This is a genomic window from Streptomyces sp. NPDC059008, assembly GCF_042749045.1.
Lineage (GTDB): Bacteria > Actinomycetota > Actinomycetes > Streptomycetales > Streptomycetaceae > Streptomyces.
This window is the reverse complement of sequence record NZ_JBHYJC010000015.1, coordinates 1-175,113: the sequence shown is the minus strand read 5'-3', so window position 1 is coordinate 175,113 and position 175,113 is coordinate 1. Positions and strand designations below refer to the sequence as shown.

At 71.8% G+C, this 175,113-nt stretch carries 153 protein-coding genes and 2 pseudogenes; 87 read left to right on the top strand and 68 right to left on the bottom strand.

The annotated features are described in order from the left end of the window. Window positions 1–281: 281 nt before the first annotated feature. Window positions 282–497: an acyl-CoA carboxylase epsilon subunit gene (locus ACFWZH_RS20125; protein ID WP_384432581.1), complete on the bottom strand. Its 216-nt coding sequence runs from the start codon at window positions 495–497 to the stop codon at window positions 282–284. A gap of 14 nt (window positions 498–511) precedes the next feature. Continuing rightward, the gene (locus tag ACFWZH_RS20120) at window positions 512–2,101 is read right to left on the bottom strand and encodes an acyl-CoA carboxylase subunit beta (RefSeq protein ID WP_384432578.1); all 1,590 of its coding nucleotides are present in this window, start codon (window positions 2,099–2,101) and stop codon (window positions 512–514) included. A gap of 131 nt (window positions 2,102–2,232) precedes the next feature. On the opposite strand from ACFWZH_RS20120, the gene ACFWZH_RS20115 reads away from it, so the two are divergent. The 5 genes from ACFWZH_RS20115 (at window position 2,233) to hutH (ending at window position 8,618) form a co-directional block, all read left to right on the top strand. Beyond that, the gene (locus ACFWZH_RS20115; protein WP_384432575.1) at window positions 2,233–3,132 is read left to right on the top strand and encodes a biotin--[acetyl-CoA-carboxylase] ligase; all 900 of its coding nucleotides are present in this window, start codon (window positions 2,233–2,235) and stop codon (window positions 3,130–3,132) included. Between the two features lie 352 nt (window positions 3,133–3,484). Next, a complete protein-coding gene (locus tag ACFWZH_RS20110; protein WP_384432572.1) occupies window positions 3,485–4,639 on the top strand; it encodes an adenylate/guanylate cyclase domain-containing protein in 1,155 nt (384 codons plus the stop codon). Window positions 4,640–4,748: 109 nt separating this feature from the next. Continuing rightward, a complete protein-coding gene (locus ACFWZH_RS20105; protein ID WP_384432569.1) occupies window positions 4,749–5,543 on the top strand; it encodes an enoyl-CoA hydratase/isomerase family protein in 795 nt (264 codons plus the stop codon). A gap of 290 nt (window positions 5,544–5,833) precedes the next feature. After that, the gene (locus tag ACFWZH_RS20100) at window positions 5,834–6,961 is read left to right on the top strand and encodes a diguanylate cyclase domain-containing protein (protein ID WP_384432601.1); all 1,128 of its coding nucleotides are present in this window, start codon (window positions 5,834–5,836) and stop codon (window positions 6,959–6,961) included. A gap of 112 nt (window positions 6,962–7,073) precedes the next feature. Next, window positions 7,074–8,618 (top strand): histidine ammonia-lyase, encoded by a 1,545-nt coding sequence (hutH, locus tag ACFWZH_RS20095; protein ID WP_384432566.1) that lies wholly within the window; start codon window positions 7,074–7,076, stop codon window positions 8,616–8,618. 280 nt (window positions 8,619–8,898) lie between these two features. Here the strand turns inward: hutH and ACFWZH_RS20090 are convergent, their stop codons facing one another. Further along, entirely contained in the window at window positions 8,899–9,264 is a 366-nt protein-coding gene (locus tag ACFWZH_RS20090; protein ID WP_384432563.1) for a hypothetical protein, read from the bottom strand. Between the two features lie 109 nt (window positions 9,265–9,373). On the opposite strand from ACFWZH_RS20090, the gene ACFWZH_RS20085 reads away from it, so the two are divergent. From ACFWZH_RS20085 to ACFWZH_RS20070, 4 genes are all read left to right on the top strand, one after another. Further along, on the top strand, window positions 9,374–9,712 hold the full coding sequence (locus ACFWZH_RS20085; protein ID WP_384432560.1) for a hypothetical protein: 339 nt from the start codon (window positions 9,374–9,376) through the stop codon (window positions 9,710–9,712). 320 nt (window positions 9,713–10,032) lie between these two features. Next, complete coding sequence (locus ACFWZH_RS20080) at window positions 10,033–11,298, top strand: Ig-like domain-containing protein (protein ID WP_384432557.1); 1,266 nt, start codon at window positions 10,033–10,035, stop codon at window positions 11,296–11,298. Between the two features lie 237 nt (window positions 11,299–11,535). Further along, a complete protein-coding gene (locus ACFWZH_RS20075) occupies window positions 11,536–12,225 on the top strand; it encodes a hypothetical protein (RefSeq protein WP_384432554.1) in 690 nt (229 codons plus the stop codon). Then, on the top strand, window positions 12,144–12,857 hold the full coding sequence (locus ACFWZH_RS20070; protein ID WP_384432598.1) for a DUF2786 domain-containing protein: 714 nt from the start codon (window positions 12,144–12,146) through the stop codon (window positions 12,855–12,857). The genes ACFWZH_RS20075 and ACFWZH_RS20070 overlap by 82 nt, the downstream gene beginning before the upstream one ends. A gap of 32 nt (window positions 12,858–12,889) precedes the next feature. Here ACFWZH_RS20070 and ACFWZH_RS20065 read toward each other — a convergent pair whose 3' ends face one another. Further along, window positions 12,890–13,735 (bottom strand): AraC family transcriptional regulator, encoded by an 846-nt coding sequence (locus tag ACFWZH_RS20065; protein WP_384432551.1) that lies wholly within the window; start codon window positions 13,733–13,735, stop codon window positions 12,890–12,892. Between the two features lie 50 nt (window positions 13,736–13,785). Here ACFWZH_RS20065 and ACFWZH_RS20060 point away from each other — a divergent pair, with 50 nt between their 5' ends. From ACFWZH_RS20060 to ACFWZH_RS20050, 3 genes are all read left to right on the top strand, one after another. After that, entirely contained in the window at window positions 13,786–14,364 is a 579-nt protein-coding gene (locus tag ACFWZH_RS20060) for a class I SAM-dependent methyltransferase (protein WP_384432548.1), read from the top strand. A gap of 498 nt (window positions 14,365–14,862) precedes the next feature. After that, window positions 14,863–16,542 carry a SpoIIE family protein phosphatase gene (locus tag ACFWZH_RS20055; RefSeq protein ID WP_384432545.1) on the top strand — a complete coding sequence of 560 codons (1,680 nt, stop codon included), beginning with the start codon at window positions 14,863–14,865 and terminating at the stop codon, window positions 16,540–16,542. 384 nt (window positions 16,543–16,926) lie between these two features. Beyond that, a complete protein-coding gene (locus tag ACFWZH_RS20050) occupies window positions 16,927–17,811 on the top strand; it encodes a hypothetical protein (RefSeq protein WP_384432543.1) in 885 nt (294 codons plus the stop codon). Window positions 17,812–17,931: 120 nt separating this feature from the next. Here ACFWZH_RS20050 and ACFWZH_RS20045 read toward each other — a convergent pair. Next, window positions 17,932–18,027 (bottom strand): annotated as a pseudogene (locus ACFWZH_RS20045) (peptide-methionine (S)-S-oxide reductase); the annotation flags it as partial. A gap of 102 nt (window positions 18,028–18,129) precedes the next feature. Between ACFWZH_RS20045 and ACFWZH_RS20040 the strand changes: the two are divergent. Beyond that, window positions 18,130–18,531, top strand: coding sequence for a DUF5958 family protein (locus tag ACFWZH_RS20040; RefSeq protein ID WP_384432540.1), 402 nt, complete (start codon window positions 18,130–18,132; stop codon window positions 18,529–18,531). Between the two features lie 85 nt (window positions 18,532–18,616). Here the strand turns inward: ACFWZH_RS20040 and ACFWZH_RS20035 are convergent, their stop codons facing one another. From ACFWZH_RS20035 to ACFWZH_RS20025, 3 genes are all read right to left on the bottom strand, one after another. Next, entirely contained in the window at window positions 18,617–19,282 is a 666-nt protein-coding gene (locus ACFWZH_RS20035; RefSeq protein ID WP_384432537.1) for a hypothetical protein, read from the bottom strand. A gap of 9 nt (window positions 19,283–19,291) precedes the next feature. Further along, on the bottom strand, window positions 19,292–19,960 hold the full coding sequence (gene msrA, locus ACFWZH_RS20030) for a peptide-methionine (S)-S-oxide reductase MsrA (RefSeq protein ID WP_384432534.1): 669 nt from the start codon (window positions 19,958–19,960) through the stop codon (window positions 19,292–19,294). A 317-nt stretch (window positions 19,961–20,277) separates the two neighbouring features. Next, the gene (locus ACFWZH_RS20025; RefSeq protein WP_384432531.1) at window positions 20,278–21,408 is read right to left on the bottom strand and encodes a hypothetical protein; all 1,131 of its coding nucleotides are present in this window, start codon (window positions 21,406–21,408) and stop codon (window positions 20,278–20,280) included. Window positions 21,409–21,558: 150 nt separating this feature from the next. Here ACFWZH_RS20025 and ACFWZH_RS20020 point away from each other — a divergent pair, with 150 nt between their 5' ends. Further along, the gene (locus tag ACFWZH_RS20020; protein WP_384432528.1) at window positions 21,559–22,719 is read left to right on the top strand and encodes a cystathionine gamma-synthase; all 1,161 of its coding nucleotides are present in this window, start codon (window positions 21,559–21,561) and stop codon (window positions 22,717–22,719) included. A gap of 176 nt (window positions 22,720–22,895) precedes the next feature. Here the strand turns inward: ACFWZH_RS20020 and ACFWZH_RS20015 are convergent, their stop codons facing one another. Further along, window positions 22,896–23,396 carry a MarR family winged helix-turn-helix transcriptional regulator gene (locus tag ACFWZH_RS20015; protein ID WP_384432525.1) on the bottom strand — a complete coding sequence of 167 codons (501 nt, stop codon included), beginning with the start codon at window positions 23,394–23,396 and terminating at the stop codon, window positions 22,896–22,898. Between the two features lie 163 nt (window positions 23,397–23,559). Here ACFWZH_RS20015 and ilvA point away from each other — a divergent pair, with 163 nt between their 5' ends. The 3 genes from ilvA (at window position 23,560) to ACFWZH_RS20000 (ending at window position 26,976) form a co-directional block, all read left to right on the top strand. Then, window positions 23,560–24,837 carry a threonine ammonia-lyase gene (gene ilvA, locus ACFWZH_RS20010; RefSeq protein WP_384432522.1) on the top strand — a complete coding sequence of 426 codons (1,278 nt, stop codon included), beginning with the start codon at window positions 23,560–23,562 and terminating at the stop codon, window positions 24,835–24,837. Window positions 24,838–25,078: 241 nt separating this feature from the next. Then, window positions 25,079–26,101 (top strand): ATP-binding cassette domain-containing protein, encoded by a 1,023-nt coding sequence (locus tag ACFWZH_RS20005; RefSeq protein WP_384432519.1) that lies wholly within the window; start codon window positions 25,079–25,081, stop codon window positions 26,099–26,101. Beyond that, entirely contained in the window at window positions 26,098–26,976 is an 879-nt protein-coding gene (locus ACFWZH_RS20000; protein WP_384432516.1) for an ABC transporter permease, read from the top strand. Before ACFWZH_RS20005 ends, ACFWZH_RS20000 begins: the two co-directional genes overlap by 4 nt. A gap of 126 nt (window positions 26,977–27,102) precedes the next feature. Here the strand turns inward: ACFWZH_RS20000 and greA are convergent, their stop codons facing one another. Next, the gene (gene greA / locus ACFWZH_RS19995) at window positions 27,103–27,600 is read right to left on the bottom strand and encodes a transcription elongation factor GreA (protein WP_384432513.1); all 498 of its coding nucleotides are present in this window, start codon (window positions 27,598–27,600) and stop codon (window positions 27,103–27,105) included. Window positions 27,601–27,900: 300 nt separating this feature from the next. Continuing rightward, window positions 27,901–28,311 (bottom strand): DUF4307 domain-containing protein, encoded by a 411-nt coding sequence (locus tag ACFWZH_RS19990; protein WP_384432510.1) that lies wholly within the window; start codon window positions 28,309–28,311, stop codon window positions 27,901–27,903. Window positions 28,312–28,443: 132 nt separating this feature from the next. Here ACFWZH_RS19990 and mca point away from each other — a divergent pair, with 132 nt between their 5' ends. Together mca and ACFWZH_RS19980 are read left to right on the top strand one after the other, a co-directional pair. Beyond that, on the top strand, window positions 28,444–29,316 hold the full coding sequence (gene mca, locus ACFWZH_RS19985) for a mycothiol conjugate amidase Mca (RefSeq protein ID WP_384432507.1): 873 nt from the start codon (window positions 28,444–28,446) through the stop codon (window positions 29,314–29,316). Between the two features lie 4 nt (window positions 29,317–29,320). Continuing rightward, window positions 29,321–29,572 carry a hypothetical protein gene (locus ACFWZH_RS19980; protein WP_384432504.1) on the top strand — a complete coding sequence of 84 codons (252 nt, stop codon included), beginning with the start codon at window positions 29,321–29,323 and terminating at the stop codon, window positions 29,570–29,572. Window positions 29,573–29,934: 362 nt separating this feature from the next. Here the strand turns inward: ACFWZH_RS19980 and ACFWZH_RS19975 are convergent, their stop codons facing one another. Next, window positions 29,935–33,207, bottom strand: coding sequence for a tetratricopeptide repeat protein (locus ACFWZH_RS19975; RefSeq protein WP_384432501.1), 3,273 nt, complete (start codon window positions 33,205–33,207; stop codon window positions 29,935–29,937). A 185-nt stretch (window positions 33,208–33,392) separates the two neighbouring features. On the opposite strand from ACFWZH_RS19975, the gene ACFWZH_RS19970 reads away from it, so the two are divergent. Both ACFWZH_RS19970 and ACFWZH_RS19965 read left to right on the top strand, forming a co-directional pair. Further along, window positions 33,393–35,438 carry a thioredoxin domain-containing protein gene (locus ACFWZH_RS19970; protein ID WP_384432498.1) on the top strand — a complete coding sequence of 682 codons (2,046 nt, stop codon included), beginning with the start codon at window positions 33,393–33,395 and terminating at the stop codon, window positions 35,436–35,438. Window positions 35,439–35,503: 65 nt separating this feature from the next. Then, a complete protein-coding gene (locus tag ACFWZH_RS19965) occupies window positions 35,504–36,856 on the top strand; it encodes an amidase (protein WP_384432495.1) in 1,353 nt (450 codons plus the stop codon). Here ACFWZH_RS19965 and ACFWZH_RS19960 read toward each other — a convergent pair. Both ACFWZH_RS19960 and ACFWZH_RS19955 read right to left on the bottom strand, forming a co-directional pair. Beyond that, on the bottom strand, window positions 36,846–37,481 hold the full coding sequence (locus tag ACFWZH_RS19960; protein ID WP_384432493.1) for a TetR/AcrR family transcriptional regulator: 636 nt from the start codon (window positions 37,479–37,481) through the stop codon (window positions 36,846–36,848). The genes ACFWZH_RS19965 and ACFWZH_RS19960 overlap by 11 nt on opposite strands. Window positions 37,482–37,633: 152 nt before the next feature. Then, a complete protein-coding gene (locus ACFWZH_RS19955) occupies window positions 37,634–38,350 on the bottom strand; it encodes a hemolysin III family protein (protein WP_384432490.1) in 717 nt (238 codons plus the stop codon). 239 nt (window positions 38,351–38,589) lie between these two features. On the opposite strand from ACFWZH_RS19955, the gene ACFWZH_RS19950 reads away from it, so the two are divergent. Further along, a complete protein-coding gene (locus ACFWZH_RS19950; RefSeq protein ID WP_384432487.1) occupies window positions 38,590–40,422 on the top strand; it encodes a phosphoenolpyruvate carboxykinase (GTP) in 1,833 nt (610 codons plus the stop codon). Between the two features lie 161 nt (window positions 40,423–40,583). On the opposite strand, the gene ACFWZH_RS19945 is transcribed toward ACFWZH_RS19950, so the two are convergent. Beyond that, the gene (locus tag ACFWZH_RS19945; RefSeq protein WP_384432484.1) at window positions 40,584–41,039 is read right to left on the bottom strand and encodes a hypothetical protein; all 456 of its coding nucleotides are present in this window, start codon (window positions 41,037–41,039) and stop codon (window positions 40,584–40,586) included. Between the two features lie 84 nt (window positions 41,040–41,123). Continuing rightward, window positions 41,124–42,335 (bottom strand): pyridoxal phosphate-dependent aminotransferase, encoded by a 1,212-nt coding sequence (locus tag ACFWZH_RS19940; RefSeq protein ID WP_384432481.1) that lies wholly within the window; start codon window positions 42,333–42,335, stop codon window positions 41,124–41,126. A gap of 187 nt (window positions 42,336–42,522) precedes the next feature. Here ACFWZH_RS19940 and ACFWZH_RS19935 point away from each other — a divergent pair, with 187 nt between their 5' ends. Continuing rightward, window positions 42,523–44,640 (top strand): P-loop NTPase fold protein, encoded by a 2,118-nt coding sequence (locus ACFWZH_RS19935; RefSeq protein WP_384432478.1) that lies wholly within the window; start codon window positions 42,523–42,525, stop codon window positions 44,638–44,640. 3 nt (window positions 44,641–44,643) lie between these two features. Here the strand turns inward: ACFWZH_RS19935 and ACFWZH_RS19930 are convergent, their stop codons facing one another. Then, the gene (locus tag ACFWZH_RS19930) at window positions 44,644–46,278 is read right to left on the bottom strand and encodes an amidohydrolase family protein (RefSeq protein ID WP_384432475.1); all 1,635 of its coding nucleotides are present in this window, start codon (window positions 46,276–46,278) and stop codon (window positions 44,644–44,646) included. A gap of 10 nt (window positions 46,279–46,288) precedes the next feature. Then, window positions 46,289–47,578, bottom strand: coding sequence for an amino acid deaminase (locus ACFWZH_RS19925; protein ID WP_384432472.1), 1,290 nt, complete (start codon window positions 47,576–47,578; stop codon window positions 46,289–46,291). A gap of 276 nt (window positions 47,579–47,854) precedes the next feature. Here ACFWZH_RS19925 and ACFWZH_RS19920 point away from each other — a divergent pair, with 276 nt between their 5' ends. Together ACFWZH_RS19920 and ACFWZH_RS19915 are read left to right on the top strand one after the other, a co-directional pair. Continuing rightward, window positions 47,855–48,853 (top strand): sugar kinase, encoded by a 999-nt coding sequence (locus ACFWZH_RS19920; protein ID WP_384432595.1) that lies wholly within the window; start codon window positions 47,855–47,857, stop codon window positions 48,851–48,853. Next, on the top strand, window positions 48,850–49,611 hold the full coding sequence (locus ACFWZH_RS19915; RefSeq protein WP_384432469.1) for an IclR family transcriptional regulator: 762 nt from the start codon (window positions 48,850–48,852) through the stop codon (window positions 49,609–49,611). The genes ACFWZH_RS19920 and ACFWZH_RS19915 overlap by 4 nt, the downstream gene beginning before the upstream one ends. An 81-nt stretch (window positions 49,612–49,692) precedes the next feature. Here ACFWZH_RS19915 and ACFWZH_RS19910 read toward each other — a convergent pair whose 3' ends face one another. Then, a complete protein-coding gene (locus ACFWZH_RS19910) occupies window positions 49,693–50,865 on the bottom strand; it encodes an RNA-guided endonuclease InsQ/TnpB family protein (protein WP_384432466.1) in 1,173 nt (390 codons plus the stop codon). 182 nt (window positions 50,866–51,047) lie between these two features. Between ACFWZH_RS19910 and ACFWZH_RS19905 the strand changes: the two genes are divergently transcribed. Continuing rightward, entirely contained in the window at window positions 51,048–51,458 is a 411-nt protein-coding gene (locus ACFWZH_RS19905; RefSeq protein ID WP_384432463.1) for a RidA family protein, read from the top strand. Between the two features lie 138 nt (window positions 51,459–51,596). Further along, window positions 51,597–53,120 (top strand): GntP family permease, encoded by a 1,524-nt coding sequence (locus ACFWZH_RS19900; RefSeq protein WP_384432460.1) that lies wholly within the window; start codon window positions 51,597–51,599, stop codon window positions 53,118–53,120. 72 nt (window positions 53,121–53,192) lie between these two features. On the opposite strand, the gene ACFWZH_RS19895 is transcribed toward ACFWZH_RS19900, so the two are convergent. Both ACFWZH_RS19895 and ACFWZH_RS19890 read right to left on the bottom strand, forming a co-directional pair. Then, window positions 53,193–54,491, bottom strand: coding sequence for an RNA-guided endonuclease InsQ/TnpB family protein (locus ACFWZH_RS19895; RefSeq protein WP_384432457.1), 1,299 nt, complete (start codon window positions 54,489–54,491; stop codon window positions 53,193–53,195). 116 nt (window positions 54,492–54,607) lie between these two features. After that, window positions 54,608–55,957 (bottom strand): M14 family metallopeptidase, encoded by a 1,350-nt coding sequence (locus ACFWZH_RS19890; RefSeq protein WP_384432454.1) that lies wholly within the window; start codon window positions 55,955–55,957, stop codon window positions 54,608–54,610. 247 nt (window positions 55,958–56,204) lie between these two features. Between ACFWZH_RS19890 and ACFWZH_RS19885 the strand changes: the two genes are divergently transcribed. Continuing rightward, entirely contained in the window at window positions 56,205–57,080 is an 876-nt protein-coding gene (locus tag ACFWZH_RS19885) for a serine protease (RefSeq protein ID WP_384432451.1), read from the top strand. A 79-nt stretch (window positions 57,081–57,159) separates the two neighbouring features. On the opposite strand, the gene ACFWZH_RS19880 is transcribed toward ACFWZH_RS19885, so the two are convergent. Further along, window positions 57,160–58,188 (bottom strand): chitinase, encoded by a 1,029-nt coding sequence (locus ACFWZH_RS19880; protein ID WP_384432448.1) that lies wholly within the window; start codon window positions 58,186–58,188, stop codon window positions 57,160–57,162. Between the two features lie 316 nt (window positions 58,189–58,504). On the opposite strand from ACFWZH_RS19880, the gene ACFWZH_RS19875 reads away from it, so the two are divergent. The 13 genes from ACFWZH_RS19875 to ACFWZH_RS19815 all read left to right on the top strand — a co-directional run bounded on the left by ACFWZH_RS19875 (window position 58,505) and on the right by ACFWZH_RS19815 (window position 69,903). Further along, the gene (locus ACFWZH_RS19875; RefSeq protein ID WP_384432445.1) at window positions 58,505–59,821 is read left to right on the top strand and encodes a hypothetical protein; all 1,317 of its coding nucleotides are present in this window, start codon (window positions 58,505–58,507) and stop codon (window positions 59,819–59,821) included. 78 nt (window positions 59,822–59,899) lie between these two features. Next, complete coding sequence (cpaB, locus tag ACFWZH_RS19870; RefSeq protein ID WP_384432442.1) at window positions 59,900–60,616, top strand: Flp pilus assembly protein CpaB; 717 nt, start codon at window positions 59,900–59,902, stop codon at window positions 60,614–60,616. Window positions 60,617–60,629: 13 nt separating this feature from the next. Next, a complete protein-coding gene (locus tag ACFWZH_RS19865; protein WP_384432439.1) occupies window positions 60,630–62,093 on the top strand; it encodes a CpaE family protein in 1,464 nt (487 codons plus the stop codon). A gap of 3 nt (window positions 62,094–62,096) precedes the next feature. After that, entirely contained in the window at window positions 62,097–62,480 is a 384-nt protein-coding gene (locus ACFWZH_RS19860) for a TadE/TadG family type IV pilus assembly protein (RefSeq protein WP_384432437.1), read from the top strand. After that, window positions 62,477–62,986 (top strand): TadE family protein, encoded by a 510-nt coding sequence (locus ACFWZH_RS19855; RefSeq protein ID WP_384432435.1) that lies wholly within the window; start codon window positions 62,477–62,479, stop codon window positions 62,984–62,986. The genes ACFWZH_RS19860 and ACFWZH_RS19855 overlap by 4 nt, the downstream gene beginning before the upstream one ends. Continuing rightward, window positions 62,983–64,323, top strand: coding sequence for a CpaF family protein (locus ACFWZH_RS19850; RefSeq protein ID WP_384432432.1), 1,341 nt, complete (start codon window positions 62,983–62,985; stop codon window positions 64,321–64,323). Before ACFWZH_RS19855 ends, ACFWZH_RS19850 begins: the two co-directional genes overlap by 4 nt. Further along, window positions 64,320–65,309, top strand: coding sequence for a type II secretion system F family protein (locus ACFWZH_RS19845; protein ID WP_384432429.1), 990 nt, complete (start codon window positions 64,320–64,322; stop codon window positions 65,307–65,309). Before ACFWZH_RS19850 ends, ACFWZH_RS19845 begins: the two co-directional genes overlap by 4 nt. A 17-nt stretch (window positions 65,310–65,326) precedes the next feature. Continuing rightward, window positions 65,327–66,220, top strand: coding sequence for a DUF5936 domain-containing protein (locus tag ACFWZH_RS19840; protein WP_384432426.1), 894 nt, complete (start codon window positions 65,327–65,329; stop codon window positions 66,218–66,220). A gap of 434 nt (window positions 66,221–66,654) precedes the next feature. Then, on the top strand, window positions 66,655–66,819 hold the full coding sequence (locus ACFWZH_RS19835) for a membrane protein (RefSeq protein ID WP_033266190.1): 165 nt from the start codon (window positions 66,655–66,657) through the stop codon (window positions 66,817–66,819). A gap of 17 nt (window positions 66,820–66,836) precedes the next feature. Then, window positions 66,837–67,529 carry a pilus assembly protein TadG-related protein gene (locus ACFWZH_RS19830; protein ID WP_384432423.1) on the top strand — a complete coding sequence of 231 codons (693 nt, stop codon included), beginning with the start codon at window positions 66,837–66,839 and terminating at the stop codon, window positions 67,527–67,529. A gap of 72 nt (window positions 67,530–67,601) precedes the next feature. Then, entirely contained in the window at window positions 67,602–68,189 is a 588-nt protein-coding gene (locus ACFWZH_RS19825; RefSeq protein ID WP_384432420.1) for a hypothetical protein, read from the top strand. A gap of 13 nt (window positions 68,190–68,202) precedes the next feature. After that, a complete protein-coding gene (locus tag ACFWZH_RS19820) occupies window positions 68,203–68,844 on the top strand; it encodes an OmpA family protein (protein ID WP_384432417.1) in 642 nt (213 codons plus the stop codon). Between the two features lie 480 nt (window positions 68,845–69,324). After that, a complete protein-coding gene (locus tag ACFWZH_RS19815) occupies window positions 69,325–69,903 on the top strand; it encodes a TetR/AcrR family transcriptional regulator (protein WP_384432414.1) in 579 nt (192 codons plus the stop codon). 55 nt (window positions 69,904–69,958) lie between these two features. Here the strand turns inward: ACFWZH_RS19815 and ACFWZH_RS19810 are convergent, their stop codons facing one another. Next, a complete protein-coding gene (locus ACFWZH_RS19810) occupies window positions 69,959–71,200 on the bottom strand; it encodes an MFS transporter (RefSeq protein ID WP_384432412.1) in 1,242 nt (413 codons plus the stop codon). 124 nt (window positions 71,201–71,324) lie between these two features. On the opposite strand from ACFWZH_RS19810, the gene ACFWZH_RS19805 reads away from it, so the two are divergent. Continuing rightward, the gene (locus tag ACFWZH_RS19805; RefSeq protein WP_384432409.1) at window positions 71,325–71,735 is read left to right on the top strand and encodes an ArsR/SmtB family transcription factor; all 411 of its coding nucleotides are present in this window, start codon (window positions 71,325–71,327) and stop codon (window positions 71,733–71,735) included. A gap of 16 nt (window positions 71,736–71,751) precedes the next feature. On the opposite strand, the gene ACFWZH_RS19800 is transcribed toward ACFWZH_RS19805, so the two are convergent. After that, a complete protein-coding gene (locus ACFWZH_RS19800) occupies window positions 71,752–72,111 on the bottom strand; it encodes a DUF192 domain-containing protein (protein WP_384432406.1) in 360 nt (119 codons plus the stop codon). Window positions 72,112–72,197: 86 nt separating this feature from the next. Between ACFWZH_RS19800 and ACFWZH_RS19795 the strand changes: the two genes are divergently transcribed. Further along, window positions 72,198–72,932 (top strand): prepilin peptidase, encoded by a 735-nt coding sequence (locus ACFWZH_RS19795; protein ID WP_384432403.1) that lies wholly within the window; start codon window positions 72,198–72,200, stop codon window positions 72,930–72,932. A 357-nt stretch (window positions 72,933–73,289) separates the two neighbouring features. Here ACFWZH_RS19795 and mgrA read toward each other — a convergent pair whose 3' ends face one another. Beyond that, window positions 73,290–74,321 carry an L-glyceraldehyde 3-phosphate reductase gene (gene mgrA / locus ACFWZH_RS19790; protein ID WP_384432400.1) on the bottom strand — a complete coding sequence of 344 codons (1,032 nt, stop codon included), beginning with the start codon at window positions 74,319–74,321 and terminating at the stop codon, window positions 73,290–73,292. A 124-nt stretch (window positions 74,322–74,445) separates the two neighbouring features. On the opposite strand from mgrA, the gene ACFWZH_RS19785 reads away from it, so the two are divergent. From ACFWZH_RS19785 to ACFWZH_RS19770, 4 genes are all read left to right on the top strand, one after another. Beyond that, entirely contained in the window at window positions 74,446–75,243 is a 798-nt protein-coding gene (locus tag ACFWZH_RS19785) for an isoprenyl transferase (RefSeq protein ID WP_384432397.1), read from the top strand. Between the two features lie 517 nt (window positions 75,244–75,760). Continuing rightward, a complete protein-coding gene (locus tag ACFWZH_RS19780) occupies window positions 75,761–77,095 on the top strand; it encodes a PhoH family protein (RefSeq protein WP_384432395.1) in 1,335 nt (444 codons plus the stop codon). 455 nt (window positions 77,096–77,550) lie between these two features. Further along, window positions 77,551–78,252, top strand: a complete 702-nt coding sequence (locus tag ACFWZH_RS19775) for a transglycosylase SLT domain-containing protein (protein WP_384432392.1) — start codon at window positions 77,551–77,553, stop codon at window positions 78,250–78,252. A gap of 126 nt (window positions 78,253–78,378) precedes the next feature. Then, window positions 78,379–79,902, top strand: a complete 1,524-nt coding sequence (locus ACFWZH_RS19770; RefSeq protein WP_384432389.1) for an AI-2E family transporter — start codon at window positions 78,379–78,381, stop codon at window positions 79,900–79,902. Window positions 79,903–80,009: 107 nt separating this feature from the next. On the opposite strand, the gene ACFWZH_RS19765 is transcribed toward ACFWZH_RS19770, so the two are convergent. Beyond that, a complete protein-coding gene (locus ACFWZH_RS19765; RefSeq protein WP_384432387.1) occupies window positions 80,010–80,543 on the bottom strand; it encodes an alkyl hydroperoxide reductase in 534 nt (177 codons plus the stop codon). A gap of 5 nt (window positions 80,544–80,548) precedes the next feature. Next, complete coding sequence (locus ACFWZH_RS19760) at window positions 80,549–81,103, bottom strand: peroxiredoxin (RefSeq protein WP_384432384.1); 555 nt, start codon at window positions 81,101–81,103, stop codon at window positions 80,549–80,551. 139 nt (window positions 81,104–81,242) lie between these two features. On the opposite strand from ACFWZH_RS19760, the gene ACFWZH_RS19755 reads away from it, so the two are divergent. Then, entirely contained in the window at window positions 81,243–82,202 is a 960-nt protein-coding gene (locus ACFWZH_RS19755; RefSeq protein WP_384432382.1) for a LysR substrate-binding domain-containing protein, read from the top strand. A 4-nt stretch (window positions 82,203–82,206) separates the two neighbouring features. Here ACFWZH_RS19755 and ACFWZH_RS19750 read toward each other — a convergent pair whose 3' ends face one another. The 9 genes from ACFWZH_RS19750 to ACFWZH_RS19710 all read right to left on the bottom strand — a co-directional run bounded on the left by ACFWZH_RS19750 (window position 82,207) and on the right by ACFWZH_RS19710 (window position 91,939). Further along, complete coding sequence (locus ACFWZH_RS19750) at window positions 82,207–82,836, bottom strand: Uma2 family endonuclease (RefSeq protein ID WP_384432379.1); 630 nt, start codon at window positions 82,834–82,836, stop codon at window positions 82,207–82,209. A gap of 113 nt (window positions 82,837–82,949) precedes the next feature. After that, a complete protein-coding gene (locus ACFWZH_RS19745) occupies window positions 82,950–83,561 on the bottom strand; it encodes a dihydrofolate reductase family protein (protein WP_384432376.1) in 612 nt (203 codons plus the stop codon). 120 nt (window positions 83,562–83,681) lie between these two features. Next, entirely contained in the window at window positions 83,682–86,096 is a 2,415-nt protein-coding gene (locus tag ACFWZH_RS19740; protein WP_384432373.1) for an FtsX-like permease family protein, read from the bottom strand. Then, a complete protein-coding gene (locus ACFWZH_RS19735) occupies window positions 86,093–86,782 on the bottom strand; it encodes an ABC transporter ATP-binding protein (RefSeq protein WP_384432370.1) in 690 nt (229 codons plus the stop codon). Before ACFWZH_RS19735 ends, ACFWZH_RS19740 begins: the two co-directional genes overlap by 4 nt. Continuing rightward, a complete protein-coding gene (locus tag ACFWZH_RS19730) occupies window positions 86,779–87,303 on the bottom strand; it encodes a PadR family transcriptional regulator (RefSeq protein WP_384432367.1) in 525 nt (174 codons plus the stop codon). Before ACFWZH_RS19730 ends, ACFWZH_RS19735 begins: the two co-directional genes overlap by 4 nt. Before the next feature lie 93 nt (window positions 87,304–87,396). Continuing rightward, window positions 87,397–89,730 (bottom strand): FtsX-like permease family protein, encoded by a 2,334-nt coding sequence (locus ACFWZH_RS19725; protein ID WP_384432364.1) that lies wholly within the window; start codon window positions 89,728–89,730, stop codon window positions 87,397–87,399. Continuing rightward, window positions 89,727–90,413, bottom strand: a complete 687-nt coding sequence (locus tag ACFWZH_RS19720; RefSeq protein ID WP_384432361.1) for an ABC transporter ATP-binding protein — start codon at window positions 90,411–90,413, stop codon at window positions 89,727–89,729. The genes ACFWZH_RS19725 and ACFWZH_RS19720 overlap by 4 nt, the downstream gene beginning before the upstream one ends. Window positions 90,414–90,615: 202 nt before the next feature. After that, window positions 90,616–90,894: a hypothetical protein gene (locus tag ACFWZH_RS19715; protein WP_384432358.1), complete on the bottom strand. Its 279-nt coding sequence runs from the start codon at window positions 90,892–90,894 to the stop codon at window positions 90,616–90,618. Between the two features lie 73 nt (window positions 90,895–90,967). Next, window positions 90,968–91,939 (bottom strand): SPFH domain-containing protein, encoded by a 972-nt coding sequence (locus tag ACFWZH_RS19710; protein ID WP_384432354.1) that lies wholly within the window; start codon window positions 91,937–91,939, stop codon window positions 90,968–90,970. A 309-nt stretch (window positions 91,940–92,248) separates the two neighbouring features. On the opposite strand from ACFWZH_RS19710, the gene ACFWZH_RS19705 reads away from it, so the two are divergent. Then, complete coding sequence (locus ACFWZH_RS19705) at window positions 92,249–94,534, top strand: transglycosylase domain-containing protein (protein ID WP_384432351.1); 2,286 nt, start codon at window positions 92,249–92,251, stop codon at window positions 94,532–94,534. Window positions 94,535–94,635: 101 nt separating this feature from the next. On the opposite strand, the gene ACFWZH_RS19700 is transcribed toward ACFWZH_RS19705, so the two are convergent. The 6 genes from ACFWZH_RS19700 to ACFWZH_RS19675 form a co-directional block, all read right to left on the bottom strand. Continuing rightward, entirely contained in the window at window positions 94,636–96,099 is a 1,464-nt protein-coding gene (locus tag ACFWZH_RS19700; protein WP_384432348.1) for a catalase, read from the bottom strand. 170 nt (window positions 96,100–96,269) lie between these two features. Further along, complete coding sequence (locus ACFWZH_RS19695; protein ID WP_384432345.1) at window positions 96,270–98,723, bottom strand: SpoIIE family protein phosphatase; 2,454 nt, start codon at window positions 98,721–98,723, stop codon at window positions 96,270–96,272. 47 nt (window positions 98,724–98,770) lie between these two features. Continuing rightward, window positions 98,771–99,454, bottom strand: a complete 684-nt coding sequence (locus ACFWZH_RS19690) for a class I SAM-dependent DNA methyltransferase (RefSeq protein WP_384432342.1) — start codon at window positions 99,452–99,454, stop codon at window positions 98,771–98,773. Between the two features lie 211 nt (window positions 99,455–99,665). Continuing rightward, the gene (locus ACFWZH_RS19685) at window positions 99,666–100,394 is read right to left on the bottom strand and encodes a DUF402 domain-containing protein (RefSeq protein ID WP_384432591.1); all 729 of its coding nucleotides are present in this window, start codon (window positions 100,392–100,394) and stop codon (window positions 99,666–99,668) included. 174 nt (window positions 100,395–100,568) lie between these two features. Next, window positions 100,569–102,014 carry a class II fumarate hydratase gene (locus ACFWZH_RS19680; RefSeq protein ID WP_384432339.1) on the bottom strand — a complete coding sequence of 482 codons (1,446 nt, stop codon included), beginning with the start codon at window positions 102,012–102,014 and terminating at the stop codon, window positions 100,569–100,571. A 242-nt stretch (window positions 102,015–102,256) separates the two neighbouring features. Further along, window positions 102,257–103,930, bottom strand: a complete 1,674-nt coding sequence (locus ACFWZH_RS19675; RefSeq protein ID WP_384432336.1) for a fumarate hydratase — start codon at window positions 103,928–103,930, stop codon at window positions 102,257–102,259. Between the two features lie 225 nt (window positions 103,931–104,155). Here ACFWZH_RS19675 and ACFWZH_RS19670 point away from each other — a divergent pair, with 225 nt between their 5' ends. Beyond that, the gene (locus ACFWZH_RS19670; protein WP_384432333.1) at window positions 104,156–105,046 is read left to right on the top strand and encodes a DUF1707 domain-containing protein; all 891 of its coding nucleotides are present in this window, start codon (window positions 104,156–104,158) and stop codon (window positions 105,044–105,046) included. A 217-nt stretch (window positions 105,047–105,263) separates the two neighbouring features. Next, complete coding sequence (locus ACFWZH_RS19665; protein ID WP_384432330.1) at window positions 105,264–105,623, top strand: WhiB family transcriptional regulator; 360 nt, start codon at window positions 105,264–105,266, stop codon at window positions 105,621–105,623. Window positions 105,624–105,701: 78 nt separating this feature from the next. Here the strand turns inward: ACFWZH_RS19665 and glpX are convergent, their stop codons facing one another. Next, window positions 105,702–106,733 (bottom strand): class II fructose-bisphosphatase, encoded by a 1,032-nt coding sequence (gene glpX, locus ACFWZH_RS19660; protein ID WP_384432327.1) that lies wholly within the window; start codon window positions 106,731–106,733, stop codon window positions 105,702–105,704. A 231-nt stretch (window positions 106,734–106,964) separates the two neighbouring features. On the opposite strand from glpX, the gene ACFWZH_RS19655 reads away from it, so the two are divergent. Beyond that, window positions 106,965–107,474 carry a DUF4245 domain-containing protein gene (locus tag ACFWZH_RS19655; protein ID WP_384432589.1) on the top strand — a complete coding sequence of 170 codons (510 nt, stop codon included), beginning with the start codon at window positions 106,965–106,967 and terminating at the stop codon, window positions 107,472–107,474. 110 nt (window positions 107,475–107,584) lie between these two features. On the opposite strand, the gene ACFWZH_RS19650 is transcribed toward ACFWZH_RS19655, so the two are convergent. From ACFWZH_RS19650 to ACFWZH_RS19635, 4 genes are all read right to left on the bottom strand, one after another. Further along, window positions 107,585–108,178 (bottom strand): malonic semialdehyde reductase, encoded by a 594-nt coding sequence (locus ACFWZH_RS19650; protein ID WP_384432324.1) that lies wholly within the window; start codon window positions 108,176–108,178, stop codon window positions 107,585–107,587. 291 nt (window positions 108,179–108,469) lie between these two features. Beyond that, on the bottom strand, window positions 108,470–108,769 hold the full coding sequence (locus ACFWZH_RS19645) for an exodeoxyribonuclease VII small subunit (protein WP_384432321.1): 300 nt from the start codon (window positions 108,767–108,769) through the stop codon (window positions 108,470–108,472). A gap of 10 nt (window positions 108,770–108,779) precedes the next feature. Further along, entirely contained in the window at window positions 108,780–110,015 is a 1,236-nt protein-coding gene (gene xseA / locus ACFWZH_RS19640) for an exodeoxyribonuclease VII large subunit (protein WP_384432318.1), read from the bottom strand. 47 nt (window positions 110,016–110,062) lie between these two features. Then, window positions 110,063–111,436 carry an APC family permease gene (locus ACFWZH_RS19635; protein ID WP_384432315.1) on the bottom strand — a complete coding sequence of 458 codons (1,374 nt, stop codon included), beginning with the start codon at window positions 111,434–111,436 and terminating at the stop codon, window positions 110,063–110,065. Between the two features lie 85 nt (window positions 111,437–111,521). On the opposite strand from ACFWZH_RS19635, the gene ACFWZH_RS19630 reads away from it, so the two are divergent. Both ACFWZH_RS19630 and ppgK read left to right on the top strand, forming a co-directional pair. After that, window positions 111,522–112,505 carry a 4-hydroxy-3-methylbut-2-enyl diphosphate reductase gene (locus ACFWZH_RS19630; RefSeq protein ID WP_384432312.1) on the top strand — a complete coding sequence of 328 codons (984 nt, stop codon included), beginning with the start codon at window positions 111,522–111,524 and terminating at the stop codon, window positions 112,503–112,505. A gap of 58 nt (window positions 112,506–112,563) precedes the next feature. Further along, window positions 112,564–113,304, top strand: a pseudogene (gene ppgK, locus ACFWZH_RS19625) (polyphosphate--glucose phosphotransferase); the annotation flags it as partial. On the opposite strand, the gene ACFWZH_RS19620 reads toward ppgK, so the two are convergent. Then, window positions 113,237–113,809, bottom strand: a complete 573-nt coding sequence (locus tag ACFWZH_RS19620; RefSeq protein ID WP_384432586.1) for a DUF6542 domain-containing protein — start codon at window positions 113,807–113,809, stop codon at window positions 113,237–113,239. The pseudogene ppgK and the gene ACFWZH_RS19620 overlap by 68 nt on opposite strands. 625 nt (window positions 113,810–114,434) lie before the next feature. On the opposite strand from ACFWZH_RS19620, the gene ychF reads away from it, so the two are divergent. Beyond that, window positions 114,435–115,523 carry a redox-regulated ATPase YchF gene (ychF, locus tag ACFWZH_RS19615; RefSeq protein WP_384432309.1) on the top strand — a complete coding sequence of 363 codons (1,089 nt, stop codon included), beginning with the start codon at window positions 114,435–114,437 and terminating at the stop codon, window positions 115,521–115,523. A gap of 115 nt (window positions 115,524–115,638) precedes the next feature. Here the strand turns inward: ychF and ACFWZH_RS19610 are convergent, their stop codons facing one another. Further along, window positions 115,639–116,220: a Uma2 family endonuclease gene (locus ACFWZH_RS19610; protein WP_384432306.1), complete on the bottom strand. Its 582-nt coding sequence runs from the start codon at window positions 116,218–116,220 to the stop codon at window positions 115,639–115,641. 246 nt (window positions 116,221–116,466) lie between these two features. On the opposite strand from ACFWZH_RS19610, the gene ACFWZH_RS19605 reads away from it, so the two are divergent. Further along, on the top strand, window positions 116,467–117,246 hold the full coding sequence (locus ACFWZH_RS19605) for an aminoglycoside adenylyltransferase domain-containing protein (protein ID WP_384432304.1): 780 nt from the start codon (window positions 116,467–116,469) through the stop codon (window positions 117,244–117,246). Between the two features lie 156 nt (window positions 117,247–117,402). Beyond that, window positions 117,403–118,428: an alpha/beta fold hydrolase gene (locus ACFWZH_RS19600; protein WP_384432301.1), complete on the top strand. Its 1,026-nt coding sequence runs from the start codon at window positions 117,403–117,405 to the stop codon at window positions 118,426–118,428. A 124-nt stretch (window positions 118,429–118,552) separates the two neighbouring features. Here the strand turns inward: ACFWZH_RS19600 and ACFWZH_RS19595 are convergent, their stop codons facing one another. Continuing rightward, a complete protein-coding gene (locus tag ACFWZH_RS19595; RefSeq protein ID WP_384432298.1) occupies window positions 118,553–119,302 on the bottom strand; it encodes a PIG-L deacetylase family protein in 750 nt (249 codons plus the stop codon). Window positions 119,303–119,624: 322 nt separating this feature from the next. Here ACFWZH_RS19595 and ACFWZH_RS19590 point away from each other — a divergent pair, with 322 nt between their 5' ends. The 6 genes from ACFWZH_RS19590 (at window position 119,625) to ACFWZH_RS19565 (ending at window position 126,787) form a co-directional block, all read left to right on the top strand. After that, the gene (locus ACFWZH_RS19590) at window positions 119,625–120,377 is read left to right on the top strand and encodes a GntR family transcriptional regulator (RefSeq protein ID WP_384432295.1); all 753 of its coding nucleotides are present in this window, start codon (window positions 119,625–119,627) and stop codon (window positions 120,375–120,377) included. Window positions 120,378–120,656: 279 nt separating this feature from the next. Beyond that, a complete protein-coding gene (locus ACFWZH_RS19585) occupies window positions 120,657–122,360 on the top strand; it encodes an APC family permease (RefSeq protein ID WP_384432292.1) in 1,704 nt (567 codons plus the stop codon). 245 nt (window positions 122,361–122,605) lie between these two features. Next, complete coding sequence (locus ACFWZH_RS19580) at window positions 122,606–122,785, top strand: SPOR domain-containing protein (protein ID WP_384432289.1); 180 nt, start codon at window positions 122,606–122,608, stop codon at window positions 122,783–122,785. Window positions 122,786–122,836: 51 nt separating this feature from the next. Further along, window positions 122,837–123,262 (top strand): (deoxy)nucleoside triphosphate pyrophosphohydrolase, encoded by a 426-nt coding sequence (locus ACFWZH_RS19575; RefSeq protein WP_384432286.1) that lies wholly within the window; start codon window positions 122,837–122,839, stop codon window positions 123,260–123,262. 225 nt (window positions 123,263–123,487) lie between these two features. Next, window positions 123,488–123,949: an ATP-binding protein gene (locus ACFWZH_RS19570; protein ID WP_384432283.1), complete on the top strand. Its 462-nt coding sequence runs from the start codon at window positions 123,488–123,490 to the stop codon at window positions 123,947–123,949. A 171-nt stretch (window positions 123,950–124,120) separates the two neighbouring features. Then, a complete protein-coding gene (locus tag ACFWZH_RS19565; protein WP_384432584.1) occupies window positions 124,121–126,787 on the top strand; it encodes a SpoIIE family protein phosphatase in 2,667 nt (888 codons plus the stop codon). A gap of 19 nt (window positions 126,788–126,806) precedes the next feature. On the opposite strand, the gene ACFWZH_RS19560 is transcribed toward ACFWZH_RS19565, so the two are convergent. From ACFWZH_RS19560 to ACFWZH_RS19540, 5 genes are all read right to left on the bottom strand, one after another. Then, the gene (locus tag ACFWZH_RS19560; RefSeq protein ID WP_384432280.1) at window positions 126,807–128,249 is read right to left on the bottom strand and encodes an amidohydrolase family protein; all 1,443 of its coding nucleotides are present in this window, start codon (window positions 128,247–128,249) and stop codon (window positions 126,807–126,809) included. Beyond that, window positions 128,213–129,031 carry a succinate dehydrogenase/fumarate reductase iron-sulfur subunit gene (locus tag ACFWZH_RS19555; protein ID WP_384432277.1) on the bottom strand — a complete coding sequence of 273 codons (819 nt, stop codon included), beginning with the start codon at window positions 129,029–129,031 and terminating at the stop codon, window positions 128,213–128,215. The genes ACFWZH_RS19560 and ACFWZH_RS19555 overlap by 37 nt, the downstream gene beginning before the upstream one ends. Beyond that, window positions 129,028–130,992 carry a fumarate reductase/succinate dehydrogenase flavoprotein subunit gene (locus tag ACFWZH_RS19550; protein ID WP_384432274.1) on the bottom strand — a complete coding sequence of 655 codons (1,965 nt, stop codon included), beginning with the start codon at window positions 130,990–130,992 and terminating at the stop codon, window positions 129,028–129,030. The genes ACFWZH_RS19555 and ACFWZH_RS19550 overlap by 4 nt, the downstream gene beginning before the upstream one ends. A 75-nt stretch (window positions 130,993–131,067) precedes the next feature. Continuing rightward, window positions 131,068–131,895, bottom strand: coding sequence for a hypothetical protein (locus ACFWZH_RS19545; RefSeq protein ID WP_384432271.1), 828 nt, complete (start codon window positions 131,893–131,895; stop codon window positions 131,068–131,070). A 130-nt stretch (window positions 131,896–132,025) separates the two neighbouring features. Continuing rightward, complete coding sequence (locus ACFWZH_RS19540; RefSeq protein WP_384432269.1) at window positions 132,026–132,328, bottom strand: hypothetical protein; 303 nt, start codon at window positions 132,326–132,328, stop codon at window positions 132,026–132,028. 391 nt (window positions 132,329–132,719) lie between these two features. Here ACFWZH_RS19540 and ACFWZH_RS19535 point away from each other — a divergent pair, with 391 nt between their 5' ends. From ACFWZH_RS19535 to ACFWZH_RS19505, 7 genes are all read left to right on the top strand, one after another. Then, window positions 132,720–135,194, top strand: a complete 2,475-nt coding sequence (locus ACFWZH_RS19535) for an ABC transporter substrate-binding protein (protein WP_384432266.1) — start codon at window positions 132,720–132,722, stop codon at window positions 135,192–135,194. 183 nt (window positions 135,195–135,377) lie between these two features. Next, window positions 135,378–137,282, top strand: coding sequence for a translational GTPase TypA (gene typA / locus ACFWZH_RS19530; RefSeq protein WP_384432264.1), 1,905 nt, complete (start codon window positions 135,378–135,380; stop codon window positions 137,280–137,282). A 647-nt stretch (window positions 137,283–137,929) separates the two neighbouring features. Further along, window positions 137,930–139,546 (top strand): ABC transporter substrate-binding protein, encoded by a 1,617-nt coding sequence (locus tag ACFWZH_RS19525; RefSeq protein ID WP_384432261.1) that lies wholly within the window; start codon window positions 137,930–137,932, stop codon window positions 139,544–139,546. A gap of 62 nt (window positions 139,547–139,608) precedes the next feature. Beyond that, entirely contained in the window at window positions 139,609–140,532 is a 924-nt protein-coding gene (locus tag ACFWZH_RS19520; protein ID WP_384432258.1) for an ABC transporter permease, read from the top strand. Further along, window positions 140,525–141,517: an ABC transporter permease gene (locus ACFWZH_RS19515; RefSeq protein ID WP_384432255.1), complete on the top strand. Its 993-nt coding sequence runs from the start codon at window positions 140,525–140,527 to the stop codon at window positions 141,515–141,517. Before ACFWZH_RS19520 ends, ACFWZH_RS19515 begins: the two co-directional genes overlap by 8 nt. 11 nt (window positions 141,518–141,528) lie before the next feature. After that, window positions 141,529–142,566, top strand: a complete 1,038-nt coding sequence (locus ACFWZH_RS19510; RefSeq protein ID WP_384432252.1) for an ABC transporter ATP-binding protein — start codon at window positions 141,529–141,531, stop codon at window positions 142,564–142,566. After that, on the top strand, window positions 142,553–143,704 hold the full coding sequence (locus ACFWZH_RS19505; protein ID WP_384432249.1) for an ABC transporter ATP-binding protein: 1,152 nt from the start codon (window positions 142,553–142,555) through the stop codon (window positions 143,702–143,704). Before ACFWZH_RS19510 ends, ACFWZH_RS19505 begins: the two co-directional genes overlap by 14 nt. A 218-nt stretch (window positions 143,705–143,922) precedes the next feature. On the opposite strand, the gene ACFWZH_RS19500 is transcribed toward ACFWZH_RS19505, so the two are convergent. The 6 genes from ACFWZH_RS19500 to ACFWZH_RS19475 form a co-directional block, all read right to left on the bottom strand. Further along, complete coding sequence (locus tag ACFWZH_RS19500; protein ID WP_384432246.1) at window positions 143,923–144,327, bottom strand: MerR family transcriptional regulator; 405 nt, start codon at window positions 144,325–144,327, stop codon at window positions 143,923–143,925. Between the two features lie 82 nt (window positions 144,328–144,409). Continuing rightward, on the bottom strand, window positions 144,410–145,537 hold the full coding sequence (locus ACFWZH_RS19495; protein WP_384432243.1) for an ABC transporter ATP-binding protein: 1,128 nt from the start codon (window positions 145,535–145,537) through the stop codon (window positions 144,410–144,412). Window positions 145,538–145,549: 12 nt separating this feature from the next. Then, entirely contained in the window at window positions 145,550–146,611 is a 1,062-nt protein-coding gene (locus tag ACFWZH_RS19490) for an ABC transporter ATP-binding protein (protein WP_384432240.1), read from the bottom strand. A gap of 11 nt (window positions 146,612–146,622) precedes the next feature. Continuing rightward, complete coding sequence (locus ACFWZH_RS19485; protein WP_384432237.1) at window positions 146,623–147,594, bottom strand: ABC transporter permease; 972 nt, start codon at window positions 147,592–147,594, stop codon at window positions 146,623–146,625. A 135-nt stretch (window positions 147,595–147,729) separates the two neighbouring features. Further along, entirely contained in the window at window positions 147,730–149,529 is a 1,800-nt protein-coding gene (locus ACFWZH_RS19480) for an ABC transporter substrate-binding protein (protein ID WP_384432234.1), read from the bottom strand. Window positions 149,530–149,635: 106 nt separating this feature from the next. Beyond that, window positions 149,636–150,670 carry an ABC transporter permease gene (locus tag ACFWZH_RS19475; RefSeq protein ID WP_384432231.1) on the bottom strand — a complete coding sequence of 345 codons (1,035 nt, stop codon included), beginning with the start codon at window positions 150,668–150,670 and terminating at the stop codon, window positions 149,636–149,638. A 487-nt stretch (window positions 150,671–151,157) separates the two neighbouring features. Here ACFWZH_RS19475 and ACFWZH_RS19470 point away from each other — a divergent pair, with 487 nt between their 5' ends. After that, the gene (locus tag ACFWZH_RS19470) at window positions 151,158–152,279 is read left to right on the top strand and encodes a hypothetical protein (RefSeq protein WP_384432229.1); all 1,122 of its coding nucleotides are present in this window, start codon (window positions 151,158–151,160) and stop codon (window positions 152,277–152,279) included. Here ACFWZH_RS19470 and ACFWZH_RS19465 read toward each other — a convergent pair whose 3' ends face one another. After that, window positions 152,280–154,463, bottom strand: a complete 2,184-nt coding sequence (locus ACFWZH_RS19465; RefSeq protein ID WP_384432227.1) for a prolyl oligopeptidase family serine peptidase — start codon at window positions 154,461–154,463, stop codon at window positions 152,280–152,282. 267 nt (window positions 154,464–154,730) lie between these two features. On the opposite strand from ACFWZH_RS19465, the gene ACFWZH_RS19460 reads away from it, so the two are divergent. From ACFWZH_RS19460 to ACFWZH_RS19420, 9 genes are all read left to right on the top strand, one after another. Continuing rightward, the gene (locus tag ACFWZH_RS19460; RefSeq protein WP_384432225.1) at window positions 154,731–154,925 is read left to right on the top strand and encodes a hypothetical protein; all 195 of its coding nucleotides are present in this window, start codon (window positions 154,731–154,733) and stop codon (window positions 154,923–154,925) included. Window positions 154,926–155,035: 110 nt separating this feature from the next. After that, entirely contained in the window at window positions 155,036–156,019 is a 984-nt protein-coding gene (gene mshB, locus ACFWZH_RS19455; protein WP_384432222.1) for an N-acetyl-1-D-myo-inositol-2-amino-2-deoxy-alpha-D-glucopyranoside deacetylase, read from the top strand. After that, window positions 156,016–156,564: a DUF6113 family protein gene (locus ACFWZH_RS19450; protein WP_384432220.1), complete on the top strand. Its 549-nt coding sequence runs from the start codon at window positions 156,016–156,018 to the stop codon at window positions 156,562–156,564. The genes mshB and ACFWZH_RS19450 overlap by 4 nt, the downstream gene beginning before the upstream one ends. Before the next feature lie 215 nt (window positions 156,565–156,779). Next, the gene (locus ACFWZH_RS19445; protein ID WP_384432218.1) at window positions 156,780–158,990 is read left to right on the top strand and encodes a hypothetical protein; all 2,211 of its coding nucleotides are present in this window, start codon (window positions 156,780–156,782) and stop codon (window positions 158,988–158,990) included. 234 nt (window positions 158,991–159,224) lie between these two features. Beyond that, window positions 159,225–160,223 carry an ABC transporter ATP-binding protein gene (locus ACFWZH_RS19440; RefSeq protein WP_384432215.1) on the top strand — a complete coding sequence of 333 codons (999 nt, stop codon included), beginning with the start codon at window positions 159,225–159,227 and terminating at the stop codon, window positions 160,221–160,223. After that, window positions 160,220–160,957, top strand: coding sequence for an ABC transporter permease (locus ACFWZH_RS19435; protein WP_384432212.1), 738 nt, complete (start codon window positions 160,220–160,222; stop codon window positions 160,955–160,957). Before ACFWZH_RS19440 ends, ACFWZH_RS19435 begins: the two co-directional genes overlap by 4 nt. Window positions 160,958–160,999: 42 nt before the next feature. Then, window positions 161,000–162,256 (top strand): sensor histidine kinase, encoded by a 1,257-nt coding sequence (locus ACFWZH_RS19430; protein ID WP_384432209.1) that lies wholly within the window; start codon window positions 161,000–161,002, stop codon window positions 162,254–162,256. A gap of 10 nt (window positions 162,257–162,266) precedes the next feature. Next, the gene (locus ACFWZH_RS19425) at window positions 162,267–162,872 is read left to right on the top strand and encodes a response regulator (RefSeq protein ID WP_384432206.1); all 606 of its coding nucleotides are present in this window, start codon (window positions 162,267–162,269) and stop codon (window positions 162,870–162,872) included. Window positions 162,873–162,960: 88 nt separating this feature from the next. Then, complete coding sequence (locus ACFWZH_RS19420) at window positions 162,961–164,130, top strand: PP2C family protein-serine/threonine phosphatase (protein WP_384432203.1); 1,170 nt, start codon at window positions 162,961–162,963, stop codon at window positions 164,128–164,130. Here ACFWZH_RS19420 and ACFWZH_RS19415 read toward each other — a convergent pair. Together ACFWZH_RS19415 and ACFWZH_RS19410 are read right to left on the bottom strand one after the other, a co-directional pair. Further along, entirely contained in the window at window positions 164,123–165,031 is a 909-nt protein-coding gene (locus tag ACFWZH_RS19415; RefSeq protein ID WP_384432200.1) for a tetratricopeptide repeat protein, read from the bottom strand. The genes ACFWZH_RS19420 and ACFWZH_RS19415 overlap by 8 nt on opposite strands. Window positions 165,032–165,044: 13 nt before the next feature. Then, window positions 165,045–166,106 (bottom strand): GNAT family N-acetyltransferase, encoded by a 1,062-nt coding sequence (locus tag ACFWZH_RS19410; RefSeq protein ID WP_384432197.1) that lies wholly within the window; start codon window positions 166,104–166,106, stop codon window positions 165,045–165,047. A 141-nt stretch (window positions 166,107–166,247) separates the two neighbouring features. On the opposite strand from ACFWZH_RS19410, the gene fdxA reads away from it, so the two are divergent. Next, complete coding sequence (gene fdxA / locus ACFWZH_RS19405; protein WP_006346810.1) at window positions 166,248–166,568, top strand: ferredoxin; 321 nt, start codon at window positions 166,248–166,250, stop codon at window positions 166,566–166,568. A gap of 196 nt (window positions 166,569–166,764) precedes the next feature. Continuing rightward, window positions 166,765–167,898: a succinyldiaminopimelate transaminase gene (gene dapC / locus ACFWZH_RS19400; RefSeq protein ID WP_384432193.1), complete on the top strand. Its 1,134-nt coding sequence runs from the start codon at window positions 166,765–166,767 to the stop codon at window positions 167,896–167,898. Window positions 167,899–167,974: 76 nt separating this feature from the next. Here dapC and ACFWZH_RS19395 read toward each other — a convergent pair whose 3' ends face one another. Continuing rightward, on the bottom strand, window positions 167,975–168,412 hold the full coding sequence (locus ACFWZH_RS19395) for an ATP-binding protein (protein ID WP_384432190.1): 438 nt from the start codon (window positions 168,410–168,412) through the stop codon (window positions 167,975–167,977). Window positions 168,413–168,724: 312 nt separating this feature from the next. After that, window positions 168,725–169,654: a heavy metal transporter gene (locus tag ACFWZH_RS19390; RefSeq protein WP_384432187.1), complete on the bottom strand. Its 930-nt coding sequence runs from the start codon at window positions 169,652–169,654 to the stop codon at window positions 168,725–168,727. A gap of 40 nt (window positions 169,655–169,694) precedes the next feature. Here ACFWZH_RS19390 and dapE point away from each other — a divergent pair, with 40 nt between their 5' ends. Then, window positions 169,695–170,786: a succinyl-diaminopimelate desuccinylase gene (gene dapE, locus ACFWZH_RS19385; RefSeq protein WP_384432184.1), complete on the top strand. Its 1,092-nt coding sequence runs from the start codon at window positions 169,695–169,697 to the stop codon at window positions 170,784–170,786. A gap of 124 nt (window positions 170,787–170,910) precedes the next feature. Further along, window positions 170,911–171,660, top strand: a complete 750-nt coding sequence (locus tag ACFWZH_RS19380) for a TIGR00730 family Rossman fold protein (protein ID WP_384432181.1) — start codon at window positions 170,911–170,913, stop codon at window positions 171,658–171,660. A gap of 52 nt (window positions 171,661–171,712) precedes the next feature. On the opposite strand, the gene folP is transcribed toward ACFWZH_RS19380, so the two are convergent. Continuing rightward, window positions 171,713–172,573, bottom strand: coding sequence for a dihydropteroate synthase (gene folP, locus ACFWZH_RS19375; RefSeq protein WP_384432178.1), 861 nt, complete (start codon window positions 172,571–172,573; stop codon window positions 171,713–171,715). Window positions 172,574–172,665: 92 nt separating this feature from the next. On the opposite strand from folP, the gene ACFWZH_RS19370 reads away from it, so the two are divergent. Together ACFWZH_RS19370 and ACFWZH_RS19365 are read left to right on the top strand one after the other, a co-directional pair. Beyond that, window positions 172,666–173,079, top strand: coding sequence for a DivIVA domain-containing protein (locus tag ACFWZH_RS19370; RefSeq protein ID WP_384432175.1), 414 nt, complete (start codon window positions 172,666–172,668; stop codon window positions 173,077–173,079). Then, a complete protein-coding gene (locus tag ACFWZH_RS19365) occupies window positions 173,076–173,681 on the top strand; it encodes a DNA-3-methyladenine glycosylase I (protein WP_384432172.1) in 606 nt (201 codons plus the stop codon). Before ACFWZH_RS19370 ends, ACFWZH_RS19365 begins: the two co-directional genes overlap by 4 nt. Before the next feature lie 43 nt (window positions 173,682–173,724). Here the strand turns inward: ACFWZH_RS19365 and ACFWZH_RS19360 are convergent, their stop codons facing one another. Next, window positions 173,725–174,525 carry an enoyl-CoA hydratase/isomerase family protein gene (locus ACFWZH_RS19360; protein ID WP_384432169.1) on the bottom strand — a complete coding sequence of 267 codons (801 nt, stop codon included), beginning with the start codon at window positions 174,523–174,525 and terminating at the stop codon, window positions 173,725–173,727. Between the two features lie 323 nt (window positions 174,526–174,848). Between ACFWZH_RS19360 and ACFWZH_RS19355 the strand changes: the two genes are divergently transcribed. After that, entirely contained in the window at window positions 174,849–175,016 is a 168-nt protein-coding gene (locus ACFWZH_RS19355; RefSeq protein ID WP_003985072.1) for a DUF3117 domain-containing protein, read from the top strand. Window positions 175,017–175,113: the final 97 nt, after the last annotated feature.

Genomic DNA, 175,113 nt, shown 5'->3' with positions numbered 1-175,113 from the left:
GTACGCGTACTCAGGCGCCACGGCCCGAAGGACTAGTCAATGCACCATGCACCGACCTGGCCGGCCGGTGGCCGGGTGCTCCGGCCGGTCGGCGCGGCCCGTGAACGGCAACCCTCGACTCGACGAACGATCACCGCAACCGCAACGTGAACAGCAACCGACAACGGCCCCTGCCCCGGCCCGGCTAACGGGGCCAGAAGCTCGTCCGCCCTCGACTCGACGAACGATCACCGCAACCGCAACGTGAACAGCAACCGACAACGGCCCCTGCCCCAGCCCGGCTAACGGGGCCAGAAGCTCGTCCGCCACGCCCGCGGCCCGGGGTGCGGCACCCGGGCGCGCGCCGGGATCGTGGACGCCGGATCGGACCACTCGCTGCCGCCGGCGCCGCCCTTGGGCGCCGCGCCGGCGGCGGCCGCCGCGGCACGGGCCTGCACCACCGCCAGTGCGGCGGCCAGCTCCTCAGGTGTCGGGTTGCCCCGCACGACCTTGATCATCTGCGACCACCCTCCTACAGCGGGATGTTGCCGTGCTTCTTCGGCGGCAGCGCCTCGCGCTTGTTGCGCAGCGCGCGCAGCCCGCGCACGATGTGCCGGCGCGTCTCGGACGGCTCGATCACCGCGTCGACGTAGCCGCGCTCGGCCGCCACATACGGGTTGAGCAGGGCGTCCTCGTACTCCTGGATCAGCTCCTGGCGCCTGGCGTCCTGCGCGGCGGGGTCCTCGATGGCGGCCAGGGTGCGGCGGTGCAGGATGTTGACCGCGCCCTGCGCGCCCATCACCGCGATCTGCGCGGTCGGCCAGGCCAGGTTCAGGTCGGCACCCAGGTGCTTGGAGCCCATGACGTCGTACGCGCCGCCGAACGCCTTGCGGGTGATGACCGTGATCAGCGGGACCGTCGCCTCGGCGTACGCGTAGATCAGCTTGGCGCCGCGCCGGATGATCCCGTCGTACTCCTGGTCCGTCCCCGGCAGGAAGCCCGGCACGTCCACGAACGTCAGCACCGGGATGTTGTAGGCGTCGCAGGTGCGCACGAACCGTGCGGCCTTCTCCGAGGCCTTGATGTCCAAGATGCCGGCGAACTGCATCGGCTGATTGGCGACCACGCCGACCGAATGGCCCTCGACCCGCCCGAAGCCGGTGACGATGTTCGGCGCGAACAGCGCCTGGGTCTCCATGAACTCGCCGTCGTCCAGGACGTGCTCGACGGCCGTGACCATGTCGTACGGCTGGTTCGCCGAGTCCGGGACCAGGACGTCCAGCTCGCGGTCGTAGTCCGAGGTCGCCAGGTCCGCCTCCTCGGGGAAGACCGGCGGCTCGGAGAGGTTGTTGGACGGCAGGTAGGACAGCAGCGCCTTGACGTAGTCGATGGCGTCCTTCTCGTCGCCCGCCATGTGGTGCGCCACGCCGGAGGTGGTGTTGTGCGTCCGCGCGCCCCCCAGCTCCTCGAAGCCCACGTCCTCGCCGGTGACCGTCTTGATGACGTCCGGGCCGGTGATGAACATGTGCGAGGTCTGGTCGACCATGACCGTGAAGTCGGTGATGGCGGGGGAGTAGACCGCGCCGCCCGCGCAGGGGCCGACGATCAGCGAGATCTGCGGAATGACGCCCGACGCGTGCGTGTTGCGCCGGAAGATCTCGCCGTACATGCCCAGCGAGACCACGCCCTCCTGGATGCGCGCGCCGCCGGAGTCGTTGATGCCGATGACCGGGCAGCCGGTCTTGAGCGCGAAGTCCATCACCTTGACGATCTTCTCGCCGAAGACCCCGCCGAGCGCCCCGCCGAAGACCGTGAAGTCCTGGGAGAACACGGCAACCGGGCGGCCGTCGACCGTGCCGTAGCCGGTCACCACACCGTCGCCGTACGGGCGGTTCTTCTCCAGCCCGAAGTTGGTCGACCGGTGCCGCGCGAACTCGTCCAGCTCGACGAACGAGCCCTCGTCCAGCAGCAGATCGATGCGCTCACGCGCCGTCAGCTTCCCCTTGGCGTGCTGCTTTTCCACCGCACGGGCGGACCCGGCGTGCGTGGCTTCGTCGACCCGCCGCTGCAGATCCGCCAGTTTGCCCGCGGTGGTGTGGATGTTTGCTTCCGGTTCGGACATCGGGATGCGGCTCCTGCTCGTCCTGGACTGGTGCTCGTACTGAGGGTGGTACGTGTATGGCTACCGACTCGTAGCGTATCGGCGGGGCTGCTCAGCGGCACTGCGTCGTTGACCACACCTAGGCTGGTGCCATGACGCCTCAACCACCGGGAAACCGGGACAAAGACGCCGGCCGCTGGAGCGATCTGGGCCGTCCCCCGCTGAACGCCGACGCGCTGCGTCGTGCCCTCGTGCGCCCCGGCGCCCTGTGGACCTCCCTCGACGTCGTCCCCGCCACCGGCTCCACCAACACCGACCTGGCCGGGCGCGCTGCCCGGGGCGCTGCCGAGGGCGCCGTACTGGTGGCCGAGGAGCAGTCCGCAGGGCGCGGCCGCCTCGACCGCACCTGGTCGGCGCCCCCGCGCTCCGGCCTGTTCTTCTCCGTCTACCTCACCCCCCGCGTGCCCGTCGAGCGCTGGGGCTGGCTCCCGTTGCTGGCCGGAGTGGCCACCGCCACCGCGCTGTCGCGTACGGCCGGCGTCGACACCGCACTCAAGTGGCCCAACGACCTCCTGGTCACGGTCGACGGCGCCGAGCGCAAGGCCGGCGGCATCCTCGCCGAGCGGGCCGCGGACGGCGTCGTCGTCGGCATCGGCCTCAACGTCACCCTCACCGCCGACGAACTGCCCGTTCCCGGCGCGGGCTCCCTGGCGCTGGCCGGCGCCCGCACCACCGACCGCGACCCGCTGCTGCGCGCCGTACTGCGCTCCCTGGACCACTGGTACGGCGAGTGGCAGACCGCCGACGGCGACCCCGCCGCCAGCCGGCTCCAGGAGGCCTACGCGGCCGGCTGCGCCACGCTGGGCCGCACGGTGCGGGCCGAACTCCCCGGCGGCACCGACATCGTCGGCGAGGCGGTCGCCATCGACGGCGACGGCCGCCTGGTCCTGGCCACGGCGGACGGCGTACAGCAGCCGGTGGGCGCGGGCGACATCATCCACCTGCGCCCGGCCGGAGGAGCCGAAGGAGACGGCAACGGACAGCCGCGGTAGACACACCGGGGAGGAGCCACACCACGATCCCGGGCAGCCCCCACATGAACGCCAACCACCCACGGCTCCGCCCCGGCGCACCCGCACCCCGCGGCTAGCGCCACCGCGCCCCTCGGAACAACCGAAACCACCAACGGCTCCGCCCCGGAGTACCCGCACCCGGGGGCTCGTGCCATGGCGCCCCGGAACAACCGAAACCACCAACGGCTCCGCCCCGGCCCAGCACGACGCACCCGCACCTGTGAGCCACGGCACACCCGTGCCGTATCGTTGAGGCGGTCCGCCAGGGAGCGGACCACCGGCGAGCAGTGATCGGAAGGGCAGTGCGCAGGGATCGGACAGGGAGCGGCCGGTGACCGCCGACGACTCGGGCGCCGCCCCGCGCGCGACGGACACCGAGGACGATGCCGTACGCGACGTGCCCGCGGGCGACCCGCCGGGGGCCCTCGACGAGGGCGACGAGAACAGCATCGCCCTGCGCCTGGAACAACTCATCCTCGGCGCCGACCGCCGCTACACGCCGTTCCAGGCGGCCCGCAGCGCCGGTGTCTCCATGGACCTGGCGGCCCGTTTCTGGCGGGCCATGGGCTTCGCCGACATCGGCCAGGTCAAGGCCCTGACCGAGGCCGACGTACTCGCCCTGCGCCGCCTCGCCGGCCTGGTCGAGGCCGGACTGCTGAGCGAGGCGATGGCCGTCCAGGTCGCCCGTTCCACGGGCCAGACCACCGCCCGCCTCGCCGACTGGCAGATCGACTCCTTCCTGGAGGGCCTCACCGAGCCCCAGGACTCCGGCCTGACCCGTACGGAGATCACCTATCCGCTGGTGGAGCTGCTCCTGCCCGAGCTGGAGGAGTTCTTGGTCTACGTCTGGCGGCGGCAGCTCGCCGCGGCCACCGGCCGGGTCGTACGGGCCCAGGACGACGTGGAGATGGTCGACCGCCGGCTCGCCGTCGGGTTCGCGGACCTGGTGGGCTTCACCCGCCTGACCCGCCGTCTGGAGGAGGAGGAACTGGGCGAGCTGGTGGAGGCTTTCGAGACCACCTGTTCGGACCTGGTGGCCGCGCACGGCGGCCGGCTCATCAAGACCCTCGGCGACGAGGTGCTCTTCTCCGCCGACGACGCCGGTATCGCCGCCGAGATCGGCCTGCGGCTGATCGAGACGATGAGCCACGACGAGACGATGCCGGAGCTGCGGGTCGGCATCGCCTTCGGCACGGTCACGACCCGGATGGGCGATGTCTTCGGCACGACCGTCAATCTGGCCAGCCGGCTCACCTCGATAGCCCCGAAGGACACCGTCCTGGTGGACGAGGCCTTCGCGGAGGAACTGGGCCGGATCGGTGACGCGCCGATCTCCGAGGCGGACGCCGCGGCCGCGGAGAAGGCGGCCGAGGAGGGCACGGGCGAGGCGCCGCCGTCCTACCGCTTCGCGCTGCAGCCGATGTGGCAGCGGCCGGTGCGCGGCCTGGGCGTCGTGGAGCCGTGGCTGCTGACCCGGCGCGGCTGACCGGCCCCGGTGGCGCGACGGGTGCCCCGACCCCCTGTCCCGCCGGGCCCCCGCCTGGCATGATCCCCCCAGTCGAGCAGGTCAACGTTCGTTAACACGGGAGGGTTCCATGCAGCGGTTCGGCGCGGACGAGTGGGTCGGCATCGAGCGCCATGGCCACGTGGCGGAACTGGTCATGGACCGCCCCAAGGCCATGAACGCGGTCTCCACGGCGATGGCTGACGGCCTGTCACAGGCCTGCGCCGAGCTGGCCGCGGACCGCTCCGTACGGGCGGTGGTGCTCACCTCCACCTACGAGCGGGCGTTCTGCGTCGGCGCCGACCTCAAGGAGCGCAACTCCTTCACGGACGCCGACCTGATGCGCCAGCGCCCGCACACCCGCGCCGCCTACACGGGCGTACTGGAGCTGCCGGTGCCCACCATCGCCGCGGTGCACGGCTTCGCGCTCGGCGGCGGCTTTGAGCTGGCGCTGGCCTGCGACCTGATCGTCGCGGACGGCAGCGCGGTGGTCGGCCTGCCGGAGGTGTCGGTGGGCGTCATCCCCGGCGGGGGCGGCACCCAGCTGCTGCCCCGCCGGGTGGGCGCCGCGCGGGCGGCCGAACTGATCTTCACCGCCCGGCGGGTGCCGGCGGCCGAGGCGGCGGAGCTGGGACTGGTCGACCAGCTGGTGGCGGACGGTCAGGACCGGGCCGAGGCGCTGGCGCTGGCCGCGACGATCGCCCGCAACTCGCCGGTCGGCCTGCGCGCCGCCAAGCGCGCGCTGCGCCTGGGGCACGGCCTGGACCTGCGCACCGGCCTGGACCTGGAGGACGGCGCCTGGCGCAGTGTGGCCTTCTCCGGGGACCGCGCGGAGGGCGTGGCGGCCTTCAACGAGAAGCGGGACCCGCAGTGGCCCGGTGAGTGAGGCCGGGTCGCAGTGGCCCGGTGAGCGAGGCGCTGTGCGTGAGTCGGGCCGCCACGGGTCGCCCGCCTCCAGTGACTCACCGTAACCGAAACCCCTCTCGCCCTCATTTCGGCCCCCACCAGCCACGACGTGGATAACGCCCCGGTGTCATTCCCGCACTCAAAGGGGCGAAAGGGGCTAAACATTCCTACGCTGTAATACAGAGCGTGCTCACGGTGACGGAATGTGAGGATCCGGTGACGGGCGAGGGCGATGCGAGGCTGCGGGCAGTGGTGGAGCTGGCGCAGGCGATGGCGGCCGCGCACACCCCACGCGAATCGGCGCACGCCGCGGCCCAGGGCGTGCGCCTGGCCCTGGGCGGCTCCTTCGCGGCGATCTCGAAGTGGGAGCGCGAGCTGGGCAAGCTGCGGGTGCTGGTCAACGTCGGCGAACTCGCCGAGGGCGAGGAGGAGTTCCCCGAGGGCGAGAGCTACCCGGTGCACGAGTTCCCGGAGATCGTCGGCTTTCTGCACGAGCAGTGGGCCGGCGGTGGCGAGCCCAGCGCCTGGGTGGAGACGGCCGAGGCGGACCCTCCCCCGGGGAGCCCCGGACCCGGCGGGCCGGAGGACGGCCGGGACGGCCCCTACAACCACCAGCGGGTGGCCGCCCTGCGCCGCCGGGGCCGGGGCTGCTGCGTGGTCGCCCCGATCGTGCTGCACGGCCGGGCGTGGGGCGAGCTGTACGTCGCCCGGCGCGCCGCGGAGCCCGTCTTCGGCCGGGCGGACGCCGACTTCGCCAGCGTGCTGGCCGCCGTGACGGCCGCCGGGATCGCCCAGACCGAGCGGCTGGCGGAGGCCCGGCGGCTGGCCTTCACCGACGCGCTGACCGGCCTCGCCAACCGCCGGGCCGTCGATATGCGGCTGGACGAGGCGCTGGAGCTGCACCGCGGGGAGGGCGCGGTGGTCAGTCTGGTGGTGTGCGATCTCAACGGGCTCAAGCGGGTGAACGACTCGCGCGGCCACGCGGTGGGCGACCGGTTGCTGGAGCGGTTCGGGTCGGTGCTCTCGCTGTGCGGCGCGATGCTGCCCGGTACGCTCGCCGCCCGCCTCGGCGGCGACGAGTTCTGCCTGCTCGCGGTGGGCCCGCCGGCCGACGAGGTGGTCAAGGTGGCCGCCGAGCTGTGTCGGCGGGCCGGTGAGCTGGACCTCGGCGAGGGCGTCGCGGTGGGGGTCGCCTCGACCGGTGACCCGATCGGCCCGGTGCGCAGCGGCCGCCGGCTCTTCCGGCTCGCGGACGCCGCGCAGTACAAGGCCAAGGCGGCGGGCTCGGGCGAGCCGGTGGTCGCCGGACGACACGGTGGCAGGGACGACCCGGTCGTACGGCTCGCCGACGCCCCGGACCGGCGGCCGGGGCCGGAGCGCCGGCGCTTCAGGAGGTGAGGCGGCAGATCTTGGGGAAGGCGCCGCCGGGCGCTCGCGGTCACCCCCGGTAAGGGGTGATCCCGAAATCCGGTGGTGACATCCGGCGATTCAGTCTCTAGGGTGCCTGAATATGGATATGCACACTGTGGTGCTGGGGACGTCCGGCACGACCGCACAGGACGTCATCGCGGTGGCCCGCGGCGCGGCCCGGATCGAGCTGTCCGAAGAGGCCCTCGCGGCCGTCGCCGCCTCCCGCGCCTTCATCGACGAACTCGCCGCCAAGCCCGACCCCGTCTACGGCGTCTCCACCGGCTTCGGCGCCCTGGCCGTACGCCACATCAGCCCCGAGCTGCGGGCCCAGCTCCAGCGCAACATCGTGCGCTCCCACGCGGCCGGCATGGGCCCGCGCGTCGAGCGCGAGGTGGTCCGCGCGCTGATGTTCCTGCGGCTGAAGACCCTCGCCTCCGGGCACACCGGCGTCCGCCCGCTGGTCGTCGAGACCATGGCCGCGATACTCAACGCCGGCATCACCCCCGTCGTCCACGAGTACGGCTCCCTCGGCTGCTCCGGCGACCTCGCACCGCTCTCGCACTGCGCGCTGACGCTGATGGGCGAGGGCGAGGCGGAGGGCCCCGACGGCGTGGTGCGCCCGGCCGGGGAGCTGCTGGCCGCGCACGGCATCGCGCCCGTCGAACTGCGCGAGAAGGAGGGCCTGGCCCTCCTCAACGGCACCGACGGCATGCTCGGCATGCTCGTGATGGCCTGCGCCGACCTCGCGCGGCTCTTCACCTCCGCGGACATCACCGCGGCCCTCTCCCTGGAGGCGCTGCTCGGTACGGACAAGGTTCTCGCGCCCGAGCTGCACGCCATCCGCCCGCACCCCGGGCAGGCCGCCTCGGCCGCCAACATGCTGAAGGTGCTGGCCGGTTCGGGCTTCACCGGGCACCACCAGGACGACGCCCCCCGCGTCCAGGACGCCTACTCCATCCGCTGCGCCCCGCAGGTCGCGGGCGCCGGCCGGGACACCCTGGACCACGCCCGCCTGGTCGCCGACCGCGAGCTGGCGTCGGCGGTCGACAACCCGGTGGTGCTCCCCGACGGCCGGGTGGAGTCCAACGGCAACTTCCACGGCGCGCCGGTCGCCTATGTGCTGGACTTCCTGGCCATCGCCGCCGCCGACCTCGGTTCCATCGCCGAGCGCCGCACCGACCGGCTGCTGGACAAGAACCGCTCCCACGGGCTGCCCGCCTTCCTGGCCGGCGACCCGGGCGTCGACTCCGGCCTGATGATCGCCCAGTACACCCAGGCCGCGCTGGTCAGCGAGTTGAAGCGGCTGGCCGCGCCCGCCTCGGTGGACTCCATCCCGTCCTCCGCCATGCAGGAGGACCATGTCTCGATGGGCTGGTCCGCGGCGCGCAAGCTGCGCACCGCCGTCGACAACCTGACCCGGATCGTCGCCGTCGAGCTGTACGCGGCGACCCGCGCCGTCGAGATGCGCGAGGGGCTGACGCCGGCGCCCGCCACCCGCGCGGTGCTGGACGCGGTGCGCGCCGCGGGCATCCAGGGGCCGGGCGAGGACCGCTTCCTCGCGCCGGACCTGGAGGCCGCCTACGCGTTCGTACGGGCCGGGAAGCTGGTCGCGGCCGCGGAGTCGGTCACCGGGGAGTTGGCGTAGGGCGACGGCTGGGTTGGTTGAGGCGACTGGGTCGGCTGAGGCGACTGCGGCGGCCCGGTCTGCTGAGGCGACCGCGGCGACCGCGGCGACCGGGTCTGCTGGGCCCAGGTGGACGAGGTGTGCCGCTCGCCGTCGGAATACCCTCCGAAACCGCCGCGTTGTGGCCCCGCAGGGGGCCCTCGCGACCCCTACGGGATCTGTTCCCCTCACCCCTAAGGCCCCGGGCCCGCACCCGGGGCCTACCCGTGCGCGTGGGCGGTCAGGCCGTGCGCGCAGGCGGTCAGGCCGTCTCGTCGGGGGTGCGGCGTACGGAGTAGGCGACCAGTGCGGCGCCGAGCGCGAGGCAGCCGGCGCCGCCGATCACGTACGGGGTGGTGTCCGGGCTGCCGGTGTCGGCGAGGAAGTGCTGGGGCGCGGCGGGCCCGGGGGCCTTGGCGTCGCTCCCCGTGCGGCTCGCCCGGTCCGGCCCGTCCGCCGGGCCCGGCTGCTCCGCCGGCCCCGGTTCGGCCGGCGCGGAGGCCGCCCGCAGACCGGAATCTGTCGCTCCGTCAGTGCCCACGATCGCGTTGGCGGACGGTACGAACCACAGGGCGAACAGTACCGATCCCGCGGCGGCGGCGGTCAGCAGTGGTCGTCGTGCGGTCACGAAAGCGATCCCCCTTGTGGGTTCGGCGAATTGGCCGTTGAGCGCAGATGTTAGTGACCGCCGCGGGTCGCGGGGAAGTCGGGAGCCGTCCGTGCCTAACCTCCGTGCTATGAGCAATGGTGAGACATCACGTTTTGTGCGGCTTCATGTCGAACTGATCATGGAGGTCACCGACGCCGGGCAGCTGACCGGCGCCGCCCTGGAGCGCATCGACGGCGATACGTCGCTGCCGGACGAGGAGCGCAGGCAGTCCCGGGAGACCGTCAAGGAGGACCCGGCGGAGGCGCTGGCCCACCTGGTCGACCCGTTCGACCTCGTCACCACGGTGCCGGGCGCGGAGCTCGCCCAGGCCTCCTGGAGCAGCGAGGAGCTGACCGACTACGACCCCGAAGCCGAGTGGGACGCGGCGGAGTGGGACCTGGCGGACGATGCGGACGGGGAGGGCTGACCCGGGCGCCGCTCCCGTACCCCCACCGGCCACGGCCCCCGTGCGGCGTCCCGCCCGCACGGGGGCCGACTACGTGGAGCGGTCGCGGGTGGCCCGGTGCCTCGGGTCGCGCACCCTGCGTGACGGCCGAAGCGATTCCGGCCCGCCGGGCGGGTCCCCGTAGTGGCCTACCCCACACTTTTCGGGCGAATGGAACGGGCGAAACGGAAAAGGCGTTCAAATGGCGTCGGCCGGAATGTCGGCGTCCAGATATGCCTGCGCTCAGCGGGCGGTCAGCTCGGGGAAAGTATGCGAATTCGGTAGCAATGGAGATGCGTGTGATGACGGACAGCAAGCGCCGCAAGAGCCTCATAGCCAGCGCCGCGCTGCTCGGGGGCGTACTCACGCTGACGGCGTGTGGCGCCAGCAGCGCGGCTGATGGAGGCGGTGTCGGTGCTGACGACACCCGTCACGAGAGCGCCCAGCAGGTGGACGCGGCGGCCGCGAAGGACGTCTCCGACGCCAAGATCACCATCTTGCCGAAGAACGGTGACACCCACGCGAGCCTCAGCAAGCCCGCCAAGGTCACGGTCAGTGGCGGACGGCTCACCGACGTCACGATGACCTCCGTCGAGTCGGGGCGGACGGTCAAGGGCACGATGGCGGCCGACGGCACCTCCTGGCAGCCGGACCAGCCGTTGAACCGCTCGACGAAGTACAAGGTCACCGCGCGTGCGGTGGACTCCCAGGGCCGTAAGGCGGTGGAGAACTCCAGCTTCACCACGCTCACCCCGTCCAGCAGCTTCATCGGGAACTTCACGCCCGAGGACGGCTCGACCGTCGGCGTCGGCATGCCGGTGTCGATCAACTTCGACAAGCCGATCAAGAACAAGGCCGCCGTGGAGTCCGTGATCAATGTCTCGGCGAGCAGCAACCAGCACGTCGTCGGCCACTGGTTCAGCGACACCCGGCTGGACTTCCGCCCCCAGGAGTACTGGCAGGCGAACACCGAGGTCACCATGGAGCTCGGCCTGAGCGGCGTCGAGGCCTCGCCGGGTGTCAGGGGCATCCAGAGCAAGACCGTCAGCTTCCACGTCGGCCGCGCCCAGGTCAGCACCGTCGACACCAAGACGCACCAGATGACCGTGGTGCGCGACGGTCGGGTCCTGAAGACCATTCCGATCTCGGCCGGCGGCAAGGAGAACCCGACCTACAACGGCGACATGGTCATCTCCGAGCGGTTCAAGCAGACCCGGATGGACGGCTCGACGGTCGGCTTCAAGAAGAAGAACGGCAAGGGCGAGTACGACATCCCCGACGTACCGCACGCCATGCGCCTGTCGGCCTCCGGCACCTTCATCCACGGCAACTACTGGGGCAAGGGCATCTTCGGCACCGCCAACACCAGCCACGGCTGCATCGGCCTGAAGGACGTCAAGGGCGCCGACAACCCCAAGACGGACGGCGCCTGGTTCTTCAACCACTCGCGGACCGGCGACGTGGTGAAGGTGGTCAACTCCCCGGACCGCACCATCAAGCCCGACAACGGCCTCAACGGCTGGAACATGGACTGGTCGCAGTGGGTCGCGGGCAGCGCCCTGGCGTAACCCGCGGGCAGCGCACCGCGGTGATCCGCGGGCAGCGCCCCACAGAGCCCCACAGTGGTCCGCGCGGCGCGGGCGATCGCGCCGCGCCGCACGACCTGACCGACGCCCGGCGCGCCGTACCCACGGCGCGCCGGGCGTCGTCGTCCACGGCCTGCGGGAGCCGGCGCAGGACGACGCCGTGCCGGCGCCGCGACGCCGCCCGACGGGCCCTGGCACGAGCGGCCGTAGAGTGACCGGGTGAGCGAGCGCGGAGGAAAAGGGCGCGGCGGGGCCCGGTCGTCGGCGGCCGACGAGCTGGTCGCGAAGGTGCTCGGCAGCGTCCGTTACGCACCCGACGGCGCCCGGGCCGAGGACGCCATAGAGGCGGGTGCCTCGATGCTGGCCGCCGCCGAGCCCGGCTGGGAGGCGGTGAGCGCGGCGGTGGTCGAGGCCGCGGTGGCGGGGGTGCGGCAGTGCTGGGCGGGTGGCTGGCACCCCGCCGACCTGGAGCGGATCGTCCGGCGTGAGGCGGCCGACGCGACGCTGGTGGCGCTGGTCGTCGACGCCGTCGCCGCGGAGCACGCCCGGCCCGCCGCGACCCGCCACCGGCCCGGCACGCGCTGGTCCGAGCAGCTGCAACAGCTGGGCGCCGAGGTGTGGTGGGAGTCCGACCGCGGCTACCTCGACGCGGTGGCCGCGCGGCGCCGCACCTCCCGCTTCGAGACCGCCTACGACGTGCTGGCGGCGCTGCGCGTCCTGGCCCGGCTGCCCTCACCCCGCTGCCGACCCCGCCGGAGACCGGGACCGGGACCGGGGCCGCGGCGGGGCGCCGCGCCGGGGACGCCGCATCGCGCGCCCTCGGGCGCATCCGCGGCCTGCTCGCCAAGGCCGAGGCGACGAACTACGCGCAGGAGGCGGAGGCGCTGTCCGCCAAGGCGCAGGAGCTGATGGCCCGGCACAGCATCGACGAGGCGCTGCTCGACACCGCGGACGGCTCGCCGGGCGGCCCGGCCGGCGGCCCGTCGGCGATCCGCATCGGCATCGAGGGGCCGTACGAACAGGCCAAGGCGCTGCTGCTGGACGCCGTCGCGACCGCCAACCGCTGCCAGGCCGTCTGGGCCGCCGACGTCGGCTTCTCCACCGTCGTCGGCTTCCCGCCCGACCTGGAGGCGGCCGAGATGCTCTACACCTCCCTGCTGCTGCAGGCCACCACGGCCATGAACCGCGCGGGCGACGACCACGGCCGCGCGCTGAAGGAGCGGGGCGGCACCCCCGTCGTCGGCGGTCGCTCCCGCCGCACCCGGGACTTCCGCCAGACCTTCCTCGTCGGGTACGCCGACCGCATCCGCGACCGGCTCACGGCGGCCACCGCCGCCGCCACGGCCGCCGCCACCGCCGAGTCCGCCCCAACGGCCCCGGACCTCCTCCCGGTCCTCGCCGCCCGCGAACTCGCCGTCGAGGAGACCACCGGCGCCCTCTTCCCGGAGACCGCGCCGGTCCGCCTGCGCGGCGTGAACGATGCGGCCGGCTGGCACCAGGGCAGGGCCGCCGCGGACCGCGCCCGCCTCGGCGAGGGCTGAACCCCGCGCACTCCCGCGTCCCCGGCAGGCGCCTACGGCGCGAAGTACACCCCCGGCGGCACCCCCACCGCACGTCGGAAGGCCGCGACGAACGCACTCGGGGAGGCGTAGCCCACCCGCGCCGCCACGGCCGCGACGGTCGCACCGCCGGCCAGCAGCGGCATCGCGGCCTGCAACCGGACCCGGGTGCGCCACTGCCCGTACGGCATACCGGTGTCGGCCACGAACGCGCGGGCCAGCGTCCGGCCGCTCGCGCCCACCCGGGCGCCCCACTCCGCCAGGGTCCGCCCGTCCGCGGGATCGGCGCGCAGTGCCTCCGCGACCCGGCGCGCCCGCGGGTCGCGGGGCATCGGGGCCTGCACCGTCGCCACCGACACCGGACGCAGCTGGTCCAGGACGACGGCCTCGGCCCGTTCGCGGGCGGCCGCGGCCAGGGTGTCGTCCGCCAGGTAGCAGATCAGCTCGCGCAGCAGTGGTGGGACACCGACGACGGTGGGCGCCGACCAGTCGACCGGGCAGCGCCCGGGCAGGAAGTACAGGCTGCGGAAGAGCGCCGGACCGGCGGCACCCGTGGAGTGGTGGGTGCCCGCCGGGATCCACAGCGCCATCGACGGCGGCAGCACCCATGTGCTGCCGACGGCCCGCACGGCCAGCACCCCCCTTCCCGCCCAGGCGAGTTGGTGGTGCTCGTGGCGATGGCGCTCGAACCACTGCCCGCCGTCCATCGCGAAGCTCCCCACGACGACGGCCGCGCCGGCGGGCGGCCCCGTCGGCGCCACCTGCCCGGCCGGCGCCACCCGCGCTGTCGGTGCCACCCGCCCGGCCGGCCCCTCGTGCCCGTCCGGCTGCGCACCGCTGTCCGTCCTGCGATACAACATGTCCCCCTGTCGCGTGGTGGTCGGCCCGCGCCGCTTCCTACCCTCGGCCCATGCCTTCCATGAACCGATATCACCAGTGGCTGTGCAGCTCCCGTATATGGGCCCGCGCGGTGGAGAAGGACCTTTTGCCCTGGGCCCTCGACGAGGTGCAACTGGGCGCCGACACCCTGGAGATCGGGCCCGGATACGGCGCCACGACGCGGGTGCTGGAGCGTCGGACCGGCGGCCGGCTGAGCGTCCTGGAGGTCGACCGGGACGCGGCGGAGCGGCTGCGCGCGCAGTACGGCGACCGGATCGCGGTCGTCCACGGAGACGGCACCGCGATGCCGCTGCCGGACGCCGCCTTCGACACCGTCGTCTGCTTCACGATGCTGCACCATGTGCCCACGCCGCGGCAGCAGGACCGACTCTTCGCCGAGGCGCTGCGGGTGCTGCGCCCCGGCGGCGTCTTCGCGGGCTGCGACGGGCGCGCGAGCCGCGGCTTCCGCCTCGTCCATCTGCGCGACACCTACGTCCCCGTGCCGCCCGAGACCCTCCCGGCCCGGTTGCGCGCGGCGGGCTTCGCCGCCCCCGGCATCGTCGTCGACGTCACCAAGGACCACTTCCGCTTCCGCGCGGTCCGACCGTGACGCACACCCGCCGCCCCTCGACTGCCGCCCCCCGACTGCCGCCCCGCCCCGACTGCCGCCCCCCGACTGCCGCCACTCACGACAGCAGCCCCGCTCCGATACCGGCACCCGAGAGGATCAGTGGTGACAGCTACCGCGCGTCGAACGGCGGCACGACACGGACGACCATGATCAGCCGGTGACGCGGTGCCACCCGTCCCGCCAGGCCGACGGTGTCTGCCGGGCGGGACGTCTGGCGCAAGATCCAGGAAGTCACTAGCATGCGCACGATCCGGCCACAGCCGGGTCGGCCCGGCGATCTTCCCTGGAAGGGCGGGAGCGCTCTCTGCTGCAAGAGCCCGTTCGCATCTAGGAGGGAATGGTGTCGCAGTCCCGCAGGCTCTCGACTCGCCTCACTGGCTGGTTTCCATCGGTTGCCCGTTACACTGCGTGGCCCATCCGCTCGAGCCCGGTCGGTTCCTCGGAGCGAAGTAGCGCACGCCCCCGCAGGGAGATCCAGTGAAAGACGTCCGGCCGGTGCGTACTGCCGTATTTCGGGAGGATGAGTCCGGTCCCGGCGCCTTCCAGGCCAACGCGAGCATCGTGCAGGCGGGCTTCTTCTGCTGGGAGATCTCCACCGGCGAGGTGAGCTGCGATCCGGTCACCCTCGCACTGCACGGCATGCCCGAGAGCGGCCCGTCGGACATTGCGAGCTTCCTGGCCGCGGTGCACGAGTCCGACCTGGCCGATGTGCGCGATGCCTTGGGGGCGATCGCGGAATCCTGCGGCAACTACCAGATCGAGTACCGCGTCACCTCCGACGGCGGCCGGCACCGGTCCCTCGAAGCCCGGGGCCGCGTCCTGCCCGGGGACGACGGACTGCCGGCCCGCATGGTGGGTGTGGTCATGGACACCACGGCCGTCCGTGAGCGTCACGACGCGGAGAGGTTGCGGTTGTACGAGCGCGCCAGCCGTGACCGCTGGATGCAGGAGCTGACCGCGGCTCTGGCCGCCGCGGTGACGGTCAAGGACATCATGGCCGCCGCGCAGGCGGGACTGCGTACCTTCGGAGCGGGCGCGCTGGCGGTGATCGCCCCGGAGAGGGACGGGTTGTCCGTCGTCGCCTCCTGCGCCGACGACGAGCAGGGGGAGGACGCCATACGAGTCCTCGACGCCACGGTCCGCACCCTCGTGGAGGAGTCGCTCGACCGCGGGGCGCCCGTCCTCATCGGCTCCGCGGACGCGCTGATCAGCGGCTATCCGCACCTGGCACCGCTGGAGCAGCCGGCCCGACAGGCGTGGGCGGCACTGCCGCTCACGGACTCGCGCGGTCGCGTCAGTTCCTGCCTCGTAGGTTTCCCCGAGCCGCAGGAGTTCCTGCCCGAGGAGCGGGCCCTCCTGGTCGCCGCCATGGGACTGCTCGCCCAGTCGCTGGAGCGGGCCGGTATGTACGAGTCGGAACACGCGCTCGCGACCGAGCTCCAGCGCGGCATGCTGCCGCGCGGGCCGCTCACGGTGCCGGGCGTGACCATCGCCGCCCGCTACCAGGCCGCCACCTCCGGCATGTGGATCGGTGGGGACTGGTACGACGCCATCAGCCTGCCCGACGGCGGCGTGGCCCTGGTCATCGGAGACGTGCAGGGACACAGCGTGCACGCCGCGTCTCTGATGGGGCGGCTGCGCACCGCCGTGCACGCCTACGCGAACGAAGGACACCCGCCTGCGGCCGTCCTGGAACGCACCAACCGCCTGCTGGCCGAGCTGAACACCGACCCGGACAGGGCCCTGTTCGCCACGTGCTGCTACATCGCGCTCACCCCCTCCGACGGAAGGCTCCAGGTGTGCCGGGCGGGCCATCCGGCCCCAGCGCTGATCACCCCCCGCAAGCCGCCGCGCCTCCTGGAGGTCCCCGGCGGCCTCCCCCTGGGGATCGACCGGGAGCAGCGGTACCCGACCACCCGCCTGCGCATCGCTCCGGGCAGCGTGCTCGCGCTGACCACCGACGGCCTGCTCGAGGCCGTGAACAAGGACATCGACCAGGGCTTCGAGAGGTTTCTCAAGGGTCTGCGAGGGGCTCCCACGGCGGACCTGGAGACCGTCGTCGAGGGCCTCCTCGCCGGTACGCAGAAGGATCACGGCCTGGGTGACGACGTCGCTCTGCTCCTGGCCCGTCTGAACAAGCCCGACCGCCGCAGCTGACCGGGCCCGCCCGCCCCGGAATTTCCTCAACTCGCCGAATTCGCAGGGCACTTACATCCACGGTCAATCGAATTTCCCGTCCGTGGCACTGCCCGACGCAAGTCGAAGATCACCAAAGAATCGAGACCTCTGTCGAACGTCATCGACCGGCAGGGTAATTTACATCGGTGGTTGGGACTGCCTGGTCATGCTCCATGCGGACCTTGGCATGCCGTATCGGCAATGTCGCTGGATGCCGCGAATGGCAGAGAATTACCGAGAGCGAGCTGACGTATGGAAAATTTCCGAATACCGGACCTTTACATACCCGTACGGGCAGAGCTCAATCCGGAACTCCAGGAGGCCGCGGCCGCCGCTGAGGCGTGGTGGGACGAGTTCGGTCTGGTGCCCACCGAGGAGGCGCGCCGGCATGTGCAGCGCACTCGTGTGGACCGGCTCACCGCCTGGCTGTGCCCCAACGCCTCCCAGGAGGCGCTGACGCTGATCACCCAGTGGAACGCGTGGCTGTTCCAGTTGGACGACCAGTTCGACGACGACCCTGTGCGCGGTTACCGCCCCGAGCAGTGGCAAGACGCGTTCGGGCCGTTGTTCGCCGTATTCGACGGAAACGTCACGAGTGGGCGACTGGCGCGTTCCCTGGCCGATCTGTGGCGCCGTACCGCGGCTGTCCGTTCTCCCGCCTGGCAGCGCAGATTTGTCCCGCACCTGTTGTGGTATTTCGACAGCTACCGAGCCGACATGATTCATCGGGAGGAAGGGCGCGTACCCGGCCTACAGCAATATCTCGCCCACCGTCGTGCCTCATTCGCATTCGATGCCGTCCTGGACCTGGTGGAGATCGGTATCGGTGTGGACCTGCCCGACCAACTGCATGCGAATCCCGCCTTCGCGGACATGCGAGAGGCAGTGATCTATGCGAATGCCTGCATTAACGATCTCTACTCGCTGTCCAAAGAACGCGCCCACGACTACGCGTTCAACGCCGTCACGGTGATCTGCCACCACCACCGGTGCAGCCTCCAGGAGGCGGTGGAGCGAGTGGCCGTGATGCAGGCCGGATACGTCCAGCGCATCCTCGATCTCGAACAGGTCCTGCCCGAGCGGCTGGCACGTGCCGGCCTCTCCGACGACGTCATCGCCGACGCGCTCCGCTGCGTCAGGGACTTCCACGCCCTCACCGCCGGGAACGTCGCCTGGTCGAAGGAGACCGGGCGCTATGCGGAGATAGAGGCCCAACCGACCTATCTGGCGGACCTCTTCATCCCGTAGGACCCGCGACTTCCGCGACCCCAGGCCGCCAGCAGCCGCCTTCGCGACCTTCTCACCCTGTCCGGGCACCGAAGACGACAATCACCCTGCGCACGCAGGCCCCAAGCCCACACGCTGATGTCAGCCGTCAGCCTTGGCCACACCCACCGGGCAGGAGACCCCAGTCCCCCCGATCCCGCAGTACCCGGCGGGGTTCTTGTCGAGGTACTGCTGGTGTCTGAGTCCGCCTGCAACATTGCTCAGGTGTTTGGACCTGGCCCTGATTGACTTGCAGGGGAGCGCGGGCTGACGCGCTACCTCGCCGGAGGGGTGGGGGACGTGTACGAGCGTGAGGTCGTCGTCAACGAGCTTGCCCAAGGGCTTCGTCCTAGGGCGGAGGGCATGGAATGGTTCGTCGACTGTCCGGAGGCCGAGCAACGTCTGGTCGTGAGGGAGCTGGAGCTTTTCTGCGTGCAGGCGCGGGCGACAGAGGAAGACGTCCCGGAGGCGATTGCGCGCTCCGGTATACGCCCGACGTACACACCGGCTGTGATGCTGACCCGATGGCGGCTCCACATGTCCGCATCCCCGCCGTACGACCTTCCTAGGGCGTTTCGACTGTTGATCGCGCTGCTGGCCATCGCCGACACCCGTCGACGTGAGCGGTACTGTGCCAGCGGGTGTGGGCACGAGTGGCATCAGCTGGCTCACCGTACAGACGAGGGACCCTCTGCTATCTGATCAGGCTTCGGCTGGCGCGCCGCACCGACCGGGCAGGAAAGCCCCACCCAGCAGTACCCGTTGAAGTTACTGCTGGCAGCAGTGCTCACTGGCCACTAGGGGCCGCCGCGGCGTAGGCGACGAGGCGTGCGAAGCGCAGCCACATGAGCAGATGGGTGTTGAGGGGTGCGTAGCCCGGGCGAACGAGGCGCTCGATTTCGTGGATGGTCTCGGTCAGAGCGTCCCGTGTCGGGGCTTCTACGTGGCCGAGGTGCGTGAGGTATGCGATGGCGCAGTTGTCGAGGCGGGCGTGCAGCTCGGTCAGTTGTTGTGTCTGGCCGGCGCGGGAAAGGGTCTCGTCCGGGAGAGGGAGGCGTCGGAAGTCCGTGTGGCGGTTGGCTACGGCGGCGACGAGTCCCAGGCGGGAGGGCGCGGTTTCGCCGGGCCAGTGAGGTCCCCGCATCCGGGGTGTGTCGATGAGGCCGGGGGTTCGTCTGCCAGCTGCCTTCTCGACCTGACGTTGGGCGGCGAAGGCAGCGAGTTCGTTGAGCCGGACCCTTCGGCTCTCTTCCAAGGTCTCCAGCGCGCGCAGCAGGGCTGCTGGGTCTCTGCGGAGGTCGGGGGAGGGGCATGCCGTCGCGGCGAGGTAAGCCCAGGTCGCGTGGAAGCCGAGCGGGCAGTAGTGCCCTACGGCGCACCTCAGGGCCGTGTGCCGTAGGGGGAGTGACAACTGTTCGTCGCGCACCCTGCGCGCGTAGGTTCCAAAGCCCACGCGGTGACGTCAGCCGTCGGCCTTGGCCACACCCACCGGGCAGGAGACCCCAGTCCCCCCGATCCCGCAGTATCCCGCGGGGTTCTTGTCGAGGTACTGCTGGTGGTACCCCTCCGCCGGATAGAACGGGCGGGTGGTGTCGGCGGGGAGGATCTCGGTGGTGATGTCGGAGTAGCCGGAGGTGCGCAGGACGGTGCGGTAGGCGTCGCGGGAGGACTCGGCGGCCTGCTGCTGGGCGGGGGAGTGGGTGTAGATCGCGGAGCGGTACTGGGTGCCCACGTCGTTGCCCTGGCGGAAGCCCTGGGTGGGGTCGTGGGACTCCCAGAAGAGCTTGAGCAGAGCGGTGTACGGGACGACCGCCGGGTCGAAGACGACGCGGACGGCCTCGGTGTGGCCGGTGTGGCCGCTGCAGACCTCTTCGTAGGTGGGGTTGGGGGTGTGCCCGCCCTGATAGCCGACGAGGGTGGCCCATACGCCGTTGGTCTGCCAGAACTTCCGCTCGGCGCCCCAGAAGCAGCCCAGGCCGAAGTCGGCGATCTCCAGGCCGTCCGGATACGGGCCGAGCAGCGGGTTGCCGAGGACGGTGTGCCGGTCGGGGACGGCGAAGGCCCGCTCGGGGCGGCCCTCAAGGGCCTCCTCGGGGGTGGGCAGGTGGGTCTTGAAGCGGGAGAACAGCATGGGATCAGGCTCCTGGTGGGGAGGGAGAACGGGGACCGGGAGGGAGAGGGCGGGAGTGGGCGGGGCCGGGCGGGAGTGGGTGGGAGGAGTGGGGCTGGGCTGGGCGGGATGCGCTGAGCTTCCAGTGACGGCAACGTCCGGGAACGGTATGGCATTCCGTCGGACTGGGGGCCGTACGGCAATTCCGTCGGACTGGGGGCGGTACGGCATTTCCGTCCGTCCGGGGTGGTACGGCGTTCCGTCGGACCGGTGCGCCGATGCCTCTAGCTGCCCGCCGGTGGGAAGCCCGCCTAGCTGCCCGCCGGTGGGAAGCCCGCCTAGCTGCCCGCCGGTGGGAAGCCCGCCGATGTTCCGCCGAGCTGTTCCCAGCCGGCGATGGCCAGGGCGCGGTAGGCGGCGTACTCGGCGGCCGGGCTGTGGCCGTAGGACCAGGGGACGGCGCCCACGTGCCCGTCGACCAGGCGGAGCTGCTCCATGGCCTCGGCGTAGCGCTCGGCGCGGACCAGGAACCACACCAGCAGATGGCGGACGTGCGGGGCCATGGGGTGGTCGGCGGGGGCCTCGCGGAGCGCGAAGTGGGCGCCCTCGATGGCGCGCTCGACGACCGCGCTCTGGTAGAGGCTGCGGACCATGTTGGCCTCGGGGAGGTGCTCGTAGACCGCGAAGAGGGGGAGCGCCGGGAGCAGGGTCCCCGCGGGGGCGGCGGACGCCGCGCGCTCCGCGAAGGCCTCGGCCTCCTTGCGGGAGCCGTGCCACTTCTGCGACCAGTAGGGCAGGGCCGCGAGGTGGGCGCCCATGTGCTGCGGGGCGCGCTGGGCGACCTTGGACCAGAGCTCCTCGTAGTCGGCGGGGCGGTCGCCCAGGCCGCGGGCGACGGCCAGTTCCGTGATGTACGGGATCGGGCTGCCGGGGGCCAGCAGGGCCGCCTCCCGGCAGACCGTACGGGCCTCCTCCAGGATCATCCGGAAGTCCTGCGAGCCCGGGTCGCGCAGCGCCTGGACGACCAGGAACTGGGCGTGCGTCTGGGCGCCGCCGGGGTCCTTGGGCGCCTCCGACCGCCAGGTCCGCAGCCAGATGCCGCCGGTCCGGTGCCCGCCGCCCGCTTCCTCCCCGCCCTGGGCCAGCTCGAACGCGGCCGCGCCGGCCAGCGTCTGCACCCGCTGCCAGCGGCGCTCCCAGTCGTCGCCGGTGGACTTCAGCAGCTCGGCCGCCGGGCGCCAGTCGTGCGTCCGGCGCATCTCGGCCAGTGCGGCGTCCAGCTCCTCGTCGGGGCCCGGCAGCCGTACGTCCAGCTCCTCCAGCGGGACGAAGCCGTAGCCCGCCATCGGGTCGGCGGCCACCACCAGACCCTGCTGGGTGTGGGCGGCGGCCCGTCGGCGGCGCATCCAGGGCAGGAAGACGAAGCCGCCGAGCGCGAGCGCGGCGAGGAGAACCAGCAGAGCGTCCATGTGAGGTGTCCTGTACCTGTAGCGGTGCGGCGGGGCCGGGTGGTGCGGGGGTGGCGCGGCGGGAACCCGGGTGCGGTGCCCTTGTATGTATCCACTATCCAGCGAACCAGAAAGTTCCGGGAAGGCCGGAGCCGACTACCCTCGGCAGGCATGAGCGATCAGCGCGACCAGCGCCACCAGCATTTCGAGACCCTTGCCATCCATGCGGGTCAGGAGCCAGACGAGGCCACCGGTGCGGTGGTGCCGCCCATCTACCAGGTGTCCACGTACAAGCAGGACGGGGTGGGCGGGCTCCGCGGCGGCTACGAGTACAGCCGCAGCGCCAACCCGACCCGTACCGCCCTGGAGGAGAACCTCGCCGCCCTGGACGGCGGCCGCCGCGGTCTGGCCTTCGCCTCCGGCCTCGCCGCCGAGGACTGCCTGCTGCGGACCCTGCTGAGCCCCGGCGACCATGTCGTCATCCCCAACGACGCCTACGGCGGAACGTTCCGTCTCTTCGCGAAGGTCGTCGAGCGGTGGGGCGTGGAGTGGTCGGTGGCCGACACCTCCGACCCGCAGGCCGTCCGCGCGGCGCTGCGGCCCCGTACGAAGGCGATCTGGGTGGAGACGCCCAGCAACCCGCTGCTCGGCATCAGCGACATCGCGGCGCTGGCCGGTATCGCGCGGGACGCGGGCGCCAGGCTCGTCGTCGACAACACCTTCGCCAGCCCCTACCTGCAGCAGCCGCTCGCCCTCGGTGCCGACGTGGTGGTCTACTCCACCACCAAGTACATGGGCGGCCACTCGGACGTGGTCGGCGGCGCCCTGGTCGTCAACGACGACACCCTCGGCGAGGAACTGGCCTACCACCAGAACGCGATGGGCGCGGTCGCCGGCCCGTTCGACGCCTGGCTGGTGATGCGCGGCATCAAGACGCTGGCCGTACGGATGGACCGGCACAGCGCCAACGCGGCACGGATCGCCGAGATGCTGGTCGCGCACAAGAAGGTGACCCGGGTCTTCTACCCGGGGCTGTCCGAGCACCCCGGCCACGAGATCGCCGCCAAGCAGATGCGTTCCTTCGGCGGCATGGTGTCGTTCCAGGTCGCGGGCGGCGAGCAGGCGGCGGTGGAGGTCTGCAACCGCGCCGGGCTGTTCATCCTCGGGGAGTCGCTGGGCGGTGTCGAGTCGCTCATCGAGCACCCGGGGCGGATGACCCACGCCTCGACGGCCGGTTCGGCGCTGGAGGTCCCCGGCGACCTCGTACGCCTCTCGGTCGGCATCGAGTCCGCTGACGACCTGCTGGCCGATCTGGCGCAGGCCCTGGGCTGATCATCCGGGCACCGGGCCGACGGGCCGGCCGCCGCGCCGGTCCGTCACCGCCCGTGTGCACGGGGGTGGTGACGGACGGCGGCGGTGGCGGTCAGGGCCGGTGCACGGCTGCGGCGGCCACGAGCCGGGCGGGCCGGTCGCGGTGCGCGGCGGGTGGGGCGTCGTGCCCCTCGGCGTCAGGAGGTCGGGCCCGCCGGCGCCAGGGACGCGGTGATGTCGGAGAGGGAGGCGTTGAAGCGGGTCAGGAGCGTGGTGAAGGCCTCGCGCTCCTCTTCGGACCAGCCCTCCGTCACCAGTGCCATCAGGGCCCGGCGCGAGGCCCGCACCTCGTCGAGCCGGGCGTGCCCGCGCTCGGAGAGCTGGAGCACCACCGCCCGGCCGTCCTCGGGGTGGGTGGCACGGCTGACCAGCCCGGAGTCGACCAGCGGGGCGACCTGCCGGGTGACCGTCGAGGAGTCGATGCCCATGCCGGCGGCCAGGGCCTTGACGCCCATCGGGCCTTCCTGGTCGAGGCGGTTGAGCAGCAGATACGCGGCGCGGTCCATGGAGTTGCGCGCCTGTCCGACGCCGCCGAGCCGACTCTGTTCCGCGCGGCGGGCGAAGACGGCCACTTGGTGCTGCAGCGCGTCGAGGAGAGCGGGATCGGTGTGGGTCGTCATGTCCGAAGAGGTGGGCATGGCCGGGAGCTCGCTTCGATGGATATGCGTATGGGTGGGAGGACAGCGTACGCGGACCCGGCGCGGAGCGTACCTGTGCTGCCCATTTTGATAACGCCCTGTAACCCCTGCCCGCCCCTTGGACGGACCGGCCGGGCGCCGGGCGAACTGCGAGACTGGCGACATGGCCGCTCCTTCGCCGCGTACGCCGCACCACCCCTCCCCTTCCGCGCCCTCTGCCTCCGGCCGGCTCGCCGGTGGTCCGATCACGGTCGATGACGTACGCGAGGCGCACAAGATCCTCTCCGGGGTCTCCCGGGCCACGGCGATGGAGGGCAGCCGCTATCTGTCCGGGCTGGTCGGCGCCCCCGTGCACCTGAAGTGCGAGAACCTCCAGCGCACCGGCTCGTTCAAGATCCGCGGCGCCTATGTGCGGATCGCCGGGCTCAGCGCGCAGGAGCGGGCGGCCGGTGTGGTGGCCGCGAGCGCCGGCAACCACGCACAGGGCGTGGCGCTCGCGGCGTCCCTGCTCGGGGTGCGCTCGACGGTGTTCATGCCGGTCGGCGCGCCGCTGCCGAAGGTCGCCGCGACCCGCGAGTACGGCGCCGAGGTGCGGCTGGAGGGCCAGGTGGTGGACGAGACGCTGGCCGCCGCCGAGGAGTACGCGCGGCGGACCGGCGCGGTCTTCATCCACCCCTTCGACCACCGCGACGTCATCGCCGGACAGGGCACGGTCGGTCTGGAGATCCTCGAGCAGTGCCCGGAGGTGCGCAGCATCGTGGTGGGGGTCGGTGGCGGCGGGCTGGCGGCGGGTATCGCCCTCGCGGTCAAGGCGCTGCGGCCGGATGTGAAGGTCATCGGGGTGCAGGCGGCCGGCGCGGCCTGCTATCCGCCGTCGCTGGCGGCGGGGCGTCCGGTGGCGGTCGAGGGGCTGTCGACGATGGCGGACGGCATCAAGGTCGGGCGGCCCGGCGAGGTGACCTTCGAGATCGTCCGGGAGCTGGTGGACGAGGTTCGTACGGTCTCCGAGGACGAGCTCTCCAGCGCGCTGCTGCTGTGCCTGGAGCGGGCGAAGCTGGTGGTGGAGCCGGCCGGGGCGAGCCCGGTGGCGGCGCTGCTCGCCGATCCCAAGGCCTTCGAGGGGCCGGTGGTGGCGGTGCTGTCCGGCGGGAACGTCGACCCGCTGCTGATGCAGCGCATCCTGCGGTTCGGCATGGCGGCCGGCGGCCGCTACCTCTCGCTGCGGTTGCGGCTGACGGACCGGCCGGGGGCGCTGGAGACGATGCTCGGGGTGCTGACGCTGGTCGATGCGAACGTCCTGGACATCGGGCATGTGCGGACCGATCCGCGGCTCGGGCTGACCGAGGTCGAGGTGGAGCTGCATCTGGAGACCAAGGGCCCGGCGCACTGCGCGGCGGTGCGCGCGGCGCTGAGCGAGGCGGGCTACGCGGTGGCGGAGTGACCGGCGGCGGCGCCGGGCGGTGACCGGCGAGGGGCTGCGCGGTGGCCCGCGGGGGCCGGGCGCGGGGTTCGTACGGGATTCGAAATTTGTATCGCGATGTATCGCGTTGGGGAGTAGCATCGCGGCTGCGGGATGCCGGTGAGTCGTGGCGTTCCGCTGCGGACGAATTCGTACAGAGCACCTATAGGTCGCCAAACGTAACATTCCACCTGGAACTGACCCAAGCTATGGGGGTACCCCTATGCCAGGCGCCATTTACGCCGAAGGTCTGGTGAAGACCTTCGGCGATGTGAGGGCACTGGACGGCGTCGACCTCGACGTTCCCGAAGGAACCGTCCTCGGAATGCTCGGCCCGAACGGTGCCGGCAAGACCACCGCCGTACGGGTTCTGACGACCCTGCTCCGCCCCGACAGCGGCAGGGCGCAGGTCGCCGGCATCGATGTCCTCGCACACCCCGACAAGGTACGCCGTTCCATCGGCCTCTCGGGCCAATTCGCCGCCGTGGACGAGTACTTGACCGGTCGAGAGAACCTGGTGATGGTCGGTCAGCTCTACCAGATGAGCGGTCGCGACGCCAAGCGCCGGGCCGCCGAGCTGCTGGAGCGCTTCCACCTCGGCGACGCCGCCGAGCGCACCGCCAAGACCTACTCCGGCGGGATGCGCCGCCGCCTCGACCTCGCGGCCGCGCTGGTCGTCAGCCCGCCCGTGATGTTCATGGACGAGCCGACCACCGGCCTGGACCCGCGCAACCGCCAGGCGCTGTGGGACGTCATCCAGGAGCTGGTCGCGGGCGGCACGACGCTGCTGCTCACCACCCAGTACCTGGAGGAGGCCGACCGCCTCGCGCACGACATCTGCGTCGTCGACCACGGCAAGGTCATCGCCCGCGGCACCGCCGACCAGCTCAAGGCGCGCACCGGCGGCGAGCGGGTGGAGGTCGTCGTGCACGCCCCCGAGCACCTCACCGTCGCCGACGAGGTCCTGCGCGGCTTCGCCAAGGGCGAGAGCACGGTCGAACCGCACATCCGCAGGCTCACGATCCCGGTGACCGGCGGCGCCAAGCTCCTCGCCGAGGTCATCCGCGAACTGGACGTGCGGGGCGTGGAGATCGACGACATCGGGCTGCGCCGCCCCACCCTGGACGACGTGTTCATCTCGCTGACCGGGCACGCCGCCGAGACGACGGACGACAGCGGCGCCCCGGCCGGGGCGGACGGCGCCGACCCCGCACCGGCCGGGCGCCGGAAGGAGGGTGTGAAGTGACGACGGTGACCGAAGCGGCCAGTGGCTCCCCTGCGCCCGCCCCGCAGTCCCGCGGCGGCGTCGGCCAGTCCGTACGCGACTCGCTGGTGGTCGCCAAGCGCAATCTGATCCGGATGTTGCGGATCCCCGAAGTCGTGATCTTCGGGCTGATCCAGCCGATCATGTTCGTGGTGCTGTTCACCTACGTCTTCGGCGGCTCCATCAACATCCCCGGCGCCCCGGTCGGCGACGCCCAGGCCTATCGCGAGTTCCTGATGGCCGGGATCTTCGCCCAGACCGTCACGTTCGCCACGGCGGGCGCCGGTGCGGGCATCGCCGACGACATGCACAAGGGGCTCATCGACCGGTTCCGCTCACTGCCGATGTCCCGCGGCGCGGTGCTCACCGGCCGCACCCTCGCCGACCTGGTGCAGACCGCGCTGACGCTGGTGGTGCTGGCGGTGGTCGCGCTGCTGATCGGCTGGCGCACCCACGAGAACATCGCCGCGGTGCTCGCCGGCTTCGCGCTGCTGCTCCTGCTCGGCTACGCCTTCTCCTGGATCGGCGCGCTGATCGGCCTGTCGGTGCGCACGCCCGAGGCGGCCACGTCCGGCGGGCTGATCTGGCTCTTCCCGCTGACGTTCCTGTCCAATGCGTTCGTACCGGTCGACGGCATGCCGACGTTCCTGCAGCACATCGCGGAGTGGAACCCCTTCAGCGCGACGGTGGCCGCGGCCCGGGAGCTGTTCGGCAACACCATCGCGGAGGCGCCCAAGTCCGTGACCGGCGCCTGGCCGATGGAGCATCCGGTGCTGGCGTCGGTGATCTGGTCCGTCCTGATCATCGCGGCCTTCCGGGCCCTGGCGGTCCGCAAGTACCGGTCGGCGACGGCCTGAGGGGCCCCGGTCACGCACGACGTGGCACGGGGAGCGCGCGGATGCCGAAAGCGCGCGGAGGCGGCGAAGCGGCCCGGAGCATCGCGCTCCGGGCCGCTTCGGCACTGTCCGTGAGTGCCGCGGGACTCAGCCGCTGTACGGCTTGGCGTCGAGGATCCGCACGCTCGCCTTCTTGCCGTTGGGGAGCTCGTACTCCGCGTCGGCGCCCACCTTCTTGCCGTTCACGCCCGTACCCAGCGGCGACTGCGGGGAGTAGGTCTCGATGTCCGAGCTCGCATACTCCCGCGAGGCCAGAAGGAACGACAGCGTGTCGTCGGGGTCCCCGTCGAACGCGATGGTGACGACCATGCCGGGAGCGACCACTCCGGTCGCGGCGGGGGCCTCGCCGACCTTCGCGGTCTGCAGCAGCTGGGTCAGCTGGCGGACGCGAAGCTCCTGCTTGCCCTGCTCTTCCTTGGCGGCGTGGTACCCGGCGTTCTCCTTCAGGTCACCTTCCTCGCGGGCCGCCGCGATCTTCTCGGTGATCTCGGCGCGTGCGGGACCAGACAGGTGCTCCAGCTCGGCCTTGAGCTGGTCATACGCCTCCTGGGTCAGCCAGGTGACGTTCTCGCTGGTCTGGGTCACAGGTGCTCCTCGTCGGTACTGGGGATAAATCAAACGCCCTACCAGGAAGGTTTGCGCCTTCACGGGTGGGCGAAACCACGAGCCTAACAATTCCGGCACAAAACGGGGAAGAGGAAATTCACAGTGACCGCTCAGCTGTGCATCATCCCTGATCAGAGGCGGTCACGACACACCTACGGGCGGCGGCGGCCGGGCGTGGTCGAAGGCGCGGTCGCGGGCGGTCGCCGGACCGTCGCGGTGCGGTCACGGCCCCGCCGGGCGCCGGGCGCGCGCTCAGCCGTTGCCGGCCGCCGGGCGCGCTCAGCCCTTGCCGGCCGCCGTGCAGCCCACCAGCACCGCGTTGGTCGCCCGCTTCGTCGTACGCACCGTGACCTCGGTGTCCACCTGCTCCGTGCGCTGGTCGACGCTGACGTCCTTGCGGCCGACCTCGGCGCCGTCCGCGGACTGCGAGCGCAGGGTGCACACGCCCTTGGCGTCGGCGTCCTTGACGACCTCGAGATGGACCTTGACGGCGTGGTCGGACACCGCGTCCCAGGTGATCACGCGGCCGCTGAGGTCCTGGCCCGCGATGTAGGAGGCGCCCGACCAGCCGACCACGCCCAGCAGCGCGACGCCGAGCACCGCGCCGACGATCTTGAGCTTGCGGTCCGCGCGCCGGTCCGCGGAGCGGCCGTAGCGTCCGTCGGGGAGCCCTTCGCGCACCGCGGTCATGATCAGTCCTCCTGGCCTACGGGGACCTCGACCGGGAACCCCCGGGGGGTCCCCGCCCCAGGGAATACAGCGCCCCCTCGCTTCGGTCACTATAGGAGGCATCTTCTCCGGCCTTTACCTGAGGATCGAGACTTGACTGAGCAGCTGCGTTTGATGGCGGTCCACGCCCACCCCGACGACGAGTCGAGCAAGGGTGCGGCCACCATGGCCAAGTACGTGTCCGAGGGGGTGGACGTGCTGGTCGCCACCTGCACAGGTGGTGAGCGAGGCTCCATCCTCAACCCCAAGCTCCAGGGGGACCCGTACATCGAGGAGCACATCCACGAGGTGCGCAAGAGGGAGATGGACGAGGCCCGGGAGATCCTGGGCGTCAAGCAGGAGTGGCTGGGCTTCGTCGACTCCGGGCTGCCCGAGGGCGACCCGCTGCCGCCGCTGCCGGAGGGCTGCTTCGCGCTGCAGGACGTCGAGGAGGCGGCCGGGCGGCTGGTGAAGCTGATCCGGGAGTTCAAGCCGCAGGTCATCACGACCTACGACGAGAACGGCGGCTACCCGCACCCGGACCACATCATGACCCACAAGATCACGATGGTGGCCTTCGAGGCGGCCGGCGACCCGGAGAAGTACCCGGAGGCCGGCGAGCCCTGGCAGCCCCAGAAGCTCTACTACAACCAGGGCTTCAACAAGCCGCGCACGATCGCGCTGCACGAGGCGCTGCTGGCGCGCGGCATGGACTCGCCCTACGGCGAGTGGCTGGAGCGCTGGAAGCAGTTCGAGCAGCGTGAGCGCACGCTGACCACCTACGTCCCCTGCGACGAGTTCTTCGAGATCCGCGACAAGGCGCTGATTGCGCACGCCACCCAGATCGACCCCGACGGGGGCTGGTTCCGGGTGCCGATGGACATCCAGCGCGAGGTCTGGCCGACGGAGGAGTACGAGCTCGCGAAGTCGCTCGTGGACACTTCCCTCCCCGAGGACGACCTCTTCGCGGGCATCCGCAACAATTGAGCCCATGATGAGCGCGACAAGCACCCTCGCCCTGACGCACTTCGTCACCCTTGCCGACAGCTTCGACAAGAACAAGGTGACGCCCGGCGTCCTCGGCTTCATCGTCTTCGCGGTCATCGGCGGCGCCGTGTGGCTGCTGATGAAGTCCATGAACAAGCACATGAAGAAGGTCGACTTCGACGAGCAGCCGAAGGAGGGCGAGGCGGGCACCCGCGCCTCGGCCGCCTCGACGGCCGCCGAGCCGAAGACCGGCTGAGGGGGCGGATCGGCGGGTGTGCGGCGCGACCGCCGGGCGAAGGCCCGCCGGGTCGCCCGCACCGGCTCGCCGGTCCCCGCGGACCGGGTGACGGTCGAGGGCCGGCCGAATGGCTCAGGCCGGTCCACCGCCCCGGCGGCTCGCTGACCCGAGTGGTCAGCGAGCCGGGCCGCACGCCCTCGGCAGCCGGGCGCCGCAGCGAGTCGGGCCGGGCGCCGCAGCGCGCCGGGTCGGGCGTCGCGGGCTCGGCGTGGCCCCGGCCCCGCGAGTCGGGCTGGGCGTCGCGGACTGGGCGTGGCCCCGGGCCCGCGAGTCGGGTCGGGCGTCGCGGACTCGGCGTGGCCTCGGGCCCGCGCGCCGGATCACTCCACGACGCCCGGCGTGACCTGCACCCCCATGACCTCGCGTGCGTGGCGGTTGGGCACCATGCCCAGGCGCCAGGCCTGCCAGCCCGACTCCGGCTCCACCCCGCGGTCCAGGAGCAGGGCGAACGCCTCCGCGCAGTCCTCCAGCTTCGCGTCGCGCAGCGGGTGGCCGTCCCGCACCAGCTGTGCCAGCTCCTCCTGGGCGACGGCCGTGCCCACCACGCTGCCGCCCGGTGAGGCGAACGGCAGCAGCGTGCAGCGCAGGAACCGCGCCCAGTCCGCACCGCGCCGGTCGCCGTAGCCGGCGAATATGAGGGCCGCCTCGTCGGCCAGCTCCAGCGCCTGCCCGGCCCGGCCGTTGCCGGCATCGATGATCACCAGCTCCAGGCAGGACCATGCCTCGCCGTGCGGCACCCCGATCCGCTGGAAGTCCCTGCGGGCGTCCTGCAGCAGCTGGCGGGCGAAGCCGCTGTTGCGCAGCGAACCGGTCTGCGCCGCCCGCAGATCGCGGGTGACCCGCCCGGAGTGGTGCCGGGCGCAGGCCAGGCCGTAGCCGTCCTGCATCCGGCTGAACATCGTCCGCGAGCGCTCCAGCTGCCGCAGCGCCGCGTCGTGCTCGCCGTGCTCCTCCAGCGCCTGGCCCAGGTAGTACATCGTCCAGGCCTCGCCGCGGGCGTCCTCGTGCTGATGGTGCAGCGGCAGTGCCTGCCGCAGCCGGTCCGCCGCGGGGCCGGGCTCGTCGTCCAGCAGCCGGGCGCGGGCCAGCTGTGTCATCGCCCAGGCCTCGCCCCGCTCGTCGTGTGTCCGGCCGTACAGCTCCGTCGCGGCGTGCAGCGCGCTCTCCGCCCGCGGCACCTCGCCCATCCGCAGATACACCTGCCCGAGCTGGAAGTGCGCCCACGCCTGGCCGTGCAGGCTCTCGCTCTCCTCGTGCAGCTCGAGCGCCTCGCGGAGCATGGCGATGGCGTCGGCGATCCGCGCCCGGTCCCGCTCCACCGCCGCCAGGGCGTGCAGCGTCCAGGCCCGGTCGCCGCGCATGTCCGGGCCCGACTGCAGCTCCAGTGCCTCGCGGAGCTTGGCCGCGGCCTCGATGAGGTCGCCCTGCTGCTGGAGCGTGATGCCCAGGTCGCGCAGCGCGCGGGCGGCGCCCGCCGGATGCTGCGCCTCGAAGTAGAGATCGACCACCGAGGACAGGGTCGTGCGGGCCTTGTCGAGCTCGCCGAGCTGCCGGGCCGCCACACCCGTACGCCACTGCACCGAGCGGACCAGCAGCCCCTGGCCGACCGCCCGGGTCAGCTCGCTCAGCTCGCCCAGGCGGTAGAGGTCGCCGCGCAGCAGGCAGTAGTCGGCCAGGGCGCCCAGCAGATGGGAGACCGCCGCCTGGTCCACGCCCTGGTCGGCGTGGCGCAGCGCGGCCGTGATGAAGCTGGTCTCGTCGTCCAGCCACTGCAGGGCGGCGTCCAGGGACGTGAAGCCGTGCGAGCCGAAGCGGTCGGCACGGGTCGACGTACGGCCGTCGACCAGCCGGATGACCGAGTCGGCCAGCTCCGCATAGCCGCGGATCAGCCGCTCCTGGGCCACGCCGCGCTCGTCGGCGTCCTCCTCGTCCACCAGCCGGTCGTGGGCGAAGCGGTGCACCAGGGCGTGCAGGCGGAAGCGCTCGCCGCGGACGTGCTCGATCAGCCCGGCTCGGGCCAGCGTCGTCAGCTGCCGCTCCGCCTCGGCGTTGTCGACGTCCAGCAGCGCCGCCGCGGCCGCCGCCCCCAGGCTCGCCCGGCCCACCAGCGCCAGCCGGCGCAGCAGCCGCCGGGCCGTCTCGGACTGGTCGGCGTAGCGCAGCGACAGCGCCCGCTCCACCGGGGAGGCCGCGTCGTGGGCCGCCAGGTCCGCGGCCAGCGCGGCGGCCGTGCGCGAGCCGAGGCAGGAGCCCGCCACCCGCAGCGCCAGTGGCAGCCCCGCGCACAGCGCGGAGATCTCCTCGACCGCCCGGGAGTCGGGGGCGGCCGCCTCGCCCTGCGCCTGCGCACCGTCCGCCGCGGCGGCACGCAGCAGCTCTTCGGTGCCCGCCGCGTCCAGGGGCCCCACGGGCAGCTGGTGCACCCACGCCGGAAGGTCCTCGGGCAGCTCCAGCGGCGCCCTGGACGTCACCAGCACCAGGCTGTCGGAGCGGTCCGGGACCAGCGTGCGCACCTGTTCGGGGTCCGAGGCGTCGTCGAGCAGGACCGTCACCGGAAGGCCCGTCAGATGCTGGTGGTACAGCTCGGTGAGCCGCTTGACGTGCTGCTCCTGGGACGGGCGCTCGCGGAACAGCAGCTGCTCGCGCGGTGCGCCCAGGCGGTTGAGCAGATGCAGCAGCGCGTCCCGGGTCGGCAGCGGCACCTCGCCGGGGGTGTCCCCGCGCAGGTCCACCACACAGGCGCCGCGGAACTGATCGCGCAGCTGGTGCGCGGCACGCGCCGCCAGTGCGGTGCGCCCCGAGCCCGGCTCGCCGTGCAGCACCACCACCGTCGGCTTGGTCTCGGTGCTCGCCCGGGCGGCGTGCACCCACTGGGCGATCCGCGTCAGCTCGTCCCGCCGCCCGGCGAACGGGCCGTCGGGGCGGGGAAGTTGGGAGAACGAATGCTCCAGTACGGACCGCTGCCGGGCGGCCGCGCTACGGTCCGCGCCGCGCAGCTGCGGCCCCCGGGCGGCCTTCGCCGCGGCGGCCGGCTGGGCCGCCGTGGCCGCCGCCGTCAGCATCCGCTGCTGGTCCAGGAACGGCCGGACGCCCCGTACCTCCAGCGCCGTCAGCCACTGCAGCCGCAGCTGCTCCGGGCCGCCGGGCTGACCGCGCAGCCCGGCCTGGCGGTGCGCCGCCGGCCAGTGGCCCGCGGTCAGCTTCAGGACCGTGGCCGCCGCGCCCGCCACGACCACGGCGGCCCCCACGCCCAGCGCCGCGCCCGCGCCCGTGCCGTATGCGAGGTCCGTGCCGAACGCCGCCATCGCCGCGACCGCCGTCGCCACCGCGGGGGTGCCCAGCTCCCTGCGGGACAGCCGCTGCGCCAGCGACGGCTGACCGGCGGCCGCTTCGTCCAGGGCCCGGACGTACGCGGTGTACTCCTCGGCGGCGCTGCCCGCCACCTCCTCCAGCGCCGCCTGCGCTCTGCCGAGCAGCGTGCCGGCGTCCAGCCGTCCGTCCGAGCGCCGCACCTCTTCCTCGACGGCCCTGGTCAACAGAGCTTGCGCTGCCTCCCGATGGTCCGCTCGCAGCGCGGCCGGTGAGCCCGACATGCCTCTCCCCCTCCAGCAGTCCCCGCAGTCGTCGGCGGTCCCGCGCCCGGGCGGTGATCTTCGCCGTACGCACAGTCTTCCGCGTCCGCACGGATTCCGGCAGCCCTGTGGATAACCCGGACCCGGCCGGACACTCTCCCCCGCCGCTCCTGCCCCGCCGGCTCACCTTGGGAGAGGATGGAGCCATGCCGAACCGCCTGGCCCATGAGACTTCCCCGTATCTGCTCCAGCACGCCGACAATCCCGTCGACTGGTGGCCGTGGTCCGCCGACGCGTTCGAGGAGGCCCGGCGGCGCGGTGTGCCGGTGCTGCTCAGCGTCGGCTACAGCTCCTGCCACTGGTGCCATGTCATGGCCCACGAGAGCTTCGAGGACCAGGCCACCGCCGCGCTGCTCAACGAGCACTTCGTGTCGGTCAAGGTCGACCGCGAGGAGCGCCCGGACGTCGACGCCGTGTACATGGAGGCCGTGCAGGCCGCCACCGGTCAGGGCGGCTGGCCGATGACCGTCTTCCTCACCCCCGACGCCGAGCCCTTCTACTTCGGCACGTACTTCCCGCCCGCGCCCCGGCACGGCATGCCCTCCTTCGGGCAGGTCCTGGAAGGGGTGCGCAGCGCCTGGGCCGACCGCCGCGACGAGGTCGGCGAGGTCGCCGGGCGGATCGTCGCCGACCTGGCCGGGCGCTCGCTGACCGATTCGCTGCCCGCCGACCGGCGGCCGCCGCGCCCCGAGGAGCTGCATGCCGCATTGATGGGCCTGACCCGTGAATTCGACGCGGTGCGCGGCGGGTTCGGCGGCGCCCCGAAGTTCCCGCCGTCCATGGCGCTGGAGTTCCTGCTCCGCCACCACGCCCGCACCGGCTCCGCGGGGGCCCTGGAGATGGTGCAGGCGACCTGCGAGGCGATGGCCCGCGGCGGGATCTACGACCAGCTCGGCGGCGGTTTCGCGCGCTATGCGGTGGACGCCACGTGGACCGTGCCGCACTTCGAGAAGATGCTCTACGACAACGCGCTGCTGTGCCGGACCTACGCCCACCTGTGGCGCGCCACCGGCTCGGACCTGGCCCGCCGGATCGCCGTGGAGACCGCCGACTTCATGGTCCGCGAACTCCGCACCGAGCAGGGGGGCTTCGCCTCCGCCCTCGACGCGGACAGCGACGACGGGACCGGACGGCACGTCGAGGGCGCCTACTACGTGTGGACGCCGGAGCAGCTGCGCGCCGTACTGGGGGAGAAGGACGCGGAGTTCGCCGCCACCTATTTCGGTGTCACCGAGGAGGGCACCTTCGAGGAGGGTGCCTCGGTGCTCCAGCTCCCGGACACCGACGGCCTGGTGGACGCCGAACGGCTGGCCGACGTCAAGGAGCGGCTGCTGGCGGCCCGCGCCGAGCGCCCCCGCCCCGGGCGGGACGACAAGGTCGTCGCCGCCTGGAACGGGCTGGCCATCGCCGCGCTCGCCGAGACCGGCGCCTACTTCGACCGCCCGGATCTGGTCCAGGCCGCCACCGACGCCGCCGACCTGCTGGTCCGCGTCCACATGGACTGGCAGGCCCGGCTGCACCGCACCTCCCGCGACGGCGTCCCGGGCGCCAACTCCGGGGTGCTGGAGGACTACGCCGATGTCGCCGAGGGCTTCCTCACCCTCGCCTCGGTCACCGGGGAGGGCGTCTGGGTGGAGTTCGCGGGCTTCTTCCTGGACACCGTGCTGCTGCAGTTCACCACCGAGGACGGCGCGCTGTACGACACCGCGGCCGACGCGGAGGCGCTGATCCGCCGCCCCCAGGACCCGACCGACAACGCCACGCCCTCCGGGTGGACCGCGGCCGCCGGTGCCCTGCTGTCGTACGCGGCGCTGACCGGCAGCGACCTCCACCGGGGCGCCGCGGAGCGGGCTCTGGGCATCGTCACCGCGCTCGGCGGCCGGGCCCCGCGGTTCATCGGCTGGGGGCTCGCCGTCGCCGAGGCCGCGCTGGACGGGCCGCGGGAGATCGCGGTCGTCGGTCCGCAGGGCGATCCGGCCACCGACGCGCTGCACCGCGCCGCGCTGCTGGGCACCGCCCCGGGAGCGGTGGTCGCGCTGGGCGCCCCGGGCTCCGACGACACCGGCGAGGTGCCGCTGCTCAAGGACCGCCCCCTGGTGGACGGCGGTCCGGCCGCGTACGTCTGCCGCCACTTCACCTGCGAGCGCCCCACGACGGACCCGGACGAACTGGGCGACCGGCTGCGGGGGTGAGTCCGCCGGCCGGGTGATGCGGCCGCCAACCGGCCGCTGTCGGTGGGCAGTTGTACGCTGCCGCGGTGATGACCTTGCTGGGGCGGCGTCCCCTTGTCCACGAGGCCGCGGCGTTGCGGGCCGGCACGGACGACCCGGTCGCCGCGGCGCACCGTACGTGTGACCGCATCGACGCCGTCGACCGGCAGGTGCGGGCGTTCGTGCCGGAGCCCGGCCGGCGCAGGCGGCTGTCGGCGGCCGCGCGGGTGCCGGCGGCGGACGGTGCGCCGGGCCCCGCAGGGCGGCCGCCGCTGCATGGCGTTCCCGTGGGCGTCAAGGACATCGTGCGGGTCGACGGCCTGCCGACCCGGGCCGGCTCGGCGCTGCCCCCCGAGGTGCTCGGCGGTCCCCAGGCCGCCGTCGTCGACCGGCTGTGCGCGGCCGGCGCGCTGATCGCGGGCAAGACCGTGACGGCGGAGTTCGCGGTCACGGCGCCCGGACCGACCCGCAATCCGCACAACCCGGCCCACACTCCCGGGGGTTCGAGCAGCGGGTCGGCGGTCGCGGTCGCCGCCGGCATGGTGCCGCTGGCCATCGGGACACAGACCGTCGGCTCGATGATCCGGCCCGCGGCGTACTGCGGCGTGACCGGGTTCAAGCCCACCTACGGGCGGATCCCGGTCGACGGGGTGATCCCCAACGCCGTCAGCTTCGACACCCTCGGGTGCTACGCCACGGATGTGGCGGGTGTCGCCCTCGCGGCGTCGGTGCTGCTCGACGGGTGGCGCGGGGCGCGGCCGGAGGCGGGCGGGCGGCGCCCGGTGCTGGGCATACCGGCCGGCCCCTATCTGGAGCGGGCCGGTGAGGAGGCGCTGCGCGCCTTCAAGGACCAGCGGGACGTGCTGCGGGCAGCCGGGTACACGGTCCGCGAGGTCCCGGTGATGGACGACTTCGAGCAGGTCGTGGCCCAGCTGTTCACGATGAACCGCTACGAGGTCGCACGGGCCCACGCCGACTGGTTCGCGCGCTTCGGCGACCGCTATCGGGAGCAGACCGCGGTCGCCGTCCGGCAGGGCCACACGATCAAGGAGGCCGTCTACGAAGCGGCCCGGGCCCGGCGCGCGGAGTTCCGCGAGCGCCTCGCGGCGGAGGGGAGCGCCGCCGGTGTCGATCTGTGGATCGCCCCGGCCGCCACCGGCCCCGCGCCCGCCGACCTCACCACCACCGGTACCTCGATCATGTGCCTGCCCTGGAGCAACGCCGGTCTGCCGGCCCTCAGTCTGCCCGCCGGTCACGCCGCCAACGGGCTGCCGCTCGGCCTGCAGGTCGTCGGCGGCTTCGGAGCGGACGAGGACCTGCTGGCGGCGGCGGCCGGGATCGAGGGCGTGCTCAACGGGGCGGCGCCCGAAGTCGCCGGCCGGCCCGGCCTCACGGTGTGAGGCCCCGGGCAAGTACGTCCATCGTCCGGTCGATCAGCGCGATCAACGCGTCCGGGTCGGCGGTCGGGCTCTGTGCGGCCCAGCTCAGCATCGCCTCCTGGAGCGCGGCGAGGATCGCCGCGCTGACGACCCGCAGTTCCAGATCGTCGGCGGGGCGGCCGGCGCGTTCGGCCAGCACCGCGCTGATCAGCGCGGCGATTCGGGCGGACTGCTCCGCCGATCGTCCCCGGATGGCGGGCACGTCGCGGATCAGCCGGATGCGCTGGAGGAGTTCGGTGCCCTCCCGCGCGGCGATCTTGCCCAGCGCCTCGACGGTGACCTGCCGTATCGACTCGACCATCGGCTCGTCCGCGGGGCGGGCCCGGATCCCGGTCGCCAGCAGGGTGTCGTACTCGTCCGTCAGCACGAGGTCTTCCTTGGTGGGGAAGTACCGGAAGACCGTGCTCAGCGAGACGTCCGCGGCCTCGGCGATCCGGTCGACGGGGGTCGCCTGGTACCCCCGCTCGGCGAAGAGGCGGTAGGCGGCCCGCCGGATCGCCTGCCGGGTCTTGACCTTCTTCCGCTCACGCAGCCCGGTCCGCGGTGTCCGGGGCGGGGTGGTGGCGTTCGTGCGTGCGCAGACCATCCCGGCATTGTCCGGCATCCGGTGCGCGCCAGGCCATGCCGGCGGCCCGGCTGTCAGTGGCCCATGTCACGCTGGGGGATGAGGTGATGACTTTGAGTGAAGGGAGGTGGGGCCTCCGGTTGCGCGCCGTGGGCGCGCCCCGGGAGTGCGGCTCAGGCGTGGGTGTAGGCCACCAGGGAGATGCCGACGTAGTGGACGACGAAGGCGGCGAGCGTGAGGGAGTGGAAGACCTCGTGGAAGCCGAACCAGCGCGGTGAGGGGTTGGGGCGCTTGATGCCGTAGATGACGCCGCCGGCGCTGTAGAGCAGGCCGCCGACGACGACGAGGACGAGGACGGCGATACCGCCGGTGCGCAGGAAGTCGGGGAGGAAGAAGACGGCGGCCCAGCCCATGGCGATGTAGCAGGGGGTGTAGAGCCAGCGGGGCGCGCCGACCCAGAAGACGCGGAAGGCGATACCGGCCAACGCGGCCGCCCAGATCGCCCAGAGCAGCACCTGGCCCCGGGACCCGGGCACCAGCAGCACCGTCACCGGTGTGTAGGTGCCGGCGATGATCAGGAAGATGTTGGCGTGGTCGAGGCGGCGCAGTACCCCGTCCATCCGCGGACTCCAATTGCCGCGGTGGTACAGGGCGCTGACGCCGAAGAGCAGGCAGGCGGTCAGCGTGTAGATGGCGCAGGCCAGGCGGCCGCGGGGGCTGTCGGCGAGGGCGGTGAGGATGACGCCGGACAGTAGGGCGGCGGGGAACATTCCGGCGTGCAGCCAGCCCCGCAGTTTCGGCTTGAGGGGCGCGGCCGCGGCGGTGACCGCCGCGATCGCGGGCGGCGCGGAGGGGAGTGTGCTCTCGGCGGCGTCGGGCGCGGAAGTCATGGCGCAATGCTACCTACGCCACCGTAAGTTACGGATTCATGCGGAAGTGGTGACGGTCACGAATGCGCCCTCTGGACAGAACTCTCTTAGGGTCGGATGATCAAATGAGTGCGGTCGGCACCGGATGAGCGGTCGCGAAGCATCCGGGTCGCAGCCCCCAAGGGGCAGACAACCAAAAGAAGCGGATCATCCCGTCACAACGGGCAAACATCCGTCCACACCCTCATCTAGGAGCGATCGTGGCGCGCGACAACGCGGCTCCCACCATTCCGACCCGTCACCAGGACCTCATCTCCTGGGTCGACGAGATCGCAGCGCTCACCCAGCCCGACCGGGTCGTCTGGTGTGACGGCTCGGAGGCGGAGTACGAGCGTCTGTGCGAGGAGCTCGTCGACAAGGGCACGTTCAAGAAGCTCGACCCGATCAAGCGCCCCAACTCCTACTACGCGGCCTCCGACCCGACCGACGTCGCGCGGGTGGAGGACCGCACGTTCATCTGCTCCGAGAAGGAGGAGGACGCCGGCCCGACCAACCACTGGAAGGCCCCCGCCGAGATGCGGGAGATCTTCGCCGGTGAGCAGGGCGAGGGCGGCATCTTCCGCGGCTCGATGAAGGGCCGGACGATGTACGTCGTCCCGTTCTGCATGGGCCCGCTGGGCTCCGAGCTGTCCGCGATCGGCGTCGAGATCACCGACTCCGCGTACGTCGCCGTCTCCATGCGCACCATGACCCGTATGGGCCGGGCCGTCCTGGACGAGCTGGGCGACGACGGCTTCTTCGTCAAGGCCGTGCACACCCTGGGCGCGCCGCTGGCCGAGGGCGAGCAGGACGTTCCGTGGCCGTGCAACTCCACCAAGTACATCTCGCACTTCCCCGAGGCCCGCGAGATCTGGTCCTACGGCTCCGGCTACGGCGGCAACGCGCTGCTGGGCAAGAAGTGCTACGCCCTGCGCATCGCCTCCGTCATGGCCCGCGACGAGGGCTGGCTCGCCGAGCACATGCTGATCCTCAAGCTGACGCCGCCGCAGGGCGAGTCGAAGTACGTGGCCGCCGCCTTCCCGTCCGCCTGCGGCAAGACCAACCTCGCCATGCTGGAGCCCACGATCTCCGGCTGGACCGTCGAGACGATCGGTGACGACATCGCCTGGATGCGGTTCGGCGAGGACGGGCGGCTCTACGCGATCAACCCCGAGGCCGGGTTCTTCGGCGTCGCGCCCGGCACCGGCGAGCACACCAACGCCAACGCCATGAAGACGCTGTGGGGCAACTCCGTCTTCACCAACGTCGCCCTGACCGACGACAACGACATCTGGTGGGAGGGCATGACGGAGGAGACCCCGGCCCACCTCACCGACTGGAAGGGCAACGACTGGACGCCGGAGTCGGCGACCCCGGCCGCCCACCCCAACGCCCGCTTCACGGTGCCCGCCTCACAGTGCCCGATCATCGCGCCGGAGTGGGAGGACCCCAAGGGCGTGCCGATCTCGGCGATCCTCTTCGGCGGCCGCCGCGCCTCGGCCGTGCCGCTGGTCACCGAGTCCTTCGACTGGAACCACGGCGTCTTCCTCGGTGCGAACGTGGCCTCCGAGAAGACCGCCGCCGCCGAGGGCAAGGTCGGCGAGCTGCGCCGCGACCCGTTCGCCATGCTGCCGTTCTGCGGCTACAACATGGGCGACTACATGGCCCACTGGGTCAAGGTCGGCGCCGGCAAGGACCAGTCGAAGCTGCCGAAGATCTACTACGTGAACTGGTTCCGCAAGAACGAGGCGGGCAAGTTCGTCTGGCCGGGCTTCGGTGAGAACAGCCGCGTCCTGAAGTGGATCGTCGACCGGCTCGACGGCCGCGCCGAGGGCGTCAAGACCCCGATCGGCATCCTGCCGGCGAAGGGGTCCCTGGACACCGAGGGCCTCGAACTGGCCGACGCCGACCTGGACTTCCTGCTCACCGTCGACAAGGAGATCTGGCGCGAGGAGGCCGCCCTGGTCCCCGACCACCTCAACACCTTCGGCGACCACACGCCGAAGGAGCTGTGGGACGAGTACCGGGCGCTGGTCCAGCGGCTGGAGCAGTAGCCGACGCCGACCGCACACCCGGCCGGGGCCCCGCACGAACGTGGTGCGGGGCCCCGGCCCGTTCCTCGCAGCGGGCGGCCGCGGACGGGAACGGGCCGGGGACCGGCGGTGGCTTCGAGATCTCTCCGCCCCGGTTGCTCCGGTCGGGTGACGCCGCCGCGTCAGCCCGCCATGGACGCCGAGGCGAGGCCCGGCAGCGGCTCGGAGTGCGCCGCCAGTCGCTCCGCCGCCAGGGTCATCGCCGCGGCGTCGTCCCGGGACGTGGCGACCGCCAGGGCGTTCCCGGCCAGGGCGCGGGCGCGCTGCTGCAGGGCCTCGACGCGCGACGCGGCGCCGCCGTCGGTGGGCTCGGCGCGCAGGGGGTAGTGGCCGCCGCTCAGCCGCGCGACCTGCTCGGCGATGCGGTCGGCGGCGGCGGCCAGCGCGGCGGCGTCCAGCTCCCGGGCCCGGGCGGACCCGGCCCGCACCGCCAGCGCGTGCAGCTCGTCGGTGACGGTGAGCAGCGCGGTCAGCTGTCCGGCGAGCCGGATCTGAAGCTCTTCCTCACGGGAGCGGTGCGGGATCTGCGGGGCGGCGGCCATGGTGTGGACCGACTTGGTGCGGATCGGTTCGTACATGGGACAGCCTCCTGAATACGTTCAGGAAGCCATCCTAGCTTAGACGCTGTCTAAAGTTGAGTTCCGTACAGAGGTCGGGTCGGCTCAGTACTGTCCGTAACCGTCGAGGAAGGTGCCGATCCGGGTGACCGCGTCCGCCAGATCGTCCTTGCTGGGCAGGGTGACCAGCCGGAAGTGGTCCGGCTCCGGCCAGTTGAAGCCGGTGCCGTGCACGATCATGATCTTCTCGGCGCGCAGCAGGTCGAGGACCATCTGCCGGTCGTCCTTGACCTTGTAGACCTTCGGGTCCAGCCGCGGGAAGGCGTACAGCGCGCCCTTCGGCTTGACGCAGCTGACGCCGGGGATCTGGGTCAGCAGCTCGTAGGCGGTGTCCCGCTGCTCCAGCAGGCGGCCGCCGGGCAGCACCAGGTCGTTGATCGACTGCCGGCCGCCGAGGGCGGTGGCCACCGCGTGCTGGGCCGGCATGTTGGCGCACAGCCGCATGTTGGCGAGGATCGTCAGCCCCTCGATGTACGAGGCGGCGTGCGCCTTGGGGCCGCAGACCGCCATCCAGCCGCTGCGGTAGCCCGCCACCCGGTAGGCCTTGGACAGTCCGTTGAACGTCAAGGTCAGCAGGTCGGGGGCGAGCGAGGCGAACGGGGTGTGGGTGGCGCCGTCGTAGAGGATCTTGTCGTAGATCTCGTCGGCGCAGACGATCAGGTTGTGCCGGCGGGCGAGCTCCGCGATGCCCCGCAGCAGCTCGTCGTCGTACACGGCGCCCGTGGGGTTGTTGGGGTTGATGACGACGATGGCCTTGGTGCGGTCGGTGACCTTGCGCTCGATGTCGGCGAGGTCCGGCATCCAGTCCGCCTGCTCGTCGCAGCGGTAGTGCACGGCCGTGCCCCCGGAAAGCGAGACCGACGCCGTCCACAGCGGGTAGTCCGGGGCGGGCACCAGCACCTCGTCGCCGTCGTCCAGCAGCGCCTGCATCGACATCTGGATCAGCTCGGAGACGCCGTTGCCGAGGTAGATGTCGTCGACGGAGAGATCGATGCCCTGGGTCTGGTAGTGCTGCATCACCGCGCGGCGGGCGGAGAGCAGGCCCTTGGCATCGCCGTAGCCGTGTGCCGTCCCGACCGTGCGGAGGATGTCCTCCAGGATCTCGGGCGGGCACTCGAAGCCGAACGCCGCGGGGTTGCCGGTGTTGAGCTTGAGGATGCGGTGACCCGCCGCCTCCAGCCGCATGGCCTCCTCGAGCACCGGGCCACGGATTTCGTAGCAGACGTTGGCGAGCTTCGTTGACTGGATCACCTGCATGTCCGCCACCTTACGGGCGCGTTTCGGTACCCGCCCGGTGTTTTTCCCCACGTCGATCAGCGCATGGTGTGGGGTTCCTCACGGGTGGTGACCCTCCGCGGTACGCGCCGCGCCGCTGATCCCGCGTGCCCTGGTGATTTCACGGTAGACCGGCGCGCGGGCGCGTACGCCGGTACGCTCCGGGCGCATGGCCACCTCGGCGCCCCTGCCCCCACCCAGCACGCCCGGCTTACCCCTCCCCGCGCCGGCCGCGTCCGCACCGCCGGCGCACGGTCCCTTCGCGCTGCTCAACGACGAACCGGTCGCCGAGTCCGGCGCGGACCTGCTCGGCGCCGGCCGGGCCGCCCGCCAGCTCGCCGGACTGCTGGTCGCCTCCCGCGCCTCCACCCCCTTCACGCTCGCCGTCGACGCGGGCTGGGGCATGGGCAAGAGCAGCCTGATGCGGCTGGTCGACGCGGAGCTGGCGCACGCCCCCGAGGTGCACACCGTCTGGTACAACGCCTGGACCTCGACCGGCGCCGACGCGCTGGAGGGGCTGATCAAGTCCGTCCTGATGCGCTTCGACCGGCGGGTGCTGCGCCGCGGACTGCAGCGGGTCGGCGAGCGGCGCGCGCTGCTGCGGGTCCTGCGGGCGCTGAGCACCGTCGTCGCCGGGCCGCTGGGGGTGGCCGGCCTGGTCGACGAGCTGTGGAAGAGCCTGTCCGTCGACTCCCAGGCCCGCAACGAGATGCGGGGCGCGATCGGCGACCTGGTCCAGGAGTGGTCCGAGACCGCCGAGTTCCGGCCCCGCCGGCTCCTGGTGGTCTTCATCGACGACCTCGACCGCTGCTCGGAGGAGACGGTGCTGGCCGTCTGCGAGGCGGTGAAGGTCTATCTGGACGTGCCGGGGCTGGCGTTCGTGATCGGCTGCGACCGCTCGGCGCTCGGGCCGAACGGGCTGCTGCGCGATCTGTCGCCGGCCGGCTCGGCGTTCATGGAGAAGATCTTCCAGACCAGCTACCGGATCCCGGCCGCCGACAACCACGGCGTCAAGGACTACATCCGCTGGTGCGCACGGACCGCCGGCATCGAGCCGCTGCTCGACGACGCCCTGGTCGACCTGCTGGCGCAGCGCTCGGACCGCAACCCGCGCCGCATCAAGCGCCTGGTCAACGGCTTCGTCCTGGAGGCCACGCTCAACCCCGTCTGGCGCGACTTCGGGCCGGACGCGGTGATCAGGACGCTGCTGCTGCAGTACTTCTACCCCGACTTCTACCGCATGATGACCGGCCCGTCGGGCACCGTCGACGGCGATGTGGTGGCCGAGTTCCGGACCTACCGCGAGGTGCGGCGCACGCTGCTGGCGCCCGCGGGCGCCCCGGGGGAGGAGACCCCCGTACGGGACTTCCTCGCGCGCTACGACCTGGTGCTGCCGCAGCCGCTCGGCGCGGGCGGCGACGAGGTGCTGGCCGTCCTGGAGCGCCAACTGCCCAACGAGTTCCCGGACCTGGTGGTCAATCCGGCCTTCACCTCCCTGGTGGACGAGCTGACCGCCCGCCCGGACGCCGCGCTGCTGCTGCGGCGGCTGCGCGAGGGCCCGCTGGGTCCGGGTGCGGAGCCGACCCGGATGTCCCAGGAGTGGGCCCCGGTGTGGCAGGGGCTGGGGTCGCGCGTGGACGGCTACGCCACCGGGTTCGGCCCGCCGCTGGCGTGGCCGGGCGACGAGCCGTACGGCGGCTACGGGGCGCCGCCGCAGCAGATGCCGCCACAGATGCCGCAGCAGGGCCGGACGCCGGGGCAGCCGTCCCCGGTGCCGCAGGGGGCCTACCCGCAGGGCGGGTACCCGCAGCAGGCCCCGTACCCGGCTCCGTACCCGGCCGCGCCGGCCTTCGACGTCCTGTGGGTCGACGACCAGCCGGACCGCAAGGCCGTGGTGCGCGAGGTGCTGGAGGGCCTGGGGGCCCAGGTCAGCCATGTGCCCAAGAGCGCCGCCGCCGTGCAGGCGCTCCGCAACCGCGCCCCCGACCTGCTGGTCTCCGACATCAGCCGGGGCACGGACCACTCCGCCGGCTTCGAGATGGTGCGGCGGCTCAAGGAGGACGGCCACTACGACGGCCCGGTGGTCTTCTTCACCATCCGGCGGTCCGCCGAACGCGAGGAGCGGGCCGCCGAGCTGGGCGCCTCGCTCACCAACAACGAGCAGGAGCTGCGCGAACTGGTGCTGCACGCCCTGCAGAGCCGGGCCGCGGAGCAGGCCCCGCCGCGTGACCGGAAGCCGCCCCGGCAGGGGTCACTGTCGCAGACCGGGTGGTTCCCCTCGCTGTGACCGTCAGCGGCGGACGGCCGTCCGCCGTACCGTCCGCCCCGCCAGCACCTCCGTGCGCCGCCCGTCCTCGATCACGAACCGGCCGTCGATCAGGACGTGCGGGATGCCGGTCGGCAGCGTGCGGGGGGCGTCGAAGGTCGACCCCGCCGCGACCGTGGCCGGGTCGAAGAGGACCAGGTCGGCGCGGTGGCCCTCGCGCACCAGGCCCCGGTCGGGCAGCCGCAGCCGGGCGGCCGGGCGGCCCGTCAGATGGGCGACGCACTCCTCCAGCGACAGCACGCCCGTCTCGCGGACGTAACGGCCGAGGTAGTGCGGGAAGGTGCCGTACGCCCGCGGATGCGGCTTGTCGCCCTGGAGGATGCCGTCGCTGCCGCCGGTGTGCACCCGGTGGCGCATGATCCGGCGGACGTTGTCCTCATGGCCGACGTGCTGGAGGATCGTCGAACCGAGGCGGTCGTCGAGGAGCAGGCGGCGGGCGGTCGTCCAGGGCTCCTCGCCGCGTTCCGCGGCGGTGCGCGCGACGGTCCGGCCGACGTGGCCGGCCAGGGCGGGGTCCGAGACTCCGGAGATCTCGATGGTCTCCCAGTCGATGGGCACGCCGTGGCAGCCGTCCGCGCCCGCCACCTCCATGACGTGCCGGATCCGCTCGGCCGTCGCCTCGTCGCGCAGACGGGCCAGCACCGCCTCCGGGCCGCCCTCGCCGGCCCAGCTCGGCAGCATCGCGACCAGCGTCGTACAGCCGGGGGTGTAGGGGTAGGTGTCGAGGGTGATGTCCGCGCCGGCGTCCAGCGCGGCGTCCAGGAGGGACAGCAGTTCGGGCGCGCGGCCCTCGTTGACGCCGAAGTTCATGGTGGCGTGCGCCAGATGCAGCGCACAGCCCGCCTCGCGGGTGAGGGCGATCATCTCCTGGTACGCCTCCAGGGCGCCCGCCCCGTAGGAGCGGTGGTGCGGGCAGTAGTAGCCGCCGTACTCCGCCACCACCCGGCACAGCTCGGTGAGTTCGGCGTCGTCGGCGTACATGCCGGGCGTGTAGGTGAGCCCGGAGGACATGCCGACCGCGCCCTGCGCCATGCCCTCGGCGACCAACTGCCGCATCCGCGCCAGCTCTTCGGGCGTCGCCGCGCGGTCCTCCCAGCCGACGGCGAGCATCCGGACCGTTCCCTGCGGGATCAGGTACGCGGCGTTCACCGCGATGCCGCGGCCGTCGAAGCCGTGGTCGAGGCGGTCCAGGTACTCGCCGACCGACCGCCAGGCGAAGTCGACCTCGCCCTCGCCGTAGCCGTTCCAGCCGGTGATCGCGCGGCGCACCTCGGCGAGCGTGCGGTCGTCGACCGGCGCGTACGACAGCCCGTCCTGGCCGATCACTTCGAGGGTCACGCCCTGCGCGGCCTTCGCGCTGTGGTCGGGGTCGCGCAGCAGCGCGAGGTCGCTGTGGGCGTGCATGTCGATGAAGCCGGGGGAGAGGACCAGGCCCTCGGCGTCGATTTCCCGCCGGGCGGTGGGGCGCTGGCAGCCCGCCGCCGCGGCCTCCTTGACGATCGAGACGATCCGGCCGCCGTCGACCACCACGTCGGCGCGGTAGGAGGGCGCGCCGCTGCCGTCCACCACCTCCGCGTCCCGGATGACGAGGTCATCCACCACCGGCCCCCTAGAAGAACGTGCGGATGAAGTCCGTGACCGTTCCGTCCCGTTCGACCAGCGGGATGAGCTGCCACTTGTCGAAGGAGGTGCAGGGGTGCGACAGCCCCAGTCCCACCCAGTCGCCGACCTCCACGTCGCCGGAGCGCTCGGTGGCCAGCCACGCGTGCTGGTCGGACAGCTTGGTGACGGTGAGCCCGTCGGCCGGCCGCTCGGTGCCGTCCCGGCCGGACCGTACGACCTGGGCGCGCGGCAGGTCCAGGTCGTACGCCGCGTCGCGCTTGCCCGCGTTGAGGAACGCCTGCTCGGGCGTGGGACGGGAGACGACCTGCGCCCACAGCAGGAAGGCGGGCTGCAGGGCGCCTTCCTGGGGGATGCGGTTGAAGGGCGTGAGCTTGCGGTAGTGGCCGTCGTCGTGGCTGACGTACGCGCCCGAGCGCAGCAGCTTCAGGACCGGCGCGGACAGCTCGGGGAGGGCCGCGAAGACCTCGGCGACCGCGTCGAACCAGGCGCTGCCGCCGGCGCTGACCACGATCTGGTCGAGGTCGGCGAACCGGCCCGCCTTGTCGAGCTCCACGGCCAGCGCCACCAGCCGGCGCAGCCAGGCGGTCACCCGCTCGGTGTCGGCGTCGGGCACCTCGCCCTCGTACCCCGCGACGCCCACCAGGCGCAGGGTGTCCACGCCCGCGATGGCGTCGGCGAGTTCCAGGCACTCGGCCTCCGTGCGGACACCGGTCCGCGCGCCCTCGCCGGCGCCCAGCTCGACGACCACGTCCACCGGGCGGACGGCCCCGGCCTCCCGCAGCGCCACGTCCATCAGCTCGATGCCGCGCAGCGAGTCGACGTAGCAGGTGAAGCGGAAGTCCGGGTCGGCGGCCAGTTCACCGGCCAGCCAGCGCAGCGCGGCGGGGTCCACGACCTGGTTGGCCAGGAAGATCCGCTGGATGCCGAAGGTGCGGTAGACCCGGGCCTGGTGGGGGACGGCCGCGGTGATGCCCCAGGCGCCGTGCTCCAGCTGGCGGGCGAAGAGCTGCGGCGCCATGCAGGTCTTTCCGTGCGGGGCGAAGGCCAACCCGTGCCGGGTGGCGTACGTCTCCATCAGTGCCAGGTTGTGCTCGACCGAGTCGGCGGCCAGGGCCAGGACGGGGGTGGTGAACCCGCCGGTGAACAGGTTGCGGCGCTCGGCGGCCAGCTCGCCGACGGTCAGTCCCTCGGCGTCCGGGGGGAGGCCCTTGAAGCGGTGGTCGACCCGTTCGTCCGCGAGTTCCCCGAGTCCCTGCGTGAGCCGCTCGCCGGCCATGGGGCCTCCTCAAGATCTTGTTGCACTCTCTGCAACACTCATTGCGCATATCGCTTACAGCTGTCTAACATCCGAGCCATCGCCCGGTCAATGGCGCGGAACACGGCCCGGAAGCGGCCGGACACGCGGCGGCACGCCGCCCCGGAAACCCGCCCGAACGAGCCGCCCAGCGAAGGAGCGCAACCGATCGTGACCAGGTCCTCGAACGACGGCGGCAGCACCGCCCCGGACGGCGCCCCCGCCCCGGACGCCGACGTCGTCTGCCTCGGCGAGTCCATGGTCACCTTCCTGCCCAGCCGCCCCGGGCGGCTCGCCGACGTGCCGTCCTTCGACCGCGCCATCGGCGGCGCCGAATCCAACGTCGCCTGTACCCTCGCCCGCGCCGGCCACACCGCCCGCTGGATCTCCCGCGTCGGCGCCGACGGCTTCGGCGACCACCTGCTCACCGCCATCGCCGACTGCGGCGTCGACGTCTCCTTCGCCCGGCGCGACCCGCTGCGCCCGACCGGCGTCTACTTCCGCACGGCAGGCGACCGCGCCACCGACGGCCATGAGGTCGCCTACTACCGGGCGGGCTCCGCCGCCTCCGCCATGTCCGCCGCCACCATGGACCTGGCCGCGATCCGCGCCGGCCGGGTGCTGCACCTGACGGGCATCACGGCCGCGCTCTCCGCCGACTGCCTGGGCCTGCTGCGCGCCCTGACCGCCCCCCGCCCCGCCGCCGGCCGCCCGCTCGTCTCCTTCGACGTCAACCACCGGCCCGGCCTGTGGCAGCGCGCCGACGACGCCCGCGTCCTACTCGACCTCGCCCGCGGCGCCGACCTGGTCTTCGTCGGCGAGGACGAGGCGGCCGCCGCCTGGGGCATCACCGGCGGCCCGGACGCCCTGCGCGAGGCGCTGCCCGAGCCCGCCACCCTCATCGTCAAGCGCGGCGCCGCGGGCGCGGTCGTCTACGAGCGGGGCGGCCGGCACACCGAGCCCGCCCCGCGCGTCGACGTGGTCGCCGCCGTCGGCGCGGGCGACGCCTTCGCCGCCGGATACCTCTCCGCCACCCTCCGCGGCCTGCCCGTCCCCGCCCGCGTGCGCCACGGCCACCTGTGGGCCGCCGCGGTCCTCACCGTCCCCGGTGACCTCGCACCACCCCCCTCCCGCGCGCACGCCGACCGCCTCGCCGCCCTCGGCACCACGGCCTGGGAGACACTGCACCTCGGCCCCGGCTGGACGAACGCCACGACAGCCGACGAGCGGGCCGCCGAGGAGGTATCCACGCCATGAGTCAGACCGTCGACCGCGCGCTGAGCATCCTGCCGCTGCTCGCCGAGGGACCCGCCGACCTGGGGCAGGTCGCCGACCGACTCGGCGTGCACAAGTCCACCGCGCTGCGCCTGCTGCGCACCCTGCACGAGCACGGGCTCGTCCACCGCCAGCCCGACCAGCGCTACCGCCTCGGCGCCCGGCTCTTCGCGCTGGCCCAGCAGGCCGTCGAGAACCTCGACGTACGCGAGATCGCCCACCCCCACCTCGTCGAACTCAACGAGAAGTGCGGACACACCGTCCACCTCGCCGTCCACGAGGAGAACGAGGTCCTCTACATCGACAAGGTCGAGAGCCGCTACCCGGTCCGGATGTACTCCCGGATCGGCAAGCCCGTGGCGATAACGGTCGCCGCCGTGGCCAAGCTGCTCCTCGCCGACCTGCCCGGGCCCGAGCGCCGCGCCCTCGCGGAGAAGCTCGACTACCCCCGCTACACGTCCCGTTCGACCCCCGACGCCACGGCCTTCCTCGCCGAACTGGCCAAGGTCCGCGAACAGGGCTGGGCCACCGACCTCGGTGGCCACGAGGAGTCCATCAACTGCGTCGCGGCGCCCATCCGCGGCGCGGACGGGCGGACCGTCGCCGCCATGTCGGTCTCCGCACCGAATGTCGTCGTCAGCGCCGACGAACTCCTCGCACTGCTCCCGCTGCTGCGCCGCACCGCCGAGGCGATCAGCCGGGAGTACTCCGGCAAGACTCCAGTGAAGGACACCGATTGACTCCTCCCCCTCGTGAACGAGGGGGATTCCTAGCTCACTTCGCCTGACACCTAGCAGGTGGCAGGGCTTACAAGATCAGCACTAGCCGGGTACGAGACCAGCCCGGACGAGCATCACGCGCGCGGAGTTCTTGTCCCGTGGGGACACGGTTCCACACGCGGTGCACGTGTACGTTCTCTCGGAAAGAGGTAGGCGGTGCTCGGCTCTCGCTCCGCAGTGCGCACAGTCCATCGTGGTGTGCGCGGGGTTGACCAGGTACAGGGTGCGGCCGTGCTTACGGGCCTGCGCGATCAGGGCTCTCTTGGTGACGCCGATCGCTGCGTCGGCGGCCTTGCGCGCCATGGTGGTCTTGGCGAGGAAGCGCGGTCGGAAGTCCTCCACCGCCAGGGAGTCATGGTCACGAACCACGGACTTGGCCCACTTGCGGGCCGTGTCCTGCCGCTGGTCGGCGACCTTGCGGTGCAGCTTGGCGGCCTGCCGCTTCGCCTCGCGGTAGCCCTTCGATCCGGGCTGCCCCTTCTTCGGCTTACGCCTCGCCATCATCCGCTGGTACTTGGCGAGCTTCTGCGCGGCCGTCTTCCCGTGCTGGGCGTGCGGGAGGTCGTGGGCGTCGGATGTGGTGGTGGCGGTCTCCTTGACGCCCCAGTCGATCCCGATCACACGGCCGGTCTCCGGCAGCTGTTCGGTCACGGCCGGAACGACGAACGATGCCCACCAGTGCCCGACCGCATCCCGGTACACGCGCACCGACGAGGGCGGCTTGGGCAGTTCACGCGACCACACCGGCCGCACGACGATCCCCCCGGCCAGGTGCAGCCGGCCGTCCATCAGCCGGAAGCCGCGACGGGTGTATTCGAGGGTCGGCAGCGCCTCGCGCTTCTTCTTGCACTTCGGCATCCCGGCCCGCTGTCGCATCGGCAACCGGGCCTTGATGTCCTTGAGCGCCTTGGCGCGGGACTTGCCGAAGTCGCGGATCAGCTGCTGCTGCGGCACACATGCGCCTTCGCGCAGCCACGGCGTACGGGCGCGTGCCTCGGTCAGCATCGCCGCAAGCTGTACCGGTCCGCACGTCTTCTTCTCGCCGGTCGCCCGGTTGTGCGCGTACACGGCCTTGGACTTGGCGACGCACTCGTTCCACACCCAGCGCAACCGGTCCCACTCCACCTCAAGGGCAGCGCGCGCCGTGGACGACAGACGCAGACGGTAGGTGAACCGGCAATAGCCGGACGCCTCCGGGGTCGCTTCTGTCGTCATGCACCCGAACCTATCTTGGAGCACTGACAGTTGACCCCGATCGATCTTCGCGGTGCCCCTCACCTGCAATTTCGCTGTACGCCGGATCGCCCTGACGGCGATCCGGCCACCCCTGCCCCGCTCACGCGGGAGCTTCGTTTCCTCCCCCACCCAAAGGTGGGGGTATCCACGAAGGAGGCATGATGACTGACAAGACCGCGATCACCCCGGCCACCCACACCACCCCGCCCGCGGCGTTCTCCCACGGCGTCAAGAAGGGCAACATCCTGCAGGTCGCCGGCCAGGTCGGCTTCCTGCCCGCCGTCGAGGGGCAGCCCCCGACGCCCGCCGGCCCCACCCTGCGCGAGCAGACCCTGCAGACCCTCGCCAACGTCCACGCCGTCCTCGAAGCCGGCGGCGCCACCTGGGACGACGTGATGATGATCCGCGTCTACCTCACCGACGTGGACCACTTCGCCGAGATGAACGCGCTCTACAACGCCTACTTCGAGGAGCAGGGCCTGACCGCGGCCCCCGCCGCCCGCACCACCGTCTACGTCGGTCTCCCCGAGGGCCTGCTCATCGAGATCGACGCCCTCGCGGTCCTGGGCTGACGTCCCAGCGCGGGCACCGCTGAACACCCCGCAAGCCGTACGTCGTCGCGGCACGGCACCCTCGGCCACGCTCAATCGGGTGCCGTGCCGCGATCCCTCCTGCCCCGAAAGACGCACGGAATCACGAGGTCCCCCCTCATGTCCCTGTTCGTCGCGGCCGCGCCCGCCCCCACGCCGGCCACCCCGCCGCACACCGGCGGCCTGCTCGCCCTGATACCCGGCACCGCGGGCCTGCTGACGGTCGCCGCCCTCGGCGTCGCCCTCCTGCTCGTTCTGATCATCAAGGTCCGGCTGCAGCCCTTCGTCGCCCTGCTCGGTGTCTCCCTCGCCGTCGGCCTGGCCGCCGGCCTCTCCGTCACCGAACTCTTCGGCACGGTGCAGAAGTCCGACGCCGTCTCGCTGATCGAGACCGGCATGGGCGGCATCCTCGGCCACGTCGCCATCATCATCGGCCTGGGCACCATGCTCGGCGCGATCCTCGAAGTCTCCGGCGGCGCCGAGGTGTTGAGCACCCGCCTGCTCCGCCTCTTCGGCGCGAAGCGCGCCCCGCTGGCCATGGGGACGACGGGCCTGATCTTCGGCATCCCCGTCTTCTTCGACGTCGGCATCTTCGTCCTGGCCCCGATCGTGTACGCCGTCGCCAAGCTCCCGCAGGCAGCCGGCGAGCCCGGCGCGGACCGGACCCCCGCCGGCAGGTCGGTCCTCCTCTACTGCCTGCCGCTGCTGGCCGGCCTGTCGATGACCCACGCCTTCCTGCCGCCGCACCCGGGACCGGTAGCCGCGGCCGGCCTGTTCAAGGTCGACCTGGGCTGGGTCATCCTCATGGGCGTGCTCTGCGGGATCCCCGCCATGCTCGCGGCCTGGGCGTACGCCGCCTGGATCGGCAGGCGCCTCTTCGTCGAGGTCCCGCAGGACATGGTGGAGGCCGCGGCCGAGGCCAGGGAGGCCGTCGCCGCCGAGCGGCGCGCCACGGGCGCCACCGGGCGCGAGCGGCCCGTCGCGCTCGGCGCGGTCCTCGCCATCATCGGCACCCCCCTGCTGCTCATCCTCCTGGCGACCTTCTCCTCCATCGCCCTGGCCCCCTCGACGGGCCGCTCGGTCGTGGAGTTCTTCGGCCACCCCTTCGTCGCGCTGACCCTCGCCCTGCTGTTGGCGTACTACCTGCTGGGCATCCGCTGCGGCTGGTCGCGCACGTCGCTGGAGCGGGTCTCCACCGCGTCGTTGAAGCCGGTCGGCAACATCGTCCTGGTGGTCGGCGCCGGCGGCGTCTTCGGTGCCGTGCTCAAGGGCAGCCAGGTGGCCACCGCCCTCTCCGACACCTTCCACGACCTGGGCCTGCCCGTGATCGTCCTGGCCTACCTGCTCTCCCTGGCCCTGCGGGTGGCCCAGGGATCGGCGACCGTCGCCATCGTCACGACGGCCGGCATCGTGGTCCCGCTGGTCGAGGGCCAGGGCCTGTCGCAGGCCCACCTGGCGCTGGTCATCATGGCGATCTCGGCGGGGTCGATCTTCGCCTCGCATGTGAACGACGGCGGCTTCTGGATGGTCAGCAAGTACTTCGGGATCAGCGAGCGCGACACGCTCAAGTCCTGGACGGTGCTGGAGTCGGTGCTGTCGGTCGCGGGCTTCGCGGTGGCCGCACTGGTGAGCCTGGTCGTCTAAGTGTGTCCTTCCGGGCCTACACATTCGAGATTTGATGTGCTCCTTGCCTGGTGTGGCGAGGATTCCGGCCACTCAGCCGGTGTGAGTGGCCGGTGCTGCACGCAACCGGGTGCCGATCTTCCGGCCCCTCGCCCCGCGAACGGGACTGCGCGTGCTCTTGATAACCGTGTCGCCCATCCGGCGTGCACGGGCCTCTATTTCGATCGAGGCGGTCTTGTCGGCGTGATCGGTGTGCCCGCAATGAACGCAGACAAATTCCCGACCACAACCGACGCGGCTTCTCGGATCCCGCTGCCCGCACTCAGGGCAGGTCTGCGATGTGCCATGTGGTGCAACGAGCCGGAGCTCAGAACCGTACCTAGCTGTTTTGTAGATCAGTTGGCGCCTGCGCTCGCCAGGAACGTTGTCGAGGATGGCACGATTGAGACCAGATTTGCGGCCGACTCCCTTGCCGGGCTCGGCTACTGTTCCCTTCGCGCTCTTCGTCATATTCAACACGCGCAGATCCTCGATTCCGACGAAGCCGTGGTTCTTGGCGAGATCGGTGGTGAGTTTGTGCGTGAAGTCCAAGCGGCGCCGGGCCTGCCGAGCATGGAGCGCAGCGATGTGGCTGATGGTCTTGCGCAGACGGTTGCTGTACTTCCCTCCGTTGTACTTCCTGGCGCAGGTGATCTGACGAGCCTTGCGGTGCTCCAGGGCTCTCAGACGTAGTCGCTCGCCGCGGTTGAGGCTCAGAGGCATGATTCGGGGCTTCGTTTCCGTGGAGACCCAAGCGGAAACGGCGATGCCGAAGTCAACACCACACCCCGCTTTCCCGTTCGGGGCGGCACGGGTGCCACCGGTGCTGACGCCGAAGGACACATGCCACTGCAAGCCGTGGCGGGATACTGTGCAAGACCGCCAGGCACCACCGAAGGGGCGTGAAAAGCGGAACCTGAGCCAACCCAGCTTCGGGATACGCACCTCGGCCCAGCGATGACTGATCTTCCGGACAGCCAGCTTTTGGCCGGGGAATGAAACGCTCATGTGTGAGGCTCGGCGCTTGAAGATCGGGTGCCCGGCAGGATGGACCGGGTTGGCCATGTTCTTGAATGCTTGATCGAGCTGCCGCAGAACTTGCTGGCCGGCTGATGCGGGAAGTTCCTGGATCCAGTTGATGGACTCATCAGGATCGTTGCGAATCTCCGTGAGCAGCACGCATTGTTCGGTAGACCAGACCCAGGAATTGCCATCGTGCTTTCGGCCGATCATCATCCTGTGCTCAAGGGCAAGGTTCCACAACGCCCGCGCATGATGTCCCCACCTCGTCAGGATCTCGTCCTGCTCCGGTGTCGGGTATGCGCGGTACTTCCGCCCCGTGTCCGCCTTCATCTCAGCCGCTCGCCCCCTCTTTGATCGAACTAACGAGCCGAAGTCGAACGGGTTACGCAGAAAAATCAGAAGGGGGTGCCCGGTCTTCCTGGGCACCCCCGGTGTGCGTCGAACGATCAACCGGCCTTGCAGTACTGCTCTTCCTTGCCGATCGCGCGATACGGACAGTCCGAAGTCTCCAGTAGCTGAAGCACCGCCTCTCGGTTACGAGACGTCTGCTTCTGGATCACCGAATCCCGGGGATAGAACCCACCGCCCCCGGCGGATGACGGATAGAGCTCAAAGGTGTAGGCGAACACCTTCTGATCCCCCCACAGCCAGTCGTCGATCGAGCCGTCGGTGATGTAGAGCTCGCTGGACTGCTCGGGGGTGTAGCCGTTGGAGGCGGCCATCTTCTTCCCGATGGCGGCGAAGGCGTCGTGGTCGTCCTGGGTCATGCCGGGACCGGTCTCGTCGTGGGTGAAGCCGAAGGGCCACAGGACGAGTTCGCTGTAGGTGTGGAAGTCGATGGCGGTCTTGATCTGCTGGGCACCGCCGACGACGCGGCCGCGGACGAAGTCCGAGACGACCTTCACCTCGGGGGCCGAGGCGGCGGAGGGGCCGCGGTAGGTCTCGTCGCCCGGGTCGCCGGAGGAGCCGTCGCAGCAGCCCCACTTGAAGTCCCAGTTGCGGTTGAGGTCGGTGCCGACCTCGTTGGACCCGGCGTTGGGCTGGCGGTTCTTGCGCCACATGGCGAAGTCGCCGGAGGCGATGTCGAACTCGCCGCCGTCGGGGTTGAGGTCCGGGATGATCCAGATCTCGCGGGAGTCGAGCATCTTGGTGACGCGGTCGTCGGAGCCGTACTTCGAGGTGAACTCGCCCAGGAGGTAGAGGGCCATCTCGACGGTGAGGTGCTCGCGGGCGTGCTGGTGGGCGGTGAAGAGGACCTCGGGTTCCTTCTCGTCCTTGGTGACGTTCTTGCTGAGCTTGAGGGCCAGGATGTCCCGGCCCTCGTGGGAGGTGCCGATCTTCTGCTTGCTGAGGATCTCCGGGTACTTGGCGACGAGGCCGTCGATCTCCTTCGTGGCCTCGTCGTAGGTGTGGTAACCGGCGTAGCCCTGCGGGAAGTCCTTGACGCGGGACGGCGGTGTGCCCTTGGCGGCGCCCGGCGGGTCGGGCAACTGGCGCACCCGGTGGCCGAGCCGGCGGACCAGCTCGGCCTGGGCCCGGTCGGCGGTGACGACGACGGACCGGGCGTGGACCTCGTCGATGCTGACGCCGGTCGTGGCGAGGTCGGCGCGGGCCGCGGCGGTCGCGGGGCCGGTCACCTCGTACTGGTGGGGGCGTTCGGCGGCGCGTGCGGCGCCGGCGGGCTGGCCCGGTGGGGGGTTCTGCGCCTGGGCGGCGGCCGCGATCGGGCCGGCGAGCGCGAGGGAGAGGAGTGCGGCGAGGACGGTCGTGCGTCCGCCGCGTATTCGTGGTCGCATGCGGTCTCCTGTGGGGGGTGTGAGTCGAAGCGACGGCGTCAGTGTTGAGGCTTGGCATGGCTGGGTCAAGGTGCGGGCTGGCCATATCTGCGGTGGACCGGGCGATCGGAGCCGACCGTCGAATCCGTCAACTTGCCGTCGTTTCCGGGAAATTGATTGCCTCGCGGCGTCGTGGCACTCACAATGCGCACGACAAATCCGAAGGCCCGCAGGGGCGTTCGGAGACAGAAGCTGAGAGGACCCCCACATGAACAGACCTCTCGTCGGCACCCTGGCCACGGCCGTGCTGGGAGCCGCAGCCCTGACGGGCACCGTCGGAACGGCCCACGCCGCGCCCGACCGGGCATCGCACCACCGCGCGCACCACAAGGCCAAGGCGGTGGACTTCGCCGGCACCGTCGCGCTGAGCAACTGCTCCGGCTCGGTGGTCAAGATGCCCACCTCGCAGGAGAACGACCCGGCCCTGGTGATGTCCAACGGCCACTGCCTGGAAAGCGGTATGCCCGGCGCGGGCGAGGTCGTCGTCGACCAGCCGTCCCGCCGCAGCTTCACCCTGCTCGACAAGTCGGCCGGTGAGCTGGGCACGATCAAGGCCACCAAGGTCGCGTACGCCACGATGACCGACACCGACGTCTCGCTCTACGAGACCGGTTCGACCTACGCCGAGATCGAGCAGAAGTACGGGATCAAGCCGCTGGAGCTGGCCACCGAGCACCCGGCCAAGGGCGCCGCGATCAGCGTGGTCTCCGGCTACTGGAAGAAGATCTACTCCTGCAGCATCGACGGGTTCGTGCCCACCCTCAAGGAGGGCGACTGGACCTGGAAGGACTCCGTCCGCTACACCCCGGAGTGCAAGACCATCGGCGGGACCTCCGGCTCCCCGGTGGTCGACACCGCCACCGGCAAGGTCGCGGCCATCAACAACACGGGCAACGAGGACGGTGAGAAGTGCACCGTCAACAACCCCTGTGAGGTGGACGAGAACGGCGAGGTCACCGTGCGCAAGGGCATCAACTACGCGCAGCAGACCTACGGCATCCCCAAGTGCTTCGGCGTCGGCAACAAGCTGGACCTGAGCGCCGCCGGATGCGAGCTGCCGAAGCCGGCGGCGACCCGCAGGTGAGCTGACGCGGGGACGTGACATGCGAGCAGCCAGGCCCCGGGCACACGGTGCGCGGGACCTGGCTGTGGGGGGTGGCGCTCTACGGCAGGCCGTGGACGTGGCCGCCCACCTGGCCGGCGAACTCACCGCCGTTCGCGGCGTCCCAGTTGGTCGACCAGGTCATCGCGCCGCGCAGCCCCGGGTACGTCTTCGACGGCTTGAAGGAGCCGCAGCCACTGCCCTTGGTGAGGCAGTCCAGCGCGGCGTTGACGACGCCCGGTGCCACGTATCCGCTGCCCGCCGCCTTCGAGGACGCCGGGACGCCGATGCCGACCTGCGAGGGGTCGAGACCGCCCTCCAGCTGGATGCAGGCGAGCGAGGTCAGGAAGTCGACCGTGCCCTGTGCGTAGACCTTGCCGTCGCAGCCGTTCATCGAACCGCTGTTGTAGTACTGCATGTTGACGACGGTCAGGAAGTCCTTGATGGCCAGCGCCGTCTTGAAGTACTCGTTCTGCGGTGACTGCATGTCGATGGTCTGCGGTGCCATGGTCACCACGACGTCGCCGTGCGCGGCGTGCACGGCCTTGAGCGCCTTGGTCATATAGGTCGAGTCGAGGCCGTTCTCCAGGTCGATGTCGACGCCGTCGAAGCCGTACTCGTCCATGAGCGCGTTGACGGAGTCGGCGAAGTTCTTCGCCGAGGCGTCGTCGTTGACGGACACCGCGCCCTTCTCGCCGCCGACGGAGACGACCACCGACTTGCCGGCGGCCTGCTTGGCCTTGATGTCCGCCTTGAAGTCGTCGACCGAGCCATAGCCGACGGCCGGGTCCAGGTGGAAGGTGACGGCGCCCGGCCGGTCGGTCGCGTCGGCGAAGGAGACCGCGATGATGTCGTAGGCGTCGTCGACGTCCTTGAGCTTCTGCACCGTGGCGCCGTTGTCGAAGTTCTGCCAGTAGCCGGTGAGGGCGTGCGCGGGGACGGCGGCGGGTGCGGCGGGCGGGGCCGGGGCGGGGCGGTCCTCGGCCGCGTTGGCGGTGCCGGCCACGAGGGCGCCGGCCGAGGCCAGTACGGCGGCGGCCAGTCCGGCCAGCAGCCGCTTGGTGACTCTTCCTGATCGTGCGCGAACCACGACTGCCTCCGAGTGGGGGGGAAGTTGGGGGGAGTGGTGCGGATGCGCATTCAGGGGCCCCTGCGCTTGCCGTACAAGGTGGTCCAGACCATTGCGCCTGTCAAGGCCCTGGACGCGGGCCGGTGTTCGCGCAGCCGTCGCTCGGGGGGTATGCGCTATTTCCCTGTGGGGTGCTCGTGATGACGAGTAGCCCAGAACGTGTTCTCTGGGGCGTATCTCTGTGGATAAAGTGCTGAGCGTATGGCGCCTATGGCGCAGAGCTGTGCCGATCCGCGGTCCCGGGACCCCCGGAGGCCAAAGGGAGTGGGGGAGCGACGTGCCGACCGCGATTGCAGTCACCAGCCCTGACCTCGCGCTGCCGGCGACCGACCGGCAGACCCCCGCCGCCGTCGTCCTCCAGGCGCCGCGGCTGCAGCCGCTGGACGACGCGCTGACGGAACTCGCCGCGGTGCTGGAGCACCACGGCCACCTCGTCGCGCTGTACTCCTCCGCCTGTCCGCCCGAGCACGTCCGCCGGCTGCACACCCTGCGCGCCGTCCTGGAGAGCGACCGGGTCGCCATCGTGCCGGTGTCCCTGCCGCCGCTGGGCGTGGCGCTGCTCGCCCGGCAGCTGCGGCAGCTGTCGCTGTGCGGCTTCAGCCCCGGCGTGCTGGCCAGTTCGGCGCGGCTGCTGAGCCACTACATCCACGCGGGCGCGCTGCTGGGCAGCGTCAGCGGCCTGGACCGGGTCGAGGTCGATCTGCGCTCCCACATGAAGTCCTGGCTGCCCGGCGCGCACTTCGCGGTGCTGGCCAACCCCGAGCCGCAGCTGCTGCATCTGGACCGGCACAGCACCGAGGCCGGGCTGCCGGCTCCCGGATTCGCCACCCACCTCGCGGTCGCCCGCGGCCAGCTCACCGCGGAGTGGGTGACCGCGTCGCTCGCCCCGGCCTGGCAGGTGCAGGCGGCCTACGAGGAGCGGCTGCCCGCCGAGTCCGCCCGGTGGTGGGGGACCCAGAAGCTGATCGAGTTCGCCGCGGCCATCCCCGATCCGTATGTGCTGCGCCAACTGGTGGCGTCGGTACGGCGCGCGGAGTGCGGCTGGTGCGGCCTGGAGGTCCTCGGCGACCACTGCGCGTTCTGCGCGGCGCCGCTGGCACGGGACCGGGCCGCACGGGGCGGCTCCTCCGGTCGTCACCCCGCGGCCATAGCGGCGCCGGATCCGGCCGCCGCGCCGGATCCGGCCACCCCCGCACAGCCGGAGCCCGCCCAGGAGCCGGCCGCGGAATCCGGGCAGCCGCCCGCGCCGTGGACGCAGCGCGGACTGTCCCCGGTGGCCCCGTCGGGGGTGCCCGGCGTCACGGGCGTACGGGGCGGTGCGCCCGGCGGCGGCACCGGACCCGGCCGGCTGGACGTCCGCGGACCGGGTGCCGCAACGGGCGGTCCGGGAGGCGGAGTTCCGGGAAACCCCTACGGGTCCGGACGCCCCGTGCCGGGGAACCCCTACGCATGCGACGGCCCCGGTGCCCCCGGCCGCTGGGACCTGCCCGGCCACCCCGACTTCACCGGCCCTCCCGACCCGCCCGGTCACCCCGACCTGTCCGCCCACCACGAAGTCCCCGGCGCCCCGCGGACGGTGGCCCGCGTGCGCTGATCCCCGCCGCGCGCCCGCCCGCCCCCACCCACGACGACCGCCCGCCCCGCCCCCCGTCCCGATCGAGGTCCCTGCCCCATGAACTCACGTCAGCGCCGCGGAGTGATCCTGCTGCTCCTGTCGCTCTTGTGCGCGGTCGGCGCGTTCGTCGGCGTACTGTCGGTGATCAAGAACGTCGAGTCCAAGGTCGGCCCCGAAAAGACCGCGTACCGGCTCAGGACGGATGTCGCGGCCTATAAACCGCTGGATCCCGGGCAGTTCGAAAAGGTGACGATGCCGCAGCGCTGGCTGCCGCCGACCGCCGTGACCGACCTGGACAAGGTCAGCGGCAAGATCGCGGTGACCCCGCTCAAGAAGGGTTCGCTGCTCCAGGTCGACATGATCGTCGAGCGGCCCGCGCTGAAGCCCGGGCAGCAGGAGATCGCCATCATGATCGACGCCGCCACGGGAGTGGCCGGCAAGATCAACCCCGGTGCCCGGGTGAACATCTACGCCACCTTCGAGGGCAAGCGCCCCGAGGACAAGCCGGTCTCCAAGGTCATCGTCGCCGGCGCCCAGGTCATCGACGTCGGCAAGCTGACGCCCCTGGAGGCCAAGGATCCCGGGGACACCACCACCGGCCGGCAGGCCGGCGAGGCCGTCCCGATCACCTTCGCGCTGGACACCAAGGACGCCCAACGGGTCGCGTACGCCGAGTCCTTCGCCTCCCACGTACGGCTCGCCCTGCTCGCCCCGGGCAACGAGGCCGCCATCCCGCCCGGCCAGCGCACCTACACCCTCGACGGCGACAAGTGACCGGGAGGCTCAGGTGACCATCCGCATCCTCGCCGCGATCGGCGACCCGGACGCCGCACGCGCGGTGTCCTCGCTGCTCGACCAGCTGCCGGACGCCGAACCCGCCCCCGCCGTCGCCGACTCCGCCGCGCTGATCGACGCCCTGGCCGGCGCCGCCGCCGGAAGCGGCGGGGCCCCGCCGGCGGGCCAGGCCCCGTCCGCCGCCGGCGGGCCCCCGGCCGTCGAGGCGCTCCCCGAGGTCGTGCTGGTCCATGAACGGATCGGCCCGACACCGGCGCTGGAGGTGATCCGCGAGGTGGCGCTGCGCTTCCCCGCGGTCGGCGTCGTGCTGATCACCACGGACGCCGGGCCCGCGCTGTTCTCCGCGGCGATGGACGCCGGCGCCCGCGGCATCGTGGGACTGCCGCTCGGATACGACGAGTTGGCCGCCCGGGTGCAGGCCGCCGCCCAGTGGTCGGCGGGCGTACGGGTCCACCTGGGGGGAGGCCCGGAGGCCGCCCCCGGGCCGGCCGGAACGCTGGTGACCGTCACCGGCGCCAAGGGCGGGGTCGGCACGACGGTCACCGCGGTGCAGCTGGCGCTGGCCGCGCGGGCCGCGGGCCGCAGCGTCGCGCTGGTCGACCTCGACCTGCAGTCCGGCGACGTCGCCTCCTACCTGGACGTCCAGTTCCGCCGCTCGGTCGTCGACCTGGCGGGCATCCAGGACATCTCCGTACGGGTGCTCCAGGACGCGGTGCACGACCACCACACGGGGCTGGGGCTGCTGCTGGCCCCGGAGGAGGGCGAGCGCGGCGAGGAGGTCGACGACCGCGCGGCCCGCCAGATCATCGGCGCCCTGCGCTCCCGCTACGAGGTGGTGCTGGTCGACTGCGGCTCCCAGATGCAGTCCGCGAACGCCGCCGCCGTCGAACTCGCCGACACCGCCCTGCTGGTGACCACCCCGGACGTGGTGGCCGTACGCGCCGCCAAGCGGCAGGTGCGGCTGTGGGACCGGCTGCAGATCCGCAAGGCCGAGGACACCACGACGGTGGTCAACCGCCTCACCCGCGGCACCGAGATCCAGCCGCCGCTGGTCGCCAAGGCCACCGGCACCCACGTGGCCCGCACCCATGTCCCGGCCGCCTTCAAGGAGTTGCAGCCCTGCGTCGACGCCGGCCGGATGCAGGACCTGGACGGCCGGTCGACGGTCAAGCAGGCGCTGTGGGCGCTGGCCGGCGAGCTGGGGCTGGTGGAGTCACCGGCCGCGCGGCAGGGGCGGGGCAGCCATCGGGCGCGTCCGTCGCTGACCGGGCGCAAGCGCAAGGCCCTCACGGCGGGGGCGGCTCCCGGTTCCGGGACGGGTCCGGGTCCGGCCTCGGGGTCCGCGTCCGGGGCCGGGTCGGGGTCCGGCACCCGGTTCGGCGCGCGGCGGGGGCCGGCCGCGGCGGCCGGGGGCCCCGGGCCGTTCGATCCGGCCGGCCCGTACGAGGAGGGCTGAGCGGTGCGGCGCCCCCTGGGCGGCAACGACCGCGGGCAGGTCTCCGTGGAGTTCCTGGGGCTGCTCCCGCTGATCCTGCTGGTGCTCGCCCTGCTGTGGCAGTTCGTGCTGGTCGGCTACACCTACTCGCTCGCCGCGCACTCCGCCGACCGGGGCGCGCGGGCCGCCACCGCCACGGAGGGCGGCGGCGCGGGCGCCTGCCGCACCGCCGCCGAGGACCAGCTGCCGTCCGCCTGGCGGGCCGGCGCCTCGACCTCCTGCGGCAGCGGGTCCGGCCTGTGGAAGGCCACGGTCCGGATCAAGGTCCCGGTGCTCTTCCCCGGCGCGGGCGACTTCCCGTGGACGGTCACCGGCACGGCCGGCGCCGCGAAGGAGGACCGAGGATGAGCGCCGCACGCACCCCCGGCCGCCGCCCGCGCGTGGTGGCCCGCCCGCGCCGTGCCGCCCGGCTGCGCGGCCACGGCCGCGACCGGGGCCAGGTGTCCATCGAGTTCCTCGGCTTCCTGCCGATCCTGCTGCTGGTCGCGCTGGCCGTGGTCCAGCTGGGCCTGGCGGCGTACGCCGTCCAGCAGGCCGGCACCGGAGCGCGCGCCGCGGCCCGTACCGCCTCGATGGACCGGGCCGACCGCGAGAGCGATCCGCAGACCGCCGGCCGGGCCGCGATGTCCGGCTGGGTCGCCGACGACGCGTCGATCACCGTGGGCGGCTCGGGCGGTGCGGTCCGGGCGACCGCGACCGTGCGGATCCCCTCCCTCATCCCCGGCGTCGACTTCGGCTCCGCCCGCCGCAGCGCCACCATGCCCCGCCCCGAGACACCCGGCGCAGCGCGTCTGCACGAAGGAGCACCAGGAGTACCCGTGGCACGAAACGCACCAGGAGCACCCCGGAGATGAGCCTCAAGAGCAGGATCGTCGCCCCCGAACCGGCCGGCGAGGCGCGCCAGGACAGCCATATGGTCGCCCTCTACCGCGCCAAGCTGCTGGAGGAGATCGACCTCGCCGAGATGTCCTCGCTGGCCGCGGCCGAGCGCCGCTCGCGGCTGGAGCGGGTACTGGGCCACATCATCAGCCGCGAGGGCCCGGTGCTGTCGACGGCCGAACGCGCCCAGCTCATCCGCCGGGTGGTCGACGAGGCGCTCGGCCTGGGGGTCCTGGAGCCGCTGCTGGAGGACGCCTCGATCACCGAGATCATGGTCAACGGCCCGGACCAGGTCTACGTCGAGCGCTCCGGCCGGGTCGAGCTGCTCCCCGTGCGGTTCGCCTCCCACGAGCAGCTGATGCAGACCATCGAGCGGATCGTCTCCACCGTCAACCGCCGCGTGGACGAGTCCAATCCGATGGTCGACGCCCGGCTGCCGTCCGGCGAGCGGGTCAACGTCATCATCCCGCCGCTCGCCCTGAACGGCGCCACGCTCACCATCCGCCGCTTCCCGCGCGCCTACACCCTGGCCGAGCTGATCGGCATGGGCACACTCGACGAGCAGATGCTGATGCTGCTGGCCGGACTGGTCCGCGCCAAGTTCAACGTGGTGGTCTCCGGCGCGACCGGCGCCGGCAAGACCACCCTGCTCAACGCGCTCTCCGGACTGATCCCCGACGGGGAGCGGATCATCACCGTCGAGGACGCCGCCGAACTCCAGCTCCAGCAGTCCCACGTCATCCGGCTGGAGTCCCGGCCGCCCAACGTGGAGGGCAAGGGCCGCATCACCATCCGCGACCTGGTGCGCAACTCCCTGCGCATGCGCCCCGACCGCATCATCGTCGGCGAGGTGCGCGGCGGCGAGACCCTCGACATGCTCCAGGCCATGTCCACCGGCCACGACGGCTCGCTCGCCACCGTCCACGCCAACAGCGCCGAGGACGCCCTGATGCGGCTGCAGACACTGGCCTCCATGTCGGACGTCAAGATCCCCTTCGAGGCGCTGCGGGACCAGATCAACAGCGCCGTCGACTGCCTGGTCCAGCTCACCCGGCACGCCGACGGCTCCCGCCGGATCAGCGAGATCGCCATCCTCGGCTCACGCGGCCACGAGGACTACCGGATCACCACGGTCTGCCGCTTCGAGGCCGAGCCGATGGGCGCCGACCGCATCGTGCACGGCCGCTTCCGCTACTTCCCGCTGCCCCGCCGGGTCGCCGAACGCCTCTTCATGGCGAGCGAGCCCACCCCGCCCGCCTTCGGTGTCGCGGCCACCGACGACCAACTCGCCACCCGGAGGGCCACCTCATGACCGGCTGGGCCCTGACCACCGCCGCCGGGGAGCCGATCACGGCCACCGGGACGCACCTCGTCCAGCTCACCATCGGGGCCACGCTGCTGTGCGGGGTGCTGGCGATCGCCGGCGTACGCACCTACGCGGCCGGCCGCGCCCAGCGGCAGGCCGTCGTCGACCGGCTCGACGACGACCACGGGCTGCCGGTGGCCGGACGGCGGCGCCGCTTCCCGTCCGTGGACCGCACGCTGCGCGGCACCCGCTTCGGCCGCCGCCTCGAACTGCGGCTGGCCGCCACCGGCCTGGACGTCACCCCCGGCGAGTTCTTCGTCGGCATGCTCGCCGCCGTCCTCGCCCTGTGGCTGATCGCCCAGGCCGTCCTCGCCCCGTTCTTCGGCCCGATCGCCGCACTCGTCGCGATCTGGGCGGCGTTCGCGTTCCTCAACTGGCAGCGCCAGAAGCGCATCGAGAAGTTCATCAACCAGCTGCCCGAGCTCTCCCGGATCCTCGCCAACGCCACCCAGGCCGGGCTGGCACTGCGCACGGCACTGGGCATGGCGGCCGAGGAGCTGGAGGCACCGGCCGGCGAGGAGCTGGCCAAGGTCTCCGACAAGCTCTCCGTCGGCCACTCCATCGACGAGGCGCTCGGAGAGCTGGCCGAACGCCTCCCCTCGCGCGAACTCGTCGTCCTGGTCACCACCTTGGTGCTCGCCAACCGCGCCGGCGGCACCGTCGTGGGCTCGCTGCGCAACCTCACCAAGACCCTGGAGGAGCGCAAGGAGACCCGCCGCGAGGTCCGCACCCAGCTCTCCCAGGTGGTGGTCACCGCCTATGTGGTCCCGCTGCTCGGCATCGGCACCCTGCTGCTGATGAACCGGATCGCCCCCGGCGCCATCGACCGGATGACCTCGTCGTTCCTCGGTCAGCTGGCGGTCGTGGTGGCCTTCGCCCTCTACGGGCTCGGCTTCTTCTTCATCCGCCGCCTGTCCAAGATCGACGTCTGAGGGGAACGGAAGCCGGTATGGGAATCGCAATGGTGCTGGCCGCGGCCCTGGCGCTCTCGGTCGTGGGCATCTGCTGCGGCATCGCCCTCTATCGCCGTGAGGCCCGGCTGCCGCCCGACCTGGCGCTGTCGCTGGAGGTCGGCTCGACCCGTACGACGGCCGTCGGCTCCGCCGTGGACCGGGCCGGCATGCGCTACGCACCGCTCGTGCTGCGCCTGATGGGCGACAAGCGCACCGCCCGCATCCGCCGCCGCATCGACCTGGCCGGCAACCCCGGCGGGCTGACCGTCGACCGCTACGCCGCCCGCCGCGCCGTCTACGGCGCCCTCGGATTCTTCGGCGCGCTGGTGATGTTCCTGCGCGGCCAGCCGGTTCTCGGCGTCCTGATGGTGCTCTTCGGCCTCTTCTGGACAGAGGTCGGCATCTGGGCCGCCATCCGGCAGCGCAAGGACACCATCGAGCGCACTCTTCCGGACTTTCTGGACGTGCTCGCCGTCGTCGTCAGCGCCGGTCTGAGCTTCCGCCAGGCACTGGACCGCGTCGCGGAGAAGTACGAGGGGCCCTGGGCCGATGAACTCCGCATCACGCTCCGGCAGATGGACATGGGTGTCAGCCGCCGCGCCGCCTTCGAGGAACTGCGCAAACGCAACGACTCGGAACAGGTCGCCCAGTTCGTCACCGCCCTGCAGCAGGGCGAGGAGCTGGGCTCGCCCATCGTCGAAACCCTGATCCAGATCGCGAACGACATGCGGCGCACCGACGCCCAGAACGCCCGGCGGCGGGCCGCCCGCGCGGTCCCCAAGGCCACCATGGTCGTCACCACCTTCATGGTCCCGGCCACGATGATCCTGCTCATCGCCGGCTTCTTCCTCGGCTCGGGCACCAACTTCGGCTCCCTGATGGGCGACTGACCGTGCCGCACCCGCCACGGACCGAAGGCGGCGGGTGCGCCCGGCGGCAGCGCCCCGTGCCCGGCCGGATGCGTACGGTTCACCGTGTGCTTCGCGACAACGCCTTCGCAGGAGCAACGAGTTGTGCCACAGTGGGTGGGCCGGCGGCCGGGTCCGCACCGCGGTGCGCCGCGGCCCGCCGGCCCGTATGGGCATCGGAGCGGGGCAGTGTCCCGAAGGGGGAGCGGGGGTGGACAGGGTGTGGCTGAGTGGCCGAATCGCGCCGTTGTGTCCGTTGCCTGTGCCCCTTGAAGAGGAAGGGGTTCGGAATCCCTGTTCCGGGAACGCTGTTCCGGCGTACTTTTCTCGTGTCATGAGCGCGGACGAGCGCGCCGACACCACGGGGGCAGTCCAGCCGGACCAGAGCGGTACGGCCGCCCATGGAGGGGAATTCGATGGCGAAGCGGGTTTTGGGGAACGACCGGGGACAGACCTCGATCGAGTACCTCGGCATCATCGCGGTGGTCGTGGCGATCGTCCTGGTCCTGTCGACCACGGACTTCGGCAGTCAGATCGCCAACGCCATCGCCAACAAGATCTCCGACGTCGTCGGTATCTAGGCCACACCACCGCCGCCGTGACGGCCACGACCACGCGCCGCAGCCGGCGCGACGCCGGGCAGGCCTTTCCGCTCTACATCGTTGCGGTCGGGGGCCTGCTCTTTCTCGCGCTCGCGTTCTTCGCCGTGGGCCAGGCGGCGGCCACCCGCAACGGCGCGCAGACCGCGGCCGACGCGGCCGCGCTCGCCGCCGGCCAGAAGTACCGCGAACTGCTGACCAAGGGCGTGCTCGACGGCGTCCGCGACGGGCGGTACGAGAGCGACCGGGCCGCCTGGGAGGACCTACTGAACGGGCGCGGCGCCCCGTCCGAGGGCGCCTGCGCGAGTGCGGACTGGTTCGCCGGCCGCAACGACGCCTCGGTCGCCTCCTGTACCCCGGACTCCTGGCCCACCTCGTTCGCCGTCACCATCAAGTCCAGCGACACCGTGGGCCGTTCGGTCATCCCCGGCACCGAGAGCAAGCACGCGTCGGCCGGGGCGACCTCTGTCGTCAGGCCGCGCTGCGCCCTCGATCCGGCCGAGGGCGACGGCGGCACCCCCGGCAAGCCGGGCAAGGGCGACGAGGACAAGGAAGACAAGGACGGCAAGGACGCCCCCGAGCCCGCCGCAATCAAGATCACCTGCGACGGCAAGGGGTGGACGCTCGACCCCGAGAACCTCCAGGATCCGCCCGACGCCGCCGACCTGTTCTCCGTACGCCTGGCCCGCTGAGCCGGGCCCGCACCACCCCGACACCACCGCACCGACCCGACCGACCACACGACGATCGAAGGAATCGCATCCATGAGCATTCGGCGCACCACGAAGGCCGCCAGGGGAGCGGTCGCCATGGCGAGCGCTGTCGGCCTGGCTCTCGTCGTGGCCGGCTGTGGTGGCGGTGGTGACGGCGGTTCGCAGGCGACCGACGACAAGAAGCCGCCGGCCCGCAGCACCGCCCCCAAGGACAGCGGCCCCGGTACGCCCGCGGCCGACTCCGCCAAGGTGATCGGCGAGATGAAGGGCCCCGACGGTGTGGTGGTCACCCTCAACTCCGTCGTCCGGGACTCCGGCGGCTTCGTCACCGTCAACGGCACGGTGACCAATCACGGCAGCCGCGCCTTCAACGCCATCGACTGGCGCTCCAACGAGACCGAGCTGCGCTCCCGTTCCTCCATCTCCGGAGCCACCCTGGTCGACAAGGCGGGCAAGAAGCGGTATCTCGTGCTGCGCGACACCAACGGCGAGTGCCTGTGCACGACCGGGCTGAGCGGCCTGATGCCGGGGGCCAGCCGCCCGATATTCGCGCAGTTCCCGGCGCCGCCGGCCAAGGTGACCGAGGTCGACTTCCAGCTGCCGACCATGCCGCCGGCCAGCGTGCAGATCACGGACTGAGCGGGCCGCCCCGATGACCGTGACCCCGCTGCCCCGGAGCCCGCGTGCGCCCCGCGCCCGTACCGCCGTCACCGCCGCCGTCGCCCTGCTGCTGACCGTGGCGCTCACGGCCCCCGCCGCCCATGCCGACCCGCCGGGCGTGACCGAGGACTCCAGTCCCCCGGTCCGCATCGACCCCGGCGACCCCGACCTGCGGATGGTCCAGGGGGCCAAGCTCGCCCCGTCCAAGGTCCTCAACATCAAGTCCATCGTCGAGACGGACGACGGCTCCGAGCGCCGCCAGGACACCAACGACAACGTGACCTTCGCGCTCCAGGCAGAGGTCCTCTTCGGCAAGGACAGCGCCGAGCTGTCGCCGGACGCGCTGTCGCGGATCGCCACCATCGCCGCTGAGATCAAGCGGCAGCACGCCACCAGCCTGCGGGTCTTCGGTTTCACCGACAACCTCGGCTCGGCGGGCCACGGCCTGACGCTGTCCCGGAAGCGCGCCAACGCCGTCCAGCAGGAGCTGGCCAAGGACCTCGGCTCGTCCGTCGCCTTCCAGATCCGCGGCTACGGCGAGCAGTACCCGATCGCGGACAACAACACGGAGGAAGGCCGCAAGAAGAACCGACGGGTGGAGGTCAGCTTCCCTCGGGCCGGTGGGCCTGGCTAATCCCACGTTTTCGGCTTTCCCGCCGTGGGGGTTTTTCGCCGTTGCGCCCTTTCGCTGCGCTTTGCTGCGGCCCACGTTGTCGGCTTTCCCGCCGTGGGAGCTTGTCGCCGTTGCGCCTGCGGCGGGCGGTTGTTTGTCGGCTGCGGTGACAGCCCTACGGACTCCGTCCTACGGTCTGTCCCCTCCCGTGAGTGGGTGGGAAAAGCGGTCGGTGGGGGCGGGCCTGATCCGTCGACTACCGGCACACGAGGGCATACGGGGACCCCCACCGGTCTCCTCTCCCCCCACTCACGGGAGGGGGCGGACCGCAGGACGGAGTCCGGAGGGGCGCACCCGCTGCCGAAACGCCCCGCGCAGCGGCACCCAGCCCGCCGCAGGCGCAACGGCGAGAAAGCTAGAAGAGTCGGCCGCAGCAAAGCGCAGCGAAAGGGCGCAGCGACTATTTGGACTGGGCGATCCAATAACTGCTAAAATGCCCCCATGGCGCGACCCAGGAAGTTCGACGAGGTGCGGGCCGTCGACGCCGCGATGAACGCGTTCTGGGCCACCGGGTATGAGGCGACCTCCACCCAGGACCTGTGCGACGCCACAGGCCTGGGCCGCAGCAGCATCTACAACACCTTCAAGAGCAAGCACGACCTCTTCGAGCGGGCCCTGGCCCGCTATATGGAGCACAAGAACGGCGAGCTGTTCGAGCTGCTGGAGGGCGAGCTGCCCGCGCGGCCGAAGATCCGCGCGCTGCTCCAGCGGGTGATCGACGACGAGGCCGCGTACGCGGACGGCCGGGGCTGCCTGGTGGTCAACACCTGTGTCGAGGTGTCGGCCCACGATCCGTCGGTCGCGGCCTCGCTGGAGCGGGACTACGGCGTGCGGTTGGAGGCGATCCGCGCCGTGATCGAGTCCGGCCAGCGCGACGGCGACATCGCGCGCGACAAGGACCCCCGCACCCTCGCGCACCTGGTCATCGCCGCGATCGGCGGGCTGCGGGTCTCGGCGCGCGCCGGGGTCGAGCGCGCGGCGCTGGAGAGCGTCGCGGACGCGGCGCTGACCGCGATCTGAGCGGGCCGGTCCGCGCCGTACGCGATCTGAGCGGGCCGGTCCGCGCCGTACCGCCTCACTGGGCGTCCGCACCCCGTACGGCCACCAGGAGCGCGCCCGCCGCGGCGAGTGCGGCCACCACGAGGCCGAAGACGGTGGCGGCGGCCGGGAGGCCGATGGCGTCGCTGAGGTAGCCGTCGGCGACCGGGAGGGCGCCGGCGAGGAGGTAACCCCCCGCGTTCAGGCCCGCGTTGGCCTCCGCGCGGCGGGCCGCCGGGACCTCGCGGCTGAGCAGGGTCAGGCCGCCCAGCTGGCCCGCGCCCTGGCCCGCGCCGGCCAGGACCACCGCGGCGACCAGCGGCGGGAGCGTGGCGGTGTGCACGGCGGCGACCAGGGCCAGGGTGCCGGCGATGGTGGCCGCGCCGGACGTCAGCAGCACCGTACGGACCGCCAGGTGCCGTACCGCGAACTGCACACCGGTGGCGGCCAGGAACATCACCAGTGCCAGCCCGCCCGCCAGTGCGCGGTTCGCCGTGCCGAGGAGCCCGGCCAGCAGGGACGGCCCGAGCGACAGGACGAAGGCGGTGGCGCTGATCCCCGGGGCGAACGCCGCGAGCCCCAGGGCGAGATGGCGGCGGTTGTCGCGGGGGACCGCCGGCAGTCGCACCCAGGACCGCGGGGCCCCGGTGCCGGAACCCGGCCGCCGTCGCGGCAGCGGCATCCTGGCCACCACCGCCAACGCCGTGGCCAGCAGGGCCGCTTCGACGGCGAAGACGGTGACGGTCGGCGCGGGCGCGGTCTGCGACAGCACCCCGGCCAGTACGGGGCCGATCCCGGCGCCCAGGACCATCGCGGTGGAGGCCAGGAGCGGCCCGATCCTGCGGCCGGCCGCGATGTCGGTGACCGCGGCCATTCCGGCGGAGACCGCGGCGCCGGTGGCCGCGCCGGTCAGCAGCCGGGCGGTGGCCAGCGCGGCCACCGAGGGCGCGGTGGCGTAGCCGAGGCAGGCGGTGATGCCCAGCAGGAGCGCCGGGACGAGCACCGGCTTTCGGCCGAGACGGTCCGCGGCCACGCCCGCCACCAGCAGCGCGCCGAGCAGTCCGACCACGTAGGCGGCGTAGATCAGCGTCAACGTGCCGGATCCGAAGCCGAGTCGGCGCTGCCACACCCCGTACAGCGGCATCGCCGCATTCGACAGGGTGAAGATCGCGACTACCGGCCAGGCCGCCAGCCAGACCTCGCGTACGGGGGGTGGTGCGGGTGCCGGTGCGGGCGGTGTCGCGGTCCGGGCCGGCGGCGCGGTGCGGGTTTCGGGCATGGGGGTCCCCTCCTGATCCAGCAAGTACGAGATGATTCGTACAAGCGGTACGAGGAGATTCGTACAGGCAACTGCAGTACGATGCAAGTCGTACTGACGGTCGGTCGAGGGAGAGGAGCGCCGGATGTCGTCCAGGGCAGCGGCACGGACCGAAGAGGCGCACGAGGGTGGCGCGGCGCGACTCGATTACGCCGCGCTCCAGCGACCCGTCCCGCCCGGCGCGCCCGATCCGCTGCCGGAGCCGGCGCGCGAGGCCCTGCGGCTGGAATCCGTCATGGGCGCGCTGAGCGATCCGCTGCGGCTGCGCATCGTGCGCACGCTGCTGCTGGAGTCGGAGGACTTCGACCACACCTGCGGCTGGTTCGGCCTCGACCGGCCCAAGTCCTCGCTGACCCACCACTTCCGGGCCCTGCGGGAGGCCGGACTGATCCGTCAGCGGCAGTACGGGCTGGAGCGGCGCAGCCATGTCCGCGTCGACGATCTCCAGGCCAGGTTCCCCGGGCTGCTGGCCCTGGTCGCCGACTGGCGGGAGTGAGCGCGCGGCACGGCGCTCAGCGCGCGCCGGCCGCTTCGACGGTCAGGCGCAGGCCCGGACGCAGCCCCCACCGCGACATCGCACCGGCCTCCGCCTCCAGGACGTGCCGGGCGCGCAGGCGGGGGCGGCCCAGCCGGCCCGGCCGCATGGTCCGTACGGCCAGCACCGTGAAGTCCCGTCCCAGATAGGCGACATCGATCGCGAACCGCATCCGGAAGGTGTGCACACCGCTCGCCGGGGTCAGCAGCAGCGCCCCCTCGATGCCGTCCCGGCCCAGCAGGCCGCGGGCGCGGGCGCGATAGGACGCCGCGATCTCCACCGGAATGCCGGTGTCCGCGCCGTGCACCATCCCCGGTCCGTTCTCCCAACGCGCCATGCGCAGCGTTCTATCAGCTCCCGCGCCCCGCGGTCCGCCCCGCCCTGAGGGGCGCGGGGCCGCCGGACACGCTCTAGGGTCGGCGGGTGGCACTGATGCTGATGGTTCTCGCCGCCGCTTACGGGGCCGCGGCCGGGCTGCTCATACCGCGGCCCGCGCACCGGATGGCCGTCGAGCCCGAGGAGGAGTGGCGCGCGGCCTGTCCCGGAGGCCATCCGATCCCGGGGGTGGCGCGCGGCTGGCTGGGGCGGGGGCGCTGTGCGCGGTGCGGGGCGTACGGGCCCGGGGCGCTGCCGACGGCGGCGGCCACCGCCGCGGTCTGCGCGGCCCTGGCGGCGGTCACGGGGCCGCGGCCGGAACTCGCCGCCTGGCTGGTGACGGCGCCGCTCGCGGTGCTGCTGACGGTCGTCGACTGGCGGGTACGGCGCCTCCCGGACCAGCTGACGCTGCCGCTCGTGGTGATCCTGGCGGGGGCGCTGGGGCTGGTCGGCCGGCTGACGGGGGAGACCGGCGCCTGGCGCCGGGCGCTGCTCGGCGGTCTGCTCCTCGCCACGTGCTACCTCCTGCTCTACGTCGTCAACCCGTCGGGGATCGGACTGGGGGACGTCAAGCTGGCGGCCGGACTGGGGGTCGCCCTTGGGTGGTACGGCTGGCGCACCCTCGTCACCGGGGGCGCGGCGGGGGTGCTGCTCGGTGCGCTCTACGGGGCGGCGCTGCTGCTTGTCCGGCCCGGTGCCCGCAAAACGGCCATGCCGCTGGGGCCATTCATGATCCTTGGGGCGTTCGGCGGGCTGCTCCTGGGCGCCGCCGCGGCCGGCTGAACCCACCCCCGCGCCCGTCCCGCGCGAAGCCGCCCGCACCCGCCGGAGTGATCCGGGCCACGCCGTGGCGCGCGCCGGTGCACGCAGCACACCCCTCGCGGGGTTATGGTGGAAACCCCCCCTCGGGCCGGTCCGTATCCCCCCCACGGACCGGCCCGCTTTTTGTTTCCGCGGCCCCGAGGTGTGTCCGCCCTAGGGTCTGTCCGATGGGTCAGGGTCGGAAAGGCCGCGGTGTCTGGTGCGGTGCATCGCAAGGCGCCGGAGCGTCTCGATAGCGGAGCTCTCGGGACGTTTCGGCAACGCCGCGAGGTGCCGTGCCAGACGCCGCGGACCCGGCCCTGACCCATCGGACAGACCCTAGCGCCGGGCCCAGATGTTCACGCCGTCCGTCGTCTTCGCGAACTCGTCGATCTCGGTCAGTTCGGCGTCCGTGATCTTGGGAGCGTCGAGGGCGGCGAGATTGGCCTCCAACTGGGCGACGCTGCTGGCGCCGATGAGGGCGGAGGTCATCCGGTCGTCGCGCAGCACCCAGCCGAGGGCGAGCTGGGCCAGGGACTGGCCGCGGCGGGCGGCGATGTCGTTGAGGCCGCGCAGGCGCCGTACGACCTCGTCGGAGAGCAGGTTCGGGTCCAGGGACTTGCCCTGGGAGGCCCGGGAGCCCTCGGGGATGCCGTGCAGGTACTTGTCGGTGAGCATGCCCTGCGCCAGCGGAGCGAAGGAGATGCAGCCCATGCCCTCGTCCTCGAGGGTGTCCAGCAGCAGGTCGTCCTCGATCCAGCGGTTGATCATCGAGTACGAGGGCTGGTGGATCAACGCGGGGACGCCCATGTCGCGCAGGATGCCGGCCGCCGTACGGGTCTGCTCGGCGTTGTAGGAGGAGACCCCCGCGTACAGCGCCTTGCCCTGCCGGACCGCGGACGCCAGCGCGCCCATCGTCTCCTCCAGCGGGGTGTCCGGATCGAAACGGTGCGAGTAGAAGATATCGACGTAATCGACACCCATCCGCTTCAGCGACGCATCCAGTGACGAGAGGAGGTATTTCCGCGAACCCCATTCGCCGTAGGGGCCCGGGTGCATCAGATATCCGGCCTTCGTCGAGAGAATCATCTCGTCGCGGTAGCCGCGGAAGTCCTGCGCGAAGATCTTTCCGAAGTTCAGCTCCGCCGACCCGGGTGGCGGACCGTAGTTGTTGGCCAGATCGAAGTGGGTGACACCCAGGTCGAAGGCCCGGCGCAGGATGGCGCGCTGGGAGCTCAGGGTGCGGTCGTCCCCGAAGTTGTGCCAGAGTCCAAGGGAGACCGCGGGGAGTTTGAGTCCGCTGCGGCCCGTTCGCCGGTACTTCATCGAGTCGTAGCGGGAATCCGCGGCGCGGTAGTCGGTGCCAGTCATGCTCATCTCCCTATCACGTACCTGTGACATACCTGATTGGGCTGTCGTGACAGCCGAGAAGTAAAGTTGCCCACTTGAGGCGACGGGGCGACCGCCATTTCGGCACGGAGGGGCTGGACCACACATGCTGCGATCTTCCGGGGTGCGCATCCCGTATCCGCCTGCACTGCGCAATCTGGTCTACCGGCTGTACGCGCGCCGGGTGGAGGGCCGCCTGGACCACGCCCAGGTGCCCAAGCACATCGGCGTCATCCTGGACGGCAACCGCCGCTGGGCGCGGGCCGACGGGCGGACGACCGAGCAGGGCCACCAGGCGGGTGCCGCCAAGATCAGTGAGCTGCTGGGCTGGTGCGAGGAGACCGACGTCGAGGTCGTCACGCTCTGGCTGCTGTCGACGGACAACCTCGACCGGCCCGAGGCCGAGCTGACCCCGCTGCTGGGCATCATCGAGAACACCGTGCGCGGTCTGGCCGCCGACGGCCGCTGGCGGGTGCACCACGTGGGCAACCGCGACCTTCTCCCGGCGGCCACCCAGAAGGTGCTCAAGGAGGCCGAGCAGGCCACCGTCGACAACACCGGCATTCTGGTGAACGTCGCGGTGGGCTACGGCGGCCGGCAGGAGATCGCGGACGCGGTGCGGTCGCTGCTGCTGGAGCACGCCGAGCGCGGCACCTCCTTCGAGGAGCTGGCCGAGATCGTCGACATCGACCTGATCTCGGAGCACCTCTACACCCGTGGCCAGCCGGACCCGGACCTGGTGATCCGTACGAGCGGCGAGCAGCGGCTGTCGGGCTTCATGCTGTGGCAGAGCGCCCATTCGGAGTACTACTTCTGCGAGGTCTTCTGGCCGGCCTTCCGGAAGGTCGACTTCCTGCGCGCGCTGCGCGACTACGCGGCCCGGCACCGCCGCTACGGCTTCTAGGACGAACGGCGCGTTCCGGGACGTACGGCGCGTCCTGGGACGTACGGCGCGAACGCCCGGTGCCGGACACGGCTCCGGGCCGCACCCGCCGCAGGACCGCCACGGCCCCGCGGCGCGGGCGCTTCTGACGCACCCTCTCCTGGCGTCACTCCGGTGGCTCCGTTTCCCCGGGCGATCAGGCGTAACCAAAGGTTCATCGCGCGTGCGTCATATGCCGTGGCATGGGGGCGGGGGTTCGAGGGAATATCCCTTCCAGGTCGGCGTCCGGAACAAGCCATCGGGCGCCGCATCTCAGCGGACGGCATGGGGCCGTCCGCCCGGGAGGCCCTTTGCACATCACGGAGAGCCGTGCGCACCGCACGGGCGACGCGAAGGGCCGGCGCTCGGCCCGTACGTCGTGGCCTGAGCCCGGTCCGGTCACAAGATGGCCGGGGGTCCCGGGGGCTTCGCCCTTCGGGAGCACACCGCCCCGCGACGCCGTCGCACCCCAACCTCATTCGAGGGGGTTCGTCCACCCGTGGTGAACAGCAAGCAGCGCCGTGAGAACGACCGGCGCACTTATGTCCTCGACACCAGTGTGCTGCTGGCGGATCCAGGCGCCATGGCCCGCTTCGACGAGCACGAGGTCGTGCTGCCGGTCGTGGTGGTCACGGAGTTGGAGGCCAAGCGGCACCATCCCGAGCTCGGCTACTTCGCCCGGCAGGCACTGCGGCTGCTGGACGAGTACCGAGTCCAGTTCGGGCGGCTGGACGCGCCCATCCCCATCGGGGAGCTCGGCGGGACACTCCGGGTCGAACTGAACCACTCCGACCCCGGGGTCCTGCCGGCGGCCTTCCTCAACGGCCATCGCTACGGCGACAACGACTCGCGGATCCTCGCCGTCGCGCGCAACCTCCAGGCCGAGGGGTTCGACGTCACGGTCGTCTCCAAGGACCTGCCGATGCGCATCAAGGCGTCGTCGGTGGGCCTGCTGGCCGAGGAGTACCGCGCCGAGCTGGCGGTCACCGACTCCGGCTGGACGGGCATGGCCGAGCTGACCGTGCCCGCCGACCAGGTGGACGACCTGTTCGCCGACGAGACCGCGTACGTACCGGGAGCCGCCGAACTTCCGGTGCATACCGGACTGGTGCTGCAGTCCGAGCGCGGCCGGGCGCTCGGCCGGGTCACCGCGGAGGGCGCGGTCCGGCTGGTGCGCGGCGACCGGGAGGCGTTCGGCATCCACGGCCGCAGCGCCGAACAGCGGATCGCGCTGGATCTGCTGCTCGACCCCGAGGTCGGCATCGTCTCGATGGGCGGCCGGGCCGGGACGGGCAAGTCGGCGCTGGCACTGTGCGCGGGCCTGGAGGCCGTGTTGGAGCGCCGGCAGCACCGCAAGGTGATGGTGTTCCGCCCGCTGTACGCCGTCGGCGGGCAGGAGCTGGGCTATCTGCCGGGCAGCGAGGCCGAGAAGATGAGCCCCTGGGCGCAGGCAGTCTTCGACACGCTGTCCGCGGTGACCACCAAGGACGTCATCGAAGAGGTGGTGGGGCGCGGCATGCTGGAGGTGCTGCCGCTGACCCACATCCGGGGACGGTCGCTGCATGACGCGTTCGTCATCGTGGACGAGGCCCAGTCCCTGGAGCGGAATGTGCTTTTGACGGTTCTGTCCCGTATCGGGGCCAACTCCCGGGTGGTGCTGACGCATGACGTCGCCCAGCGCGACAACCTCCGGGTCGGGCGGCACGACGGGGTGGTCGCGGTCGTCGAGAAGCTGAAGGGGCACCCGCTCTTCGCACACGTCACGCTGAACCGCTCGGAGCGTTCGCCGATTGCGGCACTGGTGACCGAAATGCTGGAGGACGGCCGGATCTGACCGATTGTCCGAATCTGACCCCTGCGGGGTCACGCCGCCCGGTGAAGCGAAGGAGCTTAGCCGGGCGGCGTTCTGCTGCGTGCGGATATCCGGAAATCCTCGGCGGCAAACGAGGTGTGAGCTTTCACACCCGGCCGGGAATTGATTCCCGGTGTGTCGTTCGGGCAGAGTCTGGGTCCTGTCAGGCCCCGCATACGGCACACACACCCCTTGGGGTGCCTCCGGTCGAGCGAACGTGAGACCGGGGGAGGTGTAAATCCACGAACTTCATAGCGAGTCGTCGTATGCCGCCCGAAAGCACCACGCGGACCCCGAGGGGGACGTACCGGGCCAGTGCCTCCCGTGACCAGCCGGTCCCGCCCGCTCAACAGGGGCCGGAACAAGGGGAGGCCAGCGCCAGGGGCACGATTGCGTCCGCGAGGTCACCTAAGCGGGCGATGCTGGAAGGAAAACGTGTGAGCCGGATCTCGGTCCGGGGATTCGCCGTGGCATCCGCCACCGCGGTCACCACCGTCGGCGCCGTCGTCGGCGTCGCCGCAGGACAGCCCGCTTCGGTCGGCAACACCGAGGCAGCCGCTGCCGATGCGACGATCGCCGACATCCCCGCAGGCGCTCAGGCACAGGTGCAGACGGCTTCCCTGACGCAGCAGGCGGACGACCAGTCCACCCAGGCGGATGCGGCAGCCCTCAAGTCCGCGCAGGAAGCCGCCCGCAAGGCAGCCGCGGAGACCGCACAGAGCAAGAAGGACGCCGCGGACGAGGCGCAGGCCAAGAAGGACGCCGAGGCGCGCAAGAAGAAGGAGCTGGCCGCGTCCCGCTCCGACGCGCGCGACGACCTGGGCGACCTCGTCGGCAAGAGCTCGTACACCATCGCCGAGACGCAGGCCCTCGCACGCCAGATGGTGGCGGGTGACCAGTTCCAGTGCTTCAGCAACATAGTGGACCACGAGTCCGGCTGGAACTATAAGGCCACCAACGCCTCCTCGGGCGCCTACGGGCTCGTCCAGGCGCTGCCCGGCTCCAAGATGGCCTCGGCCGGCTCCGACTGGCAGACGAACCCGGCAACCCAGATCAAGTGGGGCCTGAACTACATGAACGACCGCTACGGCAGCCCCTGTGGCGCCTGGTCGTTCTGGCAGGCCAACAACTGGTACTAGGCCCGCCGGCCGCACCACGGCACATCCGAAACCCCCGAACGCGACCGCGTCGGGGGTTTCGCGCATCCCGCACAGGTAACGTCGTGCCGTCAGTGTGTGGTGCGTGGGAGGGGAAGAGGAAGGGACATGTCCAGATTGCCTCAGTGGGTCGGTGGCCTCGGCGCCGGTCTGACGCGGCTCTCGCAGCGGCTGGAGGAACAGCGCCGCCGCGCGGAAGCCGCGGCGGCGGCCGGGGACCCGGATGAGCTGAGGCGTGCCGAGCGCGCTGAGGCGCGGCCGGCCAACGGCTCACCGGCCAACGGCTCACCGGCCAACGGCTCACCGGCCGGTGACGGCCCGGTGGGCACGCTCATCGCGACCCGTCCGCCGCGGCGGGCACCGGAGCCGGCGGACGGCGTGCCGCACCCCGGCGACGAGCCCGAGCCGCCGGCCGCCGCCCCGCGCCCGCCGGAGTCCGTTCCCGCGCCGCCCGCCTACGCCCCGGCGGTCGCGGCCCGCCCCGACCCGGTGGCCGCCGTGCCGTGGGGCGTACGGGTCGCCGCCGAGGTGGGCTGGCGGCTGCTGGTGCTCGCGGCCACGCTGTGGGTGCTGGCGCGCGTCATCACCAGCATCGAGCTGGTCGTGCTGTCGTTCGTCGCGGCGATGCTGATCACCGCGCTGCTGCAGCCGACGGTGGGCTGGCTGCGAGGGCGCGGGCTGCCGCGCGGACCGGCGACCGCGCTGACCTTCATCGGCGGCTTCGTCATCATGGGCCTGGTCGGCTGGTTCGTGGTGTGGCAGGTCCAGGACAACATCGACTCGGTGTCCAGCCGCATCCAGGAGGGCATCACCGAGCTCAAGGGCTGGCTGCTGAAGAGCCCGTTCCATGTGACCGAGAGTCAGATCAACAGCATCGCCAAGAACCTGCAGGACGCGATCGGCGCCAACACCGAGGCGATCACCACCGCCGGACTGGAGGGCGTCACCGTCGTCCTCGAGGTGTTCACCGGCATCCTGCTGGCGATGTTCACCACGCTCTTCCTGCTCTACGACGGGCGGCGGATCTGGGAGTGGGTGCTCAAGCTGGTCCCGGGCGCGGCCCGCGAGGGCGTGGCGGGCGCCGGGCCGCGGGCCTGGCGGACCCTGACCGCCTATGTGCGCGGCACGGTCATCGTGGCGCTCATCGATGCCATCTTCATCGGCATCGGGCTGTACTTCCTCAATGTGCCGCTGGCCGTCCCGCTCGCCGTGTTCATCTTCCTGTTCGCCTTCATCCCGCTGGTCGGTGCGGTGGTCTCGGGCGCGCTGGCGTGCGTCGTCGCGCTGGTGACCCAGGGCGTCTTCCAGGCCCTGATGGTGCTGGCGGTGGTGCTGGCCGTCCAGCAGATCGAGGGCCACGTCCTGCAGCCGTTCATCCTGGGCCGGGCGGTGCGGGTCCATCCGCTGGCGGTGATCCTCTCGGTCGCCGCGGGCGGACTGGTCGCGGGCATCGGCGGCGCGGTCGTCGCCGTCCCCCTGGTGGCGGTCACCAACACCGTCGTCGGCTATCTGCGGTCGTACTCGCGGGAGCAGGCGGTGCGGATGTCGGTGGCGCCCCGCGGAGCCACCGCGATCGGTGTGGCACCGACCCCGCCCCCGGTGAAGCGCGCGTCCGAGGAGTCCGGCGACTGAGCCACCGGAGCCGGTCGGGCGCCCGGCCGGCTCCGAGCGGTCCACACACGCGAAACCCCGCGGGACACACCGTGTCCCGCGGGGTTTCGCGTGTGTGGCGTTGCCGATTACTCGGCGAGCGCGGCCTCGGCGTCCAGCGTGGCGCCGACGGCCTGCAGGACGGACGCGATCTTCACGGCCTCCTGGATCGTCTCGCGGTCCACACCGGCCTTGCGCAGCACCTGCTCGTGCGAGTCCAGGCACATGCCGCAGCCGTTGATGGCCGACACGGCCAGCGACCACAGCTCGAAGTCGACCTTGTCCACGCCCGGGTTGCCGATGACGTTCATCCGCAGGCCGGCGCGCAGGGTGCCGTACTCCGGGTCCGACAGCAGGTGCCGGGTCCGGTAGAAGACGTTGTTCATCGCCATGATGGCGGCGGCCGACTTGGCGGCGGTGTACGCCTCGGCGGAGAGGTTCGCCTTCGCCTCGGGCTCCAGCTCGCGCAGCACCTTCGGCGAGCGCGAGGCGATCGCGCAGGCGAGCACCGTGCCCCACAGCTGCTGCTGCGGCAGGTCGCTGTTGCCGATCACCGAACCGAGGTTCAGCTTCAGGTCCTTGGCGTAGTCCGGAACCGCGGACTTCAGGTCATCGAGAGCCATGGGTCTCACTCACCGGCCAGCAGGGAGACCGGGTCGAGGGTGTCCTCGCCCTTGCTCCAGTTGCACGGGCACAGCTCGTCCGTCTGGAGGGCGTCGAGGACCCGGAGGACCTCCTTGGGGTTACGGCCGACGGAGCCGGCGGTCACCATCGTGAACTGGATCTCGTTGTTCTGGTCGACGATGAAGACGGCGCGCTGCGCGAAGCCGTCCTCGCCCTCGATGCCCAGGTCGCGCATCAGCTCGTGCTTGGAGTCGGCGAGCATCGGGAAGGGCAGGTCGGTCAGGTCCGGGTGGTCCTTGCGCCAGGCGTGGTGCACGAACTCGGAGTCGCCGGAGAAGCCGAGGATCTGGGCGTCACGGTCGGCGAACTCGTCGTTCAGCTTGCCGAACGCGGCGATCTCGGTCGGGCACACGAAGGTGAAGTCCTTGGGCCACGCGAAGACGATCTTCCACTTGCCCTCGTAGGTCTTGTGGTCGATCTGCTCGAACTCCTTGCCCTTCTCCAGCGAGACACAGGCGGTCAGGTCGAACTCGGGGAACTTGTCACCGACAGTGAGCACACGCTCTCCTTGTACGCAGAAAGTCCCTTGTGGGGACTTTCGGTCTTTCCTTGAGGCTTGGACGGGTTACACCGTGCCACAGCTGGCATTGATCAGGGAAATAGCTAGACTGGTTGATGTTGATCGGAGGTGGTTATCAGTGGCTTCACCGGCGAGTCACGGCGGCCGGCCCCGCCAGCCCAGCCTGGCCCAGCTGCGGGCGTTCGCCGCGGTGGCCGAGCATCTGCACTTCCGTGAGGCGGCGGCCGAGATCGGCATGAGCCAGCCCGCGCTGTCGGGGGCCGTCTCGGCGCTGGAGGAGGCGCTCGGTGTGCAGCTCCTGGAGCGTACGACCCGCAAGGTGCTGCTCTCCCCGGCGGGGGAGCGGGTGGCGGCCCGCGCCCGAACGGTCCTGGAGGCCGTCGGCGATCTGATGGAGGAGGCGGAGGCGGCCCGCGCCCCCTTCACGGGCGTGCTGCGCCTCGGCGTCATCCCGACCGTCGCGCCCTACCTCCTGCCGGCCGTGCTGCGTCTGGTCCACGACGCCTACCCCGACCTGGACCTCCAGGTGCACGAGGAGCAGACCGCCTCCCTCCTGGACGGCCTGTCCCACGGCCGCCTCGACCTGCTCCTGCTGGCCGTTCCGCTCGGCGTCCCGCAGGTCACCGAACTCCCGCTGTTCGACGAGGACTTCGTCCTGGTCGCCCCCAAGGACCACTGGCTCGGCGGCCGCGGCGACATCCCCCGCCAGGCCCTGCAGGAACTGGACCTGCTGCTGCTCGACGAGGGCCACTGCCTGCGCGACCAGGCCCTGGACATCTGCCGCGAGGCGGGGCGGGATGAGAACACCCCCGTGACGACGAGCGCGGCGGGCCTGTCCACACTGGTGCAACTGGTGGCCGGCGGGCTGGGCGTGACCCTGCTCCCGCGTACCGCGCTCCGGGTGGAGACCGCCCGCAACGACCAGCTGACGACCGGCTACTTCGCGGACCCGGCCCCGTCGAGGCGGATCGCCCTGGCCATGCGCACGGGCGCCGCCCGCCAGGAGGAGTTCGAGCAGTTCGCACAGGCGCTGCGGGGGGCGCTGCGGGGGCTGCCGGTGCGGATGGTGAAGGGGTGAGGGGTCAGGCTTCGCGTGGGCTGCGGCGCCTGGCGTCTTCCAACACCTGCGCGACGTCCAAGGTGACCTCGCCGCCGATCGATTCGGGCAGGGTGACCTTCTCACCGGCCACATGGATGCGGTGCGAGCCGTAGCCGTCCTCGATGGGTTCGGTGAGGACATGGAGTCGGTTGTGCTTGCGATCGAGGATCACATACACGGGTACCCTCGCCGCTCCGTAGGCGGCGACCTTCTTGCGCAGGTCGTTGGCGTAGTTCCCGGATGTGATCTCCAGGACCATCCTGAACGATGCCGGATCGACGCACTCGAACTGGATGACATGGTCCTGGAAGTCCGCGTCTACCACGGAGAGGTCAGGAATGGCGAAGTCCTCCGGGCCGTCCGGCAGCCACAGGCCGAGGCCTTCGAGGACTTCCGTTTCGCCGCCGTCCAATCCTGCGGCGATGAAGGGGCGCCTGAGGCGGGACAGCCCCTTCGCGTGAGCAGGGTCCGGGGGTGGGGTCACGGTGAGAACGCCACCGAGGATCTCGACGCGGTGGCCGGGGAGCTGCTCCATGAGCTGGTCGGCCTGTTCGAGGAGCGTCAGTGACCTGTGGCCGTGCGTGTAAGGACCCTCGACAGCTGCTGCGGACATTGCATGCCTCCCGTTGGCTGGTGCCGAGGTCATCATCGTAGGGCCGGGCGCCCGCACGCGTCTTGTACGACAACGTTCACTCGTTCGAGCGGGCGGGCGCCCCAGGGGCCGTCTTACGCCTCGGTCGATGCCCGGGTGTAGGTCAGGAACGCCGCGCCGCTCTTGAGGACCGTGTGCTCGGTCAGGTCCCAGGTGCGCGGGTCGAAGGTGGTGTCCCGGGAGAAGAGGGGGATGCCGTTTCCGATGGTGAGGGGGCCCAGCTTGATCAGGAGCTGGTCGATCTCCGGGTAGAGGACGCCGGCGAGCTCGCTGCCGCCCAACAGCCAGATGTCCTTGCCCGCCTCGGCCTTCAGCTCGCGCACCTTGGCGACCGGGTCGGTGGCGACCAGTTCCACGGCCGGGTCCGGGCTCTCGGTGAGGGTGCGGGAGAAGACGAGGTGGCGCAGGTGGGGGTAGGCGTCGGTGACGCCGGCCTGCAGACCGATGTCGTAGGTGCGGCGGCCTTCGAGGACGGTGTCGAAACGGGTGCCCTCCGCGGTGACGCCGAGGGCCGAGCGGGCCTGGACGGGCAGGATCTCGGGGAGTTCGGTGATCAGGTGCTGCAGATAGTCCTCGGCGATCGGCCAGAAGCCGTCCGGGCCGGTCGGGTCGGCGCCGTCCGGGCCGGCGATGAAGCCGTCGAGGGTGGACGCGATGCAGTAGACGAGTCGGCGCGGTGCGCGCATGAGGAGCCCCCGTGTGTCGGTCGGCGCCAAAGCGGCGCCGGTGGTGGGGACATGATCTCCCATGATCGCCCGCGCCCCGACCCCGGTCCGGCCGCCCCCGGTCCGGCGGCATCGGCAGGCTCACTCCGTCCGCAGCCCCTGCGGCCGCATCATCCGCCACAGGGGCGGCAGGCTCAGCGCCGTCACGAAGAGGATCACCCCGCCGCCGATGCCGGTCATCGCGCCGACCCCCGGCCAGTCCACGACCACCGCGCTGTCGATGATCGACAGCAGCAGCGCGCCCAGCGTCAGCCCGCAGCCCAGTGCCAGGCCCAGGCCGAGCACCACCGGGATGGCCGTCTGCCACAGCACCGACCAGCCCAGGGTGGCGCGGCGGGTGCCGTACGCGTCGAGGACGGACAGCAGGCGGCGCCGCTCGTAGAGCTGCTCGACGGTGGAGATGATCAGGCCCGCGCCGATCAGCAGCAGGGTGATCACGGCGCCGACGAACAGGCCGTCGCGGACGCTGGTGTACTGCTCGTCGTGCGGGTTGTCGACCGCGGAGAACTCATGCATCGTCGGGTCGATCCGGGCCGCGGTGTTGCGGATGTGCTCCACCGCGTCCGGGGTGGCGCGGTCGAAGCCGACCTTCAGTTCCATGGTGCCGCCGTTGAGCCGGGCGAGGTCGATCGCGGACGGGGTGATCAGCAGGTCGTAGCGGAGGCGGTCGGGGCCGGGGCCGGGCGCGAGCAGCCGGGCGGGGCGGGTGGTGTCGGGGATCTTCCAGGGGCGCGGCGCCACCGGATCGTCCTTCAGGATCGGGGCGTTGAGGTCGAGGGTCGCGCCGGGCCGCGCGGCGGCGTCGCGGTGCGGGGCGTCGGTGAGGTAGACATCGCCGTCCCGGCAGGACCCCAGGCGGGCCAGTTTGCGCAGTTCGGCGCAGCTGCCGACGGCGAGCGTGGAGTGCGGTGCGTCGGACGCGGGGCGGCCGGCGGCCGGCATCCGGCCGGCGAGTGCGTCGATGGTGCCGCGGACCGCGGTCACCCCGGGGGTGGCGTCCAGTGCGGCCAGCGCCCGCTCGGTGCGGTGCCAGTCCTTGGCGTTGCCCCACAGGCCGATCTGCGGGAGCTTGCCGGACTCGGCGTAGGCCTGGGCGTAGCCGGCCTGCATCCCCGTCATCAGCATATGGATCGCGATCGCGCCGGCCACCGCGACGGTGATCCCGCTGACCGCGCGGGTGGCCGGGCCGCTGCTCACCTGCAGGCGGCGGACAGCCAGTTGCCAGGGGACCGGGCCGCCGTGCAGCCGGCCCACCACCGCGTCCACCAGCCAGGGCAGCAGCGCGGTGACGCCGAACAGCAGCAGCATCGCACCGGTCGCGAGCCGGAAGGTGTTCAGCGGGGTGCCGCTCCAGGGCTCCTCCCAGGCCAGCGGGGCCAGCGCCGCGACGCCCACCACGGGCATGGCGAGCCGCCACCACAGCCGGCGCCGCACGGGCGGGCGGTCGCGGACGACGCCCAGCGGCTCGACGGTGACGGCGCGCTGGGCGAACAGGGTCACCAGCACCGCCGCCGCCGGGACCAGCAGCGCGATCAGGGCCGCGGCCAGCGGGCCCGGCGTCAGGTCCGAGGGGAAGACGTTGATGCCCCACAGCGTGATCACCGAGGCGAACCGGCGGCCGCCCAGGAACAGCGCGGTACCGCCGGCCAGTCCCAGCAGCGACCCGAACAGCGCCTCGCCGGAGGCGATCCGCCGGGTGGTGCGGACATCGGCGCCGACCAGGCGCAGCGCGGCCAGCCGGCGCTCGCGGCGCTCGTTGCCGAACCGTACGGACGTCCCGATGAAGACCATCACCGGCGTCATCAGCGCCACACACGTCATGATCACCAGCAGCACGGCGGGCGCCTGCATCGGCGTGGGGTCCCAGCTCTTGCCGAAGTGGTCGATGCGGTAGCCGTCGGGCGCGGCCAGGGTGGCGCTCTGCGCGAAGAAGGTCAGCTCCTGCGGGCCGAGCAGGCCCTGGTCGCCGATGGTGCCGGCGGTCTTGTAGGGCAGCCGCTCGCGCAGCAGGGCGTTCTCGGGGGAGTCCAGCAGCTTCTTGAGCGCGGGGGACACCAGCATCCGGCCGGGTCCGGGCAGATGCCGGACGCCGGGCGGCAGGGGCGGATGCGCGCCGTCGGGGCGCACCAGCCGGCCGCGGATCGGTGTACCGCGGAACGTCGTGTCGACCGAGGCGTAGCGCAGGGTGTCGTCGGCGGCCCCGGGCTCATGGCGCTGGCCGAGGTTCTCGCGGTCCTGCTGCCGGCCGTGGAAGGAGTCCATCATGGCCGGGACGGACGAGCCGAGCAGCAGTACGGCCACGCCCAGGGCGACGCCGGCCGCGGTCAGCGCCGTACGGATCCAGCCCTCGCGGCCGCCGCCGGCCGCGAACCGCATGCCCATGAGGAGGTCGCGGGCCCAGACGGCGGGGCCGCCGCGCGGGGTGGCGGGCGGCTCGGTGGGCGCGGACGCGGTGCGCGCGCGCCCGCCGCCGGCGGGGGAGCGCAGCGGGCTCATACCAAGCCCGCCAGCATGTCCTTCACTTTGCCGTCGCGGACGACGATCTCCCGGTCGGAGTAGGCGGCGACCCGTGACTCGTGGGTGACCAGGACGACGGCGGCCCGGGTGTCGCGGGCGGCGTCGGTCAGCAGGGTCAGCACGCGTTCGCCGTTGAGCGAGTCCAGGGCGCCGGTGGGCTCGTCGGCGAAGACCACCCGGGGCCGGTTGACCAGCGCGCGGGCGACGGCGACCCGTTGGCCCTGTCCGCCGGAGACCTCGCCGGGCCGCTTGTCCCGGATGTCGTCGACCTCCAGGCGCTCCAGCCAGGTGCGGGCCTGGCGTTCGGCTTCCTTGCGTTTGGTGCCGTTGAGTCGCAGGGGGAGTGCGACGTTCTCCAGGGCGGTCAATTCCGGTACGAGTTGGCCGAATTGGAAGACGAAGCCGAAGTCGGTGCGGCGCAGGGCGCTGCGTTGGGCGTCGTTCATGGCGGTCAGTTCGCGCTCGCCGTAGCGGACGGTGCCGGAGTCGGGGGCGATGATCCCGGCCAGGCAGTGCAGCAGGGTCGACTTGCCGGAGCCGGAGGGGCCCATGACGGCGACGACCTCGCCCGGGTGGATGGAGAACTCCACGCCGTCCAGCGCGGGCGTGGGGCCGTACGCCTTGCCCAGCCCCTCCGCCGCGAGCAGGGATCCCTCCGGAGTCATGCGCGGACCGCCTCCGCCAGCTTGCCGAGCCGGGCGGCGGTCAGCTCCAGCCAGCGCAGATCGGCCTCCAGATGGAACAGCGCGTGGTCGCAGATCAACTGGTCGGCGAGGTCGCCGCCGCGCTTGCGCTCGGTCAGCCCGCGCATCAGCCGCAGATGTTCGGCGCGCTGGGTGTCCAGCAGCTCGGCGGCGTCGCGGTCGGTCAGCAGCGCCAGGACGACCTTGGTGTAGAGCGTGGACTGCAGGTACGGCTCGGGCTTCTCGGGACGGGCCAGCCACTGGGCGACATCGGTGACACCGGCGTCGGTGATCGCGTACCGCTTGCGCTCGGGGCCGGCGCCGGCCTCCACGCCGTCGACCTCCACCAGGCCGTTCTTCAGCAGCCGGGACATCGTGGAGTAGACCTGACCGTAGTGCAGCGGGCGGTCCTGGCCGAAGTGCTCGTCGAAGGCCCGCTTGAGGTCGTAGCCATGGCGGGGGCCGGACTCCAGGAGGCCCAGCAGCGTATGACCGATTGACATGCCGACCACCTTACTCGTGGGTGTATCGCTGGTGTATACGCACGCTGTATAGAGGTAGTCCCGGGGCCCGGCACACGGGCCCCGGGACGCCGGTCACTCCGTCCGCAGCCCGTCGGGGCGCATCATCCGCCACAGCGGCGGCAGGCTGAAGAGGGTCACCAGCACGACGAGCGCGGCACCGGCCGCGGGCAGCGGCCAGACCACCGACCAGTCGAAGGCCGACTTGCCCGCCATCCTCAGCAGCGCCACGCCCAGCCCGGCGCCGCCCGCCAGCGCCAGGGCGAGTCCCAGGGCGACGGGGACCGCGGTCTGCCACAGCACCGACCAGCCGAGCGTCGCCCGCCGGGTGCCGAAGGCCACCAGCACCGACAGCAGCCGGCGCCGCTCGCGCAGTTGCTCCAGCGTCGTCACCAGCATGCTGGCGGCGATCAGTGCCAGCGTCGCGGTGGCGGCGATCAGCAGGCCGGTGCGCACACTGGAGAACTGCTTGTCGCGCTGAAGGTCCTGCAGCGTGTGGACGGCCATCTGCGGGTCGATCCGGGCGGCGGTGTTGCGTACGTACTCGGCGGCGTCGGCGACCCGAGGATCGGTCCTCACCATCGCGCGGGCCGTCGGGTCGTCCAGCGCGGCGGTGTCCAGGGCGCCCGGGGTCGCGAAGATGCCGAAGGCCATCTGGCCCGAGGGGTCCTTGCGGGAGTCGACGACGCGGGCGGACTTCGGGACGGTCCACAGCCGCGGGGCGCCGCCGGGTTCGCCGGTGCGCACGTCCCGGTTCAGCAGCACCCGGGCGCCGGGCCGCGCGGTCTGGAAGATGTAGTCGCTCTCGACCATGCCGTTGCTGTCCTTGACGACGAAGACGTCGCCGTCCTTGCAGGAGCCGGTGTGCGCCAGCTCGCCCAGGGTGGGGCAGTCGCCGACGGTGACCTGGGTGGTCGGGGCGAAGTCCTCGCCCTTGCGCACCGGGCCGGGCCGGGAGGCGGAGGACTCGATGGTCGCGATGACGCCGCGTACGCCCTCGGTGCGGCGGAACTCGCCGATCATCTTCCGGATCGTGGCGACGTCATGGGAGGGCAGTGCCACGCTCAGCTGCGCCCGGGTGGGATCCTGCCCGGTGACCTTCAGGAAGTCGTGCTGGATCGCGGAGAAGAACAGCTGCAGCGCGATGGCGCCGGCGACCGCGACGGTGATGCCGCTGACCGCGCGGGCCGCCGCTCCGCTGCCCAGCTGGAGCCGGCGGGTGGCCAGCTGCCAGGGCACCGGGCCGCCGGTGAGGCGCCCCACCACCGCCTCGACGAACCAGGGCAGCAGCAGCGTGATGCCGAACAGCACCAGCACCGCGCCGCCCGCGATCAGATACGGGTCGACCGCCGTGTCGTCGCCGACCCGCCCGTTGGACAGCAGCACGGCGATGCCCACGAGCGGCAGCGGCAGCCGCCACCACAGCCGGCGCCGCCGCCCGACGCTGTTGCGCACCACGCCCAGCGGTTCGATGGCCACCCCGCGCAGCGCGAAGAGGGTGACGCCGACGGCGCAGAGCGGGACGGCGACGGCGACCAGCGCCGCCAGGGCCGGGGCCGGCGTCAGATCGCCGGGGAAGGCGTTGACGTCCCAGACGGTGACCGAGCCGGCCGCCTGCCGTACGGCCAGGAACAACGCGGTGCCCAGCAGCAGCCCGCAGACCGCGCCGAACAGCGCCTCCCCGGCGGCCGTCCAGCGCACCGTCCGGGTGTCGGCGCCGATCAGCCGCAGCGCCGCCAGCCGCCGGTCGCGCCGCTCGCCGCCGAAGCGGACCGCGGTGGCGATGAAGATGGCCACCGGCATCAGCAGCACCACACAGGCCACGATGATCAGTACCAGCAGTACCGGGTCCATCGCCTCGGGCTCCGTCCGGCTTCCGAAGCCGTCGATGCGGAAGGCGCCGTGCTCGGTGGTCAGGGCGTCGCTGACCGCGTAGTACGCCAGCTCGCCCGGCCCGACCAGGCCCGGCTCGCCGATGGTGCCGGCGGTGGTGAAGCGCAGCCGCTCGCGCAGCAGCTTGCCCTCCGGTGCCGCGAGCAGCTCCGCGAGCGCGGGGGAGACCACCATCTCGCCGTTGCGCGGCAGTTCGCGTACGCCGGGAGGTGTGGGGGCGCCGGGCCCGTCGGGGCGCAGCAGCACGCCCCTGACCGACTGGCCGCGGAAGGACGTCTGGGCGTCGGCGTAGAGCAGGGTCGACCCGGAGCGCTCGATCGGCCGCTCGCCGGCGATGGCCACCCGGGCGTCGCCGCGCTGCTGGCGGGCGTCGAGGATCTGCGGGATCGACGCGGCGCCGAGCAGCAGCAGCACCCCCAGCCCCACCCCGATGGCCGTCAAGGCCGTACGGACCCAGCCCTCGCGGCCGCCGCCGGCCGCGAAGCGTACGCCCATGGCCAGGCTGCGGGCCCTCATGCCGCGCCCGCCGTCTCCCGGGCCACGCCGTCGCGGACGACGATCTCCCGGTCGGAGTAGGCGGCGACCCGTGACTCGTGGGTGACCAGGACGACCGCGGCGCTGGTGTCGCGGGCGGCGTCGGTCAGCAGGGTCAGCACCCGTTCGCCGTTGAGCGAGTCCAGGGCGCCGGTGGGCTCGTCGGCGAAGATCACCCGGGGCGTGCCGGCCAGCGCGCGGGCGACGGCGACCCGCTGGCCCTGTCCGCCGGAGACCTCGCCGGGCCGCTTGTCCCGGATGTCGTCGACCTCCAGGCGCTCCAGCCAGGTGCGGGCCTGGCGTTCGGCTTCCTTGCGTTTGGTGCCGTTGAGTCGCAGGGGGAGTGCGACGTTCTCCAGGGCGGTCAATTCCGGTACGAGTTGGCCGAATTGGAAGACGAAGCCGAAGTCGGTGCGGCGCAGGGCGCTGCGTTGGGCGTCGTTCATGGCGGTCAGTTCGCGCTCGCCGTAGCGGACGGTGCCGGAGTCGGGGGCGATGATCCCGGCCAGGCAGTGCAGCAGGGTCGACTTGCCGGAGCCGGAGGGGCCCATGACGGCGACGACCTCGCCCGGGTGGATGGAGAAGTCCGCGCCGTCGAGAGCGGGGGTGGAGCCGTACGCCTTGTGCAGCGCGCGGGCGTCGAGCAGGGAACCGGCCGGGGTCATCCGCGGGCCTCCGGGAGTGCGGGCAGGGGGCATCGCCCTGTGTGTCCTGTGGGCATGCCGAGCACTCTACATGAGGTGTATACGCACGATGTATAGACGCGGTGTTCAGTGGTGGGCCGCGCCCCCGGGGAGGGGCGCGGCCTCCGGATGCGGTGTCCGGGTGCGGTGTCCGGGTGCGGTGTCCGGCGCGCCGGTGCCGGGCTCAGTCCCGGGGCGGGTCCGGCTCCGGCGCCTTGGGTGGCCGCCCGCGCCGCGGGATCGCCCCCGCCCCCCGGGGCAGCCGCCCCGCCTCCGACAGCGCCTTGCGCAGCAGGAACTCGATCTGCGCGTTGGCGCTGCGCAACTCGTCGTCGGCCCAGCGGGCCAGTGCGTCGTGGATCAGCGGGTCCAGCCGCAGCAGCACCTGCTTGCGCCGCTGCGGCGGGCGCGCGGGGGTCCGCCCGCCCTCGGCGCCGGACCCCTCGGGGGCGTCGGCGCTCATGCCGAAGCCTCGCTTCGCCCGGCCTCACCCGCGCTCGGCGCGCACCCTTCGACGGTGTGCTCGCTGCGCTCGCTCACTGGTAGAGCGAGCCCGTGTTGAGGACCGGCTGGGCGGCCCGGTCGCCGCAGAGCACCACCATCAGATTGCTGACCATGGCCGCCTTGCGCTCCTCGTCCAGCTCGACGATGCCCTGCTCGTTGATCCGGTCCAGCGCCATCTCGACCATGCCGACCGCGCCCTCGACGATCTGCTGGCGGGCCGCGACCACCGCACCGGCCTGCTGGCGCTGGAGCATCGCGGAGGCGATCTCGGGGGCGTAGGCGAGGTGGCTGAAGCGGGACTCGATGATCCGTACGCCGGCGGCCTGGACGCGGGCGGTCAGTTCCAGGGCGAGCTTCTCGGTGATCTCCTCGGCGTTGCCGCGCAGCGACAGGGCGTCCTCGTCGTGCGCGTCATAGGGGTACTCGATCGCGATGTGCCGGACGGCCGCCTCGGTCTGGGTGGCGACGAACTCCAGGAAGTCGTCGACCTCGAACAGCGCCTGGGCGGTGTCCTCGACCTGCCAGACGACGATCGAGGCCAGCTCGATCGGGTTGCCGTAGGCGTCGTTGACCTTCAGGACCGCGGTCTCGTGGTTGCGCACCCGGGTGGAGATCTTGCGGGCGGTGGTCAGCGGGTTGACCCAGCGCAGCCCGTCGGTGCGGATCGTGCCGACGTACCGGCCGAAGAGCTGGATGACCCGGGCCTCGCCGGGCGCGACCATCTTCACGCCGGTCATGCAGAAGAAGGAGCCGAGCAGCACCAGGACGCCGGCGATGACCAGCGGTACGCCGGTCGCGTTGTGGCCGGCGTTGCCGAGGACGCCGCCGGCGATGATCGCGGCGATGCCGAGCCCCACCCCGAGCACGGTCAGCAGCAGGGCGAGGCCGCCCGGGATGCTGTGCGCCGGGGTCTCGCGGACCTGCGGGCGCGGCATCTCGGGAGCGTCCACCGCGAGCTCGCCGTCAGGGCCGGTGGTGGGCTCGGTCGTTGTCTGGTCGGTCATGAAGGTCCCCGTTTCTCCGGATGCGGCACGTGATGTCCGCCGCAATCGGTGATGTCGCTGGTCTAGCAAAGTGATAGCACTTTAACCAGGGGGAGGTGCGGGTGTCCACCGGTGCGCAGAGGGTCTTTCGTCGGTAAGTCCGCAGGTGAAGCGGGGGCGACGCAGAACACCCACCTTGAGGTTCCGTCGGCGTGGGTGCTGTTTGTCACGCCAGGAAAAGCCTTGATCGATGAGTATTTGTTGACAGATGCGGTGTTAGCTTCAACAGCTGAGTTAGCTGGGGGCGGAACGACTGGAGTTGTCGAAGCGATGGGCCGTGCGGAAGCGAGAAGGGCGCGACAGGGGAGCGCCCGCCGGACCAAACCGAAACAGGGGAAGTCCGGTATACGCCGCCTCTTCACCTGGAAGAAGATCCTCGGAACCTTCCTCGGGGTGTGCCTGCTGGGCATCCTCGGCTTCGTCGGACTGTACCTGTACGTCGAAGTGCCCGACGAGGGCAACAAGGACGCCCAGCTGCAGAGCAACGTCTTCAAGTACGCCGACGGCAAGGTCATGGCCCGGGTCGGCGAGCTCAACCGCGAGAGCGTCCCGCTCGACCGGATACCCAAGGACGTCCAGTACACCTTCGTCGCCGCGGAGAACAAGACCTTCTTCGACGACTCCGGCGTCGACCTGAAGGGCACCGCACGCGGCATCCTCAACACCCTGCTGGGCCGCGGCAAGCAGGGCGGCTCGACGATCACCCAGCAGTACGTCAAGAACTACTACCTGAGCCAGGAGCAGACGGTCAGCCGCAAGCTCCAGGAGATCGTCATCTCGCTCAAGGTGGACAACAAGCTGGGCAAGGACAAGATCCTCGCCGGCTACATCAACACCAGCTACTACGGCCGCGGCGCCTACGGCATCCAGGCCGCCGCCCAGGCCTACTACCGCAAGGACGTCGAGAAGCTCACCGTCTCGGAGGGCGCCTACCTCGCCTCGCTGCTCCAGGCGCCGAACCAGTACGACTGGACCCTGGCGTCCAAGGACGGCCGGAAGCGGGTCCAGGAGCGCTGGGCCTACACCCTCGACAACATGGTCGAGATGCACTGGCTCTCCAAGGAGGAGCGCGCCAAGCAGCGGTTCCGGGTCCCCAAGCCCCCCAAGCCGCTGCCCGGTCTGACCGGCCAGACGAGCTACCTGGTGGCCGAGGCCAAGAAGGAGCTCTACGCCCAGGGCGTCGACGAGAAGCAGTTCGAGCGCGGCGGCTGGACGGTCACCCTCGGGATCGAGAAGGACAAGCAGGAGGCGCTGGAGAAGGCCGTCAAGCGCCGGCTGACCGACGACCTCAAGCCCAAGACCCGCAAGGTCGACGCGGACGCCCAGCTCGGCGCCACCTCGGTGGACCCCAAGACCGGCCACATCGTGGCGATGTACGGCGGCGAGGGCTACCCCAAGCACTACACCAACAACGCCACGCGCTCGGACTACCAGCCGGCGTCCACGTTCAAGCCGCTGATCCTCGCCTCGGCGATGGAGAACAACGCGGTCACCCAGGACCAACTGCCGATCAACCCGAACACGATCTACGACGGCCGCAACCGCCGCCCGGTCGTGGGCGGGACCATCCCCTTCGCCCCGCCCAACGAGGACGAGCAGGAGTTCGGCAAGATCAGCGTCCAGACGGCGACCAACAACTCCGTCAACGCGGTCTTCGCGCAGATGGGCCAGGACGTCGGGCTGGAGAACGTCAAGAAGACCGCGGTGAGCCTGGGCATGGACGGCTCCAAGATGGAGGCCCGGCCCGCCATGACGCTGGGCTCCATGGGCGCCAGCCCGCTCCAGATGGCCGGGGCCTACGCCACCCTCGACAACCACGGCAAGAAGGTCACCCCGACGCTGGTGACCAAGGCCGTGCACCCCGTCGACGGCGTCGACACCCAACAGCAGTTGAAGGACCCGATCGGCGAACAGGTCCTCAGCCGCACTACCGCCGACACCATCACCTCCGTCCTGGCGGGCGTGGTCAACGACGGCACGGCCACCTCCGCCGTGAAGAACACCGCCTACCACGCGGTCGGCAAGACCGGCACCTCCGACGACAACAAGTCGGCGTGGTTCGTGGGCTACACGCCCAAGCTGGTCACCGCGGTGGGCATGTTCGGCGAGTCCCCCAAGGGCGGCGCCCAGGTCACCCTCAAGGGCACCGGAGGCGGCGGCCGGGTCAACGGCGGCGGCTATCCGGCCCAGGTGTGGGCGGCGTACAACGAGGACGTGCTCGGCGGCGACACCGGCGCGGACTTCGACCTCGACACCGACCTCGGCGCCGGGGTGCCCCCGACCAGCACGCCCACGCCGAGCAACACCCCCTCGTCGACCCCGACGCCGTCCGGCACGCCCAGCGGTACGCCGACGCCGACCCGGACCCCGACCGGTACGCCGTCGCACTCCGAGACCGGCCGGCCCACCGGCCGCCCCTCGCCGAGCGACTCCTCGTCCGGTCCGCCGACCGGCGGCACGACCGGCGGTGACACCACCGACGGCGGGACGACCGACGGCGGCACCGGGGAGGACACCGGCGGGACCGAGCCCAACAGCCTGCCCGGCTTCCACTGACGCCGGACCCCGCACGCCGTGCGCGCACACACCGCGGCCCCCGCCTCGATGGGCGGGGGCCGCGGTGCGTCTGCGGGCGCTGGGCCGGCGCTGTGGCGCCCTCAGCCGCCGTTCACCTTCTTGGCGATCCGGTCGCCCACGTTCTTGTCGATGTTGCGCCAGTACTGCAGCGCACGCTCCAGCACCGGCGCGCTGACGCCGCTGCGCAGATGGCCGGAGACGTTGCCGACCAGGCGGTCGCGGGCGGCGTCGTCCAGCACCTCGCGGACCATCGTGCCCGGCTGGCCGAAGTCGTCGTCCTCCGCGCGCAGCGAGTAGGCGTTTCGGACCATCTCGCCGGCGGTCTCCCAGCCTGCGGCCGGGTCGAAGCGCTCGGGGTCGGCGGCCGGCCCGCCCTTGGAGTTCGGTGCGTACGGCGCGCTCACCCGGGCGGGGTCGAAGCGCATCGGGCCGTCCTTGGCGTAGGAGTGCACCGGGACGTGCGGCCGGTTCGGCGGCAGCTGGGCGTAGTTGGGGCCGATGCGGTACCGGTGGGTGTCCGGGTAGGAGAAGATCCGGCCGAGCAGCATCTTGTCGGGCGAGACGCTGATGCCGGGGATGAGGTTGCTGGGTTCGAACGCGGCCTGCTCGATGTGGATGAAGAAGTCGTCCGGGTTCTTGTCGAGGGTCATCCGGCCGACCTCGATCAGCGGGTAGTCCCCGTGCGGCCACACCTTGGTCAGATCGAACGGGTTGAAGCGGTAGTCCGCCGCGTCCTCGAACGGCATCACCTGCACATACAGCGTCCACGAGGGGTGGTTGCCGCCCTCGATCGCCTCGTGCAGATCGCGCCGGTGCGCGTCGGGGTCCGATCCGGCGAGGCGGTCGGCCTCCTCCTGGGTGAGGAAGTCGATGCCCTGGTCGGTCTTGAAGTGGTACTTGATCCAGAACCGCTGGCCGCCCTGGTTGATCCACATGTAGGTGTGGGAGCCGTAGCCGTTCATGTGGCGGTAGGTCCTGGGGATGCCGCGGTCGCCCATCAGCCAGGTGACCATGTGTGCGGACTCCGGGGACAGCGTCCAGAAGTCCCACTGCATGTCGTTGTCGCGCAGGCCGTTGTCCGGCCGTCGCTTCTGGGAGCGGATGAAGTCCTGGAACTTGATCGTGTCGCGGACGAAGAAGACCGGCGTGTTGTTGCCGACCAGGTCGTAGTTGCCTTCCTCCGTGTAGAACTTGAGCGCGAAGCCGCGCGGGTCGCGCCAGGTGTCCGGGCTGCCCTGTTCACCGGCCACGGTGGAGAAGCGGGCCAGCATCTCGGTCTTCTTGCCGGGCTGGAAGACGATCGCCTTGGTGAACTGGCTGACGTCGTTGGTGACCTCGAAGGTGCCGTACGCACCCGAGCCCTTGGCGTGCACCACCCGCTCGGGGACCCGCTCGCGGTTGAACTGGGCCATCTTCTCGATCAGGTAGTGGTCGTGCAGCAGGATCGGGCCGTCGCGCCCGACGGTGAGCGAGTGCTCGTCGCTCTCCGCCGGGACCCCGGCGTTGGTCGTCGTGCGCGGGACGTCGCGAGCGGTGCTGGTCATGGGTGGAGATGCCTCCCATTCGACTGGGGTGTCGGGGCGGTAGGTGCCGTAGGCCCCTTTTGCCCACCCAAGCAGTCAACGCCTCCGACGGCATGTCGGCAAGAGTTGGACCCCGTCCGGTCTCAGACGGGGTCCAACATGTGGGATGCGGGCCGGGCGCCCGCCGGACGTCAGCGGCGCACCGACCCCGGCGGCATCGACAGCTCGAACCAGACGACCTTTCCCATGCTCAAACGGGTCGCGCCCCAGCGCCGCGCCATCCGGTTGACGAGGTACAGGCCCCGCCCGCCCTCGTCCGACGGCCGGGCCTGGCGCAGCCGCGGCAGCTGCGGGACGTCGTCGCCGACCTCGCAGCGCAGCACGTCCGTACGCAGCAACCGCAGCGTGATCGGCCGCTCCGCGTACCGCACCGCGTTCGTCACCACCTCGCTGACCAGCAGCTCCAGCTGGTCGGTCAGCTCCTCCAGGCCCCAGCGCGCCAGCGCCCGCCGGGCCAGCCGGCGCGCCTGCCCCGCCGTCTGCGCCTTCGGATCGAGATACCAGTACGCGACATCGCTCGGCGCGATCCCGTCGAACCGGGCCGCCAGCAGCGCGATGTCGTCATCGCGGTCGCCGGGCCCCAGCATGTCCAGCACCTCGTCGCACAGCGGCTCCAGCGGTGGCGGATGGGGGCCCGTCAGCCGTGCCGTCTCCGCCAGCCGCTCCCGCAGCTGCTCGATACCGGTCCACACGTCGCGGATCCGCGACTCGACCAGGCCGTCGGTGTACAGGACCAGCGTGGCACCGGCCGGGGCGTCCAGCTCCACCGCCTCGAAATCCACCCCGCCGACGCCGATCGGCGCGCCCGACGGCACCCGCAGCACCTCGGCCCGCCCGCCGCGGTGCAGCATCACCGGCGGCGGATGGCCCGCGTTGGCGATGGTGATCCGGTGCGCCACCGGGTCGTAGACCGCGTACATGCAGGTCGCCATCCGGTCCGTGCCCAGCCGCTGGGCCTGCTCGTCGAGGTGGTGCAGCACCTCCTGCGGCGGCAGGTCCAGCCCCGCCAGGGTCTGCGCGGTGGTCCGCAGCTGGCCCATGATCGCGGCCGAGGTCATCGAGTGCCCCATGACATCGCCGACCACCAACGCCACCCGGCTGCCCGGCAGCGGGATCGCGTCGTACCAGTCGCCGCCCACCCGGGCCGTCTCGGCGGCCGGCAGATAGCGGCTGGCCAGCCGGACCCCGGTCGGCTGCGGCAGCGAGTCGGGCAGCATCGTGCGCTGCAGCGCGTCGGCGATGTACGCCTCGCGGCCGTAGAGCACCGCCTTGTCCACACCCAGCGCGGTGTGCGTCGCCAGCTGCGCCGCCACCAGCAGATCGTCCGGTTCGAACGCCGGCCGGTCCGGGCGCCGCAGGAACACCGCCGCACCGATCACCCGCCGCCGCCCGCGCAGCGGCGCCAGGATCACCCGGTGCCCGCCGGGCAGCCGCGGATCGGGCCCCAGCAGCTCGGGCAGCGCCGTACGCGCCGCCTGCGCCTCGCCGAACAGCGGCCGTACGCCCCGCAGCACCTCGGCCAGCGGACCGCCGGGCCGCACCTCCGCCAGCTCCGCGGCGCTGCCGCCCATCGCCGGCCCCAGATCGGGCTGTGCGGGCAGCATCGGCAGCCGGCCGCCGTTGGTGTCCGGCTCCTCCGGAATCCGGTCGGTACGCCGCAGCCGCAGCACCACCGGGCCGGTCGGACGCTCGTCGCCCACCGGCAGCGGATCGCGCAGATAGACCAGGATCGCGTCGGCGAACGTCGGCACCGTCGCCCGGCACAGGCCGAGCACGATCTCGTCGAGGTCTATGCCGCGGGCGATCCGCCGCGTCGCCGCCCCGATGAACCGCAGCCGGTCGCCGCCCGCCTGCCGGGCCGCCGCCACCTCACCGCTCTCGCCCGGGTGCGCCGAGCGCGCCGGGGGAGCCGGCGGCAGCGGAGCGGGCGGCAGACTCTCCGGCGGGCCCGCCGGAGCCGGTACCTGCGGCCCGGCCGCCTCCCCGGCCGCCGCCAGCGCCTCATCGCCGCCCCGCGGCCGCGACCGGCCACCGCCACCGGGGCCGCCGCCCTCGCGCGGGCGCCCGACGCCCTTCTCCCGCGGACGCTGCCCGTGGTGCGGCTCCTCGCCCGACTCGGGCGCCCCGGCGCGGTTCACCGCGCCCGGCATCCGCCGCCCGGCCCGAGCCGTCTCCCGCCCCGCGTCCGGCGCGCCGCCTTCCCGCCCGCTCGCCGGCATGGCTACCTCCCCGTATGAGTCGCCGTACGCCTCCCCGTACGGGATGGCGGCGCCGTCGCGCGCCGCCCCATGGTCCGCGACCGGCTCGTCGTCGGCGTGGCCGAAGTTCCCGGCACGGCCGGCCGGCGGCCCCGCCGAGGCCGTGACGGCGGCACCGGACAGGCCGAGGTCGTCACCGCCGCGCACCGCGAAGCCGCTGCCCGGTACCGGGCTGACGCCGGTCGCGGCGGGCTGCTGCAGGGCGCTGCGCGGGTCGGGGACCGCGCCGAGCGGCGCCGTCCCGCCCGGCCCCCGCGCAGGGGACGCCGAGGGCGCGGCGGTCGAGGCCGACCGCCGCGATTCGTGGGAGGTGGGGTGCTCCGTCACGCGTGGGATTCCATCCGTCCGGGGCTGCGCGCTCGACGCGCTGCGTCTCAGGCGCTTCGCAGGTGCAGAAAGAGCTGGATCTCGGGTGGTACGTCCGTACTCGCCGGGGCGTATGCGTAGGCATCCTCCCCGACGACGTCGAAGCCCGCGTCGTGCACGACCCGGCGCAGGTCGTCCCGCAGGTAACCCGATACCCGGATCGAGTTGCCCAGGAACGGAATCGTGAAGTCGTCCACATCCGCCTCGACCATCGACAGGGCGAGCAGCCCCTCGGGGCGTAGCAGATCATGCAGCATGCCCAGTGCGTAAGGGATTTCGGCACGAGGCAGCATCAGAAGGGAGAAATAAGCGGCGATTCCGTCAAAAGAACCGGCCCCGCCGAGCCGGCCGCCGCGCAGATCGGCGATGTCCAGCCGGTGGAATTCCGCGCCGGGGACGTTGTCCCGGGCCAGTTTGACCATCGAGGGGGAGAGGTCGACCCCGACGACGCGGTGCCCGGCCTCCGACAACTGACGGGCGGTCGGCAGGCCCGTTCCGCATCCGAGGTCCAGGATGCGCGAGCCGGCCGGCAGGGCACCGGCCAGCCAGGCGCCCGAGGCGAGCTGGCCCTCCTTGTGGGGGAAAGCGTCGTCATACCGGTCGCCGATCGCGTCGAACGCCTCGGCCTGACCGGCCCGGTCCAGTGCTAACCGGTTCAGACCCTCGTACCCGTCGTAGCTCTTCGCGCTCACGACCTCGCCCCTCCTGTGACCGCGGTCAAGTTCGTTTTCCCGTTCTGGAGTTGCGCCTGTGCAGTCTTGCGGAGGACGATCCTACGTTTGAAGCCCCAGGGCGCAGCAAGGGGGCTCGGCCCCGCTTCTCGCATGGCGGGAAACAGCTTTGCCCATAGGCGCACCTTTCCACGGTTCGCCCCCTTCACTCCCGTCGATTCACTTCACACCCTCACGACCGCAAACGTTCCGGCACCCGGTCCCAGTCCTCGGGCAGTCCCGGGACGCCCCAGGCCGGATCGGGCCGCCAGTCCTCCCACCCGTCGGCGAAGGGCCCGCGCCAGGCCGAGATCTGGGCGATCGCCGCCCGTCCGGCCGATCTGACCTCGGCGGCCCGTGCGGGCGTCATCAGCCCGTCCCGCTGCGCCTGCGCGAACTCGTCCTCGTCCCGCCACTCCCAGTGCCGGTCGGGGTAGACGCAGATGTCGAGGAAGTGGTCCTCGGAGTCAATCCCGCCGGCCCAACGGCGCCGCGGCTCCTCCAGGTTGACGTACCAGTTCTTGAACTGCCAGCCGCGTTCCCAGAACAGCCACACCGACCAGGGATCGCCGGGCCGCGCCAGCTTCAGCACCCCCGTGCCGAACCACTGGTCGCGGACGGTCCGGCGGGGTTTGGTGTAGCGGGTGGACAGCGGTTCGCGGTGCACGGGCGTGCCGTCGGCCAGCACCGGCTTGACGCAGGGGGTGCCGGGCGCCATCCACGCCGCGAACAGCTCGGGGGTGTCCTGCACCACGGTCATCGGACGGCAGATGTGGAACTGCTCGGGATGGGCGTTGTCGCGATAGCGCCACAGGATGTGCTCCCCCACGGCCCAGCGCCCCGCCGCCGTGCCGTCCACCGCGCGCCTCGCCCCGGCCGCTTCGCCTTCGCCGGCCGTCTCGCCTTCCGTCGTGTCCACCATGTCCGCTGTCATGCGCAGATCTTAGAGGCGCGGGATTACGGCCGCCGTGACTTGAGCCGCACCCGGCGTTACGAGCGCGGTAACGCGCGCCGCGCACGCCGTTACGAACGGGCGCCGGCGACGCGCGCTACGGGGTGCGCCGCGGCCGCGCGCCAGGGGCGCGGCGAACGCGTGCTACGGACGGGTCATCCGCAGCACGTCCAGCGCCTCGTCCAGCTGCTCTTCGGTCAGCAGCCCGCGCTCGACGTACCCGCCCTCGATGACCACCTGGCGAATGGTCTTCCGCTCGGCCAGCGACTTCTTCGCGACCTTCGCGGCCTCCTCGTACCCGAGGTACTTGTTGAGCGGAGTGACGACCGACGGCGAGGACTCCGCGTACTCCCGCGCCCGTTCGACGTTCGCCGTGATCCCCTCGACCGTACGGTCCGCCAGCAGCCGCGCCACGTTCGCGATCAGCCGGACGGACTCCAGCACGTTCCTGGCGATGACCGGCAGCATCACGTTCAACTCGAAATTGCCGGCCGCTCCGGCCGCGGCCACCGTCGCGTCGTTTCCGGTGACCTGCGCCGCCACCATCAGCACCGCCTCGGGAATCACCGGGTTGACCTTCCCCGGCATGATCGACGACCCCGGCTGCAGATCCGGCAGCGCGATCTCCGCGAGCCCGGTCCGCGGCCCCGAGGCCATCCACCGCAGATCATTGGCGATCTTCGTCAGGCCCACGCCGATGGTCCGCAGCTGGCCGCTGGTCTCCACGATGCCGTCGCGCGCCCCCTGCGCCTCGAAGTGGTCGCGCGCCTCCGTCAGCGGCAGCCCCGTGGCCCGTGCCACCTCGGCGATCACCGCCGCCGAGAATCCGGGCGGCGTGTTGATGCCCGTGCCCACCGCCGTACCGCCCAGCGGCAGTTCCGCCAGCCGCGGCAGCGAGGCCCGCAGCCGCTCCACGCCGTAGCGGACCTGGGCCGCGTACCCCCCGAACTCCTGCCCCAGCGTCACCGGCGTCGCATCCATCAGATGCGTCCGCCCGGACTTCACCACGTCCGCGAACTCCGCCGCCTTCCGCTCGAGCGCCGCCGCCAGATGCTCCAGCGCCGGAACGAGGTCGTTCAGCACGGCGGAGGTCGCCGCGATGTGGATCGACGACGGAAAGACGTCATTGGACGACTGACTGGCATTGACGTGATCGTTGGGGTGCACGTCCCGCCCCAGCCGCTCGCTCGCCAGCGTCGCGATGACCTCGTTGGTGTTCATGTTCGACGACGTCCCGGAGCCCGTCTGGAACACGTCGATCGGGAAGTGCTCGTCCCACCGGCCCTCCGCGACCGCGGCGGCGGCCTCCTGAACGGCCTCGGCGATGTCCTTGTCCAGCACCCCCAGCTCGCCGTTGACCTTGGCGGCCGCCCCCTTGATACGGGCCAGCGCCTCGATGTGCGCCCGCTCCAGCCGCTGCCCGGAGATCGGGAAGTTCTCCACCGCGCGCTGCGTCTGCGCCCGCCACTTGGCGTGCGCGGGCACCCGCACCTCGCCCATGGAGTCGTGCTCGATCCGGAAGGCGGTGGAGCCGCCGGGGCCGGGGGTGTCGCCGGGGCCGTCGACGCTGCCGAAGTCGTTTTCGCTCATACCTGTTTCAGTACCCGAGCCCCCCGATCTGTTCCCGGATCCCGAAATCCGCTCACCTAACGGCGCAGGGAGGCATGCGGTCATGATCTGTTCACGTAACGGGTGGTGACGGGGCGTCACAGGTCGGATGACGCATCGTTCGAACGGTTTGCCGATTCGGGGGCCGGCGCACCGGAAGCGGAACGGCCACCACCCACTCCGTGTGGATGATGGCCGTTCGTGCCGCGGCGCGCTGCGTCGGGTCAGTCGGCCCGGCGCACCGGGATGCTGGTGAACGTCGGCGCCGGGGCCGGGTCCTGGAAGAAGTCGTTGCCCTTGTCGTCGACGACGATGAAGGCGGGGAAGTCCTCGACCTCGATCTTCCAGACGGCTTCCATGCCGAGCTCCTCGTACTCCAGGACCTCGACCTTCTTGATGCAGTCCTGGGCCAGGCGGGCGGCCGGGCCGCCGATGGAGCCGAGGTAGAAGCCGCCGTGCGCGGCGCAGGCGTCGGTGACCTGCTGGGAGCGGTTGCCCTTGGCCAGCATGACCTTGGAGCCGCCGGCCGCCTGGAACTGCTCGACGTAGGCGTCCATACGGCCCGCCGTCGTCGGGCCGAAGGAGCCGGAGGCGTAGCCCTCGGGGGTCTTGGCCGGGCCCGCGTAGTAGACCGGGTGGTTCTTGAGGTACTCCGGCATCTCCTCGCCGGCGTCCAGGCGTTCCTTGATCTTGGCGTGGGCGATGTCGCGGGCGACGACCAGCGTGCCGGTCAGCGACAGGCGGGTCTTGACCGGGTGCTTGGTCAGCTCGGCCAGCACCTGGTCCATCGGGCGGTTGAGGTCGACGGCGATCGCGTCGAGGTCCGGGCCCGCGCCCTCGGTCAGTTCGGCGTCGGTGGTCTCGGGCAGGAAGCGGGCCGGGTCGGTCTCCAGCTGCTCCAGGAAGACGCCCTCGGCGGTGATCTTCGCGACGGCCTGGCGGTCGGCGGAGCAGGAGACGGCGATGGCGACCGGGCAGGACGCGCCGTGGCGGGGCAGGCGGACGACGCGGACGTCGTGGCAGAAGTACTTGCCGCCGAACTGCGCGCCGATGCCGATCTTCTGGGTGAGCTCGAAGACCTTGTCCTCCAGCTCCTTGTCGCGGAAGCCGTGGCCCGTCGGGGAGCCCTCGGCGGGGAGCTCGTCCAGGTAGTGGGCGGAGGCGTACTTGGCGGTCTTGAGGGCGTACTCGGCCGACGTGCCGCCGACGACGATGGCGAGGTGGTACGGGGGGCAGGCGGCCGTGCCCAGCGAACGGATCTTCTGCTCCAGGAACTTCATCATGGAGGCCTCGTTGAGGACCGCCTTGGTCTCCTGGAAGAGGAAGGACTTGTTGGCGCTGCCGCCGCCCTTGGCCATGAACAGGAACTTGTAGGCGCCGCCGTCGGTCGCGTACAGCTCGATCTGCGCCGGGAGGTTGGAGCCGGTGTTCTTCTCGTCCCACATCGTCAGCGGGGCCATCTGCGAGTAGCGCAGGTTCAGCTGGGTGTAGGCGTCGTAGATGCCGCGGGAGAGGGCTTCCTCGTCGCCGCCCTCGGTCAGGACGTGCTGGCCGCGCTTGCCCATCACGATCGCGGTGCCGGTGTCCTGGCACATGGGCAGCACGCCGGCCGCCGCGATGTTGGCGTTCTTGAGCAGGTCGAGCGCGACGAAGCGGTCGTTGGCGCTGGCCTCGGGGTCGTCCAGGATCTTGCGGAGCTGGGCGAGGTGGGCCGGGCGCAGGTAGTGCGAGATGTCGTGCATCGCCTCGGCGGCCAGCTTGCGCAGCGCCTCCGGCTCCACCTTGAGGAACGTACGGCCGTCGGCCTCGAAGGTGCTCACGCCCTCCGAGGTGACGAGTCGGTACGGGGTGTTGTCCTCACCTACGGGGAGAAGGTCGGTGTAGGCGAATTCCGGCATCGAAGGTCATTCCTTACTCGGAGGGGTCCGGCTGGCATCTACGGCAGCGCCTGAACAGCGTAGAACCCCGACCGGCGGACGCCGCTGTGAGGTAAGGCTCAGTCGGCGGCCGGTCCGGGCCCGCCGCGGTCGCTTCCGGCCGCCGCCGAAGCGAGCGCCCGGTGATCGTGAACGGGACCTGTGGATCCCTAGTCGCGATCTATCGCGTTTCGGTACGCTGGGGTGGTGGATGCAGACAACGGGGGACGACCGGGCCCCGAGACCCCGCCCGGACCGCTTCAGAAGCACGACCCGCGGCCGGAGCAGGCGCCCGAGCCGCAGCCGGTGAAGCTGACCGAGCCGGCGGCCGCGCCGGTGGCCCAGGCCGACATGCGGGCGTCCGACGCGGACCGCGACCGGATCGCCGGGATCCTGCGCGAGGCGCTGGCGGAGGGCCGGCTGGATCCCGAGGAGCACGCCGAGCGGATCGACGCGGTCTTCCGCGCCAAGACGATGGGCGAGCTGGAGCCCGTCGTCCGGGATCTGCCCGTGGCGGACGGCGCCCGCACGAAGCCGGCGGACGCGGGGACGTATGCGTACGAGCCCGGCGGCCCGGCCCCGGACCAGAACCTCGTCGCGATCTTCAGCGCCTCCGTCCGCAAGGGGCGCTGGCGGGTCCCCGCGCGGATCAACGCGGTCGCGATCTTCGGCAGCGTCGAGATCGATCTGACCGAGGCGGTCTTCCCGCAGCAGCAGGTCCAGATCAACGTCACGGCCATCTTCGGCAGCGTGGAGATCCGGGTCCCGGAGAACGTCACGCTGCGCAGCAGCGGATCCGGCGTGCTGGGGAACTTCGAGATCCACACGAACGAGGCGGAGGACGCCGACGCCCCGCAGCTCCTGGTCAACGGCTATGCCGTGCTGGGCAACGTGGAGGCCAGGCCGAAGCGCGGCGCCTGGGTCGGCGATCTGCGCGACCGGCTGCGCGAGGGCCGCCGGGAGATGCGCCGGCAGCTGCGCGAGGAGCACCGCGAGCGCCATCAGCAGTTGCGCGAGGAGCAGTGGGAGCGGCACGTACGCATACACGCCGACCGGCGCGAGCGCCGGGACCGCTTCCGCAAGGGACTGGACGACTGACGGCTCCCTCCCGGCGGCGAAGCGCGGGCGACGGACTATTTTCTCGTTTTCGCGAAGTCTCGTTTCCGCACGATCGCCACGGTGTGCATAAGCGTGCGCACCGTGGGTAGGGCTGGTGCATCGTCTCTCGTACGGCTGCGGGGTGCGGAAAAAGGCCGTGCGCAGCGAGACGGGCAAGGGTGATTTCTCTCGCCGAAGCCGTCGTCAGGAGTAGACCGTGCTGCTACCGCATCAGCCCCTGCAGGATGCCGCTGTCGTTCCGTCCCCGCGAGTGCCTGCGCGCGACGAGGCCGGCCCCTGGCATTCGGAGGCGGTGTGCCGCCGGGACGAAGCCGGGCTGTTCTTCGCCCCGTCCAAGGAGCCGACCGCCGCGCGGCTGGCCAGGGAAGAAGCCGCGAAGCGGGTCTGTGCCCGCTGTCCGGTGATGGTCGAGTGCCGGGAGCACGCGCTGCTCCAGCCGGAACCGTACGGCGTGTGGGGCGGTCTGACCGCGGCCGAACGCCGGGTCGTGCTGACCCGTCGGCGCCGCCGCGAGTCCGAGCTGCAGCGCACGGCCCATATCCCCGCCGCGGGCTGACCGCCGGGACCGTATGGGCCACTTCGCCCCCGCCGGAGCTTCTCCGACGGGGGCGAAGTGCGTGTCACCAGGGCGCCGTCAGCTGGGGCGCTCGAAGTCCACCGAGCTGTACGCGCGCAGCTTCGACAGCCGGTGCTGGGAGTCGATCTGCCGGATGGTGCCGGACTTGGACCGCATCACCAGGGACTGGGTGTAGGCGGTCTCCGCGCGGTAGCGGACGCCGCGCAGCAGCTCGCCGTCGGTGATGCCGGTGGCGACGAAGAAGACGTTGTCGCTGCGGACCAGGTCGTCGATCTCCAGCACCTTGTCCAGGTCGTGCCCGGCGTCCAGGGCGCGCTGGCGCTCCTCGTCGTCCTTGGGCCACAGCTTGGCCTGGAGCGTGCCGCCCAGGCACTTCATCGCGCAGGCCGTGATGATGCCCTCGGGCGTACCGCCGATGCCCAGCAGCAGGTCGACGCCGGTGCCCTCGCGCGCCGCCATGATCGCGCCCGCGACGTCGCCGTCGGAGATGAACTTGATCCGCGCGCCGGCCTCCCGGACCTCCTTGACCAGGCCCTCGTGCCGGGGCCGGTCCAGGATGACGACGGTGACGTCCTCGACCGCGGACTTCTTCGCCTTGGCGATCCGCTTGATGTTCACGGCCACCGGAGCCGTGATGTCGACGAAGTCCGCCGCCTCCGGGCCGGTCGCCAGCTTGTCCATGTAGAAGACCGCGGACGGGTCGAACATCGCGCCGCGCTCGGCGACCGCCATCACGGAGACGGCGTTGGCCATGCCCTTGGCGGTCAGCGTCGTACCGTCGACCGGGTCGACGGCCACGTCGCACTCCGGGCCGGTCCCGTCGCCGACGCGCTCACCGTTGTAGAGCATCGGGGCGTGGTCCTTCTCGCCTTCCCCGATGACCACCACGCCGTTCATCGAGACAGTGTGGATCAGGGCGCGCATCGCCTTGACCGCGGCGCCGTCCGCACCGTTCTTGTCGCCCCGGCCCACCCAGCGGCCCGAGGCCATGGCACCGGCCTCGGTGACCCGTACGAGCTCCAGTGCGAGGTTGCGATCCGGGGCCTCGGGGCTGACCTCGAGTTGGGAGGGGAGATGATGCTCGGTCATCGAGCGCACCTTTCTGTACGGCGACGGCCGTGAGGATGAGGGTAGGTATGACCTTATCTCCAGGTCGCCAAATTGAGCAGGGGGCCCTTCGCATGAGCGGCGCCGGGGGAGGCCGGAACCCGGGCGTTCGTGCAGGTGACGGCCGTCACCAGGGGGCCTGTCGGCTCGGCCGCGGGCATGGGGGACCATAGGGGCGTGGCAGGTATGCGAGGCAGGCAAACGGTGCGGGACATGGTCCTGTCGCTGGCGGTGATCGGCGTCCTGGTCGGGGCGATCTACTTCTTCATCCCGCACGACGACAGCGCCGACGCGGAGATGAGCGCGGTCAAGAGGGTCGACTACCGCGTCGAGCTGATCACGGCCCGTAGAGCGGCGCCCTACCCGGTCGCGGCGCCCGAGGGGCTGCCCAAGACCTGGCGCGCCACCTCGGTCTCGTACAAGGCGTCCGACGACGGCAAGGGCGGCGCCTGGCATCTGGGCATGCTCGACCCCGAGCAGCAGTACGCGGCCGTCGAGCAGAGCGACGCGACCGCGAAGGACTTCATCAAGGACGTCACCCTCGGCGCCACGAAGGTCGAGGGCAGGCAGGCCGTCGGCAGCAAGAAGTGGGACCGCTACCAGGGCGAGAAGTACCGGGCGCTGGTCCGTGAGGAGTCGGGGGTGACCACGGTCGTCACCGGCACCGCGCCCTACGGGCGGCTCGCGGACCTGGCGGCCGCACTGGTGGCCAAGAAGGGCTGACGGCGGACCGGAGCGCGACGAGGCCGCCGCACCCACGTGGGTGCGGCGGCCTCGTCGTTGCCCGGAGCGGCCTCCGGTGTGCTCGGACGCCGGCGGTCCGGGCCGGGGGCTCAGACGCTGGTGACGGCCTCGTCGAAGCCCAGGCGCGGCGAGCGCGGGAAGAACGCGTCGGCGCCGGGCTTGCCAATGTTGATGACCAGGAACGACTTCTGCTTGCCGTCGCCGAAGAACTCCTTGTCGATGCCGGTGAAGTCGAAGCCGGTCATCGGGCCCGCGGCCAGGCCGGCGGCGCGGACGCCGACGATGAAGTAGCCGGCCTGGAGGGTGGCGTTCTGGGTGCCGGCGGCCTCGCGGGCGGCGGCCTCGGCGAAGAACATGTCCTTGACGTTCGGGAGGGCCGGGAAGAGCCGCGGCAGGTGCTCGTGGAAGTCCAGGTCGACCGAGAGGATCGCGGTCAGCGGCGCGCTCAGGGTCTTCGGGCCGTTGGCGCCCATGGCGTGCCGGACCAGGCGCTCGCGGGCCTCCTGCGAACGGACCAGGGTTATCCGCAGCGAGGACTGGTTGAAGGCGGTCGGGCCGAACTTCACCAGGTCGTAGATCGCCTGGACCTGCTCGTCCGTCACCGGCTCGTCCGTGAACGTGTGGGCGGTCTGGGCCTCGCGGAAGAGGAGGTCCTGGGCGGCGGCGTCAAGGGCGAGAGACATGAGGGCACCTCGGTGAGTCGGGTGGGGTCAGGTTCGAAACCACTGTAATCCGGATAGATGAAGTTTCAACTAAATCCGGGATGATTGTGAGTCGGTTCACATGTGAGGGTAGCGCGATTCCGTGATTCGGAAGCAGCTTTCCGGAATGTGGAGTGCCTTCGGGGGTGAGAGGGCTGGAGGGCTTGGAGTTTGGAGGGCCAGGAAAGGCCAGGAAGGCCAGGAGGGCCCGGAGGCTGGAGGGCCAGGGGGGTCCGCCCTGCCGTGCCGGCGACGGCGCGGCCCCGGCGACGCCTACGGGCGCTCCGCCCCCGCCTCCGCTCCGTCCGACGACTCCGCCAGCGCGGCGTCCAGCCGGGCCCGCGCGCCGTCCAGCCAGCGGCGACAGACCTGCGCCAGCGCCTCGCCGCGCTCCCACAGCGCCAGCGACTCCTCCAGCGTCGTACCGCCCGCCTCCAGGCTGCGGACGACCTCGATCAGCTCGTCCCGCGCCTGCTCATAACCGAGCGTGGAGTCCACCGGTGCCACCTGCGCCGGTGTGCCGGCCGCGTCCTGCCCCGCGTCCACCAGGCCGTCCGTCTTCGCTTTCGCCATGTCTCCCACCCTATGCGCCAGGTGTGACAGCGCCCTCGGCGCCGCTCACCCGCACCCTGAATTCGCCCTCGGCCACCCGGGCCCGCAACTCCTCGTCCGCGCCGACCTCTTGGGGGGAGCGCACCGCCGCGCCGTCCGCCTTCTGCAGCACCGCGTAGCCGCGCTCCAGCGTCGCCTTGGGCGAGAGCGCGACCACCCGCGCGAGAGTGTGCGCGAGCTCGGAGTCGGCACGGTCCAGCAGATGTCCCAGGGTGCGCCGACCGCGCTCCAGCAGGGCCGTGACCTGCTCCTCGCGCTCCTCGACCATCCGCTGCGGCCGCTGTATGCAGGGCCGGTGCAGCGCCGCGGCCAGCCCCCGCTCCTCGCGCTGTACAAAGCCGTCGACCGCACGGAAGGCCCGGTCCCGCAACTGCCGGATCCGGGTCAGCTCCTCACCGACGTCCGGCACCACCTTCTTCGCCGCGTCCGTCGGCGTCGAGGCGCGCAGATCGGCGACCAGGTCCAGCAACGGGGTGTCCGGCTCATGGCCGATCGCCGAGACGACCGGCGTCGCCGCCGCGCCCACGGCACGTACGAGCTGCTCGTCGGAGAACGGCAGCAGATCCTCCACGCTGCCGCCCCCGCGCGCCACGATGATCACGTCCACCTCGGGCAGCGCGTCCAGCTCCTGGACCGCCGCGATCACCTGCGGCACCGCGTGCACGCCCTGGACGGGGACGTTGCGCACCGCGAAGCGGACGGCGGGCCAGCGGTGCCGGGCGTTCTCCAGGACGTCGCGCTCCGCGGCGCTCGCCCGGCCGCAGACCAGCCCGATCAGCTGCGGCAGAAACGGCAGCGGCTTCTTGCGGTCCGCGGCGAAGAGCCCCTCCGCCGCCAGCGACTTCTTCAACTGCTCCAGCCGGGCGAGGAGTTCACCCACGCCGACCGGCCGGATCTCGGCGGCCCGCAGCGACAGCTGGCCGCGCGGGGCGTACCACTCCGGCTTGGCGTGCACCACCACCCGGGCGCCCTCGCTGATCACGTCGGCGACCTTGTCGAAGACCTGGCGGTAGCACGTCACGCTCAGCGAGATGTCGTACGAGGGGTCGCGCAGCGTCAGGAAGACGACCCCGGCGCCCGGCCGCCGTGAGAGCTGGGTGATCTGCCCCTCGACCCACACCGCGCCGAGGCGGTCGATCCAACCGCCGATGAGCCGGGACACCTCGCCGACCGGGATCGGCGTTTCCGGGGACGTTGAGACAGCCATACGAGCGAGACTAGTGGCGCCCACCGACAGTGGCCGCCACCTCGCCCTCAGTCCCCTCCGCCGCCGGCCCGCGCCCGCGCCCCGTACTGCACCGCCAGCACCACCAGCCCCACCGCCATCCAGACCCCGCTCACGATCTGCGCGGTCGCGGAGGCCGCCACGATCACCGCGACCACCACCGCGAACCCCAGCAGCGGCACCACCACATGCCGCGGCACGCTCGGCGCCCCGGCCCCCCTGCGGACCCCGAACCAGCCGATCACCGACGCGTGCAGCAGCCCGAACGCGGTCAGCGCGCCCACGTTGACGATCGACGACAACTGGTCGAGCCCGTCGTCGCGGCGGGCCGCCCACACCGCCGCCACCAGCGTCACCGCCGCCGCCCCCAGCAGCGCCCGGCGCGGCACCCCGCTGGCCTCGTCCACCTTCGACATCGCCCCCGGCAGCCGCCGGTCCCGGGCCATCGCGAACAGCAGCCGCCCGGCCGCCGCCTGCCCCGCCAGCGCCGCGAACGCCGCCCCGACCGCCTTGCTGGCCGCCACCAGCTTCTGCAGCCACTCGCCCGCGGCCGCGTGCGCCGTCAGATAGAAGGCGTCCCCCTGCCTGCCCGGATCGGCCGCCAGCTCGGCCGCCGGCATCGGGGCGAGCAGCGCCGCCAGATACGTCTGGACGGCGAACAGCACCCCCGCCACCACCAGGCAGGTGAGCACCGCCCGCGCCACCCGCCGCGCGCCTCCCGCGGACTCCTCCGCGAACGACGCGATGGCGTCGAAGCCCAGATAGGACAGCACCGCGACCGACACCGCCGACAGCACCGCGCTCATCGAGAAGGCGCCCTCGCCGGTGAACGGCGCCGTCCAGCTGCGCTGCGCCCCGTGGACGAGCAGCGCGTACCCGGCAGCGACGACGAACACCACCAGCACCGCGATCTCCATCGCCAGCACCGCGAAGCCCACCCGGGCCGCCACCCGTACGCCCCACAGGTTCAGCAGCGTCGTCACCACCACCGCGAGCGCCGTGAACACCCACTGGTGCACCGACGGCACCAGCGCGTGCAGCGCGATCCCGGAGAACAGATACGCCACCGCCGGAATCAGCAGATAGTCCAGCATCGCCATCCACCCGGCGACGAAGCCCGCGCCCTCGCCCAGCCCCACCCGGGCGTAGGTGTAGACCGATCCGGCCTGCGGGGCGACCCGCACCATCAGGGCGTAGGAGTACGCCGTGAACGCCATCGCCAGGGTCGCCACCGCGTAGACGACGACGATCGCCCCGTGCGACTTGGCCTGCAGCGTGCCGAAGATGCCGACCGGCGCCATCGGGGCGATGAACAGCAGCCCGTAGACGATCAGGTCCCGGAACGTCAGCGTCCGCCGCAGCGATCCCGCCCCCGCCTCCCCCGTCCGCCCCAGCGACGCCATCGATGCCTCCTTGCGCAGTCCGGCCCTCAGTCTGGGACACGGGCGCGATCTTCAGGGGCACGGGCGCGGCCTTACGATGGACCGCATGACTGCTACGCCCGCCAGCCGCAAGGTCCTGCTCGCCGCCCCCCGTGGCTACTGCGCGGGCGTGGACCGCGCCGTGATCGCCGTCGAGAAGGCGCTTGAGCAGTACGGCGCCCCCGTCTACGTACGCCACGAGATCGTCCACAACAAGTACGTCGTGAAGACCCTGGAGAAGAAGGGCGCGATCTTCGTCGAGGAGACCGAAGAGGTGCCCGAGGGCAACATCGTCATCTTCTCGGCCCACGGTGTCGCACCGGTCGTCCACGAAGAGGCCTCGCGCGGCAAGCTCGCCACCATCGACGCGACCTGCCCCCTGGTCACCAAGGTGCACAAGGAAGCGATCCGCTACGCCAAGGAGGACTACGACATCCTCCTGATCGGCCACGAGGGCCACGAAGAGGTCATCGGCACCAGCGGCGAGGCCCCCGAGCACATCACCCTGGTCGACGGCCCCGACGACGTCGCCAACGTCGAGGTCCGCGACCCGGACAAGGTCGTCTGGCTCTCCCAGACCACGCTCTCGGTCGACGAGACCATGGAGACCGTCGACGCCCTCAAGGGCCGCTACCCCAACCTGCTCTCCCCGCCCAGCGACGACATCTGCTACGCCACGCAGAACCGCCAGACCGCGGTGAAGCAGATGGGCGCCGAGGCCGACCTGGTCATCGTCGTCGGCTCGAAGAACTCGTCGAACTCGGTCCGCCTGGTCGAGGTGGCGCTGGGCGCCGGCGCCCGCGACGCGCACCTGGTCGACTACGCCGAGGAGATCGACGAGGCCTGGCTGGAGGGCGTGAGCACGGTCGGCGTCACCTCCGGCGCGTCGGTCCCCGAGATCCTCGTCCACGGCGTCCTGGACTGGCTCGCCCAGCGCGGTTACGAGGACGTCGAGACCATCACCGCCGCCGAGGAGTCCATCGCCTTCTCCCTGCCCAAGGAGCTGCGCCGCGACCTGCGGGCCGAGGCGAAGGCGGCGACCGAGGACTGACCCGGCCGGATCCGCCGTCTCCCGGGCGGGCGGCCCCGTCGGCGCCTAGCCTTTTCCCATGAGGGTCTTCGGTGTGGACATCGGCGGATCGGGCATCAAGGGCGCTCCGGTGGATCTGGAGCGCGGCGAGCTCGTCGACGCGCGCTACAAGGTGCTGACCCCGCATCCGGCCACCCCGGATGCGGTCGCGGACTGCGTCGGACAGGTCGTGGCGCACTTCGGGTGGTCGGGGCCGGTCGGCGCGACCTTCCCCGGTGTGGTCACCGGCGGTACGACCCGTACCGCCGCCAATGTCGACAAGGGCTGGATCGGCACCGACGCCGGCGCGCTGCTCACCGGCCGGCTGGGCGGCGGGTCCGGCACCTGCCCCGTCACCGTCCTCAACGACGCGGACGCGGCCGGCCTGGCGGAGATGCGCTTCGGCGCGGGCCGCGGGCGGGCCGGCACGGTCATCGTCCTCACCCTCGGCACCGGCATCGGCAGCGCCGTCTTCACCGACGGCCGGCTCCTCCCCAACACCGAGCTCGGCCATCTGGAGCTGCACGGCCACGAGGCCGAGAAGCGCGCCTCGACCAAGGCCAAGGAGGACGAGGAGCTGAGCTGGCAGCACTGGGCACGCCGGGTGCGCAAGTACCTCGCCCATCTGGAGATGCTCTTCTCGCCCGAGCTGTTCGTGATCGGCGGCGGGGTGAGCCGCAAGGCGGAGAAGTTCCTGCCGCTGATCGAGGGCATCAGGGCCGAGATCGTGCCGGCTCGGCTTCAGAACAACGCGGGGATCGTGGGGGCCGCGATGGCTGCGTACGCCGCTCGGGCTGGTGGGACACCCGACGCGGACGGCTCCCCGACCGCGTCCCGCCACGCTCCGCCGTCCGCCTGGCCGGCCGCTCCGACGGCCCGTACTGCCCGTTCCGCGGTCGACTCGCCCGTCGGCTGGCCCGACGCCGCGCGATGACCAGCGCACGGCGGACCATGGTGATCAGCGCGCAGACGAGCGTGCCGGCGTAGAGCCAGCCGGCGTTCAGCGCGAGGACCGTGAAGACCCCCGTCACCACCCCGCCGACCCCCTCCCCGCCGTGCTGGATCGGCAGCGCCCCGACCGCGAAGGCGATCGGCACGGTGACCGGCGCGCAGATCAGGTCGTACGGCCTGACCCAGAACGCCGCCGCCACGCTCACCAGCAGGAAGAAGAAGCCGTACGGGGTCTGCGCGCCGCCCAGGAGCAGCCGGTCCAGGTACGCGAACGCCAGCAGGGTCAGCGTCGCCAGCAGCCAGCACCCCAGGCCGGTGAGCTTGGCGGCCGGCATCCGGTGCGGCAGCAGCGCGGACGGGGCGGTCGAGGGGCGGGGCCGGGCCCGGTAAACGGTCGAGGCTTCGGCGCCCTCCGGTGGCGCGGGGGCGCGCTCGGGCGCCCGGGGCGTCGGGGCCGCCCGGGTGGGGCCGCGGGCCGGCCCCGCCTGTGCCGGGCCCCGTAACGGCAGGGAGGCGGAGGCCGGTACGGACGCGAACCCGGAGGCCCGCATCGCGGAGAGAAAGGCGTCGTCGGGGTCGGCTGCCACGGCCTCCGCGGGGCGCGGGAGCCGGGTGCCCGTGTCGGTGGCCGGGCGTGCGGGCCATGACGGTCCGTGCTGGGGGGTGCGCGCTTCGTGTTGCTCCACTCGCCAACGGTAGGCCGCTAAGTGGGATTAACCGGTTACGGGACACGCGCTTTGTTCCGACCTTGGGACTTCGTTCGCCGCGGGGACCCGGAGCGGGGCACCGGACGCCGGCCGCGGCCCCGGAGGGGGTCGGGCGCGGGCGCGGTCCCGGTGGCGGCCGCTCGCGCCCGGCCGCCCCGTAGACTGGTTGATCGGCCCCTCCCGGGACCGGGCACCCGGACCCGGAGCGGCCGCCCACCCCACCACCTCTGCCTTCGGAAGTCGAGTCGCCACAGTGTCGCTCACGATCGGAATCGTCGGTCTGCCCAATGTCGGCAAGTCGACCATGTTCAACGCCCTGACCAAGAACGACGTGCTGGCGGCCAACTACCCGTTCGCCACCATCGAGCCGAACGTCGGCGTCGTCGGAGTCCCCGACCCCCGCCTCGCCAAGCTCGCCGAGATCTTCGACTCGCAGAAGATCCTCCCGGCCACCGTCGACTTCGTCGACATCGCGGGCATCGTCCGCGGCGCCTCGGAGGGCGAGGGCCTGGGCAACAAGTTCCTCGCGAACATCCGCGAGTCCGACGCGATCTGCCAGGTCATCCGCGCCTTCAAGGACGAGAACGTCGTCCACGTCGACGGCAAGGTCTCGCCCAAGGACGACATCGAGACCATCAACACCGAGCTGATCCTGGCCGACCTCCAGACCATCGAGAAGGTCCTTCCGCGCCTGCAGAAGGAATCCCGCATCAAGAAGGACGTCGCCCCCAAGGTCAAGGCCGTCGAAGAGGCCAAGGCCATCCTGGAGAAGGGCGACACGCTCTTCTCGGCGGGCATCGTCCAGGGCTCCGGCAACGAGGAACTCCTGCACGACCTGCACCTCCTCACCACCAAGCCCTTCCTCTACGTCTTCAACGTCGACGAGGACGAGCTGACCGACGAGGACTTCAAGAACGAGCAGCGCGCCCTGGTCGCCCCCGCCGAGGCGATCTTCCTCAACGCCAAGCTCGAGGCCGACCTCGCCGAACTCGACGAGGACGAGGCCCTCGAACTCCTCCAGTCCGTCGGCCAGGACGAACCGGGCCTGGCCACCCTCGCCCACGTCGGCTTCGACACCCTCGGCCTGCAGACCTACCTGACGGCCGGCCCCAAGGAAACCCGCGCCTGGACCATCAAGAAGGGCGCCACCGCCCCCGAGGCCGCCGGCGTCATCCACACCGACTTCCAAAAGGGCTTCATCAAGGCCGAGGTCATCTCCTTCGCCGACCTCGTCGAGACCGGCTCCGTCGCCGACGCCCGCGCCGCCGGCAAGGCCCGCATGGAGGGCAAGGAGTATGTGATGCAGGACGGGGATGTGGTGGAGTTCCGGTTCAACGTGTGAGCCGGTGAAGCAACACCGTCGCTGAGCGGACGATTGCGCAGCTCGCAAAAGGGTCGGACTGTCTCCAGTCCGACCCTTTCGGCTCCCGGTGTGGACTGGGAGCCGCATCGCCGTGTCAGCCCGGCCGGCCCGGCGTCAGCTTGTCGAGATCAAGGCTGATCTCGAAGGGCACCGGACGCCGGAGTGAGCCTCGGAAGATACCGGCGGGCGCGTAGCTACGGGTCGGCTCATCGAGCTCGTAGACATGTACGACCGGTGCGCCGCCCTCGTCTTCGATGCACCAGTAGTGCGGGATGCCGGCCTCGGCGTACTTGCGGAGCTTGACCGTGCGGTCCCGGTGGGCGGACTCGGGGGAGACGACCTCGATGACGAGCAGGACGTCCCCCGGGGCGTACCAGGTGCGGTCCGCATCGTACGGGTCTGTCGTCAGAAGCAGGTCGGGCTCTGGGCGGTTGCGGGCGTCAAGGCGGATGGTCATCTCCCGCTCGACTTCGACACCGCTGGGGGCTTGATCCATGAGGGCCACAGTCAGGCCGGTGACGAGGCGGCCGTGCCACGACCGCTGGGGCGACAGCATGAAGACGAGGGCTCCGTCGATGAGCTCGGTGTGGCGGGGTGCCTCGGGGAGGCGGTCCAGGTCCTCCGCGAACCAGCCTTCCGCGCGTGGCGGGCGCATCCAGTCGGGCAGTGCGGTCATGGCTCAACCGTAGCGATTCGGCGAGAACGGGGCTACGAGGGCATCGACGGTGGAGTTGTCCCCGCGGTGGCCGACGTTCCGGTCCGGTGTGTCATGGAGCGCCGGGTGCCCGCCGCTGCAGACTGGTCCGTTATGACGACCAGCTCCGACGAAGCTCCTGGTGACCCCGTTGCCGGGCGACCCGCCGTGTCCGCCGCACCCGCCGTGTCCGCCCCGTCCGCCGTACCCGCCGGCACCGTGCCGGGTGTGACCGGGGACCCGGGCACCGATGACCTCCTCGCACGTTTTACCGAGGCCCTTGGCCCGCCCTTCGTGCCGCTCGTCGCGCTCTGGGTTCACGGTTCGATCGCCGAGGGCACGGACTACCGTCCCGGTCGCAGCGACCTCGATCTGGTCGCCGTGCTCGACCGGCCCTGCACTCCCGAGGAGGAGCGGCGGCTGATCGGGCTCCATGATCGGCTGGTGCGGGAGCTGCCGCTCGCGCGCGGGCTGCACTGCTCGTACCTCTCCGCCGCCGGGCTGGACGATCCGGACCGGGAGCATCCGGTATGGGCCCACCGGGAGTACTACGCCCGCCCGGTCAGTCCGGTCGCCAGGCGGGAACTGCACGCCTTCGGGCGGGTGCTGCGCGGTCGGCCGGTCGAGGGATTGCTGCCCCCGGTGTCGGATCGTCAGCTCACTGCATTCATCGTCGGTGAGTTGCGGGAAAGCCTCTCCGGACTCGCCGCGTCGCGCAGTGAACTGCTGCTCCAGGACGGCTGGTTGGACTACGCCGTGCTCACCGTGGCCCGGATGCACATCACCCTGCGGGACGGCCGGCTGATCAGCAAACGCGAGGCCCTCGACGTGCTTCGCACCGAACTCGACGCTCCCGAGGAGGTCGTGGCGGACATCCGTCGGCGCCGATACGGGGACGGTATGGACGGGGCGGGGCAGGAGGACGAGGCCTGGCGGCGCCGGAGGGCGGGGCTGGCGGCCCGCTTCCTGGGGCCGGTCGTCGGGCGGCTGATCTCCTCGTACGGCTAGGCCGGCCTGGCCCGGCCCCGACAGGGGCCCGCGGAAAGAAGGGGGGCAAGGGGAGGAATTCCCAACGGGGTTAATTCATTATGCCCCGGATTTGGGGGCTCGGGCATCGTCTTCGGGGACGAAAATGTGGGTATTTGGGGCGCCTAGCTTTGATGCATGGCACAGAGCGGGAGCAACGAAGCGAAGAGCAAGGTGAGCACCGAGGTGAGCACCGAGGTGAGCGGCGAGGCGGCCGGCCGGGCGGACAGCGGGGCGAGCGGAGACCTGACCTGTATGGCCGGTGACGGGGTGGAGCTGGCTGTGCGGGATCACGGTGGGGCCGGGCCCGCGGTGCTGTTGTTGCACGGGGCGGGGCGGACGTTGGCGGACTGGGAGCGGGTCGCGCCGCTGCTGGCCGTGCGGCACCGGGTGCTGGCGATGGATCTGCGGGGCCATGGGCGGTCGGGCGAGGGCGCGGTGCCGTGGACGTTCGAGGTGGCCGTGGGGGATGTGGCGGCGGTGCTGGCGGCCTGTGGGGTGCCGGAGGCCGTGGTGGTGGGGCATTCGATGGGCGGGATGGTGGCCGCGCGGTGTCTGGAGCTGCTGCCCGACACGCCCGCCGCGGTGAACCTCGACGGGCACGGGATGGGGAGGGCGGAGCAGTACGTGGGCCTGGACGCAGCCTATGTGCGCGAACGGCTGGGGGAGGTGAGGAAGTTCGCGGAGGAGGCGGGCGGACGTCCCTTCGACGCCGCCGCGTTGGAGGGCGTGCTCGACTACCAGGCCGCCATGGCGGCGCAGTTGGGGATCCCCGGCGAGTTCATGGTGGCCGGGGTGCGGCGGTCCTTGGCGCGGACGGCGGACGGGCGGCTGTTTCTGCGGCCGGGGCGACGGCAGGCGGTCCAGGCCCAGGAGGCGATGGCGGGGATCGATCTGTTCGCGCTCTACCGGCGGGTGACGCGGCCGTTGCTGATCGCCCGGGCGCTGCGCCCCAACCCCCCGGTGCCGGGCATGCCGCCGTGGTTCGAGGAGCTGATGGCCGCGTACGTGGAGGGGCTGCGCCGCGATCTGGGGGAGCTGGCGCGGACGCAGCCGCAGGTGACCGTGGCGGGGGTGGACGGGACCCACGCGATGGCGCTGGAGCGGCCGGCGGAGGTGGCGGAGCTGGTGGCCGGATTCGTTGCGGGGGTCGTGGGGGCGTAGGGGGCGTGGGGCCGGTCCGCCGTTGATCCATGGAGGGGAGGGGGGAGCGGTACGTACGCCTGGGCGAGTGGCACGCCTTGGTGTGTGACGCCCGCCCCATGAGCACCCCCAAGGCGTGTGCGTCCTAGCGCGGAAAGACCTGGAAGAGGGTCGCCGGGCGGCCCCGGTAGCGTTCGCCGCCGGTGCGCAGGGTCTGTTCGATGAAGGTGCGGGCGTAGCTGTGCGGGTCCTGTTCGGGGCCGCCGAGGCCCCTGATGTACGTGGCGTGCGCCGCCAGTGAGGCGACCGCGCGGTCGATGCCGGGGCCGACCTCGGCGGCGTGGGTGGGGTGGGGGGAGCCGGCCACGGCGACCCAGCGGATGCCGTTCCAGGGCGCCAGGCCGCGCGCGTCGGCCAGCTCGGGGAAGATCCAGCGGTTGCCGGCGTCGCCGGCCGCGTCCAGGACGGCGCGGCCGACCACCCGGTGGTCCGGGGTGTTCCACTCCACCCCGCCCCAGGTGTCGTGGTGGTTGAGGGTGATCAGCAGCTCGGGGCGGTGGCGCCGGATGGCCGCGGAGAGGTCGCGGCGCAGCGCCGTACCGGCCTCGATGACGCCATCGTGGTGGTGTTCGAGGAACTCGACGGTGTGCACGCCGACGAGCGCGGCGCCGGCCCGCTGCTCGGCCTCGCGGATGTGCCCGCACTCCCCGGGCGCCAGGCCGTCGATGCCGGCCTCGCCGCGGGTCACGAGCAGGTAGCTGACCTCGCGTCCGGCGGCGGTCCATTCGGCGATGGCGGCCGCGGCGCCGTACTCCAGGTCGTCGGGGTGGGCGACGACGGCGAGGGCGCGCTGCCACTCCTTGGGCATGGGGGAGAGGCCGGGTTCGGCGGGCATGGGCGCCTTCCTTCCCTTCCGGTGAACCCGCTTTGGGGCCGGTGCCGTGTGGTGAGCGGTCCGTGTGGGGGAGCGGGTCCTGCTGCCGGGCGGTCCGTTGCGGGCTGGTCCTGGTCGATCGTGACATGAGCGGGCGGCGCTCTTCGGGAGGTGGGGCGTGGGGTGCGGGTGAGGTGGGGATGGGGGCTGGTGGGGTCCGTGCGCGCTCCCCGGGCGGCTGAGCTGGGTTTCATCACATCAGGTGAATATCTGGCCCAAGGTTGCGGTCGGCAACGCGCCGTTGCCAGGCTGTTGCTGACTGTCAAGCTGTTGGGAGGGGCACGTGCCTTTCGGTGAGCAGCCCGCGTACCTCCGCGTCGCCGGCGACCTGCGCCAGAAGATCGTCGACGGGGTGCTGCCGCCGCACACCCGCCTCCCCTCCCAGGCCCGCATCCGCGAGGAGTACGGCGTCTCGGACACCGTCGCCCTGGAGGCGCGCAAGGTCCTGATGGCCGAGGGCCTGGTCGAGGGTCGCTCGGGCTCGGGCACATACGTGCGCGAGCAGCCCGTCCCGCGCCGTATCGCCCGCGCCGGATTCCACGCCGTCGGCGGCTGTACGCCCTTCCGGCAGGAGCAGACGGACGAGCGGGTGCGCGGCACCTGGGAGTCCAACAGCGAGCAGGAGGCGGCCAGTTCGGCGGTCGCCGCCAGGCTGCGCGTTCCGCCGGGGGCCAGGGTGATGCGCACCCGCTATGTCTTCCGGGCGGAGGGCGAGCCGGCGATGCTCTCCACGTCCTGGGAGCCCCTGGAGGTGACGGGGCGAACGCCCGTGATGCTGCCGGAGGAGGGGCCGCTGGCGGGGCGCGGGGTGGTCGAACGGATGGCGGCCATCGACGTGGTGGTGGACAACGTCGTCGAGGAGGTCGGGGCCCGGCCCGCGCTGGCCGAGGAGGCCATGGCGCTGGGCGGGGTGCCGGGGCATGCGGTGCTGGTCGTCTCGCGTACGTACTTCGAGGGCCGCCGGCCGGTCGAGACCGCCGATGTCGTCACGCTCGCGGACCGGTATCGGGTGGCGTACCACCTGCCGGTGAAGTAGCAGCCGGGCGGCCCGCGGGGCCGCCCCTGCCGTCTCCGCTGCCCCCCGTATCCGCCCTCCCGCGGCCCCGTACTGGATCCGTGGCGGCTTTCAGTCTCCAGTCCGGTGTCCGTTTTGCTGAGATATGCCCGTAAATGTTGGCTGGATCTTGGTGTTGGAAACCTCACAGACCCTCAGCTGGGCGGGAGTTTTGGCCAGCAGCGGGAAACCGATCTTCGGATTCGCTCTTACGATGGCGAAGTTTGTGCACGGCACGGGGGAAGACCAGGAGACCAGCACGTGAGCACGACGAAAACCCAGGGTGCGGAGCAGGGTTCGCATTCGAATTACCGGCGGTCCCTCGGGACCATCGCCCTGACCGCGACGGGCCTCGGGTCCATCATCGGCTCCGGCTGGCTCTTCGGGGCCGAGCGGGCCGCCGCCATCGCCGGTCCGGCCGCGATCCTGGCCTGGGTCATCGGCGCGCTGGTCGCGCTCACCATCGCGCTCACCTACAGCGAGCTGGGTGCGATGTTCCCGAAGGCCGGCGGCATGGTCCGCTACGGCCAGTACTCGCACGGCTCGCTCGCCGGCTACCTCGCGGCCTGGGCCAACTGGATCGCGATCGTCTCGGTCATCCCCGGTGAGGCCACCGCCTCGGTCCAGTACATGAGTTCCTGGGACTTCGGCTGGGCGAAGGCGCTCTACGACGGCAAGGAGCTGACGGGCACCGGTGTCGGGCTCGCCAGCGTCCTGCTGATCTTCTACTTCTTCCTCAACTGGTTCGCCATCTCGCTGTTCGCGAAGACCAACACCGCGATCACGGTCTTCAAGGTCGTGGTGCCGGTGCTGACCGCCAGCGCGCTGATGCTGGCGCACTTCGACACGGACAACATCAGCGGCCACGGCGGCTTCACCCCCAACGGCTGGAGCTCGGTCTTCACCGCGGTCGCCGTCTCCGGCATCGTCTGGGCCTACAACGGCTTCCAGTCCCCGCTGAACCTCGCCGGCGAGGCCCGTAACCCGGGCAAGTCGCTGCCCAAGGCCGTCGTCTGGTCGATCCTGATCGCGCTGGTCATCTATGTCGCGCTGCAGGTCGCGTTCCTGATGGCGGTCCCCGGCGACAAGCTGGGCGCCAGCGGCGGCTGGGCCGGCCTCGGCTACAACTCGCCGCTCGCCGACCTCGCGGTGGCCTGGGGCCTGAACTGGCTGGCGTTGCTGCTGTACGCGGACGCCTTCGTCTCGCCGTCCGGCACCGGCATGATCTACGCCGCCACCACCTCGCGCATGATCCACGGCGTGCAGGAGAACGGCCATCTGCCCGGCGTCTTCGGCAAGGTGGACAAGAAGACCGGCGTGCCGCGCCCGGCGCTGCTGCTCAACCTCGTGATCGCCTTCCTCTTCCTCGCGGTCTTCCGCGGCTGGGGCTCGCTCGCCGAGATCGTCTCGGTCGCCACCGTCATCTCGTACATCACCGGCCCGGTCGCGGTGATGTCGCTGCGCCGCATCTCGCCGGACCTCAACCGCCCGGTCAAGCTCCGGGTGATGCCGATCATCGCGCCGGTCGCGATGGTCTTCGGCTCGCTGGTCCTGTACTGGGGCCGTTGGCCGCTGACCGGCAAGGTCATCCTGATCATGGCCGTCGGACTGCCGGTCTGGGCCTGGTACGAGATCGGCAAGCCGCTGACCCAGGGCCGCAAGCCGTGGGCCGGGCTGCGCCCGCACCTGAAGGCCGGCGCCTGGATGGTGGCGTACCTGCTGGTCATGGCCGCCGTGTCGTACATGGGCGGCAAGGAGTTCGGCGGCAAGGGCTACCTGCCCCCGGGCTGGGACATCGCCGTGGTCGCCGCGATCGGACTGGCCTTCTACTACTGGGGCGTGCGCAGCTCGTGGCGCAACCCGTCGCTGGTCCAGGTCGAGGCCGAGATCCGTGCGGAGGAAGAGGCCGCCGCGGCGGACGCGGCCGGAGAGGCCGAAGGGGCCAAGGCGTCCGTCGGGGCCTGAGTCAGCCTGGCGCCACGCCTCGCAGTTTCGTCACTTACGCCCGGCGCTTCGGGCGAAACCGGCCACTCGCAGGTCGCTTCCGGTACGACCGGGGCCTGCGAGTGGCCGGTTCGGTACCTCTTTGTGTAAATCCATATCCGGTGCGTAAAGGTCGGGCGTACGCTCGGGCATATGCGGATTGCGATTTCGGCATCAGCAGACGAGGGGCGCGTCATGACGCGCTGTGTGGCGGACGGAGGGGCGCAATGACTGAGGGTGGAGCCGTGCTCCCCTGGCTCGTCATCCGCCAGGACGAAGGGGGCAACCGGTATCGCGTCGGCCGGTATGCCACCCGGGCGGAGGCGGAGCGGGTGGCCGACCGGCTCGATTCGCCGGGCCGGCGGCAGCTCTACGTGGTCGAGAAGGTCGACCATGCGGCGACCTGAGGGGCGGCGGGCGAGAAGCGGGACGAAGGCGGGGGACGTAGGCTGCCGCGCATGACGACGGTGCGCGTAGTAGTGGGCGGAGCGGTGTGCCAGGGCGGGCGGCTGCTGGCCGCACGCCGCAGCGCACCGCCCGCGCTGGCCGGCCGCTGGGAGCTGCCCGGCGGCAAGGTGGAGGACGACGAGACGCCCGAACGGGCGCTGGAGCGCGAACTGCGTGAGGAGCTGGGCGTCGAGGTGGTGGTCGGGGAGCGCATCCCCGGGGAGTGGGTGCTGCGGCCCGGCTACGTCCTGCAGGTGTGGACGGCCCGCCTGGCGTCCGGTGAGCCGCGGCCGCTGCAGGACCACGACGAGTTGCGCTGGCTGCTGCCCGGCGAGGAGTCGCAGGTCGACTGGCTGGATCAGGACCGCCCGGCGGTCGCCGAGGCGATGCGCAGGCTGGTCGCCACGGCCGGGATCCCGGGCGTGCGGTCCGCTTGAGCGCGCGCGGCCTCCTGCCCGCCCTGGCTCGCGCCCCGTGTGCCTTGGCTCCTTCGCCGCGCACGCATGACCGCCTGCGACGCGTGCGTAGCCCCACTGTTCCCATATGCGCCATTTGTGTCACAGCGCACCGTTGGCGGCGATACTTCGACCTCGATATCGGGTATGTCCAGATTGACCCCTTCAATGTGGGCAATCCGACGGGGATGCCATCGGGGTTGGGATGTGATCGGCGTGAGCGACAGCGCAGCGGCAGGGGTCCCAGAATCCGGCTCCAGCAGTGTCCGCAAGCGCGGCAGGGCCACCGGTTCACCGATCGCCGAATGGAGCTTTCCGGCCGACCCCGGCGCGGTGCGCACCGCCCGCACGATGGTCCGCCGGGTGCTGGACGACTGGGGACTGAACGGAGCCACCGATGTGGCCGTACTCCTCGTCAGCGAGCTCGTCACCAACTCCCTGCGCTACGCCAGCGGACCGATCGGCGTCCGCATGGTGCTGCTGAGCTCCGGCGGGCTGCTCGTCGAGGTCTCCGATCCGCTGCCCGACCCGCCGCAGGAGCGCGCAGCCGCCCCGGACGACGAGGGCGGCCGTGGATTGCAGCTGGTCGCGTGCAGTTCGCGACGCTGGGGAACCCGGCGTGGAAAGAGTGGCAAGACAGTGTGGTTCGAGCTGTCGGTGGCTGGTTAGGAGACATGTGGAGTCCTGATCGTTGCCATTTCATCGACATTTTGTAGATGGCCTGCGATCGAGACTGTGCTGTGATCGTGAAGACCGTGTTCCGGATAGTCGAGGTGCTGGATACTCAGGCTGGTCCGGTCCGGGCACGATGAGCTGGAGGGGACGGGGCTCGTGAGCGAGATGTCATCTGGCGGGGCAGAACCCGCACAGGCCGAGGGTCAGGGTGGTGCGGACGGCCCTGGTGACCCAGGTGGGCGTTCGTACGCCCGCGACCTGCACGGTCCGCCCGTATGGCAGAGCAGCCGGCCCGGATCGATCTACGACTACATCAGAGTGGCCTCCTTCTCGCTCGGCCCCGACGGGCGGATCGACCAGTGGAGCGAGCGGGCCGAGCAGATGCTCGGCATCCCCGCCCGTTACGCCATCGGCAAGGACCCCATCGAGGCGTTCGTCCCCAGCGAGTTCCGCGAGACCGGGCGCCGCAAGGTGTCGGAGATCCTCGACGGCCGCGAGTGGACCGGCCTGGTGCCCTACCGCAGGGCGGAGGGCGGACCGGCCGACGGACTGGCCGAGATCTATGTGATGCCCTCGCACGACGAGGCCGGGCAGCGCGCCGCGGTCTGCATCGTCGTCGATGTCCGGGCGCTGCGCGGCATCGAGACCGACCTCGCCGCCTCACAGGCCGTTTTCGGTCAATCCCCCATGGGCTTCACCCTGTTCGGCACGGACCTGAAGCTGCTGCGGGTCAACGAGCGCTTCGCCACGGTCTTCGGCGGCCCCGCCGCCAAGTACCGCGGCCGCACCCCGCACGACTTCCTGCCGCGCCCCGAGGCCGAGCGGATGACCGCCGCGCTGCGCCGCGTCCTGGAGACCGGCGAACCGGTCACCGAGATGCAGCTGGTGGGGGCGGTGCCCGGCGAGGAGGAGCGCCGCCGCTGGTCGGTGTCGCTCTACCGCCTGCACGGCGCCAGCGGCCGGCCCATCGGCGTCGCGGCGCTCGCCGCCGACGTCACCGGCCGGCGCCGGGCCGAACGCGAGGCCGCCAGCGCCCGCCGCAACCTCGCACTGCTCAACGAGGCCGGCGCCCGGATAGGCAACTCCCTCGACCTGGAGACCACCGCCCGCACCCTGTTGGACGTCGCCGTCCCGCAGTTCTGCGATCTGGCGTCGGTGGACCTCTACCAGGGCCTGCTGTCCGGCGACGAGGCGCCGCCCGGCATGAGCGACGGCAGCGCCGAACTGCGCCGGGTCGCGTTCGCCAGCGCCGTCTCCGACGCCCCGTTCGCCAGTGCCGCCGGCGGCGCGCCCCAGGACCCGCCGGTCGCCGTCGGCGCCGTCCACCGCTACCCCTTCAACTCCCCCTGCGCGGCCGCCCTGCGCACCGCCCAGGCGCAGATCATCCCGGGCCGGGAGAGCGAGGACGGGCCGGAGTTGGGCGCCGTGGTGCACTCCACGCTCGTCGTGCCCATGGTCGCCAGGGACACCGTCGTCGGGCTGGTGCAGTTCTCCCGCGCGAAGGGCAGCGAGCCGTTCGGGGAACGCGACACCGCGCTGGCCGTGGAGCTCGCGGCGCGCGCCGCGGTCTGCATCGACAACGCCCGCCTCTACCGCCGCGAGCACGAACGCGCGCTGATCCTGCAGCGCAGCCTGCTGCCGCCCGGCGACCCGGAGGCGTCCGGCCTCGACATCGCCTGCCGCTATCTGCCCGGCACCACCGCGACCGAGGTCGGCGGCGACTGGTTCGACGTCATCGAACTCCCCGGGCACCGCACGGCGCTGGTCGTCGGCGACGTCATGGGCCGCGGGCTGCGCGCCGCCGTGGCGATGGGTGAACTGCGCACCGCCGTAAGGACGCTGGCGCTGCTGGACCTGGAGCCGGCCGAGGTGCTCTCGGCGCTGGACGAGATCGCCCGCGGGCTCGGCGGCAGCGGCGACGGCCGGTCCGCCGGACGCGGCTCCCGCGGCCGGTCCGGTGCCGCCGGCGCGCCGGAGCCGGGCCGCTCCGCCCGTACCGCCGACCTCTCCGAGGTCTACCTCGCCACCTGCGTCTACGCCGTGTACGACCCGGTCACCCGGCGGGCGACGTTCGCCAACGCCGGGCATCTGCCGCCGGTCCTGGTCGAGGAGGGCGAGGACGCGCTGCTGCTCGACGTACCGCCGGGGATGCCGCTGGGCGTCGGGGGCGAGCCGTTCGAGGAGATCGAGGTGGAGCTGCCGGACGGCGCGCTGCTGGCCCTGTACACCGACGGGCTGGTGGAGTCCCGCCACCACCCCCTCGACGAGGGGCTGCAGGCGTTCCGGGCGGCGCTGTCGGGCGCCGACCGCCAGCTGGAGGACGCCTGCGACCACGTCCTGAGCGCCCTGGACACCTCGCACGGCGAGGACGACATCGCGCTGCTGATGGCCCGGGTGCACGGGCTGCCCAAGGACTCGGTGGGCGACTGGAGCCTTGCGCCGGAGGCCCGTTCGGTGGCCCGCGCCCGTGAGCTGGCCCGCGACCAGCTGACGGACTGGGGCCTGCAGGGGCTGGTCGACACCGCGGAGCTGCTGGTCAGCGAGCTGGTGACGAACGCGCTGCGGCACGGCCACGGCGAGATCCGGCTGCGGCTGCTGCTGGACCGCACGCTGGTCTGCGAGGTCTGGGACGCCGATCTCGCCCAGCCGCGCCGCCGCCGGGCCCGCGACACCGACGAGGGCGGCCGCGGACTGCAGCTGGTCGGTCTGCTCAGCGAGGGCTGGGGCAGTCGCCGCACCCCGCGCGGCAAGACCGTCTGGTTCGAACTCGCCCTGCCCGACGGGGAGTCGACGGGCATGGACCCCGCGGAAGCGCTGCTGAGTCTGTTCTGAGGCCGGCGCCGGGGCGGCGTCAGGCGGCGGCGCGCAGGTTCGCCGCCGCCCGCTCCGCCTCGCGGACCACCCGCGCGGTGTCCACCCCCACCAGCTCACCGCGCGCCTTGCGCAGCCGCCCGTCGACGAAGACCTCGCTGACGTTCGGCGGCTGCCCGTTGAGCACGATCTGGCTGGTCCAGTCGAAACGCGGGGCGAAGTTGAGGGTGCCGGGGTCCAGGACGACGACATCGGCGCGCTTGCCCGGAGTCAGCGACCCGACCCGGTCGGCCATGCCGATGCACTCCGCACCGCCCAGCGTCGCCATCCGCAGCACCGCCGGGATCGTCGGATGGACCCCCGCGTCCTCGTGCCGGGCCCGCTGGAGGCCCACCGCCGCCTTCATCAGGTTGAACATGTCCGAGGTGTCGTTGGTCCCGCCGTCGTGGCCGAGCCCGGCCCGTACGCCGTGCCGGTGCAGCGCGGGCAGCGGCGCGATGCCCGAGGCCAGCCGCATGTTGCTGAGCGGGCAGTGCGCCACCCGGACGTCGTGCTCGCCGGTCAGCGCGATCTCCCGGTCGTCGAGGTGCACCGCGTGGTTCATCAGCAGGTCCGGGCCGAAGGCGCCGACCTCCCGCAGCGCGCGGACCGGATCGTCCGCGCGGTCCGCGCGGCACTCCAGCACATGGCAGTTGAGCATCACGCCCAGCTCCCGGGCCAGCTCGTGGAACTGCCGCAGCTCGGCGCGGACGGACATCCCGGCCTGCGCCGACACCTGCGCGGAGGCCAGCGGCAGCGGGTCCAGGAAGTCCTTCTTGACCCGGGGGACCAGCTCCCGGGCGGCGGCGTGCTGGGCCGCCGCGTAGACGAACCGCACCCCGGTGTCGTCCAGCGCCCGGACGTAGGCCGCGGCGGTGTCGTACGGGAGGGGGTGGACCCAGTCGACGACGGTGGTGACGCCCGCGCCGAGGGCGTCGAGCGCGGCCAGACGCACGAAGCGGTACATGTCCCGGGGCCCGATCTTCGACAGCACATGCCCGTTGCAGCCGGACAGCCAGCCGCTCAGGTCCCGGTCCGCGCAGCCGCCCCGGATGCTGGACTGCCACAGGTGGTTGTGCAGATCCACGAACCCCGGCAGCACGATCCTGCCGCCGGTCTCCAGCACCCGGGCGCCGGGCGGTGCCTCCAGGCGCCGTCCGACGGCGGCGATCGTGCCGTCGCGCAGCAGCAGGTCGACGCCGTCCTCCAGCGCGCCCAGGGGGCCCTCGCCGAGACCGGGGTCCATGGTGAGCACCAGATCGGCGCCGCGCAGCAGCGTCGCCCGCCCGCCGCCCGGGGTCGCGGGGCCGGCGGCCCGGTCGTCGGACTCGGGCACACCGGCCGCCGCGGCGAGCGGAAGTCCGCCGATGCCCGCGAGCACCGTGCGCCGTCCGATCCGCGGGGAGGTCATTCCGTACGGCGCCGGATCTTGTTCCCGAGCCACACCAGCGGGTCGTACTTACGGTCCGCGGCGCGCTCCTTCAGCGGGATCAGCGCATTGTCGGTGATCTTGATGTGCTCGGGGCAGACCTCCGTGCAGCACTTGGTGATGTTGCAGTAGCCCAGCCCGTGCTCGTCCTGCGCGGTGGTCTTGCGGTCGATGCCGGACGCCGGCGCCGCGTCCAGCGGATGCATGTCGAGCTCGGCGATCCGCATCAGGAAGCGCGGGCCGGCGAACGCCGCCTTGTTCTCCTCGTGGTCCCGGACCACATGGCAGGTGTCCTGGCACAGGAAACACTCGATGCACTTGCGGAACTCCTGCGAGCGGCCCACGTCCTCCTGCTGCATGCGGTACTCGCCGGGCGCCAGCTCCGCGGGCGGCACGAACGAGGGGATCTCGCGGGCCTTGGCGTAGTTGAACGACACATCGGTGACCAGGTCGCGGATGACCGGGAACGCCCGCATCGGCGTGACCGTGATCGTCTCCGTACGGTCGAACACCGACATCCGGGTCATGCACAGCAGCCGCGGCCGGCCGTTGATCTCCGCGCTGCACGAACCGCACTTGCCCGCCTTGCAGTTCCAGCGCACCGCGAGATCCGGCGCCTGGGTCGCCTGCAGACGGTGGATGATGTCCAGCACCACCTCGCCCTCGTGCACCTCGACCGTGAAGTCCTCAAGGCCCCCGCCGCCGGTATCGCCCCGCCACACCCGGAAGTGCGCCTGGTAGGCACCGGACTTCCCCGGCTCCTCCGCCGCGTCGGATACCGTCTGCTGCTCGCTCACCGGCTCAGCTCCTCGTCCGTCAGATACTTCGCCAGCTCGTCCTTCTCGAACAGCTCCAGCAGATCGCGGCGGATCGGCGGCATCTCCCGGCGGGAGAGCCGGATCTGTCCCAGCGCCGGGTCCGCGGCCCGGGAGTCGCCCTGCGGGTCCGCGAGCCGGCAGACCAGATTGATGTTGCGCCAGCTGCGGTCCATCGCCGGGTGGTCGTCGCGGGTGTGCCCGCCCCGGCTCTCCTCGCGCTCCAGCGCGGACCGGGCCACACACTCGCTGACCAGCAGCATGTTCCGCAGGTCCATGGAGAGGTGCCAGCCCGGGTTGTACTGCCGGTGCCCCTCGACGCCGGCCCGCCGGGCCCGTACCCGCAGATCCGCGAGCCGCTTGAGGGCCTCGTACATCTCGCCCTCCTTGCGGATGATGCCGACCAGGGCGTTCATCGCCTTCTGGAGCTCCTGGTGGAGGGTGTACGGGTTCTCCGCCGGGCCCTCGTCGTGCCCGGTGCCGTCCGCGCCCTCGCCGGCCTCGGCGCTGAAGGGGCGCAGCGCCTCCGCCTCGGCGGCGTCGATCTGCAGCGGATCGGCGGTGGGCCGCTCGGTCAGCGCCGCCGCGTACTCGGCCGCGTGCAGCCCCGCCCGGCGGCCGAAGACCAGCAGGTCGGACAGGGAGTTGCCGCCCAGCCGGTTGGAGCCGTGCATCCCGCCGGCGACCTCACCGGCCGCGAACAGGCCCGGTACGCCGGTCGCCGCCGCGGTGTCCGGGTCCACGTCGACCCCGCCCATCACGTAGTGGCAGGTCGGCCCGACCTCCATCGGCTCGGCGGTGATGTCCACATCCGCCAGCTCCAGGAACTGGTGGTGCATCGACGGCAGCCGGCGCTTGATCACCTCGGCCGGCATCCGGGTCGAGACGTCCAGGTAGACCCCGCCGTGCGGGGAGCCGCGCCCCTCCTTGACCTCGGCGTTGATGGCGCGGGCGACCTCGTCGCGGGGCAGCAGCTCGGGCGGGCGGCGGTTGGTCTCCGGGTCCTCGTACCAGCGGTCGCCCTCCTCCTCGGTCTCGGCGTACTTCTCCTTGAAGACGTCGGGGATGTAGTCGAACATGAAGCGCCGGCCGTCGCTGTTGCGCAGCACCCCGCCGTCGCCGCGTACGGACTCGGTGACGAGGATGCCCTTGACCGACGGCGGCCAGACCATGCCGGTGGGGTGGAACTGCACCATCTCCATGTTGATCAGCGGTGCCCCGGCGAGCAGCGCCAGCGCGTGCCCGTCGCCGGTGTACTCCCAGGAGTTCGACGTCACCTTGAAGGACTTGCCGATGCCGCCGGTGGCCAGCACCACCGCCGGGGCCTCCAGGACGAAGAAGCGGCCGGACTCCCGCTCGTAGCAGAAGGCCCCGGCGACCCGGCCGTCCGCCTCCGGGCCGCGCTCCTTGAGGATGCGGGTGACGGTGCACTCCTGGAAGACCTTCAGCCGGGCGTCGTGGGCGCCGAACTCCTTCTCGTCCTCCTGCTGGAGCGAGACGATCTTCTGCTGGAGGGTGCGGATCAGCTCCAGGCCCGTACGGTCGCCGACGTGCGCCAGGCGCGGGTACTCGTGGCCGCCGAAGTTGCGCTGGGAGATCCGGCCGTCGGGCGTGCGGTCGAAGAGCGCGCCCCAGGTCTCCAACTCCCATACCCGGTCGGGTGCTTCACGGGCGTGCAGCTCGGCCATCCGCCAGTGGTTGAGGAACTTCCCGCCGCGCATGGTGTCGCGGAAGTGGACCTGCCAGTTGTCGTGCTCGTTGACGTTGCCCATGCTGGCCGCGATACCGCCCTCGGCCATCACCGTATGGGCCTTGCCGAACAGGGACTTGCAGATCACGGCCGTCCGCATACCGGCCTCGCGGGCCTCGATGGCGGCGCGCAGCCCGGCGCCGCCCGCGCCCACCACGACCACGTCCCATGCCTGCCGGTCCACATGCGCCATCGGGGGCACACCTTTCCTTGGAGAAGCTGCCGTCGGGACGGCTGCCGCGGGGGCAGCCGCCGTCGCAGAAGTCGGTCAGAAGAAGCGGGGGTCCGAGAAGGCCCCGCTGGCCAGCAGGAAGACGTAGAAGTCCGCCAGGGCCACGCTGATCAGGGAGGACCAGGCGAGCAGCATGTGCCGCTCGTTGAGCCTGCCGACCCAGCCCCACATCCGGTAGCGCACCGGGTGCTTGGAGAAGTGCCGCAGCCGGCCGCCGATGATGTGCCGGCAGGAGTGGCAGGAGAGGGTGTACGCCCAGATCAGCACGATGTTGGCGAGGAAGACCAGGGTGCCCAGACCCATGTGGCCCCACTCGTAGTGCGCGTCGCGGAAGGTCAGCGCGGTGTCGTAGGTCAGCACCCCGGCGACCAGCACCGCGAAGTAGAAGAAGTAGCGGTGGACGTTCTGCAGGATCAGCGGGAAGCGGGTCTCACCGGTGTACTTCTTGTGCGGTTCGGCGACCGCGCAGGCCGGCGGCGAGGCCCAGAAGCCGCGGTAGTAGGCCTTGCGGTAGTAGTAGCAGGTCAGCCGGAAGCCCAGCGGGAAGATCAGGATGAGCAGAGCCGGGGACAGGCCCCACCAGCTGCCGACGATCTCCCAGTTGGGCCCGCCGCGCATGGTGTGGCAGTTCTGCGCCAGGCACGGCGAGTAGAACGGCGAGACATAGGGCGCGGCGTAGTAGTCGGCGTTCGCGAACGCCCGCCAGGTCGAGTAGACGATGAACGCGAGCAGTCCGGCGGCGGTGCCGGCCGGCGCCAGCCACCAGCGGTCGGTCCGCAGGTGCCGGGCGGGAATGGCGGCGCGCGAGGCAGTGTGCACACCGCTCGCGCCCGTTTGCGATGAGGGTTCGGTGCCAGTGGCCAACGTCGGTCTCCGTGAAGGGCGCTCCGTCCGGAATGCTGGTTCCGCAAACGCTTCCGTCGGGGCGGCAACGGGGTAGGGGTCTGAGTGGGGCGAGGACACCCCCTAAGGGGCATCCACCAGGGGTCTCCCCCTAGGGCGCATGACCGTTGCGGCAGCCGAGTCCCTCGTCCTCGGCGCCCGCCCACAGCGCTGCGTCGTAGGGGGCGTCGGAGATCGTCACCATCTCGACGGCGGGGGGAGCGCCGCCCCGGCGGGACGGCCCGGCCGCCGCGCTCTGCTTCAGCAGGGCGAGGCTCTCGCGCAGGTGGTCGGTATCGCTGCGCACCCGGCGCACGTCCAGGCCGGTGCCGAGTCGCGCCTCCAGCCTTCCCACCGACCGGACCAGATCGTCCAGGCTGCGTTCAACCGCCGTCAGTTCGTCCTGATGAGACATATAACGTGCCCTCACTTTGGAAGGTGTGGTGGGCGATCTCATGCGCCCGAGAGTGTCGCGCGTCACAGTAGGCGTTGGGAAGGGGTCCGGCGCGATTACGACTCGAACCGGTGCGTTTCGGCTACCGCGTGCGACGGCGGAGATCGAACGCCGATACGGGTGAGGGCGGCAAATACGGGCGTACGCACGGCTGCTGACCCCTTGTCAGGCCGGGCGTATTGCGCCGGGCGGGTGGCCTTCGTACGGGCTTGGACGTGTCGGGTGGCCGGGCGTCGAACGGTCGCTTTCAGTAGGGGCTCATAGATGTGATGAGCCGCAAAGTCGGCCGAACGTGGTGTGCCGGAGCCAGCCCGCCGGCGGCGCCGCGCGGGCGAGCCCGGAGGTAACAGTCATGACCCACCACGACAACCCCTCGGTCCGCGCGGCCCGTGCACGCCGCATCGCCGCACTGGCCGCCGCGGGGGTGCTGCTCCCGCTGCCGGCCCTCACCGGATGCAGCTCGGAGGGCGGGCAGTCGACCTCCCCGGCGTCCCAGGACATCGCCCCGGCGCCCCGCGGCGAGCTCAAGGACGGCGGCACCCTGCGCTGGGCGGTCGACGCGATGCCCGGCACCCTCAACGCCTTCCAGGCCGACGCCGACGCCACCACCAGCCGGATCACCGGTGCGGTGCTGCCCAGCATGTTCACCGTCGACGCCGGGGGCGCGCCGCAGCGCAACGCCGACTACCTCGACGCCGCGGACGTCAGCGCCCGCGACCCCAAGCAGGTCGTCACCTACAAGATCAACCCCAAGGCGCGGTGGAGCGACGGCACCGCGATCACCGCCGCGGACTTCGTCGCCCAGTGGACGGCGCTGCGCGGCCAGGACAACGCGTACTGGACCGCCCGCAACGCCGGCTACGACCGGATCGGCAAGGTCGAGCAGGGCGCGGGCAGCCGGGAGGTCAAGGTCACCTTCGCCCGGCCCTACGCCGACTGGCGGTCGCTGTTCACCCCGCTCTACCCCAAGAGCGTGATGGGCAACGCCAACGCCTTCAACGACTCCGCGCGCGAGCGGCTCACGGTCGGCGCGGGCCCGTTCCTGGTCCAGAAGCGGGACGTGGCCAAGGGGCGGGTCGTCCTGGCGCGGAACCCGTCGTGGTGGGGTGCGCCCGCCAAGCTCGACAAGATCGTGCTGGAGGTGCTGCCCGGGGAGAAGCGGTCGGCGGCGCTGGCCGCCGGGTCCATCGACGTCGCCGCGGTCGACCAGATCGCCGCGAAGCGGGTCGCCTCCGCCCGGGGCCCGGCCGCGCCCGGCTTCCTCCGTAAGCCCGCGGCCGGCAACGCGGGCCCCCAGGGCGACGGCAACCGGGCCCAGGACCGGCCGGGCGCCAAGAACGCCGCCGAGCGGGCGGCGCTGAGCGGCTACACCCTGCACAAGGCCCTGGAGCCCGCCTACACCCAGCTCGCCCTCAACGGCAGCAGCGGCCCGCTGGCCGACGACCGGGTGCGCCGGGCGGTGGCCCGCGCCATCGACCGGCAGGCCCTCGCCGACGTCGTCCTCAAGCCGCTCGACCTGCCGTCCGAGGCGCTGGGCAGCCATCTGCTGATGGCCGGGCAGCGCGGCTACGAGGACCACAGCGACGCGCTCGGCGACCAGGACACCGGGGCGGCCAAGGCGCTGCTCGCCGACGCCGGCTGGAAGTCCGACGGCGACCGGCAGCAGGCCGGTGGCAAGGCGGCCGCACCGGCGCCCGGCGCGTGGCGCGGCGCGGACGGCCCCGGGGACGACGAGGCGGCCTCCCGCGACCGGGTGGAGGACGGCCCCGGGCGGGACGGCTACGAGGACGAGGACGACCGGGACGCCGGGACCGACGCCTACGACGAGGACGCCGACGGCGCGAACGACGGCCGCAACCCGGGGCGCCCCGCTCCCGGCCACGCCGGCCCGCCCGCCCACGGCGCTCAGGAGCCGGGTGCCCGGCCCGCCGCCGCCGAGGCACCGCTGTCCTTCACCGGCGCGGTCGGCTCCGAGATCCAGCGGGCCGCCCTGCTGCGGCAGAGCGCCTCGATCTACAAGGAGGCGGCCGCCCGGCAGAAGGAGAAGGCGGACGGCGACCGCGACTCCGCCGCGTACGCCAGGTACAAGCGGTACCGCATGCGCGCGGCGCAGACGCTGAGCGCCGCCGAGCTGGTCGAGACCGGCCGGCCGGTGGACCTGCCGGGATCCGACGGCCACCCCGGCGCCCGCCACGTCGCCGCCCGCCACGTCGCCGGCGGGCACGCCCACGGCGCGGTGGTCGCCCGCGCCGAACGGGACCCGGCCGGCGGCAAGGCGGCGGCCCGCACGACCACCGTCAAGAAAAACGGCAAGCCGCTCACGCTGCGCTTCGTCCTGCCCGACGGCGCGGCCGCCGAGCCGCTGCGCACCGTCGCCCGGCGGATCGCCACGATGCTCGACAAGATCGGCGTGCAGACCTCTCTCCAGCGGGTCTCCGACGCCAGCTACTTCCAGGACCACATCGCCTCCGGCGACTTCGACCTGGCGCTGTACTCCTGGCCCGGCACCGCCTACCCGGCGACCGACGCCCGCCCGATCTACGCCAAGCCGCAGCCCGCGCCCGACGGCTCGCTGACCGTCGAGCAGAACTACAGCCGGGTCGGCACCGACCACATCGACCAGCTCTTCGACCAGGCCGCCTCCGAGCTGGACGAGGGCGCCGCGCGCACCTTGGTGGAGCAGGCCGACGCCCGGATCTGGGCGGCCGCCGGGTCGATCCCGCTCTACCAGCGGCCCGAGCTGGTGGCCACCAAGGAGTCGCTCGCCAACGTCGGCGCCTTCGGGTTCGCCACACCGCGGTTCCAGGACATCGGCTACAAGAAGTAAGGGCCACCCCAAAGCTAACAATCGGTAAAAAACCGCAGGTCAGCGGGTGTGTGGATGGGCTGCGGCGGCCATAACCGCCGCAGCCACGTACCATGGGGTGAGGCCGTGGCGTGTCATGCCCGGCAGGCGCGCGTACCGGATGGACGCGTCGCCATCCACGATTCCGGGAGAAGCGCCGCCAGTATGCCCACCCGCCACGACATTCGTAACGTCGCCATCGTCGCCCACGTCGACCACGGCAAGACGACCATCGTCGACGCCATGCTCAAGCAGGCCGGCTCCTTCGCCGCGCACGCCGCCGAGTCCCTCGACGACCGCATGATGGACTCGAACGATCTGGAGCGTGAGAAGGGCATCACGATCCTCGCCAAGAACACGGCGGTGAAGTATCACCCCAAGGACGGCGGCGACGTCATCACGATCAACATCATCGACACCCCCGGCCACGCCGACTTCGGTGGCGAGGTCGAGCGCGGTCTGTCGATGGTGGACGCGGTTGTCCTGCTCGTGGACGCCTCCGAGGGCCCGCTCCCGCAGACCCGCTTCGTGCTGCGCAAGGCCCTCCAGCAGCGTCTGCCCGTCATCCTGTGCATCAACAAGACGGACCGCCCGGACTCCCGGATCGACGAGGTCGTCAACGAGACCTACGACCTCTTCCTGGACCTGGACGCCGACGAGGACCAGATCGAGTTCCCGATCGTCTACGCCTGCGGCCGTGACGGCATCGCCTCGCTGACCAAGCCGGAGGACGGCACGGTCCCGGCGGACTCCACCAACCTGGAGCCGTTCTTCTCCACGATCCTGGAGCACGTCCCGGCCCCCGAGTACGACGAGACGGCGCCGCTGCAGGCCCACGTCACCAACCTCGACGCGGACAACTTCCTCGGCCGTATCGCGCTGCTCCGCGTCGAGCAGGGCGAGCTGCGCAAGGGCCAGACCGTGGCCTGGATCAAGCGCGACGGCTCGGTCGCCAACGTCCGCATCACCGAGCTGATGATGACCGAGGCGCTCACCCGCAAGCCCGCCGAGGTCGCGGGCCCCGGTGACATCTGCGCCGTGGCCGGTATCCCGGACATCATGATCGGCGAGACCCTGGCCGACCCGGAGAACCCGATCGCGCTGCCGCTGATCACGGTGGACGAGCCGGCCATCTCGATGACCATCGGCACCAACACCTCGCCGCTCGTCGGCCGTGGCGGCACCGGCAAGGGCGCGGACGCCAAGGCCGCGGTCAAGGACCGCAAGGTCACCGCCCGCCAGGTCAAGGACCGCCTGGACCGCGAGCTGATCGGTAACGTCAGCCTCCGGGTCCTGGACACCGAGCGCCCCGATGCCTGGGAGGTGCAGGGCCGCGGTGAGCTGGCCCTCGCGATCCTGGTCGAGCAGATGCGCCGTGAGGGCTTCGAGCTGACCATCGGCAAGCCGCAGGTCGTCACGCAGGAGATCGACGGCAAGACCTACGAGCCGGTCGAGCGCATGACCATCGACGTCCCCGAGGAGCACATGGGCGCCGTCACGCAGCTCATGGGCGTCCGCAAGGGCCGCATGGACAACATGTCCAACCACGGCTCCGGCTGGGTCCGCATGGAGTTCGTCGTCCCGTCCCGCGGCCTCATCGGCTTCCGTACGGAGTTCCTGACCAACACCCGCGGCACGGGCATCGCCCACTCGATCCACGAGGGCCACGAGCCGTGGTTCGGCACGCTGGCGACCCGTAACAACGGCTCGCTGGTCGCCGACCGAGCCGGTGCCGTCACCGCCTTCGCGATGACGAACCTCCAGGAGCGCGGCGTGCTGTTCACCGACCCCGGCACCGAGGTGTACGAGGGCATGATCGTCGGCGAGAACTCGCGCGCCGACGACATGGACGTGAACATCACCAAGGAGAAGAAGCTCACCAACATGCGGTCGGCCTCGGCCGACTCCTTCGAGGCGATCGTCCCGCCGCGCAAGCTCTCCCTGGAGCAGTCCCTGGAGTTCTGCCGCGACGACGAGTGCGTCGAGGTGACCCCGGAGGCCGTGCGCATCCGCAAGGTCGTCCTGGACCAGAAGGAGCGCGGCCGCACCGCGTCGCGCGCCAAGCGGTAACGCTCGGCGCTGGGCCTTCATCTCGACCTCAGCTCGCGCGGGGCGTCCCTCTTGTACGGGGGCGTCCCGCGCGGCGTTTGGTCTGCTTCCCACGTTGTCGGCTGCGGCGCCGTGGTGGTCTTTCGCCGTTGCGCCTGCGGCGGGCCCCTCCGCTGCGCTTTGCTGCGGCCCACGTTGTCGGCTTTCCCGCCGTGGGGGTTTGTCGTCGTTGCGCCTGCGGCGGGCGTTTGTTTGTCGGGTGCGGTGACAGCCCTACGGACTTCGTCCTACGGTCTGTCCCCTCCCGTGGGTGGGTGGAAGACGGGCCGGTGGGGGCGTGCCCTGTCTGTCGGCTTCCTGCACACGGGGGCTTACGGGACCCCCACCGGTCTTTCCTCCCCCCTCCCACGGGAGGGGGCGGGCCGCAGGACGGAGTCCGGAGGGGCGCACCCGCTGCCGTAAACGCCCCGCGCAGCGGCACCCAGCCCGCCGCAGGCGAAAACAAGCGAAACCACCACGGCGGGAAAGCCGACAACGTGGGAAGCCAGCCAAGCGCAGCGGACCGGCAAATGGAGCACCCCCCGCATGCGACACCCCCCACTCTGCGATCTCATGAGGGCCAAGCCCGATCCCTGGGCTTGGCCCGATCGCGGAGCTGAGGAGGCACCATGGGTGGAGCCACGCGCGCGAAGTGGGGCGCGTGCGCCGTCGCGGTCGCGCTCGTGGCCACGGCCTGCGGCGGGGGGAGCGCGGCCCGTGCCGGGGTGGTCAGTGCCTCGTGGGGGGATCCGCAGAATCCCCTGGAGCCGGCGAACACCAACGAGGTCCAGGGCGGCAAGGTCCTGGAGATGCTGTTCCGGGGGCTCAAGCGGTACAACCCGAGGACCGGGGCCGCGCAGAACGTCATCGCCGAGCGCATCGAGACCAGGGATTCGCGGAACTTCACGGTGACGCTGAAGCCGGGCTGGTCCTTCAGCAACGGGGAGAAGGTCACCGCCGCGTCGTTCGTGGACGCCTGGAACTACGGGGCGCTGCTGGACAACAAGCAGAAGAACGCGCCGTTCTTCCAGTACATCGAGGGCTTCGACCGGGTGCATCCGGAGAACGGTGTGGCCACCGCCCGGACCCTGTCGGGGCTGGCCGTGAAGGACGACCGGACCTTTACCGTGAAACTCCGTCAGAAGTTCTCCAGCTGGCCGGACACGCTGGGTTATGCCGCCTTCATGCCGCTGCCGCGGGCGTTCTTCACCGACCATGACGCCTGGCTGGAGCGGCCGGTCGGCAACGGCCCGTACGTCGTGGACTCCTACGACAAGGGGTCCGTGTTGCGCATGCGGAAATGGGCGAAGTACCCGGGTGACGATCCGGCCCGCAACGCCGGGATCGACCTGCGGGTCTACACGGACAGCAACACCGCCTACACCGATCTGCAGGCGGGGAACCTCGATCTGGTCGACGACGTGCCGGCCGCCCAGCTCAAGAGCGTCCACGCCGATCTGGGCAAGCGGTACATCAACCAGCCGGCCGGGATCATCCAGACCCTCGCCTTCCCCATGTACGTCAAGGGATGGGGCGAGCCGGGCAAGGACAAGGTGCGCCGCGGTCTGTCGATGGCGATCGACCGGGAGCAGATCACCAGGGAGATCTTCCAGCGGACGCGGACGCCCGCGACGGACTGGACCTCGCCGGTGCTCGGGGCGGACGGGGGGTACAAGGCGGGGCTGTGCGGTGAGGTCTGCGTGTTCGATCCGGCGAAGGCCAGGGCGCTGGTCAAGGAAGGCGGCGGGCTGCCCGGCGGCCGGATGACGATCACGTACAACGCCGACACCGGATCGCACAAGGACTGGGTCGACGCGATCTGCAACAGCATCAACAAGTCGCTCGGGGACGACAAGGCGTGTGTGGGAAATCCGATCGGCACGTTCGCCGACTTCCGGAACAAGATCGCGGCGAACGGAATGCCCGGACCGTTCCGCAACGGCTGGCAGATGGACTATCCGCTGATCCAGAACTTTCTGCAGCCGCTGTACTACACCAACTCCTCGGCCAACGACGGAAAGTTCAGCAACGCCGGCTTCGACAAGCTGGTGAACGCGGCGAACGCGGCGACGGACAGCGAGGAGGCCGTCGCGAAGTTCCAGGCCGCGGAGCGGATACTCGCCCGCCAGATGCCGGCGATTCCGCTGTGGTACCAGAACGGCAGCGGCGGCTATTCGGACCGGATCAGCAATGTGTCGCTGAATCCGTTCAGCGTGCCGGTCTACAACGAGATCAAGGTCAACTGAGCGAGCCGCGGGCACTGCCGGCGACGCCCGTACTGTCCGCGCGATGAGGGAGGTTGGGGCCGGTGGGACGCTATGTGATCCGGCGGCTGCTGCAGATGGTCCCGGTGTTCGTCGGCAGCACGTTCCTGATCTTCTTCATGGTGTACGCGCTGGGCGACCCCGTCGCGGCGATGTTCGGCGACCGGGCGCCGGACCCCGCCACCGCCGCGCAGATCCGCCGCGACCTCTACCTCGACCATCCGCTGTGGCAGCAGTACCTGCACTACATGGGGCAGATCTTCCGGGGGGACTTCGGCACCGCCTTCAACGGCCAGTCGGTCACCGAGCTGATGGCCTCGGCCTTTCCGGTCACGCTGCGGCTGACGGTGGTCGCCGTCGTGATCGAGATGGTGGTGGGCATCGTGCTGGGGGTGTTCAGCGGTCTGCGGCGGGGCCGGGGCATCGACACCTCGGTGCTGCTGCTCTCGCTCGTCGTGGTGTCCATCCCGACGTTCGTGAGCGGCTATCTGCTGCAGTTCGTGTTCGGCGTGCGGTGGGGCTGGGCCGCGCCGTCGGTCGCCCCGGAGGCACCGCTGAACGAGATGCTGCTGCCGGGGCTGGTGCTGGCGCTGGTCTCGCTGGCGTACGTGACCCGGCTGACCCGCACCTCGATCGCGGAGAACGCCCGCGCCGACTACGTCCGTACGGCCGTCGCCAAGGGCCTGCCCCAACGCCGCGTCATCACCCGCCATCTGCTGCGCAATTCACTGATCCCGGTCGTCACGTTCATCGGTACCGATATCGGCGCCCTGATGGGCGGTGCGATCGTCACCGAGCGCATCTTCAACATCCACGGCGTCGGATTCCAGCTCTACCAGGGGATCCTGCGGCAGAACTCGCCGACCGTCGTGGGTTTCGTGACGATCCTGGTGCTGGTCTTCCTCGTCGCGAACCTCCTCGTCGACCTGCTCTACGCCGTCCTCGACCCGAGGATCCGCTATGCCTGAGTCCTACGTCCCCAAGGAAGCCATCGGCCACGGCGACGGCGGCTCCGCCGCGCTGGCCATCGGCGAGGCGGAGTCGCTGGAACGGAGGCCGGGCGCCGCGCCGCCCGGTGCCGGGCCACCCGCCCCCGTGCCCCTGGGCAAGCCCCGCAGCCTGTGGAGCGACGCCTGGCACGACCTGCGCCGCAACCCGGTCTTCGTGCTCTCCGCGCTGGTCATCCTCTTCCTGGTGGTGATCGCCGTCTGGCCGCAGCTGATCGCCACCGGCAACCCCTACCGCGCCGACCTGGCCAAGGCGCAGCAGGGCTCCCAGCCCGGCCACCCCTTCGGCTTCGACACCCAGGGCCGGGACGTCTACACCCGCGTGGTCTACGGGGCCCGCGCCTCCATCACCGTCGGCGTCTGCGCCACCGCCGGCGCCGCGCTGCTGGGCAGCCTGATGGGCGGGCTGGCCGGCTTCTTCGGGGGCTGGTCGGACACCCTGCTCTCCCGGTGCGCCGACATCTTCTTCGGCATCCCGGTGATCCTCGGCGGGCTGGTGTTCCTCTCCGTCGTCACCAGCACCACCGTCTGGCCGGTCGTCGGCTTCATCGTGCTGCTCGGCTGGCCGCAGATCTCCCGTATCGCCCGCGGCTCCGTCGTCACCGCCAAACAGCACGACTACGTCCAGGCCGCCCGCGCGCTGGGCGCCGGCAACGGGCGGATGCTGCTGCGGCACATCGCGCCGAACGCGGTGGCGCCGGTCATCGTCGTCGCCACCATCGCGCTCGGTACGTACATCGCGCTGGAGGCGACGCTGTCCTACCTGGGTGCGGGCCTGAAGCCGCCCACCGTCTCCTGGGGCATCGACATCTCCACGGCCTCCACCTACATCCGCAGCGCACCGCACATGCTGCTGTGGCCGGCGGGCGCGCTGAGCGTCACGGTGCTGGCGTTCATCATGCTCGGCGACGCGGTGCGCGACGCCCTCGACCCCAAGTTGCGCTGAGGAGGCGGCAGATGACGAACAGTGCCGGTGAGGCCGGGGGCGGTGGCGCGGTCGCGGTCACCGACACCGCCCTGCTCGACGTGCGGGACCTGCGGGTGGAGTTCCGTACCCGGGACGGGATCGCGAAGGCCGTCAACGGCGTCAGCTGCACCGTCGCACCGGGCCAGACGCTGGCGGTGCTCGGCGAGTCCGGCTCCGGTAAGTCCGTCACCGCGCAGGCCGTGATGGGCATCCTGGACTCACCGCCCGGCTTCGTCACCGGCGGCGAGATCCTCTTCCAGGGCCGCGATCTGCTGACGCTGCGCAAGGACGAGCGGCGCAGGGTCCGCGGCGCCAAGATGGCGATGATCTTCCAGGACGCGCTGTCCTCGCTCAATCCGGTGCTCAGCGTCGGGGCGCAGCTGGGGGAGATGTTCCAGGTCCACGAGGGGATGTCCCGTAAGGAGGCCCGCGGTCGGGCGGTGGAGCTGATGGAGCGGGTGGGCATTCCCGCGGCCGGGGCGCGGGTGGGGGACTATCCGCACCAGTTCTCCGGCGGGATGCGCCAGCGCATCATGATCGCGATGGCGCTGGCCCTGGGCCCCGACCTGATCATCGCCGACGAGCCGACCACCGCGCTGGACGTCACCGTCCAGGCGCAGGTCATGGACCTGCTCGCGGAGCTGCAGCGCGAGTTCACCATGGGGCTGATCCTGATCACCCATGACCTGGGCGTGGTCGCCGACGTCGCCGACACCATCGCGGTGATGTACGCCGGGCGGATCGTGGAGACCGCGCCGGTCCACCAGCTCTACCGCGCGCCCGCCCACCCGTACACCCGAGGGCTGCTGGACTCCATCCCCCGGCTGGACCACAAGGGCCGGCGGCTGTACGCGATCAAGGGCCTGCCGCCCAATCTGACGGCCATCCCGCCCGGCTGCCCCTTCAACCCGCGCTGCCCGCTGGCGCAGGACATCTGCCGCACGGACCTGCCGCCGCTGTACGAGGTCGGTCCCGGCCGGGCCAGTGCCTGCCACTTCTGGAAGGAGACCCTCGGTGGCGCGCGATGACGCAACCCCCGCCGCGGCCGGAGCCGGCCCGGCGCCCGGCGAGCCCCTCCTGGAGATCCGCGACCTGGTCAAGCACTTCCCCCTCACCCGGGGCGTGCTCTTCAAAAAGCAGGTCGGCGCCGTCAAGGCCGTCGACGGGGTCTCCTTCGACCTCCGCAAGGGCGAGACCCTGGGGATCGTCGGGGAATCGGGCTGCGGCAAGTCCACGGTCGCCAAGCTGCTGGTGGGCCTGGAGCGCCCCACGGCGGGTCGGATCCGCTACCGCGGCGAGGACATCACCCGTCTGTCGGGCCGGGCGATGAAGGCGGTGCGCCGCAACATCCAGATGGTCTTCCAGGACCCCTACACGTCCCTGAACCCCCGGATGACGGTCGGCGACATCGTCGGCGAGCCCTACGAGATCCACCCGGAGGTGGCCCCCAAGGGAGACCGCCGCCGCAAGGTCCAGGAACTCCTGGACGTGGTGGGGCTCAACCCCGAGTACGTCAACCGCTATCCGCACCAGTTCTCCGGCGGCCAGCGCCAGCGCATCGGTATCGCCCGGGGCCTCGCCCTGCGCCCGGAGATCATCGTCGCCGACGAGCCGGTCTCCGCGCTGGACGTCTCCGTCCAGGCCCAAGTGGTCAACCTCCTGGAGCAGTTGCAGGACGAGTTCGACCTCTCCTATGTCTTCATCGCCCACGACCTGTCCGTCGTCCGGCACATCTCCGACCGGATCGCGGTGATGTACCTGGGGCGGCTCGCCGAGATCGGCACCGAGGAGCAGATCTACGACCACCCCACCCACCCCTACACCCAGGCCCTGCTCTCCGCCGTGCCCGTACCGGACCCCGACTCCCGCGCCGCCCGCGACCGCATCCTGCTCACCGGCGACGTGCCCTCGCCCGCCGATCCGCCGTCCGGCTGCCCCTTCCGCACCCGCTGCTGGAAGGCCCAGGACCTGTGCGCCGAGGTCGTCCCCCCGCTCGAAGTCCCCCCGCCCTTCCGGGAGTCGACCGGCCCGGCGCGGCACCCCTCGGCCTGTCACTTCGCACAGGAGCGCCAGGTGGTACCGGGCGAGGACCGGCTACCCGACGGAGCGGACGGCGAGGACCGGCTGCCCGACGGGCCGGAGCCGGGGCCCGTGGCCCGTCGCTAGGGCGTGTCCGATGGGTCATGGCCGGGTCCGCGGCGTCTGGCACGGCACCTCGCGGCGTTGCCGAAACGTCCCGAGAGCTCCGCTATCGAGACGCTCCGGCGCCTTGCGATGCAGCTCGGCATCCAAAGGAGCACATGAGGAGCCGAGACGGAGTTCGCGCAGCGAACGCAGTGCACCAGACGCCGCGGCCTTTCCGACCCTGACCCATCGGACACCCCCTAGGCCGCTTCCTCCTGGGGTGCCGCTCCGCCGGGCCGAGCCCCGGCCGTGCCGCGCACCACCTCCAGGTACTCCCCGATGGCGTCCCGATTGCGCACCAGCGTCTCGATGCGCTCGGTCATCCGGTCGCGCTCGCGCTGCAACGTGGCGAGCATCTGCGGTGTCGCGTCGGGGAAGTGGATGGCCCGGGGCTTGTCCAGGCAGGGCAGGACCTGCTTGATGATCCGGGTCGGCAGTCCGGCGTCGAGCAGCCCCCGGATCTGCAGCACCCGGTCGACGCACGCCTCGTCATAGGCGCGGTAGCCGTTGGCGCAGCGCTCGGCGACGATCAGCCCCTGCTCCTCGTAGTAACGCAACAGCCGCCGGGGCGTACCCGTACGCGCCGACAGCTCTCCGATCCGCATCCACGCCACCTCCCCGACAACGACAGCGCCGCCGTGGCCGGGAACATTCCCCGCCACGGCGGCAGTCGGCAGCGCCTGGGCGCTACTTGTCGGAGTCGGTCCCCGCGTCCTCGATCGCCGCCAGCGCCGGGTCGAGGATGATGTCCTCGTCGCGGGCCGCGGTCGTCGGCTCCTCCGGGAAGTGGCAGGCCGTCAGGTGGCCCGCCTCGCTGCCGGAGAGCTGGAGCAGGGGCGGAGCCTCCGTGGCGCACTTGTCCTGCGCCTTCCAGCAGCGGGTGCGGAAGCGGCAGCCGGACGGCGGGTTGACGGGGGAGGGCACGTCGCCGGCGAGCCGGATGCGCTCGCGCTCCTCCTCCTCGCTCTCCACCAGCTTGGCCTCCGGCACCGCGGAGAGCAGCGCGTGGGTGTACGGGTGGCGCGGCCGGTTGTAGATCTCGTCGCGGGAGCCCACCTCGACGATCTTGCCGAGGTACATCACCGCGACCCGCTCGCTGAAGTGCCGCACGATCGCCAGGTCGTGGGCGATGAACAGGAACGCGATGCCCAGCTCGCGCTGGAGGTCCTGGAGCAGGTTGACGACCTGGGCCTGGATGGAGACGTCCAGGGCCGAGACCGGCTCGTCGGCGACGATCAGCTTCGGCTCCAGGGCCAGCGCCCGGGCCACGCCGATGCGCTGCCGCTGGCCGCCGGAGAACTCGTGCGGGAAGCGGTTGTAGTGCTCCGGGTTCAGACCCACGGTCTCCAGGAGCTCACGGATCCGCTTCTCCCGCCCACCGGGCGGGTTGATCCCGTTGATCTCCATCGGGCCGCCGATGATGGTGCCGACCGTCTGCCGCGGGTTGAGCGAGGCGTACGGGTCCTGGAAGATCATCTGGATCTCGGAGCGGATCGGCGCCAGCTGCTTGCGGTGGGCGTGGGTGATGTCCTGACCCGCGTACGTGATCTTGCCGGAGGTCGGCTCCATGAGCCGGGTGAGCAGCCGTCCGGTGGTGGACTTGCCGCAGCCCGACTCGCCGACCAGGCCGAAGCTCTCGCCGGCGTGCACGGTCAGGTCGACGCCGTCGACCGCCTGGACCGCGCCGACCCTCCGCTTGAACGGAAAGCCGCCGTAGATCGGGAAGTGCTTGGTGAGGCCCTCGGCGGTGAGCAGCGGCTCGCCCGGGGCGGGCTTGGCGTCGCGGGGCGCCGGGAGGGTGACGTTGTCTGCCATGGTGGTCGCTCCCTAGCCCAGCCGGGGCTTGATCTGCTCGGTGAAGAGGGTCTGCTTCTGCTCGGGGCTCAGGTGGCAGGCCGCGGCCCGCCCCAGCTCCAGCAGCGGCCGCTCGTCGGTGCACCGGGTGCCGCCGACCTCGCCGGCGAAGCCGCAGCGCGGGTTGAAGGCGCAGCCCGACGGCGGGTTGAGCAGGCTCGGCGGGCTGCCCGGGATCGGGTGCAGCGCCTCGCTGACGTCCGAGGAGAGCCGCGGCATGGAGCTCAGCAGGCCCCAGGTGTACGGGTGCCGCGGCTGGGTGAGGATCTCCTTGACCGACCCCCGCTCCACCGCCCGCCCGGCGTACATCACCAGCAGGTCGTCCGCGGTGTTGGCGACCACGCCGAGGTCGTGGGTGATCAGGATGATCGCGGAGCCGAACTCCTGCTGGAGGTCCTTGAGCAGGTCGAGGATCTGCGCCTGGACGGTGACGTCGAGGGCGGTGGTCGGCTCGTCCGCGATCAGCAGCTGGGGGTTGCAGACCAGCGCCATGGCGATCATGGCGCGCTGGCGCATACCGCCGGAGAACTGGTGCGGATAGTCGTCCACCCGCAGGGTCGGCTGCGGGATGCCCACCTTGGCCAGCATCTCGATGGCGCGCTGCCGGCCCTCGCGCTTGCTGGCGCCGGTGTGCTTGATGAACGGCTCGGCGATCTGCCGGCCGACGGTGTAGTACGGCGACAGGGCGGTCAGCGCGTCCTGGAAGATCATGGCCATCTTGTTGCCGCGGAGCTTCTCCAGGGTCTTCTCCCTGGCTCCGGTCAACTCCTGGCCGTCCAGCGTGATCTCGCCCGAGATCTCGGTGGTCTTGGGGTTGTGCAGCCCCAGGATCGAGAGGTTGGTCACCGACTTGCCGGAGCCGGATTCGCCGACGATGCCGAGCGTCTGGCCGCGTTCCAGATCGAAGGAGAGACCGTCGACCGCCTTGACGATGCCGTCCTCGGTGGAGAACCGCACCTGCAGGTCACGAACGGACAGGAAGGGGTCGGACCCGGACGGCGCTGTGGCGCCTTCGGTCTTGGTGAGTGTGGTCACTTCAGGCTCTCCTAGGACAGGCGCACGCGCGGGTCGATGAAGGCGTACGTCGCATCCACGATGATGTTGAACACCAGGATCAGGGCGGCGCTGAAGACCAGCACACCCATGACCATGGGCAGATCCAGGGTGAGGACGGAGTCGATCGCGAGCCGTCCGACGCCCGCCAGCTGGAAGGTGAACTCGGTGATCATCGCGCCGCCGAACAGCGAGCTGAGGTCCATGCCGAGGATGGTGACGATGGGGATCAGCGAACCGCGCCAGGCGTAGCGCAGGAAGACGTACGAGCGGGACAGACCCTTGGCCTTGGCCGTGCGGACGTGCTCCTCCTGCAGCTGCTCGATCATCGTCGAGCGGGACATACGGGTGTACTGCGCGGTGAAGATCGTCGCCATCACGAGCCAGGGCAGCAGCAGACCCATGAACCAGCCCGCGGGGTCCGAGGTGAGCTCCACGTACTTGGGGGATTCCATGAGGCCGCTGTAGACGAACAGACCCAGGGCGATCGGGCCGAGGATGTAGATCTGCGCGGAGCTCAGCACCATCGAGACCGAGGTGAGGACCTTGTCCAGGAACGTGCCGCGCTTGTAGGCGGCGAGCAGGCCGGTGCCCAGGCCCACGGTCAGGAAGACCGCGGCGCCGCCGACGGCCAGCGAGGCGGTGGTGGGCAGCCGGTCGATCAGCGTCGCCCAGACGTCCTGCTTGGTGGCGAAGGAGTAGCCGAAGCACGGGGCGTCGCAGTGGCCGATGGAGTAGTCGCGGCCGGCGAAGATGCCGACGAGCCAGTCCCAGTACTGCGTCGGCAGCGGCTTGTCGAGGCCGAGGTTCTGGTGGATCAGCGCGATGTTGTCCGCGGTGCAGTTCTTTCCGCAGGACATCGCGGCCGGGTCACCGGCACCGAAGAACACGAAGAACGTGAACGCACTGAGCAGAAGAAGGATGACGACAGCGCCGAACGTCCGGCGAAATAGGAATTGAAGCATGGCAGTTCGCTGCTCTCAGGACGGCGGCGGCAGTGGGCGTGAGGGGTGGCGGACAAAGGCCCCGGAGGGCGCGCGTTCCGCCGTGTGCGCGCCGTCCGGAGTGCCTTCGTCAGGTGGTCGCCTGAGCGGCTACCGCTACTTCTTCAGGTACAGCGTGTTCGGGTCGAGGTAGCTGACGTCCATGTTGTAGCGGGCGCCACCGACGTTCGAGCCGTACAGCTGCAGCATCTTGGTGTAGAAGACCGGGGCCGCCGGGTTGACCTTCTCCACGATGTACTGGTGCAGCTTCTCCCACGCCTCGGTCGCCTTGTTGAGGTCCGTCATCTTCTCGATGCGGTCGATCTCGGAGGTGACGTGCTCGTCCCGGACGTGCGAGTAGTTCGCGGCGCCGTCCTGGATCTGGCGGCCGTCGTACGACGGCGGGATGACGGTGGAGGCGTCCGCCCAGTCCTGGCCCCAGCCGGTCATGTAGATGTCGAAGCCGTTGTCGACCTTGCCCATCTGCTCGTACCAGGAGGCCGCGTCGATCTCCTTCTTCTGCACGTTGAAGCCGGCCTTGGTCAGGGCGTCCTCAATGGCGACGGCTTCCTTCTGGCGCGACTCGGTGTTGGAGTAGGCGTACACGAGCTTCATGCCCGTCTTGCCCGCCTCCTTGAGGAGCTTCTTGGCCTTCTCCGGCTCGCCGTTGGGGTTCTTCAGCTTGCCGTAGGGGTCGTAGCCCTTCTTGTAACCGGCGACGGTCGGGGCGAGCAGACCGCCGGCGATCTCACCGCCGTAGCTGCCGCCGTTGAGCCGGACGATCTGCTGGCTCGGCAGCGCGTAGGTGATCGCGTCGCGGATCTTCTTGTCCTTGAGGCGGTCCATGTTGAAGTTCATCTGCCAGACGTAGGGCTGGTAGCCCTGCACCAGGCGCTTGCTCGCGCTCGCGTTGTCCAGCACGTTCTTGGTCAGGGTGGGCTCCACCGCGTTGGTGAAGCTGACCGCGTTCTTGGCCTCGCCCTGGTCGGCCATCAGGCGCTTGGTGGAGTCCGAGGCCTGGTGGTTGAAGGTGATGTTGTAGCCGTCCGGGTACCCGGTGCGCATCGGGTCCGTCTTCGGGTCCCAGTTCTTGTTGCGCACCAGCTGCATGGACTTGCCGGACTTGAACGACGCGATCTTGTACGGACCGGCGCACACCGGCTTGACGTCGTAGGCGTCCTTGGTGTCCTTGGCGCTGTCCGGCACCACGCTGTAGCCGGGCATCGTCAGCGCGTAGGGCAGCTGCGACTGCGGCTTCTTGAAGTGGAAGATGACGGTCTTCTCGTCCGGCGTGTCCAGCACGCTCTTGGGCAGGTGGTCGCCCTTGTACGGACCGTCCGGAAGCGCCTTGCGGTAGGTCGTGCCGCTGCCCGACAGCCAGGTCTGGACGTAGGTCGGGCCGTCGGTGATGAACTTGGCGTACAGCCGCTCTATCGAGTGCCGGATGTCCTTCGAGGTGATCGGCTTGCCGTCCTCGAACTTGATGCCGTCCTTGAGCGTGTACTTCCAGGTCTTGCCGCCGTCGGACATCTGGCCGGCGTCGGTGGCGAGGTCACCGACCACCTTGGCGTTGCCCTTGTCGTCCTGCTTGAAGGCGGTCAGGCCGCGGAAGATCAGCTGCGACAGGGCCTTCATGTCGCTGACGTACATCTGGCCCGGGTCGAGGTGGTTGTAGCTGTCACGCTGGTACACGCGGATGGTGCCGCCGGAGTGGGCGCCCTTGACCGCGACGGCCGGGCCGACGGAGTCGGCCGCGGTGCCCAGCGGGACCGCCTTGGCCTGCGCCGCGGCGTCCGCGTCCGTCTGCGCCTTGTCCTTGTTGGAGCCGCTGCCGCCGCTGCAACCGGTCAGCGCGAGTGAACCGGCCGCCAGGGCCACGATCACCGCGCGTGCTCTGCGCGTAGAAAGTGCGTTCATGAGTTCCAAGCACCTGCCTGTCAGTTGGGGTCCAGTTGTGCTGTCCGAAGCAACCGGGGCAGGCCCGGGAGGTGGGGGTGACAGCGAGCCCCCCGCAAGTGGACGATCAGCGCCCGGACTTGGGGTCGAAGGCGTCGCGGACCGAGTCTCCGAGAAGGTTGAAGCAGAGCACGAAGATCAGCATGGCCGCGGCGGGGAAGAGCAAGAAGGTGGGGTCGTTCTCGTAGAAGCGGGCACCCGACTGGAACAGCCGGCCCCAGTCGGGGGTCGGCTCGACGATGCCGACGCCCAGGAAGGACAGGCCCGCCTCCGCGGTGACGAAGAGCGGCAGCATGTAGGTGCTCTGCACCAGCACCGGCGTGACCACGTTCGGGAGCAGTTCCTTGCGGATGATCCGCCAGGGCGAGGCGCCGGTGATCTTGGCGGCCTCCACGAACTCCCGCTCGCGCAGGGAGAGCACCTGTCCTCGCAGCAGTCGCGCCAGACCCATCCAGCCCAGGAACCACTGGACGATGATCAGCGCGCAGACCCGCACATAGGTGGGGGTCTCGTCACCCGGGTCCACGAAGAGCGCCACCACGACCGGCATGAAGGCCACGAAGGTCAGCTGGCTCGGGAAGGCCAGCAGGAAGTCGATCACCCGGCTGATGAAGAAGTCGGCCTTGCCGCCGACGTAGCCGGCCGTCACACCGATGAGGATGCCGGTGAGCACGGTCAGGATGGTCACCGCGACGGAGATGCCCAGCGACATCCGGATGCCGTAGATCAGCTGCATGAACACATCCCGGCCCAGCTGCGGTTCGATGCCGAACCAGTGCTCGGGTGAAATGCCCCCGTTGGCCCCGGCCGGGTAGCCGAACTCGTCGAGCAGGTTGGGATCTTCGCTGCCGTAGAACGTGTACGGGTCCTTGCCGTACAGCGAGCCGATCACCGGGGCCAATGCCGCGATGACGAAGAAAGCCAGCACGACGATCCCGCAGATCATGCCCATGCGGTCGCGCTTGAAGCGCATCCACATCAATTGGCCGGGGGATCGGCCGACGAGCTCACCGCCCTTGCTCTTCTTTTCCTTCTTCAGACCCTTGGGTCCAAGTCCCGGGGTATCGGACTTGGTAACCGCGGTCTGGGATGGACTAGTCATCGCGAAGTGCCCCCGCGCCGAGTTCTCTTGGAACGTGAAGCGGCGCCGAGTCGCACCGCTGGATGAGCGGACTTTCGCAAGTGATTTATGGCGGAGTCAAGGGGATCGGGTGCGCTTACGAACAGGTCGTCTACTTCTTGAGCGAAGATTGCGCAGATCGACGCAAGGGCGTGCTTGACAGGGGGGCGGGATATGCGGCATGGGGGACATATGCCCACCAACCTCTTTAACATGAAGGCAACTTCACTGTCGCAACACCGATATACGGACGCGCCATGATGAACAACGTACGGCCGTGCGGGTGCCGTAGACCGGTCGGGGACGCCACTCGGCGCCCCGGCCGGTCGCTGTTTTGTCCCCCTTCGCCCACTACTCCGTTCGGGGCTGTTGTCCCGACGCCGGGAGTCGAGTAGACCTGCGGTGGACGCCTCGTATACCGGGGCGCCGTGGACGACCCTGGTACTTCGACACGGACGGGGGGCGGGCCGTGTCCACAGTGCGGGATCGCGATCTCACTCGCGGCGCGCGCCGCGCCGGTGCGCTGGTCTGCCTGCTGCTCGCACTGCTCAGCGCGGGCTGGATCGCCCGGGACCTCACCGTCGCCCGGCACGGCGCGGACGTGTGGTGGACCTGGCTCGGGGACGCCCGCCGGCCCCGGGAGGACACCGCCTGGGCCACCTCGCCGCTCGACCCGCTGCTGGTGCTCGGCGCCCTCGCCACGGCCGTCGCGGTGCGGCGCGCCGCGGTCCCCTCGCCCGTGGCCTCCGGCGCGCTGCTCTCCCTCGCCCTCGCCACCGCCCTGCTGCGCACCCCCCTGACCTGGACGCTGGGCGCGGGCCGGCTGCCGGGTCCGGACGGCGGGCTGACGGCGCAGGCGCGGGCGAGCGCCCTCGTCCAACTCGCGCTGGCCGTCGCGCTGCTCGCGGTGGTCGTGGCGGACCGGCGGGGCGGGCGGGCCGGCCGCCATACGAGGCGCCCGGCGCGCGGGCTGGCGGCGGTGGCCTCGTCGGCGTACGGGGTCGTCCACGCGGCGCCCCACGGGGCCGACGCCGGGCCGCCCGGGCGGCCGCGCAAGGGGCCGGCCACCGCCGCCGCCGTCCTCCTGGCCACCGCCGGGGCCGCCGTCGCCGGGTGGGAGGTCCACTGGTGGGCGCGGATCGGCGGGGACGTCTACCGCAAGGGGCTGCTCGGCGACGCGTCCGTCTTCGGCGCCCTGCTGCAGCCCCCGGTGCACTGGCATGCGCTGGCACTCGCGCTGCTGGCCCTGGGGGCCGCGGCCGCCGCGCTGCGCCAGGCGTCCTGGGCCCGGCCCGCGGCGCTCACCGCCGCCGCGCTGCTGGCCGTGCACGGCGCCACGGCGCTCGCCTTCGCCGGCCGCACCGGGCAGTTCGGCCGCCTCGCCGCGCTGCCCGCCGGGGCCCGGCTGGAGCTGGCCACCGCGGCGTTCGTGACGGCCGCCGGGCTGACCGCGCTCATCGCGGCGGCCCGCCCCGGCGTCCCGGACGCCTCCGCGGACGCGGACGACGTACGGGCGTACGGCTCCGCGCCCGATGCGGCGCGGCCGCCGCACGCCCCGCCCCCGCCGTCGACCCTCCCGCCCGGCTGGTGATCAGACGCGCATCCCCAACGACCGCTTGAGGAAGTCGACCTGGAGCAGCAGCAGGTTTTCGGCCACCTGTTCCTGGGGTGTCATATGGGTCACCCCGGACAGCGGCAGTACCTCGTGCGGGCGGCCCGCCGCCAGCAGCGCCGAGGACAGCCGCAGCGAATGCGCCACGACCACGTTGTCGTCCGCGAGGCCGTGCACGATCAACATCGGACGGTGCGGCTCCACCGCCTGGGACAGTCCCTCGTCCGTGATCAGCGAATTCTCCGCGTAGACCGCCGGCTCCTCGTCCGGGTGGCCGAGGTACCGCTCCTGATAGTGGGTGTCGTACAGGCGGAGATCGGTCACCGGTGCGCCCACCACCGCGGCGTGGAAGACGTCGGGCCGGCGCAGCGCGGCGAGCCCGGCGAGGTAGCCGCCGAAGGACCAGCCGCGGATGGCCACCCGGTCCAGGTCGAGGGGGAAGGATCCGGCCAGCGCCTGCAGGGCGTGGACCTGGTCGTCCAGCGCGCACTCCGCGAGGCGCCGGGAGACCGACTTCTCCCAGGCGGGGGAGCGGCCCGGGGTGCCCCGGCCGTCCGCGACGATCACCGCGAACCCCTGGTCGGCGAACCACTGGGAGGTCAGATGGGCGTTGTGCGAGGCGACCACCCGCTGGCCGTGCGGACCGCCGTACGGGTCCAGCAGGACCGGCAGCGGACCGTCGCCCTCCGCATACCCGCCCGGCAGCAGCACCGCGCACGGAATCTCCCGCTCCCCGGCCAGGACGAGGCGGGGCCGGGCGGTCAGCGCCGGCTCCTCGGCGTACGAACCGATCGTGGCGAGGGTCTTCTCCCCGCCGTCGGGATCCAGCCGGATGACGTCCACCTGGGTGCCCGGGCGCTCCAGCGAGGTCTGGGACAGCACGGTCAGTGCGCCGCCGCGCACCGCGGAGGACACCGTCGGATAGGGGCGCTCGCCCACCCGCTCCCAGCCGCCCTGGTCGCCGCTGCCGCGGAACCAGGCGCGGTAGACGCCGATGTCGTGCAGGTCGGTGCCGCTCGCGGAGAACAGCACGTCCTCCTCGCCGATGTCCAGTACGGCCCGCACGTGCAGCGGCGCCCCGGTCAGCGGCCGGTCGCCGACGAACAGCTTGCGTGCGCCGCCCTCGTCCGCGATCCGCACCAGCCGGCCGTCCGGCGTCCAGGCCGGCACGCCGGGGAACGGCTCGACCCACGCCTCGTCCTCGTCCTCGTGCACCGTGCGGGTCGCGCCGGTCGCGGTGTCGACGGTCAGATAGCGCTGGTCGCGCTGGTCGCGGGCCTGGACCAGCAGTACCGGGGGGCCGGCCGCGGACCAGTGCACGCGCGCCAGATAGGGGTAGCGCCCGGTGTCCCAGGTGATGTCCGTGCGCGAGCCGTCCAGGCCGAAGAGCGCGAGGGCGACCTCGGCGTTGGCGGTGCCCGCCGCCGGGTAGGCGACCCGCGCCGGTTCACGGTCCGGATGGGCCGGATCGGAGATCCACCAGCGCCGCACCGGTGCCTCGTCGACCCGCGCGGCCAGCACCGCGTCGCTCTGCGGCGACCACCAAAAGCCCCGGTAGCGGCCCATCTCCTCGGCCGCGATGAACTCCGCGAGGCCCCAGGTCACCTCGGGGCCGTCGGGCTCGGCCAGCACCCGGTCCGCCCGCGCGCCGCCGGCCGCGGCCCCGTCGTCCGACGTCGCGGTGCCGTCCACCGCGACCACCCGCAGCCGGCCCTCGGCCACGAAGGCGACATGCCGTCCGTCGGGCGAGGGACGGGGGTCCACCACCGGCCCCTGGACCGGGAGTTCGCGGGTGGTGCCGGCGCGCAGCTCGGAGACGAACAGCCGGCCGGACAGCGAGAACGCCGCCAACTCCACGGCGGAGTCCGCCGCGTAGCCGACGATGCCGGCCGAGCTCTCCCGGCTGCGCTCGCGGCGGGCCCGCTCCTGCGGGGGAAGGTCCTCCTGCGCGCCGGCCAGCAGGGCCCGCGGGTCGGCGGCCGTGAACTCCCGCCCCTCTTCCAGGTCGAGCACCCACAACTGCTGACTGCGGTCGGTGCCCGAAGCGGAACGGAGGAAGGCGACGCGCATGCCGTCGGGGGAGATGCTGTAGCCGCGCGGTGCGCCCAGGGTGAAGCGCTGCGTACGGGCATACTGCCGCGGAAACGAAGGCTGTCCGGTCATGGGCCGAGCCTAAGGGTTGTCCGGCCGGTCGGGGCCGGACCGGCAGCGAGGTGCCGGGGCTCACCGAAGTCGCGCTCGTGAAGATCGTGTGCGCCCCCACTCTGCTCCTGTGCTCCGACTTATGCGCTAGCGCGGAAAGTTATGATCCCTTGCGCGTAGTGGGTACGGGGTAAAGAGCCCTTGGCATACCCCGGTGGACGGGTCCGTGGACACGGTCCGTGCACCATCAACTCTGACCGGACCGTGTGTACTTGGAGGTGAGCCGCCGTGGCACTCTCGATTTCGGCGGTGGTGCTGCTGGCGATCATCGTCTTCTTGCTGGTCAAGAAGTCCGGACTGAAGGCCGCGCATGCTTTTGTCTGCATGCTGCTGGGCTTCTATCTGGCCAGCTCGTCCGTCGCGCCGACGGTCAAGTCGCTGACGACGAATGTCGCCAGCATGATCGGCGGTATCAAGTTCTGAGCCGTCTTCGGGCCGGCTCGCCACCACCGCGCCCGCACTTCGCCCGGCCGCCTGGCGGGCGAGCGGGATCGCATGGTGAGGGCGGGCCGGTCGGCTCGTAGGCTGTCGGCATGACCGCCCCGTCGCCTCTCACCGCCTCCGGCAGGGACGCCGCGCCTCGCCGCGACGCCCCCGCCCGCCGTCTCCTGCTCGTCCATGCCCACCCGGACGACGAGTCGATCAACAACGGCGTGACCATGGCCAGGTACGCGGCCGAGGGCGCGCAGGTCACCCTCGTGACCTGCACGCGCGGCGAGGAGGGCGAGGTCATCCCGCCCGAGCTGGCGGCTCTCGCGCCGGACCGTGACGACGCCCTCGGCCCGTACCGCGAGGACGAGCTGGCCGCCGCGATGACGGCCCTGGGCGTCGACGACCACCGCTTCCTCGGCGGGCCGGGCCGCTACCGCGACTCCGGAATGATGGGCGCCCCCCAGAACGAGCGGCCGGACTCCTTCTGGCAGGCCCCGCTCGACGAGGCCGCCGCCGACCTGGTGGCCGTCATCCGTGAGGTCCGCCCGCAGGTTCTGGTCACCTATGACCCGGATGGCGGATACGGGCACCCCGACCACATCCAGGCGCACCGCGTCGCCATGCGGGGCGCGGAGCTCGCCGCGTGGGCGGACTTCCGGCCGGAACTGGGCGCCGCGCACGCGATCGCGAAGATCTACTGGAACTGCAACCCCCGTTCCGTGGTGGAGGAGGGCTTCGAGCGGCTGCGCGCGGCCGGGCGAGGCTTCCCGGGGATCGCCGCCGTCGACGATGTGCCCGGCGTGGTGCCGGACGCCGAGGTCACCGCGTCGATCGTCGGCGATGTGGCGCAGGTGGCCGCGAAGACCGCGGCGATGCGGGCGCACTACACCCAGATCGCGGTCGACGGGCCGTTCTTCGCGCTCTCCAACGACCTGGGGCAGCCGCTGTTCGCCACGGAGCACTATCGGCTGGTGCACGGCGCGCCGGGCGCCCCGGCCGGCGCGAGGGAGGACGATCTCTTCGCGGGTATCGGCGAAATGGTGGGTATGCAGGAGAGTGCCCGGATTGAGGAGGTGGCCGAATGAGCGCGGCCAAGGGCGGCGACGGCGGCGCGTCCGCCGGCAAGAGGGACGCGGGCGCGTCCGCAGGCAAGGCGCGGCGGTCCCGGGCGGGTTCGGGCGGTACGTCCGGCGCCCGGCCCCCGGCGCGGTCCGGCGGCCCTGTGGCGCCGACCGCCGGTTCCGCGTCGACCGCACCGCTGACACCCGGTCGGATCGGCCTTTATGCGCTGCTTCTGGTCGCGGGCGTGCTGGTCGCGATCGCCGGCACGCTGGTGCAGGCGGCCTGGTTCCCCGGCGGGCTGGTGCTGGCGCTGGGCGGGGTCGGCGGGCTGTTCTACGGGGGCGCCAGGGCGACCGGCACGCCGGCCGGTGTGCTGGCGCCCGGTGCGGCCTGGCTGGTGACCGTCTTCCTGCTGCTCGGCGAGGTGCGGCCGGAAGGTGACTTCCTCTTCAGCCCGGGGGCCGGGTCGTACATCTTCCTGCTGGGCGGCATCCTCGCCGCTGTGATCTGCGCCACCGCTGCCCAGGTGCGCGCTACGGGCCTGCGGTACGGCCGAGTTGGCGGATGACGTGGCACATAACGGGACGGATGCCATGCCGGCGCGGGTGAGCGGCCCGCGCGCGGGGGTATCGCCCGTGGCGGCGGTCTTCGTACGCTCCCCGGGTGTCCGCCCGCGGCGGACAGTATGGTGGTGCGCGCCGTCGCGCCGCCCTGGGGGCACCCCTCGGCCTCGGGCCGGGGAACATCTCTGACGAGCGGCGGAGCCAACCGGGAGAACCTGCTTTGAGTCGTGAATCTGACAGTTCGTCCTCCGGCCCTCAGGGCCGTGGCGCAGCCGCGTACCCGTCAGGGACGCCGCCGTACGGCTCGCCCAGGGGAGACGCCGACGAGGCGCTGGCGCCCGGTGCCGCGGCGCGCCCGGAGGAGCCCAAAACCGAGACCACGCTGACGACGCGGATCAAGATCAACATTCCGGGTTCGCGTCCCATCCCGCCGGTCGTCGTGCGCAAGCCGGTCGGCGAGGAGTCCGGCAAGAACGGACCGGCCGCCGCCGGAGGTTCCGCCGCGCCCCGCGGAGCGACCCGCCCCGTGCGCGGCGCCGAGCGGAGCGCGGAGCGCACGGCGAACACCCCCCGGCCCGACGCCCCGGCGGACGAGGCCACCGCGGGCGGTCCGTCCGAGAAGACCAGCGACTGGTTCGCACCGCGCAAGGCGCAGGGCGGTCCGTCCGGTTCGTCCTCGACCACCGGGACCCATGCGGCGCCGACCGCCCCGGGCGGTGCCACCCCGCCGCACGGAACCCCGGGTGCCACGCCTCCGCAGCGCCCCGACCTGCCGTACTTCTCCGACGCGCCGGCCCCGCAGGGCGGCCCGGCACCGTTCGACGGCGGTCCCGGGCACAGCGGTGCGTCGCCCTTCGACGGCGGTCCGCGCGGCGCCTCCTCGCCGTTCGACGGCGCCGCGCACGGCGGTCCACGGGGCGGCTCGCCGTTCGACGGCGCGGGCCCCGATGACGGGCCGGCGTTCGACGCCCCCACCGGACTCGCGCGCGACCACAGCCCGTTCGACGCCCCGACGGGCCCCAGCGGCCCGACGACCGGGCCGGCCCGCGGCAGCTCCGCGCTCAACCTCCCGCCCGGCTTCAGCGATCCGCTGGCCGGCAGCGGCGGCAGGCCCGGAATCGGCGACGACACCGCGGAGCTGACCCCGCAGCCGCCCGCGCCGCTCGCCGGGCCCGGCAGCGGCCTCGGCCCGGGCGGCGGTATCTCGGGCGGGCTGCCGGGCGGACAGTCCGCCGCGGTGCCCGGTGGTCCGAAGGGCAAGCGCGGGGCGAAGAGCGCCCCCGTGGGCGGCCCGCAGGGCGGCGCCCCGGCCGGCCGTGACCGGGTGTCCGGCGACACTCTGGTCAGCGGCATCCCGGCGACCCCCGGGGCCGACGGACCGTCGCCCCGTTCGCCGTTCGCGGCCACCCCGCCCGGTGAGGGCGACAGCGCCGCGCCGAAGCCGCGGCCCAAGATCCCCGAGCCCATCAACCCGCCCAAGAAGGGCCGCAACAAGCTCGTCCTCGTGGGCGTCGCGGTCGTGGTCCTGGCCGGTGTGGCCTACGGCGCCGGTCTGCTGCTCGACCACGCCGACGTGCCCAACGGCACCACCGCGCTCGGTGTCGACATCGGCGGCACCACCAAGGAAGAGGCCGTCAAGAAGCTGGACGCCGCGCTCAAGAACAGCCGCACCGCGCCGCTCAAGCTCACCGTGGACGGCAAGGCCGTCACCCTCCAGCCGGCCAAGGCGGGCCTGGACGTCGACACGCAGGCCACGGTCCGCGACGCGGCCGGCCGGGACTACAACCCGGTCTCCGTCATCGGGTCGCTGTTCGGCGGCACCCGTACGGCCAAGCCGGCGATGATCGTCGACGACGAGAAGCTGCAGGTCGCGCTGGCGAACGCCGCCGGGGCCGGGGGCGCCGCCGAGGACGGCGGGATCACCTTCGAAAACGGCAAGGCGGTGCCGCACTACGGCGCGCCCCACAAGGCCGTCGACGTCAAGGCGTCCCAGCAGAAGATCGCCGACGCCTACCGCAACCGCATCGAGACCGGCACCGACACGCCGGTGGTGCTCGCCGCCAGCACCCAGCAGCCGCAGGTCAGCAAGGCCGCGGTGGACAAGGCGATGAAGCAGTACGCCGAGCCCGCGATGCTGGGCCTGGTGACGGTCCGTACGGACGCGACGCACACGGTCTCCTTCAGCCCGCAGAAGTCCATCCCGAAGTTCCTGTCCTTCAAGATCGGCAGCAACGGCGAGCTGGTGCCGTACTACGACCGGCCGGCCCTCAAGGAGCTCTACGGCGACACCTTCAACGGTGTGCTGCTGACCAAGGGCGACGGTTCCAAGAAGCCGGTCTCCGTCGAGGAGGTGGCCAGCGCGGTCGGCAAGGCGCTGCAGGGCACCACCCCGGCCGAGCGGATCCAGACCATCGGAGCGGACGCGGGCTGACGCACGGCCGGCGGTCGGCCGCACGCCGGCCGACGGCAGGCCGCACGCCGGCCGACGGCCGTGTGCCGATCGACCGCCACACGCGTGAAACCGCAGGTGAACAGGCCCCCTGGGGGTCTTCTCGAGCAGCACCCCGAGAAGACCCCTAGGGGGCCTCACCCATGACAGATGTCATGGCGGAGTGCGGACGATCGGCACTGCCGCGCGCCGGGCGGATCCCGGAAGCTGAAGAGCATGACGACCGCAGCGACCACCACAGCCACCACCGCCGAGGAGGCGGGCCGGGCGCCCGTGGTCAGCTTCCGTCAGGTCAGCCGGAGTTACGGCGCGGTGCGCGCGGTGGCCGACCTGAATCTGGAGCTGTATCCGGGCGAGACCGTCGCCCTCCTCGGCCCGAACGGCGCCGGCAAGTCCTCGACCCTCGACCTGCTCCTCGGGCTGCGCACCGCCGACTCCGGCAGCGTGACCCTGTTCGGCACGAGCCCGCAGCGCGCCATGGAGCAGGGCAGGGTCGGCGCGATGCTGCAGAGCGGTGGCCTGATGGAGGGCGTCAAGGTCAAGGAGCTGGTCCGGCTGGCCCGCGATCTGCATCCGCGCGGCTACCCCCTCGACCAGGTCCTGGCCACCGCCGGCATCGCCGACATCGCCGACCGCATGGTCGACAAGCTCTCCGGCGGCCAGGAGCAGCGGGTGCGCTTCGCCCTGGCCACTGCCGGTGTCAACGACCTGATCGTGCTGGACGAGCCGACCACCGGCATGGACGTCTCGGCCCGGCAGACGTTCTGGGGCGCGATGCGCCGGCAGGCCCGGCAGGGCCGTACGGTCCTCTTCGCGACGCACTACCTCGAAGAGGCCGACGAGATCGCCGACCGGGTGATCGTGCTGCACCGCGGCCGGGTGCTGGCCGACGGCACCGCAGCCGAGATCAAGGCCAGGGCCGGTGCCCGCCGGGTCAGCTTCGACCTCGACGAGCCGGTCGAGGTCGACGCCCTCTCCGGCCTGCCGTTCCTGACCTCACTGACGGTGTCCGACAGCGGCTCGGCCGCGGGCTCCGGCCGGCGGACGGTGCGCCTGCAGTCCCAGGACGCCGACGCCACCGTCCACGCCCTGTACGCCCTCGGCCTCTACCCGCGGCATCTGGAGGTCTCCGGCCTCGGCCTGGAGCAGGCCTTCCTCGCCCTCACCTCGGCGTCCGACGCGACCCCCACCACCGCCGAGGAGGCGGCCCGATGACCACCCTGATCAAGCTGGAGATCATCCGCGCCCTGCGCAACAAGAAGTTCATGTTCTTCTCGGTGATCTATCCGCCGGCGCTGTACCTGATCATCGCCGGCGGCGCGGACAGCAGGCCGATCCCCGGTATGAAGCTGGACATGGGGCTCTACTACATGGTCTCCATGGCGGCGTTCGGCGCCATGACCGCCGTGCTGCTGGGCAACAGCGAGCGCATCGCCAAGGAGCGCGAGAAGGGCTGGGTGCGGCAGCTGCGGCTGACGGCCCTGCCCGGCCGCGGCTATGTCGCCGCGAAGATAGCCGCGGCGGCGACGGTCAGCCTGCCCTCCATCGTGCTCGTCATGATCGCCGGCGCGGCGGTCAAAGGCGTCCGGCTCGCGGCCTGGCAGTGGGCCGCGATCGTGCTCGGCACCTGGCTCGGCAGCTTCGTCTTCGCCGCGCTCGGCGTCGCCATCGGCTACCTCGCCACCGGCGACGCGGTCCGCCCGATATCGATGCTGGTCTACTTCGCGCTGGCCTTCCTCGGCGGCCTGTGGATGCCGCTGACGATCCTGCCGCAGTGGGTGCAGAACATCGCCGAGTGGCTGCCCACCCACGCCTACGCCGCGCTCGGCACGGCGGTGGAGGCCGGCACCGCCCCGCACGGGAAGGACATGGCCATCCTCCTCGGTTACCTTGTTCTCTTTGCCGGCGGTGCGGCCTGGCTGTACCGCAAGGACGCCCGCGCGGCGTGATCACGGATGAGTCGATGGTGGGGCGGGCAGGCCGGATGCGCGATGACTGAGCCGGGGACCGAACGCAACCCCGTCATGATCGGGTCCCCGCCGCGCAACCGCCGGCAGGCGATGACCAAGTCGCTGTGGATCGTCATCTGGTTCCTGTACCTGTCCGGGCCCGTCGGGCAGCTGCTCGACGGCGAGCTGTCGGCGCGGGGCGAGGCCCTGGGGTGGACGGGCCTCTCGGCCTTCATCGCCGTCTACTTCGCCGTGGTCTTCCGGCACATGGTCCACGCCCCGCTGCGCGGGACCGTGGTGCGGGCGATGGTGGCCTTGCTCGCGCTGCTCGCCGGGCTGCTGTCGTGGACCCTGGGCCCCAACTGGCTGGTGCTGTTCACCTTCGTCTGTGTCGCCTGCGCGGTGACGCTGCCGTTCCGGCTGTCGCGCTGGGCCATCCCGGCGCTGACGGCCGCCCTCCTGGCGATCGGCCTGCGCTACGAGGACACCCGGGTCTACCTCTTCGCCTACGCGCTGCCCTGCCTCCTGAGCGGCTTCGCCATGGTCGGCGTGCAGCATCTGATCCGCACGACCGCGCAGCTGCGCGAGGCCCGCGAGGAGGTCGCCCGGCTGGCCGCCAACGACGAGCGGCTGCGCCTCGCCCGCGATCTGCACGACCTCCTGGGCCACTCGCTCTCCCTGATCACGCTCAAGAGCGAGCTGGCGGGGCGGATGCTGCCGGACAAACCGGCCGACGCGGCCCAGCAGGTCGCCGACATCGAGCGGGTCAGCAGACAGGCGCTGGTCGACGTCCGCGAGGCGGTCACCGGCTACCGCCGCCCCCGGCTCGCCGTCGAGCTGGCGGGCGCGCGGGCCGCGCTGCGCACCGCCGGCGTCACGCTCACCGTCGACCCCGCCCTGGAGGGCGCCCGCCGCGGGCTCGCGGCCGACGAGGAGGGCGCGCTGGCCTGGGCGTTGCGCGAGGCCGTCACCAACGTCGTACGGCACAGCGGTGCCCGCCACTGCGAGCTGCTGCTCACCGAGGAGTGGGAGGCCGACGAGCGCCGCTCCCTGTGCCTGGCGGTGCTCGACGACGGCGCCGGCCCGCCCCGCACCCAGCACGACGGCAACGGCCTCAGCGGCCTGCGGGAACGCCTGGCCCTGGCCGACGGCCGCCTGGAGACCGGCCCCGCCCCCCGCGGCCGCGGCTTCGCCCTGCGCGCCTACGTCCCGATGGCCGCCCCCGCCCCTTCCGGGACCCCGACCCCGGCCGACGAGGGTGTACGGGGCACGGGTGGGGCCGTGGGCGGGGAGCTCTAAGGTGGCCGTCATGATCAGAGTGCTGCTGGCCGAGGACCAGTCGATGGTCCGGGAGGCGCTGGCCGCGTTGCTGTCGCTGGAGGAGGACCTGGAGGTCGTCGCACAGGCGGCCCGCGGGGACGAGGTGCTGCCGGCGGCGCGGGCGCAGGACGTCGATGTCGCGTTGCTGGACATCGAGATGCCCGGCATCAGCGGGCTGGACGCGGCGGCCGCGCTGCGTGCCGAGCTGCCCGCCGTGAAGATCGTCATCCTCACCACCTTCGGCCGCCCCGGCTATCTGCGGCGCGCCATGGAGTCCGGCGCCGACGCCTTCCTGGTCAAGGACGCCCCGGCGGCCCGGCTCGCGGACGCGGTACGCCGCGTGCTGCGCGGTGAGCGGGTCATCGACCCGGCCCTGGCGGCGGCCGCGCTCGCCGACGGGGCCAGCCCGCTGACCGCGCGCGAACGGCAGGTGCTGCGGACGGCCGCCGACGGCTCCACCAACGCCGAGATCGCCCACGCCCTGCATCTGTCCCAGGGCACGGTCCGCAACTACCTCTCCACCGCCATCCAGAAGACCGGCGCCCGCAACCGCGCCGAGGCGGTCCGCACGGCACGCGACAAGGGCTGGCTCTAGGAGTCGCTCCGATCCCGCCCCTCCGGCCCCACGGGCGCGGGACCTTCGTCCCTGTGCGGTGCCGGGTGGCTTCGCGCAGGCTGGAGGTGTGACGGCCGCCAACCGAGGCACAACGAGCGATCGCCGCGCCACCGCGCTGCTGATCCTCGCGATCCTCGTCGTCACCGTCCTGGACGCGACGACCGGCCCGGAGCTGCACATCTCGGCCTTCATGGGCATCGCCCCGCTGTACGCCGCGCTGCGCTGCTCCTACCGCCACACGCGCCTGGTGGCGGCCGTCTTCGTGGTGTGCCTGACCTACGTCGACATCTTCACGGTGCCCGACTGGGCCCCGGCCAGCCGGGTCGTCGGCATCTTCGGGGCGGTCCTGGTGGCGGTCTTCTCCCTGGTGCTGTGCCGCACCCGGCTGCAACGCGAGGCGCTGCACGCCCGCACGAGCCTGGTGGCCGACACGGTGCAGCGGGCGATGCTGCGCGAGCTGCCGCTGAGCGCCGGGCCGGTCGAGGCGTACGGCTTCTATGTCTCCGCCCAGGAGGGCGCCCGGGTCGGCGGTGACATCTACGAGGCCATCGACACCCCCCACGGGCTGCGGCTGATGATCGGCGACGTACAGGGCAAGGGCATGCCGGCGATCGGCGCCGGCCTGGAGGTGCTGGCGTCGTTCCGGGAGGCCGCGCAGTACCAGGACTCCCTGGAGTCGGTGGCCGAGCGCATGGAGAGCGCGCTGACCCGCTACAACACCCGCTCCGTCGAGCAGGGCACCGACGAGCGCTTCGTCACGGCGCTGCTGATGGAGATGCGCGACACCCCCACCGGGCCCCGGGGCCGGGTGCTGTCCTGCGGCCACATCCCGTACTACCTGGTGCGCGCGGGCACGGTGTACGAACGCCGGGACGGCGAGGGCGGGCTGCCGCTGGGCCTGGGCCCGCTCAGCGCCGAGCCGCGCCGCGCCGTCCGGGTCCTGCCGGAGCCGGACGACTGGGTCGTGCTGTGCACCGACGGCGTCACCGAGGCACGCGGCGCGGACGGCGAGTTCTACCCGCTGGCCGAGCGCCTGGCCGGCTGGACCGGCCTGGAACCGCCCGAGCTGGCCCGCACCCTCCGCGCCGACCTGGAGTCCTTCACCGGCGGCCAACTGCTGGACGATGCGACCGTACTGGTCGTCCGGCGCCGGACGCGTCTTATGGGACTCGCGGCCGGGGCCCCCGTCACGGAGCTTCCCCGGCTGACGCCGGGCCTGCCGCCGCAGCTCAGTTGAGCATGGCGCGGGCCGCGGCGGCCTCGCGGCGGATCGCGTCCGCACCGGCCGGCTCGACGGCCTCCACCACCCGCGCGTACTCCTCCAGCTCGGCCGCCCCGGCGAGGAACTCGCCCCGCTGGACGAGCAGCCGGGCCCGCTCATGGCGCAGCCGCGCCGGATGGCTCGGCAGCAGCAGCGACAACTCCAGCGCCCACAGCTGCACCGCGCTGTGCTCCGGGCGAGCCTGCGCCCAGGCCCGGATGTTGTTGAGCACCCGCAGCACGACGTCCAGCGGGCCGGCGGGCTCGATCATCTGCTCGGTCAGTCGTCCACCGGTCGCCCCCGCGACCAGCAGTGCCGCGTCGTCATCGGTGAGCGGCCGCCCGCCCGCGAACGGATCGGCCAGTACGTGCGCCCCGTACGGGTCGCCGAAGCCGACGACGAAGTGCCCCGGCAGCGCCACCCCGTACACGGGTGCGCCGGCCCGCCGGGCGACCTCCATCCACACCACCGACAGCAGGATCGGCAGGCCCCGGCGGCGCCGCACCACCTCGTGCAGCAGCGAGGACTGAAGCCGCCGGTAGTCGGCCGGGGAGCCGCCGAAGCCGCAGCGGGTGCCGAGCAGCTCGGCGAGGTTGCGGGCCCAGGCGCCCGGGCCGCTGTCAGAGGGGCAGCGCGCAGCGCTTCCGGCCGGGGCGGTGGTCGGGCGACGGGCGGGCGCGTAGGGCAGCAGCCCGGCCAGGCGGTCCAGTTCGATCTGGACGTCGTCGATGCCGCGCTCGTCCAGCCCGGGGTCGGCCTCGGCGCCGATCAGCAGGCACAGCAGCGCCAGGTCGGGCGCCTTCGCGCGCGCGGCCTCGGCGAACAGCCGCCGCCGCGCGGCACGGGCGGCCTGTTCCGGCTCGGGTTCCTGGGGCATGGGGGGTACTCCGTCAGTCGCGGCCGCCCGGCAGGGCACGCCGGTAGTGGTAGCCGTGGTGGTCGCTGAAGCCGAGCCGCTCGTAGAACGCCAGGGCGCCCGCGTTGTCCGCCTCGACCTGCAGATACGCCGCGGAGGCCCCCTCGTCCAGGGCCCGCTCGGCGAGGGCCGCCATCACCAGTGTGGCCAGTCCCTGCCGCCGCAGGGCCGGGTCCACCTCCAGCGCCGCGAACCCCGCCCAGCGCCCGTCGACGACCAGGCGGCCGATCGCCGCCGTCCCGCCCTCGGCGCCGCGCACCGTGGCGAACCACACCGAGGGGCCGCCGGTCAGCACCGCCCGCGCCTGGTCGGTGGGAGCGTCGCCGGTCCGGTTGTACAGGGCCAGCCACTGCGCGCCCGCCTCCCGCGACAGCGTGACGCGGGCGGTGTCGGCCGCGGTGTCCGCGAGCGGTGCCAGCGCCGAGATCAGGACCCTGGTGTGCGCCTCGTCGCGCCAGCCGCGCCCGGCCAGCTCCGCGGCCAGCTCCTCGTCGGTGTCCGCCCGCCCGGTGGCGACCACGATCACCGCCGGCAGCCCGCGGTCGCCGTACCACCGCTCGACCCGCTCAAGGGCCTCGTCCAGTGGGAGGCCGGGGTCCCCGAGGGGCAGTACGGAGTTGGCCCGGCGGGTGAACCCCCCGGAGGCGCGTAGCGTCCACTCCCCGAGACGTTCGGTCTCGACAGCCGGCCAGCCGCGGGCCGCGACCTGCTGGAGCTCCCGGGTGCCGGCCGCCGGCACCCTTCTGCGGGCCGGTGCCATCCAGAAGGGGCGCGAAGCTCCTTGAGGGGTGGTGGTCGGGCGACGGGTGGGCACGACCTTCGCCGCGACCAGCGAGGATTCCTCGATCCGCACACACTCGCCGCTGCGCCGTGTGATGCTCAGCACACCCTGTTCCCACGATGTGAGAACGCCGACCGCGTCCGTGAACGCCGCCTCCCCGGGCCCACCCCCCGTCCGACGCCGGACGGATACCCTTTTGCCCACGTCAGCACGGGTGATACGGACTTCCGCGCGACCGCCGGCCAGGAATTCCATCGCTCAAACCGCCCCTCTTGTTCGTCTCGTGCCCGGGAACGGAGATACTAGGTGGCGGGCATCGACGACGCCGCGCTCCCGCGCGCCCAGCGGCGGTACCGCCAATCGGTCCCGCCGGCCCTACCGAGGAGGAACGACAGCGTGACCTACGTCATCGCGCAGCCTTGTGTCGACGTCAAGGACAAGGCGTGCATCGAGGAGTGCCCGGTCGACTGCATCTACGAGGGCTCCCGGTCCTTGTACATCCACCCGGACGAATGCGTCGACTGTGGCGCCTGTGAGCCGGTCTGCCCGGTCGAGGCGATCTTCTACGAGGACGACACCCCGGAGGAGTGGAAGGACTACTACAAGGCGAATGTGGAGTTCTTCGACGAGCTCGGCTCGCCCGGTGGCGCCAGCAAGCTCGGCCTGATCGAGCGGGACCACCCCTTCGTCGCGGGGCTGCCGCCGCAGAACCAGTAACGACCCGAGGGCCCAGGAGGGAGCCTCGCCGCTCCCTTCCGGCCTCCGACGTCGTCAGCGGTCGCACGGCGCCGCCCCGGACCCGTACGGCCCCGGCCGTACGGCTTCGACCTGCCTCGGTCCCGTACGGCCTTCCGCCGTACGGGACCGAGGCGTATCCGCCGGGCGTCCCGGCACCACCGAGAAAGAGAGCACCGTGGGCGCAGCCTCCACCCCCCAGCCCGAATCCTCCCGGGAGTCGCTCCGCGACCGGCTTCCCGTCTTCCCGTGGGACCGGCTGGAGCCGTACAAGACCACCGCCGCCGCGCACGCCGACGGGATCGTCGACCTGTCCGTCGGCACCCCCGTCGACCCGGTCCCCGCCGTGGTCCGCCAGGCGCTGACCGCGGCGGCCGACAGTCCGGGCTATCCGACGGTGTGGGGGACGGCCGAGCTGCGCGACGCGCTCACCGGCTGGGCCGCCGACCGCCTGGGCGCCCGGGGCCTGGCGCACACCAACGTGCTGCCGGTCGTCGGCTCCAAGGAGCTGGTGGCCTGGCTGCCGACCCAGCTGGGTCTGGGCGCCGGCGACAAGGTCGGCTACCCGCGCCTGGCCTACCCGACGTACGAGGTCGGCGCCCGCCTGGCCGGCGCCGAGCCGGTCGTCTACGACGACCCCTGGGACCTGGACCCCGACGGCCTGCGACTGCTCTGGCTGAACTCGCCGTCCAACCCCACCGGCCGGGTGCTGGGCGCCGAGGAGCTGCGCCGCACGGTCGCCTGGGCGCGCGAGCACGGTGTGCTGCTCTTCAGCGACGAGTGCTACCTCGAACTGGGCTGGGAGGCCGACCCGGTCTCCGTGCTCCACCCGGACGTCTGCGGCGGCTCACCGGACGGCATCGTCGCCGTCCACTCCCTCTCCAAGCGCTCCAACCTCGCCGGCTACCGCTCCGCCTTCCTCGTCGGCGACGCCGCGGTCCTCGGCGACCTGCTGCAGATCCGCAAGCACGGCGGCATGATGATCGCCGCGCCCGTCCAGGCCGCCACCGTCGCCGCGCTCGGTGACACCACCCATGTTGCCGAGCAGCGTGCGCGCTACGCCCGCCGGCGCGCCGCGCTGCGCGGCGCCTTCGAGGCCGCGGGCTTCCGCATCGAGCACAGCGAGGCGTCGCTCTACCTCTGGGCGACCCGCGACGAGCCCTGCTGGGACACCGTCGGCGAGCTCGCCGAGCGCGGCATCCTCGTCGCCCCCGGCGAGTTCTACGGCCCGGCGGGGGAGCGGTTCGTACGGATCGCCTTCACCGCCACCGACGAGCGGGTCGACGCCGCGGTGCGCCGCCTGGCGAAGTAGGCCCGCACACGCGTGCGCGGGGGCCCGGGGAGAGCGAACTCCCCGGGCCCCCGCGCGTGCTTCGCCGGCGGTGCGGTCAGCGGCCGACCGGCAGCCCGCCGAGCAGGGCCTGACCGGCGAGGCCCATGGCCGCGTCGACCGGCAGCTTGTTGGTCGTGATGCCGTCCTTGGTGAACGGGCGGGCCGTGCCCTCGGCCTTCTGCGCGGCACCGTGGGTGATCGGCAGGACCTTCTTGACGGCGGGGGCCGCGGTCTCGACGAGCGCCGGGGCGAGCTTGGTCACCGCCTTCTTGCCGGTCGTGTTCAGCACACCGGCGCCGTCGTGCGCGGCGTGGTCGAGGGCCTTGTTGGTGTTGCGGGAGTCCAGGGGTGCGGTGAGCCCGCCCACCAGGTCGGGCGCCTTGGCGGGCAGTGCCGCGGCGCTGGCGGTACCGGCCGCACCGACCACGGGAGCGGCACCTGCTGCGACGAGCAGGGCGGCTCGGGCGATCCGACGCGTAACGGGGAGGGACATGGTGCTCCTTTTACGGAGAGGGACTCGTACTTCTGACAGATGTGCCATGTCCGCCGGGCGGACGCACTGACTACCGCTTCAGACCCCCGAAGGTTGCGGTGAATTAAGGTAAAGAATTGGTAACGCGACACATATTCGGCCGTGGCGGAAGGTGCTCGATATGTGCGCGCGGCGCAGCGGGCGGAAGCGTCACGGGCCTTCTGGCGCAAGGGAATTGGCGGTGCGCACGGCCTTTGTGATCTCAATTCCCCTTACCGCGGGGGAAATTACCGCCGCCCGATCGGCAGCGCACTCAAGGGGAACTCTGCGGACTTATTGCGCGGTGATAATACGAACGTCGCGCCCGGCCTTCGCCGCGCCGTCCGGCTTACGCTGCCAGCCCTTGTCCGCATCGGCCGCCGACCACGTCCGGCCGGCATAAGTGATCTGTTCGATGCGCAGTTCCGCGGAGTGCGCCATCGCCCACACGGCCAGCTCCCAGCCGCGCCGCGAGGCGTCGCCCGCCGCCACCGGCCCGACCGGCCGCACCGGAACCGTCAGACCGCGCTCGCCGCCCGCACCGCGCCCCGCCGAGCCCGTCGTCCGCGGCAGCACCTCGGGCCCGAACTCCCGCACCAGCTTCTCGCGCACCTTGGCCGCGCCGCCCGCCTTGCTGTCCACCGGGCGGCTCTCGGTGCAGGTCATCGCACCCCCGTCGCGCCCGGTCAGCGCCCCGGTCAGCCGCGCGGCGTTCGCCTCGTGCTTGGCGTACGCCTGCGGATAGCCGCTGCGCTGCACCTTCTGCGCGGCGACGGTCAGCGGCAGCCGGGAGTAGCCGGGAACCTTGGCCAGGTGCCGGTAGAACTCCCCTGCCGAGTAGACCGGGTCCATGATCTGCTTCACGGTGCCCCAGTCCTGGGAAGGCCGCTGCTGGAAGAGCCCGACCGAGTCCCGGTCGCCGAAGTCGATGTTGCGCAGCCCCGACTCCTGCATCGCGGTCGCCAGCGCGATGGTCACCGCCCGCTCCGGCAGCCCGCGCGAGGAGGCCACCGCCGAGATCGTCGCGGCGTTGGCGGCCTGCTCGGGGGAGAGCTCGTAGTCCTTCTCGTCGCCCTGGGCGCGCACCGTGCAGCGCGGTGCCCCCGGGCCGCCGGTCACGTACTGCACCACCAGATAGCAGGCGAGTCCGAGCAGGACGGCGAAGGCCGCGGCGGTACGCCAGAGGCGCTTGCGGCGGCGGGGGGCTGCGGGCTGGGCGGACACGAGCCCACCGTACTGGAGTGCTGCGGATAGGGTCGGTCCCATGGAGCGCTCCACACACCACCCCGCCCTGGACCTGTCGCTCGACGCCGCGCAGCTGACCGCGCAGCTCGTCGACTTCCCCTCCGTCAGTGGCGAGGAGGCGGACCTGGCCGACGCCGTCGAGCACGCCCTGCGCGCACTGCCGCATCTGACCGTCGACCGGTACGGCAACAACGTCGTGGCCCGTACGCACCTGGGCCGCGCCGAGCGGGTGGTGCTCGCCGGACACCTCGACACCGTCCCGATCGCTCAGAACGTCCCGTCGCGGCTGGACGAGGACGGCGTCCTGTGGGGCTGCGGCACCTGCGACATGAAGTCCGGCGTCGCCGTCCAGCTGCGGATGGCCGCCACGGTCCCCGCGCCCAACCGCGACCTGACCTTCGTCTTCTACGACAACGAGGAGGTCGCCGCGCACCTCAACGGCCTGGGCAAGGTCGCCGAGGCGCACCCCGACTGGCTCGCCGGGGACTTCGCCGTCCTCCTGGAGCCCTCCGACGGCCAGGTGGAGGGCGGCTGCCAGGGCACCCTGCGGGTCCTGCTGCGCACCACCGGGGAGCGCGCGCACTCCGCCCGCAGCTGGATGGGCGCCAACGCGATCCACGCGGCCGCCCCGATCCTGGCGAAGCTCGCCGCGTACGAGCCGCGCCGCCCCGTGATCGACGGCCTCGAATACCGCGAGGGCCTCAACGCCGTACGCGTCGAGGGCGGTGTGGCCAACAACGTCATCCCCGACGCCTGCACGGTCACCGTCAACTTCCGCTACGCGCCCGACCGCACCCCCGACGAGGCCATCGCGCACGTCCGCGAGGTCTTCGCGGACTGCCCGGTGGACGAGTTCGTCGTCGACGACCACTCGCCCGGTGCGCTGCCGGGGCTCTCCCACCCGGCGGCCAAGGCGTTCATGGAGTCCGTCGGCGGCAGGGCGATGCCCAAGTTCGGCTGGACCGACGTGTCCCGTTTCAGCGCCCTGGGCGTCCCGGCCGTCAACTACGGTCCCGGTGCCCCGCTGCTCGCGCACAAGAAGGACGAGCGGGTCGAGGTCGAGCGCGTTCTGCACTGCGAGGAGCGGCTGCGCGCCTGGCTGACGGCCTGAGCGCCCGCCCGGCGTCCAAGGGACCGGTCGCCCACCGATCCCGTACGAGCCGAATTCCCCTGCTGTGCACCTGGGCGGATCTAGGCTGAAACGGCAAACGATCTGTCTGCGGAGGGAGTACGTCATGGCCAGTCCCGAGGGAGCGCCGGTCCCCGAGGAGCAGCGGCTGGGGCCCGTTCTGCGCCGTCACGACCAGGTGCAGGCGGGCACCACGGACCAGCGGCTGCTGGACTCCGAAGGCCCCTCCGAGTGGGTGCACACCGACCCCTGGCGCGTGATGCGCATCCAGTCCGAGTTCGTCGAGGGCTTCGGTGCGCTGGCCGAGCTGGGCCCGGCCGTCAGCGTCTTCGGGTCGGCCCGTACGCCGCGCGACTCCAAGGAGTACGACGCCGGTGTGCGGATCGGGCGGGCGCTGGTCGACGCCGGGTTCGCGGTGATCACCGGTGGTGGCCCCGGTGCCATGGAGGCCGCCAACAAGGGCGCCAACGAGGCCGGCGGGACCTCGGTCGGGCTGGGCATCGAGCTGCCCTTCGAGCAGGGCATGAACGACTATGTGAACCTCGGCGTCGACTTCCGCTACTTCTTCGTCCGCAAGACGTGCTTCGTGAAGTACGCCCGCGGGTTCGTGGTGCTCCCCGGCGGCCTCGGCACGCTCGACGAGCTCTTCGAGGCGCTCACCCTCGTCCAGACCCGCAAGGTCACCCGCTTCCCGATCGTGCTGTTCGGCACGGCCTACTGGAGCGGCCTGATCGACTGGCTGCGCGACACCGTCATCGCCGAGGGCAAGGCGTCGATGCACGATCTGGAGCTGTTCCACCTCAGCGACGACGTGGACGAGGCGATCGCGCTGGTGACCAAGGAGGTCGGGATCTGAGGCCGCGGCGGCCCTGAGCCGCCCGGGGCGGTCCAGGGCCGGTGCCGGCGGCTCAGGCCAGTCCCCGGCGGGCGACCGCCGGGGGCCGGTGGCCGGCGATGGCGGCCACCATCTCCAGCACCTGCCGGGTCTCGGCGACCTCGTGGACGCGGTAGACCTGGGCGCCCAGCCAGGCCGACACGGCGGTGGTCGCCAGCGTGCCCAGCACCCGCTCCTTGACCGGCTTGTCGAGCGTCTCGCCGACGAAGTCCTTGTTGGACAACGAGACCAGCACCGGCCAGCCGGAGTCGGTCATCTCGCCCAGCCGGCGGGTCGCCTCCAGGCTGTGCCGGGTGTTCTTGCCGAAGTCGTGCCCCGGATCGATCAGGATCGCGTCGCGCCGGACGCCCAACTCCACGGCCCGCTCCGCGAGTCCGAGCGTCACCCGCAGGATGTCCGCCATCACGTCGTCGTAGGTCACCCGATGCGGGCGGGTGCGCGGCTCGACGCCGCCCGCGTGGGTGCACACCAGGCCGACGTCGTACCGCGCCGCGACCTCGGCCAGCCGCGGATCGACGCCGCCCCAGGCGTCGTTGAGCAGGTCCGCGCCGGCCTCGCAGACCGCCTCGCCGACCTCGGCCCGCCAGGTGTCCACGCTGATCACCACATCGGGGAAGCGCCCGCGGACCTCGGCGACGAAGCCGACCGTGCGGCGGGCCTCCTCCTCGGCGCTGACCTCCTCTCCGGGGCCGGCCTTGACGCCGCCGATGTCGATGATCGCGGCGCCGTCGGCCACCGCCTGCTCCACGCGGGCGAGCGCGGGCTCGTCACGGAAGGTGGCGCCCTGGTCGTAGAACGAGTCCGGGGTCCTGTTGACGATGGCCATGATCACCGGCTCATGCGCCTCGAACTCGCGTTTCCCCAGCCGCAGCATTCCCTGACTTCCTCTCCGTGGTCCGGGAGCGACCCTAACTGTCGGACCCGCATGGCACGATCGAGGCAGGCACATAGTCCGGGGAGTTGGTCGTGTTCTGGTTCTTGCTGATCGCGATGGTCGTGGTGGTGGCCGCGGTCACGCTCGTGGTCGTCGGCGGCGGTGACGGCGGTGGGCTGCGGGATTCCGAGCCGGACCGGCTGTACGACCCGCTGCCCGAGGACCGCCCGGTGGCCCGCGCCGACGTGGATGCCGTACGGCTGGCGGTGACCGTCCGCGGCTATCGGATGAACGACGTCGACGACGTCCTGGACCGCCTGGGCGCCGAGCTGGCCGAGCGCGACGCCCGGATCGCCGAGCTGGAGGCGGCCCTGGCCGGCGCCCATGCCGCGGCCATCGGCGGCCCGGGGCTGATCGAGGGCGGCCCGCAGCCGAGCGCGGCCCCGGACCCGTCCGCCGGCGCCCCCGAGCCACCCCGGCGCGGGGAAGGCGAGGAGCGGGCATGAGCGGTGTGGTGACCGAACCGGACGGCCTCGCGCGCTGCCCCTGGGGCATGGCGTCGGAGCAGATGGCCGACTACCGCGCGTACCACGACACGGAGTGGGGCCTGCCGGTCCACGGCGATGACGCGCTCTTCGAGCGGATGACCCTGGAGGCCTTCCAGTCCGGGCTCTCCTGGATCACGATCCTGCGGCGCCGCCCCGGATTCCGTGCCGCGTTCGCCGGTTTCCGGATCTCGGCGGTGGCGCGGTTCACCGAAGCGGACGCCGAGCGGCTGCTCGCCGACCCCGGCATCATCCGCAACCGCGCCAAGATCGCCGCGACGATCAACAACGCCCAGGTCGCCGCCGGGCTGGCCTCCGGCGAACTGGACGAGCTGATCTGGTCCTACGCCCCCGACCGGGCCGGCCGGCCCGTGCCACGCACCGTCGCGGACGTCGCGCCGGTGACCCCGGAGTCCACGGCGCTCGCCAAGGAGCTCAAGAAGCGCGGCTTCCGCTTCGTCGGCCCGACCACCGCCTACGCGATGATGCAGGCGTGCGGCCTGGTCAACGACCATCTGGCGGACTGCCATGTGCGCCGGGCCGTGGAGGCGGCGGCCGGCTGACCGGGCCGGCCGGCCCGCGCGGCCGGCCGGATCGCCCGGCGGCTCAGCGGCCCAGGTAGACCGGCTTCTCCTTCTTCACGAACGCCTCGACCGCGATCCGGTGGTCCTCCGACGCCCCGGCCCGGACCTGCAGTTCGTCCTCCTTGCCGAGGGTCTCGGCGAGCGAGTGCCCGGCGCTGTAGGCCAGCGACTCCTTGATCGCGGCGTAGGCGGCGGTCGGCCCCTGGGCCAGCCGGCGGGCGACGGCCGCGGCCTCCTGCGCCAGCTCGTCGGCCGCTACGACCTTGTTGGCGATGCCCAGTTCGTACGCCTCCTGGGCGCTGATGCTGCGCGGGAAGAGCAGCAGATCGGCGGCCCTGCCATGGCCGATCAGCCGGGGCAGCGTCCAGGACACCCCGGAGTCGGCGGTCAGCGCGACGCCGGCGAAGGAGGTGTTGAAGGACGCGGAGTCGGCGACGACGCGGTAGTCGGCGGCGAGCGCGAAGCCCGCACCGGCGCCCGCGGCGACCCCGTTGACGCCCGCGACCACGGGCTTGGGCATCTCGGTCAGCGCCGTCACGATCGGGTTGTAGTGCTCACGCACGGTGTTCATGGTGCCGCCGGAGCCGTTCGCCCGGTCCTGCGCCAGCAGGCCGATGTGCTCCTTGAGGTCCTGGCCGACGCAGAAGGCGCGCCCGGTGGCGGTGAGCAGCACGGCGCGTACGGCGGGGTCGGCGGCGGCCTGTTCCAAGGTGTCCCGCAGCAGGACCTTCGCCTCGATGTTCAGCGCGTTCATCGCGTCGGGGCGGTTGAGCGTGATCGTCGCGAGTCCGTCGGTCACGTCGTAGAGCACGGTGTCGGCCATAGTGGGAGTCCCCTCCGTCGCGGCTCGGACTGCTCGGCAGCGGCAGTCAGCGCTCAGGATGCCGGAGATCATCGGCGGTTCGCATGTGACGTACATCAAAGAAAGCGGGCGCGTCGGGCACCGGCGGGCGGAGGAGTATCGCAGCCACCTCCCCGAATTGGGTGGGTTTGAGAGAGCGCGTTGCCGAAGGGATGCTCCCCGATGTTGGTCATCGGGTCGTTCGATGCGGGATAATGGCCTGGAAGCAATGTGTTCGATGCCGGTGACACGTGCCTATTCGGGCCGTCGGCTGAGATGAGCTGGTTTCAGGAAGGGGAACGAGCATGGCGGCCATGAAGCCGCGGACGGGTGACGGCCCGCTCGAGGTGACCAAGGAGGGGCGGGGCATCGTCATGCGCGTTCCGCTCGAAGGCGGCGGGCGGCTCGTCGTCGAGCTGACCCCCGACGAAGCCAAGGCCCTGGGTGAGGCCCTGGAGAAGGTCACCGTCTGACAAGGGCGGAGAAACCGGCGGATTCCCGGGGCTGACCCGGTAGCACCAGCCGACATTCATTACCCCGGCCCCGGCACGCGGCGCGCACGACAGGCCC

Bases quoted from the DNA above. Each gene is read 5' to 3' on its own strand.
- ACFWZH_RS20125 (WP_384432581.1), bottom strand. From the start codon at position 497: ATGATCAAGGTCGTGCGGGGCAACCCGACACCTGAGGAGCTGGCCGCC.
- ACFWZH_RS20120 (WP_384432578.1), bottom strand. From the start codon at position 2,101: ATGTCCGAACCGGAAGCAAACATCCACACCACCGCGGGCAAACTGGCG.
- ACFWZH_RS20115 (WP_384432575.1), top strand. From the start codon at position 2,233: ATGACGCCTCAACCACCGGGAAACCGGGACAAAGACGCCGGCCGCTGG.
- ACFWZH_RS20105 (WP_384432569.1), top strand. From the start codon at position 4,749: ATGCAGCGGTTCGGCGCGGACGAGTGGGTCGGCATCGAGCGCCATGGC.
- ACFWZH_RS20100 (WP_384432601.1), top strand. From the start codon at position 5,834: ATGGCGGCCGCGCACACCCCACGCGAATCGGCGCACGCCGCGGCCCAG.
- hutH (WP_384432566.1), top strand. From the start codon at position 7,074: ATGGATATGCACACTGTGGTGCTGGGGACGTCCGGCACGACCGCACAG.
- ACFWZH_RS20085 (WP_384432560.1), top strand. From the start codon at position 9,374: ATGAGCAATGGTGAGACATCACGTTTTGTGCGGCTTCATGTCGAACTG.
- ACFWZH_RS20080 (WP_384432557.1), top strand. From the start codon at position 10,033: ATGACGGACAGCAAGCGCCGCAAGAGCCTCATAGCCAGCGCCGCGCTG.
- ACFWZH_RS20065 (WP_384432551.1), bottom strand. From the start codon at position 13,735: ATGTTGTATCGCAGGACGGACAGCGGTGCGCAGCCGGACGGGCACGAG.
- ACFWZH_RS20060 (WP_384432548.1), top strand. From the start codon at position 13,786: ATGCCTTCCATGAACCGATATCACCAGTGGCTGTGCAGCTCCCGTATA.
- msrA (WP_384432534.1), bottom strand. From the start codon at position 19,960: ATGCTGTTCTCCCGCTTCAAGACCCACCTGCCCACCCCCGAGGAGGCC.
- ACFWZH_RS20025 (WP_384432531.1), bottom strand. From the start codon at position 21,408: ATGGACGCTCTGCTGGTTCTCCTCGCCGCGCTCGCGCTCGGCGGCTTC.
- ACFWZH_RS20020 (WP_384432528.1), top strand. From the start codon at position 21,559: ATGAGCGATCAGCGCGACCAGCGCCACCAGCATTTCGAGACCCTTGCC.
- ACFWZH_RS20015 (WP_384432525.1), bottom strand. From the start codon at position 23,396: ATGCCCACCTCTTCGGACATGACGACCCACACCGATCCCGCTCTCCTC.
- ilvA (WP_384432522.1), top strand. From the start codon at position 23,560: ATGGCCGCTCCTTCGCCGCGTACGCCGCACCACCCCTCCCCTTCCGCG.
- ACFWZH_RS20005 (WP_384432519.1), top strand. From the start codon at position 25,079: ATGCCAGGCGCCATTTACGCCGAAGGTCTGGTGAAGACCTTCGGCGAT.
- ACFWZH_RS19990 (WP_384432510.1), bottom strand. From the start codon at position 28,311: ATGACCGCGGTGCGCGAAGGGCTCCCCGACGGACGCTACGGCCGCTCC.
- ACFWZH_RS19980 (WP_384432504.1), top strand. From the start codon at position 29,321: ATGATGAGCGCGACAAGCACCCTCGCCCTGACGCACTTCGTCACCCTT.
- ACFWZH_RS19975 (WP_384432501.1), bottom strand. From the start codon at position 33,207: ATGTCGGGCTCACCGGCCGCGCTGCGAGCGGACCATCGGGAGGCAGCG.
- ACFWZH_RS19970 (WP_384432498.1), top strand. From the start codon at position 33,393: ATGCCGAACCGCCTGGCCCATGAGACTTCCCCGTATCTGCTCCAGCAC.
- ACFWZH_RS19960 (WP_384432493.1), bottom strand. From the start codon at position 37,481: ATGGTCTGCGCACGCACGAACGCCACCACCCCGCCCCGGACACCGCGG.
- ACFWZH_RS19955 (WP_384432490.1), bottom strand. From the start codon at position 38,350: ATGACTTCCGCGCCCGACGCCGCCGAGAGCACACTCCCCTCCGCGCCG.
- ACFWZH_RS19945 (WP_384432484.1), bottom strand. From the start codon at position 41,039: ATGTACGAACCGATCCGCACCAAGTCGGTCCACACCATGGCCGCCGCC.
- ACFWZH_RS19940 (WP_384432481.1), bottom strand. From the start codon at position 42,335: ATGCAGGTGATCCAGTCAACGAAGCTCGCCAACGTCTGCTACGAAATC.
- ACFWZH_RS19935 (WP_384432478.1), top strand. From the start codon at position 42,523: ATGGCCACCTCGGCGCCCCTGCCCCCACCCAGCACGCCCGGCTTACCC.
- ACFWZH_RS19925 (WP_384432472.1), bottom strand. From the start codon at position 47,578: ATGGCCGGCGAGCGGCTCACGCAGGGACTCGGGGAACTCGCGGACGAA.
- ACFWZH_RS19920 (WP_384432595.1), top strand. From the start codon at position 47,855: ATGGTCACCTTCCTGCCCAGCCGCCCCGGGCGGCTCGCCGACGTGCCG.
- ACFWZH_RS19915 (WP_384432469.1), top strand. From the start codon at position 48,850: ATGAGTCAGACCGTCGACCGCGCGCTGAGCATCCTGCCGCTGCTCGCC.
- ACFWZH_RS19910 (WP_384432466.1), bottom strand. From the start codon at position 50,865: ATGACGACAGAAGCGACCCCGGAGGCGTCCGGCTATTGCCGGTTCACC.
- ACFWZH_RS19905 (WP_384432463.1), top strand. From the start codon at position 51,048: ATGACTGACAAGACCGCGATCACCCCGGCCACCCACACCACCCCGCCC.
- ACFWZH_RS19900 (WP_384432460.1), top strand. From the start codon at position 51,597: ATGTCCCTGTTCGTCGCGGCCGCGCCCGCCCCCACGCCGGCCACCCCG.
- ACFWZH_RS19895 (WP_384432457.1), bottom strand. From the start codon at position 54,491: ATGAAGGCGGACACGGGGCGGAAGTACCGCGCATACCCGACACCGGAG.
- ACFWZH_RS19890 (WP_384432454.1), bottom strand. From the start codon at position 55,957: ATGCGACCACGAATACGCGGCGGACGCACGACCGTCCTCGCCGCACTC.
- ACFWZH_RS19885 (WP_384432451.1), top strand. From the start codon at position 56,205: ATGAACAGACCTCTCGTCGGCACCCTGGCCACGGCCGTGCTGGGAGCC.
- cpaB (WP_384432442.1), top strand. From the start codon at position 59,900: ATGAACTCACGTCAGCGCCGCGGAGTGATCCTGCTGCTCCTGTCGCTC.
- ACFWZH_RS19855 (WP_384432435.1), top strand. From the start codon at position 62,477: ATGAGCGCCGCACGCACCCCCGGCCGCCGCCCGCGCGTGGTGGCCCGC.
- ACFWZH_RS19850 (WP_384432432.1), top strand. From the start codon at position 62,983: ATGAGCCTCAAGAGCAGGATCGTCGCCCCCGAACCGGCCGGCGAGGCG.
- ACFWZH_RS19845 (WP_384432429.1), top strand. From the start codon at position 64,320: ATGACCGGCTGGGCCCTGACCACCGCCGCCGGGGAGCCGATCACGGCC.
- ACFWZH_RS19840 (WP_384432426.1), top strand. From the start codon at position 65,327: ATGGGAATCGCAATGGTGCTGGCCGCGGCCCTGGCGCTCTCGGTCGTG.
- ACFWZH_RS19835 (WP_033266190.1), top strand. From the start codon at position 66,655: ATGGCGAAGCGGGTTTTGGGGAACGACCGGGGACAGACCTCGATCGAG.
- ACFWZH_RS19825 (WP_384432420.1), top strand. From the start codon at position 67,602: ATGAGCATTCGGCGCACCACGAAGGCCGCCAGGGGAGCGGTCGCCATG.
- ACFWZH_RS19820 (WP_384432417.1), top strand. From the start codon at position 68,203: ATGACCGTGACCCCGCTGCCCCGGAGCCCGCGTGCGCCCCGCGCCCGT.
- ACFWZH_RS19815 (WP_384432414.1), top strand. From the start codon at position 69,325: ATGGCGCGACCCAGGAAGTTCGACGAGGTGCGGGCCGTCGACGCCGCG.
- ACFWZH_RS19810 (WP_384432412.1), bottom strand. From the start codon at position 71,200: ATGCCCGAAACCCGCACCGCGCCGCCGGCCCGGACCGCGACACCGCCC.
- ACFWZH_RS19805 (WP_384432409.1), top strand. From the start codon at position 71,325: ATGTCGTCCAGGGCAGCGGCACGGACCGAAGAGGCGCACGAGGGTGGC.
- ACFWZH_RS19800 (WP_384432406.1), bottom strand. From the start codon at position 72,111: ATGGCGCGTTGGGAGAACGGACCGGGGATGGTGCACGGCGCGGACACC.
- mgrA (WP_384432400.1), bottom strand. From the start codon at position 74,321: ATGACTGGCACCGACTACCGCGCCGCGGATTCCCGCTACGACTCGATG.
- ACFWZH_RS19785 (WP_384432397.1), top strand. From the start codon at position 74,446: ATGCTGCGATCTTCCGGGGTGCGCATCCCGTATCCGCCTGCACTGCGC.
- ACFWZH_RS19770 (WP_384432389.1), top strand. From the start codon at position 78,379: ATGTCCAGATTGCCTCAGTGGGTCGGTGGCCTCGGCGCCGGTCTGACG.
- ACFWZH_RS19765 (WP_384432387.1), bottom strand. From the start codon at position 80,543: ATGGCTCTCGATGACCTGAAGTCCGCGGTTCCGGACTACGCCAAGGAC.
- ACFWZH_RS19750 (WP_384432379.1), bottom strand. From the start codon at position 82,836: ATGTCCGCAGCAGCTGTCGAGGGTCCTTACACGCACGGCCACAGGTCA.
- ACFWZH_RS19745 (WP_384432376.1), bottom strand. From the start codon at position 83,561: ATGCGCGCACCGCGCCGACTCGTCTACTGCATCGCGTCCACCCTCGAC.
- ACFWZH_RS19740 (WP_384432373.1), bottom strand. From the start codon at position 86,096: ATGAGCCCGCTGCGCTCCCCCGCCGGCGGCGGGCGCGCGCGCACCGCG.
- ACFWZH_RS19735 (WP_384432370.1), bottom strand. From the start codon at position 86,782: ATGACTCCGGAGGGATCCCTGCTCGCGGCGGAGGGGCTGGGCAAGGCG.
- ACFWZH_RS19730 (WP_384432367.1), bottom strand. From the start codon at position 87,303: ATGTCAATCGGTCATACGCTGCTGGGCCTCCTGGAGTCCGGCCCCCGC.
- ACFWZH_RS19725 (WP_384432364.1), bottom strand. From the start codon at position 89,730: ATGAGGGCCCGCAGCCTGGCCATGGGCGTACGCTTCGCGGCCGGCGGC.
- ACFWZH_RS19720 (WP_384432361.1), bottom strand. From the start codon at position 90,413: ATGACCCCGGCCGGTTCCCTGCTCGACGCCCGCGCGCTGCACAAGGCG.
- ACFWZH_RS19715 (WP_384432358.1), bottom strand. From the start codon at position 90,894: ATGAGCGCCGACGCCCCCGAGGGGTCCGGCGCCGAGGGCGGGCGGACC.
- ACFWZH_RS19710 (WP_384432354.1), bottom strand. From the start codon at position 91,939: ATGACCGACCAGACAACGACCGAGCCCACCACCGGCCCTGACGGCGAG.
- ACFWZH_RS19705 (WP_384432351.1), top strand. From the start codon at position 92,249: ATGGGCCGTGCGGAAGCGAGAAGGGCGCGACAGGGGAGCGCCCGCCGG.
- ACFWZH_RS19700 (WP_384432348.1), bottom strand. From the start codon at position 96,099: ATGACCAGCACCGCTCGCGACGTCCCGCGCACGACGACCAACGCCGGG.
- ACFWZH_RS19685 (WP_384432591.1), bottom strand. From the start codon at position 100,394: ATGGTGGACACGACGGAAGGCGAGACGGCCGGCGAAGGCGAAGCGGCC.
- ACFWZH_RS19680 (WP_384432339.1), bottom strand. From the start codon at position 102,014: ATGAGCGAAAACGACTTCGGCAGCGTCGACGGCCCCGGCGACACCCCC.
- ACFWZH_RS19675 (WP_384432336.1), bottom strand. From the start codon at position 103,930: ATGCCGGAATTCGCCTACACCGACCTTCTCCCCGTAGGTGAGGACAAC.
- glpX (WP_384432327.1), bottom strand. From the start codon at position 106,733: ATGACCGAGCATCATCTCCCCTCCCAACTCGAGGTCAGCCCCGAGGCC.
- ACFWZH_RS19655 (WP_384432589.1), top strand. From the start codon at position 106,965: ATGGTCCTGTCGCTGGCGGTGATCGGCGTCCTGGTCGGGGCGATCTAC.
- ACFWZH_RS19650 (WP_384432324.1), bottom strand. From the start codon at position 108,178: ATGTCTCTCGCCCTTGACGCCGCCGCCCAGGACCTCCTCTTCCGCGAG.
- ACFWZH_RS19645 (WP_384432321.1), bottom strand. From the start codon at position 108,769: ATGGCGAAAGCGAAGACGGACGGCCTGGTGGACGCGGGGCAGGACGCG.
- xseA (WP_384432318.1), bottom strand. From the start codon at position 110,015: ATGGCTGTCTCAACGTCCCCGGAAACGCCGATCCCGGTCGGCGAGGTG.
- ACFWZH_RS19635 (WP_384432315.1), bottom strand. From the start codon at position 111,436: ATGGCGTCGCTGGGGCGGACGGGGGAGGCGGGGGCGGGATCGCTGCGG.
- ACFWZH_RS19630 (WP_384432312.1), top strand. From the start codon at position 111,522: ATGACTGCTACGCCCGCCAGCCGCAAGGTCCTGCTCGCCGCCCCCCGT.
- ACFWZH_RS19620 (WP_384432586.1), bottom strand. From the start codon at position 113,809: ATGCCGGCCGCCAAGCTCACCGGCCTGGGGTGCTGGCTGCTGGCGACG.
- ACFWZH_RS19610 (WP_384432306.1), bottom strand. From the start codon at position 116,220: ATGACCGCACTGCCCGACTGGATGCGCCCGCCACGCGCGGAAGGCTGG.
- ACFWZH_RS19600 (WP_384432301.1), top strand. From the start codon at position 117,403: ATGGCACAGAGCGGGAGCAACGAAGCGAAGAGCAAGGTGAGCACCGAG.
- ACFWZH_RS19595 (WP_384432298.1), bottom strand. From the start codon at position 119,302: ATGCCCGCCGAACCCGGCCTCTCCCCCATGCCCAAGGAGTGGCAGCGC.
- ACFWZH_RS19580 (WP_384432289.1), top strand. From the start codon at position 122,606: ATGACTGAGGGTGGAGCCGTGCTCCCCTGGCTCGTCATCCGCCAGGAC.
- ACFWZH_RS19575 (WP_384432286.1), top strand. From the start codon at position 122,837: ATGACGACGGTGCGCGTAGTAGTGGGCGGAGCGGTGTGCCAGGGCGGG.
- ACFWZH_RS19565 (WP_384432584.1), top strand. From the start codon at position 124,121: ATGTCATCTGGCGGGGCAGAACCCGCACAGGCCGAGGGTCAGGGTGGT.
- ACFWZH_RS19550 (WP_384432274.1), bottom strand. From the start codon at position 130,992: ATGGCGCATGTGGACCGGCAGGCATGGGACGTGGTCGTGGTGGGCGCG.
- ACFWZH_RS19540 (WP_384432269.1), bottom strand. From the start codon at position 132,328: ATGTCTCATCAGGACGAACTGACGGCGGTTGAACGCAGCCTGGACGAT.
- ACFWZH_RS19535 (WP_384432266.1), top strand. From the start codon at position 132,720: ATGACCCACCACGACAACCCCTCGGTCCGCGCGGCCCGTGCACGCCGC.
- typA (WP_384432264.1), top strand. From the start codon at position 135,378: ATGCCCACCCGCCACGACATTCGTAACGTCGCCATCGTCGCCCACGTC.
- ACFWZH_RS19525 (WP_384432261.1), top strand. From the start codon at position 137,930: ATGGGTGGAGCCACGCGCGCGAAGTGGGGCGCGTGCGCCGTCGCGGTC.
- ACFWZH_RS19515 (WP_384432255.1), top strand. From the start codon at position 140,525: ATGCCTGAGTCCTACGTCCCCAAGGAAGCCATCGGCCACGGCGACGGC.
- ACFWZH_RS19510 (WP_384432252.1), top strand. From the start codon at position 141,529: ATGACGAACAGTGCCGGTGAGGCCGGGGGCGGTGGCGCGGTCGCGGTC.
- ACFWZH_RS19500 (WP_384432246.1), bottom strand. From the start codon at position 144,327: ATGCGGATCGGAGAGCTGTCGGCGCGTACGGGTACGCCCCGGCGGCTG.
- ACFWZH_RS19495 (WP_384432243.1), bottom strand. From the start codon at position 145,537: ATGGCAGACAACGTCACCCTCCCGGCGCCCCGCGACGCCAAGCCCGCC.
- ACFWZH_RS19485 (WP_384432237.1), bottom strand. From the start codon at position 147,594: ATGCTTCAATTCCTATTTCGCCGGACGTTCGGCGCTGTCGTCATCCTT.
- ACFWZH_RS19480 (WP_384432234.1), bottom strand. From the start codon at position 149,529: ATGAACGCACTTTCTACGCGCAGAGCACGCGCGGTGATCGTGGCCCTG.
- ACFWZH_RS19475 (WP_384432231.1), bottom strand. From the start codon at position 150,670: ATGACTAGTCCATCCCAGACCGCGGTTACCAAGTCCGATACCCCGGGA.
- ACFWZH_RS19465 (WP_384432227.1), bottom strand. From the start codon at position 154,463: ATGACCGGACAGCCTTCGTTTCCGCGGCAGTATGCCCGTACGCAGCGC.
- mshB (WP_384432222.1), top strand. From the start codon at position 155,036: ATGACCGCCCCGTCGCCTCTCACCGCCTCCGGCAGGGACGCCGCGCCT.
- ACFWZH_RS19450 (WP_384432220.1), top strand. From the start codon at position 156,016: ATGAGCGCGGCCAAGGGCGGCGACGGCGGCGCGTCCGCCGGCAAGAGG.
- ACFWZH_RS19440 (WP_384432215.1), top strand. From the start codon at position 159,225: ATGACGACCGCAGCGACCACCACAGCCACCACCGCCGAGGAGGCGGGC.
- ACFWZH_RS19435 (WP_384432212.1), top strand. From the start codon at position 160,220: ATGACCACCCTGATCAAGCTGGAGATCATCCGCGCCCTGCGCAACAAG.
- ACFWZH_RS19430 (WP_384432209.1), top strand. From the start codon at position 161,000: ATGACTGAGCCGGGGACCGAACGCAACCCCGTCATGATCGGGTCCCCG.
- ACFWZH_RS19425 (WP_384432206.1), top strand. From the start codon at position 162,267: ATGATCAGAGTGCTGCTGGCCGAGGACCAGTCGATGGTCCGGGAGGCG.
- ACFWZH_RS19415 (WP_384432200.1), bottom strand. From the start codon at position 165,031: ATGCCCCAGGAACCCGAGCCGGAACAGGCCGCCCGTGCCGCGCGGCGG.
- ACFWZH_RS19410 (WP_384432197.1), bottom strand. From the start codon at position 166,106: ATGGAATTCCTGGCCGGCGGTCGCGCGGAAGTCCGTATCACCCGTGCT.
- ACFWZH_RS19395 (WP_384432190.1), bottom strand. From the start codon at position 168,412: ATGTCCCTCCCCGTTACGCGTCGGATCGCCCGAGCCGCCCTGCTCGTC.
- dapE (WP_384432184.1), top strand. From the start codon at position 169,695: ATGGAGCGCTCCACACACCACCCCGCCCTGGACCTGTCGCTCGACGCC.
- ACFWZH_RS19380 (WP_384432181.1), top strand. From the start codon at position 170,911: ATGGCCAGTCCCGAGGGAGCGCCGGTCCCCGAGGAGCAGCGGCTGGGG.
- folP (WP_384432178.1), bottom strand. From the start codon at position 172,573: ATGCTGCGGCTGGGGAAACGCGAGTTCGAGGCGCATGAGCCGGTGATC.
- ACFWZH_RS19365 (WP_384432172.1), top strand. From the start codon at position 173,076: ATGAGCGGTGTGGTGACCGAACCGGACGGCCTCGCGCGCTGCCCCTGG.
- ACFWZH_RS19360 (WP_384432169.1), bottom strand. From the start codon at position 174,525: ATGGCCGACACCGTGCTCTACGACGTGACCGACGGACTCGCGACGATC.
- ACFWZH_RS19355 (WP_003985072.1), top strand. From the start codon at position 174,849: ATGGCGGCCATGAAGCCGCGGACGGGTGACGGCCCGCTCGAGGTGACC.